At 31.2% G+C, this 230,686-nt stretch carries 172 protein-coding genes, 6 tRNA genes, 1 rRNA gene, 1 other RNA gene and 1 pseudogene (2 of these 181 only partly in view); 79 read left to right on the top strand and 102 right to left on the bottom strand.

All coding sequences use genetic code 4. The annotated features are described in order from the left end of the window. The 3 genes in view from uvrA to ACWXVV_RS01160 are tightly spaced (at most 50 nt apart) and all read left to right on the top strand, a layout consistent with a single transcriptional unit that may run on beyond the window. Positions 1-527: the end of an excinuclease ABC subunit UvrA gene (gene uvrA / locus ACWXVV_RS01170; RefSeq protein WP_455984549.1), read on the top strand. The gene continues 2,296 nt to the left of window position 1, outside the view; 527 of the gene's 2,823 nt are visible here — the last part of the coding sequence; its start codon lies beyond the left edge, outside the window; its stop codon occupies positions 525-527. Between the two features lie 50 nt (positions 528-577). Next, entirely contained in the window at positions 578-1,525 is a 948-nt protein-coding gene (gene lgt, locus ACWXVV_RS01165; RefSeq protein ID WP_438341421.1) for a prolipoprotein diacylglyceryl transferase, read from the top strand. After that, entirely contained in the window at positions 1,518-2,438 is a 921-nt protein-coding gene (locus ACWXVV_RS01160; RefSeq protein WP_455984550.1) for an NAD(P)/FAD-dependent oxidoreductase, read from the top strand. Before lgt ends, ACWXVV_RS01160 begins: the two co-directional genes overlap by 8 nt. Positions 2,439-2,504: 66 nt before the next feature. On the opposite strand, the gene ACWXVV_RS01155 is transcribed toward ACWXVV_RS01160, so the two are convergent. The 6 genes from ACWXVV_RS01155 to ftsY are packed head-to-tail and all read right to left on the bottom strand — an operon-like array spanning position 2,505 to position 10,385. Further along, entirely contained in the window at positions 2,505-6,806 is a 4,302-nt protein-coding gene (locus tag ACWXVV_RS01155) for a PolC-type DNA polymerase III (RefSeq protein ID WP_455984551.1), read from the bottom strand. A 10-nt stretch (positions 6,807-6,816) separates the two neighbouring features. Next, complete coding sequence (locus ACWXVV_RS01150; protein WP_455984552.1) at positions 6,817-7,740, bottom strand: phosphatidate cytidylyltransferase; 924 nt, start codon at positions 7,738-7,740, stop codon at positions 6,817-6,819. Between the two features lies 1 nt (position 7,741). Then, positions 7,742-8,293 carry a ribosome recycling factor gene (locus tag ACWXVV_RS01145; protein ID WP_438341425.1) on the bottom strand — a complete coding sequence of 184 codons (552 nt, stop codon included), beginning with the start codon at positions 8,291-8,293 and terminating at the stop codon, positions 7,742-7,744. 21 nt (positions 8,294-8,314) lie between these two features. Next, positions 8,315-9,031, bottom strand: coding sequence for a UMP kinase (gene pyrH / locus ACWXVV_RS01140; RefSeq protein WP_438341426.1), 717 nt, complete (start codon positions 9,029-9,031; stop codon positions 8,315-8,317). Positions 9,032-9,091: 60 nt separating this feature from the next. Then, positions 9,092-9,334, bottom strand: coding sequence for a sigma factor-like helix-turn-helix DNA-binding protein (locus ACWXVV_RS01135; protein WP_438341427.1), 243 nt, complete (start codon positions 9,332-9,334; stop codon positions 9,092-9,094). Beyond that, complete coding sequence (gene ftsY, locus ACWXVV_RS01130; RefSeq protein ID WP_438341428.1) at positions 9,327-10,385, bottom strand: signal recognition particle-docking protein FtsY; 1,059 nt, start codon at positions 10,383-10,385, stop codon at positions 9,327-9,329. Before ftsY ends, ACWXVV_RS01135 begins: the two co-directional genes overlap by 8 nt. 600 nt (positions 10,386-10,985) lie before the next feature. On the opposite strand from ftsY, the gene ACWXVV_RS01125 reads away from it, so the two are divergent. Next, on the top strand, positions 10,986-12,521 hold the full coding sequence (locus ACWXVV_RS01125; RefSeq protein ID WP_455984553.1) for an MATE family efflux transporter: 1,536 nt from the start codon (positions 10,986-10,988) through the stop codon (positions 12,519-12,521). Between the two features lie 77 nt (positions 12,522-12,598). Beyond that, complete coding sequence (locus ACWXVV_RS01120) at positions 12,599-12,907, top strand: hypothetical protein (protein WP_455967699.1); 309 nt, start codon at positions 12,599-12,601, stop codon at positions 12,905-12,907. Between the two features lie 40 nt (positions 12,908-12,947). On the opposite strand, the gene ACWXVV_RS01115 is transcribed toward ACWXVV_RS01120, so the two are convergent. Continuing rightward, entirely contained in the window at positions 12,948-13,766 is an 819-nt protein-coding gene (locus ACWXVV_RS01115) for a leucine-rich repeat protein (RefSeq protein ID WP_438341432.1), read from the bottom strand. Between the two features lie 58 nt (positions 13,767-13,824). Between ACWXVV_RS01115 and uvrB the strand changes: the two genes are divergently transcribed. Next, entirely contained in the window at positions 13,825-15,822 is a 1,998-nt protein-coding gene (gene uvrB / locus ACWXVV_RS01110) for an excinuclease ABC subunit UvrB (protein ID WP_438341433.1), read from the top strand. Between the two features lie 17 nt (positions 15,823-15,839). Here uvrB and ACWXVV_RS01105 read toward each other — a convergent pair whose 3' ends face one another. Together ACWXVV_RS01105 and ACWXVV_RS01100 are read right to left on the bottom strand one after the other, a co-directional pair. Then, a complete protein-coding gene (locus ACWXVV_RS01105; protein WP_438341434.1) occupies positions 15,840-16,607 on the bottom strand; it encodes a hypothetical protein in 768 nt (255 codons plus the stop codon). 2 nt (positions 16,608-16,609) lie between these two features. After that, entirely contained in the window at positions 16,610-17,620 is a 1,011-nt protein-coding gene (locus tag ACWXVV_RS01100) for a ZIP family metal transporter (RefSeq protein WP_438341435.1), read from the bottom strand. Positions 17,621-17,747: 127 nt separating this feature from the next. Here ACWXVV_RS01100 and ACWXVV_RS01095 point away from each other — a divergent pair, with 127 nt between their 5' ends. Continuing rightward, complete coding sequence (locus ACWXVV_RS01095; RefSeq protein WP_456012453.1) at positions 17,748-19,418, top strand: MAG3240 family lipoprotein; 1,671 nt, start codon at positions 17,748-17,750, stop codon at positions 19,416-19,418. An 8-nt stretch (positions 19,419-19,426) separates the two neighbouring features. After that, positions 19,427-20,449: a hypothetical protein gene (locus tag ACWXVV_RS01090; RefSeq protein ID WP_438341437.1), complete on the top strand. Its 1,023-nt coding sequence runs from the start codon at positions 19,427-19,429 to the stop codon at positions 20,447-20,449. 72 nt (positions 20,450-20,521) lie between these two features. Here ACWXVV_RS01090 and ACWXVV_RS01085 read toward each other — a convergent pair whose 3' ends face one another. The 8 genes from ACWXVV_RS01085 to rpmB form a co-directional block, all read right to left on the bottom strand. Then, on the bottom strand, positions 20,522-22,588 hold the full coding sequence (locus ACWXVV_RS01085; protein WP_455984555.1) for a DUF262 domain-containing protein: 2,067 nt from the start codon (positions 22,586-22,588) through the stop codon (positions 20,522-20,524). A gap of 56 nt (positions 22,589-22,644) precedes the next feature. Beyond that, entirely contained in the window at positions 22,645-24,921 is a 2,277-nt protein-coding gene (locus ACWXVV_RS01080) for a DUF262 domain-containing protein (protein ID WP_455984556.1), read from the bottom strand. Positions 24,922-25,072: 151 nt separating this feature from the next. Continuing rightward, complete coding sequence (locus tag ACWXVV_RS01075) at positions 25,073-25,897, bottom strand: ABC transporter ATP-binding protein (protein WP_455984557.1); 825 nt, start codon at positions 25,895-25,897, stop codon at positions 25,073-25,075. Next, a complete protein-coding gene (locus tag ACWXVV_RS01070; protein ID WP_456012452.1) occupies positions 25,897-34,116 on the bottom strand; it encodes an ABC transporter permease in 8,220 nt (2,739 codons plus the stop codon). Before ACWXVV_RS01070 ends, ACWXVV_RS01075 begins: the two co-directional genes overlap by 1 nt. A gap of 101 nt (positions 34,117-34,217) precedes the next feature. After that, complete coding sequence (rsmG, locus tag ACWXVV_RS01065; RefSeq protein WP_455967688.1) at positions 34,218-34,922, bottom strand: 16S rRNA (guanine(527)-N(7))-methyltransferase RsmG; 705 nt, start codon at positions 34,920-34,922, stop codon at positions 34,218-34,220. Then, a complete protein-coding gene (locus ACWXVV_RS01060) occupies positions 34,885-35,868 on the bottom strand; it encodes a ribose-phosphate pyrophosphokinase (protein ID WP_455967687.1) in 984 nt (327 codons plus the stop codon). The genes rsmG and ACWXVV_RS01060 overlap by 38 nt, the downstream gene beginning before the upstream one ends. A gap of 135 nt (positions 35,869-36,003) precedes the next feature. After that, positions 36,004-36,726, bottom strand: coding sequence for an ATP-binding cassette domain-containing protein (locus ACWXVV_RS01055; RefSeq protein WP_455967686.1), 723 nt, complete (start codon positions 36,724-36,726; stop codon positions 36,004-36,006). Between the two features lie 64 nt (positions 36,727-36,790). Next, positions 36,791-36,985: a 50S ribosomal protein L28 gene (gene rpmB / locus ACWXVV_RS01050; RefSeq protein ID WP_438341446.1), complete on the bottom strand. Its 195-nt coding sequence runs from the start codon at positions 36,983-36,985 to the stop codon at positions 36,791-36,793. A gap of 142 nt (positions 36,986-37,127) precedes the next feature. On the opposite strand from rpmB, the gene ACWXVV_RS01045 reads away from it, so the two are divergent. The 8 genes from ACWXVV_RS01045 (at position 37,128) to ACWXVV_RS01010 (ending at position 45,867) form a co-directional block, all read left to right on the top strand. Beyond that, positions 37,128-37,427, top strand: coding sequence for an Asp23/Gls24 family envelope stress response protein (locus tag ACWXVV_RS01045; protein WP_455984559.1), 300 nt, complete (start codon positions 37,128-37,130; stop codon positions 37,425-37,427). After that, on the top strand, positions 37,427-39,067 hold the full coding sequence (locus tag ACWXVV_RS01040) for a DAK2 domain-containing protein (RefSeq protein ID WP_455984560.1): 1,641 nt from the start codon (positions 37,427-37,429) through the stop codon (positions 39,065-39,067). The genes ACWXVV_RS01045 and ACWXVV_RS01040 overlap by 1 nt, the downstream gene beginning before the upstream one ends. Before the next feature lie 5 nt (positions 39,068-39,072). Next, on the top strand, positions 39,073-40,068 hold the full coding sequence (gene plsX / locus ACWXVV_RS01035) for a phosphate acyltransferase PlsX (RefSeq protein WP_438341449.1): 996 nt from the start codon (positions 39,073-39,075) through the stop codon (positions 40,066-40,068). Continuing rightward, positions 40,061-40,753, top strand: a complete 693-nt coding sequence (rnc, locus tag ACWXVV_RS01030; RefSeq protein WP_455967684.1) for a ribonuclease III — start codon at positions 40,061-40,063, stop codon at positions 40,751-40,753. The genes plsX and rnc overlap by 8 nt, the downstream gene beginning before the upstream one ends. A 1-nt stretch (position 40,754) precedes the next feature. Continuing rightward, positions 40,755-43,691 (top strand): AAA family ATPase, encoded by a 2,937-nt coding sequence (locus tag ACWXVV_RS01025; protein WP_455984561.1) that lies wholly within the window; start codon positions 40,755-40,757, stop codon positions 43,689-43,691. A gap of 2 nt (positions 43,692-43,693) precedes the next feature. After that, positions 43,694-45,610 (top strand): M13 family metallopeptidase, encoded by a 1,917-nt coding sequence (locus ACWXVV_RS01020; protein WP_455984562.1) that lies wholly within the window; start codon positions 43,694-43,696, stop codon positions 45,608-45,610. Positions 45,611-45,703: 93 nt separating this feature from the next. Next, positions 45,704-45,787, top strand: a tRNA-Tyr gene (locus tag ACWXVV_RS01015). 5 nt (positions 45,788-45,792) lie between these two features. Continuing rightward, a tRNA-Gln gene (locus ACWXVV_RS01010) sits at positions 45,793-45,867 on the top strand. A 97-nt stretch (positions 45,868-45,964) separates the two neighbouring features. Here ACWXVV_RS01010 and ACWXVV_RS01005 read toward each other — a convergent pair. The 5 genes from ACWXVV_RS01005 to ACWXVV_RS00985 all read right to left on the bottom strand — a co-directional run bounded on the left by ACWXVV_RS01005 (position 45,965) and on the right by ACWXVV_RS00985 (position 51,808). After that, positions 45,965-46,945 carry a S66 family peptidase gene (locus tag ACWXVV_RS01005; protein ID WP_455984563.1) on the bottom strand — a complete coding sequence of 327 codons (981 nt, stop codon included), beginning with the start codon at positions 46,943-46,945 and terminating at the stop codon, positions 45,965-45,967. Continuing rightward, positions 46,938-48,539 (bottom strand): ABC transporter permease subunit, encoded by a 1,602-nt coding sequence (locus tag ACWXVV_RS01000; protein ID WP_438341454.1) that lies wholly within the window; start codon positions 48,537-48,539, stop codon positions 46,938-46,940. The genes ACWXVV_RS01005 and ACWXVV_RS01000 overlap by 8 nt, the downstream gene beginning before the upstream one ends. 179 nt (positions 48,540-48,718) lie before the next feature. Continuing rightward, complete coding sequence (locus ACWXVV_RS00995; RefSeq protein WP_455967680.1) at positions 48,719-49,480, bottom strand: phosphonate ABC transporter ATP-binding protein; 762 nt, start codon at positions 49,478-49,480, stop codon at positions 48,719-48,721. After that, positions 49,473-50,729 carry an ABC transporter thiamine pyrophosphate-binding lipoprotein p37/Cypl gene (cypl, locus tag ACWXVV_RS00990; RefSeq protein ID WP_455984564.1) on the bottom strand — a complete coding sequence of 419 codons (1,257 nt, stop codon included), beginning with the start codon at positions 50,727-50,729 and terminating at the stop codon, positions 49,473-49,475. The genes ACWXVV_RS00995 and cypl (ACWXVV_RS00990) overlap by 8 nt, the downstream gene beginning before the upstream one ends. A gap of 278 nt (positions 50,730-51,007) precedes the next feature. After that, entirely contained in the window at positions 51,008-51,808 is an 801-nt protein-coding gene (locus ACWXVV_RS00985) for an alpha/beta fold hydrolase (protein ID WP_455984565.1), read from the bottom strand. A 45-nt stretch (positions 51,809-51,853) separates the two neighbouring features. Between ACWXVV_RS00985 and gpmI the strand changes: the two genes are divergently transcribed. Then, positions 51,854-53,389, top strand: a complete 1,536-nt coding sequence (gene gpmI / locus ACWXVV_RS00980; protein WP_438341458.1) for a 2,3-bisphosphoglycerate-independent phosphoglycerate mutase — start codon at positions 51,854-51,856, stop codon at positions 53,387-53,389. A gap of 313 nt (positions 53,390-53,702) precedes the next feature. Further along, a complete protein-coding gene (locus ACWXVV_RS00975; protein WP_455984566.1) occupies positions 53,703-54,092 on the top strand; it encodes a hypothetical protein in 390 nt (129 codons plus the stop codon). 167 nt (positions 54,093-54,259) lie between these two features. On the opposite strand, the gene ACWXVV_RS00970 is transcribed toward ACWXVV_RS00975, so the two are convergent. From ACWXVV_RS00970 to ACWXVV_RS00925, 10 genes are all read right to left on the bottom strand, one after another. Then, a complete protein-coding gene (locus tag ACWXVV_RS00970) occupies positions 54,260-54,916 on the bottom strand; it encodes a hypothetical protein (RefSeq protein WP_438341460.1) in 657 nt (218 codons plus the stop codon). Positions 54,917-54,925: 9 nt separating this feature from the next. Continuing rightward, an RNA gene (gene ffs, locus ACWXVV_RS00965) (signal recognition particle sRNA small type) lies at positions 54,926-55,022 on the bottom strand. A 131-nt stretch (positions 55,023-55,153) separates the two neighbouring features. Then, entirely contained in the window at positions 55,154-55,588 is a 435-nt protein-coding gene (locus tag ACWXVV_RS00960; RefSeq protein ID WP_438341461.1) for a 23S rRNA (pseudouridine(1915)-N(3))-methyltransferase RlmH, read from the bottom strand. Next, positions 55,578-57,410 (bottom strand): tRNA uridine-5-carboxymethylaminomethyl(34) synthesis enzyme MnmG, encoded by a 1,833-nt coding sequence (mnmG, locus tag ACWXVV_RS00955; RefSeq protein ID WP_438341462.1) that lies wholly within the window; start codon positions 57,408-57,410, stop codon positions 55,578-55,580. Before mnmG ends, ACWXVV_RS00960 begins: the two co-directional genes overlap by 11 nt. Continuing rightward, a complete protein-coding gene (gene rbfA / locus ACWXVV_RS00950) occupies positions 57,403-57,741 on the bottom strand; it encodes a 30S ribosome-binding factor RbfA (protein WP_438341463.1) in 339 nt (112 codons plus the stop codon). The genes mnmG and rbfA overlap by 8 nt, the downstream gene beginning before the upstream one ends. Then, a complete protein-coding gene (gene infB, locus ACWXVV_RS00945) occupies positions 57,734-59,542 on the bottom strand; it encodes a translation initiation factor IF-2 (RefSeq protein WP_455984567.1) in 1,809 nt (602 codons plus the stop codon). Before infB ends, rbfA begins: the two co-directional genes overlap by 8 nt. After that, a complete protein-coding gene (locus ACWXVV_RS00940; RefSeq protein WP_455967676.1) occupies positions 59,509-59,799 on the bottom strand; it encodes a YlxR family protein in 291 nt (96 codons plus the stop codon). Before ACWXVV_RS00940 ends, infB begins: the two co-directional genes overlap by 34 nt. A 2-nt stretch (positions 59,800-59,801) precedes the next feature. Continuing rightward, positions 59,802-61,373, bottom strand: coding sequence for a transcription termination factor NusA (nusA, locus tag ACWXVV_RS00935; RefSeq protein ID WP_456012451.1), 1,572 nt, complete (start codon positions 61,371-61,373; stop codon positions 59,802-59,804). 8 nt (positions 61,374-61,381) lie between these two features. Then, entirely contained in the window at positions 61,382-61,807 is a 426-nt protein-coding gene (locus ACWXVV_RS00930) for a hypothetical protein (protein WP_438341467.1), read from the bottom strand. A 90-nt stretch (positions 61,808-61,897) separates the two neighbouring features. Continuing rightward, a complete protein-coding gene (locus ACWXVV_RS00925) occupies positions 61,898-62,650 on the bottom strand; it encodes a PQ-loop domain-containing transporter (protein WP_438341468.1) in 753 nt (250 codons plus the stop codon). An 85-nt stretch (positions 62,651-62,735) separates the two neighbouring features. Between ACWXVV_RS00925 and ACWXVV_RS00920 the strand changes: the two genes are divergently transcribed. Continuing rightward, a complete protein-coding gene (locus tag ACWXVV_RS00920) occupies positions 62,736-63,197 on the top strand; it encodes an NUDIX domain-containing protein (RefSeq protein ID WP_438341469.1) in 462 nt (153 codons plus the stop codon). Here ACWXVV_RS00920 and ACWXVV_RS00915 read toward each other — a convergent pair. Beyond that, positions 63,194-64,558, bottom strand: a complete 1,365-nt coding sequence (locus ACWXVV_RS00915) for a Sapep family Mn(2+)-dependent dipeptidase (protein WP_438341470.1) — start codon at positions 64,556-64,558, stop codon at positions 63,194-63,196. The two genes, ACWXVV_RS00920 and ACWXVV_RS00915, sit on opposite strands and share 4 nt — an antisense overlap. A 61-nt stretch (positions 64,559-64,619) precedes the next feature. On the opposite strand from ACWXVV_RS00915, the gene ACWXVV_RS00910 reads away from it, so the two are divergent. Then, positions 64,620-65,390 carry a TatD family hydrolase gene (locus tag ACWXVV_RS00910; protein WP_438341471.1) on the top strand — a complete coding sequence of 257 codons (771 nt, stop codon included), beginning with the start codon at positions 64,620-64,622 and terminating at the stop codon, positions 65,388-65,390. Continuing rightward, positions 65,380-66,159 carry a 16S rRNA (adenine(1518)-N(6)/adenine(1519)-N(6))-dimethyltransferase RsmA gene (gene rsmA, locus ACWXVV_RS00905; protein ID WP_455984569.1) on the top strand — a complete coding sequence of 260 codons (780 nt, stop codon included), beginning with the start codon at positions 65,380-65,382 and terminating at the stop codon, positions 66,157-66,159. Before ACWXVV_RS00910 ends, rsmA begins: the two co-directional genes overlap by 11 nt. A gap of 30 nt (positions 66,160-66,189) precedes the next feature. Here rsmA and ACWXVV_RS00900 read toward each other — a convergent pair whose 3' ends face one another. From ACWXVV_RS00900 to trpS, 9 genes are all read right to left on the bottom strand, one after another. Then, positions 66,190-67,221 carry an endonuclease gene (locus ACWXVV_RS00900; protein ID WP_455984570.1) on the bottom strand — a complete coding sequence of 344 codons (1,032 nt, stop codon included), beginning with the start codon at positions 67,219-67,221 and terminating at the stop codon, positions 66,190-66,192. 131 nt (positions 67,222-67,352) lie between these two features. After that, positions 67,353-70,250 (bottom strand): endonuclease, encoded by a 2,898-nt coding sequence (locus ACWXVV_RS00895; protein ID WP_455967672.1) that lies wholly within the window; start codon positions 70,248-70,250, stop codon positions 67,353-67,355. A 165-nt stretch (positions 70,251-70,415) separates the two neighbouring features. Then, entirely contained in the window at positions 70,416-71,417 is a 1,002-nt protein-coding gene (locus ACWXVV_RS00890) for a nicotinate phosphoribosyltransferase (protein WP_438341475.1), read from the bottom strand. Positions 71,418-71,499: 82 nt separating this feature from the next. After that, positions 71,500-72,282 (bottom strand): hypothetical protein, encoded by a 783-nt coding sequence (locus tag ACWXVV_RS00885; protein ID WP_438341476.1) that lies wholly within the window; start codon positions 72,280-72,282, stop codon positions 71,500-71,502. 148 nt (positions 72,283-72,430) lie between these two features. After that, positions 72,431-76,426 carry a hypothetical protein gene (locus tag ACWXVV_RS00880; RefSeq protein WP_455984571.1) on the bottom strand — a complete coding sequence of 1,332 codons (3,996 nt, stop codon included), beginning with the start codon at positions 76,424-76,426 and terminating at the stop codon, positions 72,431-72,433. Positions 76,427-76,541: 115 nt separating this feature from the next. Further along, a 5S ribosomal RNA gene (gene rrf, locus ACWXVV_RS00875) occupies positions 76,542-76,646 on the bottom strand. Between the two features lie 41 nt (positions 76,647-76,687). Next, positions 76,688-77,176 carry a hypothetical protein gene (locus ACWXVV_RS00870; RefSeq protein WP_455967670.1) on the bottom strand — a complete coding sequence of 163 codons (489 nt, stop codon included), beginning with the start codon at positions 77,174-77,176 and terminating at the stop codon, positions 76,688-76,690. 1 nt (position 77,177) lies between these two features. After that, positions 77,178-78,929 (bottom strand): threonine--tRNA ligase, encoded by a 1,752-nt coding sequence (thrS, locus tag ACWXVV_RS00865; protein WP_455967669.1) that lies wholly within the window; start codon positions 78,927-78,929, stop codon positions 77,178-77,180. A 1-nt stretch (position 78,930) separates the two neighbouring features. Continuing rightward, a complete protein-coding gene (gene trpS / locus ACWXVV_RS00860; protein ID WP_438341480.1) occupies positions 78,931-79,920 on the bottom strand; it encodes a tryptophan--tRNA ligase in 990 nt (329 codons plus the stop codon). A gap of 167 nt (positions 79,921-80,087) precedes the next feature. On the opposite strand from trpS, the gene ACWXVV_RS00855 reads away from it, so the two are divergent. From ACWXVV_RS00855 to ACWXVV_RS00840, 4 genes are read left to right on the top strand one after another with little or no spacing between them, the layout of a single operon-like run. After that, entirely contained in the window at positions 80,088-80,456 is a 369-nt protein-coding gene (locus ACWXVV_RS00855; protein WP_438341481.1) for a hypothetical protein, read from the top strand. Then, complete coding sequence (locus tag ACWXVV_RS00850; protein WP_455984572.1) at positions 80,446-83,862, top strand: AAA domain-containing protein; 3,417 nt, start codon at positions 80,446-80,448, stop codon at positions 83,860-83,862. The genes ACWXVV_RS00855 and ACWXVV_RS00850 overlap by 11 nt, the downstream gene beginning before the upstream one ends. After that, entirely contained in the window at positions 83,855-84,652 is a 798-nt protein-coding gene (locus tag ACWXVV_RS00845) for a hypothetical protein (RefSeq protein ID WP_455984573.1), read from the top strand. Before ACWXVV_RS00850 ends, ACWXVV_RS00845 begins: the two co-directional genes overlap by 8 nt. After that, entirely contained in the window at positions 84,636-85,019 is a 384-nt protein-coding gene (locus tag ACWXVV_RS00840) for a hypothetical protein (protein ID WP_455984574.1), read from the top strand. The genes ACWXVV_RS00845 and ACWXVV_RS00840 overlap by 17 nt, the downstream gene beginning before the upstream one ends. Positions 85,020-85,091: 72 nt before the next feature. On the opposite strand, the gene ACWXVV_RS00835 is transcribed toward ACWXVV_RS00840, so the two are convergent. Together ACWXVV_RS00835 and ACWXVV_RS00830 are read right to left on the bottom strand one after the other, a co-directional pair. After that, on the bottom strand, positions 85,092-86,270 hold the full coding sequence (locus tag ACWXVV_RS00835; RefSeq protein WP_455984575.1) for a hypothetical protein: 1,179 nt from the start codon (positions 86,268-86,270) through the stop codon (positions 85,092-85,094). A gap of 2 nt (positions 86,271-86,272) precedes the next feature. Next, positions 86,273-87,841, bottom strand: a complete 1,569-nt coding sequence (locus tag ACWXVV_RS00830) for an N-6 DNA methylase (protein ID WP_455984576.1) — start codon at positions 87,839-87,841, stop codon at positions 86,273-86,275. 963 nt (positions 87,842-88,804) lie between these two features. Between ACWXVV_RS00830 and ACWXVV_RS00825 the strand changes: the two genes are divergently transcribed. Both ACWXVV_RS00825 and ACWXVV_RS00820 read left to right on the top strand, forming a co-directional pair. Then, the gene (locus ACWXVV_RS00825; RefSeq protein ID WP_456012450.1) at positions 88,805-89,083 is read left to right on the top strand and encodes a hypothetical protein; all 279 of its coding nucleotides are present in this window, start codon (positions 88,805-88,807) and stop codon (positions 89,081-89,083) included. A gap of 939 nt (positions 89,084-90,022) precedes the next feature. After that, on the top strand, positions 90,023-90,775 hold the full coding sequence (locus ACWXVV_RS00820) for a hypothetical protein (protein ID WP_455984578.1): 753 nt from the start codon (positions 90,023-90,025) through the stop codon (positions 90,773-90,775). Between the two features lie 34 nt (positions 90,776-90,809). Here ACWXVV_RS00820 and rlmD read toward each other — a convergent pair whose 3' ends face one another. Together rlmD and mnmE are read right to left on the bottom strand one after the other, a co-directional pair. Then, positions 90,810-92,123 (bottom strand): 23S rRNA (uracil(1939)-C(5))-methyltransferase RlmD, encoded by a 1,314-nt coding sequence (gene rlmD, locus ACWXVV_RS00815; protein ID WP_455984579.1) that lies wholly within the window; start codon positions 92,121-92,123, stop codon positions 90,810-90,812. After that, positions 92,123-93,454, bottom strand: coding sequence for a tRNA uridine-5-carboxymethylaminomethyl(34) synthesis GTPase MnmE (mnmE, locus tag ACWXVV_RS00810; protein ID WP_455984580.1), 1,332 nt, complete (start codon positions 93,452-93,454; stop codon positions 92,123-92,125). Before mnmE ends, rlmD begins: the two co-directional genes overlap by 1 nt. 245 nt (positions 93,455-93,699) lie before the next feature. On the opposite strand from mnmE, the gene ACWXVV_RS00805 reads away from it, so the two are divergent. Beyond that, entirely contained in the window at positions 93,700-95,913 is a 2,214-nt protein-coding gene (locus ACWXVV_RS00805) for a hypothetical protein (protein ID WP_456012449.1), read from the top strand. Further along, positions 95,913-96,812: a nucleotidyltransferase gene (locus ACWXVV_RS00800; RefSeq protein WP_438341493.1), complete on the top strand. Its 900-nt coding sequence runs from the start codon at positions 95,913-95,915 to the stop codon at positions 96,810-96,812. Before ACWXVV_RS00805 ends, ACWXVV_RS00800 begins: the two co-directional genes overlap by 1 nt. 69 nt (positions 96,813-96,881) lie before the next feature. On the opposite strand, the gene pip is transcribed toward ACWXVV_RS00800, so the two are convergent. The 13 genes from pip to ACWXVV_RS00735 all read right to left on the bottom strand — a co-directional run bounded on the left by pip (position 96,882) and on the right by ACWXVV_RS00735 (position 112,140). Continuing rightward, the gene (pip, locus tag ACWXVV_RS00795) at positions 96,882-97,817 is read right to left on the bottom strand and encodes a prolyl aminopeptidase (RefSeq protein ID WP_438341494.1); all 936 of its coding nucleotides are present in this window, start codon (positions 97,815-97,817) and stop codon (positions 96,882-96,884) included. Continuing rightward, on the bottom strand, positions 97,817-98,665 hold the full coding sequence (locus tag ACWXVV_RS00790; RefSeq protein ID WP_438341495.1) for a DegV family protein: 849 nt from the start codon (positions 98,663-98,665) through the stop codon (positions 97,817-97,819). The genes pip and ACWXVV_RS00790 overlap by 1 nt, the downstream gene beginning before the upstream one ends. Further along, the gene (locus ACWXVV_RS00785) at positions 98,658-100,181 is read right to left on the bottom strand and encodes a hypothetical protein (protein ID WP_455984583.1); all 1,524 of its coding nucleotides are present in this window, start codon (positions 100,179-100,181) and stop codon (positions 98,658-98,660) included. The genes ACWXVV_RS00790 and ACWXVV_RS00785 overlap by 8 nt, the downstream gene beginning before the upstream one ends. A gap of 2 nt (positions 100,182-100,183) precedes the next feature. Further along, positions 100,184-102,367 (bottom strand): ATP-dependent helicase, encoded by a 2,184-nt coding sequence (locus tag ACWXVV_RS00780; RefSeq protein WP_455978863.1) that lies wholly within the window; start codon positions 102,365-102,367, stop codon positions 100,184-100,186. 16 nt (positions 102,368-102,383) lie between these two features. Next, positions 102,384-103,058: an RDD family protein gene (locus ACWXVV_RS00775; protein ID WP_455967658.1), complete on the bottom strand. Its 675-nt coding sequence runs from the start codon at positions 103,056-103,058 to the stop codon at positions 102,384-102,386. Beyond that, complete coding sequence (locus ACWXVV_RS00770) at positions 103,058-104,053, bottom strand: glycosyltransferase family A protein (RefSeq protein WP_455984584.1); 996 nt, start codon at positions 104,051-104,053, stop codon at positions 103,058-103,060. Before ACWXVV_RS00770 ends, ACWXVV_RS00775 begins: the two co-directional genes overlap by 1 nt. Positions 104,054-104,058: 5 nt before the next feature. Next, positions 104,059-105,402 carry an asparagine--tRNA ligase gene (asnS, locus tag ACWXVV_RS00765; protein WP_438341500.1) on the bottom strand — a complete coding sequence of 448 codons (1,344 nt, stop codon included), beginning with the start codon at positions 105,400-105,402 and terminating at the stop codon, positions 104,059-104,061. A 114-nt stretch (positions 105,403-105,516) separates the two neighbouring features. Further along, complete coding sequence (locus tag ACWXVV_RS00760; protein WP_438341501.1) at positions 105,517-106,437, bottom strand: aromatic motif membrane protein; 921 nt, start codon at positions 106,435-106,437, stop codon at positions 105,517-105,519. Beyond that, positions 106,424-107,143 (bottom strand): ABC transporter ATP-binding protein, encoded by a 720-nt coding sequence (locus ACWXVV_RS00755; protein ID WP_455984585.1) that lies wholly within the window; start codon positions 107,141-107,143, stop codon positions 106,424-106,426. The genes ACWXVV_RS00760 and ACWXVV_RS00755 overlap by 14 nt, the downstream gene beginning before the upstream one ends. After that, positions 107,143-108,945 carry a hypothetical protein gene (locus ACWXVV_RS00750; protein WP_455984586.1) on the bottom strand — a complete coding sequence of 601 codons (1,803 nt, stop codon included), beginning with the start codon at positions 108,943-108,945 and terminating at the stop codon, positions 107,143-107,145. Before ACWXVV_RS00750 ends, ACWXVV_RS00755 begins: the two co-directional genes overlap by 1 nt. Beyond that, the gene (locus tag ACWXVV_RS00745) at positions 108,938-109,972 is read right to left on the bottom strand and encodes an aromatic motif membrane protein (protein WP_455984587.1); all 1,035 of its coding nucleotides are present in this window, start codon (positions 109,970-109,972) and stop codon (positions 108,938-108,940) included. The genes ACWXVV_RS00750 and ACWXVV_RS00745 overlap by 8 nt, the downstream gene beginning before the upstream one ends. After that, on the bottom strand, positions 109,965-110,831 hold the full coding sequence (locus ACWXVV_RS00740; RefSeq protein ID WP_455984588.1) for a hypothetical protein: 867 nt from the start codon (positions 110,829-110,831) through the stop codon (positions 109,965-109,967). The genes ACWXVV_RS00745 and ACWXVV_RS00740 overlap by 8 nt, the downstream gene beginning before the upstream one ends. Positions 110,832-111,012: 181 nt before the next feature. After that, a complete protein-coding gene (locus tag ACWXVV_RS00735) occupies positions 111,013-112,140 on the bottom strand; it encodes an MnuA family membrane nuclease (RefSeq protein WP_455984589.1) in 1,128 nt (375 codons plus the stop codon). Positions 112,141-112,336: 196 nt separating this feature from the next. On the opposite strand from ACWXVV_RS00735, the gene rplK reads away from it, so the two are divergent. Beyond that, entirely contained in the window at positions 112,337-112,774 is a 438-nt protein-coding gene (rplK, locus tag ACWXVV_RS00730) for a 50S ribosomal protein L11 (protein WP_455967651.1), read from the top strand. Next, positions 112,774-113,463, top strand: coding sequence for a 50S ribosomal protein L1 (rplA, locus tag ACWXVV_RS00725; RefSeq protein WP_438341508.1), 690 nt, complete (start codon positions 112,774-112,776; stop codon positions 113,461-113,463). Before rplK ends, rplA begins: the two co-directional genes overlap by 1 nt. A gap of 119 nt (positions 113,464-113,582) precedes the next feature. On the opposite strand, the gene rmuC is transcribed toward rplA, so the two are convergent. Together rmuC and serS are read right to left on the bottom strand one after the other, a co-directional pair. After that, on the bottom strand, positions 113,583-115,052 hold the full coding sequence (rmuC, locus tag ACWXVV_RS00720) for a DNA recombination protein RmuC (protein ID WP_455984590.1): 1,470 nt from the start codon (positions 115,050-115,052) through the stop codon (positions 113,583-113,585). After that, positions 115,052-116,317: a serine--tRNA ligase gene (gene serS / locus ACWXVV_RS00715; RefSeq protein ID WP_455984592.1), complete on the bottom strand. Its 1,266-nt coding sequence runs from the start codon at positions 116,315-116,317 to the stop codon at positions 115,052-115,054. Before serS ends, rmuC begins: the two co-directional genes overlap by 1 nt. Before the next feature lie 264 nt (positions 116,318-116,581). On the opposite strand from serS, the gene ACWXVV_RS00710 reads away from it, so the two are divergent. From ACWXVV_RS00710 to ACWXVV_RS00670, 9 genes are all read left to right on the top strand, one after another. After that, positions 116,582-116,839 carry a hypothetical protein gene (locus tag ACWXVV_RS00710; protein ID WP_438341511.1) on the top strand — a complete coding sequence of 86 codons (258 nt, stop codon included), beginning with the start codon at positions 116,582-116,584 and terminating at the stop codon, positions 116,837-116,839. A 32-nt stretch (positions 116,840-116,871) separates the two neighbouring features. Beyond that, the gene (locus ACWXVV_RS00705; protein WP_455984593.1) at positions 116,872-125,340 is read left to right on the top strand and encodes a hypothetical protein; all 8,469 of its coding nucleotides are present in this window, start codon (positions 116,872-116,874) and stop codon (positions 125,338-125,340) included. A gap of 20 nt (positions 125,341-125,360) precedes the next feature. Further along, positions 125,361-133,826 carry a hypothetical protein gene (locus ACWXVV_RS00700; protein WP_456012448.1) on the top strand — a complete coding sequence of 2,822 codons (8,466 nt, stop codon included), beginning with the start codon at positions 125,361-125,363 and terminating at the stop codon, positions 133,824-133,826. A gap of 85 nt (positions 133,827-133,911) precedes the next feature. Beyond that, positions 133,912-136,089: an ATP-dependent DNA helicase gene (locus ACWXVV_RS00695; RefSeq protein WP_455984595.1), complete on the top strand. Its 2,178-nt coding sequence runs from the start codon at positions 133,912-133,914 to the stop codon at positions 136,087-136,089. A gap of 9 nt (positions 136,090-136,098) precedes the next feature. Further along, entirely contained in the window at positions 136,099-136,653 is a 555-nt protein-coding gene (gene pth, locus ACWXVV_RS00690) for an aminoacyl-tRNA hydrolase (RefSeq protein ID WP_455967644.1), read from the top strand. Next, the gene (tilS, locus tag ACWXVV_RS00685; protein ID WP_438341516.1) at positions 136,646-137,521 is read left to right on the top strand and encodes a tRNA lysidine(34) synthetase TilS; all 876 of its coding nucleotides are present in this window, start codon (positions 136,646-136,648) and stop codon (positions 137,519-137,521) included. The genes pth and tilS overlap by 8 nt, the downstream gene beginning before the upstream one ends. 57 nt (positions 137,522-137,578) lie before the next feature. Further along, positions 137,579-139,861: an ATP-dependent zinc metalloprotease FtsH gene (ftsH, locus tag ACWXVV_RS00680; protein ID WP_438341517.1), complete on the top strand. Its 2,283-nt coding sequence runs from the start codon at positions 137,579-137,581 to the stop codon at positions 139,859-139,861. A gap of 47 nt (positions 139,862-139,908) precedes the next feature. Beyond that, entirely contained in the window at positions 139,909-141,288 is a 1,380-nt protein-coding gene (locus ACWXVV_RS00675; RefSeq protein WP_455984596.1) for a hypothetical protein, read from the top strand. After that, the gene (locus ACWXVV_RS00670; RefSeq protein ID WP_438341519.1) at positions 141,240-142,463 is read left to right on the top strand and encodes an MIP family Ig-specific serine endopeptidase; all 1,224 of its coding nucleotides are present in this window, start codon (positions 141,240-141,242) and stop codon (positions 142,461-142,463) included. The genes ACWXVV_RS00675 and ACWXVV_RS00670 overlap by 49 nt, the downstream gene beginning before the upstream one ends. A 152-nt stretch (positions 142,464-142,615) precedes the next feature. Here ACWXVV_RS00670 and yidC read toward each other — a convergent pair whose 3' ends face one another. From yidC to rpmH, 3 genes are read right to left on the bottom strand one after another with little or no spacing between them, the layout of a single operon-like run. Further along, positions 142,616-144,652, bottom strand: coding sequence for a membrane protein insertase YidC (yidC, locus tag ACWXVV_RS00665; RefSeq protein WP_438341520.1), 2,037 nt, complete (start codon positions 144,650-144,652; stop codon positions 142,616-142,618). Beyond that, positions 144,621-144,953, bottom strand: a complete 333-nt coding sequence (gene rnpA, locus ACWXVV_RS00660) for a ribonuclease P protein component (protein ID WP_438341521.1) — start codon at positions 144,951-144,953, stop codon at positions 144,621-144,623. The genes yidC and rnpA overlap by 32 nt, the downstream gene beginning before the upstream one ends. 6 nt (positions 144,954-144,959) lie before the next feature. Next, positions 144,960-145,109 (bottom strand): 50S ribosomal protein L34, encoded by a 150-nt coding sequence (gene rpmH, locus ACWXVV_RS00655; RefSeq protein ID WP_438341802.1) that lies wholly within the window; start codon positions 145,107-145,109, stop codon positions 144,960-144,962. 308 nt (positions 145,110-145,417) lie between these two features. Here rpmH and ACWXVV_RS00650 point away from each other — a divergent pair, with 308 nt between their 5' ends. Genes ACWXVV_RS00650 through ACWXVV_RS00640 form a run of 3 tightly spaced genes read left to right on the top strand, consistent with a single transcriptional unit; the run spans position 145,418 to position 148,164 of the window. Beyond that, positions 145,418-146,803 (top strand): DnaA ATPase domain-containing protein, encoded by a 1,386-nt coding sequence (locus ACWXVV_RS00650; protein ID WP_438341522.1) that lies wholly within the window; start codon positions 145,418-145,420, stop codon positions 146,801-146,803. Between the two features lie 9 nt (positions 146,804-146,812). After that, entirely contained in the window at positions 146,813-147,949 is a 1,137-nt protein-coding gene (gene dnaN / locus ACWXVV_RS00645) for a DNA polymerase III subunit beta (RefSeq protein ID WP_455967638.1), read from the top strand. Continuing rightward, a complete protein-coding gene (locus tag ACWXVV_RS00640) occupies positions 147,949-148,164 on the top strand; it encodes an RNA-binding S4 domain-containing protein (RefSeq protein WP_438341524.1) in 216 nt (71 codons plus the stop codon). Before dnaN ends, ACWXVV_RS00640 begins: the two co-directional genes overlap by 1 nt. Positions 148,165-148,236: 72 nt before the next feature. Here ACWXVV_RS00640 and tpx read toward each other — a convergent pair whose 3' ends face one another. Further along, entirely contained in the window at positions 148,237-148,719 is a 483-nt protein-coding gene (gene tpx / locus ACWXVV_RS00635; RefSeq protein ID WP_438341525.1) for a thiol peroxidase, read from the bottom strand. 231 nt (positions 148,720-148,950) lie between these two features. Here tpx and ACWXVV_RS00630 point away from each other — a divergent pair, with 231 nt between their 5' ends. The 7 genes from ACWXVV_RS00630 to ACWXVV_RS00600 all read left to right on the top strand — a co-directional run bounded on the left by ACWXVV_RS00630 (position 148,951) and on the right by ACWXVV_RS00600 (position 163,283). Continuing rightward, positions 148,951-154,602, top strand: a complete 5,652-nt coding sequence (locus ACWXVV_RS00630) for a PDxFFG protein (RefSeq protein WP_455984598.1) — start codon at positions 148,951-148,953, stop codon at positions 154,600-154,602. An 8-nt stretch (positions 154,603-154,610) separates the two neighbouring features. After that, positions 154,611-157,646, top strand: a complete 3,036-nt coding sequence (locus ACWXVV_RS00625; RefSeq protein ID WP_456012447.1) for an ABC transporter substrate-binding protein — start codon at positions 154,611-154,613, stop codon at positions 157,644-157,646. 2 nt (positions 157,647-157,648) lie between these two features. After that, positions 157,649-158,704, top strand: a complete 1,056-nt coding sequence (locus ACWXVV_RS00620) for an ABC transporter permease (protein WP_455967635.1) — start codon at positions 157,649-157,651, stop codon at positions 158,702-158,704. A 29-nt stretch (positions 158,705-158,733) separates the two neighbouring features. Further along, the gene (locus ACWXVV_RS00615) at positions 158,734-159,720 is read left to right on the top strand and encodes an ABC transporter permease subunit (protein WP_438341529.1); all 987 of its coding nucleotides are present in this window, start codon (positions 158,734-158,736) and stop codon (positions 159,718-159,720) included. A gap of 7 nt (positions 159,721-159,727) precedes the next feature. Then, the gene (locus ACWXVV_RS00610) at positions 159,728-160,936 is read left to right on the top strand and encodes an ABC transporter ATP-binding protein (RefSeq protein ID WP_455984600.1); all 1,209 of its coding nucleotides are present in this window, start codon (positions 159,728-159,730) and stop codon (positions 160,934-160,936) included. A 131-nt stretch (positions 160,937-161,067) separates the two neighbouring features. Then, positions 161,068-162,294 carry an ATP-binding cassette domain-containing protein gene (locus ACWXVV_RS00605; protein WP_438341803.1) on the top strand — a complete coding sequence of 409 codons (1,227 nt, stop codon included), beginning with the start codon at positions 161,068-161,070 and terminating at the stop codon, positions 162,292-162,294. After that, a complete protein-coding gene (locus ACWXVV_RS00600) occupies positions 162,294-163,283 on the top strand; it encodes a hypothetical protein (protein WP_438341531.1) in 990 nt (329 codons plus the stop codon). The genes ACWXVV_RS00605 and ACWXVV_RS00600 overlap by 1 nt, the downstream gene beginning before the upstream one ends. A 41-nt stretch (positions 163,284-163,324) precedes the next feature. Here ACWXVV_RS00600 and eno read toward each other — a convergent pair whose 3' ends face one another. After that, positions 163,325-164,692 (bottom strand): phosphopyruvate hydratase, encoded by a 1,368-nt coding sequence (gene eno, locus ACWXVV_RS00595; RefSeq protein WP_455984601.1) that lies wholly within the window; start codon positions 164,690-164,692, stop codon positions 163,325-163,327. A gap of 135 nt (positions 164,693-164,827) precedes the next feature. Between eno and ACWXVV_RS00590 the strand changes: the two genes are divergently transcribed. From ACWXVV_RS00590 to tig, 3 genes are read left to right on the top strand one after another with little or no spacing between them, the layout of a single operon-like run. Then, positions 164,828-165,286 (top strand): hypothetical protein, encoded by a 459-nt coding sequence (locus ACWXVV_RS00590; protein ID WP_438341533.1) that lies wholly within the window; start codon positions 164,828-164,830, stop codon positions 165,284-165,286. Next, positions 165,276-165,986, top strand: coding sequence for a hypothetical protein (locus tag ACWXVV_RS00585; protein WP_455984602.1), 711 nt, complete (start codon positions 165,276-165,278; stop codon positions 165,984-165,986). The genes ACWXVV_RS00590 and ACWXVV_RS00585 overlap by 11 nt, the downstream gene beginning before the upstream one ends. A gap of 58 nt (positions 165,987-166,044) precedes the next feature. Then, positions 166,045-167,442: a trigger factor gene (gene tig, locus ACWXVV_RS00580; protein ID WP_438341535.1), complete on the top strand. Its 1,398-nt coding sequence runs from the start codon at positions 166,045-166,047 to the stop codon at positions 167,440-167,442. Positions 167,443-168,161: 719 nt separating this feature from the next. Here the strand turns inward: tig and ACWXVV_RS00575 are convergent. Together ACWXVV_RS00575 and ACWXVV_RS00570 are read right to left on the bottom strand one after the other, a co-directional pair. After that, positions 168,162-169,349 (bottom strand): acetate/propionate family kinase, encoded by a 1,188-nt coding sequence (locus ACWXVV_RS00575; RefSeq protein WP_455984603.1) that lies wholly within the window; start codon positions 169,347-169,349, stop codon positions 168,162-168,164. Positions 169,350-169,371: 22 nt separating this feature from the next. Continuing rightward, positions 169,372-170,343 carry a phosphate acyltransferase gene (locus ACWXVV_RS00570; RefSeq protein ID WP_455984604.1) on the bottom strand — a complete coding sequence of 324 codons (972 nt, stop codon included), beginning with the start codon at positions 170,341-170,343 and terminating at the stop codon, positions 169,372-169,374. Between the two features lie 262 nt (positions 170,344-170,605). Here ACWXVV_RS00570 and pdhA point away from each other — a divergent pair, with 262 nt between their 5' ends. From pdhA to lpdA, 6 genes and pseudogenes are all read left to right on the top strand, one after another. Continuing rightward, positions 170,606-171,703, top strand: a complete 1,098-nt coding sequence (gene pdhA, locus ACWXVV_RS00565) for a pyruvate dehydrogenase (acetyl-transferring) E1 component subunit alpha (protein WP_438341538.1) — start codon at positions 170,606-170,608, stop codon at positions 171,701-171,703. Between the two features lie 43 nt (positions 171,704-171,746). Then, positions 171,747-172,745, top strand: a complete 999-nt coding sequence (locus tag ACWXVV_RS00560; RefSeq protein WP_438341539.1) for a transketolase C-terminal domain-containing protein — start codon at positions 171,747-171,749, stop codon at positions 172,743-172,745. 169 nt (positions 172,746-172,914) lie between these two features. Then, complete coding sequence (locus tag ACWXVV_RS00555) at positions 172,915-173,136, top strand: hypothetical protein (protein ID WP_455967626.1); 222 nt, start codon at positions 172,915-172,917, stop codon at positions 173,134-173,136. A gap of 3 nt (positions 173,137-173,139) precedes the next feature. Then, positions 173,140-173,868, top strand: coding sequence for a 2-oxo acid dehydrogenase subunit E2 (locus ACWXVV_RS00550; RefSeq protein WP_455967625.1), 729 nt, complete (start codon positions 173,140-173,142; stop codon positions 173,866-173,868). Positions 173,869-173,870: 2 nt separating this feature from the next. Next, positions 173,871-174,101: pseudogene (locus ACWXVV_RS00545) on the top strand (biotin/lipoyl-containing protein); the annotation flags it as partial. A 310-nt stretch (positions 174,102-174,411) separates the two neighbouring features. Beyond that, positions 174,412-175,839, top strand: coding sequence for a dihydrolipoyl dehydrogenase (gene lpdA, locus ACWXVV_RS00540; RefSeq protein WP_455984605.1), 1,428 nt, complete (start codon positions 174,412-174,414; stop codon positions 175,837-175,839). A 151-nt stretch (positions 175,840-175,990) separates the two neighbouring features. On the opposite strand, the gene ACWXVV_RS00535 is transcribed toward lpdA, so the two are convergent. The 3 genes from ACWXVV_RS00535 to ACWXVV_RS00525 are packed head-to-tail and all read right to left on the bottom strand — an operon-like array spanning position 175,991 to position 178,672. Further along, positions 175,991-177,055: a 5'-methylthioadenosine/S-adenosylhomocysteine nucleosidase family protein gene (locus ACWXVV_RS00535; RefSeq protein ID WP_455984606.1), complete on the bottom strand. Its 1,065-nt coding sequence runs from the start codon at positions 177,053-177,055 to the stop codon at positions 175,991-175,993. Continuing rightward, a complete protein-coding gene (locus tag ACWXVV_RS00530; protein ID WP_455984607.1) occupies positions 177,055-178,350 on the bottom strand; it encodes a hypothetical protein in 1,296 nt (431 codons plus the stop codon). The genes ACWXVV_RS00535 and ACWXVV_RS00530 overlap by 1 nt, the downstream gene beginning before the upstream one ends. Beyond that, a complete protein-coding gene (locus tag ACWXVV_RS00525) occupies positions 178,334-178,672 on the bottom strand; it encodes a S1 RNA-binding domain-containing protein (protein WP_455967621.1) in 339 nt (112 codons plus the stop codon). The genes ACWXVV_RS00530 and ACWXVV_RS00525 overlap by 17 nt, the downstream gene beginning before the upstream one ends. 156 nt (positions 178,673-178,828) lie before the next feature. Here ACWXVV_RS00525 and cypl (ACWXVV_RS00520) point away from each other — a divergent pair, with 156 nt between their 5' ends. From cypl (ACWXVV_RS00520) to ACWXVV_RS00495, 6 genes are all read left to right on the top strand, one after another. Further along, entirely contained in the window at positions 178,829-179,914 is a 1,086-nt protein-coding gene (gene cypl, locus ACWXVV_RS00520) for an ABC transporter thiamine pyrophosphate-binding lipoprotein p37/Cypl (protein WP_438341546.1), read from the top strand. Positions 179,915-180,015: 101 nt separating this feature from the next. Beyond that, a complete protein-coding gene (locus ACWXVV_RS00515; RefSeq protein ID WP_455984609.1) occupies positions 180,016-181,587 on the top strand; it encodes a hypothetical protein in 1,572 nt (523 codons plus the stop codon). Between the two features lie 23 nt (positions 181,588-181,610). Beyond that, positions 181,611-182,111 carry a hypothetical protein gene (locus ACWXVV_RS00510; RefSeq protein ID WP_438341548.1) on the top strand — a complete coding sequence of 167 codons (501 nt, stop codon included), beginning with the start codon at positions 181,611-181,613 and terminating at the stop codon, positions 182,109-182,111. Positions 182,112-182,169: 58 nt separating this feature from the next. Then, a complete protein-coding gene (locus ACWXVV_RS00505; RefSeq protein WP_438341549.1) occupies positions 182,170-182,640 on the top strand; it encodes a hypothetical protein in 471 nt (156 codons plus the stop codon). A gap of 112 nt (positions 182,641-182,752) precedes the next feature. Further along, on the top strand, positions 182,753-183,859 hold the full coding sequence (gene ychF / locus ACWXVV_RS00500) for a redox-regulated ATPase YchF (protein ID WP_438341550.1): 1,107 nt from the start codon (positions 182,753-182,755) through the stop codon (positions 183,857-183,859). A gap of 5 nt (positions 183,860-183,864) precedes the next feature. Continuing rightward, positions 183,865-183,938: transfer RNA gene (locus tag ACWXVV_RS00495), tRNA-Trp, on the top strand. A gap of 227 nt (positions 183,939-184,165) precedes the next feature. Here ACWXVV_RS00495 and ACWXVV_RS00490 read toward each other — a convergent pair. Both ACWXVV_RS00490 and leuS read right to left on the bottom strand, forming a co-directional pair. Beyond that, positions 184,166-185,524 carry a M17 family metallopeptidase gene (locus ACWXVV_RS00490; protein ID WP_456012446.1) on the bottom strand — a complete coding sequence of 453 codons (1,359 nt, stop codon included), beginning with the start codon at positions 185,522-185,524 and terminating at the stop codon, positions 184,166-184,168. Positions 185,525-185,544: 20 nt separating this feature from the next. Next, positions 185,545-187,956 (bottom strand): leucine--tRNA ligase, encoded by a 2,412-nt coding sequence (gene leuS, locus ACWXVV_RS00485; protein ID WP_455984611.1) that lies wholly within the window; start codon positions 187,954-187,956, stop codon positions 185,545-185,547. Positions 187,957-188,094: 138 nt separating this feature from the next. On the opposite strand from leuS, the gene ACWXVV_RS00480 reads away from it, so the two are divergent. Further along, positions 188,095-189,066, top strand: coding sequence for a DHHA1 domain-containing protein (locus ACWXVV_RS00480; RefSeq protein WP_438341553.1), 972 nt, complete (start codon positions 188,095-188,097; stop codon positions 189,064-189,066). Continuing rightward, complete coding sequence (locus ACWXVV_RS00475; RefSeq protein ID WP_455984612.1) at positions 189,056-190,072, top strand: DHH family phosphoesterase; 1,017 nt, start codon at positions 189,056-189,058, stop codon at positions 190,070-190,072. The genes ACWXVV_RS00480 and ACWXVV_RS00475 overlap by 11 nt, the downstream gene beginning before the upstream one ends. A 36-nt stretch (positions 190,073-190,108) precedes the next feature. On the opposite strand, the gene secA is transcribed toward ACWXVV_RS00475, so the two are convergent. From secA to def, 4 genes are all read right to left on the bottom strand, one after another. Continuing rightward, positions 190,109-192,745 carry a preprotein translocase subunit SecA gene (gene secA, locus ACWXVV_RS00470; RefSeq protein WP_455984613.1) on the bottom strand — a complete coding sequence of 879 codons (2,637 nt, stop codon included), beginning with the start codon at positions 192,743-192,745 and terminating at the stop codon, positions 190,109-190,111. A gap of 90 nt (positions 192,746-192,835) precedes the next feature. Beyond that, a complete protein-coding gene (locus ACWXVV_RS00465) occupies positions 192,836-193,495 on the bottom strand; it encodes a hypothetical protein (protein WP_455984614.1) in 660 nt (219 codons plus the stop codon). Beyond that, a complete protein-coding gene (locus ACWXVV_RS00460) occupies positions 193,464-193,907 on the bottom strand; it encodes a hypothetical protein (protein ID WP_455984615.1) in 444 nt (147 codons plus the stop codon). The genes ACWXVV_RS00465 and ACWXVV_RS00460 overlap by 32 nt, the downstream gene beginning before the upstream one ends. A gap of 1 nt (position 193,908) precedes the next feature. After that, positions 193,909-194,460: a peptide deformylase gene (gene def / locus ACWXVV_RS00455; protein ID WP_438341558.1), complete on the bottom strand. Its 552-nt coding sequence runs from the start codon at positions 194,458-194,460 to the stop codon at positions 193,909-193,911. A gap of 98 nt (positions 194,461-194,558) precedes the next feature. Between def and rsmD the strand changes: the two genes are divergently transcribed. The 10 genes from rsmD (at position 194,559) to tuf (ending at position 202,250) form a co-directional block, all read left to right on the top strand. Further along, complete coding sequence (rsmD, locus tag ACWXVV_RS00450; protein WP_438341559.1) at positions 194,559-195,095, top strand: 16S rRNA (guanine(966)-N(2))-methyltransferase RsmD; 537 nt, start codon at positions 194,559-194,561, stop codon at positions 195,093-195,095. A gap of 43 nt (positions 195,096-195,138) precedes the next feature. Next, a complete protein-coding gene (gene gmk / locus ACWXVV_RS00445; protein ID WP_438341560.1) occupies positions 195,139-195,732 on the top strand; it encodes a guanylate kinase in 594 nt (197 codons plus the stop codon). 3 nt (positions 195,733-195,735) lie between these two features. After that, positions 195,736-196,485, top strand: a complete 750-nt coding sequence (locus tag ACWXVV_RS00440; protein WP_455967611.1) for a PP2C family protein-serine/threonine phosphatase — start codon at positions 195,736-195,738, stop codon at positions 196,483-196,485. After that, positions 196,485-197,468, top strand: a complete 984-nt coding sequence (locus ACWXVV_RS00435; RefSeq protein ID WP_438341562.1) for a protein kinase domain-containing protein — start codon at positions 196,485-196,487, stop codon at positions 197,466-197,468. Before ACWXVV_RS00440 ends, ACWXVV_RS00435 begins: the two co-directional genes overlap by 1 nt. 3 nt (positions 197,469-197,471) lie before the next feature. Next, positions 197,472-198,320 carry a ribosome small subunit-dependent GTPase A gene (rsgA, locus tag ACWXVV_RS00430; protein ID WP_438341563.1) on the top strand — a complete coding sequence of 283 codons (849 nt, stop codon included), beginning with the start codon at positions 197,472-197,474 and terminating at the stop codon, positions 198,318-198,320. Further along, complete coding sequence (locus tag ACWXVV_RS00425) at positions 198,313-198,972, top strand: ribulose-phosphate 3-epimerase (protein WP_455967610.1); 660 nt, start codon at positions 198,313-198,315, stop codon at positions 198,970-198,972. The genes rsgA and ACWXVV_RS00425 overlap by 8 nt, the downstream gene beginning before the upstream one ends. Before the next feature lie 2 nt (positions 198,973-198,974). After that, positions 198,975-199,361, top strand: coding sequence for a tRNA (adenosine(37)-N6)-threonylcarbamoyltransferase complex ATPase subunit type 1 TsaE (tsaE, locus tag ACWXVV_RS00420; protein WP_438341565.1), 387 nt, complete (start codon positions 198,975-198,977; stop codon positions 199,359-199,361). Further along, a complete protein-coding gene (locus ACWXVV_RS00415) occupies positions 199,361-199,900 on the top strand; it encodes a hypothetical protein (protein WP_455984616.1) in 540 nt (179 codons plus the stop codon). Before tsaE ends, ACWXVV_RS00415 begins: the two co-directional genes overlap by 1 nt. After that, a complete protein-coding gene (gene tsaD / locus ACWXVV_RS00410; protein ID WP_455984617.1) occupies positions 199,900-200,853 on the top strand; it encodes a tRNA (adenosine(37)-N6)-threonylcarbamoyltransferase complex transferase subunit TsaD in 954 nt (317 codons plus the stop codon). Before ACWXVV_RS00415 ends, tsaD begins: the two co-directional genes overlap by 1 nt. A gap of 209 nt (positions 200,854-201,062) precedes the next feature. Further along, on the top strand, positions 201,063-202,250 hold the full coding sequence (tuf, locus tag ACWXVV_RS00405) for an elongation factor Tu (RefSeq protein WP_438341568.1): 1,188 nt from the start codon (positions 201,063-201,065) through the stop codon (positions 202,248-202,250). An 85-nt stretch (positions 202,251-202,335) separates the two neighbouring features. Here the strand turns inward: tuf and ACWXVV_RS00400 are convergent, their stop codons facing one another. From ACWXVV_RS00400 to proS, 16 genes are all read right to left on the bottom strand, one after another. Next, entirely contained in the window at positions 202,336-202,668 is a 333-nt protein-coding gene (locus tag ACWXVV_RS00400) for a hypothetical protein (RefSeq protein ID WP_455984618.1), read from the bottom strand. Beyond that, positions 202,668-203,477, bottom strand: coding sequence for a hypothetical protein (locus tag ACWXVV_RS00395; RefSeq protein WP_438341570.1), 810 nt, complete (start codon positions 203,475-203,477; stop codon positions 202,668-202,670). Before ACWXVV_RS00395 ends, ACWXVV_RS00400 begins: the two co-directional genes overlap by 1 nt. Positions 203,478-203,540: 63 nt before the next feature. Next, entirely contained in the window at positions 203,541-204,989 is a 1,449-nt protein-coding gene (locus tag ACWXVV_RS00390; protein WP_456012445.1) for a phosphotransferase, read from the bottom strand. Beyond that, complete coding sequence (locus ACWXVV_RS00385) at positions 204,967-205,725, bottom strand: phosphotransferase (RefSeq protein ID WP_455967608.1); 759 nt, start codon at positions 205,723-205,725, stop codon at positions 204,967-204,969. The genes ACWXVV_RS00390 and ACWXVV_RS00385 overlap by 23 nt, the downstream gene beginning before the upstream one ends. Before the next feature lie 3 nt (positions 205,726-205,728). Then, positions 205,729-207,672: a DNA topoisomerase (ATP-hydrolyzing) subunit B gene (gyrB, locus tag ACWXVV_RS00380; protein WP_455967607.1), complete on the bottom strand. Its 1,944-nt coding sequence runs from the start codon at positions 207,670-207,672 to the stop codon at positions 205,729-205,731. A 116-nt stretch (positions 207,673-207,788) separates the two neighbouring features. After that, entirely contained in the window at positions 207,789-208,436 is a 648-nt protein-coding gene (locus ACWXVV_RS00375; RefSeq protein WP_455967606.1) for a LemA family protein, read from the bottom strand. Positions 208,437-208,479: 43 nt separating this feature from the next. Beyond that, positions 208,480-210,348 (bottom strand): hypothetical protein, encoded by a 1,869-nt coding sequence (locus ACWXVV_RS00370; protein ID WP_456012444.1) that lies wholly within the window; start codon positions 210,346-210,348, stop codon positions 208,480-208,482. A 3-nt stretch (positions 210,349-210,351) separates the two neighbouring features. Beyond that, positions 210,352-211,641, bottom strand: a complete 1,290-nt coding sequence (locus tag ACWXVV_RS00365) for a hypothetical protein (RefSeq protein WP_438341577.1) — start codon at positions 211,639-211,641, stop codon at positions 210,352-210,354. Then, the gene (locus ACWXVV_RS00360) at positions 211,631-213,280 is read right to left on the bottom strand and encodes a ribonuclease J (RefSeq protein ID WP_438341578.1); all 1,650 of its coding nucleotides are present in this window, start codon (positions 213,278-213,280) and stop codon (positions 211,631-211,633) included. The genes ACWXVV_RS00365 and ACWXVV_RS00360 overlap by 11 nt, the downstream gene beginning before the upstream one ends. Positions 213,281-213,395: 115 nt before the next feature. Beyond that, positions 213,396-215,675, bottom strand: a complete 2,280-nt coding sequence (locus ACWXVV_RS00355; RefSeq protein WP_455984623.1) for a P68 family surface lipoprotein — start codon at positions 215,673-215,675, stop codon at positions 213,396-213,398. A gap of 83 nt (positions 215,676-215,758) precedes the next feature. Continuing rightward, positions 215,759-215,835 (bottom strand) — tRNA-Arg (locus ACWXVV_RS00350). A 4-nt stretch (positions 215,836-215,839) separates the two neighbouring features. Further along, positions 215,840-215,914, bottom strand: a tRNA-Cys gene (locus ACWXVV_RS00345). 1,149 nt (positions 215,915-217,063) lie between these two features. Then, entirely contained in the window at positions 217,064-217,846 is a 783-nt protein-coding gene (locus ACWXVV_RS00340) for a hypothetical protein (RefSeq protein WP_438341580.1), read from the bottom strand. 187 nt (positions 217,847-218,033) lie between these two features. Then, entirely contained in the window at positions 218,034-218,828 is a 795-nt protein-coding gene (locus ACWXVV_RS00335) for a Cof-type HAD-IIB family hydrolase (RefSeq protein WP_438341581.1), read from the bottom strand. Next, the gene (locus tag ACWXVV_RS00330; RefSeq protein WP_438341582.1) at positions 218,828-219,133 is read right to left on the bottom strand and encodes a thioredoxin domain-containing protein; all 306 of its coding nucleotides are present in this window, start codon (positions 219,131-219,133) and stop codon (positions 218,828-218,830) included. The genes ACWXVV_RS00335 and ACWXVV_RS00330 overlap by 1 nt, the downstream gene beginning before the upstream one ends. Positions 219,134-219,243: 110 nt before the next feature. Next, positions 219,244-220,683 carry a proline--tRNA ligase gene (gene proS / locus ACWXVV_RS00325; RefSeq protein ID WP_438341583.1) on the bottom strand — a complete coding sequence of 480 codons (1,440 nt, stop codon included), beginning with the start codon at positions 220,681-220,683 and terminating at the stop codon, positions 219,244-219,246. A gap of 179 nt (positions 220,684-220,862) precedes the next feature. On the opposite strand from proS, the gene ACWXVV_RS00320 reads away from it, so the two are divergent. Then, complete coding sequence (locus ACWXVV_RS00320) at positions 220,863-221,183, top strand: carboxymuconolactone decarboxylase family protein (protein WP_438341584.1); 321 nt, start codon at positions 220,863-220,865, stop codon at positions 221,181-221,183. Positions 221,184-221,409: 226 nt separating this feature from the next. On the opposite strand, the gene ACWXVV_RS00315 is transcribed toward ACWXVV_RS00320, so the two are convergent. Genes ACWXVV_RS00315 through ACWXVV_RS00300 form a run of 4 tightly spaced genes read right to left on the bottom strand, consistent with a single transcriptional unit; the run spans position 221,410 to position 227,084 of the window. After that, the gene (locus ACWXVV_RS00315) at positions 221,410-222,213 is read right to left on the bottom strand and encodes an alpha/beta fold hydrolase (RefSeq protein WP_455978810.1); all 804 of its coding nucleotides are present in this window, start codon (positions 222,211-222,213) and stop codon (positions 221,410-221,412) included. Positions 222,214-222,222: 9 nt separating this feature from the next. Next, positions 222,223-223,299, bottom strand: coding sequence for a hypothetical protein (locus tag ACWXVV_RS00310; RefSeq protein ID WP_455984624.1), 1,077 nt, complete (start codon positions 223,297-223,299; stop codon positions 222,223-222,225). Between the two features lies 1 nt (position 223,300). Beyond that, the gene (locus tag ACWXVV_RS00305) at positions 223,301-224,296 is read right to left on the bottom strand and encodes an ABC transporter permease subunit (protein WP_455984625.1); all 996 of its coding nucleotides are present in this window, start codon (positions 224,294-224,296) and stop codon (positions 223,301-223,303) included. After that, the gene (locus ACWXVV_RS00300) at positions 224,256-227,084 is read right to left on the bottom strand and encodes an OppA family ABC transporter substrate-binding lipoprotein (RefSeq protein WP_455984626.1); all 2,829 of its coding nucleotides are present in this window, start codon (positions 227,082-227,084) and stop codon (positions 224,256-224,258) included. Before ACWXVV_RS00300 ends, ACWXVV_RS00305 begins: the two co-directional genes overlap by 41 nt. Before the next feature lie 190 nt (positions 227,085-227,274). Here ACWXVV_RS00300 and ACWXVV_RS00295 point away from each other — a divergent pair, with 190 nt between their 5' ends. Further along, complete coding sequence (locus ACWXVV_RS00295) at positions 227,275-227,829, top strand: thymidine kinase (RefSeq protein ID WP_455978806.1); 555 nt, start codon at positions 227,275-227,277, stop codon at positions 227,827-227,829. Positions 227,830-228,033: 204 nt separating this feature from the next. Here the strand turns inward: ACWXVV_RS00295 and ACWXVV_RS00290 are convergent. The 5 genes from ACWXVV_RS00290 to ACWXVV_RS00270 form a co-directional block, all read right to left on the bottom strand. Then, positions 228,034-228,109 (bottom strand) — tRNA-His (locus ACWXVV_RS00290). Positions 228,110-228,149: 40 nt separating this feature from the next. Then, positions 228,150-228,863, bottom strand: a complete 714-nt coding sequence (rsmI, locus tag ACWXVV_RS00285) for a 16S rRNA (cytidine(1402)-2'-O)-methyltransferase (protein WP_455984627.1) — start codon at positions 228,861-228,863, stop codon at positions 228,150-228,152. Continuing rightward, a complete protein-coding gene (locus ACWXVV_RS00280; protein ID WP_455984628.1) occupies positions 228,853-229,746 on the bottom strand; it encodes a hypothetical protein in 894 nt (297 codons plus the stop codon). The genes rsmI and ACWXVV_RS00280 overlap by 11 nt, the downstream gene beginning before the upstream one ends. Continuing rightward, on the bottom strand, positions 229,746-230,402 hold the full coding sequence (gene tmk / locus ACWXVV_RS00275; RefSeq protein ID WP_455984629.1) for a dTMP kinase: 657 nt from the start codon (positions 230,400-230,402) through the stop codon (positions 229,746-229,748). Before tmk ends, ACWXVV_RS00280 begins: the two co-directional genes overlap by 1 nt. Before the next feature lie 10 nt (positions 230,403-230,412). Then, positions 230,413-230,686, bottom strand: partial view of a toprim domain-containing protein gene (locus tag ACWXVV_RS00270; RefSeq protein WP_455984630.1) — the end only. The gene runs 308 nt beyond the window's last position; 274 of the gene's 582 nt are visible here — the last part of the coding sequence; its start codon lies off the right edge, out of view; the stop codon is at positions 230,413-230,415.

Genomic DNA, 230,686 nt, shown 5'->3' with positions numbered 1-230,686 from the left:
GAAAACGTTACAATCTGGAAACTTTAGAAATCAAATATCATGGCAAAAACATTAATGATGTACTAAATATGAGAATAAAAGAAGCTTATGAATTTTTTGCTGCTAAAAAGAAAATTCAAGACAAACTAAAAACACTAATGGATGTTGGTTTAGATTACATTCAGCTAGGTCAAAGTGCAACAACATTGAGTGGTGGAGAAGCCCAAAGGGTCAAGCTAGCAACGTTTTTACAAAAGAAACCCACAGGTAAAACATTGTATGTACTTGATGAACCAACTACTGGTCTTCATACTCACGATGTTAAAAAATTACTTTCAGTAATTAACCGCATTGTTGATAGTGGCGACAGTGTTTTAGTAATAGAACATAATTTAGATGTAATTAAGTCTGCTGACCACATAATTGACTTAGGTCCAGGTGGCGGAAGATATGGTGGAAAAATAGTGGCTACTGGTACTCCAGAGCAAGTTAGCTTAGTAAACGGTTCGCTGACAGGTAAATACCTTGCTGAAATGTTGAAAAAATAACTCAATATTAAAGGTTATTTATTAAAATTTAAGATACATAAAGGAGGAATATGACAGCATATATCCCTGATGATCAAAGTACGGTCTTAAAATTAGGAGATCTTCGTCTTTATTCTTTTTTAATGATGCTAGGAATGTTTTGTGCTATTCTTACCGTCTATTGATTTTGAAAAAGAGAGAAATATAAATTTGACCTTTTCGTGTGAGTAGTAATAGTCACTTTACCTTCAGCTATCATTGGAGCGCGTTTATTCTTTATTTTCGAAAGAATTGCAGTCAAGGATTGAATAACACTTAAGCATTGGTACAAAATTTGAGAGGGTGGACTCTCAATTCAAGGGGGGGTTGTCACTGCTGCCATTGCTGACTTGATTTTTCTATCATTTTTCAGAAAACAAGTAGATTTACGCAAATGTCTTTCAATCATTTTGCCAACTGTCTTCATCGGTCAAGCAATTGGTAGATGAGGAAACTTCGCAAATCATGAAGTTTTTGGACAAATTGTAGGTGCTGACGATTGATCAATAGTTTGACTGCCAAACTTCATCAAATCACACATGTATATAACTGACGGTGGTGAAACAGCATACCGTGCTCCATTGTTCTTGTATGAATCGATGGCAAACTTGCTAGGATATATTATTTTAGTTTGAGTTCTAAATAAATGAAATTGATTGAGACCAGGAACTACTGGTGGACTATACTGAATTTGATACGGTGTGGTTCGTTTATCAATGGAAAATTTACGTGCTGAAAGTTATACATTCTATAATGTTCTTTCGGTAATTTACATAGTTGTAGGTGTACTTCTTGTACTTGTATTTGAATTCACAACTAACAAACGCTACACAATTTACAAAGTTAATCAGTATGGAACCAAATGAATTTACTTCATTGTTTGAGAAGATTCAGTTTCATTTACTATGCGCCGCCAAAAAGAAATTGAAAGAATCAATTTGCTAAAAAACAAAGAAAAATTGGAGGCGGTACATGAATAACAAGTATGATGTGGTTATTATTGGGGGAGGTCCTGCTGGACTAACTGCCGCAGTTTATACAACAAGAAGCAGTTTGAAAACTGTCTTTATTGAAAACAAAGTTCCTGGTGGAAAATTACCATTTCAGTCAAAGATTGAAAATTGACCCGGAGAATTATTAATTCAAGGAGCTCAGTTAGCGACAAAAATGTTTCAACAAGCACAAGAAAATGGTGCGGAATTTATTTATGGTGAAGTTGTTAAAATAGAAAACGATCCTAATGATAATTTTGCTAAAAAAGTGATTCTAAATGATGGACAAGTTATTGAAACAAAAACAATAATTATTGCGACCGGAATGCAAAACAGAATCCCAAAAGAAATCAAAGGTATTGATTATTTTGATGGTAAAGGTGTAAGTTACTGCGCTATTTGTGATGGGCCTAACTTTAAAAACCAACCTATTGGAATCATCGGTGGTGGAAACTCTGCCATTGAAGAAGGGGCATATGTTGCTTCTTTTGCATCTAAAGTTTATATTTTTGTAAGAGATGAAATTATTGCTGAGAAAAAACTAGTCGAAGAACTGGAAGCTAAAAATAACGTTGAAATTATTAAAAACTCTCAAATTCTTGAAATACTTCCTAATGAAAATGATAATGTAGGGAGTGTCGTGGTTAAAATTGGTGAAGAAATAAAAACAATTCAATTGGCAGCACTATTTCCATACATTGGATTCATTCCTTCGACAAGTTTTTTAAAGGATTTAAATATTTTAGCTCCTAATGGCTTCATTATAACCAATGAAAACATGGAAACAGCGGTTCCTAATATCTATGCAGCAGGAGATGTTAGAGTAAAAGACATACGTCAAATTACTACAGCTGTAAGCGATGGAACAATAGCTGCCAAGAATATTACTAACAAACTATAATTGACTGAAAAAGTACTCATTTTGGGTGCTTTTTTTTGTTACAAAAAAATTAGCACAAGGCTAATTTTAATCAAATAAACTAATATTATTGTTTTCGTCTAATTTGTCTAAAATATTTAAAGATTTTAGATTTTCTAAAATTCTAGAGTTGATTTGTGTTCTTTCTTGCAAATCTTCAACAGACAAGAATGGATTTTGATTACGAGCATTAATTATCGATTCTGCCACTGATTCTCCAAGTGAATCAACATTGATAAAAGGTGGAATCAAAGCTTTTTTGTCATAATCAATTACTCATTCTTTAGCAAGCGAACGTTCTAAGTCAACATTAAGAATCTTGTAACCACGAGCATATAATTCTTGACCAATTTCTAAACCATCCAAATAATTTTGCTCTTTAGTAGTTGATTGTTTATTTCTAATTAGTGTGTTAATTTCTTCAATTCTTTGATCAATTGCTTCTTTTGAATCTGATAGTACCTTAATGTCATTTGATTCTGTTCTAGTAGTGAAATATGTTGCGTAGTATTCAAGTGGATAATAAATCTTAAATCAAGCAATTCTTCAGGCCATAATAACGTAGGCAGTAGCATGGGCTTTGGGGAACATGTACTTAATTTTTTGCAGTGATTCAATATATCAATCAGGTACATTATGATCTCTTAGAAGATTTTCTTCTTCAGGAGTCAATCCTTTACCTTTACGAACTTTTTCCATAATATCAAAGCTTTTTTTAGGATCTACTTGATGCAAGATTAAGGTGTTCATAATATCATCACGACAACAAACTAATTGCGATAGATCAAAATTGTATTTTTTAATCAATTCTTCAGCATTACCAGTTCAAACATCTGTACCATGACTCAAACCAGAAAGAGAAATTAAATCGCTAAATTTTTTGGCTTTTGCACTTTTTAACATCCGGCGCACGAATTGAGTACCGAATTCTGGCAATCCTTTAGCTCCTGTTACCTCACCACCAATTTGATTTGGATCAATATTCAGTGACTCGGTTGTAGAAAATAACTTGATAACTTTTTCATCCGATTTAGGAATATTTTTAACATTTATTTTAGTTAATCTTTCTAGCATTCGAATAGCAGTCGGATCATCGTGTCCTAAAATATCAAGTTTCAGTAAGTTATCGTGAATAGAATGGAAATCAAAGTGAGTAGTTTTTCAATCACTGCTTTTATCATTAGCTGGATAGTTTATTGGAGTAAAGTCTTCAACGTCGTATTCTTTTGGAACAATGATAATTCCTCCAGGGTGCTGTCCTGTTGTACGTTTTACTCCCGTTGATTTTCCTGCTAAAAATTCAATGTAGGCGGTAGAAAATGAGCGTGATTGAGTATTGACTATTTCATCATATTTTTTAACAAAACCATATGCTGTTTTTGAAGCAATAGTTGAAATGGTACCAGCTCTAAAAGTGTGGCTTTCTCCAAATAATTCACGAACATAGTTGTGAATGTATGCTTGATAGTCTCCGGAGAAGTTTAGATCAATGTCAGGGACCTTGTCAGCATTAAAACCTAGAAATGTTTCAAAAGGAATTGAGTGTCCGTCTTTTGTCAAAGGAATAGCACAGTTCGGACACAATTTATCTTTCAGATCTCAACCACTTGATAATTCAGGACTAGGATCGAACATTTCAAAAAACTTACATTGTGAACACAAGTAGTGTGGATTTAAGGGGTTAACTTCTGAAATTCCAGATAAATTTGCAACGATAGATGAACCTACTGAACCACGGCTTCCAACTAAGTAGCCTTCATCATTAGATTTTTTTACCAACTTATGACTTATTCAATAAATAACACTGTATCCATTTTCAGTGATTGGTTTAAGCTCTCTATCAATTCTTTTTGCAATGGCTTCAGGTAGTATTTCACCGTATCTTTCGTGGGCTGTTTTGTATACAAGTTCAGTCAATTTATTGGTACTATCATCAAAAATAGGTTTAAATAAATCTTTCTTGATTACTTCAATTTTTTCAATCTGGTTTGCTATTAAATGAGTGTTATAAATAACTATTTCTTTGATTAGTTTATCGTCATTCAAGAAACTGAATTCAGCCAGCATTTCTTCTGTTGTCTTGTAATCTAGAACCGGGTATGCCTTAGTGTTTTGATCTTTAAATGAGTACAATCAGTGTTTTTTACCACCAACACCATCCGCAAAAATATACACATGGTGAAGAATTTTTTCAATTTCTTCAGTATAACGAGCATCTGAAACCGCAACACAAGGTATATTATGTTTCTTTGCTAATTCAATAACCATTTTATAAGCAGTTTTTATTGCTTCCAGACTGTTTATATCGCCTCGCGCTACACGATATTCCATTGTTGATAAGGGAGCGAATTCAATATAGTCATAATGAGTAATTTCTTTTTCTATATCTTCTGAACAACCAGTGAAAACTTTGTCTCAGAAATAAGAAAGATGAGTAGAAGTTCCTATCAATAAATCTTCACCTTTTTGTATATCTTCAAGAAATACTCTTAACCCATTGTGATAGTCTTCAGTACTTCCTTTAGATACAATTTGAAATAGTTTCTTCAATCCTTTTTGATTTTTTGCCAACAATCTTATTTCATAAGGAAATTTTTTTCGATAGAATTCAGGATCGATTTTTTGACGCAGCTGAGCTGATGTAGTAATTTCCAAATCCCGTGCTAGTTTACTTATCATTTTAATTCAAATTTCAGCCAATACTTTCGCATCTTGATCGGCTCTGTGGGCTGTTTCTTCATCATAAACAACATCGAATTTTTTTGCCACTACTCCTAATCTGAATTTGCTGTTTAGTGGAAATAAAATTCTGGCAACAAACATTGTGTCGATACCTTTAATATCTAGATATGGTAAATTTCAACGTTTAAACAGTTCTTTTGAGTGACTGATGTCAAAATTTGCATTGTGAGCTACTGCGATACCACTTGAAAGAATTTTGTGAATTCTGTGTGCTGCTTCTTCCTGACTAATTCCATATGTTTCTAACATTTCGTTAGTAATGTTAGTAAGTTCAGTAGTAAATTTAGATATTGGTTTCGAAGGTTTAACAAAAAACTGAATTTTGTCAATAGTCTCGCCGTTTTCAACTATCACTGCTCCAAACTCGATGATTTCATCAAATATCGGACTCAATCCGCTTGTTTCTAAGTCAAAAACAATGTATCTTTGAGTCGCTAAGTCAAAATCTTGGCTTGATAATACAGTTCCATTATCCTTGGTGATAGAAGATAAAGTTGCTCCATAAATAGGTTTTAATGAATCTAATTTTTTAGTAGCATTGAAAAAATCTGGAAAGGCCTGAACACCATCTATATCAGTTATTGCTAGTGCTTGGTGTCCGTATCTTTGAGCTGTTTTGATATAATCAGAGGCTGACACAACTCCGTCTTGCGTTGACATATTTGAACGCAATGCAAGCTCAATTCTTTTTTCTGGAGCATTGTCAGTTTTATTATTTCACAGTGGTTCGATTTCGACAACAGAATCGACACGAAGAATTTTTCTTTTTAAATACGGATCCATTTCTATTTTTCCTTTAATAGAAACGAAGGAATTTTCCTTTATCTCAATGTCTTTATTAATTATTTTGGCAGTAATAGCTTCAGAAAAATCACTAACCGTGAAGGTTTTTATTACAAAGTTATCACGAATTTTTCTTTCATCGATACCGAACACTTGACCTTTAATTTCAACGTTTTCAACATACTCAATATCAATATCCTTAATTGCTATTTGCTTGTATTCACGTGGTGAAGATTTTCGAGGAACAAAAGCAGTTTTCTTTTGCTCGTTCTCGACCATTTTTTTGCTTTCTTCAATTTGTGCCGATGCTTCAGAAATGAGTCTTTCAATTTCTTTATTTGTATCTTTTGTTTCTTCTTTTTTAAGAGATAATTTAAGACTTATATTTTTGAATCCCCAACCAACTAAAAAAGCATTAATTGTATCTTTGTAGGCGCTAAGAACATCAAGAGTTTTTTTGTAAGAACTGGTAATTGTTAAATATGTTCCATCTGATAATGAAACATTAGTTTTAGATATTTTAATTAATTCATTATAAAGGGGCTTGTTTTTCATCTCCGCTGCTAACAGAAGATAGTCAAAAATTAAGTGTGCGTCCATTGAATTAAAACGCACTGAAAGCTTAAGATCTAAATTAGGAAAGCATTTGTTTAATGACTCATAAAAATAACGGAATTTTGAAAGAGTTATGTGGTGGTCAAAAACAATTTGCATCTCAATCGCACCGGTTGCTTCACTATATTTAGCATACGGTACTGAAAATGAATTAAATTCATCATCGACTTTAATATTACATTTTAGACAAAGCTTTTTAAAAATCTCCATAATTACCTCTTTATAAATATGTGTAAATTAGCATTGAAGCAATGGTAAGAATTGACACACTATCAAATCTATCCATGATTCCACCGTGTCCTGGAATTAAATTACTGAAATCTTTAATTTTAAGACTTCTTTTGAAAGCGGAAAATAATAAATCCGCATAGATTGTAATAGGAGCAAGAAACAAAACTCCAAAAGCAACTTGCAAATCACTTGTGTAGATTGTTGTGATGCTATTTTTGACCACCATCCCTGGAAGACAAAATAACATATAGACTGCTAAACTACCCAGTAGAAACGCACACAACACACCCTCTCATGTTTTTTTGGGACTCAATCTAGGAGCAAATTTTCTTTTAATGATCTTTTGTCCAAAAGCCATACCACCCAGCATTGCACTAGTATCGACAGAAACTGCCACTAATTCTATTGCTAATAAAATATAAATATTTTTGACATTAACAATGAATAGAATCTTGCTAAAAATTGGCACAATAAGCAGTACTAGCAAGGCAATAAGCCACTGTGATCATATGATTTTTTTTATATTTAAAAGCATGGCTAATAAAAAGGGGATAAAAGCAAAAATCAGGTCTGTAAAATATAGCTTGTCACTAAACGAAATTGCCAAAAAGGCATAACGGTTCAATAAAATTTTGGAATCTATTGCTCAAAATGCCTGATTTTTTAGATTGGCAAAGATCTCATAAGGTAACAACATCATGAGTAAAATACCAGTCATAAGCAGTATTTTTGAGGCTAAATCGATATTAAAATGCTTAATAATTTCCCAGCTTGCTCAAAGTGCGAAGGTAATATAAAAACAAATGCCAATTATTCTTCCGACAAAATTGGCATAGTAAGTAATAAAAACAAAAGGTATTAGTATTAAAAATAAAATCGTGGCACTGAATGCTCTTTTTGTTAAATTTTTCATTTTATATAGTCATTAAATCTTTTTCTTTTTCTTCGCTCATTTTGTTAACAACTTCAACTTGCTTGTCAACATGTTTTTGCACTACATCAAGGTAATTTTTTTGCAAGTCTTCACTTAATTCTTTGTCAGCTTTGATTGCTTTGTTAACATCTTGACGGGCTTGACGAATTCCAACTCTTGCTTGCTCAGTTAGTTGGTTTAATTGTTTAACCATTTCTTTTCTTTTTTCGGTGGTCATTGCTGGGTATGAAAGACGAATTTGATTTCCTTCGTTTGAAACTGAAACTGGTAATTTGTAATCTTTGATTGCTTTTTCAATTTCTTTGATTGAACCCATATCGTATGGTTTTACTAATAGTTGCAATGCACTCGCAACTGAGATAGCTGCTATTTCATCTAGGTTCATAATAGAATCATAGTAATTAACTTTAACTTTGTTTACTAAATTAGGATTCGCTCTTCCTACGGCTACTTTTTGCATTTGAATTTCAAAATTATTGATTGCTTTTTGACATTCTTCTTCTAATTGCATTAAATAAAAATCTAATTCCATAGTTTGTCTCCTTATTAAAAATTATTTGTGCACTCTTGTTGAAACAATGTTGCCATCAATGGCTTTCAATAGTGAATCTTCCTCATTAATGTTAAAAATTAATAATTCAATATCGTTATCTTTAGCCATTGATACTGCAGTTTGATCCATTACTCTTAAGTCTCTTGCAAGAATTTCGTCATATGTAATTTCATCAAATCTTTGGGCATTTGGGTTTAATTTAGGATCGCTATCATAAACTCCTTCGACATTGTTTTTACCCATTAAAATAGCTTCGGCTCCGATTTCTGAAGCAAATAAAGTTGAAGCTGTATCGGTAGTAAAGAATGGTCTACCTGTTCCACCGGCAAAGATTACTACTTCACCATCTTGTAGATATTTTTTAGCTCTCTCATTAACATACACTTCACACACTTTTGGATCCATTGTCAATGAATTAAGAACACGACATTGTAGACCTTGATTTTCGAAACCTGACTGTAGTGCCAAAGCATTCATGGTTGTTGCCAACATTCCGATGTAGTCAGCTCTTACCCGATTAATTCCGTTTTTTTCAGCACTGGTTCCTCTTCAAAAGTTTCCTCCACCCACAACAATTGCCACTTCAACATTTTTAGCAACTATTTTTTTAAGTTGTGAGGCAAATTTCTTAACTAGTTCATAGTCAATAGCAAGAGATTTAGACTTGTTTGCTAATCCTTCTCCTGATAATTTAATTAAAACTCTTTTATAAGCCATAGCCACCTTCCTAAATTTATTAAATAAATTTTAACATTTTAACTGCCTAAAGTCAAAAAGCTATGGATTTTGTTCTAATTTTTTTGCAATTTCCAACAGTTTTTTCTTGCCTTTTTTCACTGCATCGAAAGCGCCAGAACGAGTCATTGCTAATTCCTCTGACATTTCACTAAATGAAAGATCTTCAATTAAGTGAAGATAGAGTGCTTGGCGTTGTGAAGTTGGCAAAAGTTGTTGATATTTTTCAAATAATTCAACTAAATATTCACGTTCTTCTAAGTCTTTATCATCAATTTTACTCATCACTTAACCCCATTGTCAGCGCGTAAATGAAATTATCTAAGTCAAATTCTTGTAAATCATCCACTTTTTCACCAAGTCCAATGAATTTTACATTGATACCCAGTTCATCTCTAATTGTTAAGACAATTCCACCTTTTGATGTTCCGTCCATTTTTGTTAAAACAATTCCAGTCAATGGAGTAACTTCACCGAATAATTTTGCTTGACTGATTCCATTTTGTCCTGTTGTTGCATCAATGGAAAGAAGTGTTTCTTGTGGAGCATTTTCGATTTTAGAGCTTATTACTCTTTTTATTTTCGCTAGTTCATTCATAAGATTTGCTTTGTTTTGCAATCTTCCGGCAGTGTCTATCAATAAAACATCATAGTGTCCTTCGAGAGCCTTATCACAAGCTCTAAACGCCACACTAGCTGGATCTGTTTCGTTTTCATTAGGTTTAACTATATCAACATTTACTCTTTGTGCTCATACTTCTAGTTGTTCTACAGCGGCTGCCCTAAATGTATCTCCTGCTGCAACTAAAACTTTATAACCTTCATTTTTCAACTTGTTAGCTATTTTGATGATGGAAGTTGTTTTTCCAGTTCCATTTACTCCAACCATTAAAATGACGTTCAAACGTCCTTTTTGAATATCTAAAGTTGTATCCACCACACTGTTTGCTGTGTAAATGGTAAATAATTTGTCAGCAATAATTTCTTTAATTAGCTTGATATCTTTAATATTTTCGTTTTTTACTTCTTTTTTGATTTCATGAACTATTATGTCAACCAGTTTCACACTGATGTCTGACATAATTAGAACTTCTTCTAACTCTTCAAAAAAGTCTTCATCAATTTCATTGTGTTGATTTTCAAGTGATTTAATCATTTCACTGAAAGATGTATTCGACCTACTTAATCCTGAGATGTATTTGTCAACTTTTTTCTTGTTTGACAGCTCTTTTTCTATTTCTTTTGCTTTTTTGTTTTTTATCTCTTCGTTAACTTTTTCTATTTCATCTTCTTTTGATTTAAAAATTCTGTCTTTTAATTTTTTGAAAAAACCCATATTTTACTCCATTAATCATAAGTAATTATATAAAAGCAAATGGCAAAGCCATTTACTTAAAAAATCAATTTTTCTCTTTTTGAAACAATATTGACAACAACTAAATCTAATAAAAATGCCAGTGTAAAACCTAAATTTATGTATCAATATCAATCGTTTCTAACATTCAAAAAGATTGTCAAAAAGCATGCGGCTAGGCATATTATTAGACCTGAAAATTTTTGTAAATATATCTGCTTTTTAAACGTAATTTCAATCTTCTTAACACTCGCGAAAAAGAACATTGAGTGGTATCAAGTATTTCCGTGCTTTAATAAAAAAAGTACACAAGATGAGTACAAAATTATGATTAATCCAAGATTTGGTCCTACACTCAAGAAATATTTTTTGACTCAATTAACACTATCAAGATGATGCGCTATAGGAATTAAAACAGGTAATAAAAAAAGATTTAAAATAATCAAAACTCCTACTAGCTGCAAACAAAATCTTCTTTTCTTATTCATAATTCTTAATTATATATTCTTTGGTCTAAAAGCAAACCACAAGCAAACAAAAAGGATTTTAAAAAATTAAGAAATGTTATAAAATTTTTAAATTATGCAAAATCAAGTACAAATCACAAAAAAACCGAACAAAATTAAGTCATGAATTCTTAAAAAGACTGAAACTAGTTCATTAAAAGAATTATTTTGACCTCGTGATTTCGGCATGATTATGAAATTAACAACCCCTATTTTTATTCAAGTGTTTATTACCGTGATTGCAACACTAGTTGCTTCTTTAAGTATTAATTGATACAAAGAAATTTATCACTCTGACACTAATGATACAACTGGGACATATTTTTACATTGCTGCCAAGATTATTCTCGTTTTTAACTTGATTAATTTTATTCCCTCTTTGGTTACAAGTGGTGTATTAATAATTTGTTCTAATGTTATTGGTCAAGAAAGAAGAGAAGAATTACCAAAGATAATTTGAACTGGAGTAGTAGTCAATTTAATTATTTCACTTATATTCTTTGTTCTAATGTACTTTTTAGCTGGTGTATTGTTAAAAGCAATGGGTGCAAGAGATACAAAAGCAATTTATGATGTTAATGGTAGTGTGTTACACAAGAGTGAGTTAGTTTTTGCTACTCAATACTTACGTAATATGCTTTATTGACTGTTTGTTTACTCAGCAGCACAAGTTTTCGCTGCCGCACTGCAATCAATTAAGAAAAATAATATAGCTGTTATTGGTGCAATTACTGGTAATTTTGTTGGTATAGCATTTTTATACATGGTTCTATATATTCCAAAAAGTGGTGACACAATCATGTGAGCATCCGCATATTACGTTCTTAGTGCCTTTATTCAATTGTGTATCAATTTTGCTTTTTGCTACTTTTTAATTTTGAAGAAATACCCTACTCCTATAAAACAACTATTTCAGTGAAAATACTGTTGAGACACGTTTAAATTAGGTACTCCTATTGCTTTGGAATATGGAGTGTGAACTATAAGTCAGTTCTTAGTTTCTAGTGCAATTAGTAATGGTGAACTAGGCGATAGATATGTAGCATTGTGAAGAGTTATTGTCGTTTTAAGCGGGTTCTTTTCTGCATTCAACACTGCTCTGGGTGCTGTTACTAATGTGTTAATAGGAGTTGAAATAGGTAGAAATGACTTAAAAAGAGCTTACAATCTTGGCTGACAATTATTTATGGTAGGTATCTATATAACCATTATTTCTGGAATAGTATTTTTAGCACTAACACATCCTTTCTTCATGCTTTACAAAGTCGATAAAGACGTTATCAAAACATTAGGATATGCTATTGTAGCACTAACACTTGCAAAAATCCTGGCTGACGTTGCTAATTTAACATTCTTAAGAGCATTATGAAGTGCTAGTGACATTTGAGTACCTATTCTTATTTCGATAGTAACTATGATGGCAGTACAAGTATCAATAGTTTATCTAATTATCAATGTCGGTTACAACAAAGGACAAGGGTCAATCAAAACAGCCAGTGAGTGCTTTATTTGAGTATTTGTTGGCCTAATTAGCGACCCATTATTAAGATCCTTTATCTATACTGTACGATGAACAAGAAAGACCTGACACAAGTATATTAAGCAATTCTAGTCTTACTTTGTTATAATATCTTTATAAATCTATGAAAAATGGTGCCCGTTACGGGCTTTTATTTTGGAGGTAAACAGATGTACGGAATTGTTTTTTACCTTGACAAAGAAAAACTAATTAAAGAATACAAAGGCGACTATCACCAAGGGTATGAAGAAATTCGTGCCTTGATGCGTAAATATGGTTTCCATTGATTATCAAACAGTTTTTACTTCAGTAAAACTCTTGATGTTTTAGCTAAAATTCATAAATTAGTTACACGTCTTCGTGATGTAGAATGATTCAAGAAATCATTGATCAGCTTCAATGTTTTCAAAATGGAAGATATGAGCGATTATACCGAGCTAATAAAGGATGATTTCACTCACAAAATTCCAATGGAATAAGAAAAACTTGGTTGTTTGAACCAAGTTTTTTTCATACTCATTATTTAATAGTGAAATTGTGATTGGTGTTTGTTTGCAATTCTGTTGTTAGTGCTTGTTTAAGTTCGGCATTGTTTACTGTTAAACTCACTGGTGATTGATATTCTTGACCGTGGTCATTATCAAATGCAGTGATATCCATTTCATTTACTGATTCAGGAAGTACAACTTCTTTTAGTTCTGGGTTATTTCCGAATGCATAACCTCTAATTTTTTGTACTCCATCAAGAGTTACGCTTTGTAAATTAGCACCAAAGAATGTACTATTTTCAATGATTTTTACTGAAGATGGAATTTTTACTGTGGTTAGTTTTGTGTTCTCGAAGGCCTCTGAACCAATTTGAGTTAAGCTCTCAGGAAGTTGGATATTTTCAATACTTGTTCCTTCAAACGCATTAGAACCGATTGATGATAGACTAGTTGCTTTTGAAAAATCGACATTTTTTAATGCACTGACATTATAGAAGGCTCTGTCACCAATTTTTTGTAATGAAGCTGGTAAGATAATATTTTCAATAACTGCTATTTTAACTTTAGAATTGTCAATAGTTCCATCTGCTTTTCTTTCTTCGCCATATGTTAGATTTGCTAAAGCAATGAAACTGAATCCTTGATTAGGAATTTCTTTAATGTCGGCTTGTGATAAATCTCAAGTTTTAGTTGAAGAATTATATTGATCTTGGTATTTTTGTCATTGTGTTACTGCAAAAGAGTCATTAACTACCTGCGCTGTTTGCCCACAACTTAAAGCTACAATTGGTAAAGATAAAACACTCAATGATAACACTGAAGTTAGTAATAATTTCTTTGTTAATTTCATAAAAACTATTATACCAAATACAAAACTTATATAATTTTTAATAAATTTGGAGGTTAGTATGGAAAAAGAAGATAAAAAATTTGAACTTGTTGCTGCCTATCAACCAACAGGTGACCAACCGCAAGCAATTGAGCGCTTAGTTGAAAATTTAAACAATGGAGTTCAAGACCAAGTATTGCTTGGGGTTACTGGATCGGGAAAAACTTTTACTATCGCTAACGTTATCGCTCGTGTTAATCGTCCGTGCTTAGTTTTGAGTCACAATAAGACATTAGCCAGTCAGTTATATAGTGAATTAAAAACATTTTTTCCAAACAACAGGGTGGAATATTTTATTTCATATTTTGATTACTACCGTCCTGAAGCGTACATACCAAGTAGAGATATTTTTATTGACAAAACTTCAAAAAATAACAAAGAAATTGAAGCAATGAGACACAGAACAGTTAATGCTTTAAGCTTAAGAAGAGACACAATTGTTGTTGGGTCTGTTGCATCAATTTATGGTGCTTTCAATCCTAGTGAGTATCGTGAGTCATTTTTGCCAATTGAAGTTGGAATGAATTTTGATCGCCGTTTCTTCATGGTTAAACTTGTTCAAATGGGTTATTCAAGAAACCAATTAACACTCAACAGGGGTAATTTTTCACTCAAAGGAGACACATTTGAAATCGCTCCTTCTTGAACTGATGAATTCAATTTAAGAATAGAATTTTTTGATGATGAAATTGAAAAAATTGTCACTGTTGATCCTGTTAGCAGAATGGTATTAAAAAACATTCATGCTACTACCATTTTTCCTGCCACAGCCTACACTACTAAACCTGAAACAGTACAGAAAATAGTCAGTGAAATTAATGAAGAATTACAGCAAAGACTAAAAGAATTTGAACAGCAAGGTAAACTTCTTGAGTATCAAAGACTGAAAGAAAGAATCAATAATGACATGGATAGTTTGAGTGAATTCGGTTATGTTAGTGGGATTGAAAATTACTCAAGATACATTGATGGACGTGAGCCGGGACAAAAACCATACACATTATTAGATTATTTACCAAGTGATGCAATTATTTTTATTGATGAAAGTCACATTATGCTTCCACAATTACACGGAATGTTTAATGGAGATCGTTCTAGAAAACAAACTCTTGTTGAATATGGTTTTCGTTTGCCATCGGCACTAGATAATAGACCTTTGAAATTTCACGAATTTGAAGAATATCCTTTCCAAAAAGTTTATATTTCTGCTACACCAGGTGATTATGAAGTTGATAAGACAGAAGGTGAAGTTATTACACAATTTATTCGCCCAACTGGATTGCTGGACCCTATCATCGAAATACGACCAACCGAAAATCAAATGGAAAATATTTTTGATGAACTTAAGAAACAAAAAGAAAATAATGATCGCACTCTAATTCTTACAACAACCAAGAGAAACGCTGAAGAATTGAATAAGTTTTTAGTTTCAAAGGGCGTAAAGGCTGCTTACATTCACTCAGAATTTAACACTTTTGAAAGAAATACAATTTTAAGGAAACTACGTAAAGGAATTTATGACGTTGTTATTGGAATTAATCTTTTACGTGAGGGAATTGACTTACCAGAAGTCAGTCTGATTTGTTTACTTGATGCAGATAAAAATGGTTTCATGCGTAATACAACAAGTTTGATTCAAATTGTTGGACGGGCAGCAAGAAATGATCATGGGAGAGTTATATTCTATGCTGACACAATGAGTAAAGCAATGGAAGAAACAATTCAAGACAACAAGGTAAAAAGAGAAATTCAGATCAAATATAATCAAAAACATAACATTGTTCCAAAAACTATTATTAAAGAAATTGTTGAACCAATCGAAAACGAAGAATTACTTGAAGAAGTTGAACAAATGGCACAAGAAGCGAAAAAATCAAAAGTTCCTGTTACTGAAAGAGAAAAACTTTTTGAAAAATTACGTCAGCAAATGCGTGAAGCTTCACAAGCACTTGATTTTGAAAGAGCTGCTAAATTAAGAGACATGATTTTAGAATTAGGTGGAGATTTAGAAAAATAGAAAGCTGTTGCAGCTTTCTATTTTTTGAACTCAATCTTTTTCGAATAAGAATATAAAACAACTGAACCTTCTTTTTGTTTAAGTTCTACTAACAATGTTGCTGTCTTGCTTTCATCATCAGTTTGAAGATTGTATGATGTTGAGTAAATATTTTTGTCATATGAATTTGTTTGTGGTTTAAAAGAAATAACACTTTGTTTCAATAGTGAACTAAAAACATTTTTAGTATCAATTGAGTCAATGAAATCTTGGTATTTTGAGTCTTCTTTGAGTGTAAAAAGCAGTGTTTTTGAGTCATTTTTGAATGACTGGATAGCTTGGCTTCTTTCTTCTTCACTCAAGCCTTTTTTAACAAAAGAACCTACCTGTGTTATGTCTTTTTGTCCTTCTACATACTCTCCGGCAGTGTGAATAATTTTGACTCTTAATTTAAATTGTTTTGTGCTGTTATTGAATACTGGATTTATTTCTATTGTGTGTCCTGATGAAAGTTTATTAACATTGAACAATGTTACATTGACTGATTTTGCAATTTCTTCATCTTTAAATACTTTTTTAATATCTTTGTTTACTTTTTTATATGTTTTTTCAAACAACGAACGAAATTCTTCAAAAGAAAGATTGTTGGTACTATTAACTTCAATTTTAAAACCTTTGAAAACTTCTTCTAATTGTGAAACATTTAAGTCATTTGTTTTGTTATCACAAGAAGTAACAATCATTGGTGTTGCAAGAAATGCTGTTAAAACTAACGAACCGAAAATAAATTTAAGACTTTTTCTCATACTTAGACCATTATGTATTTAAGATTTTTTGCTTGTTCGTAAATGATATCACCGCCTTGCAATGACACTGAACCATTGTGAGTGTGGAATGATAATAAAATGATTGAAAAAACAATACTTAAACTAAACGAAATAAATGTTAGGTACACAACTTTGGGTTTGTCATTGCGTGCGTGAATAAATTCAGGAATTAGTTCAAAGACTGAAGTAAAAACAATTACTGCTCCAGCTAGAGTTTGTAATGCTGGTAATAATCAACCAGATTTTAGAAATAAAGGACCACTATAAGCACCAATAAACATCACTGGAATGATTAATAACATTGTGTAGAAATTGTACAAAAGTGCTTTTCAACGAGTCTGTCCATATTGCAACTGTCTGTAATAAATAATTAGAGATTCAATTAAAATGTGAATATTAAAAGTAACTATCAATGATATGTTTGGGTTGGTATAGTCGTCACTAGTGAATTGAAAAACACTATATCCTAAAACTATACCGTCGATAATTCTGTGGCTCAATAGCATGAAAATTGCTACTCAAGCTGCTCTTGGGTTGTCTATATCAGTTAAAGAAATAAAGTGATCTGAGTGGTTGTGATCAGTGTGTGATTTATGAACTTCCTCTTTGCTTAATTTAACCATAGCAAATCTTCAGCCTATTACTAGACCCAAACCGACAAATGAACTTATTCCCATAATTAAAGCCATGTAAAGTTGTTCTTTTGCTGAACTGCCCCCGGTTAGACTTTTTCCTTGATCGCTCGAGTGAAATCAAGTTTCTAATCCTGTTGATGATTCTTTCATAAATCCTAGTGCCCCTATCATTAAAAACATTCCGGCGCTAAATGCATATAAATAAATCATCTTAGAGCTTTTTACATTTTTTTTGACTAGTCCAACTAAAAATGAAATAATCATTGGTCCTAATAGCAATATCAAAATGTAAAGAAGAAGGTTAACAAAAATTGTTAAACCATAATTATTGTTGAATGTTGACTGTGTAAAAAACATTTTTTATTTACCTTTCCTTATATTTTTTTTGTCAAATACAATCTGAAAATTTCCTAATTTTTTATAACCAATGTACTTTTTATTTTGTAAAATTTAAGATATTGTTTAATTATATAGGAAAAATAACATGACAAAATCCAAAAAATGATTTATTGCCGCTTTACTGACCGCCACTGTTCTAGCAAGTGTGTCAACTTTCGTAATTATTAAGGGTTTGAAGCAAGATTTTAGAGCTTCAGATTTTGACTCAAAAGTTGTGAGCCAAGAATTTTTGAAAAATTTCAATGACAAACAAGTCAAGATCTTTAACAACTATAAACCTTTCTTACATGACAACAAAACTGACAACTTGTTGCTTAATCGTTCTTACAATGTTCAGCAAACAAGAAAAAAGAGTATTAGTGATGCCGATGGTAATGAAATAAAAGTTGTTAACGAGGCATACATAACAAAACAAAAACAACCTTCAAGCTATATGGATATTAATAACTTTTTTACTCAATACAACAAAGAAGATGTAAAAAATGTTACTAATTACGAGTCATGACTAAAAATTATTTTGCCTATCAAATACAATACTTACTATAATAGTGAAAATCTTGAAGTTTTTGCTGATATCCAAACAATAATTTTGAAAATCATAAGTGATCTTAATTCAAATTCATATTTTAATAGCGTGCTGTCAAAACAATTTATGAGTGGCATCTTTTATAAGTTTTCTTGAATTAGATCGCAAGCTTGAATAAAACAAGAATTACAAAAACAGTTTTTCAAAACCGTTTTACTTGCTTACTTGAATTTTTTCTATCTTGACATTAAGGATATCGAAATTGACTGAAAAAACACTGAAGATCAATTAGTAAGCTTCAGTATTTCAAAGGTTTACGACACAAATGGTAAAAATATATTAAGAGACGAAAATACTAAAAAAGTATTTTACATTCCAACATTTAGAGACTACAAAACTGATGCAATATTTGGGGTAGGACAAGATTTAGATGATTCCATGGATAATTTATTTAATGAATATTTAGTCAATCCTTTGCTAACATTTAACAAAAACATTTTTGGTTTTTATGACATTAATTACATTCTAAAATCTATTGATAGTTTAGAATTTTTCAGTGCTCGTTCATTTAATTATTGATTAAACAATTGAGGTGATCATTTCATTAATATTCCCGTTCCTGAATACAAAAAAAATGAAGATAAATCTTATCGCTTTGTTTCTAGTGAATTGACAAGTTACTATAACACTGACCAAATTCTTAAAATTAAAATCGAAGTAACAAAATTAGATGGTTCAAAAGTTTATTATTGATGATTAAGCAGTGCATTTGACGATCATGGTCACAAAATGAAAGGTTTAATCAAAAATCTAAAAACTCTTCAAGAGTTAAAACAATACACCCCAGATCTTGAGCTTGTGGATAGCACAGACTTGTATGAATATGATTTGCAAAATATCGCTAAAGTTCCTGACTTTGAAGGAATAAGTGTTGTGGATTTTGCAAATAGCTCTTTATTTAAGGCTATCGCAATCTATAGCGTACAACAAGCGCACACAATGAAACAAAACATAAATGACTTAAGTTGAGATGACGAAACTAAAATTGTCGAAACTTGACTAAACATAATCTCTTTACAGTATGCAATAGGAACTCAAAAAGGTGACATTCATACTGGAGTAAATCATTTAAAAGTTAAGAGTTTTGAAGAAAACAATAGAGACTATAAACTAGTAGTTCAATTTGTTGATAAAAATGGAATCGTCCTTTTAGAAAAAGAAATTAATTAGGAGTTAAGATGAAAATAAAGAAATTTTTAACACTATTTTCTTTAGTTCCCCTTGCTGCATTTATACCTGTTTTAGCAATGAGTTGTGACAATGAAAATTCAAAGGAAGATAAAACAGAAATAGTAAATCAATTGACTGAAAATTATCGCTTGTTGAGTGAAGATTTAACAAAAATCAGTCAAATAAATACAAAATATCGCGCTCTTACGCAAAAGTTTGTAGACTCATTCGATTCGTTAAGTAGAAGTATTGATGATCTCCAATTGACTGTAAAAGTTTCCGATTCAGATTTAATTCAAAAAGCAGACAATGTTAAAAGAAAATATTTTCTAAGAGTTAATCTTTCTGATAATGGTACAAAACTTGCTGAAATTAAATCAAGTGAAATGTTTTCAAAAATGTACTACGTAAATCAAGAATCTCAAAGCACGCTAGTATTGACTGAAGATAAAATAAATAGCTTACTTATTAATCAAAGTTCGTTTAAGCAAAACAATGAATTATCACAAGCACTATTGAATCTAAGGCTTCTATTTACAGCACAACAAAACAAACAAGATACAAGCGGATACTCATCAAGCGAAGAATCTCTAAAACGAATAAATGAATACGTAAAAACTAATATATTTGATGCAAATAAACTTAATACTCTTGGAGATTTAGATAATTTTGTAAATAACTCATCAAATATAAACAAATTCCATACACACGCTTATGTAAACTTAAGTATTGAAAATATTTACTGAATAGCAAGATTTAAAAATGACATAGCAAAAGATAACGTTATTGCAAAAATGAAGTTAGATATTAATTCGCTGTTAGAAGAAGTAAAAAACAAACTGGGCGAACATAAAGAAGTACTAGTAAAAGTTCAAACAATTGAAGCTCAACTTCAGGACCTAGAATCTAAAATCAATGACATTAACAACATTTCACACGAAGACTTTCAAAAAGATATTCAAAATATCAAGAATGATTTTTTAAACTCAGACCACTGACAAAAAATTAATGAACTTTTGGCAAAAATATAAAATTACTCAGTCCAAGGACTGAGTTTTTTGTTTTTTATCGAGAAACTTATATTCAGTTGTTATACCAAGCCACTACTTGACTTTTATAATGCATTTGTCCAAGTCAACTCCACAAACATTTAAAAGATTTGAAAGTCTTATTAATTTATTGTTTGTGTCAGAATGTGTATTAATTCAAAACTTATCACTTATTTTATGTCACTTAGTTCCCGCTGCATAAGTTGCATTTGTTTGGTTTGCGAAATTCTTTACATCAACATCGGCTGCAAATGTTTCCAATTCATTTGGATACAAATTATATAGTTCCTTAGCTAAGAATTCAAACAATTTTGTTCAATTTTTAGTAAACTCATTACTTTTCAATACTCGATTATTTGATAAAGGAATTAGATACGAAATAGGTTTTTTTCTGCTACAATCAATAGGTTTTTTAAGTGTAAAAGTGATTTCTTTTTGTTGTTCTTCATTTTGCACTAATAAATTTGTAATTGTTATATATTCAAAAATGCCAATGAAATTGTCATAAAGTCATAAGCATCTCTTCTCAATCATGCTACTATTTCATTCCTTAGCGTTTATAACAGATTCATGTATGGTGTAAAACTTCGATAGGTTCTTATCTCTTAAAATAACTTGTTTTTCTTGAAAAGGCTTATTGCTCATTTGTTGATTGTAACCAGTCAAGGTAAGATTTCCAATTCTATCCATTATAAAATTGTGATTCTTCACGTCACTTTCTGATAACGATTTAATTCATGCTTTTGATAGTCTTTGGGGCATTATGTGTTCAATTCAAATTTTGTCTGAATCCTCAATTTTTTCCTTTTTGTTTCTATTTTCTAAAAAGAATAAAAATCCTCTAGCTCATTTTTTTAATGATTGATTATTATAAAAATCTTCCTCTCTAAAAATCACTTGTATTTTGTCATTTGATGGCATTGAAAGTGAAAAACTAATATCATTTGTTTCTTTTAATAATGTTTGGAAAAAGTTCAAATCTGAGTGTAAATTTTTAGTATTTTCAATCTTTTTAAATAAACTGGCAAAAGAAATTCTAATCTTTGAAGCGCTTGTTTTTATCAAGATATTTCTTGCTATTATTGATATGGTTCAATTTAAGATATCAATTACTTCATTTTCTGGTAATGCTTCAGGATGTAAGTTATGTTGTTTTAATATTTTTAGAATGAAAACATCTGCATAACTTCCTGGCAATGTTTTATACATCTCAATTTTTTGTCTAATTTCTTTTGAGTTTATTCTTTGTTGATCAATCAAATCTTGATATAAATCTTGAAATTCACTAATTTGTTGCAAAACAGAATCAATGCTTCTCGTTTTTTCATATGTTCTGGCATTTCATTTTTGAAACGCTTCATATACTTCATGTTCGGAATAAATTCTGTCGTCGACATAAGTTAAAAAGTTTTTTAATAATTTATCAATTCCAACTGGGCATTTAGCTCACTCTAATCAATATTTTCTGAATTTTTCATCGTCATAACTCTTATTCATGAAAAGATAATTTTTAATTAAATCAACGTTTGTTAAATTAACTCCACGGGTATTGATGGTTTCATAAATTCTGTGTACTTGGTCAATATCATCTACATTTCAAACAATGAAATAAACATTGAAAAAGTTATCTAAAAATTCTTCAAATTCTTTTTTGCTTGATATCGAGTTTTTCAAGAGAAAGAGAATACTCTCATAATTTTGAGCAAACTGATTATAGTTACCAGACTGAGTCTTTTTGTCACAGCTTGCGAGTTTAGGAGTTTCTAAATAGTTATCAAACTTTATTTCTTTATACCACTCAAGACCACTGATGTCGCAGTTATATGATTTGCTTATCTTTTTGAGTGCCAAAAAAATAAGAAATAAAGTAATGATTCTTTGCTGTCCGTCAATTATTATTTTTTGCGATACTCTATCATAAACGGACATGCTTTGCTCAATAGTGATACCAATGAAAAGATTTCTATTTGTTTTTATATCAATAACTAATTGTCGACAATTCTTTTTATTTCAACAATAGTCTCTTTGATAGCTAGGAATTACAAGTTCTAGCTTATTTTCTTTATCTAGCATATCTTTGACTGAGCGTTTGAATGTATTTAAATTCTTATTTTTACTCATATCTAAATTATAGCAATACTCAACGTTGTCAAATTTGTGCAAAATAAAAGTGAGCTTTACTCACCTTTATCTTTAGTTTCTACTTTTACATAAGAATTAACAAGATCTGCACCGCATGCTTTCAAGATGTCACTAATAACATGGAGTTGATCAATTTGCCTTAAGTCTTGATCGACAATGAAATCATCACTCAAACGATAATATCTATTATGTTTAAACTCATGTAAATTGCGAGTGTTCCTGTATCTCCGTGTTGTACTTTTTTCCGCTAATTTGTGTAAGGTTTCTGGGTAATTTTCATATATTTTTTTGACTATGTCTTTGTAAAAAGTACGAGTGCTAGAGTATTGTCTATCATCTCTTCAAATTTTAGAATCATTGAAGGCAATTTGAGAATATGTTATTTTTGTGAAAGAACCTTTTTTAGGCACATCATTAAATCTAATGTAAGTATCCGTTTTATCGATGTTATTGTTTTCATTCAAAACACTGCTATCAGCAGTAATTGAATTTAGGAAGATGTCTTTACTTTGTGTATTTACATCATCATTTGATAACAAGTTTTTATATTCTGGAATGTTTTCGTTCTGGGCTGAGAAACCAATGTTTTGATATGGAAACATTTCAATGAATTTAGTTGCCATTATTTGCGACCTTTCATTAATTTGATCTTTTGATCAAGTGTCACACTTAGTTACGTACTCATTTATTAACAAGAATTTAGTTTTTTCTCGATTTTTAAGTATAGCTTTTTTAGACTCAAAATCTAGATTACCTAATTCTGTATTATGTCCTGTCAATGTCAAATTTCCAATTTTGTGTAAATATGATGAATACACATCGTTTGAACCAAAAAGATCAATTCAATTGCTACCTTTTGCATTTTGTGGTGCTATATGCTCAATTGATAAATTGCTTGAAAGCTCTGCAATTTCTTTTGATTTAGCTTTTTCTCATAAATAAAGAAATGATTTTACCAATCTCTTTTTTATGTCTTTTGAGTAAAAATTATCATCTCTAAAACTTGTTCTTATTTCTTCATCACTAGCAAGTTGTACGTTTTCAAATGGGTGTAATTTCAAATAATCTTTAAAAGCATCATAAAATGTTGGGAAATTATTTTGCTTGTTGTGGTTCTCTACCTTTTGATATAGGCTTACAAAAGCTCAATTGATAACTGAAATACTAATGTTTTTAATTATTGCCCTTGCTATAAATGAATTAGTTCACTTAATAATATTTATTTCTGAAGACCGATTTTTATTTTCAACTTTTGAACCTAAAAGCTCGATAAGAAAACTATCAGCACTTGTTCCGGGTAATTTTAAATAAGTATCAAGTTCTTCTTTAATGAGCTTATCGTTACTTAAACTATTCGAGTAAAGATTCATCATTTTTTTGTGAAAACGATCTACTTCATTTCAAACTTTTTCTGCATTTGAAGGTTCATTTCCAACAACATCATTTGCTCAGTCTTTAAAATTTTTGTAAATTTCTGACTCATTAATTACGCTTTGTTTTTTGTACGAAACAAAAGTTCTTATAACTTTAGTCAAATCTATTTTTTGTTCTTCTCAACAAGGTCAGTAATCCAAGAATAAACTATCTGCTTTTTCAAGGTCTTTAATTAATGTCACAAGAAAATTTTTGACCAAATCAATTGATTTTAATTTCACTCCACTTGTGTTGATAGTTGAATAAATTTTGTGCACATCTTCTTCATCACCAACTGACCATGTAGCAAATTTTGCATTAAGTAAATTATCAACAAAAAGATCAAATTTCTCTTGAGTATCCAAAAAATCACTTAAGTATGTTTTTAAGCTAACGAAATTTTTGTAAAAAAGGTTTTCTTCTGTTTTTTTGATATTTTGTTTACTTTCTTGTTCATCAAATAATTCTTCTAGTTTCTCGAATAAAACTGAGTCCAACTTACTAACAAAATCTATTGAACGAATTTTTCTTGATTCAAGCATGCTTTTGTCAATTTTTATCCGGTTTTCGCTTTTTGGTTGCTTTGGTTCGTATCTCAAAAGAGCTTGCCACAATAATCATAATGTTGTTATTCTTTGCTGACCGTCGATTAAAACATAACTCAGTTCGAAAGTTTTTTCTTTAAATATTTTTTGAAATATTAAAATTCCTAAAAATAAATTTTTATTATTAAATATGTCTAGAATTAAGGATTCTCACTGCGTCTTAGTTCAACAATATCTTCTTTGATAACGTGGGATTATAAATCTTTCAAAGCCTTTTATTTCTTTAGGATAAAGAATTTGTCCAAGAGTCTGAAGTATAATTACTGTTTCATTTGCGTTATAACTATCGATCATACTGATATTATAGCAGGTTTAACATTTCATAAAAAGTACTCGTTTCGAGTGATTTTTTGGTATTTTTTACTCAAAAAAACACAATAAATCCCACTCGTTTTTATTGAAAAAATAAAGAAAAACTAAGGTATTAATATACCTTAGCTTCTGACTATTCTCCTGGGTTTTTAATGTCAATTTTTTTAATTAAACCGTTTTCTAAATAAATAACTTTGTGAGCCATTTTTGCTATATCCGGGTCGTGACTAACAATAATTATGGTTGAATTATATTTTTTATTGATGTTAGTTAAAATACCTTGGACAACCAAAGAAGTTTTTTCATCCAAAGCTCCTGTAGGTTCATCAGCTACTATTATTTCTGAGTTTTTTGATAAAGCTCTAAGAATTGATACCCGTTGTTGTTGTCCTCCCGACATTTGCGAAGGATATTTGTACATACAATTTTCTAGATCGAAATCTACAAATAATTGCTTAATATCCATTCTTTTGCTTTTATCAGTTTGTAAATGAGCTCCTGTTTCAACGTTATCGTATGAATTTAAATTTTGTAATAAGTTATAGTCTTGGAAAATGAACGAAATGTTTTTACGACGAAATAAAGTCTGTTTAGCATCAGAAAGATAAGGAAGAGTTACATTATTAACAATTATTTGTCCTTCTGTCGGTCTATCTAAAGCACTTATTAAATTAAGTAAGGTACTTTTCCCAGAACCTGATTTACCAAAAAGAACTGTAATTTCTCCCCTTTTAATTTCGAAACTTACACCTTTTAAGACTTCTGTAACGTTTGTTCCTGACACATATGATTTACGCACATTTCTTACTTCAACAATGTTATCATCAGTGTTTTTTTCGTCTTTAAACTTATCTTTTGAACGTGGCGTATTGTTAGCTTTGATAATTTTGCGTAATTCTTGTTTTGAGACTTGATTTTCGTTATCAGTTTTATTTTTCTTACTTTTGTGCCCAAACATTATTTTCCTTTCAATAGATAAATAGGTTTAATTTTGTTTAATCCAATTCAAGCAAAGATTGATGTGACTGCAAAAACAACCAGTGCAAGAATAATACTTAAGAGAATAGTTGAGTAGTAAAGTGTCAGTGGCAGTACCATTTGACTCGTGGCAATCAAGAAGGCCTGGAAACCAGCGATTAAGGCCAGTGTGACTGGAATCATTAATAGTGAAGCAATCAAGATAACAGGTATGTAATTGAAGAAGAAAAGATAAATTTTTTCTTTTGATGTATAACCTAAGATTGAAAATGTTGCAATGTTTCTTTCGTTTGCTGAAACCATTGAGTTAGTAATCATAATCAAGATAACTATTGACACAATGAAACTTATAACAACAAAGGCAACAGTGATACTTGTTATAGTTTTTGAAATCTCTTCGATAAATCCTGCCTCAATGTCTTTTGAGTTTACATTATTTGAAGCTGCATATAGAATGTCTTTTCCATAGATTGAATTTTCAGCAGCATAGAACTTGTTGATTGCGTCAATCATATTCTTACGGAAAGCAGGGTTAGCAATAGGTTTTGATTCTAAGGTTTCATCTCCCCAAGTATGGTAGTTGTTTTTTCCGTTATAGTTTATGTCTTTTACTTCTTTTTCATCAACATTCAAGAACTGAGCAAGCAATTGTTGTCAATCTTCATTTGCATTATTGATTGCATTGTATGACTCAATAGTTGCTTGGAACATAGGTTTTATTGTAGTTTGTCCGTCTGCATTTTGATATCCAACAAACAGCTTTTTGAAGAATGAAGTAACTGACTTATCACCAGCCGTATTGGCATTATAAGTCTGTATTGCTCCCCAATAACCACTTGAAGAATAAGTAGTTAATGAAGATGTTGTTTGATATGGCATAGGATCACTTGACAAAATACCATTGAATGCTTCATAATGATCCATATATCATTTTCTGTAATTTTGTTTAGTTTGTTCATCACTAGCACGAGCCTCAAGAGCATTTAATTCACTCATTCTAGCATTTTGGAAAGCAGTACTTAATTTGTCTAAACCAGTAATTTTGTCAACAATTTTTTTCGATGTAATGAATTCATTTTTGATGTAAGTGTTGTTAATTCCTACTACTTTGAAATGATATTTAGTTGCAACTGGAGAATGCACTATTTGACTGACAAAACGATTAATATTGTTTGTAACTTGCATTTCAATGACTGAACCTATACTCAAGTTGTATTTATTTGCAGATAAGTTGTTAATGATGATTGGTAGAGTATTTTTGCTGAATTCTTCATCACTTACGCTGAAATCAAAATCAGTATTAATTAGTGATAAAAGATTTTTACCTTTTTGATTTTCTAAAGTAACGAATTTAGAATCATCTTTGTATCCATATACATTGATATTTTGATTTCTAAATATTGTTTTAGCGTAAGAGTATTTTTCATTAGTATTATCGTTTCATAATACTCCGCCAAACGACATAAAGAAGTCGGTATATTTACCATTTCTACTTGCATTTAGTAAAAAGTCACGGTATAAAACTCTAACCTTGTCCGTTTTGATAATAATTGCCTTTTTGTAAGTTTCTATTTCTTTGTCATATTCAATGAAGACGAATTTACCAATTTCATTTGAGTTTGAAGATAAATCTTGGTTTGCTCTTTGATACAAGAATCAAGAAACTTTTGGCGCATTATTATTTTCTGTAGCAGTTGCGTAAATTCCGTTTTCACCATACATATCATATGTTTTGTAGAATTCGTCAACATCAGTGATTCTCTTCTTAGTGTTTGCATTTCAAATAAATTGAGTCAGCATCATATCACTTGAAGCTTTTTTAAAGATTTGTACAACTCTTGCTTTTTGAGTTTCTGGCAATGAAGCATAAACAATGTCTCAAGGTGATAATTCTACTGAAGTGTCTAAAGCAATGTCTAAACTTGATTTAGTTAGCACTGAAGGAGCAAAAGGTTTGTTTACAACGTCAGTGTTAAATGTGTATCCAGGTTTAAAGAAGTAAGGAGAGTTGTAATCATTTTGATTCTTTTCAGTCGAAGAAGCACTAGCGCTCAAATCATCTGGCATGTATAATAGGTCTTCCAAATCATTCTTGTTATATAGAGCATAAGGTCCACCTTCAGTTGTTGGTGTTTCTAAGTCCATTTTGTAGGTGTAACTACGGTTTTGATATGTTCTATTAATTGATTTAGGAAAGACGTTAAAGCTTGAAAGACTGAACATCGTTATCAAGGCAGTAATTGCAAATGAAATAAATAATGAGAATAATTTTCAGAAGTTATTTAGTGTTAACATTGCCACAAAACGTGATTTAAGCGGTAATTTTCTGAATGAAACCGCAATTCTTTGAGCGATTGGACCAATTTGTAAATCACTCAATCCAGACATCATTTCAATCGGTTTAATTCTCATTGATAAGTATGTAATTAAGAAGATTAGTGCTGATGTTGTGATGATAGGAATTGCTATTGTAACCAATAAAGTTCATCAGTTGAAACCAATGATTGTAGTTTGTAAGGTTCAGTATGAAGAGAATACTCTAAAGGCTGCAGGTTGAGCAAAGTGACCTACTATGTAACCTGATAATCCACCAATAAATGTACTCAATCAACAGAAGCTCGAAAAGGCAAAAGCAATCTCTCTTGAGCGGTATCCTTGACTTCTTAAAATACCAATAACTTTGTTTCTAACATTAATATAGCGTCTAATAATGAAATAAACACTGATTGCTACTAATATGATCAAAATCATAATAGAGAACGTTTGCACAGCGCCAATAGCAGTAATGATTGAATTAATCAATTTAATTCTTATACTACGTTCAGGGTTTAAAGGATCTAGCTCTTCTGCTAGGTATGATTTGTCAGAAATATTTATTGAAATAGAACGAATGAAATTATTGAATTCTGATTTTAGAGTAGCCGCTTTTTTCTTATCACCATTTGTATCAACTAGTAAATATTTTTTAATAGCAAATGTAGGATAGGCACTAACTACCCGGTCAAATCCATCTTCATTAACATAAACTAGAGCTTGCTTCTTAGTGTCGACTTGTAAGTTTTCTTCGTTAATTACTGGGTACAAGTAGTCAGCAGAAATATCATCACCAATAATTACGTATTCAAGCGAGTTAATTACAATCTTGTATTTTGGATCTAGTTGTGAGACAAACTGAGCCATTAAAAATGGATTAGATAAGTATTTACTTAGATCGCCTTTGTATACTTCCTTGTTATTTTTTGTTAAGAAAGCATTATTAACTTTTGCTAAATATGAAGCAGAATCTGAGTAAACAATTAAGTTATTAATAACAATATTTCCTGTGGCTGAGTAGAAAACATGACGGAAAATGTCATTAATATTAAGGCCAAAAATAACTGGATTATTGTTATTAAAACTACTAATTTTGGCGCTTATTCAGTTTAAGTATGAAACGTCAAGTTCAATGTTTTTATCTCCTTCAGATTCATTTGTTCCGGCATTTTTATCAAGCGGAGCAAAGTATAAAGGTTCAAGCATCTTAGCAAGCTGATCAAGACTCATTGTTTCAATTGTGTTTGGTAAATTATCCAAGATGTATTTTAGATTTCCGACATTAGTCTTTTCAGTAATAGCTGATCATAGTAAAATTTGTGGAAAACTTAGAGCAATGTAAGGGTTTAAAATTGCACTGTTTAGACCAAAAATGCTTACTGTTTTTGATAATTTTGTAGCAGCCAACATATCGCGATAAAGAATGTCTAATTCATAATCGCTAACAACTAAAGGTTCTAATGTAGAAGCATTTGATTTTATAAAACTATTTAGAAACTCTTTTTGACTTTGAACAAAGAATGTAGGGAAAATAGTTGCAGAATTAATCAAGCTAAATTGTTGAACTAGTTGATAAATGTTATCACTTAATACTTGTTTGATAATTTGATTATTAGTTTGCAAATTAACTGGTAATTGTGCAATAAATTTATCAATTATGTTTGCATTAATTACTTGTTGAGTTGTGGCAAGATTGTCACTTAATCCATAGCTGATTTTTAGTTTAGTTGCATTATTGTTTTCATCCGCTCCTAATATTGAACCAAATGAAGGAATAGGGTTAGCAACCGCACCATAGTTTAGAACTATATTTTTTACGTCCTGGCTTTGTGCAAATTCAAATAAGTTTAAAAGAATTTTTTGTACATCAGTTAATGAAATTTCAGATCTTGAATTTCTTAATTGGTAGGCCAAACTAATTCATGGTGAAAACAGTACTAATTCCTGATTGATTGTTCCGTTTGTGTCATTAGCCATAAATTGTTTTAAAAGCGGACTAATGTTGTTGTAAAGAAGCTTAAAGTAACCGTCATAGACTGGATCTTGTGGGTTTAATAAAGCTGAACGATAAGCTAAGTCTCCAAAAGATTTAACTTGTTTGGTTACGTCGTCTTTAAATGTTAAATTAACTTGATTGCTTGTTAAGCCGTAGTTTTGTAATTTTAGTTTTTTAACAAGATTAATATAGTTATCAAGTTTAACTACTACTTTAGCTAAATCATTAAAATCGGCACTTGAAACTTGTACGACTGAAGACAAGAAATTAGTTTCTTCGATTGTTAAGTCACTATTTCCTTGTGCGATTTTATTTCTTAATGCTGACATTTTGTCTAAATCGTAAGCACCTATAGAATTGTCAACATAACTAGTTTTTGAATCTTTTTTGGCAAAACCTAATAGACTAAATAGTCCTACATCAGTAATTGATATTTTATTTTTATCTTCGGCAGGAAGCTGTAAACCGATTAAGTCAATAGGTTTGTAGGTTGCGCTTGATAAGTTGAAAATTGTTGTTAGCGCTTCTTTAAATTGTTTGAATTTATTGACTGATTTAGTATTTGACTGTTCTGACACTTGACTAATTGAAGCAATGACAGAGGCTAAAAACTCGTTTTGTTTAATCGTTCTTGTGTAATTATTTTTGAAACTGATTGAACCAATTACCAATTCAATTTTGTGTAGGTTTTTTGCTAAGAAATAATTGAATGATTGAGTTAGGTTTTTCAGTGAAAATAAATCAATTAATTCGTTTAAACCTTCAGCAACATTGCTATAAGGTTCTTTTGAGCCGTCTTTGTAAGCATTAAATTTTTCAAACAGTGTTTTAATCGAGTTTCTGTTTGCGGTACTCAATTCTTTGTCTGCATCTACATAACTTTTGACAATTAGTTGATAAATACTATGCGGTTGTGACGGATTTAACAATGCGTTGAAATTTATCTGTGAAACCAAAGATTTCAGTGCTGTTTTTAGCTTTAATTCATCAAAACTTTGTAGCAAGAAGTTTAATTTTTCTTCATTTGAAAGGATTCAGTATTCAGAATTAGGGTTTGAATAAATTTTGTATGGATGTTGTTGATATCAATTGTGAACTAAGGTTGAAAACTTAATAAAGTCTAGTGAGCTAATCAATTGACTAACACTGCTTAACAGCGCTTCAAAATCTTTAATGTATCAAGTCAAGTCTCCAAGTCTAAAGTTCGGAATAATGTTGCCTAACAATCCGTTAGTTGCGCCGGTAAAACTACTGATTAAAGACTCAATTGAGTTCAATTGGTCACTCAAATATTGTCTTTTCTGTTCGTCCGTGGCTTGTTTTTGATACTCAGAACGAATGTAATTAATAATATTGTTAAAGATTGAATAAATGAAGGCATTTCCATTAGTATTTGCAACAGTCACACCATCAATATTCAGTGGCTGAGTTAAATTATATAGTCAGTCAAAAATAACAAGTTGCACAATTTGGTCATTAGTTTTCCCTGTGGCAAGAAGGTTGTGAAATTTATTTTTTTCTACAGCCAGTTGTCCTGAGTAAAGAATTCTATCTAATTGATTCTCAGTAATTATTTTTGATAACTGAGTAGATAAAACAGCATCTTTAATTTGTTTAATTAAAACTCCAATTGAGTTATTTTGAGTAATATCTTCAACAGCGTTTGAGTCAACTGACCCAACTAGTAACGGTAAAGATGTTGAGTTTTTATAAACACTGTCAATTTTTGCTCAACCATTGTCACCAATTTTTGCATTAATTGTTAAATTGTTCTTAATTAAAAAATCACTTAACTGTTCAATGGTTAATTCAGAAGACTGGTTTGAAAATAGTGCTTTTTGTCAAATCTCTTGACCATTTACATTTTTTAGTTCCAGAATAATGTATTTTGTTGCACCACTTTTTGAAGGTGCTTTTGTAATTCCGTATTGCACATTAATAGTGTTTGTTTTTTCCGAAGTCAGTGTCACTATCTTTGCTGCTCTTTGATAAGGAATTTTAGTTTCTGGATAGTAGTCAGTGTAATTTTCAAACAACACATTAACATCTAAATAAGCGGGATCTGGAGTATATCCACGATAAATGTATGTGATGATTGAAGATGCATAAATTGAAGGTAATTTGTAAATTCTATCTTTTTTAGATTCATCTTTTACCAATAAGTATTCATCTAAATTTTGAGGATTAATTGATGAGTTTAAAATTGAAGGATTTGATTGTTCATTAAACATTTTTCCAACATTTTGTTTAACTCCATCCACAACCATGTTACGATCACCGGTATTAATAAAGTGGAAAACTGTCTTTGTATTTTCTTCATCATTAATATTATCGACAGTGATAGTTTTTCTTAATCCAACATTTTCTAGGCCTGCCTTAGAAATAACCTCATCAATAATGCTGTTTTGAGCAATTTTGCTTGCTCCTGAACTTATGTTGTTTCTTTTTTGCTGCAAAATAGATGTGTCTGAAATATTCTTAAATCACTGATTTTTAGCAAGTGTGGTCCAGTTATCGTCATAGCCTTCTATTTCGCGGATTGTGTCTTTTGTTAAAGAAGTAGGTTGATTATTTTTCGTTGCAAGTTTGATAGTAGTATCTTCTGGCGAAATGTTTTCTAAAACTGAGTTTCAAGAACCAAAAGAATTGTTACCTATTGATCTTCTCGTACTAATATTTTTTACTCAATAGCTAAATTCTTTAATATCTTTAGGAAGCTGTTTGTTATTTTGATTGTAAATTTGGCTTATGTAAGTTAAATATGTTCCGGTTCAATTTGATTTTGATTCTTGCTCATTGTAGTCTCAATTTAGCTTGTAATTACGACGAATAAATTCAGTCTTCTTTTCAACTGTTTGAACTCAATCTGTTGGAATTGTATATTCATCATTACTTGAAAAAGTTTTCGTTGCATTTTTGTTGAATTCTAAAATTGTTAAATTATTGTCTAAAAAATAATTTGTTAAGCTGAAAGTATCATTTAACACAGCGTTAGGATTAATATCTCTTTTTGTTACATCATCTTTATTTTTAAAACTTAAATCTTTTGCACTATTACTAAAGTATCAACGACCATTATTTTCAACAAAACCTAATGATTTTAAAACATTGCTTCCACTAATAACTAGCACATTTTCAGTCAAGTCTCAAGTTTGATATTGTGATATATCGAAAGTAGCTTCTTGTGTAAAAGGATTAATAAATAAATCACCAGGGTTAACTAGATAGTCGTCTTTTTTAACATAGTCGTCACCGGAAGTGTTTATTACTTTGGCAATATCACTTAATTTAAAAGGTTTAATGAATTTGAATTGAGTATTTTTATCAATTGTTGTTTTGCTTTTTTGCAAGACATATTCGTTATCAACAACTTTGTATAAGTTAGCAACTTCGTTATCTAAAAATTTGATTTTGTTGTTTTCAAAATCAAAAACCACATTTCTGTTACCCCTTAAAGAATTTCAAAATCAGGTTTGAAAGCTTTCGGTATCAACATATGAACCTTTATCATTTGAGTTTTTAGTTAATTTTTCAAGTGGTAAGTAGTTCATATATTCAGTCGGGATGTTTAAATTACGTTCAACTGAATTGAAGCTTGTATTTTCTTCAGGAACATATATATCTGGTTGAGTGGTTGTATTACCATTATCATCAACTTGACTATATCCTTCATTAGGAGCAGTTCCTGAAGGGTTAACGTCTAAGTCAACAGTTAAATCTTGCTGTCTAGAAACTTGTGAGAAATTTTTAAGAGTAGTTGTATAACTTTTTTTAACGTCAAATAGAAGTGTAAAAATTCCACAAGTTATAAACATTAGAATTGTCAAACCTATGACTGTAATCTTGTTCTTAGAAAGTGATTTAAAAACCTCTTTTAACAAACGAATCATGTCTACCTCTTTTGGTGTTTATTATTAATAAATAATAATATTTTAGCAAAATTCAAAAAAATGCAAAAAAATAGAGTTTTTTGAAACTCTATCTAAAATTATTATTTTTCTTTGCTAATGACTGCTCAAGGACGAGGATAAGACTCAGGGGCTGAATTTTTTTTATACACTTTCACCAAGTTGTTTTCACGGGTGTTTTCAAAGTAAAAAGTGTTGATTTCAGTGTTTATTTTCAGTGTTTTTATTATTTTTTCTGAATCTTGTAGTTCTTGATTAATATTTTTACTTTTAATAAAAACTTGTTGTGAACCTATTTTTCCTAACTGACAGCTTATTTCTAAAAGTTTCTTTAATTCTGTAACTGCGCGTGCTGTTACTAAATCAAAATATTCCTTTTTGTCTTTTACGTCTTCGGCGCGTTTGGTTATTATTTCAATATTTAGATTTAATTTCTGTGATACTTCCTTTAAAAACAAACATCGTTTTTGCATCGGCTCGATTACGCTCAATTTTACTTTATCTTTATTTACTATTAAGTAAGGTACACTAGGAAAACCAGCTCCTGCACCAATATCTGCAAGAGTATAAACTTTATTTTCAGATAAGTCGAAAGCTTTTTCAAGCAGTAAAATTGATTCAATCAAGCCTTCTTTGACTAGTCTTTCATCGGTGAAACCAGTTAAATTCATAACTTGATTTTTTTCTTCAATCATTTCATAATATTGATAAAGTTTATCAATTTGATCGTTGCTTAAGTTGGGTAAATAATTAAGAAAAATCTTCGAAGTTTCCTGTTTTGAAAGCATTATAAATTCCTGTTATTGATTTTCTTTCAATGTTTGATTTTATAACATGAGCCAATAAGAAACCAAGCGAAAGAATTTTGATTTTTTTGAATTTTTTTAAGTGTTCTGTTGCTAGCGAATTAGTGATGATAACTTCGCTAATAACATCATCATTTTCAAACATTTCAAAACCTTTTGAAAATATTCCGTGAGTAGCAGCAACTATAACTTGTTTTGCGCCATTTTCTCTTAAAACATGGGCTGCTTTGATGATTGTTCCGCCTGTATCAATAATGTCATCGATGATAACAACATTCTTGTTATTAACATCTCCTAAAACTCCCATTACTTCACTCACATTTGGAGCAGTTCTTCTTTTGTCAACAATTGCAATTTGCACATCATGAGAAATAATTTCTGACAACTGACGTGCACGAACAGCACCACCATGATCAGGGCTAGTAACAGTAAATTTATGCTCGCGTTTTCTTAGTTCTTCAGCAAAAATTAATTGTCCTTTTAAATCATCTAGAGGAATATCAAAAAAACCTTGAATCGATGAGTTGTGCAAGTCAACAGTAATAAGTTTTGTGACTCCAGCAGTTTGTAATAAATCGGCCATTAACTTGGCACTGATTGGTTGTCTTCCGTCTACTTTTCTATCTTGACGTGCATAGCCATAGTAAGTCATAACAACATTAATAGTTTTTGCACTTGCTCTCTTTAGCGAGTCAATAAAAATCAAAATATCCATGTAGTTATCGTTAACTGGTGAACCAGTATTACAAATAACGTAAGTGTTTAAATTTCTTACTGTTATTTCACTAGAAATCATTCTTTCGCCATCGCTAAAGACAGTTTTTTTTGGCTTTTGAACCTCAATATTTAAAATTTGTCCAATTTCTTGAGCTAATTCTCAAGAATTATCCATCCCGAAAATAATTGAATCTTTATATATTTTTTCCATTCTTGAACCTTAAGTAATTAATATTTATTTTAACTATTTAAATTTTAATATATTGCTTTGCATTTTCAATCTCTTGAGAGACAAAAAGTAAGTAAAAAGATACAAAAAATGCAGTCAATGACTGCTTTTGAAATATTACTCGAAGATTTTTTGAATCTCTTGTTCAGATAATAATTGAACTTTTCCCTGGCTGAAAATTGTGCCATTTTTTATAGCGATATAATGTTTGAAATATTTTTTAACAAGACTGATATCGTGCATTATTGCCACTATAGTTATATTTTGTTCGCTATGTAATTTTTGCAATTTTTCAACAAAAAGATCACTCATTTTTATATCTAAATTATTTGTCGGTTCATCAATTAAAAAAAGATCTTTTTTCTTTAAAAATAGCTTTGCTAGTTGCAGTCTTTGCTTTTGTCCGCCACTCAATTTAGCAATGGGCTCATATTTTTTGTCTGCTAAATTCAATTCTTTTAAAATTGAATTTATTTTATCAAACCTTTTAGCAGTCAGAAAACTGAAAAAGTACTCACGAGCAATACTTTTTAGCACAGTATCATTTTCGATCAGAATATTTTCTTGTGAAAAATAAGCAATATTTTTTAGCATGTTTTTGCGTTGCTTTTTAGTCATTTTATAAATTGAAATATTTTCAAATTCTATATCTCCACTTACTGACTTTAATTCTTTGAAAATAGCATTTAAAAAAGTGCTTTTTCCTGCTCCTGAAGGTCCAATAATTGCTAAAAAATCACTTTTTTGAATTTCTGTATTTATGTTGTGGAGTTGTGCTGACTTTGAACTAGTATAAGATCCTGAAAAATTAATAAATTTAATCACGTTATTTAATTCCATATTTTCTAATTATACAAGCAATAAAAAATGCCGCCTAAGCGACACATCATTTCATGAATTTTAATTAAGCTGTAAGTCCATATTTTTTCAATGTTCTTGCAGTTTTTGCAGTAACACGATATGTTTTCTTTTGCCCATTTTCTAAGACAGTAACTTTTTGTAAGTTTAGATCAAATCTTCTTTTTGTAGCGTTTAGAGCGTGTGATCTTTTGTTACCGCTTAGAGCTTTTTTACCGGTTAATTGATCTTTTCCTGGCATTTAAAACTCCTTTACGTATAGATTATTCGAATAATATGTATTATTTTAACACAAAAAGGCACTTGTTTTTGTTTTTGAGTCTTTAGGAAGCTTGTTAGGTTATACCTAACAGAAAAAAGGAGGTGTGGTATAATTCTCAAATATGAAAACAATAGACATCAAAGAACAAATCACTGGAATTGTATCAAGAGTTGTAGGAGTTATAGGCTTTTCGTCGCTTAATTTTGATGAACCTGCAACTACATTAGAAAATGATTTTGACAAAGGAATTGAAATCAACATTAACGAAAATCAAGTAAGCATCAAAATTGCTTTGATAATTCTTTCAAGCGTTAGTGTAAAAGGACTAGCGGATGAAATTAGTCAAAGAATTATCTATCGATTAGAAAAACAAAAAATGAGCTTGCAAAATTTGAATATTTTTATTAGAGGTATTGAATAATGAAGACTATTAACGGAAAAGATTGAAAGTATGCAGTTATATCCGCGGCAAACAATTTAAGTAACAATAAAAACCAAGTAGACGCATTGAATGTTTTCCCTGTTCCTGATGGAGACACTGGAACCAACATGAATGCAACAATCCAAGAAGCGCGAAACGCCTTGATGCAAATAGATGATAGTCAGTGCCAAGAACTTAGTTACGTTGCTAACTTAGTTGCACAAAATATGCTTATGGGTGCTAGAGGAAACTCGGGAGTCATTCTTTCACAAATATTTAGAGGTTTTGCTAACGAATTTAAAAATAAAAAACAAGCCACAGCATCAGAAGTTGTTCAAGCATTTAAATCAGCAAAAGAAACAGCATACAAAGCTGTTTTAAAACCTGTTGAAGGAACAATTTTGACAGTTATTCGTGAAACTAGCGAACAACTTGCTAAAAATGTTTTGGCTTCGGCCGAAATTTCTAATGTCTTTAGCAAAGCTTATGAATACGCTCGTCAAAGTTGTGATAAAACCCCTAAACTATTACCAATTTTAAAAGAAGTTGGAGTTGTTGACTCAGGAGGAGAAGGTCTAGTTAAGATTTTTGAAGGTATTTCAGCATACTTATCTGGAAATCCTGTTGAAGAGAAAGAAAGCACTGACAGCATTAATAAATTTATCAATGACAATGAAGTTTTTGATGGTGAATTTGGTTACTGTACTGAATTTATTGTTGAATTACAAAAACCACATAGTTTCGATAAAAATTACTTGGTTAAAAAATTAGAAAAACATGGAAATTCAATTGTTGTCGTTCAAGATGACTCATATTTAAAAGTCCACGTTCATGCAATTAAACCTGGAAATATTTTAAATTCAGTGCAATCATTGGGTGAGTTTATTAAAATCAAGATTGAAAACATGACTCAACAAGCAAACAAGTCAAAAGAAAATGCTGAAAAAGCCAAAAAAACAACTGAAGATAATGAAAAAATCCAAGTTAAATGTGGATTAATTTCATGCAACTCTGGTGAAGGTATTACAAATTTAATCAAAGAATATGGAGCACACATTGTAATTGAAGGAGGACAAACTAACAACCCTTCAATCCAAGATATTCTTAAAGCAATAGAAAAAATTCATGCTAAAACTGTCTTCATTCTTCCAAATAATTTAAACATCATTCTTTCAGCACAACAAGCTTCGCAAATTAGTGGTAAGAAAAATATTGTTATTATTCCAACTAAAAACCAAATGGAAGGACTTGCTGCTGCCTTAAACTTTAATGAAGATTCTAGTGCTAAAGATAATGAAGAAAATATGAAAGATGCAGTTCGTTCAGTAAAAACCGCTGAAGTTACTTATGCTGTAAAAGACACTAAATTGAATGGTGTTAAGATTAAAAAAGGTTCATATCTTGCAATTTCAAAGGGCAAAGTAGTTTCAACTCATAAAACGCATAATCAAGCTGCTATTAGTCTTTTTGACTCAATGATTGATGATGATAGCGAAATTGTTAACATTTTCTACGGTCAGGAAGCAAGTGAAGCTGACGCACAAGAATTAAAAAATTACATTCAAACTAATTATGAAATCGAAGTTGAAATCAATGCTGGTGGACAGGCACTTTACCCTTACTACATTAGTGTTGAATAATAAATATGAAAAAAATAGTTTTTGATATTTTAAACAATGATAATGGAAGTTTAGAAGCTTTGAAAGCAGCAAATTCTTTTGCTAATGCGAATCCGCAATTTAAATTAGTTCTATTTGGTGATGAAACAATTTTGAAACAATTAAACAAACCTTTAGCAACAAACATTGAGTTTCATCACTCGCCAATCTTGTTAGAAAAAAGCGATAACCTTCGCGATGTTATTAAAAAGCCTTCATCAATGTTGGATGCCATTAATTACTTAAATAACAGTGATGCACAAGCATTGTTAAGCAGCGGGGATTCCGGTTCGTATTTGGCAATGGCTATGCTAAAAATCAAGAGGCTTCCTAATGTTTCTAGACCCGCTTTTATGCCAATGATACCAAAAGCAATTGACGGGCACTGATTGTTGCTTGATGTTGGTGCAAATTTAGACACAAAACCTGAATATTTGACTCAGTGAGCAAGTGTATCCTCTGAATTTAGTAAAGTACTTTTTAACAACAATAAAGTTCGTGTAGGAATATTGAACATTGGTTCTGAAGACTATAAAGGACCACAATGAGCTAAAGAAGCAAATCAACAAATTAAAACGCTCGAAAAATTAAATTATGAATATGTTGGTTTCGTGGAACCAAAAGATTTATTCAAGGATATTTGTGATGTTGTTATAGTTGATGGTTATGCAGGAAACATGGTTTTGAAAACTATGGAAACAAGTTTTTTAACATTTGGAAGATTGCTAAAAAAAGAAATTACAAAAAACTTTTTCACTAAAATTGGTGCTTTAATTTTGCGTAAACCGTTTTACAAAATCAAAGAAAAATTTGATTATCGGAACGTTGGTTCAGCCTTCATTGTTGGTCTTGATAAGATAGTTTTAAAGTCACACGGAGCGAGTGATGAAAAAGCTTTTTTAGGTGCTTTAAATCAAATTAAATTAGCCTTGGAAAATGACGTGGTAAATAAAATTAAACAAACCATGGAGCAAAATGAATAATTGAACTTTTGAAGAATTTAAAACTAAGGTATCAAATTTGTTGAGTAATTTTGATATTGATGCTAATAAAGTCAAAAATTGAGACAATTTCGTAATATCTTTTACTCATAGCACTTTTGCAAATGAAAATCAATTAAAGCAATCATATGAATACCACGAGTTTTTGGGCGATGCAGTATTACAACTAAAAGTTACTGAGTATATATTCAATCATTTTCAGAGTTTGACTGAAGGAAAAGCAACAACACTTAGAGCTGCCACAGTCAAAACTAATTTCATTGCCGAAATAAGTCACGAGTTAAAATTGTTTGATTTATTGCGTGTCTCAAAAGGAGCAACAGGATTAAAAGATTCTAAGAAAGCTAATGCTGACCTTTTTGAGTCTTTAATCGCTGCAATTTACTTAGAAATCGGATTTGATGGTGTAGAAAAAGTTTTACAAAAAACTATTTATCCTGCTCTTGATAAATTAGTTAAAAAAGAAAATAAAGATCCTAAGTCACTTTTTCAAGAATATATGCAATCTGCTGAGAAAACTATTCACTATGAAACTCTTGCCAATGAGAATGGTTTTATTTCGAAAGTTTTTTGCAATAAAACTGTCTATGGAACGGGTGAAGGTAAGAGTAAAAAAGAAGCTGAAGAAAATGCTGCTCTTCACGCTTTAGAAAGTTTAGGAGTTTAATATGAAATTAATCGAAGTACAAGCACATGGATTTAAATCTTTTGCTGATCGTGTAACTCTAAAATTTGACGGAGGAATTGTTGCTATTGTTGGGCCAAATGGTTCAGGAAAAAGTAATATTAATGATGCTATTCGTTGAGTTCTTGGAGAAACTAGCTCAAAAGCATTACGTGGTGACACAATGAGTGATGTTATTTTTGCTGGTTCTGAGAGTCAAGAACCAATGGAAAGAGCAGAAGTTATTTTAACTTTTGACAACAGTGATAGAGCAGTAAATATTCCACACGATGTCTTCACTATTAGCCGTGTTCTTAACCGTGGAAAAGGTTCAAACGAGTACTACATCAATGGCGAACTAGCAAGAATGAAAGATATTAAAGAGATTGCAATGCAATCTGGTATTTCTAAATCTTCGCTAGCTATTATTAGCCAAGGAACTATTAGCGATGTTGCTGAAGCTACTCCTGAAAGACGAAGAGAATTCTTTGAAGAAGCGGCTGGAACCAGCATGTATAAAACAAGAAAAAAAGAAGCACTAAGTAAGCTTCAAAAGACTGAGGAATCACTGAATGTTATTGCAGCTAAAGTTCAAGAATTAGATAAGCAACTTACTCCACTAAAAAGACAAGCTTCAAAAGCTGAAGAATACATTGAAAAAAGCAACCAATTGAAAGATGTAGAAATCAGTCTTTTAGTTCACGAAATTGACCAAGCACAAAACAAAAATTCAAAAATTCAAAATGAAAATGGAGCAGGTGAAGAAGTTCTTAAACAATTAAGTGACGAAATTAAAGCTTTAGAAAATGAAGCAACAGTTGTCTCAAAAGAAAGAACCAATGTTGATTCCGAAGTTGAAAAATTGCGTTCAGAAATTGAAGAAATTAGTGAACAAATTGTTAATCTAAAACTTCGTGATGCAGGCACAAAACAACAACAAGAATGAATTCTTCAAGGAAAAATTAATGTTTCGAAAGAAGAAGAAATTTCAACACTAAAAGCAAGAATTGAAGAACTTAATGCTAGAATTATCAGCTTTAAACAATTAGAAAAAGATTACAAAGAAAAGTCACAAACAGAATCTTCACAAGCACTTAAATTTAGTGAAAACATATATGAAGTAAAAAACAAAAGATCTGTTGTTTACAAGCAAAGAAGTGATGTGCAAGCAAGAATTAGCAACCTTAAAGATATGAAAGATAATGGTCTAAACTTTGCTCGTGCAACAAAATTAATCTTAGACCACTCACATTTATTTAAAGGTTTTAAAGGAACAGTTGCTCAGCTGTTAGAAGTTCCATCTCAATATGCAACAGCTGTCGAAGTGGTTTTAGCTAATGCACTTCAAAACATTGTTGTTACTGATGACAAAACAGCTGTTGAAGCAATTGAATTCTTGAAGAAAAACAAAGGTGGAAGAACATCATTTATCCCCCTTGCTTCAATTAGTGAAAGAAGTATTCGTGAAGACCATATAAGAGTTGCAAAAACACACCCTGGATTTGTGGGAGTTCTTGCGGATTTTATTAACACTAAACCTGAATTTGATAAATTAAAACGCTTTCTAATGGGACACATCATCCTTGCTAATAACATTGATGAAGCAACAAAAATTTCACAAGTTCTTGAAAAAAGATACATGATTGTTACTCTTGAAGGAGATATCATTCGTATTGGTGGGGTTATTACTGGAGGACAAGCACCACAAACTAACAACGTTTTCCAATTAGATGAAAATATCAAAAAACTTGAAGACTTACTACCAAATATTGAAGAAGAAATTACGCGTTTCGAGACTGAAGTACAAGAATTAGAATTACAGTACAACAAACATACTAGTGCTGCTCGCGAATTAATGATTGAAGCAGTTAAAATCAATGAAAACGTGTTAAAAGACACAAAAGAATTTGATGAATTAACAGTTCGTTATGAAGCACTAGCAAAAGAGAAAATACAACTGAATGAAAATATCAATTTCGTTGAGTCAATAGAAATTTTAGCTAGTCAAAAAAGCGCAAAAGAAGCACTTTTAGAAACTACAAAGCAGCACCAAAATGCTGTTAATGCACGTTTAAATCTAATTATTGATAAGAAAACAAAATTAGACAGCAAATATCGTTTTGAAAGCGAGCAATTTAACCGTGTTTCGATTGAAAAAACAAGAAACGAAGCAATTATTCAACAAGCTGCAAGACGTTTAAGTGAACAATATTCTTTAACATTTGAAGTTGCTAAAGAAGAATACTACAACCCAGAAATTGACTATTCAGTATCTAAGAAAATTGTTCTTCAACTACAACAAGAAATCAAAGAGCTAGGTAATGTTAACCTTCAAGCAATCGAGCAAGTAAAAGAAGTTCAAGAACGTTATGACATTCACAAGAAAACTGAAGATGAACTAACTGAAGCAGTAAACAAAATTAATCAAGCTATTGACGAAATGGACAAAATGATCATTGCTAAGATTAAGAACACCGTCAACTTGGTCAATAATGAGTTCAAGTATGTTTTTAACAAGATGTTTGGTGGGGGTATGGCTGAAATTCGTTTTACTGAACCCGATAACCTTCTAGATTCAGGCTTAGACATCATTGCTCAACCACCAGGAAAATCAATCAAAAATTTAAAACTATTTTCAGGGGGAGAAAAAGCGCTAATTGCAATTTCTCTATTATTCTCTATCCTTAAAGCTAAACCGCTGCCACTATGTATTTTGGATGAGGTTGAAGCTGCTCTTGATGAAGCTAACGTTATTCGTTTTGCTGAATTCTTGCACAAACTGAAAGCAGATACTCAATTTATAGTTATTACTCACCGTCAAGGAACAATGGAAAGAGTAGATAGACTGTATGGAGCAACAATGCAAAACCGTGGAATTACTACATTCTTGTCGGTGGCTTTAGAAAAAGCGAAAGAATTAGTTGATGAAGAAAGGAAATAATAATGTCAAAATACGATGCCAATAAACTTAAAATTGACTTCTATGAAGAAATAAACAAAGAGTGAATGGAAAAAACTCAAATCAAGCCTGATCGTACATCTGCCGGTTCATTTGTTGACATCTACGACAAAGTTGAAGAACAGCTAAAAGAGTTATTTTTTAACTGAAAAAATGACGAAAAATCAGTTCCAAATGACTCTAAAATTCAAAATTTTGTTAAGTTTTTTAAAATGTCTTTAGATTGAAACAAGCGTCAAGAACTAGGAATAAAACCAATCTTACCTTTACTTGCTGAAATTGAAAAATTGCACTCATTTAAAGATGTTTTTGAGAATTATCGTTTACTTGTTCTAAAAGGATTGTATGTTCCGGTTGAATTTGATGTAGAAGCAGATTTCAAAAATTCGAAAAAACAAGTTCTATTTGTTTTTCCAAACAGCTTGATTTTAGGTTCAACTAAACCTTACCAAGAAGAAGAAAGAAAAACTAAACTATTAGATGCATATGAAAAAATGGCTATTAAATTGCTTGCTTTTGTTGGCAAAAGCGAACAAGATGCAAAACAAATGGTACAAAAAGCCTTTGCTTTCGACAAAACTTTATTACCTTTATCAATAGAGCCTGAATACGCAGCTGTTTACACTAATTTTTACAATCCAACCACACTTGAAGAGCTTAAAACTAAATCTTCAAAAGTTAATTTAGCTCAGTTAATTGAACAAACAATTAACAAAAAACCTGAAATGGTTGTTGTTGGATATCCTAAGTTTGTAAATGAAATTGATACATTGTTATCTGATGATAATTTTGAAAATTACAAAGCAAGATTATACATCGCAACATTAGTAAGTTACTCAGCTTATCTTTCTGATGAATTAAGAATTATTGCTGGTGAATTCAGAAGAGCATTTACCGGTTCAAAAGAAGCTGAAAGTCAAGAAAGAATTGCATTACTAAGTTCTTTATCATTCTTCAAAATGCCAGTAGGAACTTACTATGGTTTGCATTTCTTTGGTCCTGAAGCCAAAGCTGACGTTGAGCACTTAACAAAAAGCATGATTGAAATTTACAAAAAACGTCTAGCAAAAAACACTTGATTGTCAAAAGATACAATCAATATGGCACTAAAAAAATTAGATACTATGGAAGTGTCAATTGGGTATCCTGATGAAATTGAATCTTACTATGATTTAATGAAAACTAAAACATATGAAGAGGGTTCAAACTTACTGGAAAACGTTTTAAATTTTGTTGAACTTAAAACAGCGTGAGTATTAAATAATGTAGATAAAGATTCAAACAACAAACTATGATCAATGTCTCCTAGTGAAGTTAATGCTTATTTCAGTCCGACTCAAAATAAAATTGTTTTTCCAGCCGCTATTTTACAAGCTCCTTTCTATTCACTAGAACAAACTAGTTCACAAAATTTTGGTGGAATTGGTGTTGTTATTGCTCACGAAATTAGCCATGCCTTTGATAATAATGGTGCAAATTTCGACGAAAATGGAAACATGGTAAATTGATGAACTGATGAAGATAGAAAAAACTTTGAACAAAAGGCACAGGGAATCATTGCTCAATTTGATGGTGTTGAAACTTTTGCAGGTAAATGTAATGGAAAACTAGTTGTCAGTGAAAACATTGCTGATAATGGTGGAGTTGCTTGTGCATATGAAGCAGCTAAATTAAAAAAAGATTTTAATGCTAAAGAGTTTATGATTAATTATGCAACTATTTGAAGAGCAAAATATTTACTGGAAACTGCTAAAAACTTGCTTCAAACCGATGTTCATGCTCCTACAAAATTAAGAGCAAATATACAACTTGCAAACATGGATGATTTTTACAAAGAATTCGATATTACTGAAGACGATCCAATGTATATGTCTCCAGAAAAAAGAGTCAACATTTGATAATTAGCGAGATAGCCTTTAGGGGCTATTTTTCTTTATGAACAAAAAATTTCACAAAAAATTAAAATTGTGTATAATTATTAAAGCAATAGAAATGGGAGGGTAGCGAAGCGGCCAAACGCGGGTGGCTGTAACCCACTTCCTTACGGTTCGGGGGTTCGAATCCCTCCCCTCCCACCATAAATTGCCCTTTAGCCAAGTGGAAAGGCAGCGGTTTTTGGTACCGCCATGCGTTAGTTCGAATCTAACAAGGGCAGCCATATCATTAACGTGATCAACACTCTCAAATGAGAGTGTTTTTTATTTCTTAATTTCTCAAAAGAAAAATAAAAAAATCACTCATAATGAGTGATAATTCTATCTTTCGACAATTAGAAAATCTTCTTTACTTGTATCAAGTTTAGCTTCTAAACCAACAGGTAAAATACTTAGTGGCATTGTGTGTCCAAAATCTAAATTGGCAATAACAGGAATGTTTTTCAACACATCAATGTTGTCGATAATTTCTTTGATTTCCTCAAGACTCAGTTTTGAACCGTTTTGCATTCTTCCGATCGTTAAAGCTTTAACGTTTTTAAATCATTTTGATTGTGTTAATGATACTAGCATTCTTTCAAATTCATCATAAGAATATGCCGAAACTGATTCAGTGAAGAAAATCATATCATCATTTAAGTCAGGTCAGTATTCCGTGTCTCTTATTAAGGCAATGGTTGATAAGTTACCACCAAATAATTTTCCCTGTGCTATTCCTGGATTAATAACAAATCTTTTCGTGTTTTGTTCAAAAACTCTGTTCTCTTGATCTAAAAATCACATATCGTCACTTCATTTGTCTGACTCTTTCATTTTGAATGGCTCGTCAGTTTCTAAAAACATTTCTTTAAATTGTTGTTTAATGAACTCTGAATTTTGAATCATTGCAAAACTACTAAAATGAGGACCGTAGAAGTTAATGTTTTGAGTTTTAGCATAAATTGACACAATTAAGGCAGTAATGTCACTGAATCCACACAAAGGTTTTGGATTATTTTTTATCAAACTTCAGTCCAAGTAAGGCAGTAATTGATTAGAATTGAACCCACCTATAACTGTTAAAATCAATTTAACATTTTTGTCTTGATAGGCTTCGTGAATGTCATTAACTCTACTTTCTATAGATGATGAAAAACGTCTTCCGTTTTCATAAACATTTTTACCAAAAGTTACTTTGAAGCCCATTTCTTCTAGTGCTTTTATAGCAAGGTCAGTGTTAGGTTTACCTATTAAATTAAGATTTCTTGAAGGGGCAATTACTCTGATTTCGTCGCCTTTATTTAAATTTCAGTACTTATTCATGTTTACCTCTCTTCAATTTTATTATTTTTACAAAAGAGTGGCTTTTTTTAGTGAACATAATTTTTAATTTTTGTCAGTAGCTTATGTCATAGCTAATAGTGTTAATTCTTCAAATTATAATTTCACTCAAAATATTGATTGCAAAAATGGCTGCCGTTGCTATTCACATAATTGCTGCCGCTTTAGATAAATGAGTTCCTCTTTCATTTAATAGATTAGAAATCTTGTAACCCATTATCATATTCTGACCAACTATTGCACTGTATGTAATAATATTTCTAAAGGCGTTTTCAAAGTAGAATAAGCTTAAACTAACTAAATCTTTTTTGACACTAGGCAAGACATATCTGAAATAAATTTTTGATTTTGACCAGCCTTGCATTTTTAAATTAGCAATAATCTCCTCATCGACATTGTCAATCATTTCCGCAAATTGTTTAGTGAATGAGCCCATCGAACATATTCCTAAAATGAAAATGATAAGTGTTGTTGCATCGTTGATAATAGGTTTAAAAATAAAGAAAATAATGATTTCTGGAATGAGTCTTAGTGATGCAATGAAAAACTTTGAGCAATAAACTGAGCCTGATTTCGAAAGTCTTGTTGTTGCAAAAGGTGCTAGTGCAAAAGAAAGAACGAGTGTTATTGTCAATGTCATCACTGCTAACATTAAGCTCTGTACTAACATCCCAAAATTACTTTCAAAAAAGTTTGGCTCTAAAACGTTTTCGAAAATATTTCAGTCAGGAGTAAAAATGTTTTTTAAAAAGTTAGAAAGTGTTGCTGAAGCAGTCATTTTCTGTAAGTTGATTGTAGCAAAAGATCATACAGCAATAGCTATACTGAAAATAAAAATCAGTGTTTTTATCAGTAATCTTCAGTCTCATTGCTTTGCTAATTGATTGTAATTGCGTGTTTTAATGTCTCTGGATTTAACTTCAAAAACATGTTTTTTAAGTACTAAATTAATTGCCTCTAATGCAATAACTACTAACAGCAGGATGCCTAATGGGATACCTAACTGACTCATGTTTTGCGTTAATTCGGTGCTGTGATAAATCAATTGACCAATCCCAGGAGCACCTAAAGCCGCAAGCAGTGATGCTCAACGCATGTTAGATTCAAAACTATATAAATAAAGAGACATGAACCTGTTAAATAATCTTGGCATAACTTCACTACAGTATGCTTTACTGTGGCTTTTTCCTTGTCGGCGAGCAATGTAATAAGGGGTTTTATCTAAGTTATCAATAGCTTCAATAAAATATTTGTGTAATCACAGCCAGCTAAATCATAAAAATATTAATATCAAGGCTAATTTGCTATAAAAAGAAAGATTGAAAAGAGTTATAAAAACAATTTCTGGAATACTTCTTAAAAATAAAACAAAGTAGCGAGCAAAGAATGAGACATATTTGTTGTTGTAATTTTTAGAACTTAACGAAGCAGAAATGATTGCTGCAACAAAACCTATGAATGTTCCGGCGAGTGCATATTGTAGGGTTGTTCCTAAATATTTAAAAGTTAACTTGACCAAATTTTGGTCAAAACCATTTAAGTCGGAAACATTTGAAAAGGTGAAAATTTTCTTCACATTTTCTCGGAATACAGAAAAACTATTGTAATTTAATGAGTAATTATTGAGTGAAAAAAGAAAGATAATAAATGCAAGAGCAATAAAAATGGCAATGTGGATTCAAAGCGGACGAATTTTTTTTGTGGTTTTGGCTTTTGGTGATTCTACATAGTAAAAAAATAATCGATAGACAAATTTTAAGTAGTTTTGTTTACTAGTTGTTTCATTTCGCTTAGACTGATGTTGGTTGTTGAGTCTCATAGAACTAGTTTTCCTTTTTGTAAAACAATAAGTTTAGTGAAATATTTTTTTACCATACTCAAATCATGAATATTCACCAGAATTGTAGTTTTATTTTTTTGATTGATTTCTTTTAGCATTGTTAAGACTTCATTAGATGTAGCATTATCCAAACTAGATGTTGGTTCATCAGCAAGAATTAATTTTGCATGTTGAATTAAAAGTTTTGCAATTTCAACTCTTTGTTGTTGCCCACCACTTAGATCACTAACACGATAGAATGCTTTATCAAGAATATCTAATTTATCTAAAGTTGAAAATATTTCAACCTTTTGCTTTCTTGATAATAAACTAAAAAAAGCCATGAAGGGATTTTTAAAATCCACAGCTGACTTTTTTACATTATTAAAAACGGTGTCTGTGTTTATCAAGTTTGCTTTCTGTGTCAAAAAACCAATACTTTTAATGAAGCTTTTTAGTTGTTTTTTAGAGAAAGAATTAAATGAGTTGCCGTTGATGAAAATGTCTCCTTCAGTAATTTGTACTGCTTTGACAAATGCTTTGAATAGAGTACTTTTACCAACACCAGAGTGACCGATTATTGCTATCATTTCGCCTTCATCGATACTGAAGTTTAAGTTTTGCAATATTGTTTGATTAGTATTTTGATACTTTAAGCTAACATTCTGGAACTCGATAAACTTGTTGTTTTTACTCATAACTTTTTACAGATGGCATGTCAGTGATTGTCTTAGTTGGATCGCTGGCTGCTAAATAAATATCAAATAATTTTTTATACAAGTCTGAATTCTTTGGATTCATGAAGTAGTTGTATCCTGTGAAGACTCCTAGTGTATTTTCTTCACCTTTGATTGAAGAAAGTGCTTTAGCAATTAGTTTTGCTTGTACTGGATTCAAGTTCTTTCTTCCTAAAATGATGTCATATGGAGCTGCCTCAGTCAATGTTAAAACACGAATTTTAGCATTAGCATCACTTGGTTTAAATTTAGAACCATCTGATTTTGTTCAGTTGAATGAACCTTCATCATCAAAAGCAATATTAAATCCATTTTTACCTAGTAAATCACTTGCATCACCTTGTTTAACTTTGTTGTTTTCTTTCAGTGTCAGAATTGTTTTGTTTACTTCTTCTGTAGTTTTACCAAAGTGTTTTGCAAGCAAGGCTACTTGGAATCTATATTTTCCAGCACTTTTTGTTTTTCCGACTACCAGACCATAACTCATAAATTTGTTAAAGTCTTTTGTGTCTCAAGCATCTTTAATTGCTTTTAATTGGGCATCATCTCCACTCATTAAGATTGCACCACGGTAGTAGAAAGTGAAGTCAGTTTTTGATTTGTCGTAGAAAATGTTGTAAACTGAACCATTTCACTTGTACTTAGGATTATTAGCATCTCAAGTGTAATATTCACCTAGATCACTATTAGCTAATTGAATTTGGTTTTCGTTTTCAGCTTGAATTCTTAGTGGGTCAGATTCAGAACCATCAGTATATCTTGCAGTATTATCACCAATTGTTCATGAGAATTTTCATGTTGCTGTTTGCCCCACCACAGGCAAGGTGTTTGTGTCAATATTGCTTTTATCTGATAGTGAATCTGCAAATTTAGCATAAGAAGCAACAAAAATGTCAGCATTTGCCTTGTTTGCTTTCAAGTCATCAATCCCCACTTCACCTTGAGAAACTTTGAATTTCACGTCTGGAAACTGTTTTGTTTCCTCATCAGCATTTTTTAACTTGTTAAATTCTTCTGTCAATTTTGAAACATAAGTTTTTTCTGCTTCTGTTCCTTGCCATCCGTCGTTGATTCAACTGACATTGATAGTAATGTCTTTGTCTCATTTGTCAATTTCAGTGTTGTCACACGCAGCTGAAACGGCACTAATTCCAGCTATTGAAGCAGCTAAAGGTAGTAGAGAAAAAATGGCCTTTTTGAATTTTGTCATTTTGCATTCCTTTAAAAATATTGATAAAAAAATTTACCTTTTCTCAAACAAGTTTTGCTAACAAGGAAATAAAAAACTCCCGTTGATAACAGGAGTGCAATACTTGTATAAAATTGAGAAACGAGCTACGCAGGTATTATCCTGATCAGCTATAGGTATAATCTCAGCCCTTTCGAGCACCCTTGTTTACTTAAATTATAATAAAAAGAAAATCTTTTTTGATTATATTGTTTGTAGCTAGAACAAAAGAAGGTAATTCTGTGTCTTTTTTCCAGTCTTTAGTGCTCTTTTGTCATTTTTACTATTTGCTCATAGATTTCTTGTCCTGAGTCTAAAAAGGCCGCGTGACCTGCACCTTTTAGAATTGTTAGTTCTTTATTTTGTTGGTAAGCAACTAAAGAAATTTCATATATGTTAGTAAAGTAATCTTTATCACCACTTACTATTTTGTAATTATCAACGCCAGCAAAAAGATTGAAATAGTTATTATATGTGTAGTCTAGATTTAAGATTTGGTTTTCTATCATTCATCCAAATTTTTTGTAGCGAGTTTGATCTTTATCAACCACACTAGTAGCATACATATTTGCACTTCTTTTCATTTGTTCCTGATATTTGTGACTCAGTAATAGATAGGATTCTATTGCATCTTCTGTTGTTTTAGGGATTAAAAATTTCAATCCGAACTCTTTTCTTGCTTTGGTTAGAACATAATGTGCTGGAGCAACTAATAATCCATATTTAGCATGTGTGTGTTTTAAACAATATAACGTACTCAAACAACCTAGCGAGTGTCCAACAATGTATAGTTCTTTGTCTGTTAAAACTTCTTTTATAAATGTCTTGGCTACTTCGAAATAGTGTTCTAAAGTCAAAGGCCGAGTGTTTCAACTACTTTTACCACATCCAGGCATATCTAAAGCAACAATATTGAAATCACGATTAGGAATTCTTTCAATTGAACGCATGATATTCAATGAATCGCCAAATCCGTGAATAAAAAGAACATAAGGTTTTGTGTCATCAATTTCAATGAAATAATTTATTTCTTCGTTACAAATATTGATTGTTTTATTCATAAAAATTCCTTTACTTACAATGTTTTAATTATTATAATTTTTTATATGGAAAACAATAAAAAAATCATTTTAACAATAATTGATGGACTAGGAATAAGAAAGGAAAAGCAAGGTAACGCTTTTGCTTTAGCTAAGCATCCTACTTTTGATAAATTACTAAGTGAGTATCCTAATTCGATCTTGCAAGCATCAGGAAAATTTGTTGGTTTGCCGGAAGGGCAAATTGGTAATAGTGAAGTAGGACATTTAAATATCGGTGCCGGGCGTATTGTCTACACAGGACTTTCTTTAATTAATAATCAAATAGAAACAGGAGAATTTAAAAATAATTCAGTCTTTTTGGATGTCATTGAATCAGTCAAAAAGACACAAAAAACACTGCATTTGATTGGTATGTTGAGTAATGGTGGAGTTCACTCACTTGACACACATTTGTTTGAATTAATGAAACTAGTACACCAAAAGGGTTTAAAAAACGTGTCTATTCATATTTTTGGAGATGGTCGTGACACAAAACCTCAGTCAATAAAAAATTCACTTGACACGCTAATAAAATTAAGTAATCAATTTGGTTATCCAATAAGTTCAATTAGTGGCCGTTTTTATGCAATGGATCGTGACAAAATGTTTGATCGCAACCAAAAGGCTTTTGATGCTTTAGTGGGTGAATGCAGTAATGCTTATGATGATGTAAATAGCTATATTCAGCAACAATATAGTAAAAATATTTATGATGAATTTTTTATTCCTGCACAAAACAGAAATGGAAAGTTCATACGTGATTCAGATTCAATAATTTTCTTTAACTTTAGACCAGATAGAGCAAGACAATTAACACATATGTTTATTGGTTCAGATCTTTACAATTACATTCCAAAGAATGCAGTAAAAATTGACAATTTTGTATCGATGATGAAATACGAAGGTTTGAATACTCAAATTGCATTTGAAGAAATGATAGTAAATTCTCCTTTAGGTGAAGTTTTAGCTAAGAACAAAATACAACAATTAAGACTAGCAGAAACTCAAAAATATGCACACGTTACTTTCTTTTTTGATGGTGGAAAAGACGTTGAATACCCACTAGAACAAAGAATTTTGGTTCCTTCATTAAAAGTGGAATCTTATGCTAATGCCCCACAAATGTCAGCTAAAGAAATCACAGATCGATTGTTGGAAAATGTAGAAAATACTGATTTTGTGGTTATGAATTATGCCAATCCTGATATGGTAGGACACACAGGGAACTTACAATCCACAATCAAAGCAATAGAAATTTTAGATACTCAATTTGCTAGAATTTTGGATTACGTTGAAAACAATAAAAATATCACTTGATTTATAACTGCAGATCACGGAAATGCTGAACTAACTGAAGACGAAAACAATAAACCAGCTACAAAGCACACTACTTTTCCTGTCATGTTTGTTACAAGTGACAAAAATATAAATCTTGGTAATGGATCACTATGCGATGTTGCTCCAACAATATTAAATTATTTAAATATAAAAGTTCCGATTGAGATGATTGGTAGAAATCTTATCAATTGCGAAAAGGAAGAAAAAAATAATGAATTATAATCTTATAACACTTTATGCTTTGGGTTGCATACTCATAATTCAAGGAATAAATTTTTATAAGCTACCAACCTGAAGAATGTTAGATTTATCAAAACGAAAAAGTTTTTGAGTTAGCAAACAAATAGCAAAAGCAAGCCTTATGAAGTTTTTATTGTTTACTTTTCTACTTTTGATCTTAGAAATTCCTTTGGTTTATTGAACTATTAAATTCTTTAATTCTGAAGAAAGCGAAATCTTAACAAATACTTTATTGATAATCTATATTTTGCTGTTTCCTTTATTCTGGTTTATTCTCTTGTTTATTTTTTTAAGAATGAACAGACTTATAAATAGAAATCACGTAATATCAAAAATAAATATCAATAATGTTAGAGATTTGAATGAAAAAATTTTAAACAAAGAAAATCCTAGTCTACCTTTTCTATTTAGAACAAATTGATCATGAGGAAAAAAACAAAAGACAATACAGCTAACAATGAATAATTTGCATTTTTCGATTCACTCACAACAAACAAAAGCCAAATTGTCAATTAGAACTTTCGACTTTTTTGTTTTAGTTTTCTATCAGCTAAATTATTATGAATGAAAAAGCGAGATAACAGCCCAGGAAAAACTAGAATTCCTTCTTTCTGTTTGTTATTCAAAATTAGAGGATGAGCAAAAAAACAAATTCTTAGAAATCTGTAATTTGTATTTCAAGTAAAATTCAGATCAAAAAGCATTTAGAAATCAATTGTGTCTAAATGCTTTTTTATTAACCAAATGGGGTTACGTAAATCTTTTTTATACAAGTTATTATTAAACTTACACTGCAAAAAAAAAAAAAAAAATCAGACACTTGCATAAGCGACGGTGTCTAATTTAATAAAATTATTTGACTGTTTTTTGAGCTATTTTTATAAAGTGCTGTGTGTAAAGTTTCAATCTCGCCTTATATGTTTGAACGTTAGGATTTGTTTGTCAAATTTCATTTGCTGAAACAATTTCTTTTTCAAAAACTTGGTCTAAAAATTTAGTAAAAATTTCTTTATTGTCTTCAGTTTGATTTTCTATTTCTTGACGATCTCTTTGCGCTAATTCGACATTTATACACATGTAATATGGTCTAATCTCAAATTGTTTCGATTGAACGTCTTGTTCATAAAACACTATGCATCCACTTGGTTCATTTTCAGCCAATGAGTTTAAAAATGATCTCATTAACTCTACAACTAATTGCGAACCTATGTAGTTGTTTTCTTCTTTTTTAAAGTCTCAGTCATTGTCGGGATAAATAGTTTTATCAAAAATTTCACTGCCACTTACAAAGAAAAATGAAGGATCAATGTAAAAATTGGTAAAGTTTTCTTTATCGTACTGACTAGCATTAGGCACAAATTCTTCAAGAGTTGTTCACTCAGGTTTTTTGTCAAATGCGTCTTTTCGATACAACTGAGTTCACACTGCGATCTCCGGGTTTTTATAAAGCAATACAAAATGATGTGGTTTATTAAATAATGGAATTAAGGCTTTGTTTATAAAAAACATATTGCTCCTTTTAAATAAAAAACCACAAGACACAACACTTCTCGATATGGCTGCTATGTTTCCATCCTGACCAGGTTACAAGGTTATCATTCTCATGGCTTCATAATTATACCACAACCAACATACAAGCTGTTTCACATGGACTTTTGTCACTATTTTTAATGTTATACTCTACCGGTAAAAAAGTACTCAAAATGAGTATTATTTGAGTCGGAAAATAAAAAAAGTATCACGCGATTATTTGTGATACTTAATGTTGTTTGTTATAGCAAAAGAACGATAAATTTGTTCAATTGCCATTACTCTAAAAAGTTGATGTGGAAAGGTCATAGGAGAAAAGTTTATTTTCTTGTCAAAATAGCTCTCATCCACTCCATTCGAGCCACCTATTATGTAGGTTATATTATCTTTCGATGTTACTATTTTTGCAAACTCCTCAGAACTATATTGTTTGCCTTGTAAACTAAAGTAATATATCTCACTATTCTTGGGAATTTTTGCCAAGATTGCTTCAGTCTCTTTTTTAATTTTCAATTCAATATTATCTTCTTTAACTTCTTTTATTTCAATCAAGTTAACAGTTGTAAAAAATTTTAACTTTTTTAAATAAGAGTCGTAAAGATTTTGAAAATCTCCAGTTAAAGAACCTACACAAATCAAATTAAGCTTCATTTTTCTTTCTCTTTTGGTCCATGTGGAACATTAACATTTGAATATCTGCTGGATTAATTCCACTTATTCTTGATGCTTGACCAATGGTTGTTGGTCTTACCCTTGATAATTTTTCTTTTGCTTCGTATGCCAAGTTTTCAACTTTAAAATAATCTATATCTTCAGGTATTTTTAATTCTTCTAGACGTTTCATTTTTGCTGCTTGAGTTTGTTGTTTTTCAATATATCCAAACAAACGCACATTGACAGTTAATTCGTTGATATAAGGGAAATTTCCAACAACATCATAAGGATCAACTTCTGGACGTGCCAATAGTTTTAAATAGCTAAGTCCATGTTCAACATTGTATTTTTTACCTAGTTCTGAAGTTGAACCTACAAACGTATTTTTAAGTTCTTGAATTTTATTCTCGATAAGCTGATATTTATTAACTATTTCTTTATATCTTTGTTCTGAAATCATTGAGTTTTCATAAGCGTATTTTGATAACCTTTGATCAACATTATCATTTCTTAGTAACAAGCGATACTCAGCACGAGAAGTTAACATACGGTAAGGTTCAGCTGTCCCCTTTGTGACCAAGTCATCAATAAGTACTCCAATGTATGAATCTGAACGATCCAGATATAAAGGTTCACGATTTTGAATGTAGTTAGCAGCATTTATTCCAGCTATTAGACCTTGCGCAGCTGCTTCTTCATAACCGCTAGTTCCATTAGGTTGGCCAGCACTAAAAAATCCTTGTATTAGTTTAGTCTCAAGATTTCTTTTTAGATCTAAAGGGTTAATTGCATCATATTCAATGGCATACCCATATTTTTGCACTCTAGCATCTTTTAGACCAGGTATTGTTCTAATCATTCTATCTTGTACATCAACTGGCATAGATGTTGAAAGTCCATTAATATACATAATGTCACCGCGATTAGTTTCGGGTTCGAAAAAGATGTGGTGTCCAATTTTTTCCGGAAAACGAACAATCTTATCTTCAAATGAAGGACAATATCTTGGTCCCGTTCCAACAATAAGTCCTGAATACATACTTGATTTGTCTAAATTTTCCAAAACGATTTTTTTTGTTTCCTCAGTAGTATGTGTCAGCCAACAAGATGTTTGCTTGTCTAACTTGATTCCACTTCTTGTTGAAAAACTTAATTCATTTTCTTCTAATTGTTCTTCTTCCACTTGACTAAAATCAATCGAATCTGTGTAAATACGACAAGGAGTTCCAGTTTTTAATCTTTGAATTCTGAAACCATATTTTGCTAAATTTTGACTCAAGTTAACATCAGTTCTTTGTCCGTCAGGACCTGATTGTTTAACATCATCTCCTTGCAAGATTCGACTATTCATGTAAACACCAGTAGTCATAACAGCAGCGTTTGCATAAAGAGCACCATGTTCTTGAGTTATTACACCTTTTAAAACACCATTGTCAACTACTAAGTCAGTTACTAAATCTTCAAACAAGGTTATATTAGGTTGATTTTGAATATCTTCTAAAATGATTTGGCAGTATTTATCTTTGTCAATTTGTGCCCGTAAGCTTCATACAGCAGGACCTTTTGATGTGTTAAGCATTTTGATTTGTATCATTGCCATATCAGCAAAATACCCTTGCATTCCTCCAAGGGCATCGATTTCTCTTGTTATTATTCCTTTTGCTGAACCACCAATTGAAGGATTACAAGGCATCATTGCCAATTTTGTTCTATCTAAAGAAATTAAAGCAACTTTTAGATTGCGTTTTGCCAACGCATAAGTTGCTTCAATTCCTGCATGACCGCCACCAATAACGATGGCATCAAACTTGTTATTCATTTTCTTTTTTGATTTCTGCCAAAATCTTTTCGATTCTTTGTGCTTTAGGTTCCACTGTATCTAAAGAAAAAATTAACTGTGGAACTTTGTAATATTTTCAACTTTGAGCTACGACACTTCTTATAAAAGGTGTCATTGCTTGCAATTTTTCATAGTATCTTTCTTTGTCTTTGAACAAAGTCACATACACTTTTGCATGTTGATCATCATTAGATAATACCACATCATTGATTGCAACATTTGTCACATCAAAGTCTTTAAGTTCTAGTAGAGCATTACTTACCAATTGAGTTAGCAATGACTCTTTTCTTTCGTGTTGTATTTTATTCATCTTCAACTAATACGTCCTCGTAAAATTTTAATGTATCATCTACTTTAATCATATCAAAATCTTTGATATGGGTACCGAATTCAAACCCATTATCAACGGTTTTTGCATCATTTTTTTCTTTTTTCAGTGAGTCAATTACACCTTTATAAACAACTTTATTATTTCTAATTACTTCGACTTTGGAATTTGCTTTTACTTGCCCTGATAACACTTTACATCCTGCTATGTTTCCAACTTTTGAGTAGTAGAAAATTTGTAAAATAATTGCTTCAGCAATTTGTTTTTCTTCATAGACAGGTTCTTTTAACCCTTTTAGTTTTGCTTCCAATTCATCAACAATCTTGTAAATAACATTATGTAATTTAACTTCTACACCTTTTTGATCTGCAAGAGATTTAACGCTTTCATTAATCGACACATTGAAACCATAAATAATTCCGTTACATGTTGAAGCAAGTGTTACGTCAGCTTTTGTTACATCCCCATTTGATGCTTGGATAATGTTTAAAGTTGCTTCATCATTTCCCAGTTTTGAAAGAGCGCTTTTAATTGCTTCAGCCACCCCTTGAACGTCAGTTTTAATAATTACGTTAACGATTTTTTTGTCACCATCAGCAACAACAACATTTTTTTCGCTTAATTCTTTTTGCTTATCTAAAAAAGCTTTTTCTTCAGCTAGTTTTTTAGCATATTTTTCGTCGCTCAGTCCAACAAATTTGTCCCCAGCTGAAGGGTTTTTGTTTAGTCCAGTAATAACACAAGGCATACCAGGGGTTGCTTTTTGAATTTCATTTCCTTCGCTGTCTGTCATTGAACGAATTTTTCCATATTGTGAACCAGCAACAATGAAATCACGAGTTAACAATGTACCATTTTCAACGATAACTGTTGCAACCACTCCCTTACCTTTATCTAAACGCGATTCAACTATTGTTCCAATTGCTTCACGGTCGAAATCAGCTTTTAATTCCAACATTTCGCTTAGAACAAAAATAGCATCAAACAATTCGTTAATTCCTTTACCCTGAAGAGCAGAACCATACACAAATTGAACATCTCCTCCTCATTCTTCAGAAACAACATCATTTTCAGAAAGTTGTGCTTTAACTTTTTCACCATCAGCATTTGACTTATCCATCTTGTTAACAAAAACAATCATTGGAACTCCAGCAGCTTTTGAGTGTGCTATCGCTTCTTTTGTCTGTGGTTTTACCCCGTCGTCTGCAGCAACAACTAAAACTACAATGTCTGTAACTTTAGCACCCCTTGAACGCATCTCAGTAAATGCTTCATGTCCTGGTGTGTCAAGGAAAGTGATTTTTGAATTGTTGTGTGTTACTTGGTATGCTCCAGTGTGTTGAGTAATTCCCCCAAATTCAGTTGAGATAACATTTGAGTTTCTAATTTTGTCAATCAGTGTGGTTTTCCCATGGTCAACGTGCCCCATTATTGTAACAACCGGTGGGCGTTGTGTAAGTTTAGCCCCTTCATGACTAATAACCAATGAGTCAACAACATTTTGGGCGTTAACATTTTCACTTTTGACAAAGTCATAGTCAAATTCTAAACATAGTTCAGCAATTTCTTCTTCAGTTAATGATGTGTTCAGCGTTTTAGCAATACCCTTTTTGAAAAAGTGCATAATAACATCATTTGGTTTGATTGATATTGACTGACTAAAGTCCGAAATAGTCATTGGTCCAGTAAAGTAAAAAACACCATCTTGCAACTTTATTTCAGCGTTTTTTAAATGACTTTTTACGTCTTCTAAATTTGATTTTCTTTTTGTTTTGCAAGCCATATTTTCACCTCTTCTTCTAGTTGTTTATAAATTTCTTGTTGAATGTTCATTCTAAAGGCGCGATTTAGGTATTTACGACTAAACATTGTATTAATAGTTTGTTCGTCGTTTAAACAATATCCTCCTCGACCTCCTAATTTATGTTCAGGATCAAAATGAAACGTATTATCTTTAAATTTGGCAAATCTTAACATTGAGTTTGCACTATATACTTTATTGTCAACGCAATTTTTGCGTAAAACTGTGTCTTTTTTCAATGTTAATCTCAGTCCTCGTCGTCTCAGTTAATGTTTTCAAGACCACTAGCTAAATCTTTGTCAACTTTAAAGTCTTTCATTTTGGTTTTGGTAATTTTTTCATAATCTTCAGAAGGTTGTTGTTTTTGTTTTGAGTAAACATCACTATCTTCTTTTTCATCTAGCACCATTGATTCTTCTTCATTTTGCATTTCATCTAGATAGTTTTTAATCATGTCGTCGCTAATGAAATCTGTGTTAGCATTCATTTCCATCAATGCTTTCTCAAAGTCATCATTTTGGTAGCTGTCCATTTCTGAGTGGAATTGAGCAATTTCAGACTCTCACATTTTGTCAATGTTGAAGTTTTCGAATTTTCTTTGTGATTTCTTTTGAACAGAAGCTTTAGTAGGAACACTAACTTTCAATCTGTGTCCTCTTTCAAGTTGTTCAACTTCTTCTTGTGTAATGTTCCCGTTTCACTCAAAATGAATTCCATTTTCAATAGCTATACTCTGTGAAATAACATTGATTTTTGACTTAGTTAATTCAACAGCCAAAATAACATTGTTTCCTTTTCTTCCGATTGCAAGGGTGTGTTGGCGATCTGGAACAATTACATCAAAAGCTTGCATTGTTTCAGTATCAAGTGATTCATTTCTAACAACATCAATAACTCTTGCTGGTGTCAAAGAATTAATGATGTATTTTTTAATGTCAGAACTTCAAGCAACGATTTCGACTTTTTCACCATTAAGTTTTGATTCAATACTTTGAACTCTATTTCCATCTGGTCCAATCATTGTTCCTACCGGATCAATGCTTGCATCTTGACCTACGGCCACACGCACTGAAATTTTCGATCTAATTCCGTATGTTCTAGCAATGTCCACGATTTCAACAATTCCTTGTGATAGTTCAGGAATTTCTTCACGTAGAATTTTTTCTAGGATTGCTCTTTCAGAACCAGAGATAATTACTTGTGCGTTCTTAGACTCTTCTAAAACATCAATAATTACAACATCCATAATAGTTCCTACTGGAACGTTGTGAATGTAATTTCCTGATTTAGGCATGAACGCTTCAGTCCCATCTTCCAAAACAAATAAGTAAGATTTGGATGTCTTGGTTTCCAATCTTGCTTTGATAATTTCACCAATTTTTGGGAAGTATTTACGATATACTGCTTGTTTTTCTCATTCACGAATGCTTTGTAAAAATAGTGAACGAATTTGAGTATAAGTTTTTCCTGAAAAACGATCAAAGTCAACTTCTTGACTCATAACATCATCAACTTGTGCATTCGGATTGATTAAACGAGCTTCAGACAGTGGAATTTCACAACTTGGTTCATAACCTTCTTCATCTTCACTCAAGTGACTTTTATCAACATTTGGAACAACGTATTTTGTGTGGTTGATTAACTTAAATTCTTTATTTTTTTGGTCGAAAATAAATTCAAGTTCTGCATCTGCATCAAAATTCTTTTCAAAAATCTTGGTAATACAGTCTTTTACCATTTCTTGAATTTCAGATTCAGGAATGTTTTTAATATTTGACAAATCCGATAATTTTGTATAAAAATTGTTTGACATAAGGTCTCCTATTTTTTAATATCTATAAACTTTTCAATGTTTGTAATGTTAGTTTTATCGATAAGAATTTTTTGCATTCTTCCTTTGTTATTTTTAATTGCTAATAATTGCATTTCTTTAATTTCAACTAATTTTACGACTATTTTATACTCATTAAGGTATGGCTTTGACAATGACAAAACTATTTTTTGGTCAACGTATTTTTCTAGGTCATCTTTTGTAATAGTTAAATTATTTCCGCTTGAAAAAATATCTAAAACAAAAGATTCTGAGTCAAAAGCATCAACAAAAGTATTGATTTGTGCACTTATTTCTTGAACCTGCTCAAAATCTGACACATTCAGCTCAATGTTTAGCACTTTTTGGCCCTCACGATTTTCTCAATATACTTTACTTACTACATTAACAAATTCTTGTTTTAATTTTTCTATCATTACCGCTCCTTAAAAGTGTAAAAAGGCCTGCCATTGCTGGCAGCCCTTTAAAAAATATTTTCAAAATTAGGCTTTATTATTATAACAAATTTAATTATGACTTTTTGCCAAAGGTTTCTTTCATCTGTCTATTAACATGAAAATCATTTGAATTCCATAAATTACTAGTGATGCTGATTGTCACACTGTAGCTATAACAATAGGTAAAATTGACTTGTTTTCAACTTGTAAAATGTGTATTTTTGAAGCTCAGAAAATGATTCAAAAAACGTTATTGAAAACAAAAAGCATGATCATATAAATACTTACACCACCAAAATCTCTATTTTTGAAGCTAAGAATAAGTTGTGGCATGAAAGCAAAGGTTGTAAACACTGGTACGATGGCACCTAGAATTGTTGAAACTGCTGTGTTTTTGATTGTAACATCAATTTTGTTAATTCTTTCATCGTTTAGAACACACAAGATAGTTATTGCAATTGAGGCTAAAACAAAAACTCCTAGAATTGTTGAAACATTAAACAACTTTGCTTTTGAATGTTTTTTCGACCCACTATGGTCGTATTGATAATAATATAAATAAAAAACTGTGAATGAATAAATAATGATTGAAATTAAGTTTGCTACAGCAGTCTGTAAAAGTGATCCTGGTAAAAATGTACCAAGAACTACTCAAGCAAATAAACCGAAATAAAAGATTCAAAATGAAACAAAACTAACATTTCCGGTTCTTTTCTCTTTTAAAAGTTTGATTAATTGGGGAACTCCTAATAAGACTGTAACAACTGCTGCAAATCAACCAAATACTTCACCGGCATTTATTAAGTGTTGATTTGTTGTCATACATAAAATTTTAACTTATTTTGGTTAAAAAACAACTTATTGAGTGTATATTTTAAAATAACAATATGAACTCAAAGGACAGAAAATGAAGATAGAAAAAAGTGCTGGTACATTGTGTGTTTTCTTGGCTAAAAAACCTAAGATTCTACTAGTCAAAAACAAAAATAAGGCCTGAGGATTTCCAAAAGGACATCTAGAAGGTAGTGAAAAAGCTTATCAAGCAGCAACAAGAGAAACTAAAGAAGAGGCAAATATTGATGCTAAATTAATAGAAAAATTTGCGATCAGCCAATACAACCTTCAACCAGATATTATGAAATTTGTGTACTGATTTGTAGCTACCAGCAACAGCAATAAAGCAAAAAGAAATCCAACTGAATCTTTGGCTGCTAAGTTTGTTTCTTTTAAAAAAGCCAAAAAAATGTTGACACACGAAACAGATAGAAAACATCTTCAAAATTTTGTTTCTTTGTTTGAAAATCAACGAATTGAATGAAATAAAAAAAGCGATATTGAATCGCTTCTTTGGGATTGAGAGACAAATTAGTCTTTTTGCAATCTAATCAAGGCATTAATGTAAATCTCTAAATCTTGTTTCATTTCGTCATATGTGAAGACTTCGTTTGGTGCATGCATTAGCTCCATTTTAGTAGTAGCACCAAAAGCAACACAATTTTCAAATGTTCTTGCATAAGTGCCGCCACCAATCGCTATTGGTTCTGCACCTTTATCATCTGTTAAGTCGCGATAAGTTTGAATTAGTGTTTGAATTAATCAAGAATCTTTAGGAATATATTTTGCATTTTTAGATCCGACCATTTTAAATTCACATTGATAATTATTTTTGTCTAAAAATTCAAGCAAGTCTTTTTGCACTTGATCAGCTTTGATAGTAGCGGGTACACGCATGTCAAAACCGATTGAAACATGGCCATTGGAAGTTCTTAAAAAAGCAGGATTTGATGTCAAAAGCCCGCTGTCATCTCGATAATTTTGAAAAATGTTCGACATTGAAAAATCACTATTTTGGAAGTTGTTGAACATGAATTTAAAAAAATCATTTTTTAGAGCTTGTGATTCGTTTTTAACTATTGCTTTAACGAATTTTAATATTGCATTGTCGCCCGCATAAGGAGTAGAACCATGTCCTGCCACACCCTTGACAATTAGCTCAGTATCACTTTTTAAAATAACATCCTTTTTGTCGAAATAATTAGCAATTTCTTTTGCTCTATTTGAATGTAGTTTTAAGGCGTCAGGAATTTGGTTGTAAACCTCACCTGCTTCAAGTACAAAATCATCATATTGGCTAAAAATTAAGTCATAATCAAAAATAAGCTTTTCAGCAAAAATAATAGGTCATTCACCATCTGGGGTATAACCTAGATCTGGTGCGCCAAAATCTTGTAAATAAAATTTCATGCTTTCCATTGTTGTTTCTTCACTCAGTCCAAAAATCACTCGTATTGAGTACTTTTTGTTCACCAAGTTATTGTCAAGTAAGTATTTTAGAGTATACAAAGTGATAATTGTTGGCCCTTTGTCATCTAAAGTTCCTCTTCCGAATATTTCATTTTCTTTTATTAGTGGCTTAAAGGCTTCACTTTCTCATTGACTATTGTCACCACTTGGAACAACATCAAGGTGACATAGGATGCCAATTAAAGTTTCACCATTACCAATTTGTGCATAACCATAACGATTTTTACTATCTTTGTGGGTTTGAAAACCAAAAGATTTTGATAAATTTAAAACATAATCTAAAACTTTATCAACTTCTTTACCAAAAGGGTATTGACTAGTTAAATCAGCCACTGAAATCGAAGGGATGGCGCACACGTTTGCAATGTGTTGCACCATTTCTTTGAATTCTTTTTCTGTTTGTTTGTAACGAATTATTTTGTTCACATCTAGACCTTTCTATCTATGTTGTTATAATTTTATTACAATTTGTAATAAAGGAGTTGACATGAAATACTTTGATGTCCATACACACCCATTTTTAGAATATTATGAGGATCCAGAGCAAGTAATTTCTTCGTGATTTAAAGAAAATATGAAATTAATGTTTTTTGTAGGAGTAGATGAACCTAGTTCAAAAGAAGTTGTGAAAATGATAGAAAAATTTGACAATCTTTGAGGCATAATCGGCATTCATCCAAACGAGTCACATGGTGCAATTGATGGTGAAATTATCGAAAAACTTTTAACTAAAAAAATTATTGCAATTGGTGAAATCGGTCTAGATTATCACTATGACAACACTCCATCAAAAGAAATACAATTAGAGTCTTTAAAAAGTCAGGTTGAAGTTGCGAGAAAACACAATTTGGTTGTTATGTTGCACATCCGCGATGCTATGGAAGATGCCATCCAATTTGTGTCCCAAGAGCAATATAAGGATTTAACTTTTGTGTTTCATTCGTACAGTGGAAATGCAGAAGAAACAGAAAAATTATTGAGACTAAACAATGTATATTTTTCAATTTCTGGAGTAGTAACTTTCAAAAATGCCAAGTCACTACAAGAAGCAGTAAAAATGATACCAATAGACAGAATTTTTACTGAAACTGACACACCTTATCTTGCACCAACTCCAATGCGCGGTAAAGATAACATTAGTCCTTACGTTATGTATACAACTAAATTTATAGCTGCTATGAAAAATGTGAGTGAAACCACCTTACTAAAACAAATTGAAGAAAATATAGAGAAAGTTTTTAAAGTACATGCAAGTTAAAGCAAAAAAATCATTAGGGCAAAATTTTTTAATTGATAACAACATAATCCAAAAAATAGTAAATGCTGTTGATCTTAAAGATAAACAAGTCATAGAAATTGGTCCAGGTCAAGGCGCAATTACTGAATTAATTGTAAAAAAGGCAGCAAGGTTGACTGCTTTTGAAATTGACAAGGACATGATAGAAATTCTACAAAACAAAATAAATGATGATAACTTTATTCTCAAACATGAAGATTTTTTAAAAGCTAATCTTGAACAAATAGGAAACAATAATATCTTGGTTGCTAACATCCCTTATTACATAACTTCTGATATTTTGTTTAAAGTTTTCGAGAATGTTGAAAAATTCGAAAAAGCAATTATTATGATGCAAAAAGACGTAGTATTAAGGATCACTGCAAATCCAGGTTCAAGTGAGTATTCAAAACTTAGTGTTTGCTGTCAATATTTATCAAAGGTAACAAAACTTTTTGATGTCTCACCCACTTGTTTTGTTCCTGCACCAAAAGTGTTTTCGAGTGTCGTGGAATTTGATTTCAATAAAATTGACTGAGAAAAGACTGAACCATTTTTCGATTTTGTTAAAAAATCGTTTGCTTTTAGAAGAAAAACACTTCTTAACAACTTAATGATTTATTATGATAAAAACAAAATAATTGCAGCGATAGAGAAAAATAATTACAAATTGACAGTTCGCCCACAAGAAATTAACGTGTCAGATTATGAATCTCTATATCTAGAGTTAACTAAAAAAGAGACTAGCTAAAACATAATAGCTGGCCTCTTTTTTTAGTTTTTAATTAAGTTCTTTAAGTATTCCTTGTACGTCAATTGATACTTTGTCTTTGTTTGCTTCAATAAACAAGTTTGCTAGTGAAGGGTAGTCGATAAATGGATTTCTAATTGCGTTCCCATTAACTTCGTATGTTGTATTATTTATGTCTACATCAAATTTATCAACTGGATCAGACTTAGATCATTTAACCATTAATTTCAAATAATCTTCAGTAAAGAATGGGTAAACATTGTCTTCTCTAAATACCTTAATTCCATTTTTTTCTTTGTCGACTGTTTTAGTTAATTTACTGTATGAAACCACTGTATATAGGTAAATTCTAGCAATGTCACCTTTAAAAGCATCAATGGGTTCGAAGACTGTGTTACCATTTTTATCTTTTCCTAATTTAGATCCATTTCTAAAAGTTTTGATAACTGTAACAACTTCACCATAAGGATAGTTTGCTCTGTCTTTATTTACTTCAATATCTGTAGGTCAAACCATGTTGAAATCATAGACTAGTGGGGCTTGTCTATTGAATCATGATTGTGGAATTGTGTGCTCACGATTAAATCCTAAACCTTCACTACCGCCAGTACTGTGATCTTTGAAATTTAGTGGGTATTCATAAGGGTCTGAACCTGTTGGGTTTTCTGAATAAATATCTAATAATGTATTATCTTTTTCATAATACTTGTCAACAAAAATCTTTGCAACCTTGTCTCAAGTAACAACTTGGCTTATAGTCTTGTTCGCAGGTAAATTTTTAGTCTTTTCTTCCTGTAAAGTGATTAATGCGTTTAGAAGGCTTTCACCACTTTTATCTTTTAGTGAGTCGTAATAGTCACTTGCAGCATATGTTGGTTTAAGACCTTGAGTTAAAAAAGAATCCATTTCTACTTTTGGAGTAGTTTCGGGATTTTTAACTGGAGTTTTATCAGTCTCTGGATTTTTATTAACACATGAAATTGTAACAGCGGTCACTAAAGCAGTTAGTGAAGTCAATGCTAATGAACTAATAAAAACTTTGAATTTATTTACTTTTTTCATATCATCCTTAAACAAAATTTAGTATGTACCTTTCAAAATAAGGGCACTATTTAATTATATAGAGCAGTATGTGAAAATCAACAAAAAAATGAGTAAAAACTACTCATTTTGTGTGCTTTTTCAGTCTTCTATTATTTGACGTCTATTGCTGTTCCTTTATTTTCAAATTTAATACCTTCTGCATTGGTGAAAATTTTTGCCAACTCAGGATAATCGATGAAAGGATTTCTAGTTGTGTTAGTAACATCATAAGTTCTTTGGTTTCTAATGACGTCAAACTTGTCAACAGGATCCATAGCAGCTCATCTAGTCATCATTTCTAGATAATCTTTTTGGAAGAAAGGGAACTGGTCAGTGAATACACTAGCACCGTGACCGTTTGTTTTGTTTAGTGAACTATATGAAACTACTGCATAGAAATAGATTCTTGCAATATCACCTTTAAAAGCATCAATAGGTTCAAAAACTGTTCTTCCTTTACTGTCTTTTCCAAATTTAGTTCCATTTTTTGATATATATTTAACGTCTTTTACTTCACCATAAATGAAATTGCTTCTCATAGCATTTAAGTATGTATCTGAAGGTCATACTTGTTGATAATCTGCTGCTAACTTATTTGACTCACCGAATCACGATTTAGGAATTGTGTGTTCTCTATTTCATCCACCAGCTTCGCCTTTAGACCCAACTCCACTACTTAATACATACTTGTATGCGTCTGCCCCTGTTGGATTTTCTGAATAAATGTCAATTATCGACTTGTCGTCATCAAACATTGTGTCGCTGAAAATTTTTGCTAAATTTGGTCTTGTAATGGCCTTTTTTCAAATAACATTAGGCATTTTATCTCTAATAATATCGCTTTGCAATTTTATTAAGTTGCTTACTAAATTTTGTCCTGCTAATCCATTTAATGATTTATAGTACTCATCTTTATTGTTATAGACTAAGGTACCACCTAGTAATGAAGGTTTATTTTCAACAGAAAGGCCGTTTTCGGTGTTTGTGTTTTCTTCAGTTGGTAATGTGTTATTTGTATCTTCTTCCTTAGATTCTTCTTTAGGATATGCATACTCAGGCAGATTTGTTAAATCAAATGTTGATTTTAACACTTTTTCACCAATTAAAGGTTTTTGTTTTCTTCCATTATATTGAGCTGCTTTGTATTCAAGAGTAGCAATATTACCTTCTAATGTATAGTCAATTGTTGCTTTTGGAGAATTCTTTTTACCAATAGAATCAATTGCGTTAGCAATTTGATATTTTGTATCTTTTGGTTTATTTACAAATTCAAGAACTCCATATTTTTCTTTTGAATTATTTCAGTCAGGTTGTTCATTTTGAGGAATAGCTAAAATTACTTGTGCTACGTAATCATAACGAAGTGTGTAGCCTTCTTTTAGTGCTTTAACAAAATATTCTTTTTTGTCTTTAATGATTCTTAAACCGTCTTCTTCTAGACTTTTTTGATAATCAAAGAAGTTTTCAATTGCCATTAATTGTTTTGGAGTTTCTTTTGTTTCTTCCTTATTTTCTTCTTCATTTACAACTGGTTTTTCAGGTTGTGGTTTTTCTTGTTCATTGCTTGTTTTGGTTTCTAAATTGAAAGTAGTTGTTCATTGTTCAGGACTAACTTGTGCAATTTGGTTTTTAGCATCATAAAGCACGACTTTGTAAGTTAATATCAATTTGTTATCTTTTATTTCATATTTAATGATGCTGTTTGGTTTTCCGTTGCTCTGTAATGGAGAATCGCTATTTACATACTGAATATTAGTAACACTTGGTTTTTTGTTCAGTGTTAAATATGTTTTATTTTCTTTTCTTCAATCAACTCATCCATTAGGAGCGAACACTATTCTTTGTTCTTTAAAATCGTAACGTAGGGCAGCATGTTCATTACTTTGAAGTCCTTGAATTAATTCTTGTTTTGTTTCTTCATTAACGAATTCGAAAACGTTATTTAAGTCTTCTTTTTGATATTCTTCAAATCCTGCATGAATTACTTCATTTTTATCATTGTCTGGTCGGGGAACTGGTTGAGGTTGTTTAGGTTCTTCGGGTTTTGTTTCCGGTTTTACAACATTGTCGCTTTCACTTAAAACGAAACTGTTCGAAATTTCAATGTTAGATAAAATTAATTTATCTTTGTGTTGCAAAGCGATAGTGAATTTGATTGTTAAGACATTTTCATTGATAACTGCACCAATGTTGTCAGTCATTTTTTCAGCAGTTGAATCAGTTCCAACTATTTTAACATCTTTAAAAAGATCTACATATAATGGATTTACAATCAAAACCTTATTGGTTTCTTCTTGTTCATCAGTCAATGTATCATTTTCATTGTCCTTGTAATAAATTGATTGTGTTTTTGAGTTGTAGTGTAATTTTTTTTCTTGATTTACTTTTTGAATCAATAGCTTTTCTTTATTTTCTTCTATTTGGAAAGCCTTAGTGTTTAGCAATATTTCCTCAAGTGATTTTAACGCTATATCAATATCATCTTCTGTTATGTAATCCAGTAGATTAATAGGAGTTGTGTAAATTTCCACTGAAACTGTATTGTTTAAATTGTTTTTTGCTCGATATTTAAAGGTTACAGTTTTTGTATCAACATCAAAGTCGTACAAGATTTTGTTACTGTCGTCCGTCGAGCTGATGATTGTGAAATTTGAATTTGAAGGTAGTAGCTCAGATTTTAGAGAAATAGATAATATTGATTGATTATTATCTACGAAGTCAATTGTGTGTGTTTGTGGATTATATATAGCTTGTTTGTTTCTACTTAAAGCTTCAGTGAATGATTTAATATCCTCTTTTTTTAATTTAAAAGCATTATTTAATTTGCTTCTTCATTCCTCAAAGGCCTGAGTATTATTGGTATCATTGTCGTTAGACTGTCCTAGCTTTGGAGTTGGGTTTGCAATTTCATTATTACATTGAGCCGCAACAAAAGGCATAGCTAATGTTGAAGTTCCCAACAATACACCTAAGATTTTAAAAAGCCTAGTTTTGCTCGTTTTTTTCATTTTCTCTTTCCTTTTTTTAATAAAAAAATAACGGCAAAAATGCCGTCATTAGTGGGTTTGGATTACTAAAAACACAATGGCACACTTGGCCACGAAGGTTCTGCAATTTACAAACTTTTGTGTGTTTTTTTCTTTCATTTCCATAAAAATTATAATCCAAAGGATTTACTTTCTCAAGCGAAAAGTTTTTAACTTTGGATTGGGATTATATCCCCTTCCTGCCTTTGCTATCAACTCTTCATTCAATTTTGTTGCATCCGCACTGAAATTTACTCATATTTTAAGTAGTGAAGCACCCACTCCGTACCCGTCCACTGGAGCGTTTTGAGACTCAAATTCAGCAATCTTTTGAACATTAAATCCACTTGAAACATATATTTTTACGTGCTGTCCATTGTTTTTGTCCAAGGCTTCACGAAGTCTTTTAATTTGATTAACAGTTACTCCATATTCTTGCTCGTTATCTTGAAACATTTTATCTTTCATATTTTTTGACGTGTCGACACGTACTGCAAATAATTTTTTACCAAATACTTTTAAGACCTTTAGACTATCAGTTATAACATCATTGTGAAAATCCACAAGAGCAACTAAATTATCATTTGGATAAAGTTCAGTATAGTACTGACAAGCTTTTACTAAATCACCCTTAGACATTTGAATTAAAGCATGTGGCATTGATCCAAACACTTTTGATTTTTTTGATACCGCGCTTGCTTTTGTTGCATGGTTATATATTCCACCTATTTCTATAGCTTTAGCATCTGAACGAATATTACGGTAGTGATCAGCTCTGTCGGCCATAGAAATTACTATTTTTTCTCCTGCTGCTTTTTTAACTCGATAAGCATTAGTTGCAATTGAGCTTTGTCTAGCTAAAATTCCATCGATAATTCCTTCATAAAGTCCGAATTCATGATAAGGTCCAATCAGTTCTAGGACAACTTCCTTACTTTGTAGATGGCTTCCTTCGGGCAAATATTTGATTGCATAATTATTAATATTTGTATGTTTTTTAAGCAAATTTAGAACTTCTGTCATTCCACACAGGATTACATCGTCTTCCCTTTGAAAAAATTGCAAAGTTACAATTTGGTTATTATAAAAAGTCTTTGAAATGTTTGCTGTCTTTGAAAAATAAATGGCTGTTTTGTCTTCGAGTTTCATTTTTTTATCTTCCTAAGTAATTTATGAAAAGACCCCCTTCAAATTTGGGATCTTTTATTTTTAATAATGAGTTTGATTTGTATTAAGCAGTTGTTGTAGATTCTGTAGTTGCTGGTGCTGTTTCTGAAGGTGTTGTAGTGGCTGCTTCTGATGAAGGCTGTGATTCAGTGGTTTGTGGTTTGTAAGCACTTAAATCGATTGTTACTGAATATTCAGTTTGACCAATTTCTGGAGCAGCGTTCGGAATGAATTTAGCACCTTTAAATTTTAGTGTTAACTTGCTGTCTGTAAATTCATATGTTATTTGAGATGAGATAGCTGTTTGGTTTCTTTTATTAGTGTAGGTTGGATCTGTAGGGTTAGCAAGTTGAACATTTTGATTTAGATTTACTGATGAGTCTTCGGGTAAAACTAATACAGCATTAGCGCTCGCTTCGGTTTTTCAAACAGGCGTATCACCATCTGATCAAATAATTGATCTTGAGTTTCTTTCATATCAAAGTTTTTTGTTTGCATTTAGTTTTTCATATAGTGTTTTTCCAGCAGCTTCGTCTTTAACTTTATATCCTTTTTCTGATACATATTTACCATATTCCTCTGCAGTTGTAATATTTTCTACTGTCGGAGTTTCAACCGGAGTAGCGGGAGTATTTGAACCTTCTACTGGAGTTGCTGGTGTGGTTGCATCAGTGGATGGTGTTGCTGGAGTAGGTGTTTCAGGAGTTGGATTGGCTGGTGTTTCAGATTTTTTAGGATCTTCAGTTGTGTTCTTGCATTGAGCTGCAATAGCAGGAACTGATAATAGCGATACTGATGCTATGGCAACAGTTGAAATCAAACTTCAAAATTTTTTAGTTTTTTTCATTTAGACTTTTTTTCTCCTTGTGTTTGAATGAAGAACAACAATTCTCCATAATTAAATTATATTATATTTGCCATTTTAGTCAAAAAAGTGTGTTATTATGAGTGCTTTTTCAGTAAAAAAAACGCCCTAAATTGGGCGTTAAATACAACTAAATGGTAAATGTTAGCGAGTAACTGTTTTGTGAAGCTTCTGGATTAGACTCAGAACTCAATGCTTTAAATGATACTGTTAATTGACTGTTTGCAGCATCATAAGTTGATGAAAGATAATAGTTAGGAACTTTCTTTTTCTTTCCATTTATAGGTCTGGAATCATTTGCTAAAACATATCCTGACTGGTTTTGTTTTTCTGGTTTTAGTGACAGTAGAACGTTAGCTTTTTCTGCCTTTTTAGCAGTAGGTTTATCGCCTTCTGTGAAATATAGTGTTTGGGCATCGGGATCGTAGTGGATACTTGTTCCTTTTTCTTTTGCTAGTAATTCTTTCGCTTGGTTAAGTTTTTCAGTATCACTTGTTAGGGTGAAATCTTCACTAGTTAATGATCTAGCTCAAGTTTCGTAAGCTTGTTCATTTAAAGGAGTTTCAGTTTCAGGTGCAGTTGAAGAACCTGAAGAAGAATCATTATCTTCTGTATTAGATGAATCTTGTCCTAAATTAAATGTAAATGTATAAACTTCATCAGAAACATTGTGAGGGCCTTGTTTTCCTTTGTATTCTAATGCTTTAAATTTAATAGTTAGTACGTTGTTGGCCACTTCAGTTTCAAGTTTTCTATTAGCTTCTGTTGTGCCTTGCTCTGAATCTGGAGAAGCAAGTTGGTAACTTGTATTTGTTGGTTTATTAACTAGCTCAAAGATGGTATTTCTTGTATCAAATTTTTTACCGGTTTTGTTAACGATTGTTCCTGAACGGTAGTAGTAATATAAGTCTAATTTATTGTCTTTGATTGCTTTTTTCAGTGCATCTAACTTACCATCTTTTAATTTAAGAGCATTAATTTTTAGACTGTTTTTAAAATCATCAAATGTGTTTATCTCGATATTTTGATTTTCATTTCCTTCATTTGAAGGTTGTGTGGTGTTTGTATCTGAAGCTGGAGTTTCAGAAGATGAGGTAAGGTTGATTTCGTATGTAGTTTTTAGTTCTGAAACTTTAGGTTCTCTATCACCTGGCAACATAAGCATTGTTGTGTAGTGAATTGTTAATTTAGCGGCTTGTTGATCGTATTCATAAGTTATAAACTTGTTTGGAGAATATGTTACTTCACCAGTTTCTTTATTTGTTTTCTTAGTGTACTGTTTTGCACCGCCATTAACAACTAGATATCTATCATTAGCTGGATCTAGTTTAGTTTTTAGTTCAAGAACTGTATTGTCTGTTGCAAGAGTTCCACTATTTGGATTGTCTTTTTTGCCTACAATGAAAATACTTTGAGTGTTTTCGTTGTAGAATAATTTGCCTTCTTTTTGAAGTTCAGAAATCAAAAAATCTTTTTTGTTTTCGATCACTTGGAATCCGTTTGTAGCTCCTACAGCTCAAGTGTCGAATTCATTTGTGTCAATAGGTAGTGAAATTTTAATTCTTAAAGGTTCTTGACTCTCATCTTTATATTCTGTTCCTTCATTTTGAATATATGCATGGAATAGAATGGTTAACTCTTTAGTTTCATCATTGTATTCAGTATTTAATCATTTGTTATCAGTATCTGAATCGTTTTTGATTAAAACATTTTCAGGAAGAGCTGTTAATAAGTTAACAACATTATTTTTATCTAAAGTTGTTTGTTTTGGAGTTTTAGATGAAGATCAAGCAATTGTATTACTTGCTGCATTTAAGAAGAAGTGATATTTACGTTTTATTGCACTAGTTAGCTTTTCTTGATTAGTAATCTCAGTCTTGAAATTATCCTTATTTGAATATCAAGAAACAAAATTTCTTCATGTTTCACTTGCTTTAAATTGTTGTTCTGGATTTGGTGCTGGTTGAGGATTATTTGCATCAGGGTTTTCAGTGTTTGAACCTTGATTATCAGTATCGTTGTGTGTTGGCGGTGTTGGATTTTCAGTGTTATTATCAGTATTCGGTTGTTCTTGTTGCTCTAAGTTAACTTGAATTGTAATTGGTTGTTCAAGCTCTGCTTTGTATAGTTTATTTTCGTGTGAAATGTATGGGTAGAAAGTAATTGATACAGTCTTATTAGATTTATCATAGCTGAATGTAAGACTATCTTTTGTTTCGTCATTTGGATTTCTTAGTACAGTGTTTTCTGGGAATGTAGTTTCAAAAACAAATGATTTATTCTTAGTTCTTGTTGCTTGTGAGGGTGACACACTTGTTGATCATGAAATACTATTTTTACCACTTGTGTCTTTAGAATCGTTAAAGAATAGATTTCCTTTTGTTAGTCTTGTTTCAAGCTTTTTGTCTTTATCTTGAACTTTCACTTTGAAGTTTTCTAGATTTTGATATCAAGTTTTGAAATCATTTCATTCTTGACTTTGTTTAAAGTCTTGTTGTGAAGGTGGTGTAACTGGCTCTTCATGAACTTGTGGCAAGACCACACTTGCTTCAATTGGTTGTTCAAGCTCTGCCTTGTATTTTTTATCTCCGTCTTTAATATAAGGGTAGAATTTTAGAACTAATTTTCTTGTCTCTTGATCATAGGTGTAATCCATCAAATCACTATTTTCGTCATTAGCATTTCTTAAGACTACATTGTCTAATAGTGGAGTTACAAAAGAGAAAGTTTTATTCTTTTCTCTAGTTTGTTCAGTTGGATTAAGTTTTGTAGATCAAGAAATTGTGTTGTTTGAATCATTGAACAACAAGTGTCTTTTTTGTTTCAATCTTGATTCTAATTTATTGTCAGGATCATTGATTTGAAGATTGAAGTTTTCAGTATTTGAATATCAGTTAACAAAGTTAGTTCATGCTTCACTTTGTTTAAAAATTTGCTCTTCAGTCAATGGGGTTTTTTTATGAACAAGCCCTGGTATTTGAATCGAAGTTTGGTATGTTTTTTGGCTGACTAAAGGTGTTTGCAAGGTTTTGTAAACATATGCTTCTTTATATTTAATAGTTATTGTTTCAGTTTCGGTATCAATTGAGTAATTCAATTTAACATTTGGTAAATTAAAACTACTTACCGGTGCTTCATCATTAACTAAGATTAATTTGTCACTAATAGCTGAGTCTAACGTAAACATCGGAGCATTTGAATTTGAAGCAAAATATTGATCGTTAGGAGATCAAAATACTGTTCGATTAGTTGTGTTGAAATATAGGCTTATACCTTCAGCAAAAACTTTATTTAAAATTGTTGGATTGTTTAGTGCTAGTTTCAATTTCTCATTTGCATCAGTCAGGATTTTTTCAAATTCTTGAGTGTATTTTTGTGTGTCTAGTGCTGCTTTTTTAAGATCTTTTTTGCTTACTTCACGAATTTGTGTTTTCTTTACTAAAACAGATTCAGCACTACGGTTTTCTTCACTTAAAAGTGGTGAAGTTGCTTTGATATCACTTGGCAACTGACTCACAAGATTTTGTGCTTCAATAACGTTAGAAACTGAAGTTTTTGAAAAATTATATTCTCCGTTACCATCTAAAACCGCAACTTTAAATAGAAATGTTATGTTGTTATCATCGGTAATTTTCGCTTTAATTTCATGATTGATTTGTTTAACACCATCAACGTCGATAATTGGTAAAAAGTGATTAGCTAAATCAATTTCATCAGTTAATAAACTAGTTTTTTCGCTGTTTATACTAAGAACAATATTATTGTCATTTAGCTCATTAACTAGCAATTCTTTATTAGCAAAATAAACTGCTTGCTTTTCTTTATTTCAGAAAAATCTTTTTCCTTCGCTGATTGCGTCTGTCAAATTCTTAGTTGAAGATGAGTTGTTTAAAACAAGACTGTTTTGTAGATCTTTGGCAAGTATTTGTGCTTTATTTATTGCTCCTGTATTAGTGCTTAAAGCTGGTAGGAATTTAATACTTACTGGCTGATTATTTATTCCTGTTTCGGGGTCAATTTTCTTAGTTTTATTTACTTCTAAAACTATAAAAGGCGTAGCAATAATTGCAGTACTTGCAACAAGTCCTGCCAAAGCTAAAAGCTTTGTCTTTTTGGTTTTTTTCATTTTGTCTTTCCTTAGTTCTTTCTTCTTAAATGTTTTATCAATTTAATTATAAATTAAATTAAAAAGCAGCCCATTAAAAAGGTTGCCTTAAGTTTAAGTAAAAAAAGATAATAAAAAAAAGCGACGCCCTATTTTCCCTTGGAGGTATCGTCGGCGCTGAAGGGCTTAACTGCTGAGTTCGGAATGGGTTCAGGTGGACACCTTCGCTTTGGTCGCTATGAATATATTGTAGCACAATAAAAAGTATTTTGATAAAAATTTTTAATCTAATAAAGAACGATTTTTTCTTCTTTGTTCTTCATCGTATTGTTTCTTTGCTTTAAGTTGTTTAGTTGCTAATTTTCTATTTAGTAAAACCACTGGTGGAATTGTTAAAAATAAGACAGCAACAACTAGTAAACGGACAAATCATAAGTCATTTAGCCCGCTTGTGACTGTAAATGAGAGCATAACTAATGAAAGGGGAACAAAAAAGTTATACGCTTCAAATCCGAATCAACGAAATACTTTAATAAATAAAAAGGCAAGAAACATCAATAATACTCAGGTTCCTAGAGTAATTAGTGTTAGATGTCATCAAGTAAAGTTTTTTGAATAAGCTTCGTAAACAGTAGGAACATCTTTACCTAAAACAAAATACATAATAATGGCAGGTATAACAATGAATACCATACCAAAAAGAGCAATTCTCGCATGGTAAGAAAGGCCTAAAATTTTGGCTACACGATAAGATTCAATTTTTTTAGACATTTTATTTTAATTCTCTTTTTAATTTGGTCAAGTGATTTAGCAATTCTTCTTGTGAGTAAGTTGTAGTTTCTTGTGAACCATAAGCACGCAGGCTGACAGTTTTTTGTTCTTTTTCGTTTTGTCCTAAAATAGCAACATATTTTGCTTTTGACATTTGTGCTTCACGAATTTTCTTTTGCATTCTTTCGTTTCTTGCATCTAGTTCAACATTAAAATCGTTCAATAATAATAATTCATAAACTTCACGAGCATAATCCATTTGGTCATCACTAATAGGGACAATAACCACTTGTTTTGGACTTAATCAGAAAGGTAAAACTCCTTTAGTTTGTTCTAAAAGAATAGCCACAAATCTTTCGTAAGTACCAATTAATCCTCTGTGAATTAAAACAGGAGTAACTAAATTTTGATTTTCGTCGACATATTGCATTTCAAAACGGTTTGGTAGTAAGAAGTCTAATTGAAGAGTCGACATAGTAATGATTCTTCCAAGAGCTGTTTTAATTTGAATATCAACTTTTGGTCCATAAAATGCAGCTTCTCCTTCAAATTCTTTATATTCAACATTCAACTCTTGCAAAACTTCACGTAAATCATCTTCAGCTTTGTTTCACATTTCGTCGTTATCAAAGAATTTTTTCTTGTTTTTAGGATCTCTTAAACTTAGTGAGATGTGATCAACTTCTATATTGAAATCTTTTAGTGCTTGTAAAATCATTTTGTATAAATGTTTAAACTCGTCTTTGATTTGATCAGGACGAACAAAAATGTGTCCTTCAGTTAAATCCATTCCTCTAACTCTCTCAAGACCAGTTAAAGCTCCACTTTTTTCATAACGATATAAACGTGATTGTTCACTATAACGCATAGGTAGGTCACGATATGAACGTCTTGTCATATTAAAAAGCATAATGTGGTGTGGGCAAGTCATTGGACGTCCAATTAATTGTTCATTATCCATCTTAATAGGTTTGAACATTGTGTCTTTATAGTGAGCTCAGTGTCCTGAAATTTCATACAATTTCTTTTCGCCAAAGTGCGGGGTTAAAACTTCTCTAAAACCATAAAGTTTGTCTAGTTTTAAAACATAATCACGAATTGCATTGTGGATTTTCATTCCATCTTCAAGTCAGATTGGAAAACCTTGACCGCATAGTGGATTTAGTGTGAAAATATTTAATTCTTTTCCTATTTTACGGTGGTCTCTTTCTTTTCTTTCTTTAAGAATTTCAAGGTATTGCATTAGTTCGTTTTTTGTAGGTCAACTTGTTCCATACACACGAGTCAGCATTTTGTTTTTTGAGTCCCCTCTTCAGTAAGCGCCTGCTAGTGAAAGAAGCTTAAAGTGTTTAATCTCCTTTGTTGAATGAACATGGCCTCCAGCACACAAGTCAACAAACAAGGTTTCATTTGTTTTGGTGTTTTTCAGTGCATAAAAAGTGATTTTACGTTTCTTTTTACTGAATTCATTAAACAATTCTTGCTTGTATGGTTGATTTGAAAGATCATATTCATCTTTACTTACTTCAACCATTTCATAGTCTTGTTTTGCTAATTCTTGCATTAACTTTTCAATCTTAGTTAAATCCTCTTCAACTAGTGGTTGTTCGAAATCGAAATCATAATAAAAACCATCTTCAATTGAAGGTCCGATTGCTAGTTTTGTGTTAGGGTATAGTTTCAAAATTGCAGCTGCTAATAAGTGGCTGGTGGTGTGATTTAATTTTGATTTGTAATCATTTTTGTCATTCATTTTAGAACCCCATTTTTGTCATTAATTCATTAAGTGTTTCTTGTGCTACAGGACGAGCTTTTTGTGCTCCTTCTTGCGTTACTTTTTCTACATCACGTAGTGCTTGTTGGAAATTATTTTGGATTTTTGTTAGTAAATTTTTAACTTCTAGAGCAACCGCTTCTTTGAATTCTTTATAGTTTTTGTCCTTAAAGAATTCTTCTGCTTCTTGTAGAGTTATTGATTTTAAACTTGCATAAATATTTAGTAGATTTGTCACTCCAGGTTTTTGTTCTGAAGCATAAACTTTGTTTTCTGAATCTGTCACTGCTTTGAGAACTTTTTTGTAGGCTTGTTCCGGATCTTCAAGTAAGTAAATTGTTCCTTTTGAGCTTTTTTCACTCTTCGACATTTTCTTAGTTGGATCTTGTAAATCCTTAACTCTTGACCCCACTTTAGGAACGAAGGCATCAGGAATCTTAAGATTAGTTTTGTATTTGTTATTAATTCTTTTAGCAAGTGTTCTTGTTAGTTCGATGTGTTGAGTTTGATCTTCACCAACAGGAACGGCATCAACATTATAAAGAAGAATGTCTCCAGCCATTAAAGTTGGATACATCAGCAATCCAGTTGGAATTGTTTCAGTCCCATTACTTAATTTGACTGCTTTTTGAGCTTTATCTTTAAATTGAGTCATTCTGTTTAACTCACCCAGTGACGTTTCAGTACATAGCAGTCACTGAATCATGGCATGCTCTAGAATATCACTTTGGTAAAAAATTACTGATTTATTTGGATCTAAACCACAAGCCAAGTATAAAGCAACAACTTCTTGACGGCTTTTTGCTAATTCTTTGGCGTTGCTATCACCCATTGTTAAGGCATGTAAATCAGCAACAAAATAATAAGTTTGATAATCGTTTTGCAAGTCTATAAAATTTTTTAAAGCTCCAATGTAATTACCTAAAGTAAGCTCTCCTGTCGGCTTTATTCCACTAATTATTTTTTTCATAAAAATCCTTTGTAAATAATATTTTATATTATATTACATTTGAAAGCATTCAAAAGCACACATAGATAGAGACCAAAACTTGATTTAAATTAAATATTAATATTTAAAATGAAGCCCAAGCGTTAAATTGTTATAATTTCTTATATTTAAGCACTTTGGGGTTAAGTATGAATAAAAATAAAATTAAATATTACACATTAATTATTTGCACGCTAGGTTTAATAAAACTCAAATGAAAGAAATATCGTCAACAAGAAGTTAAAGATCGCTTGTCAACTACTGAAAAAATAGATTTTTCAATTAATGATCTTATTTTGTTTTTGGGTGGTGAGAAGAATATTTTAAATGTCGAAACATCAAACAAAAAGATTAAGATTGGTTTTAAAGTTCGCCAAGATATAGATATTGAAAAAATAAAAAAATTAGATGGAATTTCAGGTGTTGTAGCAACATCATCCTCTATAAGTTTAGTTACCGGGAATAACGCTGCTTATATTAAAAAATTAATTATGGAAAGGGTTGAAAATGTCAAATAAACACAATTACGATTTTTTGCTTACAAACCTTTTAGACATCAACAATAACGACTCTTCACTTTATTGTCAGGTTGACAATGAAAGATTTTTTGATATCTTCAAAATGAATGGTGAAAAAACTTTCGAAAAGATTTGTTCAAGAGCTGATTTTGAAATTTTATTTAATGAGTTCGGGCACAAAGATTTAATTCGTAAAGTTCAAAATGCACAAACAATTGAAGAAATTACTGACTCGTTCAAAGAATTTAATATTCCCTTACCTGAAAATGCCAATTCATTGCTGAATGGTGATTTTGAATTTGCTAAAAAAGAGTTAGTTGTCAATTTAGAAAATCGTTATCAAAAATCAATTACTAAGTGAAAAAAAATCCTTAAAAAAGCACAAGACATCAATATTGAAACAAACATCTGACCTTTGCATGTTGGATTTTTCTTTGTTGGAGTAAGAACTGAGAAAAAAGACATTTTTGCACCCTTGTTCTTCAAAGAAGTAACAATTGAAATTAAAAACTCACAAGTTTATTTAAAGAGTGCTTCGGAAATTAAAATTAACTCAAAACTTGTTGCTTTCTTGCAACAATTTGGATATTCGTTAGACACAAGTTCGTACGATTTTACTAAGAAAACCATTTATGATGTTTACAACGATTTCAGAAATTCTTGAAATAAAGTTTTCAAAATTCCTGAAAAATTTAAAGATACTATTCCAAAAATTTCTGTTGATGAATTAGATCGTAACATTGTTTTCCATGAAGGATTGATTCTAGGATTTTTCAATGTGTCAAGTGGTTACTTATGAAACCAAATGAAGAAAATTATTGAAAACGATGAGCTTGACGAAATCTTGGCAACTAAATTTAACAAAAACGAATATCGTGAAAAAATCGATGATGTTATTTTTAATAAAAACTTCAAGTTTTACAAAATTCAGAAAACAAACTTTTCACAAGACTGTGCAACCGTTAGTGCTCTATACCAAGATACAATAATTTGAGGTCCTCCAGGTACAGGGAAAAGTCAAACCATCACAAACATCATTGCTAATATTCTAGCTCGTGACAGAAGCGCTTTAGTTGTCAGTCAAAAAAGAGCAGCCCTTGAAGTGTTGAGAACAAGACTTAAAGAATTGTCTATTTTTTGTATTTTCTTGCTAAATGACAAAAATATGAAACTTGATCAATTTTATGATCCTTTAAACGACTTTTTAAACAAAATTGAGAACTTTAACTCAAATGCAAGTGAGCCATACATTGAAATTCTTACTCAGGAAGAAAAAAGATATGTTGACTATGCAAAAGAAATTCGTTCAATTCCAGATTATGAAAAAGTAGTTAATGTATATTCAGGGATGGCTAATGCCGAGATTAACGAACAAACCTTAGAGGATCTTAAAAAATTAGACCCTTATCTAAATTACAGCTTCAAATCTGACACCACTGATTACAATGAAATTGTTAAAAAACTATATGAAGTAAACAATAATAAGAAGCAAAATAAACTGCTTTCACTGATTAATATGTATCCAAAAAACATTAAGGATGCTGCTATGGTTTTAGCTTCAAATCCTAACTTACTTAAAATTAATATTAATCGTGTAGTAAAAAACATTCAAAGTGTTGATATTGATGCGTTGAAAAAGATTGATTTCTTCTACAAAATTCAGTTGCGTAACAAAACTCTTGAAGTTAACACATCGAAAGTTTTAGCAAAAATGTTAATTGAAAAAATCGTTGCTAAAATGTCTAATTTTACAAAAGAAGAAGAAAAAGAATATCGTGATTTTGCTTTAAGTGTAAGAAGTGCTAACTTAAAACCTTACAAGTTTTTCCACAAGCACAAAAACATGATCAAAAAGTTATTCCCGGTTATTGTTGCAACTCCTGATACTGATTTGTCAATGTGAACCAAAAACGAAATCGACTATGCTATTTTGGATGAGTCTAGTCAAATTTTTCTTGAAAAAGGATTGCCAATTCTTTATCTTGCAAAACGTAAGGTGTTTGCAGGAGATGACAAACAAATGCAACCCACCAAATGATTTAGTGCTTCATACACAGTTGAAGATGATGAAGATTTAGGAAGTATTGAAAGCTTATTAGATTACGCTATTGCTAGAGGAGTTTTCAAAATTCTTTTAGACAAAAACTATCGTTCAAAAAGAGCTTCTTTGATGACCTTTAGTTCGAAAATTTTCTATGATTCAAAATTGGATGTTGTTGATGATTACAAAATTGATAATGATGAACAAACAATTGAAGTTATTCAAACTGATGGATTTTGAGACAACTCACTGAACCAAAAAGAAGCAAATATCGCTATTCAAAAAGTAAGGGAAAATCTAGATAAATACAAAAAAATTATTCTGCTTGTTTTCAACGTTAAGCAACAAGAGTACATCTTTAACAAAATTTTCTCTGATTTTCCAGAGCTAGAAAGAGCTTTACAAGATGAGCGTTTGAGTTTAAAAAACATTGAAAATATCCAGGGTGATGAAGCAGACTTAGTAATTATTAGTGTTGTTTATGATGCTAACACAAACCTTTCATCAACTTATGTTGCTCGTCCTGGCGGAAAAAACGCCTTGAACGTTGCAATATCAAGAGCTAAAGAAAAAATGATTGTTATTAAATCTATTTATGCTGATGACATTAAGTTAAATGAATACTCATCTAAAGACTTGATTACCTTGCGTGAATGATTGAGATTTTTAGACTTAAGTGAAGCAAAAAAGAAAAATTACATTGAAATGGATAAAAAAGAAGATTGAACTCAAACTTCGGTTATTGATGTTAATTTGGATTTATTAAATGAAGTATATAAAACACTGAATCCACTAGTTCGTGAGTGACCTACATTGCAACTATATTTAGATTATTCAATTGGAACAAAAAAAATAGATTTAGCTATTGTTGATAATGACACAAATAGAATAATTCAAGGTTTTGTTATCGACAATTACTCATACGGTGGGAATGAAAAGGCTTATTTGAAATTCTATGATCAACTAAAATTCTTAGAATCAAAAAATTATCCAATTGTTTTAATTCATGAGATTGAATGAAAAGTAAACAAAGACATTTTTATCACAAAAGCCAGAGAAGCAATCAATAACTACTTTAAAACTCTAAAAGAAAAAGAAAAGAAAATAGACACAACAAAGACTGAAAATAGTGATCTAATCGAACAACAAAATGCATATTTTGACACGGATAAGACTGAAGATATTTTAGTTGAAGATCAAAACGAGATTGAAATTCAAAACGAAGAGTTCGCTAAGATTCAGAGTCAAGAAACAGAAACACACAATATATTTAATGAACAAAGTGAAGAGTCTAATTCAAACAGTAGCGGACAGGAGTTTTCTTTAAATCCGTTTAATGATGAAGAAGGTGGGTTAAATGTTTAAAAGAAACAATGAGCCTGAATTAGGTTTTGAAAAGAAAGAAAGTTTTTTCAAAAGATATCGCAAATTTATTCTTTGAGGAACTTTGGGAATTTGCATTATTGCAGTTGGTACATCAGCAATAGTTTTAAGAGCAAACGGCAATGAATGGAGACTTTATTCATACAAAAATAAAATTTATGATGAAAAAGAAATCAAAACTTTTTATGTAGATATCACACCTAAAGAAAATGTAGGTCAGATTTCAGCAAAAGATTTTGTTGCACAATTCAGTAAAACAAAAAAATTCGACAATAAAACGTTAAATGAATATTTTGATGTAAAACTTGCCGACCCAAAAATGGACTATGACATATTTAATTTAAGAATTAATGATTCAACAAATTCAGTGATTTTCACGGTCGGGGCAAATAATAAATTTTTTGATATTGAGCTAAAAGGCTTTGAACAAAGTGAACCAACTTTTATTAGTGATGAAAAGGCAAATTCATTCAAATTTAGTGCTGTATTTGATTTAAAAAATGAAACCTTGCAAGATGTCATCGAGAGAATTAATGGAATTCAAAACATGGAAGAAAAAGCTAATGCTTTTGTTAGCTCATTTAAAACATCGTTCTCACGAAGTGTGTCTTTCTACATTAATGGCGACATAAAGATTGAAGCAAATAATAAAATTGTTGTACCTTTAGTTTTTTGAACCATCGAATATTCAAGAAACATTGGGGCTTATATTCAAATAAATTCAAATACCATCTCCAAAGAATTAAGTTGAACGAATGAGCAAAAAAGCTAAAAAATTTAATTGAAAATTCTTCTGAGTTTTATTTGCTGTAGGAGCATTGATAGTTGTTGTTCCAATAATAACCACTGTTTCAATTATTTCTATTTCTTCTAAAAATAAAAAAGAAAAACAAACTAAAATAGAAAAACTGATCTTGCAAGCTCAGGAGATCCAGGAAAAATATCTTACTAAACTTAACACAACAAACAATTTCCCTGTAGAGTTTTTGTCAAAATTACAATTAAGTATTGAAAGAGCTGAGAAAGGACTAAAAGACTCCAATTTGAGTGAGCAAGAATTCAAAAGCCTTGTTTCAGATTTGGAAAACTCAATTCGCAACGCTAGTGCTGTTTTAAACTTGCAAAATTTTAATAAATAGATTTACTTATCAAACAAAAAACACCCGTAAAATTGGGTGTTTTTATTATTATATTTCGAATTGAAATCTGAACTAAATCCGAAGTGCAATCTTTGATTTCATGTCTCGTTTTTTATCTTCTTCAATTTTATAAACTTCTTGAAGTGTTTCAAATTCAAGTGTATCTTTAAAGCGAATTTTGATTGAAATAGTTGGCTTTAATTGCATAACACTTGCAATATTGAATTCCACAAAATTTTGCTCATCAATTTTGTAATCGTTTGATTTTACATAAAACAGTGAGTTAATTTTTAAACCACTTTTTCTATTATCAGAACCCCTTTGAACTCTAGGTTCTAACATATCAAGGTGAATTCTTACTTTACTGTCATTTACAAAAGAAGCATTTTTCGATTCCAAAACTTTTTTAAGCTCCTTATCGGTTCAAACTTTATAGCTGTTTCTTCCTGCTGGTCTGATTTCTCCCTTGATTTCTGCTCACTTTACAAGATCTTTTCTTGGGATTAAAATTAAATTTTCTTTTGAGTCTTCACCAATTAAAATTTCCACGTTTTGATTATTCATTACATGCATTGTATCGACCGCCGCTTCCAAACTTTTGTGAGAGAAGTCATTTATGTTAGATCCAGCGGAATCAAAAAAATTTAAATTTTTGTGTTCCTCAAGCATCATTGCAAAATTTGGGTGTTTTTTAATTCACTGCTCAGTTGTTACTAGATTGCCTTGTTGATCGTATTCCGGAAGATCATATTCTCCGTATTTAGCATATGGTTCTTTAAATTCAATTGTATACACATCCAACTTGTCTTCAGAATTAATAAATAGTAAACCATCAACCGATCTTGGTCCACCCGCTTGGATAAAAGTAATATCACTATAATTTGTGTAAATGTGTCTTGGCAGCATATCCAACAAATTAAGAGTGTGTTTTATCTTCATTATAAAGGGCAAACTATCGTACAAATCAGCAGTGATATATTCCAAGTCAAAAACACTAGCCAAAGTTTGTGAGTAAGCACATTCAGATAAAATTCCCGACTGCAAGTTTCGTTTAAAAGAAATAGCCTTAATTAATTCGTGATACATCGAAGGGCAAATTTCTTTTAACCTTTTTAAGATTACATCGTTTAGTTTTCCACTTCTATGCAAATTTCAGATTTGTTGTCTTAATTTTCGTGACACAACCACTTTTTGTTTTTGTAAGGAATAAAATCTTGAAGCTACTAAATTTTGTGAAGAGATTTTATTCATTTTTAATCACCTTTAAAGTAATTATTATGTAATTTATTAAAAATAGATTCATCGATTTTAATATTTAATATTTCAAGAATTTTTTTATTTATCTTGTTTCTATATTCTTTTGGGAATTTTAAATTGTGTTGCAAAGTTCCTGAATTCATTTTTGTAATTGTGTACTGATCTTCTTTTGAAGTCATTTCTAAAAACATGTTTTTAAAAAAAATCTTGTCATCTTTCGACAGTAAAGTCAAAGGTAAAGGTAACTCGTATAGTAAACTTGTTGGAAAGGTTATTGCTCCATCGAAAATTCTTCATCATCAATAAGCAAAGCTGGAATTTAATACACAGTAAACAAAATAAAAATCAAATTCGTCGTTTATTAAAAGCTGAGTTTGCCCTTTTCTTGTTAGTACTGTTCTGCTGGCAGAAGTGAAGTAGCGACACGTTGTTGGTGTATAAAGAGTAAAATCAGTTTTGCCTTTTGTTAATGTGTCTTTAATAGTAGAGCTGGATTTTGATAATCAAACATCAAAAATATCTTCAAGTTCTTTGTCTATTTTTTTAAATCTAGGATTATTTTCATCTACTACTTGATATTTTTCTGACAGCAGTTGTTGTAATGTGTCCACATTTAGCAATTCTTCTCTTTCGCTGTTTTTAAATCTTATAAGTGGTGAAATTTGAAAACCTCTAGTGCTTGCATTTTTAGAATAAATTGTTATTGCAGCACGTACTGAATTTGTCATGTTTTGGTTAAAAATACCATGCTTTTTGCCTTTGAAAATATTGCCAGGAACATTATCAAAAGAAAATATTTTTCCATTTAAAGTTGCGCTCATTAAATGTCTCAAATTATAGAACTTGGATCCCGACACGAAGCTAAAAGGGGTAATAATAACTCCGGCAAGTGATTGCAGAAAAATTTTCTCCATGAACGTAGAATATAGCTCCTTAGTCGTGAGTAGCACTTTTGTTTCTTGTCATTTTTTTGAAACTGATGTAATTTTTGAATATGGCGGATTAGAAATAACTAAAGCATTTTGGGGTAGTTTTGTGTTTTTGTCTAAAAAATCTCCATGTATTATGTTTAAGTTTTCTACTAATTGAATGCCGTATTTTGCCCCCAATATTGCTTTGCATATTTTAAGCGCCAATTTATCGCTATCAAAAAGAAAAATCTGTCTGTTTTTTATTAACTCGCAGGCTTCTTCTTTTTTTAGAGAATCCAAGAAGGTGATAATGAGTCTTCCTGTTCCGCAACCAACATCACAGATATTCTTATCTTTCCAATTTAGTTCCTTAAAGAAATTAGCAAGCAAACTCGAGACATCTTTAGGTGTGTAATATTGTCCATTCATTTTTTTGTTTTTTTTGTTTTCTATGGATAATCCATATTCATAGAAGTCAGCCACAAACTCTATATCTACTAGTTCTGTCAGTTCTATATTCCCTTGTAGTAGCTCATCGCTAAAGGTGTCTCAAACTTTTTTTAATCCATGTTTTTTAATTGTCTCTGTGTATGTTTGAATGTTTGCAAAAAGTAGCTTTAGGTCACCACCTCCATTTATTTTCAACTTGTTCATTTGCCTCTCCATATCTAAAAGTATTTTTATTCAAACAATTAAACACATTATGTAAGTGATTTTTATAAAAATCGTTTTTTGTTAGCTTTCTCTATAAATTATAAGTTATTTAAGCTTTACAGGTAATAACACTTTCTTTAGACAGTTGGCGCAAGACTTTTGTTTCACATTTTAAAAAGTGTTAATACTCTCTTTGCTTTGCTTAAAATATTCATTTTTTTACACAAGCCAGAAGTTTGGCTGAATCTTTGTTTTTATTCTGAAAATATTTTGAAATAGTGCAAGCAAAAATCTCAAGATCAATATTTTTTTGCTACCTAACTACGCCACAAATTATTATTTCGATGCCAAGACAAGGAAGAACATCGACAAAAATGATGTTTTTATAAAAACACCTTACTCAAAAATCTCTTTTTTTATGCGACGAACAACAAGGTTTTTGTGCTTTTTGATTATATACTTTGCATTGTAACCTTACGCAACTTTTATATTGCATTTTATAGGTTCTTTTAGTGATAAAGTACGAAAACCATGAGTAGTATCATAAAAAAATAGTATTGTTATTCAGTAAAATTTCTCCATAAGCACTAAAAGGTGTTTTTTTTGTAGACACTTTTTTTACTCGTCTAACAATACTTTTTTTGCGAAATACATAATTTATTTTTTGTTTGTGTATATTTCCTAAATCTTTAGTACTAATAAAGTTTTGTTAATTCAAAAAATCAGTAGTTTGTTTAAATGTAATGCCTTAACAAACTCATAAGCTAGGAATTCCGTTAAGTGTATCTTCAACACTTAATGATTTTGTCGTTTTATATAAAAGATTAGCAACAAATTTTATATAGCAAAAAAATGAAAAATTTTGTGTTTTTCAGTTTGCAAAGATTTTGAAAAACTTCAAATTTCGCTTTTTAAAAAATGAATATAATATTGGTAAGAATTAACCAACAGAAAGAAGAATGTATGAAAAAATTTAAGCTTTTAAGCACAAAAAAATACCAACTACAAATTGATTTTCCAATGCTTAATTTAATATCTACAATAGTAGCAGTTGATGATATTGAAAGTTATGAAGAAAGCACTGCCAGAATCATGAGTAATGATGTGTTTGATGTAGAAAACTTAATAAATAAATCACAGTTTGAACTCAAATTACTAGGCTTACAAAAAGTTCACGATATCAATAAGAATTGATATGTTAGAACATTGAAGAATAATACTAAAATAGATAATCTTGGTTAAATAGAGTTTAAATAAATGAATGAAAATCAAATTATCGCTGCATCAGTTCTTTCGTTTTCAAATGTTGCTCTTTGCATTATAATGCCTTTGTTTATATTGTCATCAAACAAATATAACAAGAAAAATTGAGTGCTCGAGTCAAATTTCTACGTCATAAATGTATACGTAGTATGATCAATATTTTCGTTGTTTGTTTCATGTATTATTTTTTGCTTCTTTTGTGGGTTTGCTAGGTACTATAAATTAGGTAATTTAAACACATTTATTATTTTTTTGGTCATATGATTTTTTTGTTTTATGTTCTTTTTTCTTTATATGCTTATAGTTTCCAAAATAAAATATTTGAAGAAAAACGGGCAGATTTTTGATTTTTTTGATGAAGATAAAATTTTAAATTTAGACTTCAACGAACTTCTATCAAAATATGCTAGACCAAAGTATTTGGACATAATTAAAACAAAAGTAAGTAAATATGGTTCTTGATTTAATAAAAATATTTACTCGGCATCATTTTATTTTTTGCACGCACTTTCCATGGTAGATGTGTACATGATTTTATGTTATAGGCTATTTAAGCTTGTGAATAGTAAAAAAATTTGAAACAAGGATATCAACGGTCAACAAAAAGCAGAAATTTTGATTTCGTTTGTTTGCAGTCTTTTAGAAAAACAAGAAGCCAAAAATTTTATAAAGTGTTTAAATAATGGTTCGTGTTGATAAAAAAATAAAAAATTGGATGCAAAGAACCTGTCTTTTTATTCTGATTTTTTGTTAATAAATTAGTTTATTGAAGTTTGTTTGGCATTTTTTAAATAAAGATTAGTTATGCAATCTTTATCTGTGTTAATAGATATTTATTTAATATTCTTGATATTGCTTTTTACTCTACTTAATTTTTGAATGTATAGTTTATATAGAATCATGCAAAAAGGAAGATATATGAAAAACATAAATTATGATTTAACTTTAAGTTCAAAACGAAATCTTTTGCCAGAGATCTTTTGTATAGAACTTGCTGTTTTTGGCTGTATTTTGCTTTTTGTACCTTTATTGTTACTTATCAGTAAATTTTTTCGAAAAAACAAATGAATTTCGAAGAGTGAGTATATTTCCGCTATAAGTCTTGTAATTTTTAATACTGTTCTTTTGTTTGTCTCATCTATATTAATGATTGTTTTTCATGAGCAATTGAAAAAAACAATTTTCATAGGTAATGTAAGTTGCTTTAATTTTGCTTGTATTTTTTTACCTTTTTATATTGTTAGTCTTCTTCTTTGGATTCCTATTTTACTTCAAATTAGATATTTAATAAAAAACGGACAAATTTATAAGTGTTTCGATAAAAATGAAATTTTGAATATGGATTTCAAAAAATATTTATCCTTATTTGTTAAAGATGAATATTTGAAAAAGATAGAGCATAAATTTAGTAAGTGAGCACGTTATTACACAAATTGAGAAAAAATAAATCTAAATTTTGGTTTGTATAGACGGGTATATTCGTCAATTTCAATTTATACCTATAGAGTATTGAGTTTTGTTAACAAACCAAAAATATGAAAATTAGATCTTAACGGACAAGAAAAAGCAAAAATTTTAATTTCCTTTGCTTGCAATTTCTTGGACGAAGCATATATTGAACGTTTTTTTGCTTTCCTTGATAGTCAAGTAAGTAAATCAAGAAAAAAATAAACCAAGATAAAAAAGAATAAATCCTTTCCTTGGTTTATTGAGTTATTTTTTTAGATAGTGTGACAACGATTTCAATGTGGTGAGTTTGCGGAAACATATCGAAAGGTTGTACAAACTCAATATCATAATAATCTTTCAATTTAACCAAATCTCTCACTAATGTATGAATATTACAACTGATGTATCCAATTTTTGAGGGGTTTGTTTTTATTATATAGTCTATAACTTCCTGACTTAATCCAGCTCGTGGTGGATCAAGTGTGATTACGTTGAAATTTGATAATTTAAGATTATTGATTACTTTTGAAGCGTCGCCCAGAATAAATTCAATGTTGTTTAGTTTGTTTGTTTTCATAGCTTCGTTAGCATTAACGATCGCTTGTTTAATATTTTCGATACCATAAACTCTATTGACTTTTTTAGATATAAATGAAGTTATTGTTCCAACACCACAATACATGTCAATAACTTTGTCACCTTCTTGTAGATTGAGTTTATCAATCATTTTTTTATACATCAAAACAGCTTGTTGAGTATTTACTTGAAAGAATGAGTGTGGGTATATATTGAATTCGAAATTTTCTAACTTTTGTGTCAAAAAATCAGTTCCTATCAGTGTTTTTAGATCGGTTCCAACAAGATTGTCTTTGTTTTTTGTGTCTTCTATGCTGCTAACGATTGAAACAACATTTAGCCAGTCATTCGTAATTTTTTGTATGAAATCTTGTGGCAATTCTTTCTTTATTTTATTGACAAAGACGATTTGTAGAAAATTGTCTATATCTGAACTTCGTGCAACAATTCTACTAATATTTGTTAATTTATATTTTTTAATTAGCGGATTTAAATATTGCAAAAATTTATTTATTGGTTCACTTGCTAAATCAAATGATGTTTGTTTTATGAATTCATGGCTATTCTTTTTATAAAAACCTAACTCAAAATCTTTAACAAATACAACTATTTTGTTTCTATAGTTTCACTCTTTATCACTTGCCTGAATTTTATTGATATCAGTAAAATCTAACTGTCTTTTGAATAGATATTCAACTATTGATTGCTTGAAATTCAATTGATCTTGGTAGTCTAAAATTGCAAGCGGTGCTACACCACTTGTAACTAGATTTTTATTGTTAATTTCTATTCTTTTAGGATTAGTATTTATTAATCTGACTACTGAAGCAAAAGCAAAACGAGAATTAGCTTTAGTAATTTGAATGTCCGCCACTTCGTCTTCTAGCATCCCGAAAACAAAAATGGCATAATTTTCTGTCCGATACACACCTAAACCTTCATAACTGAACTCTGTTGTGTGTATATTTGTGAGTATTTCGTTTATTTTATACATTATTTACCTAAGCAAAAGTTTGAAAATATTGAGTCAAGCAAATCACTTTCTTTGCCTTTTCCAATAATGCTTGAAACTGCTTTTCATGCTTCAGTCAAATCAACAACAATAACTTCAGTACCAAAACCTTGTTCAAGAGCATCTAAAGCGTCGGAAAGATTATTTTTAGCGCTTTTAATCAACGAAAGTTGACGTGTATTATAGATTAGATCAGGGTTATTGAAATCAATGTTCGCAAATTGCTGCTTGATTAAATCCAAAAGCGACTCTATTTCGTTGTTTTTAGCCGAAATAAGAGCTTGATTAGGTTCGTGAGATATTTTATTAGTTGTTATTAAATCTGTTTTATTTAAGGCTTGTAAATAAATTTTCTCTTTGGCAAGTTGTTTAATTTGTTCGTCAATTTCATTTCATTTTTCTTTTTGGTCAACAACGTGAATAACAAGATCACTTTTTTCAATGGTTTGCTTTGTTTTTTGAATACCAATTTTTTCCACTATGTCTTCAGTGTCTCTAATACCCGCAGTGTCAATAAGATTAAACAAAACTCCGTCTAATTGAAATTGTGCCTCAATCGCATCCCGAGTAGTTCCTGCTATCTCAGTTACTATCGCTTTTTCTTCTTGTAATAAACAATTAAGCAGTGAAGATTTCCCGGCATTCGGTCTTCCTACAATAGCAACTCTTATCCCTTCATAAACCTTCTGTGCATCAGAGCTAACTTTTATTAATTCGTCTATACCTTTGATTAAAGATTTAATTTTTGGTAAAAGAGTTTCATTTGTTAAAACTTCAATATCTGTTATTTCTGGGTAGTCAATATTAACTTCACAATTTCCAATTAAATACTCGATTTCATTCAAAAAAGCAGTTATTTTGTTTGAAAGCCTATTATCAAACTTATTAACACTCATTTTAACTTGTTTTTCGCTTTTTGCATGAATCAAATCATTTATAGCCTCTGCTTTAATTAAGTCAATTTTGCCATTTAAATATGCTCTTCTGCTGAATTCACCAGGATCCGCAATTCTTGCACCATGTCTTAAAATTAATTCCAAAATCATGTTTGAAACCACAACTCCACCGTGAGCATTAATTTCCACAGTATCTTCACCTATATAGTTTTGTGTTCCAGGAAATCATGCTACTAAAACTTCATCTATTTTTTGATTGCCATCAAATATTGATCCAAAAGTTATTTCCTTATTTTTACCTTCTTTACCTCTAAAAATTTTTTTAATAATATTTATTGCTTCAGGACCGCAAATTCTAATAATAGAAACAGCTTGATTAATTTTTCCTGAACTAATTGCAGTTATTGTATCTCACATAATAAATAAATTTTAAATTATTTAATGTTTATTTTAAGTTTAGTTTTTTGATTTTTCTTTAATTTTGTTTGTTTTCTAGTTTTATTTATTTAATAATATTTATATACTCTGTTTTAAACCCACAAAACTCAAAAAGAGTCTTGTGTAAAGATATTTTTTATAAAAAAGTACTGTCAAAAAAATGTTTGTAACTAAGAGTTATTGACATTGAGTAAAAATATAGTTATTTTTTTATAATTTAGGACATGAATTGAATTAAAAGCTCTAAAGCACAATTAATAAATATTGAAAGTAGTAAATGGAAGAAATTCTTTTACCTTCGTTCAACAAAAATGGGTAGCATTTTAAGACTTTTGTTACTGCCTTTTGCATATTTGTCAGTGTTTTCTATTTTTTATGCCATTTTTGTCATTACAAAAGAAAATTATTTAATTAAAATCAATTATTCGTTTGTTCCAGAATGAATTAAAGTGTTGGAAACTTTATCTAAATTTCTTTTAGAATTGTTTCCTTTAACAATAACAATCAGTATTGCAATGTATTATTCCAAAAAGTTTGTCTTAGCAACATTTAGCTCAATAATAATATGAGTTGTATTTTGTTTTAGTCAAACGCTTTTTATACATAAAACATCAACAGACGGAATTTATCAAGTATTGTGATACAAAAACATAAATTCGTCTTATATTAATAATTTTTCAGGAATTAGTGAAATAAAAGGATTTTCTTTTAATTTTATTGACGCTATTTTGACAGGTTACTTAATTGGATTTTGTTTAAACAAAACCGAAAAGCACAAAACCTTTAAGTACATAAATTTCAATCGTGTTGTAATGTATTTTGCTCCAATGCTTGTTTTTGTTCTAATTTTTATTCACCTATTATTTATGGGTTTTTTTGCAACAAGTCTTTCATCGCTAAAGAATAATAGGTTTAGCACAAAAACATCAGCTTCTTTTGTTGTGGGATTATTAGAGCAAATTTTGATACCGTTCGGAATGAATAAATCACTTGTGAGCGATTTCACTACAGTTAATTTTGATCTCAATCAACAAGTATGAGTAATAATTAACAATCAGCCACAACAAGTTATTGATTCCTCTACTAAAAACATTGAAACATACAAAACATTACTTAATTCCAATTTAGATTTTGCAACAACAAAAGAACAATTGTTCAATATGTTGAATAGCAATTTAAATAAAAAAGAGTTAATAACAACTTTAGATAATTCATTTTTATTTAATATAAATCAGTTCAATCACAATTCATCTGCCTGATGAAAAAACCAGTCAAATTCAGTGTATTTTATTGATCCTAGCACTCAGCAAGCATTCAATTTAATGTTCGGTAAGTTCAATGTAGCCACTTTATTAAATTCATTATTCGTTATTCCATTTTTAGGAATCGTAATGATTTTATTAGCCGACAAAGATCAAATAATTTTCACAACTCAAGTTGTAATTGCTTCAGTTCTTGGTTCATTTTTCATAGGTACAGAATACACAATAACACTAATTGTTTTAATGTCAAGCCCACTAATGTACATTGCTATTTTCTATTTGATTTCACCAATAATGCAATTAATAATAGCTAGAATTGGCTTGAGTGCAGAAACAAGTAATTATGGCTTCTTTGAATATATCAATATAGCAGCTAGAACACAGAATCAAACAGGAATTGCATTTATATTTATCTTTGCGTTACTAATTGGTTTATTAATAGCAATAGGATTTTACTTCTTTGCTTTGAAAACAAAGCCTTTTACACCAGGAATGGGTAATTGTAAGTCAATGGATGTATCAATCATCTTCGAATCAAGAAATTCCAAACAAAAACAACCTATTAATCTTGAAGACTCAATACCGACTCAAGAATTTTGAATAAATAACACGTCTAACACTAAAAAAGACACACAAAAATACAATTTAGAAAAATCCAACTATAGCGAAACCCAAGTCATGACTGGAGTTTATGACATTGAAAATAAAGAAGTAATTGAGCTAAATTTTGACAACAAAGAAAGAAAAACAGAATTTTTCATTTCTTCTCCAGTTGCGGGTAAAGTTGCTCAATTGAATGCAAACACTTGAGAGTTTAGTTTATCTAAATTTGGCAACAAAATAAACAGCCCAATATCAGGAATGGTGGAATCGTTCAATAATGTAACAAACGAAATAACGATAAAAAATGATAATTTCACAATAAAAATGCAAATTTTGTTTAAAGGTGATTTGAATAAATACACAATTTTTAAACAAATTCCCAACTCTTTTGTTCATCAAGGAAACAAACTTCTTGAATTTAGCTTTGAAAAAAATATTTTTGCTCGCAAATCTTTAAGAATTTTGCTTTCGATTGAAAGTAAAAATAACCAAAAAATAATTAGTCACCATAGTAAAAAATTTAGTGATGTAAATCAAGACACTCTCCTATTCTCAGTGGAGGAATTTAGTTAATGGCAGTAGCAATAATTGCAGAATACAACCCCTTTCATAATGGCCACATTTATCAATTAAAAAAAGCTAAAGAACTATTTCCTAATGATGAAATAGTTATAATATTGAGTTCCAACTATACACAAAGAGGCGATTTTAATGTTATGGATTTTGAACAAAGAAAGACATACGCATTAAAATATGGTGCTAGTAAAGTTATTGCTCTAGACTTTGATTCTTCAACCCAAGCAGCACACATTTTTGCTCATGGAGCAGTAAAATTAATAGCTCAGAATAACATTGACAAATTGTTTTTTGGTAGCGAAACAGATAATATTGAATCATTTTATAAAGCTGCCAGAACTTTAAAAAACAACAAAGAACAATATAATACAAACGTTAAATTTTGACTCAAACAAGGTTATTCATTTGTAAGGGCATCTGCTGAAGCGTTAAAAGAAATAAATGGAGAAAACTTTGTGCTACCCAACGATATTTTAGGTTTAGAGTACGTTAAACAGATAGTAGAAAATAACTATAAAATCGAAGCATTTTGTATGAAAAGGACCATAGGTTTTCATTCTTTAGAAACGAAAGAAAATTTTGCCAGTGCTTCAAAAATAAGAGAGATGATTTTTGATAAAAACGAAGATTATAAAAAATACACTCCTGTTGTTTTTTATGAAGAACCAGACAGATTGAAAAATCATTTTAGCTCAATCAGACAAAAAATAATAGACACAGATCCAAAAATACTTGCTGAACATAAATTAGTAAGTGAAGGCATTGAAAATTTACTCAAAAAACACTCAAATATTACTGATTTCGATGCTTTTGTTGATGCTTGCACAAGTAGACGCTATACAAAAACTAGAATTCAAAGAATTCTTTTATATATTTTTTTAGATATCAAAAAATAGAAAGCACAGAGAAAACCCTTTGTGCTTTTTTTGTTTAAAAAAACAAAACAAAAACACTCAAAACGAGTGTTAATAAATTATCTTTTTCTTTAATTTGTCCATTATTTCCAAAAGTGCTTTAGCAATAGGTTTTTCCCTAGAAGAGTGTCCTGCTTGTTCAATTATTTGTAGGTCTACAAATTTCAATTGTTTTGCTAATTCATAAGCTCCAGAAAGACGACAATCAACATCATATCTTCCATGAACAATAGTTGTTGGTATCAGTCTAATTCGGTGCATATTTTTTAAAATTTGGTTTTCTTCTATAAAGCAATTGTTAGCAAAATAATGAGTTTCCATTAGTGAAAAATTTATTGTATCCTGAACTCTAGCGATGTCTCTTCTTTCTGGAACGAGAGTAACAAGACCATTTTCTCAATCTGCTCATTTTTTTGCAGCTACGAAAGATTTACGCATGTCAGGAAGTTTGATTTTTTCATAGTAGAAACTAATTAGAGTTTTTACATCGGTTGTTTCGGCAAAACGAGTAAAAATTTCATAATCACGAGGAAAGAAATTACTTGCTCCATTTGCACCATACAATCACTCTAAATCACTTTGACGACCTAAAAATATTCCCCTTAACACCATTTCTATTACTTTATCAGGATGAGTCTGAGCATATAAAAGACTCAAGGTTGTACCTCAAGAACCACCAAACAGAATTCATTTTTCAATTTGCAAATGCTGTCTAATTTGTTCCATGTCATTTATTAAATCTTGAGTTGTGTTGTTTTCTATTTTAGCTGCTGGTAAACTTTTACCACAACCACGCTGATCAAAAAGAATAACACGATAATATTTAGGATCAAAATATTTGCAATCATCACGACTAGTGCCGCCACCTGGACCACCGTGAACAAAAATTACTGGTATACCATTCTTTTTGCCAGAAACCTGATAGTTAACTGTATGTCCATCAATTTCTAGCTGGTATTCTTCAAATTCGTTGTGTTCATAAAACATTATAATTTTTTCGAAACTCCTATTGAAATTGAGTCTATTCCAGCGTGAATCATTGTTGAAGAAGAAGCTAAACGAGTGAAAACAGGCACAATTGAATACTTAGCTAATGTTTCATTAGCAAAATCTATTAATTGTCCGTCCCCGGTTTGCAATATTCAAAAATCATAAAATTGAATATTTTTTTCACCACCAATGAATTCAATTAGTTTTTCTACTACTTTTACAACAGCCGATTTGTGAGTTTTCTTTACTCCATCAACAGTAACTCCATCTTGATTTTTAAGTAAAGGAACCAGCTTTAGAGAAGTCATTAAAATCTTTTTAGCTCCCTTTAATCTTCCACCTTTAATAAATGGATCTAATGAAGCAGGAACAATGAAATTTAACGAGCTTTCGTTATATTCTTTTAAAAACTTAATAACTTCAGCATCTGATTTGCCATTTTCAAGCATGCTTTTTGCTCTTTGTGCCATTCATAAATATTGCTCGCCATTAAAATTATTGTCAAAAATAATAAATTTTGATTTGTTAATATCGGCAGCAATCGTTTGAAGATAACCACATTCACTTGATAAGTTACTATTAATAGGAAGAATTACAACTTTATCATACTTAGAGTCTAATTCTTTCATCAAATTTTCCATATATAAGAAAGGCGGAAGTGAAGTTTTGGCTTCTTTTTTTTCTCTTAATTTCAAAAGAACTTCAACCTTGTCAATCTCTATACCCTCTAAATAATTATTATTGTTAATATTTATTTGAAGTGGTAAAAATTCAAAACCATATTCTTTTAATTCGTCTTTTGTGTACCCCGAATACGAGTCTAATACTACTCCTATTTTAGTCATTAGTTATCCTTTCTGTTAGCAAAACGTCCTTGTTCACTTTTAGTATTTTTGCTAAAAATTTGTCTTTATTAAAATCCTCAATTACAACCTTAATGTTACGTTTCTTAGCATATTCCAAAAAGCTCATGAATTTTAGAAAAATGTTATTGTCATTAAACATGTTAGTCATTTTCTTAGAAATGAAAACATATTCAGTTGGATAGTTACTGATCATTGAGTAAAAAGTTGTGTTAATTTCAACAAAACCTCAATACGTTTCAATGTTACGTTGTTTAAATTCATTCATTCTTTTAATGACTTGTTCTGATAATTCTTCACTTTCTAAAAAGCAAATTAGTTTCTGTTTTGTAGGTTCTATTAAAGGAATTGTACTATCCCTTAAAAAAACATATTCACTATCTTTGAAGGAAACGAACTTAACTTTGTCAAAATTGTCCTCATCAAGTGGAAAAATATTATTGTAGTAATTTGTCTTTAATGATGATGTATTAAGAATTAAACTACTGTAGTTATCTAAACTTTGCAACTCAGAATCAATTTTCATTGCAACAATTTGATTTTGTGTGTCTATAACTAAATGTTGATCTTCTATTATTAGTTTCTTTTCAACAAGGGCTTGCGTTTTCTTGTAAGCTGAAGTAAATTCATAAATAACATTTTCGTCAAAATCTTGCACTTTTACTTGATAAAAATTGTCGTGCTTTGCTCCTAATAGAGTTAAGTAGTCCAATAGAATTTGACCACTCAATAGACTGCAGTCAAAGTGTGCATCAACAAAAATAACTGTTTGACACTTCTTTTGATTTACTAAATCTTGCATTTTAGCAACAAAATACTTGTGTACCTTTTTGCTAACTACTTGACTTTTAGGAACAACACTTAGTACAATTGCATTATATTGTCTATGAAAAACATAGTTTATGTTGTGAAATTTAGCCAGTCTTTTGTATATTGAGTTCAGTACATTCGCTCTTTGTGAGTACTGGTGCTCGCCTAGCAAAACAACAAAATTGAGCGATTTGTTCATTTCCATAAACTCAAATGGCTTACGTAAAAAGAAAATATTAGTTTTGTGGCTTTTAGAAACTTTTTTTCAAGCAATAACACCTACAGTTTTTGATTTTGTTGCTAACTTTTCAATCATTAAACGACATTGATATTTTTCTTTGTCTGTGACATTTTTAAGATTTAAAACAATATCAATATTTTTGTTGTTGTCTAAAAAGTTTGCAAGTGAATTCACACATAAGCGAGCACTCTCTGTAACAAAACTTTTACTAAAATCCTCAAATGATATTCAATATCCGCGGGTTAAGTTTTTATTATGAAAAATTCTAGTTTTATTTTTCTTATTAACTTCTGAAGCTAAAAGTTTTACCCTGTTTTCTTCAAAGTCAAATGTAAAAGAAACAGTGGCATTATTGTTGACAATAAACTTGTAATAACAAAAGTAAATGATAATTCCAAGTGCTGCCAAACAAATAATTAGTACCACAATTAAATAACCAAAATTCATGATTAATCTTCTTTTTTGCGGATAGATGGGTGAGTTTTGTTTAGTGTTTTAATTCCGTCACCTTGGAATTTAACATGTATTACATCACCTTGCACTTGAAGAACTTTTCCTTCTCCAAATTTAGAGTGAATGATTGAGTCACCTTCAATAAGATTATTTGTATCTTCGGTTTCACTTTTCGCAAACATTGAGGCAATATGAATACCTCTTTTTCCACCTTTTACACCCGCTTCACTAATAAAACGACTTTCTTGTCCATTTCTTGCTGCTGAAAAGCTTAAGAACAATTTCTTTTTAGCTCGTGTAAAAGCAACATAAGCCAGACGTCTTTCTTCTTCTAGTGCTTCAATCTGTTCTGAAGATAGTTTATTAAACAATAAACCTTTTTTCTTTGTGGAGTCATTGTTTTTAACATTAAGAGCACGCGCATTAGGAAAGACTCCTTCAGCTAAACCAGCAACAAAAACGTAGTCAAATTCTAATCCTTTAGCATTGTGTACTGTCATTAAAGCAACAGAACTTAAAGGATCTCCACCAGGCTTTTCATTACCTAAAATAACAACTTCTTGTAAGTAGTCGGTTAATTCTTTGTTTTTGTTTTGTTCTTCTCATGCGTCAATAGCATTAATTAAAGCATTGAAGTTTTCTTCTTTTGCTTCCAGTGTTTCAGGTTGTACCTTTAACGATTCAAAGTATTTTAATTCGTCGTACATTAATTTTCTAAGAATTAGTGTAGGTTTTTGTTTGTGTTTAAAAATTTGAGTTCTTGCTCATCTAACTTTATTAACAACATCAGCAAGACCTTTCATTGTTTTCATATTAATTTTCAGTGTTTCGTAAATTTCTTTAATATGTTCTTCAATAGCCGTAAACATTAAAACATCTTTTTGCAGTGAAAAATCATAAAGTTTACGTACTGTTTCCTTACCAACCGCTCTAGCAGGCTTGTTAATAACTCTTTGTAAAGATAAATCATCAGGAGCATAAATTAGTTGAAGGTAGGCTAGGGCATCTTTAACCTCTTCACGTTCATAGAATCTTTGTGTACCAACAACATAGTGATTAGTGTTGTCATTGATTAAAGAACCTTCAATTGCACGTGAGTAAGAATTTGCACGATAAATGATAGCAATATTCTTAAGTTGCACACGGTTTTTCTTTAGTTCATTGATTTTCATTGATATTCAACGCGCTTCATCTTCATCACTGAAACCACAATTGAATTCAATGTCTTCACCTTCTTCATTGTCGGTGTAAAGTTTTTTCTTAATTCTTAATGAGTTGTATGAAATTAAGTTATTAGCAGCATTAAGAATTTTTTTAGTTGAACGATAATTTTTTTCTAACAATATAGTTGTAACGTTTGGAAAATCCTTTTCGAAGTTAATAATGATATTAATATCAGCATTTCTTCAAGAATAAATAGTTTGGTCAGGATCTCCAACTATTGTAATGTCACCTTTTTTAGCTAAAACTTTTACAATACCATACTGAACGTGACTTGTATCCTGGAACTCATCAACTAAGACATAATCAAATTTAGATTCTCATTTGTGACGAGTAGCTTCATATTTAGGATTATGGAATAGATCATGTACATAGACTAGCAAATCATCAAAATCTAAAGCTTTACTTCTCTTTAGATATTCAACGTATTCTTTATAAATTGTTGGTCTTAAATCATTTTTATCTTCTGCATTTTCAAGACTATGTTTTGGTTTTCTTAGTGAGACTTTTTCTTTAGAAATATAAGAAAGCACAGAATCATAAGTGTAATCTTCATTAGTTATATCGAGTTTGTCATAGACTAATTTTAAAATTTGCCTTTGCTCAGGGTCATCAATTATCTTAAAATCATTCGGTATACCCATTACATGGATATCACTTCTTAAAATTTTGGCACATAAACTATGGAAAGTAGAAACGTGTGGATGTTCTTCACTCGAGCCGATAATCCGCACAACTCTATCCAGCATTTCATCTGCTGCCTTTTTAGTAAAAGTAACGGCCAAAATTTTTGACGGAACAATTTCTTTTTCTTTAATTAAGTAGGCTACTTTGGTAGTTAAAACTTTAGTTTTACCACTACCTGCCCCAGCAATTAATCTCAGTGGTCCTTGGGTGTGTTTTACTGCTTCTAGCTGCTTTTCATTAAGCATAGTCAAATCGAGATGTTCTGTACTCATTCAAAACCTCCTAGTCTTAAAATTGAATGTCTATGTCAGGTAAGGGTCTGCTTTTTGGCTTTACAGACTTTTGATCTCAACTACTAATTCTTTCAGTAGTGTATTTGTTTTTGTAAACTGTGTATGTTTGCGATAGTGAGTCATTTCATCCTATTTTGTTAGGTTTAGCAACCGAAAGGATGAACATAACTTCAATCAATAATGCTAATGATGTTAGTGATAAAGGAAAGGTGACGAAGGCTCTAGTTATTGGTGGTAGTTCAGTTAAATGTTTTCTTTGGAATGCTACTTGTTCAAAACTTTCTGGACTTATTAAAATCATTCAAGCCAACATTATGATTATTCAAAAAATTGCTCCGAATGATTGTCTTGACAGTAAAGCAAGAAAAAGATTTTGTTTTTTCTTTTTTGGAATGATTTTGACTCTGAAAATTCACATTATCACTGTTTGACCTTTAGTTAGGAATGGAATTAATATTCATCAGCTAAAAATAAAGATTATTATTAAACTTAGTCAAACGTAATACAAGTAATTTTGTCTAAAACTAACATTGTTTTTGTCTGGACTTATCATTGCGAAAGTTATTGCGAATAAGAAGATTAAGAAAACAAATAGATCTGAGAATGTTATGGTGAATCTAATTCAAAAACCAACTTTTTTATTGGTTGTTACTATTTCATTTTGTGCCATTAGTAAATTTTGTGAAAAATATCAGATCAGTATTTTTCGTCAACAAGTTTAGGATCGATTAAAGCAGATCATTTGTATCAAGCAAAGTAACGATTTTGTGTTAAGTCAGGATTTGAACCATAAATAGCAGCCAACTCTTTTGCTAGCACATCTTTAATGTTTTGTGTTTTCAATGTTTTTCCTAGAACGATGAACATTTTTCATTGTTTTATGAAACCAATGTATCCTGCTAGAAAAAGTTGATAGTGAATAATGTGTAGCAAGTTCAAAGCATCTTTTAAATCATCACTTGCTTCTTTTGTTTGGTTCAAAATTTGTTTTCATTCAAGATTGATTGATTTAACATTCAAGTTAGCAAGTTGGTAGTTTCAATCTCTAACTTCAATGCTTGATGTGTAAAAATATGTTGCTGCTTTTAAAAAAGCGTTAACTGTAATATCGATTGAGTATTGTTTGTTTGTAGATTTTAATGTTTTATTGTTTTCGTAGATACTTAATGCAAGTTTGTTAGAAAAAACTTTATTGAAGACAACAGGAGAAGTAACTATCAATGGTTCTCAATTCTCCTTTAAATTAATAGTTTTTTCTTCAAATGGTTTTGTGGGTGCATCATGGCGCACTAGACCTCGATAAACCGCTTTGAACTCAATGATGTCTGCTTGTTGTGATTTCTTAATTGCCTTTGTTACTCTTGTAACGAAGTCTTCATCCAATTCAGTGTTTGAAAACAAAATGTAAGAATAAGGTTTATCACTTTGTTTTAAAGCTTCATAAATGACTGAATTTAAAGGTTGATGCTTTGAGTTAATAACTAACTTTATTTTGTTTGCATCAAAGTTTTTTAGAGCTTCATTAATCGCTACCAAGTGTTCATCTGTTGGTTTATCAATAACTATTGAAACTGAAAAGTTCCGCGAATTTTGTTTATAAACTTGTTTCAAGATTTCATGAACTGAATTGTCTGGGTTGTAAATAGGAATAATTATTTCTAACATAAAACCTACATCTTCAAGTTTCCAGTTGTTCTTGGGTAAGGGATAACATCACGAATATTAGACATTCCAGTTACATACATTACTAATCTTTCGAAACCAATTCCAAAACCTGCAGATTGAGCATCACCGAATCTACGCAAATCTAAATATCATTGCAATGGTTCAATATTCATATTTAGTTCATTCATTCTATTTAACAATTTGTTGTAATTTGTTTCCCTTTGTGATCCACCAACTAATTCACCAATTCCTGGAACTAGCAAGTCAAAAGCAGCCACTGTTTCATTGTCTGGGTTTTGATACATGTAAAATGCTTTGATTTGTTTTGGGTAGTTTATAACTGCCACAGGCCCACCAATAATTTCTGAAGAAAGAAATTTTTCATGCTCTGAAGCTAAGTCAGTACCGAAAGCAAAGTTTTGCTCTTCAAATTTTTCTTTGTTTTGTTCAAGAATTTTTAAAGCTTCACGATATTCAAGTTTTGTTAATTTAGTATTAATGAATTTATCCAATGTGTCAAGAAGATCAGCTTTAACATTTTTAGTCAAGAATTCAAACTCAGCAGGATGTTTTGCAATTGTTTTTTTGATAACTGTTTTTAATAAATCGTCAGCAAGATCAATGATTTTATTTAAATCATAGAAAGCACATTCAGGTTCAATCATTCAGAATTCAGCGGCATGACGTGATGTGTGTGACATTTCAGCTCTAAATGTAGGAGCGAACGTATAAACATTCTTATACCCTAGGGCATAAGATTCAGCATGCAATTGTCCAGTTACTCCCAGTGTTGCTTTTTGCTTGAAAAACATGTCTTCATTCTCGTCGTCAACAACAAAAAGTTCCCCAGCACCTTCTCCATCATTCGAAGTGATAATGGGACTATTTACATAAACGAAGTCATGATTTCTAAAGTAATCGTGTACTTCTTGAGCTAGTGTTGAACGGATTAACATAACAGTTTTAAGTAGATTTGTTCTGTGTCTTAAGTGTGGAACTTCTCTTAAAAAATCTAATGTTGTTTCTTTCTTTTGAATTGGATAGTCTTCGTCAACGTTAGCAAGCAATTTAAAAGAATCAGCTTTAAGTTCGACAGGTTGTTTTGCTTGTGGTGTTAGAACTAATGTTCCACTTACCTCAATAGCAGCCCCACTTCTTGCTGATTCAACTTCATCTAGATTAACATTTTGTTCGTTTAGTACAACTTGTAAGTTTTGCACTGTGCTTCCATCATTAATTTCGATAAATCTTATTTTTTTATTTCCTCTATTTGTTGCCACCCATGCTTTAATTGCAAAGTGTTTACCATCATGTTGTTGGAGTGAATCATATAATTTTTTTATTGTCATCTTTTATCCTTTAACCATTAAATAAATATATTAATATTTATAATTTTACCAAAATATAGTTACAAAAGCCTCTTGTAGTGAGTGTGGAATGAAAAAAAACACGGAAAATCCGTGTTATTGTCCTACCGGTAAGTCGGTTACATTTTTATTTGGTCCGACACTATCATTTCATTTTGAAATATGATAATTCAATCAAAAACCATTTTGTTTTACAAATTGCTCTCATTGGCCAAATAATTTTGGAGCAACGTCGCCTAAAGTGTTGGTGTGGTATATAAACTGGTGATAGAAATGTTGAAACTGAGTATACAAGATTTGTTTATCTTCACTAAAACGATAAATAAAGAATGGAACTTCGACTGAAGGTTGTCCATTTTTTTCGGTCAGTCAAAGTCTTATAAAGAAGTTTTGATTAATTTTTGCTGCAAAAACTCCGCTGGCATCAGAATCAACATTTTCAATTGGAACAATACTTTCCACTTCAGGTCATTTTGAACGATAAGTCAGACTCACATATTTAGAAGGATTTTGTATGATGTCTTTTTGTGCGCTTGAATATTCCACTGAAGGCTTAAAGTTATATAACTTAGGAATTTGCTCAAATTGACTATCAACACCTGAGAATGCAAAATTGAAATGATTTAAATGTGTTAAGTATCAGTATCATTTGTCACTTAAAAGTTGAGAAATTTCAGTTTCCAAATTACTCATTTTCAAGTTATTTGCTTCAGTGTTTTCACTGAAAAGAGACTGATATTCAGTAATTTTTTTATTTAAATCACTAATTCATTCCTGACTAACTTTTTGACTTTCTTTAAAAGTGTTGATTTCAGCATCACCCTTATTAGCAAATACGAAATTTTTCAAGAAACTATCAATGTTAATGTTACTATTTTCATCAACTTTTTTGATTGGTGCAGGAATGGGATTTTCATCAACAAACTTGATTGAACAAGACACACTAGCAAACGAAATGGCAGTTAAAGACAATAAAGAAAGCGAAGAAAGTATAAAGAATTTTTTATTTCTTAGCATAATAGCTTTCCACTTGACTGAAATAGAATTTTTCCAAATCGTCTAAAGGATTAAAATCGCCTGAGTAAACAATATTTCCCTTGTCAATAATGGTTACATAATTAGTGAAACGATTAACTTCATGAAGTTCATGTGTAGAAATAAAGATTGAACGATTCTGGGCAACGAAACCATTAAGAATATTAAATAACTCACGACGAGATTCTGGATCCAAGTTAGCGGCAGGTTCATCCATTATCATCAATTGCGGTTGACTAATCAAACATTGAGCAAGCAGTGCTTTTCTTTTTTCACCACTCGAAAAATTGATTGGTTTTTTGTTTGCAAATGACTTAATGTTTAGTTTTTCAATAATTTCTTCAGCACGTTTTTTTGCTTCATTTTTACTCAAACCACTCAATAAACCAAAAGAATAAATGTATTTTGTTAAATTCAATTCCTTAGGGAAGTTTGGGTTTTCCGGCATGTAAGCAATTTTAGCTTTTGCTTCGGCTTGTGTATTTTTCAGTCCGCCAATAAGAATTTGTCCTTCATAGTTAGCATAAGCGCCAACAATTGATTTAATAGTTGTTGTTTTTCCAGAACCGTTTGAACCAATAAAAACGTGAAATTTACCAGGTAAAATATCAAAGTTCAATTCTTTAATAGCGTAATTTTGCTTGTCATAACTTTTTGAAAGTGATTTAACTTCAATAATTTTTTCCATTATCTAAAATCCTTTCTACGTTGCGCTCAAATAGTAATTAATGTTAAGAAAACAATTAATATCACTCACACAGGAATTACTGCGGACGCAGGAACTATATTTGCTTTTCTTTGAATTAAATATACATTATTTATGTGTGAAAAAAGATTCATATTTGAGTCTTTTGTTAGTTGGTAACGAGCAACTTTTTGATTGGTTTTATCACTATCATTTTCTGGTTGTAAGACAGTCAGGATAGGTATAAATGAGCTATATCCTCCAACAAAATAATTTCTTGTCTCGTATTCATTCATATAAACTTTGAATTTATATTGCTGTGGTTTTGTTTCGTTATCCTGAGTGTTGTAGTTTAAAACGACTGATTTGTATAAAGAACTTTGGTTGAAGTTATAAAACAGATTATAGTATGCTGCCACATATAGATAAATTTGTTTTTCATGATTTAAAACAGAAGAATCGAATCATTTTGCAATTTGGTTTAATTCTAAATATTTATTCATCAATTGATAAATTTTGTCATTAAATTCATCAACGGTTAATTGCTTATTGAAATCATTTTTGAAATCGTTTTTGAATTCGTTTTGATAAATAGAACTATGTAAGAGAGAAGAAATAATGTTTCATTTAAGCTTTCCAACAAAGTTTTCGATATTTGAAAATCCAAAACTATCTTGTGCTAATTTTTCATTAGTATCAGCTTTTTCTCAAGCGTAAATAATTTCATTAGTAGGTCATTTTTGTTGAGCGTAGTCAATGTCGTCATTGATTAGTGGTGCTGTAGGAACTAGTGACACAATGTTTTTTTGCTCTTGACTCATTTGTTGACTATTAATTAGTTGATAACTATATTTCAAATCATTGTTGTTTGAATAGTTAATGATGTTATCTAAAAATTTGGACTTATTGTTTTGTAATGTATTAATTAAATCCGTTCCATTTTGTGTCATCATCGTCGACATTTGGTAAGGAATATTTAATCAGGCAAGACTTTGAGCGATTGCAGCATTATCTTTCACTTGATTGAATAAAGTATTCAATTTTTGTTCTGGAGATGTTGAATAAGTTGACTCATTAGAAGGTTTTATACCTCCTTTAATGTCTCTTGGTTGTCTATCAACAATGTAAAAACTGTCATCGTTTTTGTTAGTTGCAAAAGAATATACATTTAAATCGGTGTAATTATTATTTAATTGCTTAGCCATTGATTTAATAGCAGGCTCAGCAAAGTAAGAACTGAATGTTCCTAGTAAAAATAACGGTACAAAAACAGTAGAAGCCAATGTTGAAGCCAGTCTTCTTGAAGAACGTGTACAAATCAGTGCTGTTATTAAACCAAAGAAGCAAAATCCGAAAAGACTTGTGACAAATGAACCACCCACTAAGTATTTATAGTAAGTAGTGTATTGACTTGCAACAGGACTTAATCCTATAACAAATGCAAGTAACACTAACAAGGCGTTTAATAAACTAAAGGCAAAGAAAATTAAAATTTTTACATTTACCATACTATGTCTACTTACTGGTTTCGAAGTGACAATTAATTCCATTCCGTCTGTTTCAATACTTTTAAAAATATTAATAGCTAAAAGATTAGAAAACACAACTGTGTTGACTAAAGATAAAACAATCGGTGCGATCATAAACATTTGCAATTGATACAAATTGTTGGCTGCAAGACACATAAAACTTAGTCCAAGAGTTAATGCAAAACCCAAAATCGGCATCAACAATGTCGATTTCTTATTTATCAAGTAGTAAAGTAAGAACTTTAAAAAGTTTGTTTTTAAATTGATATTAGTCATTTTTATCTCCTTGAACTATAAAATCTGCAAATATTCATGAAACATATGAACCAAATTTATCTTCTACTTTTGCTAACTCAAAATCTGGATTTCATCCTGAATCAGGAATGTCTAAGCTAATAAAATCATTTTTTGCTACCAAGTCTCTTGAAATATCAATAATGTATGGTAAAACTTCAGAAGCTGAGTAGTCTTTTACCTCTTTGTTGAATGTTCTTTGAAAACTTCTGAAAGCATTATCGGGAGCAAAAGTTACAGTTTTCAGTCTTGAAGATGTGTTATTTGTTCATTTTTGCTCTTTAACAATATTTAACTTTAAAAAAGTGTCATTGGGATATTTGAATAAAAATAGTTGCGTCGAAAACTGATAATTATCACCTTCTTTAGGAGTAGGTTGATCACTCCATAGTCCACTTTTAAGCGGAAACTTTTCACTAGCATAATCAATTATCTGGTTTGAATTCATTTGTCAAGTGATAGGAAGCGAATTGCGATAAGTTGCTCTGAAATTAGTGCTGTCTGATGTTTTAGCAAACTGATAACCAACAGCAGTAAAGCAATTTACACGATAAAGAAGATACAGTCAGTTTTGTCTTTTGAACTCATCTCATTCATCACTGTATTTTGTAAATATCAAAGGATTGTATCGATTAGGTCGTCAAAAATCAATTTTTCTAATTGAAACTATTGCTGCATTTGTTTGCAAACGAGCAAAAGAATAATTAGCATAAATTTTTTCCATTTCTTTATCAAGTTTCTTGATATTTTTTTCTAACAATTGTGAATCAATATATTCTTGCTTTTGCTTGTCTAATTCTTCCTGACTTTGTTCATCCCAAAAATCTTTTTTATAAACTTCATCTAAGACGCTTTGGACAGCATTTTGATTCAAAAAAGCTTTAACATCAAGGTTAAGATTATTTTTAATAACTGGATTCTCTTGTTCAGTTGTAACACAAGAAACAAGACTTAGCGGCGTTAAAATACTCAGTGAAACAGGTAAAAATAGTTTTCATTTTTTAAACATTGTTTAACCTCTTAATGTCATAAGGAACTATATCGATGTCTTTGATTGAATCGTTTTTTGTTAAATTTACAACAACATCAAAAGCATCATCCATTGAAATTTCTGCGTCTTTATCATCTTTTTTAAATTTATATATTCTTGGTTCCAACATAATTGCTCCAGTATTGCGATAGACATACATTGTTTGATACGTATTGTCACTGAATTTAAGCATGATTCAATAACTATTTTTATCTTTGTTGTATTGGTATTTCAAATCTACCAATTTGTTAGAAACACCAGTAATTTGAAAGGCTTCATTAGGATAAACCACAGCAAAATCTTGCGGATTGTTGTATGCAAAACTTGGAGCTTGATGTAAGTCACCAACAAAAGTGAAATCACTTCTTCATTTGAGTGCTAAATATCAGTTTTCTCGTAAAAGTTGATAGAAAAATTCTTGACTTGTTTTAATATCGGGAACTCTTACCAATGTGGAGCTAAGGTTTTGGTAAGAAATATCTTCTCCTTTTATATAGTAAAAAGTTTGTCCGTTAAAATAAAGCATCGCTTCACGCACATTTTTAATATAAAAGTTGTCCACTTCTAGTTCTTGCATTCTTGCAAGAAAAGAAGCTTTTTGCAAGTTGGCTTCATCTTGAGTTTTGTCATTTTCAATTGGATCATAAACTAATGAAAGAAGTTCATCCATCTTTGCATTTTTGAACTCTTCCTGATTGTTATTTTTTTCATTTTTCGTGTCATTATGAGTACTTTTTTCATTTTTAAGCTGATTACAACTCAAAGGAATTAAAGGTGTAATTGAAACAACCGAAACAAACGATGAAAAAGCCAAGATTTTTTTAATTTTCGCTGACATTTTTCTCCTTTGATATATGGCAATTATATATAAAAATCTCAATAATTACAAAAAAAATTAACTCAAAGGTAATAATTTTTTGTGCTTTTATAAAAAAAGAAAACAAAAATTATGTCTTTTTGTTTCCATTTCTTTTGCTTAAAATAAAACCAAGCTATGCTTGGCTATTGTTTTTAAGGGACTAGTTAAACTTGATATCTACTAAGATAGGAGCATGGTCACTAACATCACGGATTAATTCCAGATCAGTTGGATTTGGTTTATCTTTTTTATATCTTTTATAATTCTGAACACTTTCCTGTCTATTTCATAAACTATGCCCGCTTGCATCTTCTTTAAAAGCATTAATAATATCTATTTTGTATGGGTAGTTTTGTCCATAATAAACATTTTTTGTTCCAGTGTCAATAATCGCTCATTTGTCATAAGGATCAGAATAAGCTTTAACTTTGTTTGAAAGAGATGTTTTGTAATATTCAAGATTAGTTTCAAAATCAACATAACCTAGAGCATATTTTTTACTTTCAATTGCCGAATTGTTTTTTGCCTTAATGTTTGTGTCACCACCGAAAATAATGTCGCAGTTATATTGTGTCTTAAGTTCAACCAAAATTTGTGCTAAGGCCTTAGCTTCTTTTATTTCTTGGCTACCTTGTCCCGAATATTCACTTGATTTTGTCTCGCCGTTTTTCGTATTAACATCAGGAGCATCAAAATGACCAAAAATTGAAACAAACTTGTAATCTGATTTTGTTACAGATTCAAATTGCACATAGTAAAGTGGTCTTGCATAAATTTCTTTACCTTTAAATCCTGAATTAAGAACCTTAACTTTATCTTTACGATATAAAACAGCAATCTGTTCTCTAGAATTTTCGAATTCTTTGCGATATGAAGCTACATTGAGCGGACTGATAACATATTGTCAAGTTTCTTCTTGATTGTTTTGGTTAAGAAGTTTCACCAAGTTTTTAACACTTGTTTCCTGTCCTCAGTTAATCTCTTCCAATCCAATAACGTCAGCCTGCGAACTCAAAATAGTAGTTGCTATGTTAATCATTTTGTTTGAGTTATAGGCAGTGTTAGAACCACCGAAATTTAGAACATTTCAGCTCATAAGACGCAAGTCAGAAGTTTTTTCTAAGCTCACTGATGTATTTAAAACTACTTTTTCTTTTTGATTTGCAAAGTAGTATCCCACTCCCCCACCACCAGCTGCTAGCACGATTAAAGCTGTTAGTAGTGAAACTAAAGTTTTTGGTTTTTTTGATTTAGTATTTCTAGATTTAGAATTTTGTTTTTTAGCCATTATTTACTCCAAGTTTAGTAATAAAACAATTTTAATGAAAAAGCTTTATTTTTGAGTGTTTTTTTGATTAGAAAATATTGTCCTATTTTAAAGTATTTTTTGTGATAAAATATTAATGCAATTTTTAATTGCCTCTAGCAAGTGGGAGATTTCTATGTAAATCATTTGCACCACATATTTCGAAAGGAAACATACAATGGCTAAGGAATTAGTTAGAATTGCTAAATTGCAATTCAATGCTGGTCAAGCTAAACCGGGTCCTGCTTTAGCTGGATTAGGAATTGTTATGCCTGAATTTACAAAACAATTCAACGACGCTACAAGAGACCGTGGAAGTGAGCCAGTTCCAGTTAAAATTTGAGTTTACAAAGACAAATCATTTGACTTTAAAACATATACATCACCTGCATCATACAAATTAAAAGAAGCTGCAAAAATCAAATCTGGTTCTTCAAATTCAAGAACTACAAAAGTTGCAACTATTTCAGTTGACCAACTAAAGGCTATCGCAGAATACAAACTTCCTGACCTAAATACAGATTGCCTAAAATCAGCAATGAGAACAATTGTTGGTACTGCTAAAAACATGGGTATTGTTGTTGAAGGATACGATGAAAGTGAAGGATGCAACTAATGAAAAAAGTTTCTAAGAATCTAGCTAAAGCACGTGCATTAGTAGATAAAAATGCTGTTTATTCACTAGAAGAAGCTATTGAATTAGCTAAAAAATCTTCATATGCAAAATTTGATGCTTCAATCGATTTAGCAATCAAATTAAACATTGATACTCGTAAAGCAGATCAACAACTACGTGGAGCAGTTGTGTTACCACATGGAACAGGAAAAGTTGTAAGAGTTTTAGTTGCTACAGATGATGCAACAGCTCAACAACAAGCTAAAGAAGCGGGAGCAGATTTTGTTTATTCAGGAGCAGAATTAGCTGAAGTTTTAAATCAAGACAAATATGACTTTGACATCATTGTTGCCGACCCTAAAATGATGGTTGTTTTAGGAAAATACGGGAAAAAACTTGGACCTAAAGGTCTAATGCCTAACCCTAAAACAGGAACAGTTACTGTAACACCAGGAAAAGCTGTTGAAGAAATCAAAAAAGGGAAAGCAAACTACCGTGCTGAAAAAGGTGGAATTATCCACTCACTTATCGGTAAAAAATCAATGTCTACAGAACACCTTGTAGAAAACGCTCAAACTTTAATCCAAACAATCAAAAGATTAAAACCAGCTGCAGTTAAAGGGACATACATGCTAAACCTAACAGTTTCAGCAACAATGGGACCAGCAGTTAAAATTAAAATTGATTAATATAAGCTAGCGAGAATATCAGTCTGCGGACTGGTATTTTTTTATAATTTGTAACTAGCAACAACAAAAAACAAAAAAAACAAGACCTTCGCCTTGTTTAAAAATCAAAATTTAACAACTTATTCTTTGTCTGTGCCGACTTCATCAATTCCAGAGGGAGACACTAATACGTGTGAGCTGTTTGGTATCTCAACATCTGGTAAAAACTTTTCAAATTTACCAACATTTTCGATGTTTTTAAATACAGTAGAACTTTTACCCACTGCTTTTGTAAGTGTATCTACTGATCTTTGACCCCATTTTTTTGCGTCTTCGATGTCAGTTAGAAGTGCTGTAACACTCTTTTTCAAAGTTTTAGCTTGCTTTACGAGTTCTAACGAGTTGTATGAGTAAGCAGCAACTTCGTTAATTGTTTTAATTGTATTAATGATAGCAACTAAAGTTGTTGGTCCACAAACCACAATATTATTTTCTCTTGCTAAACTTACTAAAATGTTATTTGTGGTAAATCAAGCATATAAACCTTCAGAAGGCAAGAACATAATAGCGAAATCTATAGATGTTTCAATTTGATCAACATATCTTTTAATGTCTTTAATATTGTTTTTGATTGCACTTGTTAAATTTTTACTTGCAGTTTCAACCTTGCTTTTATTCCCTTCTTCCAAAGCACTTGTTAAATCTTTTCATTTTTGTAGCGGGAACTTAGCATCCAAAAACAAGTTTCTTGATTCACCGTTCACATCAAAAACTTTGATTGAAAAATCAGGCTTGTAAGTTTTTTCTTCATTTGTTTCTGAATCACTAACAACAAATTGTTTTTGTATTTCTACTAAAGAATCAGTTTTTCCAAATGACTCTTCAATTAAATCTTGAGCAAATTTTTCACCAAATGCCCCAAACGATTTTACATTGCTAAATATTTTTTCTACGTTTTTAACAGAATCTTGCACTGTTTCAAATTTGGTTAAGTTTTTAGAAAGCTCGCTCATTGTGTTTGTTACATTTGCAAAATGTTCCTTCAATTTAGCAGTCATTTCGTTTTCAAAACGTTTTTTGAAAGCATCTTCAATTTCAGTAAGTTTTGTGTCGATTTTTACGTCTAAACCTTCAAATTTAGTGTTCAATGCTTCACTGAAGTCCAATACAAACTTATTTGTGATATTTGTATTGTTGTTAACACCTTCTTTTAAAATCTTATCTAATGCATCATGATTTTCTTGTGCTTTTGTTTCTCACGACTCAACAGCGCTTGAAAACTTTTTGTCGTAATTATTAATAAAGTTTTCAATTTTTGGATTTAATTCTTCTTTGAAATTCTTTATTTCTTTTTCAATGTTTTCTACACTGTTTTTAAAGTCAGCCTTAAGAGTAACAAGATCGTTTTCAAGTAATTTGAAATCACTTCTAAATTCTTGTAACAATTTATTTGTTTCATCATTTAATTTATTCGTTTTTTCAATTATTTCCCTTGTTTCCTTATTTGAATCTTTTCATTTTTTTAATTTTATAAAAGCATATATTGCCGCCCCAATTGCCATCAGTAAAATAATGATGACAAAAGTTAAAATCAATAATTCTACAGCCATTATTTAATTACCTCTTTTTTCATGTATGGTACCAATACTTTAGGAACTGTTATGCTTCCATCTTCATTTTGATAGTTTTCTAATATTGCAGCAACTACTCTGTCGATTGCTAATCCACTTCCATTAATTGTGTTGGCATATTGAATTTTGCCTTCCAGGTCACGATATCTCATCATTGCTCTACGAGCTTGAAAATCAAAGAAAACAGATATTGATGATGTTTCGCGATATCTTTGTTCACTAGGAATTCAAAGTTCTAAGTCAATAGTTTTAGCGCTACTGAACCCAATGTCTCCTGTACATAAACTTAATTCACGATAAGGAATTTCTAAAAGCTCCAAAATTCTTTTTGCATCTTCAACTGTTTCAAAAAAGTCTTGCAATACATTTTCATTGTTCGAAAGTTTTACCAGTTCAACCTTGTGAAATTCATGTTGGCGAATTAAACCACGAGTATCTTTTCCGCCACTCCCCGCTTCAGAACGAAAACACTTAGTGTATGCTACAAATTTTTTGGTTTTGCTTAAATCTAAAATTTCACTATTGTAATAGTTTGTAACTGGAACTTCTGCTGTTGGAATAAGTCATAAATCCTCATTTTCCAATTTGTATAGGTCTTCTTTGAATTTAGGTAATTGTCCGGTTCCAAAAAGCATTTTTGAGTTAACCAAGTGTGCTGGCATAATTTCTTCATACCCATTAGCAATATGTGTGTCAAGCATGAACGATGCTAGTGCACGAACTAATTTTGCCCCATCTTTTTTGTATGTGACAAATCTTGATTCTGCCAGTTTGACTGCTCTTTCAAAATCAACAATATCTAAATCTTTAGCAATTTCATAGTGAGGTTTTACACCTTTAACCAAACCTCTTCCTAAGCTCGCATGTTCATTGATAACTACGTTGCCATTTTCGTCAGCCCCAACAGGAACACTTTCGTGTGGGATATTAGGAATTTGACTTGCTAAGTTTAGTACATCTTGGTTTAATTTTTCTAGTTCAACGTTGTGTTTTTCAATTTCTTCTTTAATTTCATTTACTTTTTGAATCAACTCAGAAGCATCTTGTTTATTTCTTTTTTTGATACCTATTTCTTCACTCAAATTATTGCGTTGAGACTGAAGATTTTCAACAACATGTGTTGCTGCATTTCTTTGTTTTGTCAAAGTTATCAAATTATCAACAACTTCAACATTGAAACCTCTCTTTTTCAGTCCCTCTTTTGCTATATTTTCATTATTTAATAATCATTTTAAATCTAACATTTTTTACCGCCTTAAATAATTATTTAAATTATACAACAGCACAAAAAAATGACAACTGCTAGTTTTTTGAATAATTTTTTGACATTTTCGCAAACAAAAAAAAACAATTTTTCAGTCTTTCTTTGAGTAAAAATGTTTTTTTTTTTTTTTATCTAAGCCCTCTAACAAACTTTATAAATTTGTAGTATACTTTTAAAAATATTTGTATTTTTCAAAATGTTTTAACAATAGATTTTCAAACATTTATTTTCCTAAGGAGTAAATATGAACTCAACAGATAACATGCAAGCTGTCGAACAAAAACCAGCTAAAGCAAAAAAAGAAAAAAAAGCGATGACAAAAGGACAAAAAATTTGACTAGCAATCGCTATCATACTAACACTACTTTTACTTTTGATTTTGTGTGTAGAGATAGCTTATCTAGCAGATTTTATTCGTTTCAATAACACAGATGCAAATGGTTTACTTTTAACTAAGGCACAAAGAGTTAATGGAATTTTTGGATTCTTCAAAAATAACTAGAAATCATAAATACTAAAACACAAAGGAGATTTATGGCTAAAAGAAATAACAAAAAATTAAATGCTTCAATTTTTCTTGGAACAACTCTAGCAGCGGCTGCAGGACTTGCAACTGCTTTAGCTCTTGTTCATGAGTCAGATTCAAAAAATGAAAACTTCGTAAAAGATAAAAATATTTATCAAGCATTACAACAACAAGTAGTTGACACAAAAAAACAATTAGCAGATAACAAAAATCTAGATGCAAATAATGTTGACAACATCAATGATCTTGTAAAAAGAGCTGAAGAATTAATTAAGCAAAAGAATTCTGATATAAACACAATGTATCAGTTGAAAAATGAATTAGTTGATAGAGTTGCAAAAGCACAATTTGAGTCAGTGGTAAAAGACACTAATGCCACAACAGACCAAGTTGATGCTGCTCTAAATAACCTAAGTAACTTAATCAAAGATAAAGAGCTAAAAGTACTTGTTAAACCACTTTATGAAAAAGTTAAGGCTGATAGTGACTCATTTGATTTCACTAAATTTTATTCAAACTTTGATGGAATGGTGAATAGTAGTAACAAGTCAACTTGAGATCTTGAAAAAGAATTTTATCACCTAATTGAAAACAACATTTATGACAATTCATTCTTAAAAAATTCAACTGACAAAGCAAATGTTTTTTCAGCTATCGACACAATTAGAACAAACTTAAATGCCAAAAACTTAACTAAAGATTATTTACAAACCTTAAATAGCATTTTTGCTAATGTTTTAAATACAGCAGCAACTAACATTGATGAATCAATGCAGTCTTTAAGCACAGCAAATCTAGAAGGTATCAACACAAAATTAAACTCTCTAATTGACGAAATTAATGCTTCACAACTACAAAAAGATTCAAAAGATAAATTTATCAAAGAAGTTTCCGATTTCAAAGAAGCAATCCTAAATTCTTACGCTTTAGTTCCAGCAAACAATTTAAGTGCTCAAAGCGATGTTAGTGATTTTATTAATACGGAATTTTCAAAAATTAGTGCCAACTTCTTAACAGATGAAGAACTAAAAAAATCAGCTCAAACCTTACAAAACAGCTATCAAGAAAACAAAGATAACTACGGAATTTTTAGCTCACAAGTTGAAAAATTAATTACTTCAGTTGACACAAGTTCTGTGAATGTGGAAACATATATCAAGATGCTAGACAATAGCTTCTTGATTTCAACTGCTAACCGTTACAGCCAAAAATTAAAACAATTACTTACAAATGCAAAAGACAATCACTCAATTAGTAGTGATGATTTTGATAAATACATTAACAATGAATTACTAACTCAAAATGTTGAAAATCTAGGTGAATTCGTTAAAAAATTATCAGATTTATACAATTCATTAGCCACATCAATTTCTTATAATGAACAATTAATTAATCAATTAGAAGTACTTGAAAAACAAGTAAAAGTTTCTTATCAAAATTTAAAATATACAAAATTGGATTCAGAAAATCAAACTAGAATTCAAAACCTTAAAGATAAGTTATCTAAATACCTTGCACAAAGCCACACAATTAGTGAAAATGAAAAGGCATTAGCTGAACTAACCGAAGAAGAAAGACAAATTAACAAAGAAGAACTTAAAGGTTGAGTCACAACCTTAAGTAAATTAAAAGATTCAATTGTTGATGAAACTGAAAAACAAAACGTTCAAAACTGACTTGATAAATGACAACTAAATGATGTCTTTTTAGTTGCTACCCTGTACGATGGTTCAACTCGGCAAGAATTACAACAAGATATTGCTTGAGCTCAGGACGTTTATATTTACCAAAGAGTAAAAATTAAAAAAGACGATGTTCAAAGTTATGCTGATGTAACAAAAGAAAAAGTTGTGGATGTTTTTGGTGAAAAATGAAGCAAAGGAAAAGAAATCTTACTTACTCAAATTAGCACTTTAAGAAACGATGCTGATCGTGTAGACTCAGATAAAACTTTAAGTGTTGAGCAAAAAGAGGAACAATTACAAAAAATCTACCAAGAAATTAAAGCTATCAATGATAATGCTGAGAATTTCCACAAACTTGACACTATTTACCCAGTAGCACAAAACACAATTTCAAATCTACCTGAAAGTTTAAAGATTGAACTAGGTGAAGAAATTAAAAACATTGAAAAATTGCTAAGCAGAGCAAAAGAAGATTTTGACAATCCACAAAATTCAGATCCTGTTGATACATACGAAAGATTGCAAAGAGCAATCGAAGATTTCAACGAAAAGAAAAAACAATTTGATGTTAATAGTATTTACAAACCTACTCTACAAGCAATTAAAGATGCTTTTGAGCCAACTCGTTACTCAAGTGAACCAACTGCAATCGAAAAAACTTTCTTAGATAAATTGGAAGCTTTAAAGACAGCTTATTTAGCAACTGAAGATACTGATGAACGTGAAAAAATTAAAAACCAAATGTTGACAATGCAAAAATCTGCCCCGCAAGCAGCAAATTTAGAACTTGCTTTGCAAGCTTTGCAATCAACATACAATAACTCAGCTTCTTCTGTAAATAAAAATGGCGAAAACTATCCAGAGTTAAAACAAGCGTACAACAAAGCACAAGAGCTGTTGCAAACATACAGTAATGGTGCTGATTTCAATAAAGACAATATTAATGAGGCTAGCGAATACAACCAAATTCAAGCTCAAATTGATGAAGCAAATAAAAACTTACAAATTCAAGTTGCTTTGGCAGAATTGAAAAATGAGGCAGCAAATCTTGCAAAAAGTTTGTATACTGGAGACAACAAAAACTTAGAACCTTATGCTTCAGTAAATAATTCAATTCAAGCTCTTTTAGATCAAAAAGATCAACTTTTAGCCAACCCTGATGCTACTGTGGAACAAATTCAAGAGATGACTGAAAAACTAGCAAGACAACAAAAGCTTGCTAATAAACTTAACGATGCTTTAAGTTGTTTAGACGCAATCGATAAAGAAACTAATCCAGTTGCTTGACAAAAATTTGCTGACACCATCAATGAACCACTTGTTAATGATGGTGACAATGCGTTACAAATTCAAGAAAAAATTAATAATCTAAATGAAGAGCTTTCAAAATCAAATAGTTACATAGAAGCTGAAAACGCCATTAACCAACTAAAAAGTGTTTACAATGATGCGGAGAAAAATAAGGCTATCTATTCAGCTCCTGCAAATGAACTTGAACAAAAAATTAACAAGTTGAGTGAAAGCTTAAACAATGAACCAATTACAATTTCTGAATTAAAGAACTTAAAAGTTGAAGCAGTTAAAGAATTAAGAAAACGCAATAGCGAAAAAGATCAAATCACTAGTGATTTTGCCAAAGCTAAAAGTGATATTGAAGCTAAATATAACGATTTAGTAAACGACGCCAAGGCAAAAGATATTGTCAATGGTTCAGAAGCAGTAGTACCTAAACTAAATGCTTTATATGAGCAATATCAACAACTAAAAGATGCTGATAGTACCACCCAACAACAACTAGATGATATTTATAATCAAATGAATTATCAATATCAAAACGATTTATTTGATTTCCAAAAACAATTAGCTCAACAAAAACTTGATGAACTAAGCCAAAGCCCTTACTCAGAAAGTCCTTTAGCACAAGAAACAAAACAAAAATTACAAGAATATTTAAATTCTATTGACAATCATGTGCAAAGTCTTCAAGTAGGAGATGAAAAAGAAATCGCTAACGAAACTGAAAGATTAAAAAACTTAGTTTCTTTAGTTGATACTCAAAAGAAAGTCTTCGATAGAATTAAGGACCTAAAAGATAATCCACCTACCGATGTAACTATCACTCCTGATTATTTAGAACAATTGATTCGTGACAACACTCCTTCAGCTGCTGACAATACAACAACTGAGCAACTAAAAACTGAAAAACAAAATCTTGAAAACGCTTTAATTGACTCATTGTCATTAGAAGAAGCTAAAAGACAAGAAGCACAAAAGATCAATACTGCTAAAAAAGATTTCGATAACTCAATTAACTTAAGTGAAACCGATCAAGATTACAAGGATGCTATTGATGCCTTATTTGATCAACTTTCACAAGAAAATACAGATGCTAATACAACTGCGGACGTAAAAGTTGTTGACACAAAATTAAATGATCTTGTTGGACGTTTAGAAAAAACTCGTTCACTAGCTAAAGTAGTTAAGAAAGCAAGTGATTTAATCACCAACACTGGAACTCAAAATCTAAGTCAAGCTGAACAAGAAGCGGTTCAAAAGCTACAACAAAAAATAGCAGAAGCTAAGACAAAATATGGTTCAGATAGTGCAACAGAAGCAGATGTTTTTGAACTTTCAGAACAAATTAATGAACTATTAGATAAATTACGTAGTTCAACCAACTTGCGTCAAAAATATGCTTCAGTTAAAGAAAAATTAGCGACAATTACTTACCCACAAGGAAGTAATAATTTTGGTACACCAGATGCCAAAAAACAAGAAGTTCAAAACTACATTGACCAATTGTTAAAACAGTCAGAAGCATCTGACACAACAAATGAAGAAGTAACAAGAATAACCCTTGAAATGAACAAATTGAGCAATTTATTTGATAAACAAATCGAAAAAATTGCAGTGCAATCAAGTATTAAAGACGAAATCTTGTATCAAACAAACAAATTTGATATTGATACAACCAACATGGCTGATGCCATTTTAAGAAGTGTTCCTAAATATGCGCTATCAGGACAAAAATTACAGGAATCAAATATTAATGACTTGGCAAGTGATTTAGATGATATGTTTGTTTCTTTAAATGAGATTTATCAAACAAGAAAAGAAGTTGCAAACGTTATCATCAACACACCAAACGAAAACTTGATTGATAAAACCAAAGCAGCATTGAAACAGGAATCATCAGAAGACGTCGAAGCAAAATATCAAGACTTGCAAACTGCTATGGTAAATTACTTCACCAGTCAATTAGAAAAAACAAAATCAATCAACTTTGTAAATCCTGCTGTTGTCCCACAACAAAACAACTTTGACAATGTTATTAATAAATTGTTAGATGTTAAAAAATCTTCTAACAATGCTTTTGGTGTGCTAAGTTTATACAAAGATATTGCTGACAGCATTGCTAAAGCACAAGAAGAAATAACAAGTGTAGAGTCGAATGATGATATTAAAAACAATCCAAAAGTTGTTGAACAATTGAAAGTACTAAAAGGAGATGCTAGTGTAAATCCCGCTGTAAAAGGTCTAATCGAAAAAGGTAAAGAAACATATGCTAAAGATTTTGTCGATCTAAACCTAAGAACAAGAAACACTGAAATTTTAAATGCTATTGCAAAATTAAAAATTATCGCAGCGTATGCAACTGCATTAAATCAGCTAAATACCAATAATTCATTATCAGAAGAAGAAAAGACACCAATTAGAGACATTCTAGAAAACATTTTTACATTGTTAGCTAACGATAGCACTTTAGAAAATGAAGAAGGTTACAACTCTCTAAGACAAAAATACATTGAGAGTTCAGGACCTTATTCATATACAACAGCAATCAATGCTACAACCCAACTAAAAAATATTATTGCTGATGCTCAAAATTGATACAACCAAAAAGATGTAAATGCACAAACTCCAGCAATTCAAGGTTTATTTACAGAATTAGGAACTGCTATTGAAAAAGCAAAAGCAAACACAACCAAAACAATTGCTACTGCTAAGAGTGAAAACACTCAAAATATGACAACTGATCAAGCGATTGCTTTATTAAATTCAAACAAAGAAGAAAGCATTAATAAAATAAGTGATCCATTTGATGGATTAATTGCTAAATTAAAGAAAACAAAAGAATCAGAAGCACGTAATTTATATGATGAATCAAAATCACTATTCAGCTTTATGACACTTCAAGGAATAGAAACACTTGATAGCATTTCTAATGATCCATTCAGTTCAATGAATAATGTTCAAATTCAAGACACTGACAAATTTAATGCTATTTCTGAAAACTTTAATGAAGCAACTACAAAATATCAACAAAATCTTTCATGACTGTATGAAAGTTCATGATCTAGAATCTATTGAGAACACAAATGACTAAAACAATTCATTGACAGTATTAATAATGCAGGAACAGCAAATACTGCTCAAGATTGACAAAACTTGCAAAAATCACAAGTTCTAGAATCAATGAATATGACTGAACAAGATTTAGAAAGTTTCAACACATATCTAAACAGCTTTAGCTTTGATTTAGAACAAAAACCGGATGAAACTCACACAGCAAAAGGAACAGACTTATTTGCCAATTACCGTTCAAATATTATTAACAACTATGTGCCTGTTCAAAAAGCACTAGAATCACAAATCAAAAACTTATGATCTAAGTTTGTTATAACCACCCCGCCTTTATTAGCTCAATATAATGACTTTGCTAATGAAATTAAGTCACACTTGTCAGATGATTCAAACTCAACATACTTTACTCAAGTTCTAAAAAATATCGATAGATATTCAGAAATCGAAAATCTTATTACTGCTTTTGCAAATTCAGACACAAGTTCGTCAGAAACTGCATGGGCTAACTATCAAAACTCTCCATTTGCATTTTCGAAATACAAATTTACTTTTGATAAAGCAACTGTCAAAGAAGATCAAAGTGATGCAAGCAATAAAGTAAATGAATCAATGAATGGTTGAATTACAACAGTGGCTAATATTTGAAAAAGACATGAAAAATTCAACGACATGGTTTATGGAACTTCTTCAAACGAAGATGTGTCATTGAAGAATATTTTTGCTACCTATGTAGATGCCCGGGTTGATTTGATTCCATTTTTAAAAAATATTGTAGGAAGAAAAATCGGTGGTAAGGTATTTGGACCACAGTGAGATTGGGCAAGTAACGACGCATTTTTAATAGCAACAAACAGCTACAAAAGCGTTGCTAAAAGTACTTATGATTTTAAAAATTTACTTATAACCAAATGAAACAAAGATAGCATGAGTCTTGCTGACTCTATTTATAGCATTTACAAAGCATATAAATCCACTCACACCTTGTGAAAATGACTAGAAGAACCAACAAATCTTGATCTTTTTTATTCACCAGTTAAATACCAATATAATTCGGAAGACTCATATTGAGGAGGAATTGCTTTAGCAGACTCAAATACTCTTGCGGAAACATTTATACAAAACCTAAACGATATTCCCACATCTCAAAATACATTTATAAAAGATGGCAAGGTGTATGAGTACAAGGAAATTAATAATCAAACTGCATTTATTAATTTGTTCCGCTGATTCCCTGTTGTAAAAACACCAGTGAATTTTTTAGATGAATTTGAGACATATAACGTAAATAACGTAAAAGTCTGAATTTACAAAGAACAAAGTGAAGAAAATTTTGCCAAAGTCATCTTGCAGTCTGATACATCCATAAAGAAAGTAAGTTTTAACATAAGAATTTCATACACACCTGCTGACTACGAGCAAAACAGCGTATTTAAAGACGTTCCCCCATTCTGAATAGATCTTAAAACACAATTATTAACGTTTAAAACACTCGATGTTTCAACATTAACTAAAGAAAACTTTTCGAGTCCTGATGCTATGGACAATGCATTGCTGTTCACAATGAATGAAGCAGGATGAAACAAATATACTGCAGTACCTAACTACTTAGCAGCTTACTTGAAATATTCTTACTATGATTTACTAAAGAGAAAAATTAAGTCATTCGCTTCATACTCAACATTGGGTTCTTCAGAAGGCAGAGATGATGTTAACAATAAGCAAAATGAAAACTTTGAAGTTAAGTTCAAATTCAAAGATGACTTTAGATTAAATATAGAAGGATATAAATACAAACAATATGTGCGTCCAAATGGAGATGCAATAATTTACTGAGCTCCAATGGAAACTAAATTTGAAGTTGAAGGAAGCATATATAAATACTCATATTACATCGATATTATGGTTCCAATGGTAGAAGAAAATCAAACTGTTTCAGAAACAGAAGTACCAAGAGTAGCAATTTACAACTTGCATACATTTGTTGGTGGAAGCATTGACACGTCATCAAATGAAAACTTCAGTTTCAAATTAGGATATTCGAAACAAAGTAGTGGTAAAGGTTTAGAAGGAAATGAATGAAGAGCATTTTGACCTAAGCAAAGTTCTACTCGTTCTCAAAAAACAATTACATTGAGTGATGGGACACAAAAAACAATCAACACTAATATTGAAGCAAATTCGTTAACACTAGCGCTAAATGAAGGAAAAGAGAATGGCTTAATTAAATACATTCCAGAAATTTATGCTCGTCGAGCTGCAGAAACAATCACTGGACGTGCCGACCGTCTACGTTCTATTTGAGATAGTAGCTGAGATAAAGGTACCTGATGAGACGGGGCTATTTATTTAAATGGTGATTACTATCCAGGGGATCCGAAATTTGTTGAGGTCGTAGAAACAATAAACATAAAAATGAAATTACACTAATTAGGAAATAAGGAGATATTATGACTAAATCAAGCAAAGTACTACTTGCATTAAGTTCTGTTTTGGGTATTGTTATAACTGCATCAACTGTAGGACTTGCTCTAACCAAACAAGACTTTGATAAAAATCAAAGCGATTTATATAAAACTTTTACTCGTTCAAAAGAGCAATTCCAAACTTACAAAGATTTTTGAAATTTTAGTCAGGAATCACAAAATGATTTAAATCAAAAATTAACAACAGCTGAAAGTAGTTGAGCAGATGAAACTAAAACACTTAAAGAAAAAATTCAAGCAATCAATGATTTCCAAAATACTTTCTTAAATAATGTAATTAATTGACTAAAAAACAATATTGACTACAGCCTAAGTTCAAGCAATCAAATAGAGCTACAAAGTTTTCTTTATTCACAAAGAAACCGTATCCAAGAACAAAGCGTTTATTCTTACTACTATGCTAACAATCCACAATTTAGTACTGATATTGACACATTTGTTTCGGGGTATAACAATATTTCAAAAGAAGATAAGCTAAAATTACTAGACAATTTTAGTGAAATGTTAACTGACGCAAACAGCCGTCAGTCACAACTTTTGGATAATGTTTTAGGAGCAAATGACACTAATTATCTAGTGCAATACAAACAAGAAATTGATTCATTACCAAGCAAAGTTCTTAAAAATCAAGCTAATGATTTAATTAATCAAATTGAATCTAAATTGCTAGAATCAAAATATAGTTACAATGAATTAACAATCTTAAAAAATAAAGTACAAGATGTTTTAAATCTTTACACAAGTAACAAAGACAAAATTGATAATTTCGTAGAGAACATCAATGAAAACATCAATGTTTTAAAGACTTTTGCTACTCAGAATACTGAAAATTCTGTAGTAAGTCAAAAATTAATTGACTTAGCAAATAATTATCTTGATAAATTAAATAACTGTGTAAGTGTGGATGACTTTGAAAAGTTATCTGCTGAAACTTCAAATGCAGCAACTCACGCCATTGATAGAACAAAAAGTATTGAAGAAATTAAAAATAACTGAAATTCTTACCTTTCATCGCAAGAAAGCAAAATTTCAGTCTTGAAACCTTACGCAGAAAACATCAAAAATTCTGATAGCTACAAAAACTTTATTGAAAACAACAATTACAATGAAGTTATAGAGTCAAAAGCAAATTACACAAATCAGTTTTCAAACTTAGTACTATTAGAACAAAAAATAGCTAACATTCACAAATCACTAAGTGATAGTTTTAACGAAGATTTGATTGATAGTGCAAAATACAACTTACTAAAACAAGAATTAACACAGTCGGTTAATGCAAATCTAACTGTTGAAAGTCTTGATAAAAAAATAAATAAAGTTGCCAGCGATGTGGCGGCTGTTGTTTCAGCACAGCTTTTTGCTAAAAATACCAAAGAAAGTATTGAAGACTTAAACAACAAAATTTCACAATATTCGAACGTTTCTTGATTTAATGATGACAAAGATGTTTTGAAAGCTAAACTAAAAGAAATTTATTTACAAATTGATTCAGTTTTCAATAACAAAAATTTAAGCTCTGAAGATGTTAAGACATTAAGTGCTTCTTTAGAAGAAAAATATCGTCAAACTTTAATTGAATCTCTAAACGGTATTGATGCAAAAATTGCACAATTCTTAGCATTGATTTACAACAAGCCAAATACTGATGAATTAGCAAAACAAATCGAAGATTTCATCGAAGAGGAATATACAAAATCAATTGCAGACGACACAACTGATACTGCTCAAATTTATAAAGATGCATTAATAAGAAGATTGAAAGAACTTGCTCAGGCTTCGGTTATCTACAAAACTATTGAACTAAAAGAAGCTTACGATGATGCGGATAAATATGCTCGTATCACATATAACCGTGCTAATGATTTAATTTGAAAACCATCTAATGCAGTTAAAAAACAATTAGATATGTTGGATAAGTATCTTGACGAATATAACAAATTAAATTATCAATCTTGATACCAAGAACCTTCTGACGATCTAACTAAAAAACTTGATGAGCTAAATAAATCAATTCAAAACTATCGTCAAAACATTGATTCTTTGAACGACATTGACGCTACAAATAAAGAAATTAATGATTTAATTGAAAACATTTCTAAAGACCCACTTAAAAAAGAACAATTAAAAGACCAAATAGCTAACATCAAAAAATTACAAGAACAATCTGAACAATTGTTTGCTGATGAAAATGCTAAAAAAGAAGATATTGAATCACTCAAAAAACAATTACAATCAGCTTTAAACTCACTAAAAGACTCAGGTCAAAGTGCTGACTTGACAAACGGTCTAGACTTGATTCAACAAGAGTTGGACAAATATTACAACACTGATGAATTAAAATCTCAACCAGGATACCAAACAATAGTTCAAAAAGCCGCTGACTTAAAGAAGCTAAGTGAACAAAAGCAATTGTCAGATGAAGATAAAGCAAGTCTATTACAAGAAATATACAAAGTAAAAGATGCTGTGTCTCTAACTTATTCAATTGAAGAAGAAATTAAGAAGCTGCAGACTGAAGAACAAAAAGTAACATCAGATGCCGATGCTAAAGATTTCGTTAATGGTGCAAAACAACTAAATAGCGCACAAATCGAAGAAGCTCGTTCATTGGTAAGCAAAATCAACTCTGATTTAGTTCCTGATCTTCGTGTTTTACAGAGTGAAATCGATGCGTTGAAAAATCGTGAGACCGAAACAAACAACGCTTTATTAAAAGATAAAATTACTAAATATAATCAAGGGATTGCTAATAAAACTACTGACTCCGATTCTGAAGTTGCAAAACAATATGAAAATGCTAAAAATAATATTACCAATACTTGATATGGAAGCTTAGTTAACTCAAATTCAACAACTTCTCTTGAAGATACTTTAGACAAAATAAAAGCAATAGACTCATTAAACAAAACCACAGCAGATGCTTTAGACTGAGTTACTTCAAACAAAAACAATAAATATGACAACATTTTTAGTGAGTTAGAAGATGTGGTTAGTGATAATCTTCTATTAGCAAATGACACAGTAGAAAGCTCGCAAGAAAAAGAAAAAAATATTAAAACTGCTTTCGAGGTAGCAAAGTCTAAATTAAGTCTAAGTGAGTCACTTGATAATTTAAATAGCATCTTTACTCAAGATGACAAAAAGAAAGTAATTTACGAAGACTTAGTAGCAGAGGTTGAATCGTTATCAGCTGAATATTCTAGTTATGTTGATTCTAACTTCCTGTCAAGCACTGAATTAGACAACAAGAAAAAAGAACTGGATGCCAAAATTGCTGAAATTCTAGCTGCTAAAAAACAAATAGATACAAACTGACAACAAGCTGTTGATGATATTGACACAAATGTTGTTAACAAAACAGATGCTGCAATTGAAGCCTTAAAACAAGTGAGCGGAAATGAAAATGATACTTTCCCACTTTATGATGCGGCAAAAGCTAAATATGAAGCTGCTAAAGAAGATCCAAGCACAGATTTAGAAACTTTAGCAAACTTAAAAACTGAAATGTTGAATGCTTTTGAAAGAGATAAGCTAAACAACCGCCTAACAAAACTAGAAGCTTTAGCGAATTCAGACAACTTCAATACAGATAATGTCGAAAATCCAGCCAAAAATGCTATCGACACAACAAAGGCAAAAATTCTTGCCTTTACAGAAGATCTTAAAAATAAATTAACAAACGCTGACTTGACTGAAGAACAAATAAATCAATATAAGCAACAGATTTCGGACAGCGAAAAGCTTTCTTCATTGCAATCAAATGTTGCTCAACAATTAAAAGAATGAGATGCTATTCAGGATGCAAGTGAAAAAGAAAGCAAACAACAATCATTGTCAAGTCTTGCTACTGCTTTAACCAAGTCTTATCCAACCAGAGACTTAGATTACAACGATAGTCCAGAAAAATATGAAGAGTTGAAAAAAGCATATGATTTTTCGAAAGAAGCCGATAAGTGAAAAACTGATAACTTCAATGCAATTCAAGATCAAACTAGTGGAATCAAAAAACAACTTAACGATGATTTAAGCTCAAATGCAACAGAAGTAGATCCTGACACAAAGCAAAAATTAGAAGAACAACTAGACAATTTGTTACAAAAAAACAATGACGCAAAATCTATTGATGAGCTAAAGAAATTACAAGATTTTATTGAAGAATTAAAAGACAATCAAGACAAAGTTATTGATTTATCAAAAGAAGTACAAAAAGCTAAAAATACACTAGAAAATGCTAAAGATACAACACAATTGAGTGCACTAAATCTAAAAAGAGAATTGGAAAGTCTTGTTGAAAAAGCACAAAATAATTATGTGCCACAAGATATGAACATTGACACGTTAAATTCCCTAAAACAACAAATTATTGAAACAAGAAATAATTTAGAATTAGCTTTAGAAATTGAAGATTTAATCAAACAAGCAAAATTAGTTCTTAATGGCCAACCAAACGAAGATAACGGAGTCAAATATTATGAATTCCAAGGTACACCAGGAACTACAAAACTTTCACAAGTTAACAAATGATTAGATAATATTCAAAACGACTCACTTGCAACAGACGGAACACAAAATTCGGTGCTTTTACCAGCAATAAAGGCAAGAGCTCAAAAAGCCTTGGAATTAATGCAACAGCTTAAGGTAGTTTCAGACCAAATTACTGATTGAAAAGCACCTGAAAACACATACAGTGGGTATGCAACTGATATTGAATTATTGCTTTCAAAATTGTGAACAAATTCACCTAAGGCTAGCGAACGGTACGAAGATGATAAAGACTCACAAAAAATTGTTACTCAAATCAATAATTTAAAAACAAGTCTACAAGCTATTCAAGACTTACACAGTGCAAGAATGGCAAATAATGAAAATATTGAGTCATTTAAAACATCTAAAGTAGAGCAAGATTCATTCAAGACTGATTTTGCGACACTTTATAAATACATCTCACGTTCTTTAAGTGCAATTAATAAGCAAAATATTGAATCAACAGAATTAAGTCAATTGAAGGCTGAAAGCGGTAACATTGCAGTCAATAAAAAACTACAAGAATTGGAAGATGCATTCGAAAGTTTATTAAAACTAGCAAAACAAGTTAAGGCCTCAAATACCATCTACGATAGTGTACAAGCTAACTATCCAGAGGTAATGAGTAGTAAAACAAAACTAAGCAATCTATTAGAAGATGTTATTGATTTATATGTTTCAACAGATGTTGCTTCTATCAATCAAAAAACAAAAGAGCTTGCAAGTGAAAGTGCTAAATTAAATCTTTTAAATAAATACCAAATCATTAGGGCGCAAGTTGATACTGATAGAGTGTTAAGTCAATCAGAAAAAGCATATTTAGAGTCTCTATTCACTGAATTTAGAAGCAAATTAGATTCAATAGATACAAATAATAGTAGTGCTGCTGATTATGACGATCTTTACAATACATACTTGAACAATGCAACAGAAACAGAAAAATCGATTCCTTTTGTGTTTGAAAACACAGTTGCTTTAAAACTGGCAATCAACAAAGCAAACGAGTATCTATCATATGAAAATATTGGTATCAAATCATATGAAGATAGTTCTGATACAAAAACAAAATATAGTGCATTGCGTACTGTTGTTCAAAATGCAAACCAAAACTTACAATCTGGAACAACACAACATAAAAAGGAATCAGTTGAAGCACTAAATACAGCAATAAGTGAGCTTATTGAACAAAGAAAATCTGATATTGATAAAGTTAAAGAAAAAATCACTTGATTAAAAAATAAAATTCAAGAACAAATTGACAATAGCGAGCAAACAAAATATGCTGATTTTTCACAGATTTTAGATTCTGATTTTGACGCTAAAACTTTAGATTTGTTAAATCAGGAAATACCAGCTGACTCAAACCCTATTGATGAAGTTAATAAGAGAATTCACACAGCACTCGAAACTTATTCAGTAGCTATTGTTAAAGCTTATGACTTTATAAAAAGTCGTTTAGATAATGCAATAAAAACTGCTGATGAAACTAAGAATGATTTCCTAGACACAACAATTAGAAGTTATGCTGGAAATGATATTTACACTCAAATGAATTCATTAGCTTCGCAAGCATCTCAACATTCAAACCAAACATTTAATATTGATAATTACTTAGCGTTAGGTTTATCAGAAAATCAGGATTTCAGTACTTGATTCAAACAAAGTAGAGACTATTGATGACAGTTAGGAGATTTTCCTACTCAATTAGCAAACAATGTGAATCAAAAACTGCACACACTTGTTAAGAGTGATTTAACTGGACTATTTGATAAACTTAAAGCATTTCTTATTGAGAAAGATAGTGAATTTGGTATGAAATATATTTTAGAAACAGGAACAAACGATATTTTCACCAAATTAGAAATGACCGATGCTAAAAATATTTTTGTTAGCGAATTCTTACCAAAATATTCTGAATTAAGTTCAACCTATTCTGCAACTCAAGACTTGTCGAAATTTGATTATGACAGCATCTTTGCACAAGAAGCCAGTTCAATGAATGAAACATTAAATTCATATTATTCATTTGTCGCAGCAATTAAGTCAAAAGCCAACACTATTTATAATAATGAGCATGTTTTTGATAACTTAATTAGAGAGGTTCTTGGCTCTGACTCTACATGACAAGACATAGCAAAAAATAAGTTAAATGCAAATCTGCAAGGATGAAAAGAAATATTAAATAATTACAATAGTGAAACTGTAAACGCAAATACTTTCAGTGACGTTGAAAGTAATTTAAATGTTGTTCCCGAAGATTCTAGTCCCACTTTTGCATTGAAGAAACTAATTGATAAAGTTTATGATTTTACTAAGCTTCCTTCAAAATTTATAACTGATTTATTCACTAATTTATATTTATATGGTGGTCGTTATGAAGCGCCTCAAAATGGTTACAATAATGTGGACTACAAACATGTTGTACCTAAAAGTACAACAACGCGGACCAAATTCGGTGCAATTTTGTCTAGTTTAGCCGGGGAAAACTCGAATGAGATAGATGTAACAAATGCAACTTCATTTACTGATTTGTTTGAAAAATTCTCATCTTTGAGTAGTCTTGGTGGTTTAACGTTTTTCGATTCAACAAACGTTAGATTAAAAATATTAAAATGAGAAGACGGTTCATGGTACAAAGTAGATCCTTCTCAAGATACAGAGACCATTAAAAAAGCAACATTAAGATTAAAATTCGAATACACTCCAAACAATTTAACTGAGTTCAAAAACATTGAAAGTCTTTCAATCATCACAGGAAGTGGTCCGTACGATGTTTACACAAACGGTGTCAAAACAGGTGAAATGAGTTTTGATGATGTCACAGTATCATTTAATTCAGTAGATTGAGCTCAAGTTTCAGATGGAAGTAGCGAGTTAATTTTCCAAGGTGAAAACACTGGTTATCAATCAAAAGTTGCTCTATTAGATGTTAATGATGCTGGTTGAGCAACCGGTTTAACCAAAGAACAATATGAAAACAAAATGTTCGAAGCTTTCAAAAATACATTGAAAGCAAATAATTCCGATTTAGATAAAAACCAAGTAGTTCAAAAAGAAAATAATAATGCTTTAGTGATGTTTAAACCAAGCAATACTGACATTGAAAACATGAAAATTGAATTCTTGAACTCACCTGTTCTAAATTACGAAAGAGCTGGCTTCTCAGTTATTTATCAAGATTTAGCTAACCAAATGATTGTGATAAATGCCGATGATACCAATAAGGAAATAGTTCTAGTGGAAGTTGTACCTGGTACATTAGTTTCTGGGCCAACTGCATCAGCTGCTGCCAATTCTAGTGAATATGGTGATCTAGTTGGTCAAGGAAAGGCATATGCGCCTACAAAAGCTGGTATTTCTGTGTACCAAAATCAATACACAATGCCTGCTGCTACTGTTTATTTATACAAATTCAAGTTTGAATACAATGAATCAGATAACAAGATGTATTTATACAATAGTTGAATGGAAACACAAAGTTATTACAAAGATCCATCGTTCCATGATTCAGTAAATCCAAGTTTATCTTCAAACTATACCCCTTACACTATTTCATATACTGGTGGAACACCAGGCACTCAAATTTGACAAGTTGCACCAGAAAAATGAATTATCAATATTGCTGCCAATGTTTTAAATAAGTATGCAAGCAATGTAGATACAGGAAGTGTTGTACCTAACAACAATTCAACAATTACAACAAGTGGATATGGTAAAGGTTATTTAAAAGATGATGACTTCATCTCATCAGATGCATTTGCTAAAATATACAAAGCGAGTGGAAGAGGAAAATTGATTTGATCATCAAGTGATAACCCAACTCAAACAACCACAACATCAGATCTAACACAAAAACCACTTATCTTTAACTCAGGAACAAAATTCTTTAAATTCAAGATTAGATAATCTAATTACCCAGTTTGAGTGCTGGGTAATTTTTCTTAAAACTTTAGTTTTAAGCCAGTATAAATGTGTAAAATTAATAAATATTATGAGTGAAACAGTAAAAGGAAGATTTGTCAGAGATATATTCGTTTCTAAAGATAATACCTTTAGAATTTCAAGTTTTGTAGTTGATGAACAAGTTAAAACAAGCCCCAGCTTTGTTTTAAACAGATTTCGTAGCATTTCTATCAATACTTCGAATGTCGATTTTGAGTTTAACTCCATTTATAAACTAGACTTGATGAACGCTAATAACGCGCGTTACAAAGACACTTATCTAGTTATGAAAATGGAAAAGTTAACAAATGCCGATTATCAAAACGTGATAAAGTTGTTATCTTCGAATGTTTATAAATCAATAGGAGCAACAAAGGCCAAGGAAATTGTGGACAGCTTGGGTATAGACGTGTTAGAAAAAATTAAGCAAAACTTGGTTTCAGAAAAAGATCTTAATATTTCAAGAGAAACTTTTGAGTTATTAAAAACAGATTTAACTTCTTCACAAGACAACATCAAGCTTAAACTTTTCTTATATGAATGTGGGCTTAGCGACAACTTTTACTCAAATTTAGTGAAACATTGCAAAAGCAACAGCTTTTTTGATTTATATGGTTCAAATCCTTGACAACTTTACTTTGACATGGCAGAAGCGAAGTTCAAGGACGTTGAAAAAATAGCATCAAAATTAGACAAAAATGATGCTTTCTGAAAAACTATGGCTTTAATCTATGATTTAATTCTTGATTTTTGTTTTAGTTCAGGAAATACAAGAGTTTTTGAGTCAAAAATATGAACTGAATTAGAAGCAAAGAATATTGTTTTAACCCCTGCAGATTTTAAAAAAGTAGTTGATACTCTAGAACAAAATAAACACATTTTAAAAATTAAACGCGGAAACTATAACATCTTAGAACCGCGGGAATTGTTCGAACAAGAAACTTACATTGTTAGAAGATTAAAATACATTGCTAATAATGCTAATGTAAAAAAAGTGAGTTACTCATCATCATATCTTGATAGCATTCAAACAAATGCAGTTCAAGAAGCACTTAATAACCCATTATCACTAATTACTGGAGCCCCAGGAACCGGAAAAACAGTTGTAACAACTGAAATAATTCGCAAGTTAATGACTTTATACCATGAAGATGACATAGCTGTTGTAACCCCAACCGGAAGGGCAACCATTAATCTTAATAAAAAAAACACTGTACGTGCTTCAACTATTCACTCACTTTTGAAATGAGATACAGACGCACAAAAATTCTATGTTAATGAAAATAATGCTTTAGACATCAAAGTTCTAATCATTGATGAGTTTTCAATGGTTTCAAATACAATTTTTTATCACTTACTAAAAGGAATAAAGAACAACAGTTTACAAAAAATTATTCTAGTAGGCGATTGCGATCAATTACCAGCAATAGGTCCTGGTAACTTGATTAGTGATTTTATTGAGAACAATATTTTTAAAACTATCTATCTAGAAAAAAATTATCGTCAGAAAGAAAACTTGGCCATCATTGATGATGCAAAGCAAATAAATCAGGGTCTTTTGCCGTTGTTTTCTCAACAACGTTCAAAATTTATACCAACACAACGTTTAAACTTAACAGACCAAATTATTGATGAAGTAAAAAGATTGATTTCTCAAGGTTTTAACAAGAAACAAATTGCTATCCTTTCACCGATTTATGATTTTCCAGTCGGAATAGATAACTTAAATGAAAAATTACAAAATTTCTGATCGCAGCATGAAAACAAAAAAGAGCACAATGTAAATGGAAGAAAAGTTTTTCTAAATGATAAAGTCATTAATTTAGAAAATGATGTGCAAAAAAATGTTTTCAATGGTGAAATTGGCTATGTCGATAGAATTAGTTATTCCAAAGCTAACGAAGAAGGTAATGTTTTATTTGTATACGTAGTTTTTGAAGATGGAAAAACAATAGCTTATACTCCTTCTGAGTTTAAAAACAAAACTATGCTGGCTTATTGCACTAGCGTGCATAAATATCAAGGTTCAGAATGTGATGTTGTACTGACAGTTTTATTTAGCGAAGCCAAAAGATTGCTATCCAAGAAACTGATTTATACTGCGATAACACGAGCAAAAGAACTTTCAATTATTTATGGTGAACAAAGTGCACTAGAATTTGGAATTCAAAATGACAACGACTCAAAAAGAGACACATCAATCAAATTGTTGTGACAAAAATTATAAGGAGGTAACATGAAACTTATTGTTGGTTTAGGCAACCCTGGCAAAGAATATGAACACACACGCCACAATGTTGGTTTTGATGTTATCGATATTCTAGCTTCAAGATTACAAGCTCCTGCTTTTCGTGAAAAATTTAAAGGAGAATATAGTAAAACTGATGATTACATTCTTGCTAAACCACTAACTTTTATGAACAGCAGTGGGGACTTTGTTAAAGCTTTAATGCAATTTTACAAAATTAACATAGATGACTTGATTGTTGTCTATGATGATATGGATCACGCAGTAGGAAAGGCAGTAATTAAAACTTCAGGTTCGGCTGGTGGACACAACGGTTTAGATGACATAATTCAAAAGTTAGGAACAAAAGAAATTAAGAGATTAAAGATTGGAATTGGAAGACCAATTGGTAATCTAAAAAATTATGTTCTTAATCGTTTTAGTCCTGAACAAGACAAAATAGTAAGACAAGTGATGGAAAAATCAGCACAAGTATTAGAAACATGCATTTTTAATGATATTCGCTTTGCAATAACGCAATTTAACACAGAGAATAATGACTAAAAACATTTTGCTTGCAGTCAGTGGTGGTCCTGATTCAATGTTACTTGCTTACAAGTATCGCAAAGAACCAAATGTTATTGTTGCTTGCGTCAACTACCACAAACGTGTTGATAGCGACATTGATGAACAGGTTGTGCGTGATTTTTGCAAAAAATACAATTTAAAACTTGAAGTTCTAAATGTTAATGAAAAAGAAGAAAAAGTTAGCAACTTCCAAGATCATGCTAGAAAAATTCGTTATGAGTTCTTTAAAACAATTTATGAGCGAGAAAATTGTTATCAGCTAGTAGTTGCCCACCACAAAGACGACTTTATTGAAACTTGTTTGCTGCAAAAACAACAAAAACGAAAAAAAATTTTTTTCGGAATCAAAAAACATACTTATATAAATGGGATGAATGTTTATCGTCCATTTATTTATAAACTTAGCAAAAAACAAATTTTAAAGAAATTAGCAAGCAAGAAAATTCCTTATGCTTTAGACTATACTAACGATTTAGATATTTATGAAAGAAACAAAATTCGCAATCAATTAAAGTCAAAATCTTATTTCTATAAGCAATTGATTTTTTGAAAATTTAGATTCATAAATTTACTAAAAAGTATTAGTAATTTAAAAGTAAAAAGACAATACAAATATTGAGAAAGCAATCTTTTCTCTTGTCGTCCTGAAGTTTTAAAAGCTATTAAAAATAAAAATGAAGTACTATATCTTTTTCTAACTATTCATTTTGGTTCAATTAATATCAGCAACAAAAAAATGAATTCAATTTGACAATTTATTGAAGCAAAAAATGGTGCAAAGCAATACAAATTGGCAAATGATATCTTTTTAGCGAAGAAAAACAACATCTTAGTAATCAAGTAAAAGACTTATTTTGAATAAAAACACATATAATTTTATTAATAATTTGAAAGGAGAGTAATGGATAACCAAAACAACAAACCGAAAAAAAATGGTTTCTTCCGCTCAAAAGCAACTAAATGAGCAATAGTTATTTTAGTTCTTGTTGCAATTATTATCGGAATCGTTGTTGTTAGTGTTTTAAGAAGAACAAATGCTACTGCAATTGATCTCAACACATTCCAACAAGCCTTAAAAGATGCGTCTGCAAGTACATCAGATAACATCTACTTTACTTCGATTAGCGATAATCCATTTACAAATCAAATAGCTTTTGAATATGTAAACAATGGATCAGCATTGAATGGTTATGTTTATGCTTCGTCAAATCAGATGAAGAGTTTATATGAACTATACCCAGTAAACAATGCAATCTGAACTGATGCTTTATCTTATGTAAAAGATGGAAAAACTGTTATAGGTTCATTTAAATCAGTTGAAGTACCAAGAGAAAACGGATTTGTTTCATGAATTCGTCTTCTATTACCAATCATCATTTATGTCTTATTCTTTGGTCTAATCATGTTCTTAATGATGAGACAAGGACAAAGTGGTGGCTTGGGGGCAAATGCTTCAAAAAGTCAAGCTATCAGAATTCATTCAAAAACTAAATTTAGTGATATTGCTGGAAATGAAGAAGCAAAAGAAGAAGTTATGGAACTTGTCGATTTCCTTAAAAATCCTAAGAAATATACTGCTGCGGGAGCAAGAATTCCTAAAGGTATTTTATTAGGAGGTCCTCCAGGAACAGGAAAAACTTTACTTGCAAAAGCAACTGCTGGAGAAGCTAATGTGCCTTTCTTCTTTATCTCTGCTTCAAGTTTCGTTGAACTATTTGTTGGAATGGGAGCAAGAAGAGTTAGAGAAATGTTCCGTGAAGCAAGAAAATATGCACCGGCTATCATTTTCATCGATGAGCTAGATGCAGTTGGTCGTACACGTGGAGCTGGTATTGGTGGAGGACATGATGAAAGAGAGCAAACTCTTAACCAATTGCTAGTTGAAATGGACGGTATTACAGAAAATAGTGGTGTGCTGATTATGGCAGCAACAAACCGTACTGACGTTTTAGATCCTGCACTATTGCGTCCTGGACGTTTCGACAGAACCATCACTGTAGGATTACCAGACGTTAAAGAGCGTGAAGCAATTCTAAAACTACATGCTCGCGGAAAAAGAGTGGATAAAAACGTAAGTTTTGCTAAAGTTGCAAAACGTACCCCAGGTTTTAGTGGAGCACAATTAGAAAACGTTATTAATGAGGCTTCGTTACTAAGTGTTAGAGAAAATTCTTCAGTTATTACTCTGGATCAAATTGATGAAGCAATCGATAGAGTAATGGCAGGACCTGCTAAAAAATCAAGAACAATTTCAAAAGATGAAAACATTGCAGTTGCCTATCACGAAGCCGGGCACGCTGTTGTTGGGCTAAAAATGAAAGGCGGAAACAAAGTTCAAAAAATTACCATCATTCCTCGTGGAAATGCTGGTGGTTACAACTTGATGATGCCTGAAGAAGAAAAATACAATATGTCTAAACACGACTTAATTGCTGTGATAACTTCATACATGGGTGGAAGAGCAGCAGAGAAGATAATTTACGGTGCCGACAATGTTTCAACAGGTGCTAGTGATGATATTTCTCGTGCAACTCAAATTGCTCGTCGTATGGTTACTGAGTGAGGTATGAGTGAATTAGGACCTATCAAATATGAAGAAGATAGTTCTAACCCATTCTTAGGGCGTGACTATGCTAAAAGTGCTTCATTTGGTTCTAAAGTGGCGCAAGAAATTGACTTAGCAATTAGACACATCATTACTGAAGCAGAAAGAAAAGCTGAAGAAATCATTTCTCAAAATCGCGAATTATTAGAATTAATTAAACAAGCTCTAATTATTAAAGAAACTATTGTTGCAGAAGAAATTGAATATATTGAAAAACATATGTCATTGCCTGAGGAAGTTCTAAAAGATAAAGAACATTATGATGTTAAAAATGATGATGAGCCTTCATTTGAAGAGTTAGTTTCATTAGCAACACAACCAAGCAAAGAAGAGGCAAAACCACAACAAGAAACTAAGGTTGAAGAAAAAGCTGAAGACTCAGCTCCTGCAGTAGTAGGACAACTAAAAGTTTCAAATGACGTTTTAGATTTTTCAATGTTTTCAAAGAAATCATCTGAATCTAAAAAAGAAGAAAAAGTCTTGGATGAAAACAATTTGACACCTCGTGAAAAAGCAATTCTTGAAAGAAGAAAAAAAGCTCAACAAGACAAAGAAAATAAAAAAGACTCTAATAATTAGTCCAAAGTCAGCTTTAAGCTGGCTTTTTTAATACAATTAATATACTAATGAAGAAAAAAATCTTTTTGTCAGTTTTAGCGTTATTAGCATCCGCAATTATTCCCACATCTATTGCCTGTGGTGTTTTAATAAATCAAAATAATAAAAAACAAAACAATATAAATATACTTGAAAAACAAATTCAAGACTTAAAAAATCAAACCATTTCACTTAGCAAAAAACTTGCAACTAACGAAACTGAAAAAAGTAATCTTTTGATCAAAATTAGCGATTTAAACAAGTTAGTGAATGAATATAAAAATAATCTCATAACAGCTCAAGAAAAACTTAAAGATAACGAGGATAAAAGCGGCCTAAAAATTCAAAGTTATCAAAGTACAATTGATGATTTAAAAGCCAAAATTTTGTTAAAAGATAAAGAAATTGAACAGCTTAAAGATGACTTGGATGATGTTAAAAAAACTTCTTCAACGAGTGAGTCTCACACTGATAACAAAGACATTCAATTGTTAAAGGCCCAGGTAGACAATCTTAATAAGATCCTAAAACACAAAGATGAACTAATTTCAGAATTAAAAAAACAAATTAGCGCCAAAAACATTGAAAATAACGCTCTTTCTTTACGTTTAAATACACAAATTATTGATTTGAATACTGAAATTAAAAATAAAGACCAATTAATTGAAATTCTTAAAAAACAATTAGAAGAAACAAAACATTCAAACGAAAACGATGAAAATGCACAGATTGCACAATTGAAATTTACCATTCAAACACTTATAGAACAAGTTAACACGAAGGATAAAGAGATATTAAAAGCAAAGCAAGAGTTAGAAGCATTAAAGACAAAAGATTCTAACTATTTAAAACAGATTAGTGATCTGCAGCAGAAACTCACACAGCTAAAGACTGAAAAAGACTCATTATCCACTCAATTGAATACTCAAATCACTCAGTATCAAAATCAAATAAACACTATTCAAGAACAAAATAAAAACTTGCAAAATCAGTTAAACTTGTTACAACAAACTAACAAGCAACAAGGTGAAAATATTAAGTCTTTACAACAAACTATTACTCAAAATCAGGATGCTATATCTTCTCTAGAAGAAAAACTTAAAGACTACAATCAAATTCAACAAAAGAATTTGGATCTGGAAGCAAAAATATTAGAACTAAACAAGCAAATAGAAAATTTCAAAAAACAAAATAACACTGATTCGGAAGCAAATTCTGAAGAACAAACTTTTGATGCAGTTGAATTTTTTAAACAACATCCAGAAGAAAAACAGTATCAAGAAACAAGCGAAAATAGGCCTGTAAATTGAACTAATGAACAATACGTGCGAAAGATTGTTGATCAAAGTTTTTCATTAATGTGAGATTTTCAAGACGGAACAAACACGCCGGAACAGTATGAGTTTTAGACTATAAAAAATTAACTGATTCTAAATACACATTTTACTTTGCCACCAATTATCATGTTGCCTTGGAACTTTATCAAGGAGACAAAGATTTTAAAGAGTATCAGCAATTAAAAAGAACCAATACAATAACAAATATTAGATTGCTAAGTCCTAAAAATTGAAAAGATAATTCTTCATCTAACACACCATCGTATTTACTAAATTTACCAAAGGATAATTGACCAAGAATTTTCTTCTTAGCTCAAAACTTTATGGATTCAACTGCTATGGATTACAATCAAAATCCCTATCATTATGCTGATTTCGCTGTTATTGAATGAACTGTTGATCTTAATGAATTGAGTGCTATAAAATATAAGACCACAAAACAAGATGCTCTTGAATTCAGGAGAAAATTGTTGAGAATTGTTAACAATTTTGACATAAATCCAGACGTAGATACTTTGATCAATGCAACTAAAACCGACAAGTTATTGAGCTTAGATTATTCCACTGTCAATGACATAAAAAAATCAGGTAATGTTACAAAAACCTTCGAATCTGCATTACCTACAAGCGAACAACAAGCAAAATCACAGTCAGCACTTGTGAAAAAATACTTACATGGTTATCAATATAATTCATCTACTGATAATGTGTATTGAGCTGGGTTTCCTTTAGTGAATGGTATTGAATGAAAATTTTTAGCTTCAGTACCTAATCAATATTTAGCAACAAATAATGTCAATAAAGAAGATGGGGTTACTAAGAGCATTTTTACAGTTCAATCCCTGTTTCACAATCAACCAATTGCAAGTCACGGTGCTAAGTTTAATGAAAGCGCTAAATCGCTGTACTATGGACTTTCGTATGGTATTTATCAAAAAGTAGGCCCAGTAGGTGGAGTCAGCGGTGGGATGGTATTGAATGCACAAATGATGCCTATTGGTTTAATTTACGGTAATCAAGGCTGATATGATTTGCAAAATGATGATGGTACAATGAGTAAGTATTCACTTAATATAGTGCAACCTTTTACACAACAAAAAGACATATATACTGAAAATGGAATTGCCTATGCTTTTAATTTAATAGATGGCACAGACAAACAAAAATATCCACACCAAACAAATTCTTATCGTGAACAGCTAATTGCTAAATATGGAAGCAATTACAAGACGAAACTTTTTAAATAGATTCACTTATGTACTTGACTTTAAATCAGTGAAGTAATATAATGTTAGTGTGTTTAAAATAACTTTTTTAAACATAAATATATTTGAAACATTTCTCTAATTTGATATGAATAAAAGCACGCGTCAGTTAAGAGCGTGCTTTTTATCATACTTTATAATCTTGGCAAGATTTTCGTTTTATAGAATGAGGTTCTTTCTAATTTATAAACTGCCAATGTTTGACATATTTGTCAAATACCAGTAAAGATTCAGTAAATTTGAAGTCCAGCCTGGAAGATAACTCCAAAACCAACGAATACTATTGTAATAATTGTTTGAGTACGGTTAGATTTCTTAAACGCTTCTCTTTCAACAGCATTAGTACGTAACTTATCTTTTTTTCGATTCAATATTCTTGGTAAAAGTTGAGCGAATAATTGAATTACAACTGAAATCAATATAACCGGTAAGTAACCGAATTCGCGATTGTATACTAAATTTCTTCAAGAAGTTGCAGTTAGATCTAAACCAAGGAACACTGTGCTTTTAATATCAGGAGACCCTTGAATAACCCTAAACATAACCAAAAGAATAGGTAACGTTATAAATGAGCTAATTAAAGCGGTAAACGGATTGGCTTTGTTCTTTTTATACATTTCGTTAATTTCCATCCGTTTTTTTTGTTCCATTTGTTTGTCACCTTTGTAAGGTGCATATTTTGCTTCGATTTTTGCTTTTTTAGCATTTAATTCTGTTTGTTTTGTTGAAGCAAGAATACTCTTGTATGACAATAGAATTGTGATTAGACGAGTAACAATAATAGTAATAATAATTGCAATAATGAATGATCAACCACCAATACTATCCATTGCCCGCATCATACCCACTAACATTTTGAAGATAGGTCAAACGAAGATTCCATAGAATGGTCCGTATGATCAATAATCTCCATATGTAGCAATAGGGCGTTGTGCTTCTCCAACTAGTCCACTTAGCAATTGGCTAGGATTTACATAGTTATTGTAATTATCTAGCAATGTGTAACCAACTAAATTAGCACCATTTTTATCAGTTTTGTTTGTTAATAATCTGTATCCTGTGTATGACCCATAAGTTCTGAAATTGTTAATTGAAATTTCTCTAAGTTTACTAATGGTTTTGTAATATGCTTCATCTACTTCAACATTTTGTTTGTTATTTTTGAAATTCAAGATAAATGCATTGATAACATCAAGCGCTGAAGCATTTTGCAATTGTTCTTCAGTCAATCCTGATTCTGAAGCTATTTTTTGTCAGTATGTTGTTGTTTTTTCTTTATCAACATACAAGCTTGCATCATTAAGATCTTGTTTGTCATAGTGTTTTTTGAATTGTTCACTACCTTCGTTAATAAATGCTTGGTACATGTCACGGTAGAACTTAATTAGTGCATTACCGTTGGCGTTACTGTATGCCGGTAGCACTGAGAAACTACTGATTGCCAGTTTGTATTTATCACTAACTTGATCATTTGTTGTTGCTTCTGAATTATTGTTAGTTGTAGCATCAGTTGAGTTATTTGTTTTTGGAAGACTTGTAATAGCAAAGTCAAAGAAATAAATGTCTTCTAGTTTTGTTACATAGTCGTAGCTTGTAATGGCGTTTGACACACTTCCATCTTTATTGGTTTGTCCATAAGACAGAACCATGTAGTTTGTGCCATTGTTATAAACTACACCCTTATTAGCATCTGAGTTGTTAATTAAAGCATTACTACTATCACGCAATTGGAAAGCAAGGTTACGTGTGTATTTTTCACCATATTTTCCACCGTTGTTATTGATTTGGTTTTTGATAGCTTCTAGTTCTTGCTTATCTTCTTTTCAAACATAAGGGTTACCATTTGTGAATCCGCCAGTGTTGACGTTTTCAAAAGTACCAGTATTGTCGTTGTAACGTAGAGGTGCTACGTTAGGCGAAACTTCTTCTTTCGCACCGTACATTTCAAAACCTGTTCCGATTTTAACTGGTGAACGAAGAACAAACGATTGCACACAGCCAGCAAGTCCTGTTCCGATTACGAAAATAATTAGTAAAATCTTGATTCATTTTCAAATCTTTTTCAGGATATTTTTCCGACCCTCAGGTGTATTTGCTCCTTGTTTTGATTTAGGGCTAAAGAAGTCGTAATGTTTAGATCTATTTTTGTACGACACTACGAATCCTTTCATATAGTTTTTTTATTTCCAATTCTTTTTTAGCGAAATCGATTGTAAAAAAATCTTTTCTTACAATGATGACACTGCGAGCACTGATATTAAAAAAATCGCTTTTACGAACAATTTGTCGTATTTGATTTTTATATTTGTTACGAGTGCAAGCATTTGCAAAAGCTTTGGGAATAGAGATTCCAACTTGAAATGTAGGTCATTTTTCATAATAAACGATTACATAGCGAGAAACAAACTGCTTCTTGCCATCAATTATTTTTTGGAACTCTCAATTTTTCTTAACAACGTGTTTTTTATTCATTGTTAACTATTTTTCATCTGAAACTGTTAATTTAGCTCTTCCTTTAGCTCTTCTTGCAGCTAAAACTTTTCTACCATTTTTAGTTTGCATACGAGCACGGAAACCGTGAACTTTAATGTGTTTACGTTTTTTAGGTTGATATGTTCTTTTCACAATTACTCCTTTTAACTAATATTTTGATTATCTTCAAGCTGATAAATTTGAAAATATGTAATATTATTTTACCAAAAACCTTATTCTTTTATACATTAAGTATAAAGGGGCAGCGAGCAAAGTATTGTTTGCAACCCTTAAACAAAAAATTTAAAAACGACAAGCAAATTTTGTCAATAAAACAAAAAAACACTCATTTTGTGTGCTTTTTGTGTAAATAAATTGTCAATAACTATGTAAATAATTTTACAAATTGACAATTTTTATTTCAAATTTACTTTATAAAGTAAATGTTATTTATAATTTTTTTTATGACTTCAAATCACAATGAATTTACTTCAAAAGAATTCGACTTAGAAAGCAAAAACACCCTAATTCAAGAAGATTTTCTTTCTTCTAATACTGACCAAATTCTTTATGACACATTTTTGAGTGAACTAAAGTTAGTTGCAGAGTATGATGATAGAGTTTTCTTGTTAACTAACAAGAATAATTTAAAACTGACTGAAGATGAAAATGTTAAAGCTTATGTGTTTCGGGTAATCAAAGATGTTTTTAATGAAAACAAGCACGTAATTTATATAACTGATATCAATGATTTGCCTAAAAATATTCAAAGCAGTGCTCGCCAAAAACCTAGTTCACGTGTAGCAAAGTCTTACAGAATTTCATCATCATTAACACTGGATAAATATGCGCAATTAGAATTTAACAAGTCAGCATTAATGGGAGCAAAAGTAATAATTAACGATGGAGAAGAGGCTACTTATACTCCAGTATTTTTCTATTCAGCATCAGGATTTGGAAAAACCCACTTGTTGCATGCTATCGCTAATGAGTTAGAAAAAAAGGGTAAAAGTTGTTTTTACATTACTCCTGAGCTTTTTACTCGTGACATAGTTTTAAATTTGCAAAATAAAAATCAACAAGCTATTGCTAAATTAATTGAAAGTTTAGGACAATATGATTGTTTAATGTTTGATGATGTGCAAGAATATGGAAGTAGAGACTCAACGCAGAGTGTACTTTTTAACATTTTCAACAACCATATTGCCAAAAAGAAACAAATTATTGTAACTGCTGACAAAGAACCACGTGAACTGGGTGGATTTGAAGATCGTTTTATTACTCGTTTTTCAGCAGGATTAGTTTTGCAAATTAACCGTTTTAATAATAATGATGTTGAAGAAATGTTTAGATTTCAATTCAAACAAGCTGATATCGATCCAAACATTTTCGATGAAGAGTGTTATAGCTTTTTTGTGCGGAATTTTTCTTCATCAGTACGGGCAATTTTAGGAGCAATCAATAAAATAGCGCTTTTCAAAAAGAATGATACTGATTTTAGACCAACATTAACTTATCTAAAACGCACAGTATTCCAAAACACTGAAGCTGACATAGATTCAATAACACCAGAAAAAATTATAGAAACTGTTGGTAAATATTACAATATCAACAAAAAGGATATTCTTGGCAAAACAAGACTTAAGCCAATTGTGCAAGCACGCCGGATTGCAATGTTTGTGATTCGTACTAACCTAGATAAAACATTCCAGGAAATTGGAGACATTTTTGCTCAAGCACACTCGAGTGTAATGGCAAGTGTTGAAAGCATTGAAGCAGAAGCTAAAACAAACAATGCTTTAAAAACAGCACTAAAAAAAATTGATGATAATATTCGCAAGTTGAAATAGGAGATCAAGATGTATATAAAAATTTCAAAAACTCAACTAGATAAAGCCTTAGAAAGAGCGGCTAAAATTTACGACGGAAACACATATCTAGCTTCGCTGAAAGGAATTTTGATTGAAGCGATCGACTCAAAAGTTACATTCATTGTCTCAAATGAACAATTGGCAATCAAACATACTATTCTTTCGACAGGTAAAGAAATTGAACATTATGACATGGAAACATGTCAGGTAATTGAAGCCGGAAAAATTTTGGTTCCTTTAATTTTATTTAGAAACATAGTAAAAAACTTAGATGGTATTATTGAACTTAAGAAAAGCGGACAAAATTTATTGGTAAAAACCGAAAACGACAAATTTGAAATCAGCCTAATGGATCCATTTGAATATCCAGAAATGGATTTCAGACAAATCGGAAACAATGTAAGCTTGAATATTGAAGATTTAAAATCAATTTACAAAAATGTCGCTTTTGCAACAGATTTTAACAATGTGACAAATCAAATAGTTTTGAATATGATTAACATTGAAGCAAAAAATGGAGCTTTAATAGCCACTGCAACTAATAGTTTTAGACTAGCAAAAATGTCAATTCCATTTGATAAAGATGTTGAATTTTCATTCTTGATATTACCTAAAAACTTAAGAGATATCTTGAATTTCGAAATTAAGGGCGAAGTTGATTTTAATGTTGACGAGTCAAAAATCAGTCTTACTTATGATGGAACAATCATTCAATCAAGCATTTCACGTCTTCAATATAAAGATACTTCAAAGGTTATTCCCAAAACTTTTGACAGCGTTTTAGTAATCGATAAGAAAAATTTAAGCAGTCTTTTGACGAAAGCAAAATTATTAAATAGTGAAAAAAACAACAAAATTAGGCTTACCATTGCTAATGGTGTATTAAGCGTTTCAAGTCAAACAAGTGAAGTTGGTAAAGCAGAAATTAAAACTACTGATTTCAAATATGGAGAAGAAAAACTTGATATTCTTGTAATTAATCGTTACTTGACTGATGCCATCAATGTTTTTGAAGGACAATTAAATATCTTATTCGCACAAAATAATCAGAGAATAGTTGTAACTAGTCAAGAAAATAAAAATATTGTACAATTACTTACACCACAGAAAGGACACAGTTCATAATGCTAATTGAAATAACAGGTAAAGAAATTAAAATTTCGCAACTATTAAAAAAAATGCGCATCATTGAAACAGGTGGAAGAGCAAGATATTTCATCGCTACACACGAAGTAACTGTCAATGGTGAAAAAGTAACAAGTCGTGGACAAAAAGTCTATGTTGGTGATATCGTTTGAATTGATGATGAAATTTATAAAATCGTTGAAAAACAAGAATAATTAAAACAAAAGCAGCCTTTTACGGGCTGCTTATTTGTTGAAAAAAGTTCTTATTTTGAGTACTTTTTCAGTCTAAAAGAATTTCATTACTTCTTCATAGTTAGGTTCTGAAGCAACTTCTTGACAATATTCAACATGAACAACTTTGTCATTTTCGTCAACTACAAACACTGCTCTTGTTAAAAGTCCTAATTCAGCAATTCTTGTTCCTGTTTTTTTACTAAAGTCACGATATTTAAAATCACTTACTGTTACAACTTTTTCATTATTTTTTGCTGCACATCAACGATTCAAAGCGAAAGGTAAATCCATTGAAATAACAACAACTGGATTAGGTTTCGATTTAAATTCATTCATGAATCTTGTTGTTTCCATTTCACAAACACCTGTGTCAATTGAAGGGATTGAAAAAATTAGACGCTTTTGTCCTTTTAGATCGGCTGAACTAAAGTCTGAAAGATCTAGATTTGTTGCAACAAATTCTGGAAAGCTGTCTCCAACTTTTAATTGTGAAGCTTCTAAAGTTACATTGTTTCCTTTAAATTTAACTTGCATTTTATCTCCTTAGTGAGTGGTTAATCACCTTAATTTTATCAATAGTTAACAAACTTTTATGCACAAAAATGCCCCCTTTGTAATGAACAGTTCAACTGTTAACAACACAAAAAACCTCTTTATATGTTATACTTTTTAAGTATATTTATTTTTTATATATTTCATATATACAAAATTTTCACTCAATAACACACCAGAATGTGTTGTGAGTGTCAACAGAAAGGGATTTTTATGGCATTAAAATTAAGTGTTAAAGTAGCAATCACTCTAGGAGCAATCGCAGCAGCATCCGGTGCTGTTATTGGTACTATGATTGCCTTTGCTAAAAACTCGGACGAAGTTAGAGGGAAAATTTCTCCAACTGAAAAAGATAAGTTTAGCAACGACTTTAGCAAGATGTATGCTAACAATGAATTAAGTCCTGAAATTGCAATTACTAACCCGCTAAAAGACAAAGATGTTGCTGGCTATGTGGAAGATGCTGATGGAAATGTATTTTTCTACTTCAATGAAGACAAAAACACAAAATTAACATTTGAACAATTCTACTCAGAATACTACAAACGTTATCAAGAATCATTTATTTTCAAAGTAACTTATGGATCATTTCACTTCTACGATGAATATGTTCTAGCAGTTAAACCGAAACAATTCTTAGAATTTACCAAATGATTTATCACTAATGTCGCTTGAGGACCAGATTTAATGACTTTAGATAGTTTTAGAATCGTGCCAGGAGTTGAACAAAACGGTAACTCAATCACTTTAGGATCACACTCAACTCTTCACAAGGAAGAAAGTGAAATTAAATTCTTCCCAGATGCATTCTTTGGTTCAATGCCTATGTTCTCATCAGCTGGGGGACAAGGAAATGCAAGTGACTCATTAACTTTCTCAGTATTCGAAGACAATAAAGACAAAGCAACAATTGATACATTCTTAAAGAATATTCCTTTAGCAACAGTACTGCAAAACACACAACTTCAAGGATTTAATGGCAAAGCAGTCAAACCTTTTAACGCTATCATCTATCCAAGTGCGCTTATTGGGCAGCAATTTTTAGTCTTAGACAAAGAGAACTTACAATATAGCGAAGACCCTTCTGTTTCAGTTGTTAATGAAGATCTAAAAACTATTATTCTTCCAAAAAATATTACTCAGGAAGAGTTTGCTAATCTACAAAACGGAACACTTTCACAATACAAAGACTGAAATACAAGTTTGAGTGATTATAAATTAATGACCCTGAAAGGTTTTGCTCCTGGAACAAAACAAACTTCAGCAGGTAGTCATGAAATATTATGAGTAAGATTTGAAGACAAAGATGGTAATGTAGTAGACACTGCTCTGGTAAAAGACAAAAAAACCTTAACACAAAATAGAAGTGAATTATCTCTATCATCAGCTTGGCAAGAAGATATCAAAGGGTTCCTTGACTTCTATGATGTGCAAAATTACGCAAATCAAAAAGTTTATTTAATTAGCAGTGAAGATGGAAGCCAAAAACAATTCTTTGGTTCAAAACTATCAGCATTAAACTCAAAAATAGCAAGAAGCCAAAATTTCAAACTTATTAGTGCAACAATAAAATCATTAGACGTTGTTAATGAAAACGATAAATGAAATCTAAAAATCACTTTTGAAGATGCACAAGCTGAAAAAGACCAACTTGCTAGCCAAGAAAATTCTTCTGTAGCATGAGTTGACAAAGTAAATGATATCTTGGGTAGTTTAATTAAAGGTGACAGCGATAAAAATTGAAGTGATATTCAATCAATTTTAAATTCTTCAAAAAATAATTCACAAGCTAGAAATACAACCCAAGATAGTGACACAAATCTTCTAAACAGTGTAAGCTCATTTTCAACAGATATTGCAAACAAAGGAAATGAAGCACAGCTTGACTTATTTACCTCACTAAAAGATTCATTGGGATATGTTGGATCAATTAACCCACTAATTACTGGAATGACTCCACTTGATGTTAGTGCCACTGATGAAAAAGGAAATTTACTACCAGAATTAGAAAGACGTAAATATCAAGTTTACATTGAAGCTTACCCAGGACTTTTAGATAAAATTGTTCGTAAATTCCCTGAAATTCTTTCTAAACAAACAGGACCTCACATTGCAAAACATCTAAATGACAAAGGTTACTATGAATATACTCTAGAAAATGGAGAATTCTATGGATTTAAAGATTCTGATCGGGTAGGATTACCATTACTAATGCAAGCAGTTTTAGATGATTTTGAAGGTATCTCAACTGACTTCTTAAAATACGTTGGAACCCACGAATATGGACACCACTTAACATTAGAAAGAACTCAAGCTATTGATGATTCAAACAATGCAGTTCTAGTTGGAGGAATTTCAACTCGTGGAGGAGCTACAGATAGCTCATTCTATTCAGCAAAAGCGCTGAGAAATTACTTAGAAGCTAGAACTAACTTAGATTTCGACCGTGTAGATGCTAATGGAATCCCAACTGAAAATGGGAATTTCGTAAGATACAAATTTATTAACAACAAGGGTGAATGAATTACCGAAACAAAAGACTTAATTTGAGGAAAAAGTTCAACAAGTGCTTCAACATCAGAAATTGTTGCAAATAAAGAACGCCGTTTCTTGCAAGACTGAGATGGAATCGTTGAGGCCGCTAAGCTAAGAGGAGTGGGGCTAAGAGATTTATTCTTTGCTAACTCATTTGATGAAAATTCTGGAACTCTAAACCCATTCATTAGCAGTGCTTTAAGTGGAATTAATAATGCTAAAGTATTTACAAAAACTGAAAAAAATAATGCGACTGCAGGAGCTGGTGAATTAGCAACTTACAAATTCGTTCCTGCTACCGCACAAGAAGTTTTAAGTAACTTTACCGATGGACAAAACACACCATTATCACAATTCTCAACAGTTGAACCAGATGGTGAAATCAACGTAAGAGTTTTTGAATGAGCAACCAACCAAGATGGTCAAACGGTTATTGCCAAAGTTAACTTAAAAACAAAAGACAATCAGCCAATTTTCAATGTAACATTAAACACTCCACTTTCAGCTTCGGATATTAATTATCTAAGAACTCAAGAACAATTAATTAACTCAAGTATTAACAACTTAGTAATCACTCAATTTAATGACAGTGGATGAAATAATGCCGGAACATTTTTAGGTGGAAGTGCTAACGTTTCAACAAGAAGTGTTGCTGAATCAGGAATCTCTACAGATGTTGAAGAATCACTAATTAAAAGAAATTCAAGTGCTGCTGATTTCACTTCTTCAAACAACAATCAATTGTTTATAAATGACCCACAACAACCAAACCGTGGTGAATATACTCGTTTCAATTTAGTAGGAAATCAGGCTAACTTAGGTTATGACTTGTGACTAACTTACAACACACTATTGCAAGAAGTGCAGTTAGGTAAGAAAGCATATACACAAATTGATAATTCTAACTTTGCGAAAGTATTAGGATTCACAAAATCGGGTAAAAAATATGATGAATTTGTATTTCCATATGCTAAAGATGCTGCTTTCTTAAAAAACATTTATTCATCTAATGACGGTTTCACACAGAGCATACAATCAGCACTTCAAAGATTTAGAGCTCCAGCTGCCTATGGGAAGTTAATGTCTGACTTTAGATTCGGATTTTTAGATTATTTAGGAGTTTTATCTAGTGGAAGCACTGATCCACAAGACTTAGCAAAAAACAAGTTTGCGCTAGTAAGAGCAACTCAAACTGAAGATAATAAATTAGTTCCTGAATTAGTTTCTACTCCTTCGTTCGGAGCACTTAGAGATGCTCTTTTTGATGAACAAGGAAGAGAAGTTATCGGTATTGCAATAAAAACTACTGGTTATGCAATGCAAGTAGAAAAATATAAACTTGTAAACTTCATCAATAGCAAAAACGCAAAATGATTAAAAGTAAAAGTAGGTGACTCATTACAACCTACACCAGTATTCATGTCAATGTATGACTTGATGAGTTTCGGTTCAATCGATTACTCAAAGGCAACTAAATCAATCAACGATTCTAAAGTAACATGAAACTGAGACATTGATTATGTAAAATCAAAATTTGACTTAGATAGCTTCAAAGAATACTTGTTAGAAAACGAAAAAGACAATGAAAAATTAAATCAAATAACTGAGTCAGAACAATCTCTAGCTAATGAAATGATGTATCGTTTCAGACATTCAGGGCTATTCCTAGGGGTTAAAAACTTTAGTGTCGTTGAAAGCTTAGACAAAAATGCTGCCTTTCTTTCAAAAGACTATGGAATTGATGTTTTAAGCCCAATATTTGCTAATTACTATGAAGATCCGCAACTTGTTGCTGAACAAAAAGCAAAGGACAAAAACAGCCTTGCTTATTCATATGATCAAATTATTGATGCAGTTAAGAAACAAATGGAATCGATTGCTAATTGAAGAGCAAATGATGATGAACAAAAAGAAACCCTTTTAAAAACTCTAGAGCACAACTTTGATGCTCATGACTTATCGATGTTTATGGGTAATATCTTATATTTCCAAAACTACGGAATTCGTTCATATTACGTAGATATCTACTATGGAATATTGTCAGATGGTGAACCTTCATCAGATGTTATTGACTATGCAGCAACAAGAACCGAATCACAAATTCAAGATAAATTCACTGACTATGTTTACAACTTACCAGAAACATTAACACGTGATTATGTGCAAACTACATACATTCCTTCAACTCAAAACTTTGGTAACTTACCTAAATATTTGAGCAATGTAAACGAAGCTACAACCGGACTTGACTACGTTGTTGATGGTACACAACTAAATTACATTAATTCAACACTAATCGATATTGATTCTATTGCTAATTCAGTTGCACTTGCGTCATCATATAAAGCGCGTGTTGATCGTCTAGAAAAAGATCAAGCTATCTATCAAAAATATAGCTATCTAAAAGAAAAACAAAGTGAATACAAAAAACTAAGTCAGCAATTAAATGACAATAGTGAAACTCTAAGTGCCAAAGAAAAAGCGGATATTCAAAAGAAACAACTTGCTCTTGCTGAAGAATTATTAAAAATCTCGAAAGAAAGACAAGACGAACTTGTTGCATTAACTGAAGAAATGAATAAAAATTCAATTCAAGCAAGTGATATTAATACGGACCAAGTGCGTAGGTCTTCATACTTTGGACAATTTATTACTAAGAGTAATGGATATTTCAAAGATCGTTGACAAAAAGAAACTATTGGTGCTGAGCTTTACGATGATAATCTAAATGCTATCCAAGACGATACTATTCGTATCAAGGATTGAAATGGAAACAAAATCACAAACCGTCCTGAAGCATTCTTTGTTTCACAAATGAAAAACTTTGGAGTTGGTGAAAGAACTGTTGCTGGAATTTTCAGAAATAAAAAACTTGATGCTATCTCAATGTATGGTTTTGTTAAAAAAGAACAAGCTGAAAAAATCAAATATCTAGAATTTACTGATGTTGATAGTGGTAAAAAGCTATACCTACCAGTAAATATTGCTAAAACTAATAACTTATTCTATTTAGAAAAACAAGGTGACATTACTTCAAAACAAACCCTTGAAGATAAATATGGATACACTTCATGACTAAGTGACTATGCTCTAATGGCTAAATATAGAAACACATTGTTAGAACCAAAACACAAATACTATGTAAACTTTGCTAACGAAAACAAAGAAACATTGCCAGGATTTAACATGACTGGATTTGACTTTATGTCAGAAAACGGAAAAGCTGTTGAGCAAGCACCAGTTAAATTAATTAATAACGCAGCCAACGCAAATGGCGACATTAACCAAGTAATTATTGATATTGACTATCAATTCAACATAACAGGATAGGAGGAACAGTGAAAAAAAATAACTTGTTAAAATTACTGTCCACTCTGCCACTCGCAAGTATTGCATTAGTACCAGCTATTGCGGTTTCTTGTGGTTCAAACGAAGAAATAAAGTTAAGTTATGACTTGGGTCTGACTGCTGAACCAATCAATAACCTAAACTATGTTCGTTATAAATCAATGGACAAAATTTTACCTTCACTAGTTGATGCATTCCTTAAAAATGGGCCAACAACTAACTTAAAATCAATCATTCAAACAAATAACTTCTATATGTCAATGGTTGATACTTCAAAACTAAAAGATTCATCAAATTTTGATGACTTTTTCAACATATCAAAAGACAAATTGAAAGAAAAAAATGGATATGGTGAAGTTGGTGGTTCATACTATGGAATTCATGATTTCCAAATTCTAGGAGGAACCGGACGTCCTTCTTTAGGAGCAGATCCTACTAGACTTGCATCACTTTATGCTTTCAGAAACCCTCGTAACCCAAATAATTACATGGCTGTAACAGGGTTTGTTAATGATCAAAAAAATAGATGAAGCAATGGAGATTTCGTTACTGCAGCCGATATTCGTGCTTACTTAGAATACATTTTGGATCTAAACACAGGTTCGCAAAAACTAAACAACATTGAAAAAATTGGTCTAAAAGGTGTTGATGAATTTATCGCAATTCAAAAAGAATACGCACTGAAATTCGGAAGAAACTATAAAAATCCTTTTGGTTACCGTAAATATATTGAAGCACCTTGATCAACTAACGATAAAAAAGAATACATTGAAGATGCCTCAGAAGAAGCTTGAAGCTCACAAGTTCCTGGTGACCAAGAATACGTTGAAAAAATCAAAAAAGCTGCAAAAAACATTGGTTTCTACACAGGGCAAATCTTTAGAGATTACACTAATGAAGAAGTTGCCAAATCATTGTCACTAACAGAAAACAAAGCATTTTCAATTAACAGTGACATTCAAGACTTTACAATTTTGAAAAATGGTAAGACCTACAAAGTAAAATTAATCAAAAACGAATTCTTGAATCCTTATCAATCATTTACTGTAGATTCAGCAAATGGTTCCATAACTGCTGATATTGCCACTCTTTCAAACGATGAAAATGCATTCACTATTGTTTTTGATGAAAACAAAACACCAAGTTTAGCTTTCCTTCTTTCACAAGTTTTAGACAAACTTTATCCAATCAATCGTAAATATGTCGAAATGGAAGCTGGAGGAATTGATAATTATGGTTCAGAACCTTCAAAATTCTTAACTTCAGGGCCTTTTATCATCAAAGATGGTGATGTTGTTTTAGGGCCTCAAGGATACTTAATCCTAACTAAAAATAAAGACTACTTTGATGCAGATAATGTAATTTCAAACAAAATTAAGATTTATTTCTCAACTGATAAAACAATTAACTCAACATTGTTTGAAGATGGTTATGTTTCACAAGCATACATTCCAGCAAACAAAATTAATAATTACTGATCTGATCCAGTTTATAAACAATATCTAAACAAAAACTCCGGATATGGAACAATTGCATTTGGATTTAATCTAGATAATGAAACAAATGCGCAAAGTTATATTCAAGATCAAGATTTAAGAAATGCAATTTACTATGCAGTAGATCGTGAAGCCATTCTTAAATCAGTTGGTTGAGACTTTAGTTTCCCAGTTATTACTTGAACTGCTTTTGGACAATATAAAGCAGCAGATGGTAAAAACATTGAGTTATATTTCAATGATCAAGACACATTGACAAGAAACAATGTGAAATTACCAATTCAAAACTATGATTTCTTTGTACACCAGTCAAAATCATACAATTTTGAAAAAACTGATCGTCGTGACCTAGCTTACAGTCAAGATATTGCTAAATATTACTTAAATAGATTCAAAGCAAAACACCCTGGCTTAAAATCAATATCACTACGTTACATAAATAATTCAACAGATGAACATAAAAAAGCCGGTCAATATCTAAAAGAAGCATTAAAAGTTATGTCAGATGGATTTATTGTGATTGAAAATAAATCGTTACCAGAAAACACATATGCTTCTTGAATTGAAGAAGGAAAATATGACATCATTTACCAAAACTATGACCGTATTGGTGGTAGTGGTGCGTCTGACTATGTAGTTGCTTTCTTTAAAACTGACGAAATTGACTCACTTTCACAGAAAAACATTGGATTTAAGAACAACCCAGTTGGTTCATTTACATACGCTGATTACTTATCGGACTATGTTTTACAAGCATTGCAAAATTCAGGGCAAAGTGATTTAACTAAAGAAAAAGCAGTACTGCCTTATATCAACAAAGTTTTAGAAGAAATAAATGATGTTGCTGCTGACGAGTTCCAAAATGCAGATAGTACTACTAAACAAAGTGATTTTGTGCAAAAATATGCACAAGTTATTGCTAAATCACTTGCTCTTACAGCAGAATCAAAAGATGAAAACCTATGAACTGACACAGTGGTAAAAAACACTTTAGAATACCACTGAACAACAAATGACAACATTAAAGCTTCAAGAATAAATCGTTTATTCAATCTTTATGTAAAACATACTTACACAATCAATCAAATTATTGATTTTACAAAACAAAAAGATCCTAACTATCCAGATGAAAAAAGTCTTGAAGAAAGACTAATGATTGATGAACACTTGGAAAATGCAACTGAGTCACAACCCGACTACTGAGCTAAATTTATTGATTTAGCTTACCAAAGAGAAGGTGAATCATTAGTGGATTACACTGCTAGACTAAATGCTTTCTTCTCAGGAAACTTTACAAAAGAAGAAAGAGAACAATACTGAGATAGTGAAGCAAACATTTTCCAATTTATTGCTTTATTAGAAAAAGTTGTGCGTGATGCCAGCCCAGTTGTGCCACTAATGGAAGTTGACACCAACTGAGAAATTACAAAAGTTGGTGGAACTTCAAGCCTATATACATTCAACTTGCAATACGCTTATGATGTAACTAAACCACCAAGACCAGGACTACCAAGACAGAGAGGAACATAATAATGGCAAAAGAAAAAGTTTTATTCGATAACAAAATCTACCAGCTCAATGATAATAAAGTGCATTTCGGTAGTCAGAGAAACAGAAAAATGACATTTATGCAAAAAATGTCTGCTATCGATTCTCCTGTTCTCCGTGCACTTTGAAAAGTTCTAAAAATCGCTCTTGAATTTATCATTATTGCGTTTATTGTTATTACCATTACTTTCTTTTTAATTAACTTAGTCCCAGGTTCTAACTCATTAACAAGTGGTCTAGATGAAGCATCAAGACAAGCAATTGAGAAAAAATACGGTTTAGATCAACCACTAGGATTAAGATACTTAAGTTATCTAAAAAATCTATTCCACGGAGACTTCGGTATCTCATTATCTCTTTTCCCAGGTCAAAACATTAACTCATTTATTTGATCTCGTTTCTATAAATCATTCTTAGTTGGAATTTTCTCAGTCTTACTAACTGTTGGAATCGGAATTCCACTAGGAATCTGAGTAGGAAAAAACCCAGGAAAAATTGTTGATAACGTTTCAACCTTCTTTGTTTCAATCTTCAGTTCAGTGCCTTCGATTGTTTTTGCGCTAGTGTTACTATTCATTGGTCGTCTAGTTAATCTTCCTTACATTTTTGAAGAACAAAACTTCGCAACTTACATTCTTCCTGGTTTAGCTTTATCGCTTGGAAGTATTATTGTTTACATTAAATATATAAGAACCGAATTAAACCGTGAGCTAAATTCAGTGCATGCTAAGTTTGCTTACTTAAAAGGTTTATCGAAAAACCGTTTTGTGTGAAAACATGCATTAAAACCTTCACTTTTCCCAATTGCTACTTTCTTCCCTGCTGTTATCTTTGGATCATTCATTGGAAGTATCTTCATTGAACAAATTTTCTTCATCGCTGGTTCAGGAGCAACCCTACTACAAGCAATTCAATCAAAAGACTATAACGTTATTCTTTTCTTAATTGCTATGTTTGCCCTATTAACTATTCTTTCATATGCTTTCCGTGACATGCTTTACGAAGCAATTGACCCACGGGTAAGAAGAAGAGGTAAATAATGAGCTGACTGAAAAATAAATTTAGTAATATGAAGAAAAGACAAGAATTGGGAAAAACAAACCGCGAAAATATCATGGATGCACCAAATCAGTTTATTCAACCAATTAACTACCAAAAATGAAAACTAATTGGAGAAGCATTTGATTATCAAGCTGATACTCACATGGGTTCTCAACCAAAAATCTTCCGTGAATTCGTCTATCGTTTTTCTAAAAACTTTGGAGGAGTAGTAGGATTCTTAATTCTTGCAATCTTAATTATTTTTGCCCTAATTATTCCATTCTTTACTCTTAACCCAAATACCCAAGACGTTAATAATCGTTTCTTAACATTCAGTAGTTCTGACAGTAATGGTGTTTACCACTTCCTTGGAACTGATGATCTAGGACGTGATATTTGAGCAAGATTATGACATGGTCTTCGTTATTCATTAGGACTTGCATTTATGGTTACTTTGATTGAAGTTGTGATTGGAGTAACATTTGGTATTATGATGGGACAATTCAACAAATTTGACGTTGTTTTAACCTTCATTATCAAAATTATTTCAGTTGTTCCAACCATCTTAATCTTGATTCTAATGACTGTTGTTGTTAGCCCAAGTTTCTGAGTAATTGTCTTCTCACTATCACTAACTGGATGAACCGGAATGGCAAACCAAATAAGAGCTCAAGTTAAAAGAGCAAAATACTTTGAATGAGTATCTGCTTCAAAAGTTTTAGGTACTCCTACTTGAAAAATATTGAAAAATTATGTTCCAGTTATCTTGCCAATTTTAATTACTCAATTAGTATTTACCATTCCTGGAGTTATTCTTTCCGAAACATCACTAGCCTTCATAGGTTTATCAATTGATGATGTTTCAACTCTTGGAAACTTAATTAGTCAAGGTCAAAAAGTGTTCCCTCAATACTTAAGATATGTTTTTGTTCCTTCTTCAATCTTGATTTTAATCACAACTAGCGTGCAATTAATTGGTGCTAGTGTGCAAGATGCTTTAAGAAGACAAAGATAGGATTGATATGAATGAAAAATATTGCCTAATCAAAAGAAGTCGTAAATTTATAAATAAGGTCAAAAACACTGACTGAAAATACTTTTTTACCCCGGGAAAACAAAAACACTTTGACTGAGACCATTTTTTCAAAGATGTTCAATTCGAAGAATTTAAAGACGGAACAAAATTAAAAATTGCAGCAGAAATTAAAGATGTTAATTTATCATTCAAAAACCCTGCTGTACCAGGACAAAAAAACAAAGTTTTACGTGGCCCAAGTTTAAAAATTTATGAAGGTAAAGTTCACGCCATCATTGGTGAATCTGGTTCTGGAAAGAGTGTTATCACTTCTTTACTATATGGGCTAACCGGAGAAAATGCAATTATTGATAGTGGTGAAGTTAAACTTTACAATAACAATGTTGAAAAATTCAGTCTAAAAGATTGAGAACGTAGTCATTATCGTGGAAGAGTTGTGTCAGCAGTCTTTCAAAACCCAATGTCAACACTAAATCCGACAATGAAAGTTGGAGAACAAATTATGGAAGGAATGTTATTGAACGGAGTGGTAAAAACCCGTAAAGAAGCTCGTGCAAGAGCAATCGAATTCCTTCAATTGACAAAAATTAATGACCCAGAAGCTGTTATGAAATTGTACCCACACGAAATGAGTGGGGGAATGATTCAACGGGTAGTTATCGCAGCAATTGTTGCCCTAGAACCAAAAATTCTAGTTATGGACGAACCAACAACTGCTCTTGACCCAACTGTTCAAGCTTTAGTTTTAGATGTCATTAAAGATTTACAACAAAAATTGAAATTATCAATCGTTTTCATTACTCACGACATCGGAGTAGTAGCGTCAATAGCCGATTACATTTCAATTATGTACGCGGGACAAATCATCGAAGAAGGTTTAACTAGAGAAATTCTAAAAAACCCGCAACATCCATACACATGAGGACTAATTATGAGTATGCCTGATGTTAATAAAGGTTCTAGATTAGCAACTATTCGTGGTTCAGTTCCTTCGAATCTAAATAACATTGTCGGTGATGCTTTTGCAGTTCGTAACGACTATGCTTTAGATATCGACTTTGTACAAGAACCAAATTTTTACTGAGTAAGTGAAACTCACAGAGTAAAATCAGCTCTACTTGATAAAAGGGCGCCAGAATATGTTCCACCACAATTGATTCAAGACTTATGAAAGGAGTTTAAAAATTCTAAATAGTTATGGATACAACAAATAACAATACAGAAAACAAACTTCTTACTGAAAATGATGTTTACATTGAAACAACCAAAAAATGAGGTTTTGTAAAAAAACAACAAATTAGAATCAAAACTCCCGGAACTAACGAAATGTTGGCTAACAAAGATAATCAAGAAGTGTTAGCAACTATCAGAAACGTAGATATTACCTATGGTTCTGGTTCAAAAGCTTTCAAAGCAGTAAAAGACTTGAATTTAAATATTTATAAGGGCGAAGTTCTAGGACTTGTAGGGGAGTCAGGTTCTGGAAAAAGTACCATTGGTAAAGCACTAGTGGGACTAATTCCTTATAGTTTTGGCCAAATTAAGATGTTAGGTAGAGAATTACCTAAAAAATTACAAAGAGGTTGAAAAGTAGGTAAAGCACTGAAAGAATATAAAGAAATTGAAAACTTCATGGTTAATAAAGTGCAAATGATTTTCCAAGACCCTGCTAACTCACTTAACCCACACATTAATGTTGAATCAGTTGTTTCAGAAGGGTTAAATAACACTAAGAATGCTCGTTTAATTTACTTAAATTCTTTAGATCAAGCAGCGATAATTGCAACATATGAAAAAATTAAAGATTTAGCTAAATTTGAAACAAGAAAACCAATTTTATATAAAGAAATTAAGCAAGATCCAAAAGATGCTTTTGAATGTCTTTATGTAAACTTTGCTTCAGAACTTCTAGAAAATAGAGAACAAGAAGCACATGATGTTCTAATGGAACACAAAAAAATTCGTGAAGAAAAAGAAAACATAACAGAACGTGAAGCAAAAAAAATCTTAGTTGTGGAGATTTTAAAAAGTGTCGGACTTGATGATTCGGTTTTACGTCGTTATCCACTAGAATTTTCAGGAGGGCAACAACAACGTATTGGTATCAGTCGTTCAGTAGTATTAAGACCTACTCTTCTTGTTGCTGACGAACCGATTTCAGCGCTTGACGTTTCTATTCAGGCTCAAGTTGTTAATATCTTCAACGATTTAAAAGAAAAATATGACTTAACTATTGTATTTATTGCCCACGACTTGCGGATGGTTGAATACATTAGTGACAGAATAGTTGTTATGAACAAAGGAGTGGTTCTAGAAGTTGGAACTACTGAACAAATAATGCACAATTCATTACACCCTTACACAAAATCACTTTTAGATGCAGTTCCTTCAATTGACTCAAAACAAGGAAGCTTAATTGGGTATGTATATGATTCAAAAATTCATGAATATTCAGAATCAAACCAACCAAAATGATTGAAAGTAAATGATGATCACTTTGTTCTAGCAACCGAACAAGAATTAGAAGAATGAAAGAAAGGAATATACAAATAGTGAGAAAAAACAAAAAAATATTTAATATATTCGCTGTTTCTACACTTTCTCTTACTGCTTTTATGCCTTTAGCAGCTATCTCTTGTGTAGAAACAAATAACAAAGACACTAAAAATCCAGTGCAACAAAAATCTTTATCAGAAAGAATTGCTGAAAACTTATCTCTAGTCACTTCTGATACTCAATCAGAACAAAAAACTAAAGACTGATTGCAAAATGGTGCTGCTCGTAACTTATTAGAACTTAAATACGATCAAGAGAAAAAACTATTCTACTATACAACTGAAATAACAGAGAACAATGTTAAGAAACTAATTAATCGAGAATTGGTTAAACTAGCAAGTGATTTTGAAGTTCCAGCAAACACCACACTAAAGGCAGCAGTTGCTATAGACCTTGCAAAAAATAAATTATTGTTTGAAGTTTCTGCTGAAGAAGGACAAAAAGGTACTTTTGAAATTAATGATGTTAAACCATCAGCAAGCACTGCATCAATACCAAATGCTGATTTAAGAGCTAAAGATGATACTTTAGAATACTTGACACTTGACAGTAGATCAAAAACAAACCCTACTTATTTTGTTCCACTACAAGCACCAACAATCAAAGAGGGAATTAATTTAGTTCCAAGTAATGAAAATCTAGAATTATTGAATAAATTTAAAGACCTAAGACAGCTTGTAATTGATACTTTCTTTGAACCACTTACAAATGTTATCGGTACAAACAAGAAGACTAGACAAAATACGTTCACTTCAAAATGAGGACTATTAGGAAAAACACAATCAGTAATTACCACAGCAGTAATTTCAAGAATAGATTACGCTATATATACTGCGAGAATGTCAGAAGATATATATAATAATCTTTTTGGTGATCCAAGCAAGGATTATAATGATTTTAGAAATACAATGGATCCAGAACAACAAATAAACTACACTTATTTAAAGCAAAAACTAGAGCAAATGAATAATTCTGGAAATCTATAATAAAAGTAAAAGACTCCGGCTTTCGGAGTCTTTTTTGCTACTTATTTATAAAGATTGAAAAATGATGCTAAACCTTTAAATTCACTATCTTTTGCTAATTCTTCTTCAATTGCTAGCAAACGATTGTATTTGGCAATTCTGTCAGTTCTAGATAGAGAACCAGTTTTAATTTGTCCTGTGTTGAAAGCAACTGCTAAGTCAGCTAATGTTGTGTCTTCTGTTTCTCCTGAACGGTGACTGACAACAGCAGTCATTGAAGCTTTGTTTGCCATTTGGATAGCTTCAATTGTTTCAGTCAATGTACCAATTTGATTCATTTTAATTAACACTGAGTTGATTGATTTGTTTTCAATTGCTTTTTTGATGAAACGTGGGTTAGTTACAACTAAGTCATCACCAACTATTTGCACTCTGTTTCCGTACAATTTAGTCATTTTTTCAAATCCCGCTCAGTCTTTTTCTGAGTGCGAATCTTCGATTGAAATAATCGGATATTTATCAATTAATTTCCCATAGTATTTAACTAATTCATCACTAGTAAATTCGTATTTTGTTTTGTTGTATTTTCTAAAACCGGGCATCTTGTTTATAACTGCATTATGGAATTTTTTAAACACGTATTTTTGAGTTTCTTCGTTGTAAAGTTCGCTTGCAGCTGCATCCATTGCTATCGCAACAGCATTATCACCTTCACGTCCGGGCTCAAATCCTGCTTCCTTAATAGCTTCAACTAAGAAATCTAAAACTTCTTCGTGAGTGTGTAAGTTAGGTGCGAATCCACCTTCATCTCCTACTTGTACTCCGTGTCCTGCTTTTTTCAGTAGTTTAGCTAGAGTATGAAATACAAAGTTAGCCATTTGTAATGCTTGACGGAATGATTTTGCCCCTACTGGCATAATCATAAATTCTTGAAAGTCAATAGTGTTTGAAGCATGCTCTCCGCCATTAATTACGTTTAACATTGGCAGTGGCAATAAATGAGCATTTACTCCTCCTAAGTAGCGATATAAAGGAATGTTTAGTTCTTGACTAGCGGCACGAGCTGCGGCAATTGAAACTGCCAATGTTGCATTTGCACCAAGCACTGACTTGTATTCAGTACCATCTAGTTCATTAAGCACACGGTCAATTTCTCTTTGGTTTAAAACTTCAAAACCAACAAGTTTAGGAGCGATTTTTTGATTAACATTATCAACTGCTAGCATTACTCCTTTTGCTCCGAATCAGTTTGAAGCATACTGTGAATTTTTATCACGAAGCTCTAAAGCTTCTCTTGAACCTGTTGAAGCACCTGAAGGAACTTTAGCACTTGCTGTAACTCCTTTTTCAGTTGTTAGAACAACTTCAACAGTTGGATTTCCTCGACTATCAAGGATTTCACGAGCGTGTATTTTTGTAATTTTCGACATATTACCTCTCTTTATTCTTAATTTTATACAAATTAGAATAAGAAAGCAAGGGATTTTTTTCCCAACTTTGTGTCAAAATAGTCAATCTGAGTGTATGTTGTAATAAAATTTATATAAATTATAGAAAGGACAAAAATGGTATTTAAACCCGAAGAAATTCAAGAAGTGATTGATCAAAATTCAACCAAAAAATCAACCATTTTATTGAGTCTATTAATTTTTAAAGGATTTGGCATCCCGAGTCTATATTTAGGAAAAAAAATTAATGCCCTTGTTTGATTTTTATTAGGGCTTCTAGCAACTGCTTTAATTATTACTGGAGCTGTAATTATAAACACTACTGATATTGCTAAGGATAGTAAAGGTAATATAACAAATTCAAAAGTATTTATTGGATGAATCTTGGCAATCGGATTCTCAATTTTATATTTTGCTATTAGTATCATTTCAGCTGGATGAGATTTAGTGTTAATTTTATTAGGTAGACTAAAAGATGTAAACGATAAGAAAATAGTTTTGGAAAAAGAGAAAAAAGAACTTGCTAATTTCTTGGAAATGGCTAAAAAAGCCCAAGAGGAAAATAATGAACAATAAAGAATTGGAACTTCAAAAAGTCAAAGCACGAGTACTTGCTAACTGAGAAAATGATCCAATTGCAAGTCTTTATGAATTAAGATTAACAGCCAAAGATGTTGATTTGTTTCAGTATCGCCCAGAATTAAGAGAGCTGGAACAAGCAATCTTACACAGACTTTTAGAGAAAAAAAGAGAACACATTGAAACTCAAATCACCACAGAACAATTGATTGATTTGTTGGCAGAAAACCCAATGGGATATGACTGAATGCTTTTTTACAATGCTCTAAAAATGAAGGATGACTTAAAACAAAAAGCTACTCATTTTAATAAATTGTTTAATAAGAAAGAAGACATTGACATTTTGATTTTTGCTTTATTAAGCGAAAAGAAAATTGACTATGACTACAAAATAGGCGAAACAGTCATAAATCCTGCAAAATGCGTGAGTTTGAAAGATAATGATGAAATTACGAACACACAAAAAATGATTGTTGACACGATGAATAATGATGTTGTAAGAGCTAAAACAGCAATATCAGTTTTCTATGTGTTCATAACTAGCAATTGAAAAGATTATGCGCTAGGCAAAGAAATTAATTGTTTAGACACTATTGTCAATGTAACTGACACATTGCTAGGAATTAAAGATGAAAAAAGTTTGAATGCTGAAGAAACTAAATTGTTCGAAGTGTTGAAGAAAACAAGCAATGTCTAGGACACTAACAAAGTGTTTTTAGTTTATAATTTTATAGAATATAACAAAGGAGTTTTTTATGTTAAAAAGAAAAATCGATAAGAAAAAATCTGAATTATCAGTATCAGTAGAAATCGAAGCTAAAGTTTGACAAGAAGCACAAGAAAAAGCCCGTAAAGAACTAAGAAAAAAAGTTGAAATTAAAGGTTTTAGAAAAGGTAAAGTTCCAGCCGCTGAGGCAGATAAATACATTACTGAAGGTCAAGTACAAGCTCAAGCAGTTCAAGAATTATTACCAAAAGCTGCTGAACAAGCTGCAACTAAAGTTAAAGAAGAAGATTTTATTTTAGATGCTCCAGAATGAAACATCTTAGAAGCAGACAAAGACAAACTAGTTTTAGAATTTGTTTATCCTTTACTACCTGAAGTTAAACTAGGAGAATACAAAGATCTAGGAATTAAATTACCTTCAATCAAAGTAAGCGAAAAAGATGTTGAAGAACAAATTCAAAAAATGCTAAAACGTCATGCAATGTTAGAAGTTGCTGAAGACTTAATCCAAGAAGATGACAGGGTAAACTTTAACTTTAAAGGATTTGTAGACGGTGAAGCATTTGATGGCGGAGAAGCTGAAAACTTTGATATTATCATTGGTTCAAAACAATTTATCCCAGGATTTGAAGATAACCTAAAGAAATTCAAAAAAGGTGATGAAGGAGAATTTGACATTGTTTTCCCTAAAGATTACCACATGGAATACTTGAGAGATAAAAAAGCTACTTTCAAAATTAAAGTTAACGAAGTTAAAAGACCACAGCTTTCAGAATTAAACGATGAATTTGTAAAAACATTGGCAATTAAAGATGTTAACACTGTTGAAGAGTTGAAATCTTACCTAAAAGACCTAACTAAACGTGAAAAAATCGAACAATCAAAAGAAAAATTTGCTTCAGAAATTATGAAGAAATTACTTGAAACTTCAGAATACCCACTTCCAGATCAAATTGTTCGTAAAGAAATGTCAGAATACTACAAACGTTTTGAACAATCTTTAAAACAACAAGGCGCATCAGTTGAACAATACTTAGAAGTTGTTAAAAGTACTAAAGAGAAACTAGCAGAAGAAATCAGAACTGAAGTTGTTCGTAATTTAAAAATTTCATTCACATACACTGCTATTGCTAAAGCTGAAGACATCAAAGTTGAAGATGCTGATTACGAAAATGAATACTCATTGTTAGCAAAACTATACAATATGGATGTAGAAGAAATTAAAAAATACATTACAAAAGAACAAATTCAACTACCTCTAATTAACAAAAAAATTATTGCTACTTTAGCTAAATACAACGACCCTAAAAATTACAAATCAGTTTTTGGTGACATTCTTTTACCAGAACCAAAAGAAGAAGTAAAAACTGGCGAAGACAAAAAAGCTCCTGCCAAAAAAGCAAGTGCTAAAAAATCAGAAAAATAATAAGTAAAACAGTTAAGCAAGATTGATTACAGTCTTGCTTTTTGTTTAAAATCAATAGGTATTTTAGTATTGAAGGATAAGAATTAAATATCCAAAATAATTAAAAAAGATTGAAAAAATATCATTTGATTCGCTAACTCAGTAAACAATCTTCGCTGATCAATAATAATTAACTTTATTTAAAAAGAAAGACCGAATAGTTTTAGACGAAAACTCAGTAAAAAAACAAGTAAAACTTAGTGTTTTGTCGAAAACTTAATTAAAGTTAGCAATAAAATCAACAAAAATCTCAGTTCTTTTAACAAAGAAATTGGCATCCCAGCATCCTCTGGGATTTTTTTATTTAAGTGAATATTTAGATATTTAAACGGATGAGTCAAAACTCACTAGCAGTTATTTTTTAAAAACCATTAATCTCTCAGGACGTTGTGATTTTATAGCGCATCAACTAAAAGACGCTGCCTTTAATAAGTTATGTCACAGTTAGTTTTCTATAAAAAGGTGTGTTGGCTTTTTTTATTTGTTTAAATATAGCTATTTTCCAAGATTTTATATACTCATCTTATAAAAAAACGTTTCACAAAAGAAAATAAAAAATTTTGAGATTTAAATAAATTAAAGCTATAAATTCAATTTGTTGTTCTATTTCGTTGCTGATGAGCACTTTAGGTTCAAAACTTATAAAAAAACAAAGCCAATAAAGGCTTTGTATGCATTAATTATTTAGCTAAACTTTTTACATATTTAGCAATAACAACTTCTTCATCTGTTCTAATTTTGTAAACTGGAATTTTTGAAGCAGGAGAAGAAATTAATTTGTAATCTGCATATTTTTCTTTGTTTGCTTTGTCCGATAGTCTAACACCGAATGATTTTAGACCTTTAACTACTAGATCACGAACAATATCATCGTTTTCACCAATACCAGCTGTAAAGACAATGGCATCAATAGGTTTACCAATTTTATTAATATATTGAGCAATGTAATCTACTACTTTACGGCAGAATAAATCAATTGCAAATTTGGCATCTTCATTTTTGTCATTTTCTCAAGCGGCATGTAGATCACGAACGTCGTTAGAAATACCACTTACACCTAGTAAACCAGATTTTTTAACCATCATGTTGAATACTTCTTCAACATCTTGTTTTTCTACCCGCACTAAGTAGTCAGTAATTCCTGGATCAATTGCACCACAACGTGTTCCCATCATCAACCCATCTAGAGAACTAAATCCTACTGAAATGTCTAATGATTTTGAGTCTTTGATAGCACAAACTGAACTTCCAGATCCTAAGTGTGCAACAACAATATTGTTTTTAGTTTTACCTAAAATAGTTTTCATTTTGTCATTAATGTAGTCATAACTTAAACCATGGTAACCAAATTTATAGATGTTGTATTTTTTAGCTCATTCTTGATTGATTGGGAATGTCGCATTAATTTTTGGAATTGTTACGTGGAAAGCTGTGTCTTGAGCAATAATTTTTTGTACATGTGGCAATTCTTTTTCAAAAGCCTCAACAGCCGCTAGTGTAGCAGGCGCATGTAACGGAATGAATTTAGCAGCTTCTTCAATTGATTTTTTAACATCTTCATTGTAGTGAACAGGAGTTAGATATTTGTGTCCTGATAAAGGAGTTCTGAAACCAATTCCGATTACTTCGTCTAAATTTTTGATAATTCCATATTTTACTCATAAACGAGTTAAATTTTTAACAGCTTCAACGTGGTTTGGTAAGTCGGCACGATCTTCAAATTTTTGATCGTTAAACTTGGTAATAATGTTTCCGTCTAAGTTAATTCTTTCACATAGACCGCTAGCAAGTTGTTCCAATTTGTTAGCTGAGTATAGTGCTCATTTTAAAGAAGAAGAACCTGCATTAACAACTAAAATTTTCTTCATATTTTTATTAATCCTTAAGTAATTATTTGTCTAAAAATTCGTATCCTTTTAGAACTGTAATTGAAGTAACGTCGATAACGTCTTGAACTGTTGCTCCACGGCTAAAGTCGTTGATTGCTCCGTTAACTCCTTGCATAATAGCTCCAACAGCTCCGTATTTTCCTAAACGTTGTGCAATTTTGCATCCAATGTTACAGCTTTCTAGGTTAGGGAATACGTAAATTCCTAATTCTTTTTGAGGTGCTGAAGGGAACTTGTGTGCTCTAACTTTTAAATCGTAAGCTGAGTCGAATTGCATTTCTCCATTAATCATGTTAATGTCTGTTTCTTGTGCTAAAGCAACAGCGGCACGAACTAGGTCAGGGTTTTCTCCTTTTCCAGATCCATTTGTTGAGTATGTTAAGAATCCGGTCAAGTCGTTCATTTTCATTGTGCGAGCGAAATCGGTTGCATTTTTAGCGATGTCAACTAATTGTTCAGCAGTTGGTTTTTCCACTGTTGAAGGATCAGTTAGAATGAATTTTTCATCATCTTTGTGCATTACCATAATTGATGAAATGGTTTTGATTCCTGGTTTTGCTCCGATGCATTTAAAAGCAGCTCTTAGAATGTCAGCTGTTGAGTAAATTAATCCCCCTACTGCTGAATCGACATCTTTGGTTCTAATCATCATAGCTCCAAAGTATGGTCTTTGATTTAGATTTTTACGGCATGTATCTAAATCTTCTTTTCCTTTACGGATAACAACAAGTTTTTGAGCATATTCCTCAATCTTGTCAGCCATTTGTGTCATAACGATATTTTCTAAACCATCATTTACGATTTGTAATTCGTTTTCTAATAACATAATAGGTTTAGCTAATTTATTTTCTTGTAGATATTTAGCAGCTTCACGGCTTCTTTCATCATCCCCATCGATGAATAAAACACTTAGAACTTTTTCAGCAGCTTTTTCTTTGATTAAACTGTTGATATATTCACTAAATTTTGACATTTTGTCTCCTTAAATCTTGTTTTGAATATAAAAAACTATAATAATCTAAATTTTACCCTTTTCAAAGTAAATATTTTAAAAACCTTATATTAATATGCTTTGATTGGCCATATCTTACTTTTTACTTTTTGCAAATCTTTAATACCTATTAAATTTAAGGAAAATAGAGGGCAAAGATTTTCGCTTCAAGCAAGTAAAAAAGAATTAAAAATTATTTATAATTTAAGTGCAATACTTGTAAGAAAAATGAAAGGAAAAATAAATGAGTTTCAAATATATTAAATCTGCTACATATGTTATGTCAGATAAAAACGAAATGGTTCGTTTATTAGACGTTGATGGAAACTTAATTGACAAATCATACAAACCATCAGCATCAAATGAAGAACTATTGAAAATGTATGAAACAATGGTTAGATCTCGTCAATGAGATATCTACGCTCTACAACTACAAAAAACAGGACGTATGGGAACATTTGCTCCTAACTTAGGAGAAGAAGCTACCCTATCAGCTCTTGGAGCAGTTATGCAAAAACAAGACTGATTCGTTCCTCACTACCGTGTACTTGCAGCACAACTATCACACGGTGTAAAAATGAAAGACGTGTTTAACTACTGAAGAGGATCAGAACAAGGTTCAAACTTTGCTAAAGATGTTAATGCTTTACCAATGCAAGTTGTTATCGGTTCACAAATTTCACAAGCAGCTGGAGTTGCTTATGCACTAAAACAAACCGGTAAAAAAGATGCTATTGCTGTTACAACAATCGGTAACGGGGGAACAAACGAAGGGGAATTCCATGAAGGACTAAACCTAGCTGCAGTTCGTCACCTACCAGTATTAGTAGCTGCAATTAACAACCAATGAGCTATTTCGGTTCCAGAACACAACAGCTACATCGTTCCAACACTTTCACAACGTGCATTTTCATATGGAATGCCAGGACTACGTGTAGATGGAAACGACTTACTAGCAGCTTACGAAGTTGCTAAAGAAGCTGCTGACTACATCCGTCAAGGAAATGGTCCAGTTTTAATTGAATTCGTTACATGACGTCAAGGACAACACACCACATCAGATAACCCACGTATCTACCGTACAGCAGAACAAGAAGCAGAAAAAGAAAAATGAGAACCAATGCACCGTATTGAAAAATACCTATTTGACAATGGAATTCTTACAGAAGAAATGAAACAAAATATGTGAGATGCAGCTCTAAAAGAAGCTAAAGAAGCATATGAAGAATCAACAAAAGACCTAGCAAAAGAAGGATACGACGACATTTTCAAATACACCTACGCAGAAATGCCTGCTGAACTAAAAGAACAACACGCAGAAGGACTAAAATTCAAAAAATAATTGCTAGTCAATTATTAAAAGAATATTTATTAGGAGAATTTTTATGGATAAAAAATTAATTTCAGTAAATAACATCGGTGCTCTAAACCAAGCCCTACACGTTGCTATGGAACGTGACCCATCAGTAGTTCTATACGGAGAAGATGCAGGGTTTGAAGGTGGAGTTTTCCGTGCTACAGAAGGTCTACAAAAAGCTTTTGGTTCAGATAGAGTTTGAGATGCTCCAATTTCAGAATCAGGACTTGCTGGTATGGGAATCGGAGCTGCTGTTGCAGGTCTAAAACCAGTTGTTGAATTCCAATTCTCAGGTTTCTCATTCTACGCTCTTGCTCAAATTTGTACAAATGCTGCTCGTTTAAGAAATAGAACACGTGGAAAATACCATGTTCCTGCTGTATTCAGAATGCCTTGTGGAGGAGGGGTTAAAGCTCTAGAACACCACTCAGAATCAATCGAAGCTATCTACGCTCACATTCCAGGTCTAACAGTTGTTATGCCATCAACACCTTACGACATGAAAGGGTTAATGTTAGCTGCTATTGAATCACCAGATCCAGTTATCTTCTTAGAACACAAACGTGACTACCGTGCTTTCAAACAAGAAATTCCTGAAGGATACTACACAGTTGAATTAGGAAAAGCTAACGTAGTTGTTGAAGGAGACGACTTAACATTAGTTACTTACGGACACATGGTTCACGAAACTACTGCTGCTCTAAAACAACTTCACGAAGAAGGATTTGACATTGCTGGAAGAGTTGAACTAATTGACTTACGTACACTAAAACCATTAGATACAGAAACAATTATTAAATCAGTTAAGAAAACAGGAAAAGTTCTTGTTGTTACTGAATCAGTTCAATCATTCTCAATCGCATCAGAAGTTATTACTCGTGTTAACCAACATGCATTTGACTACTTAACACACCAACCAGTTCGTTTAGCAGCTCCAGACGTAACCATTCCTCTACCTGCATTAGAACCAGAATTCATGGTTGACAAAAACAAGATTGCTCAAACAATTAAAGAAATGTTAAAATAGTCATCAAAATTAACTTGAAAACTCAATAATAAAAATCTTGCCAAAAACGCTATTTGTAGCGAAAAAAGGCAAGGTTTTTTCTTCTTTTTTGTAAATTAATATATAATTTAACGTATAAATAAATTAATAAATTTTATCGATCTGCTTGATCAAATGAAGGAGGCTTTAAATGGCTGATGAAAATAAAAAACCACAAGTCGAAGAACAAGATGCTCCTGCTGTTGTAGGACAACTACAAGTTTCAAACGACTTACTAGATTTTTCAATGTTCAGTAAAAAACCTAAAAAATGTGACGGAGAATGCTCTGCTCAATCGAAAGATGAAGCACAACTAACACCACGTGAAAGAGCAATTCTTGAAAGAAAACAAAAAGCAGAACAAGGAAAATAACTTATGGAAGAAATTGTTAAAGTAAAAGAATTAGTAGCTAAAGAAGAAAAACTAGCTCCTATTCGTAAAGCTATTGCGAAAAATCTAAAAAACGCTATGGATCATGTTGCATATTGTTCTTTAGTAACTAAAGTAGATGCAACTGAATTATGAAACTACCGTAAAGCGGTATTAAATGATGTTGTTGAAAAAACAGGAGTTAAATTAACATTCCTATCATTTATTGTAAAAGCTGTTGCTATTACATTATCAGAACAACCAATGTTTTCAGCAAAAGTTGATGAAGAAGCTGGAGTAGTAAAGTTCCCAGGAGAATTAAACATCGGTATTGCTGTTGATACACCATACGGACTTGTTGTTCCTGTAATCAGAAACGTAGAAAAACTAAGCATCGTTGAAATTCAACAAGAAATCGTTCGTTTAGCAGGATTAGCAAGAGACAAAAAATTAAAAATGTCAGATATGCAAGGAGCTTGCTTTACAATTACCAATATAGGTACCGTAGGAGCTCTTTACGGAACACCTATCATGAACTATCCAGAAATTGCTATTTTAGCAACTGGAGCAATCATTGATGATGTTGTTGTTAAAGACAAACAATTTGTAGCAGCAAAATCAATGTGACTAACAATCGCAGCTGATCACCGTTGAGTAGATGGTGGAGATATGGGAAGATTTAACTATAGAGTTAAAGAATTATTAGAACAACCAGAAAAATTAGGAGATTTATAATTATGTTTAAAATGCAATTTACAGACATCGGAGAAGGTCTACACGAAGGAACAGTAGCTGACGTTTTCGTTAAAGAAGGAGACGTAGTTAAAGAAGGTGACAACCTATTCTCAGTTGAAACAGATAAAATGACAGCTGAAATTCCTGCACCAGTTTCAGGAAAAGTTGCTAAAGTTTTAATCCAACCAGGACAAGAAATCACAGTTGGAGAAGAAATTTTCTACATCGAAGAAGCTTAATAATCTGCTTCGCCAAACTGCCACTTTGGCAGTTTTTTTGTTACTTCTTTTGTAAAAACGTCAAATTGTAAAGAAAATGAGTGATTTTTGGAAAAAATATTCTCAGCATTCATTATCTAAAAGCCTAGAGCAACAATTGTTGCTGCTATTTCTTTGCACTTTTTAATCAAAAGAATAGTTTTTTATCAAAGTAGGCAAAAATTTAAAAAAGTGTAAAATGGTACTTTTTGGCCTTTTAAAGACTATTTTTAACCTAAAGTTATATAATTTATAATTATTAAATTTAACGTCAAAAAGGAGAAAAATGAGTTCAAATTACAACGGACCAATTGATGCAGAATATGATTTAATCGTTATTGGAGCAGGTCCTGGTGGATACTTAGCAGCAGAAGAAGCTGGTAAACATGGTCTAAAAACTCTTATTGTTGAGAAAAAATACTGAGGAGGAGTTTGTTTAAACGTTGGATGTATTCCAACCAAAGCTCTTTTACACTCAACAGAAGAATACAACAAATTAGTTAAAAACCAATTAGCAGGTTTAGGAATTAATTTAGACCTAAGCTCAGTAGCAGTTGACTGAGACAAAATGCAAGCACAAAAAATGGCTACAGTTAACAAATTAACTGCTGGGGTTAAAATGTTAATGAAAGGAAGCAAAGTAGACGCTATCGAAGCTGAAGCTGAATTCGTAGGAAGCCACGAAATCAAAGTGTTAGACAAGGTATACCGTGGAAAATACATGATTTATGCAATGGGTTCACACAACCGTCGTCTAAACTTACCAGGCTTCGAAGAAGGATACAAATCAGGTAAAGTTGTTACTTCAACTGGACTAATCAATTTCAATAGAATTCCAAAAAGTTTAGTAATCATCGGTGGAGGAGTAATCGGAGTTGAATTTGCTCAAGTTTACTCAGCTGTTGGAACAAAAGTTACAATCATTCAAAACTTAGATAGAATTCTTTACAACTTAGACAAAGATGTTACTGATGAAGTTACAAAACGTCTAAAAAATGTTAATGGTGTTGAATTTATTTTCAATGCTAAAACTAAAGCTCTTGAAGGGGATTTTGTTGTTTACGAAATCGATGGTCAAGAATACAAAGTTGAAGCAGATGTTGTTTTAAGTGCTGTTGGACGTATTCCAAATTCAGCTCACTTATCAAACACAGGAGTTGAACTAGGACAAAGACAAGAAGTTCTAATCAACTCAAAATGTGAAACTAACGTTTCAAATGTTTACGCAATTGGGGACCTTGTAGGACAAAACATGTTAGCTCATGTTGCTTACAAACATGCAGTTATTGCAGTTTACGATATTCTACGTAAAGAAGGAAAATCTGACCTAAGCATTAACTACGATCCTCTAACAGTTCCAGGATGTATCTACACTGACCCTGAAGTAGCTTCGGTTGGTCTTACTGAAAATGCAGCAAAAGACAAAGGTGTTGAATATGTTGCTGCTAAATATAGCTTTGGATTTGTAGGAAAAGCTATTGCTGCACACCGTGACTATGGATTTGCAAAATTAATTGTTGAAAAATCAACAGGAAAAATTTTGGGAGCTGAATTAGTTGGAGCTAACTCAACTGACATGATTTCAGAAATTGCTATGGCAATGGATCATAAAATGACAGTTTACGACTTAGCAAACGTAATTCACCCACACCCAACATTCTCAGAAATTTTATGAGAAACAGCACGTCAAGCAGTTCACAAATTAGGAAAATAGTTAATAATAAAAGCAGCGCAGGCTGCTTTTTTGTTTTTTTGTTTTACTTAATTTTCTCAGTCATCATCATCATCGAAATCATCATAGTCTTCATCGTCATCATCTCAATGATTTTTAGAAAATCCAAATTTAGCATGTTTTGCTAATTCCATTATTTCATCTTGATTGCAATAAATGACATAAGCTCTCTATCTCTTTGTTTACTAAAGACCAAATCCATGTTATCTGTATTCATTAATTTTGCTTCCACATAAAGTGCTTCCAGGTACGAGCAATTGCTTTTAATAGAGCTCAATTGTTTATGTTTGGATGAAATAAGTTTTTGGTATGTTTGTTCGTAAATAGAAATTTCATACACTAGTGTATCCATCAATTTGCAAATCTTTTGACAAACCAATTCCCTATTTTTTTCATAATCTTTTGGGTTATTATCATCATAAATATTGTCAGAAACAACCTTAAAAATACCGGTTACACCTATTGAACCAAAAACTTTCATTATTCCGTGAATAAATCCAGTTGCCTCCATATCTACAAGTTGATATTTTTTGAATTCCGGATTACTTAAAATTGGATTATCTTTAGTAACAAAACTGTCGCCAGTTAGTATTCATGAAACATAATCTATTCCTAGGTAATCAGTCATTACACTATGTTCTTCATTACGTAAAATGTCATAACTAATAGGTTCTCCAGGAATTTGACCTAAAGTGTATTTAGATGAACCTGAATCATCTTTTATTGCTGTTGCATCAACATCTCAGTACCGAGCATTACTAATTGCGTGAGTACTCAAAACAGGTACATCTTTTCGAATAGAACATGCTGAACCAATATTGTAAACTACTGAGTATGTATTTGGATATAAACGTGCAATAGTTGAAGCAAGTGATGCGTTAACTTTTCCTACTCCTGAAAATAGAACATCAAATCTATGTCCCGATAGTTTGCTTTCATACTTGTAAATAGTATAATCATCATACATATCCATTTCAGTTTCTTGAATAAAGTTGAAATATTGATTGTATGGATCAAAATCATCATAATCAGCTATAACAAATAAAATATCAGCAGCAACCGATGCTTTGTCAAATGCAGCCTCTGGATCTTTTACGATTGTGTGTGTTTTGTTAAGTACTTTTTGTATTTTTGTATCATATTCATCAACAAACTTTTTGATTTTTTCTAATTTTTTAATTACTGTTGCGTTAGCCATTATCTTCCCTTTCATTCATCTAATAATTGTGTTTCATAGATACCTTGTGATTGATTGTGGAAAGGACTTAGTCCGTGTAGGTAACTGCTCATTAAACTAGCATTTTGTAAGAAAACTATAAGATGTCCAAACGATTCGAAACTTTGATCTTCTACTATAAGTTCAATGTTTCTTATTTTCCCAATTCTGTGATTCGTTTTAATAATTGATTGATAAGATTGTTTTTTAAGTGAATTAGTTGTTAACGAAGAAAGTGACTTGATGTCTTCACTTTCATCTTGACTGACTGGAATTCTGTAATCCATGTTAGTTTTGTCGATACTTAAAAATGTTTGAAATAGATTATTGAATCCTTCTTGTATAAATTGAATTCGGGTTGAAATGTCCTTCGAAAATATCGCAGTATCCAGATAAAGTGATCTTTTTTGTTTGCTATCGGCTTCACCAAAAAGATATTGTCAAAGTTTTGCCACCGATTTTAAATCTTCATCGTAAGCAACAAACAGCTCGTGATTAATGTTGTGTTTTTGTAATGCAAAACGAGCTATAGCATAACAGTATGCTGCATTTTGACTCAATTCACTGAAACTAAAGATTTCATGTGCTTTTTTAGCGCCCTTCAGTACTTTATCGATATCAATACCAGCCATTGTCATAACAAAAAGACCAACAGGAGTAAGAGCAGAGTAACTATCTGAGACGCTATCAAGAATAACAAAGGTTTTGTAATCATTTTTTCTTGCTAAATGATTTAATCTACCTGAGTTAGCATTTGTTGTAACGATTATGAATTTATTTGCATTTCTTGTTCCGATTTGTTGCTCTAAAATATCTTTAACAATTTTGAAATTAGCCAAAACTTCAATATCATTTCCGCTTTTTGAAATCAAATTAATGGCGAATTTTTTATTTCTCAAATACTCACTCAAAGATGCTGCTTCACGTCCGCTCAAAATGTGGTCGATGTAAATGATTTCAACATCACCTGCATTTCCTCAGTTTTGCTTACCGAAACAAAATTCGATAGCAGCTTTTGACTGTAAGGCAAGTGAATTAGGAGCAACAACTACTAAGGCTTGCACATCTTTTTTCAATGCTTTTGCGGTCTTGATAATATCTTTTGTGTCAATGATTTTAGTTCCATCTCTTTGTAAATCTAGAAAACCAAAAAATTCATTCCCTTCTGCAGTGCGAGTCTGAATTTTATAATCAATTTCTTTTACTAAATCTTTATAAGTAAAATAGATTGTGTCTTTAAGAGCATTTTTGATATTTATTTTAATCTTTTCCGTCATTTTTTAACTCCTTCTTGCAAAACTTCATTAATTTTTCAAACGAAGCATTTTTTTCATCAAATACAAAACTAAATGGATTTCTTAAATACCGTGGTCTAATTGACTTAAAACTAACACTATATGTCTCTTTTTTGTCATCATAATTCAAAACTTGAACATCGACCATATCGCCAATTTTGAAGATATCCTCTAAATCAGCAATAAAAAAATCACTTACTTCTTTAAGGTTCAAACGACACGTATTTTTTTGTCTTGTTTCAAGCAAAACAAATGTTCGATAAATTTTTTTTACTTTAGCACTGACGATTAATCCTGCTTGCATGTCGACTCCTTGTTGAGTTTTTTGTTTCATATTATTAAAATTATATAATTACATTAATTAAATATATTAATAAACGGAGTAAGAAAGATGCCAATAAAGCTAAAAAAAACAATACCACTTGTTTTTCTTTTGACTGGAAGCAGTCTTTTTTGTCCTATGCTTGTATCTTGTGCGCAAAACGATAATGAAATAATTATTAACGTGCCACAAGCCTGGTCAAAAAGTTTCAATTTAGAAAAAATAACTTTTTTCAAACAAATTGAACAAAAATACAATGAGTTGAAAAAATTAAATGATAAAACTAAAGACTTGCCAGACATAAAAATCAAAGTTAACATCATAAGTGACGATAGAACATTGTTCGATAGTGCTCTGGTACACAAAAACAATATAAGTATAACTACTTCTAATTTTTTACTGCAAAGAGCATCTTTAACTGACTATCAAGTTAATTTGGTCAAGCCTTTTTTGCAAACTTTAACTCTTGCTCCTAAGTACGACAGTGAAGGATTTTTTTGAGTAGACAATGCTAAAGCGTTACAACAATCAGTAATGCAAAGAAATGAACTGCTGACAAAGAAACCTTTCAATGAATGAAAAAACGATGAATATCAGTATAAAAATGGAATTTATCAGTCTTTTTACGATTTAAAAACAAAAATACCATATTATCGCGGGGATATTTTAATAGTAGGTTCACCAGAAACTAGGTCAATGATCAAGACTGCCTGAAATGAAAAGGATTGACAAACGTTTCGCTCCTTTAACATTGCGTTGGGTGAAAGTTCATCTTCCTCAAAATATAAATTTGTTGAACTTTTATTTCAAAAGCACTTCAATTTGAAAAAAAATCAATTTGACTCTTTTGCTATTCAAAAACAAAAAGCAAGTTCTAATTTTTTCACCTACCCAAAAGGAAGTGGAGCAAAAGATATGAAATCAATGCCTGAAGTACACATTTTTTTAGCAGAAGAAGGTGAATGAGCATATCACAATTCACAAAAAGAACCAACCCTTTACACACCAGCAAAAACTGATGAACAAGTTGAAATTTTAACAACAACAGATCCCATACTTTTTAATGTTGTAGTTGCTAATAAATACATGAGTGATGATGTGATTAGTTTATTACAAAATGCAATTTTGAGTTCAAAAGATGACTGAGGTTACTGAGTAGGAATTAACGGTTATGAAAAAACAAATGCTGACAAAATTACCGAGTTTTACAAGAAGGCTTTATAATGAATAATAACTTTTTTAAAAGTCGCTATTTTAAACAAAAAAGTCTAAAATGACTGATTTTTTTACTGCTAATTGTTCTTTTTGTTTTATGTCTTGTCTATATGAAATTTAGTTTTTCATTAGGTGGGTCTGAATATTTTTGAAAGGGAATTAAAAATATTTTTACTCCTTATTTTCAATCATCATATCTTCAAAATGAATCTTTAATTTGACTAAGTTTCAAATTTTTACTATTGACTATTCAAATTACATTGCTAGGAACTATTCTAGGGGCATCTCTTGCACTTTTAACAGCATTAGTAACAAACTACAAAACAAACAACAAGTACTGAAGTTTTGTTGTTAAGGTGTTTATGTTATTACTTAGAAGCATTCCAGAAATTATTTATATTTATCTATTTGTATTTAGTTTTCACAAGCAACTAGCAACAGCACTTTTGATTAGTTGATTTACTTGAATATGACTACATAAATTTATGAGTGAAGCAATTGAAAATTTAGATGTCAAAGCATACAACATTTGACTCAAAAAAGGTTTTTCAAAAACACACGTTATTGTTCGTTTTTTGTTGCCACAATTAGTCAACAAATTTGTCATTTATATTCTTTACTCTTTCGAATCAAATATGCGTTGAACTTCAGTGTTTAGTTTTTTAGGCTTGATTGGAATAGGTGAGTTATTGAATGAAGCATCATTGACAATGTATAAAATGCATGAGTTATTGATTCCTTTGCTATTTTTGGTTTCTTTTATTTTCGGTCTTGAGTGATTAAGTCACAGCGTCGTTAACAAAAATAATAAATCACTCAAATCACACAAAACACGCGTCAATAGTTTAAAAAAATTCAATCTTTATGAGTCTTTGAAGTGAATATTTTTGATTTTGATTTTGATTTTTGTTATTTGCTCATTTGTCACAATGCCAAGTTTTGGCATTAAAAAAAGCCATACAATTCTGAATGATTTATTCAATCCAAATTGAAAAATTTTGCAAACGAATGAGAATGTGCTTAAACTTATTTTTGACTTGTTAGTGCAGGTATTCGTAACAATTATTTTTTGTATTTTGTTCAGCTATGTAAACATTTTTCTAACCAACAATAAAACAAATAAGGCATATTTTGTTTGAATTAATCGCTTTATTTTTACTTTTATACGAATTATTCCGACTTTGACAATTTTCTATATTTTTTGATACGCATTTAGTAATGTTGTGTCAGGATTTGTGTTTGCTTTTGCTTTACACTCATCGACAGTTGTTTCTAAACAAATCAATGAAGCGATTAGTAAAATCGAAACTAATAGTATTGAAACATTGAAAAAACAAGGATGAAATAAGCTAAAAATATTTAATTCATTCATTTTAGCCAGTGTTAAAGTTTCAATATACACGTTTTTGTTTTTAGAAATCGAAAAGAACATTCGTAATTTTATTAACTATGGGACTTTTGGGGCTTCTGGTTTTGGATTAGCAATAAGTTATGGCGAAAAAAATAACTATCAGGATATAGCTCCATATGTATGAATAAGTTTACTACTGTTGTTAATGCTAAATTTGGTTTCGGAAACAGTTCGTTATTTTTATCTAAACCACTCAAAACCATTCTTTCTTTTTGGACTAAAAGGAACCCGAGTCTTTAAAGTAGCCAAATCTCAAATAATGACATGATAAAATTTTAAGTAGAGAGAGGTATTATGGAAAACAATCAATATTTGAATGAAAGTATTAAAAAAATTAAAGGTTTAGCAATCTCGAGCATTATTCTTCACTTTGCAATATGAATCACATTCATAGTTTTCATCATAAAAATTGTAATTAATGTTTCTAAAATTGCAACAACTAGTGAATCAAGCTCAGATAGCCTATCAGAAGTATCTAAAGCATTAAGTGATCTTATTACAAGCATTAGTGCACCAATAATAGTTTTATCAATTTTAGGAATCATTAATTTTGTCTTATCAATTATATTAACTGTTAAAGTAGACGAACTACAAAATAAACTTTCGCGTTCCGATTATTATTCACAAGAGCAAACAAATGCAGATCCTGCCTTAGCAAGACAAAACATGGAGAAAAAAATGGCTGCCGATGGATTATCGAACATAAAAATCCTATTAATTATCGGTTTCTTCATTCCATTAGTTAGTTTAATTGCTAAATTTATGACTATTTCAAAATTAAAAAACTTAGATTAATTCTTAGAATGTTATAAAATATTTAATGTTTAAATTATTATAAATTCTAAGGAGAAAAATGATTTACTCAATGGAAGATTTGAAAAATAAGTCAGCCAAAGCTTTTAAATTGATTATTACAACATTAGTAATCAGTGTCGCTTGATTTGTATTCTGAATTGTTGGTGTAGCATTAAGTAGCAATTTCAGCACTTACATAGCACTAAAAGTAGTGTCTTTAATTGTTGCAATTGTTAATCTTGTAATGACTATATTAACAATAATTGCAATTCACTCAATCAGAAAATGTGCTCAAGCAATTAATGAAGGTTCTCAACCAAACCACGATGTAAAGCAAATTGAATCACTTTCACTAGTTGCTTTCATATTTTTACTTGTAGGATTATTTATCGGTGTTCTTTCACTAGTAGGTGCAGTTATAGCGCTTATTGTTGTAATTAAAGGTAAAAAATTACAAGCAACAATGAATAATAACATTGAAGATCAAAACCACAACAATTCAGATAACGACATCAAATCAGACTTATAAGTTCTACATGCAGAAGAATACCTTCTGCATTTATTTTTACTTTTGAAATCTCTAGACTAACAAGTGTGTAAAAATTGTTTATAATACTATTTATTGCCAAAAAGGAGTTAATATGAGTTTAAAAGCAGGTATAGTAGGATTGCCAAATGTCGGAAAAAGTACATTATTTAATGCTTTAACTTTGAATGAGGCTGAGGCACAAAACTATGCATTTACCACAATTGAACCCAACACAGCAATAGTTAAATTGCATGATCCAAGATTGATCAAGTTAGCAGAATTAGCTAAAACAAAAACTATAATTCCAGCAACATTTACATTTGTTGATATAGCAGGATTGGTTAAAGGTGCTTCAAAAGGGGAAGGTTTAGGGAATAAGTTTTTAGCTAACATTCGTGAAGTTGATGCAATTGTTCATGTAGTGCGTTGTTTTGAAGACTCAAATATAATGCATGTTAATGGAAAAGTTGATCCATTAGACGACATAAACACAATTAATCTGGAACTAATCTTAGCCGACTTACAAACTGTTGAAAATGTGATTGCAAGAATCGGTAAAAGAGCTCAAAATTCTGGCGATAAAGATTTAAAATTAGAATATCAAACAGCACTTGACATTCGTAGCTTTTTAGAGCAAGAGAAAAATGTTCGTGAGTTAGATTTGAGTGATGAGCAAAAAACAATAATCAAATCTTGACAACTTTTAACTGCTAAACCAATTATTTATGTTGCCAACCTAAAACAAGATGAAATAAGTGATTTAACACAAGCCAAACACTATCAAACACTGAAAAATCATCTTGCTAAGACTCAAGACTTATTAATTCCTATTTGTGTTTCTCTTGAATATGAACTTTCAAAATTTGAAGACGAAGAAGAAAAACTTGCATTTTTAAATGAATACAATCTTTCAGAAAGTGGACTTAATAATTTAATTCGCACAAGCTTTTATATGCTAGATCAAAAAACATATTTTACTGCAGGCGAAATAGAAGCAAGAGCTTGAGTATTTAAAAATGGACAAAATGCTGCTCAGTGTGCTGGAATTATTCATACTGACTTTGAAAAGAAATTCATAAAAGCAGAAGTGATTTCATATGATGACTACGTTTCTCTAGGTGGAGAACAAGCGGCTAAAGAAGCTGGCAAAATGCGCTTAGAAGGAAAAAGTTACATAATGCAAGACGGTGATGTTTGTTATTTCAAAATAGCCAAATAATGTCAAGGGGCTTAGTTTAACGGCAGAACTAAGGACTCCAAACCCTTCGGTGCAGGTTCGAATCCTGTAGCCCCTGCCATGTGTTTATTCACCATAAAAATACAAAAAAACATAGCAACAAAAAAACGCAACTGATTTTTTTTAAATATGCTTTATTTTTTTATTCTCTCAATTTACTTACATTAAAGTCAAGTTTAAAACTTGGCTTTTTTTAATTTACCTCTTATTTTGAGTGCTTTTTCAGTCTTAAAGAGACAAAAAAACTCTGACTTTTTCAGTCAGAGCAATTTTTAGTTTATATTGATACTATAAGTTTTTTGCTAACTCAGCTAGAGTTTTGATTGCAACACCTTGTGGCATTTCTGAAAGTTCATTTGTACCAGCGATATCAAAGTGCATGAAGTCTGCTTTTTCAGCGAATTCTTTTAAGAACATAGCAGCAGAAATACTTCCACCATTTCCTGATAAGTCAGTATTTTTTAAGTCAGCAACTTTTGAAGATCTAATGTTTTTAGCAAAGTCTTCATGTAGAGGCATTCTTCACATTAGTTCATTGGCAGTTTTAGCAGATTTTTCAATTGCTTTTCAATCTTTATCATTTGAGGCTCAAACACCAGTGTAGGTAGTTCCTAGTCCAACTAAGATTGCACCTGTTAGAGTAGCAACAGTAGCAACTTTTGTAGCTTTTAGATTTCTGATTGCATATGTCATACCATCAGCAAGAACTAAACGCCCTTCAGCATCAGTGTTATTGATTTCAACTGTTTTACCATTCATTGATGTTCATACTGAGTCTGGTAATGATGCATCTCCATTGATGCGGTTATCAGTTAAAGGCATAACAGCCACAACATTAGCTTTTGGTTTGTAGTAAGAAATAAGCATCATAGCAGCAGCAACAGCAGCACTACCTGACATATCATATTTCATTCCTAGCATGTATCTAGATGGTTTTAGTGAGTATCCTCCTGAGTCAAAAGCTATACCTTTTCCAACTAATCCTAAAACTTGGTCACTGTCTGGATTTCCTTTGTATTCAACTACAACTAGACGAGGTTCATAAACACTTCCTCTGTTAACACTTAAAAATAGTCCCATTTTTTGTTCTTCAATTTGTTTTCTGTTTAAAACTTTAACGTGAAGGTTTTTGTATTTTGACAATTCTTCGTCATAAGCTTTTGCTAAATATTCTGATGTAGCATAGTTTGGAGCCATTTGTTGTAGGTTTCTTGCTCATCTAACTACGCTTGCGACTTTTGAACTTTCTTCAAATTCAGCACTTAAATCACGTTTTGATAATAAGTAGAAATCTAATTCATCTTTTTTATCATCTTTTTTAGTTTTTAGATTGTAAATAGGTTGATTGAATTCGTAAGCCTCAACCGCCAATTTAACAACTTCGCTTGCACTTAATTTTGCACTTGTGAATGTAGCAACATCTAATTGGTATGAACGTTTTAGATTTGCTGTAAACGCTTTAATAAACGACTCAAATTTTTCTGCACCAAATTCTTCTTTTTTTCCTAAATATACGTATGAAGTGTTTTTGTTGAATAAGTCAGTTACTACATTATCTTTTTTAAGAACAACTTCAGGTAATTTGCTTTCTTCAAATGCTGCTTTTAGAACTAAAGCATCATTTTTTTCATTAATTAACTTAATCATTTTTACTCCTTTAAAATTAATTATTTGCTAATTATGTTAAGTATAACACCCGGACGGTAAATAACTTTAACAATTTGTTTATTTTCTAAGTGTCTTTTTACACTTTCAACTTTTTGCGCTTCTTGCACAACTTTTTCTTCTGTTCAATCTTCTTCTATTGCAATTTCACCACGCACTTTTCCATTAACTTGGACTGCTATTATAGTTTGTGGTTTTATGATTTTAGCCTCATCCAATAAAGGTCAAGTTTGCTCTTTAATTTGTTTTTCATTTAGCATTTCTAAAATTTCTTCTGCTAAGTGGGGAGCAAAAGGTGAAAGTAAAATAGCAAAGTCTCTCAAGATTTTTAGATCATGAATACTTTCACATTTTGCTAAAAAGTTAATAAAGACCATCATTTTTGAAATAGCAATATTGAATTTTACTTTTTCAATATTTTCACTTACTTCACGAATCAAAATATTTATTTCTGATTCTAGTTCAACATTAACTTCTTTACTCAAAGGTTGATTAATCAAACGAGTCACTTGATTTAGAATTCTATCCAGTCATTTTCTAATTCCATTTATTGGATCAACACTTCAAGGTTTTGTGTCAGTCAAAGGCCCCATAAACATTTCGTATACACGTAATGTGTCAGCCCCTAATTCTTCAACTATATCGTCTGGGTTTATAACATTACCTAATGATTTAGACATCTTTTGTCCATCAGTTCCCAATATCATTCCTTGATTTACTAATTTCAAGAACGGTTCTTTGGTCGGAACTATACCAATATCAAATAAGAAACGATGTCAGAAGCGAGCATATAACAAGTGCCCGGCAGCATGTTCTTGTCCACCTACATATAGATCAACAGGCAATCATTTTTTAAATCTTCTTTTAGCTTCTTCACTGTCAATAGGTTCATAAGTTCCATCACTGTTTTTTAATATGTAAGCCAAGAAATATCAACTTGAACCTGCTCATTGTGGCATGGTGTTAGTATCGTGACGATATTTTTTGCCATCGATTTCAACATACAATCAGTCTTTTAAGTTTGCTAAAGGACTCTCTCCAGTTCCTGAAGGTTTAATATTTTTTGATTTTGGTAGCTCAACAATATCATCAACTAAAAGAATATTATCGTTTTCATCGAATAGGACTGGAAATGGCTCTCCTCAGTATCTTTGGCGTGAAAACACTCAGTCTCTTAAGCGATATTTTGTTTGGATTTTTCCTATTTTGTTATTAACTAGATACTCATTAATTTTTGTAGTTGCCTCACTATTATTAAGACCATCTAGGAATTGAGAATTAATATGAACGCCATCTTCAGTGTATGCTTTTTCACTTCATGAACCTTCAATGACTGGTTTAAATAATAAATTGTGTGCTTTAGCAAATTCTCAGTCTCTTTGGTCATGACAAGGAACAGCCATGACTACTCCTGTACCATAGCTATTTAATACATAATCTGATACAAAAATTGGAATCAATTCTTGTGTAATTGGGTGAATAGCATATGAACCACTGAATACTCCTTTTTTAGGACGTGAGTCATTTGATCTTTCGATTTGATTCATTGAAATCACTGCTTGTTGTAATTGCTCAACTGCTTGGCGGTTTTCTTCAGTCACTAATTTTGAAACTAAGTTGTGTTCTGGAGCAATTGACAAGTAACTAACTCCAAAAATTGTGTCAGGACGAGTGGTAAAAACAGTAAGGCTGAAATCTTTATTGTCAACCTTGAAATCAATTTCAGTACCAACACTCTTTCCGATTCAGTTTCTTTGTAATGTTTTGATTGAGTCATTTCAGTCTAATTCATCTAAACCTTCAAGCAATTTTTCAGCATATGCAGTAATTTTTAAAACTCATTGACGCATTGGTTTTTTAACAACAGGATAGTTTCCTCTTTCTGAAACCATTTGTCCGTTTTGTTCCAAAATTTCTTCATTTGCTAGTACAGTACCTAATTCTTCACATCAGTTTACATCAACCATTTCAATACTTGCTAAACCATGTTTGTAAAGTTGTTTGAAAATTCATTGAGTAGTGATGTAAAACTTAGGATCAGATGTATTAACTTCTTTTGAAAAGTCATAGCTAAAACCTAGCATTTTTAGTTGACGGCGAAAATTATTAATATTATGTAGAGTGAATTCAGCTGGATCATTACCAGTTTTAAGAGCATATTGTTCCGCTGGTAAACCAAAAGCGTCCCATCCAATAGGATGTAAAACATCGTAACCATTTAAACGTTTATAACGACTCACTATGTCAGTAGCAATGTAACCTTCTGGGTGTCCAACGTGCAAGCCTGCTCCTGAAGGATACGGGAACATGTCTAATATGTAGGCTTTTTTGTTGCTTTTTTCTTCAGTTTTAAATGCGTTAGTTTTTTCTCAAACTGCCTGTCATTTTTTCTCTACACTACGGTGATCGTACATAAAAATTCCTTTGCTAAATTTGTCTTAAATTTTTATTATTTTAGTGGCTTAAAATAAATATAATATTAATATTATAAACAATTGCAAAAAACATTTTGTAATCGTTAAAATGCAAATAAAAATCAAGGAGATAATTACATGGCTAAAAACAGTTACAAGATTGCTGTCCAAGCAATCGAAGAAGCTAAAAATATTTTTATTTTTCACCACATTCGTCCTGACGGAGATTGTTTAGGTTCACAGTTTGCTTTAAAAGAAATGATTAAGCTAAACTACCCTGACAAAAACGTTTATGCAATTGGTGATACTATTGGATCATTTCCATTCATGAAATTAGAACATGACAAAATTGAAAACATTCCTGCTAAAAACTTCAAAAATTCTTTAGCAATTGTTGTTGATGCTAACTCTTCAAATAGAATACAAGACGTTAATTTAATACTTGAAAAAAGATTTACTAAAACTTTACGTATTGACCACCATCCAGTTGATCCAGATATTGACTACGACTATACATGAGAAGATAATGAATACGTTGCAGCTGGAGAACAAGTGGGTTACATTGCAATGAAGGCGAAATGAAAACTAAATAAAAGAGCTGCAGAATTATGTTATCTAGCAATCAATACTGATAGTGGTCGTTTCCAATTTGAAAGTGTTGTGAAACGTACATTCGATGTTGTGAGTTATTTACATAACGCTGAAGGATTTAAAGTTTACGATGTTAACTTACCGCTTTCACGTCGTGAAGAACAAAAAGTACGTTTCATGGCTTATGTTTTATTAAATTACAAAAAAGATGGGCAAGTTCTTTACTTCCACGTTACTAAAAGAATTCAAAAGAAATTCAAACTTGACGAAAACCAAGCAAATGATGTTAATGTTCTAGCAAACATTGGAGATTGCAAAATTTGAGTATTTTTCATTGATTCAGACAATGGAGACACAAGAGTAAGAATTAGATCAAATGGTGTGTGAATTAATCAAGTAGCTAACAAATGAAGAGGTGGAGGACACGAATGTGCTGCCGGAGCTACAGTTAAAAACAAGTCAGAAATGAAAAAATTATTAGCTGACTTGCAAGAGGTTTTGAAAAACGATGCTAGATAATCGCCAAAAAATGAAAGTTTTCAAAGCAATCGAAAAGAAAATTAAGAAAGCTGAAAACGTTGTTATTTTTCACCACATTCGTCCTGACGGTGATTGCTTAGGGTCACAATTTGGATTTAAAGAATTGATTAAAACCAATTTTCCAAACAAAAATGTTTACACAATTGGAGACTCAAAAGGCTTATTCAGTTATTTAGATTTTGAATTTGATAATTTAGAGCTAAAGAAACTACCAAATTCACTAGCAATTATTGTTGATGCTAACTTTAAAGAAAGAATTGAGTGTCGTCAATTCTTAGATGAAAATGTTTTTGATGAAGTTATTAGAGTAGACCACCACCCAAATGATGATGACTTGAATGCTTCATTAGTTTGAGTTGAATCAGAAGCGCCTGCTGCTGCTCAACAAGTTGCTGAGATAGCAATAAAATTAGGTTGAAAAATTTCACCAGAAGCAGCAACATACCTATTTTTAGGAATCTATACCGATAGCGTTAGATTAACAACAAACACAACTAATTCGCGCACATTGGACATAGTTTCAAAACTGTGAGCAAGTGGTGCTAAAAAAGATTTAATTTTCGTTAATATGGCGAAAAAATCTTCACAAGATATGAAAGTGGACGCTTTTATTCAATCTAATATGCAAATAAAAGATCAAGTTGTAAGTTTCTATTTTGATTTAGAAACACAAAGAAACTTCAATATCTTAGATCCGTTAAGAGCTAATCGACCTTATACGTTAGCTAACATTGATGACAACAAGATTTGAGTTTTTTTCACTCAAGAAAAAGCAAAAGGTACTGACGGAAGCACTCAAGATCAGATTCGTTGTGAATTTCGCTCTAATGGAGCATGTGTCAGAAATGTCGCAGTCAAATGAGGTGGTGGTGGACACCATCGTGCCTCAGGAGCACAAATTAACGATGCTTCGTTAATCCCACTGATAATTGCGGATTGTGAAAAAGAAGCACTTAATTTGGAAGGAAACGACAACAAAAAATAGAGCCCTTTTCAAGCTCTATTTTTTTTGTAACTTTAATTATTTTTTAGTGTATTTGATACCAAGTTGATTTTCTAGTAAACCACGCATCGCTTCGACTTGCTCTTCAATTTCTTGTTCGCTCATTCCTTCTTTAATTAGTGAGTCTTTATGATAGTCAAGAATTTGTTCTATGATTCCAATTTTGTTTGCAATGTCTTTAGCATTGGCATCCATATTTTCATGGACTGCGTTTGGTTTGCTTGCTTCAGGATTATTCATTAAATTTACAACACTTTCTAAGGCAATACGCTCAGTTAATTCTTCGAAACGTTTTGATCCTTCTTGTGTATAAACTTGATATGGGTTTTTTTGCGAGTATTGAACTAAGTTGGATGCTTGACGTAATTTATCCATTGTATTTATATGATCTTGTCAAGCTGCATCAAAAACTTTAAGAATAGTTGTTCTTTCAGTTGAAACAAGGGCAAACACTCCATATTTTTCAATCACATTTTCACGCATCATTGCATACTCTTGAATTAAACGATCGCTAATGAATTCAACAAGTTCTGGTTTTTCAAATTTTGATAATTCTTCTTTTGAAAAACGATAGTCGCTGTTATTTTCTAATCAATTTTTGTTTAAATATTCAGTAAATTTTTCAAAATCAATAGCATTGTTTTTTAAAGCGAAAAAACGGTTATTTACTGCTTGTTTAACAGTCGAAATAATCATTTTGTTAATAATAATACTTAAATCGTCCCGTTCTAAAATTCAGTCCCTTTGTTGATAAATAAGATCTCTTTGTTGACGAATAACATCATCATAGTTTAGGACGCTTTTACGATTGTCGTAATTGAAACCTTCGATTTTCTTTTGTGCTCTTAAAAAGGCAATCTGAATAGCTTTACCATCAATTGGTCTATCTTCATAACTTGCAAACATTTCTTTTCATTTATCTTGTAAACTAAAACGTAAAATTAATTGATCGTCTAAGCTTAAAAAGAATTTTGAGTATCCGACATCTCCTTGACGTCCAGAACGTCCTTTAAGTTGGTTATCGATCCGACGAGATTCAGCCTTATCAGTACCTAAAACATATAATCCCCCAACAGCTTTTGCTTCGTCAGAAGGTTTGATGTCAGTTCCCCGACCGGCCATATTAGTAGCAATTGTTACTGCGCCTATCTGTCCTGCTTTAGCAATAATATCTGCTTCTTCAGCATTTTGTTTTGCGTTTAAGACAGTGTGAGGAATGTTTGCTTTAACCAAGTACTCATGTAATCTTTCCGAGTCTTCTACTTGTGCTGTTCCGATTAATATCGGTTGTTTACGAGCATACACTTTTTTAACTTCTTCAACAATAGCCATATATTTTGAGTGCATATCAACAAATATTAAGTCTTGATCATCATATCTTTGCAACGGTTTGTTAGTTGGAATAACGTTTACACGCATGTTGTAAATGTCAATAAATTCTTTTTCTTCGGTCTTGGCAGTACCAGTCATACCACTCAATTTTTTGAATAAACGGAAAAAGTTTTGGTAGGTAATTGTAGCAAGTGTTTTGTTTTCTGGTTCAATCTCTAGTTGTTCTTTTGCCTGTAATGCTTGTTGCAATCCTTCTGAGTAAGCACGCCCTTCCATAATACGTCCCGTAAATGAGTCAACCAACTCAATTTTGTTGTCGCGAACAATGTACTCAACATCATTTTTCATTATTTTGTGTGCTCTCAAGGCATTTTGAATTCTATGAACTAGTTCAGAATTTTCAATGTCATAAAGGTTAGCTAAACCGAAATATAAGTTAGCTTTATCAATACCTTGCTCAGTTAAATAAACAGATTTTGTTTCTTCATCAATGTAATAATCTTCTTCATCTAAATTACGAACAAACAAGTCGGCTGTGTTGTATAAGTAACTTTCACCTGTATCTCCACCAGAAATGATTAACGGTGTCTTAGCTTCATCGATCAAAATTGAGTCAACTTCGTCTAGAAGGATGTAGTTAAGTCCTCTTTGAACTTTTTCTTCTTTACGCATTACCATGTTGTCTCTTAGGTAGTCAAATCCCAGCTCTGAGTGAATTGAGTATGTAATGTCACAGTTGTAAGCTTCACGTTTTAGTTCCGGAGACATTTGTGCCTTGTTAATTCCAACACTCAAACCAAGTCAATTGAATACTTCACCCATTTCAGTAGCATCACGTTCTGCAAGATACTCGTTAACAGTTGAAACGATAACATTTTCTCCACTGAGTGCATTTAAATAAACAGGAGCAATCGAAGTAATGGTTTTACCTTCTCCTGTTTTCATTTCAGCTACTGATCCTAAGTCTAAAATAACTCCACCCAACATTTGTACGTCGAATGGTCGTTTTCCTAAAACCCTTTTTGTTGCTTCCCTACTTACTGCAAACGCTTCTGCTCTAATATCTTCTAATGTTTCACCTTTTGATAAACGATTTTTGAATTCAGCTGTTTTGTTCTTTAATTCATCGTCACTTAACTTTTGGATTTCACTTTCTCAATTATTAATTTGATTTAGAGTGAGGTAGGCAATTCGCATTTCAGCAGTTCTAAATTTAGGTTTGTATCATTTATTTTTTTCTTCAGGTCTGCGAGGAATAACATATTCAGTAGAATCAACCTGTTGATCTTTTGTTTTAGTAATTTTGTTCAAAATTTTACTCATAATTACAATTTTACCCTTTTAATGCCTATTTTTTACTTAAAGTAAAAAACCCTTTACGTAAAGAAAAATTCGCCAATGGCGAATTTGTAATTATTGTTGTTTAGTTTTGTTTGTAAAAATATTGGCAAAATTATTTAAAACATCTTCAAATCTCTGTTTTTCAAGTGGTGAAGATTCCAATACCTTTTGGTAGTCTGTATTAACAAAAGATGTACGTACTATTTCTTTTAGATTGCTTACTTCTTTGTCTGTTAAATTTAAATCCAATGACATGTTTTCAAATTCTTTTTTCGCTTTTTCAATGTTTTCTTGATTTGATAAGTAGTCTACTGCTTCTTTATCGAATTTTACTTTTTCAAGTTTTTCACCCAAATCACTTTCAGGATTATTGACAATGGTTTTGATTACTGGTAAAGCTAAATCTGAATTTAAAATCGTTCTAACAGTATTGATTGTTTCTGGAGTAATAGGAACTGTTTGTTTCGTTTCATTTCCAGATTCATTTGATGAATTTGCATCGGATTTAATGTCCTCTAAAGCATTAGCAATTTGTTCCAAATCTTTAGTTAATTCTTCTCTTTTTTCAGTATTTGTTGAATATTCAATAGCTTTTGTTATGACTGGTATTTCTGATGAAATTGACTCACCTTTTCCAAGTGTAATAGCTTTAATTGCTGGTTTTATAACAAGTCTATCTCATCAAGTTTCTTCGTAGTTTTTATTGGCTAAAGCAACCACTGAACCACCCAATATTCCAATAGGAGCAGTATATTGCCATTGTTAATAATCCACCCACAATTTTTGAAGCAATGTGTTTCTTTTCACAACCTTTGCTGTAACATCTTAAAATTCTTTTGCGTCTTACAAAATAGAACGCAATTGCAAAAACAATCAAAGAAAATAGTCAAATTACCAATAAAACTGCAAGTGCAACAATGGTAATGATGTAAGGTTTTGCAACTTCTGCGTAATCTTTGTATTTTTTAAATGCCTCGATTGTTGTAACAAGGTTAAATATTGGATCACTTACCAAAATAATTGAAAAAACAATAATAGCACTAATAACAAAAGTAATTAAAGATCACAATCAACGCTTGAAAAATCCAATTAAAAATCCGATAATGGCCAGTACAACAACAAGTCCAATTGATGCTCAAATCATATTATCCTAACAGCTCCATATTTTTGTCTTCTTTTCAAGGGTTATTTTTGTCAATGCGATCTAAGAATAATTTACCTTGCAAGTGATCTAATTCATGTTGCATAACAATTGCTTCATAACCAGAAACATCGTATGTTTTTTCTTTTTTTTCAAAATATGAGTATGCTTTTACTTTTATGCGACGGTATCTTGGAACATATCCTTCTTGATGTGGTCATGTTTCAGAAACACTTAGACACCCTTCTCCTTCAGCAAGCGATTGTTTTAATTCTGAGTGGGCAATCACGCGTGGATTAACTAGTGCATCACGAAAAATCATATTACCTTCTTCATCCTGAATCATAATGTAAAAAATATTTTTCAAAATTCCATATTGAACAGCGGCCACTCCAACACCTGCTCTAAATTTTGATCCTTCTTTTTGACTATCATCAATGTGATAAATCATTTTTTGAATCAATAGATCATCTTCTTGAGTCAGGGGAATTGGAACGTCTTTCGACTTTTCTCTTAGTACCTTATTAGGTAACTTTACTAACTTTACTTCAAACATATTTGAAATTATAACAAAAAAGGCCTTATCAAACTCTTTAACTATGTTAAAAAATACTCAAAATGACTGAAAAATGCAAGTGTATTATAATTATTTGTATGTTAAGAATAGTAGCTGGAAAATATCGAAATACACGTTTAGAACAACCAGATAAAAAAATCACTCGAGCAAGTAGTGAAAAACTTCGTGAAGCATTGTTTTCATCTTTAAGTTTTGAGCTTGAAGATAAAATCTTTTTGGATTTGTTTGCAGGCAGTGGCGCTTTTGGTTTTGAAGCAATCAGTCGAGGAGTCAAAAAAAGCATTTTGATTGAGAAAAATCGCGAAGCATATAAGGTTATTGCAAAAAACGCCGAAAAATTCAAAAAGATTGAATTTGAGTTAAAAAACACTGATGCTTTAATCTTTTTGCAAAAAACGGAACAAAAATTCGACTTTATTTTTATCGACCCGCCATATGCAAATCAAACTCTTTATACTGAATCTTTAAGATTGATAAGCGAAAGAGATTTATTGACTGAAAATGGAAAAATTATTCTTGAAACAGCTCGAAAAGACTTTTCAACACCCCTTTTCGAAACTACAAAAGTCAAGAAATATTCAATCAGCTGAGTTTATTTTTTAGAAAAGCGTTAGTTTTACTGCTTTTTAGAATATAATTCTAAAATTAAGGAGTTTTATGTCAAAAGAATTTAATAAAAAAATCATTATTTTTACAGGGCCTTCTGGAGTTGGAAAAGGAACAATAGAAAAGCAACTTTTCAGGGATGTAGCATTAAAATTAAAGCTTTCAGTTTCAGCAACAACTCGTAAACCACGTGTTGGCGAAGAAGAAGGGGTACACTACTATTTTGAAACCAAAGAAGAATTTGAACAACACATAAAAAATGGTGATCTATTGGAGTACTCACAACACTTCGATAATTACTATGGAACTTTATACAGTGATCTAGAAAGAATTTCTTCTTCAGGATATATCCCATTTTTAGAAATTGAAACTAATGGCGCATTACAAATAATTAACAAATATGCTAAGAAAAATAATCTTGACAAGATTGTTTCTATTTTCGTTATGCCACCTTCATTTCAAGAATTAAAAAGAAGAATTGAAGAACGTGGTTCAGAAACTCCTGAAACTCTTAAAAAACGGATGGAAAAAGCATACGACGAAGTTCGTTACATAAGTCAATTTAATTATGTTGTTACAAATGATACTGTTGATGGAACCTACCAAGAAGTCAAAAGAATTATTGAAAAGGAATTCAATCTTTAGTCTATGTTCGACTGATGTTTTAAGTCAGACATAGGTGTTCGCAGTAATAATGAAGACAACGGTTGTTTTTTACAAAACGACATTGTTGCAATGGGTGTAGTTTGTGATGGACTAGGTGGCCATGAAAATGGTGAAGTTGCTTCACAAGTTGCAGTGGATGAATTTAGCAAGTATTTTAATGAAACGGATTTTAATTTTCTTGATGAAAATAATCATGAGGAAGTTCGCACATGATTGAATAAAGGGATTTTAAAAGCTGAAGCAAAAATGAAAGAGCTTGTTAAATTGAAAAAAGCAAGCAGTGATATGGGGACCACTATCACTATGTTTTTGTGTTTTAAAAAGACCAAAACAGTTTACATATTAAACATTGGTGACTCACGCACATACTTATATAATGGATTTTTACATCAAGTAACCAAAGATCACAATGTTTTAAACACTATGATTGATGAGCAGAAAATACTTCCTGAGATTGCAATGCAAGATAGAAATTATGCAAAACTAGTTTCTGCTTTAGGACCAAACAAACCTTCTAAAAGTGAAGTGTTTTTACTTAAAAAAGAAAACCATCCTAAACTTTTACTTTTAACTACTGATGGAATTCATGATTTTGCAAGTAAACCTGCAATAGAGCAAATCTTGCAAAGTTCTAATTCTACTCTTTCGCAAAAATGCCAGCAATTAATCAATACGGCAATGAAAAATAAATCAAATGACAATATGACCTGTTTACTAGTGGAGATTAAATAATGAACGTAAATACTCAAAAAATGGAAGAAAAATATGAAATTGTTTCCGAGATCGGGACAGGGGGAATGGGTAGCGTTTTCCTGTGTCGCAGTAGAGAAACCTTAAAACAAGTAGCAGTCAAAGTCATAAAATCAGACCATTCGACGATCGAAAAACAACGTTTCATTTCGGAAATTGAAACAATGAAACAAATTAAATCAAATTATGTTGTTCGTTATTATGATGCAGAAATCGATGACAATGTTTCTTGAATAGTTATGGAATATGTTGAAGGAACAGTTTTAAAAGACTTAATTAAAAAAACTGGTGGTCTCGAAACAGGTCTAGCAATCACACTAGCAAAATACATTGCTTTGGGTTTAGCTGATATTCACAGCGCAGGTATAATTCATCGTGATCTTAAATCAAGTAATATTATTCAAACAAAAACAGGAAGCGCGAAAATTATTGACTTCGGTATTGCCTTAAATGAAGCGAGTCCAAGATTAACTCAAGTCAACAAAGTGGTTGGTACTCCAGAGTATATAGCACCAGAACTGATTGAAAAAACACAAGGTCCTTCAGTACAAAGCGATATTTACTCATTTGGAATTTTGTTGTATGAAATGTTAGAAGGGCACAACCCATATAGCAATGTTGAAGGAATGAAAAATCAATTGCTAAGTCATGTAAATCAAGAAATTCCCAAACTTACAAACTTAAATCGTACAATACCAATGCCAGTGCAAAACATTATCAACAAGTGTTGTGCTAAAAAACCTGAAGATCGCTACGAAAGTTGTTTCGAGTTATACAATGATCTTAACACCTGTTTAGATCCATATCGTGCTTTTGAAAGCGAAATCTCATTTTCTAAAAACAAGAAAAAGACTAGTTTTGAGTGATTCCACAATAAAAAGTTCACTGTCTCTTTAATTGTTGTAACAGCAGTTCTATTTGCTATTTTTGTGGCTATTTTGATTTATCTAGCAGTTAAAGGTTAAGAAATGGAATACGGAAAAATAATAAAATCAGTTGCTGGATTTTACGATGTGAAAACTAAAAGCGGTCAAATTTTTAGAACTAGAGGAAGTGGTAAACTACGTCTTTTAGATATTAAACCCACTGTTGGAGATTGAGTGGATTTCATTCCCGATGGTTTGATTCATAAAATCTATGAACGTAAAAACATTTTTATTCGTCCCAAGATTGCTAATGTTGATCAAGCGATTGTAGTCATGTCGCTAGTCGAACCTGAATACTCATCGCTCCTAATTGATAAATTTTTGATTATTATTGAAAACAAAAATGTTGAACCAGTTATAGTTCTGACAAAAAAAGATTTAACAAGCGACTCAAAAATTTCATACTACAAAAAACAAGGTTACAAAGTTTTTGAAATTGATTACACACAACCACAAACATTAGAAGGTCTGAGTGCTGTTTTTAAAAATAAAACTAGTTTCTTTGTAGGGCAGACTGGAGTAGGCAAAACTACTTTGATTAATTATTTAGCAAAAACGAATTTTGAGACTCAAGCAATTTCTAAAGCTTTGAACAGAGGAAAACATACAACTCGGGAAGTTAGTTTGATTGAATTCAATGGCGGAGAAATCATTGACACTCCTGGTTTTAGTTCGATTGATTTTGATTTGACAATTGATGAACTTCCAACTGCCTTTAAAGTTTTTCGCGAAAATGCAGTCAAATGCAAATTTAGTTCTTGTAGACATGATCAAGAAACTCTTGATGACTGTGAAATTAAAAAAATGGTTCAAAGTGGTGAAATTAAGCATGAAAGATATCAGAACTATTTGACTTTTTTAAGAAAAATGAAAGAGGACAACTATGCATAAGCACACAATATCACCTTCGATTTTAGATGTACCTAAAGATAAGCAAGTTGAGTATGTAAAGCAGTTAATTGACTGAGGAATTGAGTATGTTCACTATGACGTTATGGATAATAAATTTGTACCAAACATTGCTTTAAGTACTGAAATAATCAAAGAAATTTCACAAAAATGTCCTAAACACATTATGGATATTCACTTGATGGTTGAAGATGTTGAGTCATATATTGAACAATTTAATTCTTTTGCCGATGTTATAACATTCCATGTTGAAGCGGTCGATACTCAGCGCTTAAGAAAAATTTATCAAAAATATTTTGCTGACAAAAAAGTTGGTTTAGGACTGGCAGTTAAACCTAAAACTGACATATTTTCAATCGATCCTGAAATCCTAAAAAATGTAAAAAGAATTTTAATTATGAGTGTTGAACCTGGTTTTGGTGGGCAAAAATTAATGCCTGAAACTCTTGCTAAAGCTAAAGAATTTAGTAAGTACATCAAAGAAAACAACCTTGATATAGAAATTCAAATGGATGGTGGTATCAATGGTTCTACTATTGAAAATGTTTTTAGTTCAGGAGTTAAATTAGCAGTAGTCGGTTCATACTTAGTTAAAAACTTTTCAAAAGAAACAATTGATAAACTGATTGGATAAAAATGCAAAAAAAGGTTTTCATCTTTGAACATAATCAATCACTAGAGCCACTGGCTTCTTATTTACTGTCTTTAAATGTTGAAGCGATTTTGATGAATGGTGAGTTAGGTGCAGGGAAGACCACTCTAACCAAATGTATTGCAAAAATGCTGAATATTGAAAAAGAAATTGTGTCACCAACATTCAATACTATCCTTGTTTATGAAGGATTAGTACACATCGATGCTTATAAACTAACAGGTTCATTGTCTGGGTTTGAAGATTATTTTGAGGATAACTTGGTGGTTGTTGAGTGGTCTGATAATATTAGTCACAATTTTAGTCACTACGCAAAAGTCAATGCTTATCTTAAGGATAGTCAACACATTTTTGAAGTAGAGGAAGTGTAATGAATTTATTTTTAGATGGTTGTTTAGAAGATTTGGCAATTGGTTTATATAACTCGAAATTAAAACTTATAGACAAAATTATCATTGACAAACTTAATAAAAAAGTAGATGTTTTACCACATTTGGTCGAGAAAATTCTTACTCAAAATAGTGCAAAAGTTACTGATTTGAATGCTATTTATATCAATGTAGGACCAGGTTCTTTTACAGGTAGTAGAATCGCCCTTACTTTTGCTAGAACAATTTGCCAAATACACAAAAACACTCAACTATATGTTACTTCGACAATTCAACTACTGAAAAAACAACTGAAAAATGACATTTTATTCATCAAGGCTAATAAATATGCTTCGTACAAAATTGATACAAACAATGATGAAAAACACGAGTTAGTGAAAAATATTGTTGTTGATGAAATTGACTACAGTGAATTACTTATAAATTTTAAAGAGTATCAAAAATGTTTCGCATTAGTAGAAGACTTAGAAAGCGTTGATGTTAAGTATTTTCATGACCCACAAATTGGAGGACTAGAATAATGCTTGTATTAGGAATCGAAACTAGTCACGATGATACGTCGCTAGCAATTGTTAGCAGTCGAAAAGGTGTTTTAAAAACAGTAACAATAAGTCAAATTGAAGTACACAAAAAATATGGCGGAACTGTTCCTGAAATTGCTTCACGTTTGCATGTTAAAAACATTTATCTAGCATTAGAGGAAATTAAAAAAGATTTTGATTTAAATAAAATTGACTTGATTGCATACACAGCAAAACCAGGTTTGATTGGTGCACTTCAAATTGGTTTTTTAGCAGCAAAGGCAATCGCTATGACACTGCAAAAACCTATAGTTCCTATTGATCACATAGAAGGTCACTTTTTTTCAGCTTCAATAGGTCAAAAAATCAAATATCCAGCTTTAGGATTGGTAGTTTCTGGTGGACACACACAAATAATTCTTGTTCAAAATAGTTTTAAAATGAGTGTTATAGGCTCAACAATTGATGATGCAGTTGGAGAATGCTATGACAAGATCGGACGTAAACTAGGTTTAGAACATCCAGGAGGTCCAAAAATTGACAAAATTGCTTCAACTCATAAAAGTAATATTAAGCATCATTTTTCTATCCCACACACTGAAAATGAGTATGATTTTTCACTCAGTGGAATAAAAACTCAATTTATTAACTTCATTAATAATTATCGCAACCGAAATGAGCAAGTTCCAGTCGAGGATATAGCTGCCAAATTTCAAGAAACCATTGTTGAGTATTTAAAAGAAAAAATGACGAAAGCAATTGAAACTTTTCAACCAAAATCAATAGTTTTGTGTGGTGGTGTTAGTGCTAACAATGCGATTAGAAATATGTTCCTAACTATTCATCCAAATGCTTTGGTTCCACTTAAAGAATATGCCACTGATAATGGAGCAATGATTGCAAAAGCAGCAATTGAAATTTACAAAGATAGTTTTAAGAAGGCTAAAAAATAACTCTTAACAAATACTCATTTTGTTTCTCTACAAAGTAGAGAACAAACACCAATAAGAAAAAAAAGAGTTTTTTTTGCTAAAATTTAATAAGTATTTAACGCAATGGACAGGATATAGGTGAAAGACTATACTTAGGTTGGTTTAACGCGTTAAATTAAAATCGAAAAATAGTTTTATAAATTACAAACAAATTTCAGAAAGGAAATACAATGGCAAAATTAGATTTTGACCGTTCAAAAGCTCACGTTAACATTGGAACAATCGGACACGTTGACCACGGTAAAACAACATTAACAGCTGCTATTGCTACTGTTTTATCTAAAAAAGGTCTATCAGAAGCTCGTGATTATGCTTCTATCGATAATGCACCAGAAGAAAAAGAACGTGGAATTACAATTAACACAGCTCACATCGAATACAACACAGAAAAACGTCACTATGCACACGTTGACTGTCCAGGGCACGCTGACTATGTTAAAAACATGATTACTGGAGCTGCTCAAATGGATGGAGCTATCCTAGTAGTTGCTGCAACTGATGGAGCAATGCCTCAAACACGTGAACACATCCTACTTTCAAAACAAGTTGGAGTTCCAAAAATGGTTGTTTTCCTAAATAAAGTTGACATGCTAGAAGGTGAAGAAGAAATCATCGACCTAGTTGAAATGGATATTCGTGACCTATTATCATCATACGAATTCGACGGAGACAACACACCAGTTATTCGTGGATCAGCTCTTAAAGCTCTACAAGGAGATCCAAAATATGAAGCTGCTATCATGGAATTAATGGATGCAGTTGACACATGAATCGACGAACCTCCAAGAGAAACTGACAAACCATTCCTAATGGCAGTTGAAGACGTTTTCACAATTACAGGACGTGGAACTGTTGCAACAGGTAGAGTTGAACGTGGAAAACTACAACTGAACGAAGAAGTTGAAATCGTTGGACTAAAAGACACCAAAAAAACAGTTGTTACAGGAATTGAAATGTTCCGTAAAAACCTAAAAGAAGCTATGGCTGGAGACAACGCTGGACTATTACTACGTGGAATTGACCGTGATGATGTTCAACGTGGACAAGTTTTAGCAAAACCTAAAACAATTATCCCTCACACAGAATTCAAAGCTGCTATCTATGCACTTAAAAAAGAAGAAGGGGGACGTCACACACCATTCTTCGCTAACTATAAACCACAATTCTACTTCCGTACAACAGACGTTACAGGTGGAATTAAATTCACAGATGGACGTGAAATGGTTGTTCCAGGAGAAAACGTTGACTTAACAGTTACTCTAATCGCTCCTATCGCCGTTGAAAACGGAACAAAATTCTCAATCCGTGAAGGTGGAAGAACTGTTGGAGCTGGAACAGTTACAGAAGTTCTAAAATAATTATTTTCAAAGAAGCAACTTTCAAGTTGCTTTTTCTTTTTTGCTTTTTGGTGACAAAAACACAAAAAAAGCAGCTTTTAGCTGCCTATTTTTCATCGTTGTACATTTCAAATAATTCATAACCGTCAAGAGTTTTTCTTATTTTAAAATGTCTATTATTAGCTTTAAATGTACCGTTTAGTCCTTTTTCTCTTTGTGTTAAACTACTCATAATCATTAAATTATCATTAGTAGGCAGTTCATTTTTTTTGACAGGATACAGAACATCTATTTCTCAAGAAAATTCTGAATCTGTTTTATATTCATCACGAACTATTTTTCTCCCGGCAAAATCTTCTGCTTCTTGTTTGTTTCCATATACAGCATTTCATGCTTGTAAAGCCATCATTTTTTCTTGTTCAAAATCTGCGTTAGTCATTATTCTCCTTTTAAAATCAAAATCGGTTCAAAAAGTAGGTGTTGCATTTGATTGACTTCATCTAATATTATTTTTATTTTGAATGACATTTTTTCTACTTCTAGATCAGCTAGTTGTGGATTTTGGTGTTCATAATTTTTTAAAGCAACAAAAAGAGCTTTGATTGTTATAGCTGATGTTAGTTTAAATTTCGTAGTGCTGTCTTTGATATAACCATATGTAGCAGTAAAATCAAAGTGATCGATGTAGTCTAGCAATGTTTTAAATGTTAGTTTGCTATCCTTTTTCTCTTCATCGTTTGCATATCATTCCTTGAAAATGTTTGACACATTGAACTCCAATTCATCATTGCTTTTTACATTTTCATAGGTGAAACTTTCGTTTGAAAAATGTTTATCGTCTTTATATATTTCTTTTAAGTATTTTTCATAGTTTTCTTTAACTAGAGTACCAATTAATTGTTCGTTAATCTTAAATTTAAAGACGTTATTATTTTTAACTGAAAACTCTCTAATCATAGTTCCAGAAGCAAAAGCATTGACAAAATCATATTTTTGACTCTGAAGTTCTCATTTTTTTGATTCTGAGTTTTGAACTAGCTCTACTTTTGTTTCTTGCTCTTTATTTGCGCCGACATAACCTTCAAGAAGTGGTTTTTGTGTTTCATGTTTTTTAGCTTTGGTAACAATTGGAATAATAGCTATCAAGCCAATAAAACAAAGTGCAAGCCCTGAAAATATTAGTGCAGAACGCAGCTTATGTTTTTTTGCTTTTGGTTTCTGAATAATTTCTTGATTTTGATTTTCCATAATTAAAAATTATACTAAACAAGACACTAAAGCAATGAAAAAGATGGCTATGCCATCTTTTCACTAGTGTTTGTTTCAGTCGTAAATCAGATCTTTAATTCTTTTAATATTAATCCGCGAGTGAAGAAATTCATCATCAAGTTTTACTTTATTTGCTAAATAAGCAAGAAACTGAGCTATGACGCGGTATTTAATGAAATCTTGTGGACATTTACGTCCATAAGTCTTTCAAAAGATTGCTTCCTGGTGTTCATTCAATCCCATGTTTTCAAACAAATTAGCAATATCAACCAATGGATCTCCTTTAGCAGCTTGATCTCACTGAGTAATATAAACACTTTGATTTTTTGAAAAAAAGATATTATCAATTGAAAGTGAATTGTGACAGTTAGCATTAAGGTTTAACTGAGATACTCACTTACGCATATTATGAATAAAGATTGAGTCAAAATCTTCCTTTAATGCTTCGATACCAATTTGGTTTAGAGAATTTTTAATCTTTTTATCTAAAACTGAAGGCGGAAATTCAATTTTCGAAGTATGCAAAATCTTAATAGCACGAGCAATCGAACGAATTTTCCTGTCAGTCAAAAAACCTGTTGTGTTTGCTTCCATTCAACGTCAAATGATAATTTTGTCATCTTGATACACATAGACTGGCACAAAATAAAATTCATTTAGTAAATCAATGTTTAAACGATCTCCAAAGCCATCCTTGACTTTTTGTACTATGAAACGAGACTGGTAGTTATAGAACTTGTTTTGGTAAGGATATAATGCTCTTGCTATTTTTGGCAGCGGTGTTTCAAGGTGTGAATAAAATTGGCTAAAAGTTGCTTTTTCCCTTGTCTTAACTAAATAAATAAAATCTTCCAGTTGAGTTAAGGTAATATCGAATTCATCACATAACAATTGTTTTGAAATACCTAAATTAATATACATCATAGCAGCATCAGCAGCAGGGTAATTGTAAGAACAAGCACCAAAGTCAATCAATTTAATTTTTCCCAGGCTATTAACTATGACATTCGAACGCTTTATGTTGTTATGACACAATACCAAGTCATCATTGGCATATTTTTTTAGAAGCATATCATATTTTGTGTCATCAATTTTACAACTATATCAATTAAAAATTGGAGCCTTGAATTTTGTGTTGTGTAGTTTTTTTACTTCAACAATAAGATTGCGAATAATTGTTCGATTAATCTTGATTTTTGTCAAATCTTGGCCATTATATCATTTCTTGATTAGGTACCCATCTTTGTAAAATAAATAGTCATCAAAATTCTTAGCAATGACTTTTTCAGTCATTTTTGAGTCTTCGTCAAACTTTGGGATTCTGATTTGGACCATTTCACCACGATATTTAGCACGGTAAGTCTTGTTCTTAAAGCCTTCATAGTAAAAGTAAATATCACTTATTTTTTCACTAACAACCGAGCCAAAAACTCCTCTTAACTCTTCGATAACAAGTTTAGACTCAGTTTTATTGAGTTTGTCTTGTAGCATTTTTAATTTCTTCTAGTTGATTCATATATTCATCAACTCTTTTAATGTAAAGACTGTCATCAAAAGGTTTAACAGGATGTTTGTTTATCCATAGCACAACTAAAGCATTAACCAAAATTTTGTGAATGTGAACATAGTAAGGTTCAAAGTCATCGCCATAACCTTCATATAATCACTGAGTTTGTTCTTCGGTAAGATTTTGTGATTCAATAAAGTAAGCAAGGTCAAAGTGAACATCTCCCATTGTGGCGTATTCTCAATCAGTAATGAAGAGATTTTTGTTTTCATCCTCAATAAAATTGAATAGTCACAAGTCATTGTGGCAAGGAGCAGAGTTGTCGATATTTTTCAAGAAGAGATTAATTTTTTTGTAGTGTTTATCTAAAACGTCAATCTTGCGTCCTAGTTCACTAACCTTTTGGCGATATACTTTGAATCTTCTTGCTAAATTGTTAGCAGGAAAACGTAATTTTGAGTTGTGAATTGTAATCAGCATTTGACCGATTTTTATTAAGTTTTCTTTGTTTAATTCTGGTTGTTTACCTTTGATAAATTCTGTTACTAAAGTTTTTTCATCATCATATAAAACTTTAGGGCTGAAATCAAATTTGTTAAGGATTTGATAATCAATTTTGTGATTGAATTCATCATATTGTTTTTCTTTAATGAATGTGTTTTGTTTATCATCAAAATAAGTTTTATTGGTAAAACCTTGATTTTTTAATAGATGTTTCATGAATTAAAAATCGATATTTGAAGCATATTTAGCATTTTCTTGTACGAAATCACGACGTGGTTCAACTTCTTCACCCATTAGAGTGGTAAAGATTGTGTCAGCTGCAGCTACATCTTCGATTTGTACTTGTAACATGCGACGATTTTCAGGATTCATTGTGGTTTCTCACAATTGTTCTGGATCCATTTCTCCCAACCCTTTGTAACGTTGGATGTTAACTTTTGATTTGTCAATAGATGCTAAAATTTCTTCTTTTTGCTTGTCATTGTAAGCATATTGTACATTTTTACCATAACTTATTTTGTATAGTGGTGGCTGCGCCAAGTAAACAAAACCATATTCAATTAAAGGACGCATATAACGATAGAAAAAGGTTAGCAATAAGGTTGTAATGTGAGCTCCATCGACATCGGCGTCAGTCATAATAACGATTTTGTGGTATCTTAGTTTGTTAATATTGAATTCATCACGAATTCCAGTTCCAAGAGCGTGAATTAAAGTTCCAATTTCTTTATTTTCTAACACTGATTGAATATTGTTCTTTTCGGCATTGATAACTTTTCCCCGCAATGGTAGAATTGCTTGAATTGAACGGTCACGACCCATTTTGGCACTACCACCAGCAGAGTTCCCTTCGACAATGTAAAGTTCAGTTAATTCAGCATTTTTAGTTGAACAGTCAGCAAGCTTTCCTGGTAGGTTTCCAAACTCAAGTCCATCTTTTTTACGTGACGCTTCACTTGCTGCTTTAGCAGCTAAACGAGCTTGTTGAGTTTTGATACATTTTTCAACAATCAAACGAGCTATAGCAGGATTTTCTAACATGTAACGTTCTAGCGATTCACTTAAAACTTTGTTAGTTGCACTACGAGCATCTTTATTTTCTAGTTTCCCCTTAGTTTGACCTTCGAAAATAGGATCTGCGTGTTTTACTGAAATAATTGCCACTAATCCTTCACGAATATCATCTCTTGATAAACGGTTTTTTTCATCTTTGATTAGCTTATTTTCTTCACCTCAGTGATTAAAAATTCTTACTAAAGCATCACTAAAACCTTGCTCATGTGTTCCACCTTCATTTGTTGAAATGTTATTGGCATATGAAACAACATTATTTGAAAATCCTTCGTTATATTGCAAAGCAACTTCAACACTAACTTCTTTTGCGTCTTCACCCATTCTTGGATCTTTGAAACTTCCTTCAGCGTATACAATCTCTGGATTGATAACTTTTTTACCTTTCCCTAACTCACGCACGTAGTCAACTATTCCACCTTCGAAACAAAATTGTTTTTCAACACTTTTAATTTTGTCGTTGATATTTAGTTTTAATCCTTTGTTAAGGTATGCTGTTTGTTTTGCGTGGTCTGCAATGATTGAAAAGTCAAAGTCATTTTTTTCCATTATTGTGAAATCAGGTTTGAATTTAACTCTAGTTCCGCTAATTCCTTCAGGAGCTTCAGAAATAACAGCCAACTCATTTACTTTTTGCCCTCCATTAGCAAACTTTTGATAGTAAACTTTTTGATCTCTAGTAACTCATACTTCAAATTCCTGACTTAAGGCATTAACAACACTAGCTCCTACCCCGTGTAATCCCCCACTAACTTTATAGGCATCTGAGTTAAATTTACCACCAGCATGTAAAACCGTGAAAACTGTTTCGACTGTACTTAGTCCTGTTCCTGGGTGTTTGTCAACCGGTATTCCCCGACCATTGTCGATAACCTCAACTACATTATCAGGATATAAGTTAACTGTGATCTCATTACAAAAACCTGCCAAAGCTTCGTCGACTGAGTTATCAAGAATTTCTCAAATCATGTGGTGAAGACCTTTGAAACCGATGCTTCCAATGTACATTCCCGGTCTTTTACGAACTGGGTCTAGACCTTTTAAAACTTCAATGCTGCTTGAATCGTAATTATTATGATTTTTTTGCTCCATTGCTACCTCTTTTTTAATATATAAATATATTAAAATTTTACCTTATTTTAGGCATTTTGAAGCACCATGACTAGCAAAAAGCAAGAAAAAACCGCCCTTAGAGGCGATTTAAATTCTTATAATAAGCTTGAAGTATCTACATCTTTAATTTCTTCTTCAGTTGCTGTGAAGAATGCTAGGTTGTGTAGACCCATTTTTTCAGCTAAAACGATTCAAGGGAAAACATAAATTTCTTGGTTGAAACGTCTTACTCTCATATTGTAAACTCTACGTGCTGCATAGATTTCATCTTCTTGTAAAGCAACTTCAGTATTGAATTGCAAGTATAGACTTTCTGCCTTTAAATTTGGGTATTGCTCGAAAGTTAATGAAAGTCCACGAGTAACATTTTCTAGAATTGCTTGTTTTTCTTGTAAGTTGTTTGTTTTATCAACATCAGCGATCTTTGAACGTAATTCTGTAACTCTTTCTAGTAGTCCTGCTTCGTGATTTCTGTAGCTTTTTACTCCATCCATCATTTTAATCAATGTTGCTCTTCTTTTTGCTTGCGCAGCCTGAATTTGCGAACTAGCTTCTTGTGCTTCTACTTGCATAGTATTGAAAGAATTTTTCTTTTTGTATGCAAAAATCAAGAAGATGAATAAAGATATGATAATGAAAAAGATATACATAGCTTTTTGTGCACTAGTTGCTTTAGCTGGTTGAATGTGGTTGTCAACGTTTAATTTAACTTCCACTTGTTCATTTCTTGAATCAAATAACATTTTTTCTCCTTAGAATTTATGCTCTTTTAAATTATATCTTAATTTAAAGTTTCATTGCTGCAGCCATCTGATCGATAACACTTTTTTCCAATTTGTCTGGCTTGTCAATAAAGACAAATATTCCATGCTCATTGATTTCTAATTTGTATGTATCTTTATATTTATTGAATTGACGATTAAAATTATTGATTCATCTTGTTGTTGTAAATGCTTTTTCTTCATTTTTCACAAAATGATAGTTGAAATACATTCTATTATCATCAATTAGCTGTTGATCTATCCTAGTTGCATTATTTCTTGAAAAAGTTTTTTTAACAAGTCCGGAATTAATCATTTGTCCTTTTTCTAGACGTATTTTTGAGTTAAATAGAACGATTTTAGGCTCTTTAAACATGGTGTAGTCAGTGTAAGGAACTGGAACATTAACAGTACCGCAATCGTGGTCATAAACTCTAACATATTCAACTTTTTCAATTCCGTATCAGCTTGTTGCAATGATGTTAAAAATCGAAGTGTCAGAAGATTTATGTTGAGAATCAATTTCATAAATGATGGGTCTCAATCTTTCTTTACTATACATTTCTAAGTAAGTTTCTTTGTAAATTTTTGATTTAACTATTAAAGTATCATCTAATTTAGTATCTACTGGATTTGACACAATTTGATCATCTTTGTAATCCATTTGATAACGTTGACCTGGTTTAGTGTACTTTTCAGCCGCTAAATATTTATTTTGAAAAACAAAATTTATCGAAGCCAAAAGATTTGACATATTTGTGTAAAAGAATGGTCATAAAGCCTTCTTAACTCTATCAATATCTGATTCTTCAAATCTTATATTTTCAACTGCATTGTAGTTAAGTTCAGAATAAAATTTAGCATCATTTATGTTTCAGTTGTTGATTAAGAAAGCAGTTGGTTTTTTCTCAAAATCAGGAGTGAATAGATTTAATTTTTGACTATATATTTTTCAATCTATGTATCTTTGTTGTATTAACATTTGGAAAAAGTTTACAAATGCAACATCGTTGTTGTATTCAAGATTAAAATGTTGGTAAAAATCACGATTTTCCAGTAAAACTGTGCTCTTTTTCAGTGTTTTTCTTATTTTTCTTTCACTTTCAAGAGGTTGTGAAATGAAACTTAATTCTGGTAAGTAATTACTTGGGTATAAGAATAAAGAACGGCTTTTTAAAAAAGGTGAAGTGTGTTGATAATAGGCCACAATAGTTTTGCTATAAGTTTTGTCGCCATTTCTATAGCTAACAACAATCGAACCTGTATACTCGATTGGTTCATACGTTAAAACACGATAAAAAATGTCGTAAAAATATGTGTTCCGGATGTCATATTTTTGTACTGCGTGAATGAAAACCGGGTTAGTTGTGTCTGCGAAAACCGGTTTTAGATCGCTTCAGTCAGTTACTTCAACTTTATTGATTCCTATTTTACTAAAGGCATATGATCTTAAGTCTTCTGGACTGAAAGTGTTGAAAACTGAACACAAAATTGCTTCTTTTTCAATTCTTAAATTATCAGCTTCTTTGTATGCTTTTTGTTTTTCATTTTCAAACGATTCAATTGCTTCACAATTTTTACGGTATATTCCCATTGCTAGAAATATAAAACCTATCAGAATGAAACAACTCAAAATGATCATGATGTTTCCAAAACGTTTACCACCAATGTTTAGATGTTGATAAAGCTTCTCGATTGAAACTTTTTTGTCTAATATCTCTTTTCTTAGTGATGTAACCTTGTTGGCAGCTTCTGGATCAAATTGTTTTATTCTTTCATTGATAAAATCATCAAAAATGTCGCCCAATTTGCTTTCATTAGTTTCAAAAAAAGTCTTTGTCGGGTTTATGAAAATGTCGTTTATTGCTAAGCTATCATCAATTCTTCTTTCCATAAATTAATCCAATCCTAAATCGTCGTCATCAACCAAACTATATTTTTTAGTAGTTTTCTGGCTTGATGCTTTTTCTTCTTTCTCAAATGGTTGAATATTGTTGTCTTCAAATATATCTTCTAGATTTTTATTTGAAATTGAATCTTCAGAACTAATTTCAGTAATTTCAGATTCACTCAGATCATCTGTTTCTTGACTTGGTTGATAAAAAATGTTATTAAAATCGTTATCTCTTTGTGTATGTGATTCAATGTTTTCGTGTGTATTTTCAGTGAATTGTTGCTCGCTTGGCGAATCAAAATCAATGTTTATTTCTCTTGTATCAAACGGATCAACATCAAAATCAATATTGCTTTGTGTTTGTATACTTTTTTGATGAATTTCATTGTTTTGAATTATCAATTCATCAGTTTGGTGTTCATTGTTAATGTCTGATAGTTCTTCAATATTTTCGTTATAAGAAACGCGTTGATTTTGATTGTAAACAATTTTGTTATTGTCAACTTGAGGCTTGTCTTCTTGTAAATTCAAGAAAGCAAGATTGTCTTCATTTTTATCATCAAATGTTTTGATTTGTGCTTGTGTAGCTTTATTTTGAGTATATTTGGTTGTTGTAGTTTTAAGTGATTCGAGCTTTGCCTTTTCACGTTTTGATTTAGAAAAAGCAAAACGGTTTAAAACGGTAGGTGAAACAATTAATAAAACTAAGCTAGTTAGCAACAAAACGATTGATAAAACGAGTGCCAAGACTGTTGAACCCATGCTTGCAAAAGCTGCATAAAAGAATGTTGGAACAATTCCCATTGTGTACTGATTTGGTAAGGCAGTATTACCATTATAAGCTTTGCTAAATTGTGAAAATCATATATTGAATATTGGTTTGAAAGCATTTTGTGGTGCATCAATTTTTCCAGAGATTTCGCCCAAGCTTTGTTTCATAGTGTAAAGAGTGGTTGTCAAAAAAACAACACTGATTACCAAGAAAATAGATTTGTTAATTGAAATATGAAAAGCTCTTCATGAAAATTTACTTTCAAATTTAAAAAGTGATTTTAGTGCAAATAAGATAACAAATAAGTAAATGAATGTCGAAAAAGCTCCAAATAATGCCCCCATTGTGTAACTGTGAATTGTGGTTATAACTGGCACAGGCAGGAATGAAAAAACTAAGAAAAAGACACTTAAAACAATTGTTAAAATTAGTCACAATCGTTTTGATCCAAAGTGTTTTTTGGTTTTATTGGTGTTATTTTCTTTTGATAATTTTAAAAAATTAAATTTACTAGATTTCATATAAAGTCACCACCACTAATGGTTCTTTGTAAAGCACTTTAAACATTTTTTTTCTAATTGTACGACGTAATTTTTCTTGAATATCTTTTAAATTAATTTCTTCTGCTTCTTCAAATTCTTTATTAAACATTTTTTCAATCAATTGTGTAACTTCTTCTTTATTTTCTTTGGAAATAATTCCATAACTAGCAATATTTAATTGTCCAATTGGCTGTTTAGTTTTGTAGTCAATTAAGCTTGAAACTGCTATCACACCATCTCTTGCTAGTGTTTCTCTTTCTTTAATAACTTCGTGACTGATATCTCCGATTCCAAAACCATCAATTATTACATCACCATGATGTCTTAAAGTGTGTTTTTGTGAAAATAGTTTACCATCAACAAATTGAGCAACTTTACCATTATTCAAAATAATGCAATTGTTCTGATTCATAAAAGCATGTTTAACTACTTCACTGATTGCCAATGCAAAATAACGATATAGACCTTGAATTGGGATAAAGTATTCTGGACGGAAGAATTTCACAACATCAATAATGTCTTGTTTAGCTGGATTACATGAGTAATATTCGCTTGAGCTTAGTTCAATTAAGTCTGAACATGTACGAGCAATTTCATCCAGTGTAACTGCATAATTAACTTCTAAACCATTAACTGGTGGAGCAATCATAATAACTTTATCATTTCCTCTTAGTGTCAAGTAAACGTCATTTCCTGAAGCAATTCTTAAGAAACGATTGTGTAATCTTTCAATTGCTCCAGTGACTAAAATAACAGCATTGTGAACACTATTGGCATTGCGATAATCAATAACTTCCGGCATTTTCATGTTTGGATGCATTTTTTGCAACAAATCAATCAAAATTGAATAATTTCTACCGTATGTGATGACTGGCCGATTGTATTTGATAGCTAGAAGCAAGATTTCATTAGCGGTAATCATGTCTTCATCGTATAGTCCGACAATGATTCTTTGGTCTTCTTTTGCTTCCATAAATTTGTATTCAATTTGATTAGTTACTCAAAGTTTATTGATAGTATTACCTGGTTGATTTGATTTTCCTGAGTCCATAATTAATATTTTGATCGGATCAGAACCAATTTTTTGCTGAATATCTTGCAATTTAGTTTGCCCATAAGGGCCAAGGTTACCGATAACGAAATTAGTCATAAATAAAATGTTTTGATTATCGGTATTGAAATTTAAACCTAATGTTCCTGGCAATCCCCCTGCTAAAGGTAGTGGAGTTATTTTTATTTTGCCAATGTTAAAAGGTTTGTTAATTGCTATAACTTCGTAGTCATTATGTTCGATACTGTATTTTGAAATTCTGTCTAAAACAACAAACTTATTGAATGTAGATGTATAGATTTTGACGTTTTTGATTTTCATTAACATTCAAGGAATAGCACTAAAGCTTTCGTTGTGAACATCAGTAATGAAAATCCCTTCAATTTTATTGGCATGTTTTTCTAAATAATCAAAATCAGCAATTAAAGTATCAATTCCATTATGTGAATTGATTGGTACTTTAGTTCCGGCATTGATAACAAAAATTTTGGAATCAATTTCTAAAACATAACAATTTTTACCATTTTCGTCTTGTCCTCCAAGAGCAAAAAAGTTAATCTTTGACATATTAATCCTTTCATATTATTGTTTGAAACTTGCAGTAAATTAATATTATTAATTTTATAACACTTTTTATCTTGCCATAACTTAAAAATTACATTTTTAAAAGTAAAAAAGCGAGTTATGCTCGCTCTTCTACCATATCCATTGTTTGTTTTAGCGCCTTTACGAAGTCTTGATAACTAAATTGCACTTGATTATCACGTGAAGCATAAGTAGTATTAAACAATCCTTTTAGCGTTCCTCTGAATTTATCACTGTTTTTATCAGCTGGTTCTTCGAAAGGAACTTGACCATCACCTTGCTCGGTTTTTTGCACTTGCTTGATGAAAATATCCAAAAAGGCATTGGTATTTAAATTTGGACTTTGTTCGATGAAATTTTTCGACGGAAACAAGTACCCAGCGCGATAAGCAAAATATTCGACTGGGGTTAATTCAACACCTTCTTTTAAGTCACTTCAGCTTTGTTTAAAATCATCACTATATAGTCAATTGATAAATGCTAAAGTTGAAGCATTATTTTTTTGTCCAGCATCAATTGCAACAATTGAAGGACCCTGTAGAACATATGCCCCATTGTAGTTTGGGTCTTCATCATTGTTTTTTTGTGGTGGTGTAGTGATTAACGTATTCTTTAATGAAAGTTTGTTTCCTTGTGGCTTAAAATCTTTTAACAATCATCAAGAATCTACTTGCTTTGGAAGACTTTTTTCAAGCTCGCTTATTTTTTCAAGTTTGTCCTTGACTGCCAAATTAGAAGCATAAGCAGTATTGATATCATCAATTGTTTTGTATACTGAGTTGTATTGCTCTTCAGTCATTGGGTTTGATGTGTCAAACACATAAAACTTAACAAAATCGCTCAAATTATTAATGATAAATTCCTTGGCTTCTGTTGAGTTATATAACACTTTTGCATTGTTTGCGTTTTCCATAAATTTATTTATAGAAATAAGATTTTCAGTCAAAATTTGTGTCTTTGAAGCAGTAGTAGGTTTGTTGTTTGAGTCAAAGTTCAGTAAACTCACAACTTTTTGTTTTTTGTCAATGTCAGTCGGTAACATATATATTTTTGAACCAATTGTCATTTTTGTTGTTTCTTGATCTTTGATTAAATCCCCATTAGCTCAGTATGAAATATTTTGATTTTTGTAGAAGAAAGGATCTTGAGCAAAGCGTACATAATTATATGCTAATGTTGAACCAGATCCAAAAAGAACCTTGTGTGCTGTTTGAAGACGTGAAGAGTTAAAATCTCTTGATGAGTCTCTTTGAACATAAAATCTTTTTGTGTTAATTAAGTCAACAATTTGTTTAATTCTTGAGTAAAACTCTTTAGAATTGGTGTCATTTTGGCTTCCATTCAAGACTTTTCAATAATCAATTAAATAATTTTTCTTTGTTCCTGGCTGTAAATAGTAATTTTTAAAATCACCTTTTGCTGCGTTGAACATTTGTAAGTACAAGTAATTTACAACCGAGTCAACTCCAAGAACAAAAAACTCATTAGTGTTAGTTTCTAAAGAATTTGCTAAGAAGTTAGCAAAAGAAATTTGATTGTCATATGTGTAAATAATCGAATCATCCAGTGTAAAGTTTTGTACTTTACTGAAATCAAAATTAGCTTTGTCAAGTTTTCAAAGCTCTTGAATTAAATTTCTTTCGTTTTCACTGATAGAATCTGATTTTCAAAGGTTTATCGCTTTTTGTAAGGTTTCTGAATTTGTAGCTGAAATCAAGTTAGTTTTTAAATTGACTTTTTGTTCTTGAGTAAGATTCTTTAAATAAGAGTCATACTTTGTGTTTAGTGTTGTTAATATGTAACCTAATAAAGGTAAGTCAACTGTCATTACTTCACTACTTTTTCCAAAAGGAAGCAGTCCCACTTGAATATTTTTTGGTCCAATTAGGTTACTATTAGCTTTTAAAAATTCATCTTTAATATCTGAAGTGTCAACATTTTTTAAGTCTAAAAGCTTGTTGTAACTAGATAACAGAACAGCAGTTGAAGGATAAGCGAGAACTGCATTTGGGATAGTGTTGACATCTTTGGCATTAAGTTTTAATTTTAAATTCAAGTACAAGTCATTTAGTGACCCAGCAAAATATTGTAATTCCACCGGTTTCAAAAGACTTTGCTTTGGATTGCTTGATTCTTTAATCTCTTCGTTTGTTTTTTTTACGTATTCGTTATATTTGGTGACTAAATCAACTAGTGCACTATATCTTTTTAAATCACTTTGCGGTGTATAAGTTGTTGCTAAAACTACTCTATTTCTTTCAGGAATTTCAAAATCACTCTTAGTTTTGTTACATGAAGCAGATGTTAAGGCCACGACTGGTGTAGTAACTGCCGCAAGTGCAAATAATATCGTTTTCGTCTTTTTTAATTTAGGCATGTATTTAATTATACTTTGTTTTGAGTGTTAAAAGAGTAACAAAAAAAGAGCACAACGCTCTTTTAAGGGTCAATTTCTTGAAATGGCGCGCCCGGCAGGAGTCGAACCCGCAACCTTTTGGGCCGTAACCAAACACTCTGTCCAATTGAGCTACGGGCGCATTTTGGAGCCACCAACCGGATTCGAACCGGTAATCGAGGTGTTGCAGACCTTTGCCTTGGCCGTTTGGCTATGGTGGCAACACATAGCTTCTAATGCTATTAAGCAAATTAAATTATAATACTTTTTTTATTTTTGTGATAAAAATTAAACTCATATCAAACAATAACCTGTTGTACACAACTTTAAAAATAAGGTTAATTTAAAATTTAGATTTTGCATACTGTCACCTTATTTTGTATATTACTTAATTTTAATCTTTAGAAATTTGAGTTTGAAAGGTTACTAAATAATAAATAGGGTAAAAAAATGAACCTTTTGAAATACAAAATAATATTCTTTCTAAAAACGGCTTTGCACATAAAAAAAGAAAGAGTGCTAAATTTAGTAAATTAGTAATAATTCTTAAGAACTAAAAAATATTCAAAAACTTTTAGTTAGAATAGTTTTTTGTGTATAACTAAAAATTGCATCATTACTTTAAAAAAACTTTTACAAAACAGAATAAATTTTGAAAAATAGACAAATTATATCTGCAAATATGTGCTTTAATCTGCAAAATTAGACAAAAAATAAAATAAAGAGAAATTAAAAAACACAAATACTAAATTTTTGGATCTTGTCAAAAGAAATTTTAGAAAAAACAAATTAAATGCTATTTTTGCTAATGTAACTCATCTTCGTCAATAAAAGATGTTGCGCAAAATCAATTTTCTTGTTAATAGTATTACATCACAAAAATAAAAAAGTACTTAATTTGAACTTAAGCGTTTAAATGATGTTAACCTTGTTGCCAACTATATTAGAAATATTCATTTGATGGAGAATGAGTTATTCATTCATGGATATTCACTAACGGAATATACTAATACAATAAAAAATGGCGCAAAAGTATCGCAATGGAAAAAGCATGAACAGTCTCAGATAGCGAAGAAACTAAATACTTTTTCTCTATTTTAAAATTGGAATGTTTATATTCGCAACCAACCCATAAAACGACTTCTTGCTAATTGAAAAAATTTGGTTAAAGATTATATCCAGTGATACAACAATGAAAAATTCAATGTTGTCCTGAATGAAAAACACCCCATCATTGATGGAGTGAAAACTTCATTATTATTTGAAAGTACGACCTTTTTATCCTATACTCTAGATCTAACTGAAAACACACGGCCTTCCTGAGTAAAAGATAACTAATTATAAGTAATTTATCCTACTTTAAAATAAATTTATTTCACTTTATTAAATTTAATGATTAGTCGATGATATTGCATTCTGCTGTAATAACCTTCATTGTCTTTGTAATTTGGATTTTGTGACTTGGTAAAACCATTCAAGCATAATTCTACATCTATTTTCAAAATAGATTTCTTTTCGAGTTCCTCATTCAATCACTTGATGTCATTCATCACTTTTTTTAGAATGTCACTGTCTCAAAGAACAGAAAATTCAGTCATACCCTTTTCGTTTAAAAAATTTATGAACAACTTGCTGTCATCTTTATAAATAAAACGACATTTAAATTTCCCTTTAAGTAACGACAGTTTGTGATATTCTATTTTGTCAAAATTGTTTGGCGTTATTATTTGAATTCGTTTTCTTGTTTGTTGTTGTTCCGAAGGTTTCTGAACATCATTCAAAGCTTTATCATGATGACTACCTTCTCTTTTGGAATTTTTATTTATATAAGAAGAGAAAAACGACAAAAGTTCATTTTCTTTGTAATTTTTATCAGCATTAATTACGCTTTTATTTTGTTCTTTTAAAAAAGGGCAAGAAATATCGTGCTTACCACTTGTTTTAATTGGATAAGATCTAATTCATAAAGTTCCGTTTTCATTCGTTGCAAGAGTAAATCTCGCTATTTTACAATGACTACAAAATAAATTTGAACTGATTTCACTCTTAGAATATTTTTTTTCCTTAATCGATTCACATATTTCATCAATATTCAAACATTGGTCAATAGTTTTGAAAAAATATAATGTTCTATTGTTATTTTTATCATTCATATTTAAATTATATATTTGTATATTACTGTATTTTGACTTTTGATATGAACAACATCATTGAATACAAAGAAAAAAAGCGATTTTTGTGATATATGAATGAACTATCTTAACTTATTTCGTCTAATTTTATCAAGAAATACATTGTGTAAAAAAAAGAGCAAAAACACTTGTTTTGCTCGAAAAATTATTATTTTGCATTAATTAGTTTTTTTAATATTTTAGAAACTCCGGCTTTTTTATAGTGCGCACCGATTTCTGTTGCAAGGTTTTTTAGCTGTGGGCTTGAATTTTTCATCGCAATCAAAGCACCCAAATACTGTTTTGCACTGGCATCATTCATACTATCGCCTAAATGCACGGCTTTTTGTGGGTCAATATTTTTTAAAGCACAAACATAGCTGTCAGCAAAGCCTTTTGAGGCTTCAATATCATTTATTTCTAGCGCTTTATTGTTTGCAGTCATTGCGACATTAATGTTTGGAACATATTTAAGTAATTTCTTTTGCAAAAGTGCCAATTTTTTTGTTGAGAAGCTTAAAACTAAAATTTTAGTAACATCATCTTGTTTTGGCATTTTGTTGTAAGTGGCAACATATATTTTCTTTTTGAAAACAGGAATCATTTTGGCAAACAGGTTATTTGAATAAATCGTTGAACTTGAATTTACAATAAACGAGAATTTATCTTCAATCAAAATCTTAATAATTTGATTGAATTTTTCATCGTTGATAGTAATTTTTCTAATTATTGTTCCTGTTTTGTCGAAAATTATTGCTCCATTTTGAGCTATTCCGTAGTCTAAACCAAGAGTATTTGTTATTTGCAACAGGTTTTCGTTAAAAGCACGACCAGTAGAAATAAAGCAAGGTACAGACTTGTTAATTTCTTTGATAGTTTCTATATTTTCTTGTGAAATTGTTGATTTTTTATCAACCAATGTTCCGTCAAGATCTAAAAATATAGCTTTTGGTTGGAAATTCATTAGAATCCTGCAATTTTTTCTAGTTTGTCAACTGTGTTGTATCCTACTCCACCAAATTTTTGAATGTTATCTTCAAAAACAAAGTAAGCAGGAATTGAGTTGATTGATCATTGTCTTGCTAAGTCTCTATTTTCATCAACATCCACTGTTAGAACATTAACTTCTGGGTGTTTTTCAGCAAATTTTTGAACTTCTGGTTTTAACATAACACACATTCCACATCAGTCAGCTGAAAATAGAATGAATGTTTTCCCTTTTAAGTTTTTGATGTCTAAATCATTAGCATTTTCGATTTTTTTGATCATAATTTTACTCTCCTTTTTAGGGTTATAAATAATATGTTAAATTATATTACACAAAAGCAAAAAAGTTATTTTTCAGTAAAAAAACGAGTGCTTTTGCATTTTTTTGTCTTTTAATATGCTTTAGCAAAAATTACATTACGTTTTGTTTCGCTTCCAGTAACAGGACAAGTGCAATTTTTATTTGTTGGGATAGGATCTTCAAATGGGATACAACGTGCAGTGGCTCCTGTTTCTTCTTGAATTTTGGCTTCAGCTTCTTCACAACCACAAAATGGCATCATTACCCATTTGTTTTCGGCAATAAGTTTTTTAAATTCTTCGTAGTCTTCAGTGAATACAATATTTTCAATCATTCTATTGTAGGCTGAGTTGTAAAGGTTGTTATGAACATCTTCTAAAAGAGTCTTAACTGTTTTCTTAAGATTAGAATCAAATGCAACTTCAATCTTTTGTAATGTATCACGACGAACAAGAAGCATTTTTCTCTCTTTAGCTTCGTTTGAACCGATTTCAATTCTCAAAGGAGTACCATGGATCTCACTGTTTGCAGCCTTAAAACCAAGTCCTTTCTCGCTCGAGTCTACTTTTACTCTTCAGCTTTTAGCAAGAACTGAACGAACTTGTTCTGCCATTTTTTTAACCTCAGGATCTTTATGTCCGAAAATTTCTAGAATATCAATTTGAGTTGGTGCCACTTTCGGTGGGATGATAATTCCATGATCATCTCCATGCGCCATTATTAATGCGCCCAATAATCTAGTTGTTACTCCTCAGCTAGTTCCATAAGCATGTTCCCTTTTATTTTCTTTATTTTTAAAGGTTATATCAAATGCTTTAGTAAAGTTTTGAGCAAGATAATGGCTTGTTCCTGCTTGTAATGCTCTACCATCTTTCATCATTGCTTCAATTGTGTATGTAGAACATGCTCCACTAAATTTTTCACGCGGAGTTTTCTTTCCTTGAATAACCGGAATTGCAAGATAATTTTTTAAGAACTTAGCATAAACTTTTAGCATTGTACGAGTCAATTTTCTTGCTTCAATTGCATTATTGTGAACTGTGTGTCCTTCTTGTCATAAGAATTCAGTAGTTCTTAAGAAAGGGTTAGTTGTTTTTTCTCATCTCACAACATTAGCTCACTGGTTATAAACTAAAGGCAAGTCATTATAACTTTCAACTTCATTTTTGAAATACTCATTGAATAAGACTTCACTAGTGGGACGGATGTAATAGTTTTCGCTTAATTTTTTGTCTCCAACATGAGTTACTGTGGCCAATTCAGGACTAAAACCTTCGACATGTTCTTTTTCGCGATTGATTAAACTTTCTGGAATAAGTAAAGGAAAGTACACATTTTGTACTCCTAGTTTTTTAAATTCATTGTCTAGATTTCTTTGAATGTTTTCTCAAATTCCGTAAGAAAGCGGTTTGAAAATGATGCTACCTCTAACTTGAGTGTAACTTATTAGATCTCCGTTTTTAATAACATCTAAATATCATTTTGAAAAATCTTCTTTTAATGGGGTAATTTTGTCTATTTTTTTTGCCATATTTATTACTTTCTATTTAATATTATTTGTATGGTTCATTGAATTAAATTATATTAGAAATTGGTCAAAAATCAAGTCTAAATGTAGTTTTGAAATACTGGTTGAATATGATTGCTTTATTCAAAAAGTGTGTTTTTGCTTTAAAATTTAGGTATAAATGTAATTTTTTGGAGGAAGTTATGGACAAAAAGAAAAGTGGTTATGAAACTTTAGTCGAAAAAAGACCAGAATTTGTTAAAGCATTCAGTGAACTTACAAAAGTGCTTTATTCTGCCAATTACTTAGATGAAAAGACTAAAGAACTAGTTGCTGTTGGAGTAGCAGTTTCAAAAAGATGTAAACCATGCATGAAAGCACACATCAAAAAAGCCTATATAGCTGGTGCTAATTACGAAGAAATTTTGGATGCAGCATTGGTTCCTGTTGGTTTCGGTGGAGGTCCTGTTTATAGTTCGGTAGTGAACGACGTAATGGAACTTTTGGAAGAGTTAGAAAAATAATTTTGTATCGAGCAAACACTGCTCGATTTTTTTTTTTTTTTGTCTTGAAACACTACTAAATATACTAAAAAATAACTTGGAGATTAATTTACGTTACTTTTTTGAAAAAACTTAAAAAATAAAATAGACTCAATTTGTACAAAAAAACACAGCATTGCGCCGTGTTGTAAATAATAAGTACTGTTCAAATAAGCTTTTAAGCATTATGTTTTTTTGCCTTTGTTAATTAATTTGCGTAGAAATCTTTGAGAGTATCAATAAAATTGTCAAAGTCTTCCAATCATATTGAATGTCCTGCTTTTTGAAATTCGAAAACTTGAACATCTTTGTTAACACTGTGGTAATAATTTGCAATATTAGCAAAATCAATTATTCCATCATAAGCACCAATGAAAAGACCTACTGGCATTTTTGCGTTTTTAATTCCTTCGTCAATTCTATCCATATTTTCTAAACTTGGCAAGATTCTACCAAGGGCATAGATGTTTCTTAATTCTTCCTGGTGAGTTGCAAAATATTTATCCATTTGTTTTAATTTGTTTTCATCATTTAGCAATTTTGAAGGATCATAATAGCAAAGGTTAACTAGTTTCTTTCATTCTTCAGTATTCAATGGAAAGAAGCATTCGTCAAATTCTTTTACTCTTGTTAATCCAGAACGTGACATTGGCCCCACAAGAGCAATCTTTTTGATTTTTTTACTGTTTTTCAACACAGCTGACATTGAAATTCCTCCACCCATTGAGTGTCCGAATAGATAAAGATTGTCAACATTAATTTCTTTAATTCAAGCATCAAAAATATCACAAAAAGTTAGAAACTTCATGACTTCCGGTTTGTATTGACTTTTACCACTTGCTGGCATGTTTAAACCTCAAATGTTGTACTCATTTGCAAATGAATTAAACAAAGGTTCAAAGAAAGCAAATTCCGAACCAAAACCATGAACAAAAATTAAGTTTTTATCCTTCTTGTTATCAATGTGCAAATATTCAAGTTCTAAATCATTTCATTTAAAAGTTTTAATCATTTTTACTCCTTAATTGTTATCAACTACTCTTGCTATTTGAATGGCTAAAAATTGATTTGTTATCAAGAAAATAAATAAATATAAAGTTGGAAAGACAATTTGCCACATATTCTTAGCGCGATCAGTTCAATTTTCTTTGAATAGTGAAGCAATATTTCAATTGATTGTAAAACCTAGAAAACTTATTGTTGCTAGCAGGAAAATAATATATCCTAATCTTCTTGCGAATAAAATGAGTATTCTTCCAAAAATCGCTCACAAAATGTGAACATAAACAATTCTTAAAACTGATGCATTCATTGCTATCAAAGCTTTTACATATTCTTTATTTCATTCTTCTTCAGCATAAGAAGCAGCTCAGTAAGTTAGTCTTACTGATCCAGTTACAATGATTGCTACAATTACTCCAGTAATTGAATTTCATATTACAAGCGAAATCAAAATATACATAATGTCAGGAACAGCAACAATTGAACCAAGTGATTTTTTGATAAATGATCTTAATTGACTCTGTTTTCTTGCTAAAAATATTCCACAGCTAAAACCAAAAAACATTTCTACAACAAAACACAACATCGCACAGCCAAAAGAATAGAAAAACAATTTTAAACTATGAACTAAAACGTCATAACCATTTCTATCAGTCCCTAGTAATGCATAACGGTAGTCATGTTTAGCTTGGGAACTAAAGAATTGATCTAAATTAAAAACTAAATACTCCCTTTGCAAATTGTTAGTTATAAAGGTATGATAAATGTGATTATCTTCTTTACTTACTATTGAGTAAATAGTTTGATAAATATTGTCAGATTCTCTTTTTTCAATTGTGTAAAGTAAAGGATTATCTTTTGACACGGTGATATGTGCTGTTATGTTTTTATCTAAGTTTAAATTAGCAAATTCTTCATATGGAGAAGAGTTTAAAAAGATATTTATGAAACTAATGAATATCATCAAAAGTCAAATTATCAATAAAAAGACTGCTATTTTATTGCTAAAAAATCTTTTAAAGTAACTTTGCTTCTTACCAACAATATCGAGATTGTGCTTGCGTTGCGATGCAAAGCGAAAAAGTGATTTTTCCATTCTAATCCTTTGCAAATGGGTTAATTGATAATTTGATAGTTTCTGTGATTAATAGTGAGCTTAAATACGTAACTGATAAAAAGGCAACTAAATAGCAAAGTGCTTCATTGTGATAGGTGGCGATAACTGAATATAAATATTTTCAAGTTCCTGGCACAGCATAATAACTTTCTAAAAAGATACTTGCAATGAAAAGTGACAATATTTCAAAGGGAATCAGTGTCAATACTGGACTAATTGAGTTTTTAATTACAACTTTTCAGTATTTTTGTCAACCATTCATTCCTAATGTTGTGGCATGTAAATAGTAACTTGAATTAAGAACTTTAATTGTTTCACTTCTTGTCACTTGCACAATTGAAGACATTGAAATAAGACTAAGACTGAGTATTGGCAACAAATAGGTTGAAAACTTGTGTACGTTAAAATCAATAATCATTGATGTCTCTGAAAACAATAAATTGATGATTGGAATTAATATCAATAAAGAAATCGAAATGAAAATGATAACTCCAAAATTTATTAAATAGTCAGTAGCTTTGTTTCTTTTGTATGCTGCAAGCAAACCTAAGCAATAACCAATTATTAGGCTTATTAATAAACTTATTAAACCAATTGTGTAGCTGTAACGATTTTGTGTGATTCAGTAGTTACTTAGTTTCAAATTTTCTTGGTCGAAGACACCAATTGATTGATCTAGAACCTGAAAATTAAGAAAATTAAAAGTAAAGAGCCTTCCAATATATTGGAAGACTTTTTGTGCCAAAGGTTTATCCAGTTGATAGATTTCTAACAGTCTTTCATACCCTGTTTGATCCGGCGCCATTGACATTTTTTCAATGTCTAAAGGCACAGGGTGAAAGGCAGTAGTTAGGGTATAGATGATGATGTTAATAAGAAATAGAATGATTAAACTTAAGGCTATTTTAGTGACAAAATTTCAAAAATAATGTTGTCTATTTTTCCTTTGTAGTATTGATTTTCATATCTTGTACATAATCTATATCATTAAATGCGATTGGAGCAGATAAGTATTTTTGACTATATCTGTAATCTAAGTTATTTAAACTTGGAATTCATTTTTCTAAGTTAATTTCTACCCCTCTTCAGGTATTTAGTTCTCTCAGTAGTTGCACAACTTGTTCGTTAGTTACAGTTTTTAAATAATCACGAGCAAGTTTAGCAGCCTCAGTAATATTGTCGATTGAGAAAATTCCTTTCGAAGCATCATATTTATATGCAGGCCCACCTAGTCCTCTATATGAATATGCTTTTAGATCATCTATTCAAATTCCTCTTAAATATAAGTTTCTTTCTTCATATGAGTTCATTTTGTCTAGATCATTTCAAGTTAGAGGTTTAAATTGCGCTTCTAGATTTTTATCTGCAGCATTCGGTTTGTAAATTTCGTTCATTTTGAAGTTTCCGTTGTCGAATTGTTTCTTCATAAATTTAGCAAAATTGGTTAGTTCTGGGAAGTTTTGAGCAAGTGGTGATTTGTTTCCTTTATCAGCATCAGCAAATAATTGGAATAATGGGAACATACTTTGTCCAATTGCGTGAGTAATTTTATCTAGGTATGAAGCTTGAGAGTCATCTTCATAGTTAAGAACTAAATGTTGTGAAATAGTGTTAGCTCCTGTACCATTGTCAGCTCCAAAAATTTTCACAATATCTTCGTTAGTGTTTAATTTCTTGAAAACTGGATCTAAACGACTGTCTAAGTCTTTAATTACTTGAATCATGTCATTGTATGCTTTTTCTTCCGCTGTGTTAACAACTGAGCTGTTGTAGATGTATCAAGTAATTTTTTGGTCGCTTGATAATGAATTTTCTTTGTAGAAATCATCTAGTAATTTTTTCATTGCTGGTTTAATTGAGTCAAAATATATTGATTTTGTGTCATTTTTGTATGCGTTGTTAGCTGTTAATGTTAATTTATTTCCTTGTGCATCAATAGCGATTAAATCATTGATGATATCTTTCGCATCACGAGGTGTTTTGTATTGCGATGTCTCTTGGTCTGTTCCACCAAGTTTGGCATCAGGCGCTGCACCATTTAATCATAGATCCACATTTGCATCAGGGTTAAGTTTTGAAACAATTTGTTGTCAGTTGATTGCTTTGTTAATCATTGTTTTAAAACTTGCTGATAATGGGCTTAGAGCACCTTTAGTAATTGAACGAGTCACGTGATTTAAGTCTGTACCAACATATCCTTTTTGAATTTCATCAATAGAAGCACCATAAACAAGTTTTGCATAATTGTTGTTAAATGCAATACTTTCGTAGTTTACCTCTGCAACTTTTGTATCATCGTCATATGCGACTCTTGGAGCAGGAGTAAAGTTAAACACGCTCTTGATTGTAGTTTTAGTCTTTAGGAAATGTTTGAAAGGCACAACTGAGTAGTTTGAAGAGTTTTTATTCAATGCGTCTTTAGTACTTTGGTCTTGAACATCATACGTCATAAACGCATTTTGACCATTTTTAAAGTTACTGTAATTTCTTGAGTTGTCTGTACTTAAAGAATTGAAAACTATTTGTTTTACTGAATTTTTGCTCTTAGCTCAGTCTTGGTCTCAGTAATTTGGATTTTGTTTCAGAATGAATTTTGAAGTTGTTGAATCTTTTGATGGAATATATGCACCAGCATAAAGGTTATTTTCTCAATCTTTTACACCATAGAAATAAATACCTGATGCATGTACAATGTCGTAACCATATGTTTTAACTGTAACATCATATTTTTCTTTAGTTTTCGGATTTTCCATTGTTACTGTAGACATAGTGTTGTACTCTGGTTTTTGAGCCAATTCCTTAATGTATTGACTTGGGGCAGCTGCAAAAATGTTTGAGTTAATAAACATTAAGTTTCAGTAATTAAAAATATCTTTTTGTTGTTTGAAATCTTCGTCTATTTCTAAAACTAAACTATTGTCTTTAACAGCATTCACTGGAGCATATGTCGTTTTGTCGTATGCTCTAAATTTTTCGCTACTAATTCCATTTATTTCCATTAGTTGATTGTGAGTGAATAGTTGTTTTCCGAAACGTTCAATTGGGCTAACTCCTGTAACAGATTGAATATTTTTATCAACTGCTTTAGCTTGATCTGGAGTTCCATTATATCCAGCTTCTTGACGTTGGAAACGTCCTTGGAAGTATGAACGTAAGTATGAGTATCAGAAGTCTTCTGCTACCACTTTGTATTGTGTTTTGTTACCATCAGCATCTGTTCAGTAAACATCGTCACGAACTTGAATAGAAATTTTGTTTGCGACACGCATGTCTTGTATAAATTGTTCTGAGTTGATTGAACGTGAATCCGATGATTTTTGATATTCATATGGGTTGGTGTCTGATGTTGATAGTTCATAGTCGTCTTTGTCATAAACTTTTTGACTACCATCTTCTAAAGTAATAGTAATTGATTTTGCCAATTCAAATTTGTAGGCAACTTGTCCTGATTTTTTAAGTGCTTTAGTTGTTGTATCATATTCTGGTGAAGAAATAGTAATATTTCTAAATAATTGTCCTGAAACGGCTGTTTCTAAAACTGGATTATCTTGATAGTTGATGCTTAATTTTGCACTATAGTCTAAAAAGTATGCACCTTGTCTAAGGTTGTCTTTTAAATTAAAAACAACTTCTTTTGAAACTTCTTGTTGCTTGTCATCACAAGAAGCAGCAATAAAAGCAACTGATGAAATGGGCAAAGCCATAACTCCTAGCGCTAAAAAGTAACGCTTGGCTTTAAATTTTGATTTAAAAGATTTTTTCATTTTTTGTCCTTTTCTTTATAAAAATTGCCTAAAAATTATTTTTTATCCTAGAATATTACACAAAAAATTAAAAATTTAACAAAATAGTCCACTTTTTTAGCAAAAATGCAATATTTTTGGAAATTTAGTAATTGTTAAAACAAAAAAATAAAAGGGTTAAAATAGAAGCATATTAGTTGGGAGGAGTTGTATGCAATATTTTGATCAAGGTATTATTCAAGTTATTACTGGACCAATGTTTAGTGGTAAAAGTGAAGAATTATTAAAAAGAGTAAGAACGTTGGAATATGCCGGTTATAAGATGACAATAATTAAGCCAGCAATTGATACAAGATTTGGAAAGGATAACATTGTTTCAAGATCTGGTGTAAAACACGAGACACATTCACTACAAGATATAAAGGATATTTATCAATTAATAGAAGAAGATACAAATGCCATTATTATCGATGAAGCGCAATTCTTTGGTGATGAAATTGTTGAAATTGTTGACGATTTAGCAAACAAAGGATACTTGGTGATTGTTAGTGGTTTAGACCAAGATTATCGTCGTAAACCTTTTAAAAATATGGCGATGATAATGGCAATTGCTGAAAAAGTTACAAAATTATATGCCGTTTGTGTTGTATGTAAAAATCGTGCTTCTTGTTCTTATCGGACAGTAAATAGCAAAAAAACTATTCTAATTGATGATGAGTCTTCATACGAAGCACGTTGTCGTAATTGTCACATTCTAAAAAAATAGTAAAAGAAAAAAATGAGTTGTTGTTTATAATTCACTCCTTGTGGAGTGTTTTTATTTGCTTAAAAATTAAAAAATAAGTTTTTACTGATTTGCTTGCTTTGAAAATGACATTTTTAATAAAAAAGAGACAGAGTTCATATTACTCTGCCATAAATAGTTTGACGTTCCTTATTAAGAAATATTTTGAAAAAAGGTATAAAAAAATGGGGCGAAAGACGGGGATCGAACCCGCGAATGCTGGAGCCACAACCCAGTGCGTTAGCCACTTCGCCACTTTCGCCATTTATTAAGCTATAAAATTATAGCACAACGCAAGCAAATTAACTCACATTTTTTAAATGGGCGTATTTATTGACTTTTTCTTTTTTAACTTCAGGGATATTAAAGACTAAAACGAATTCTCCTTTTGTATTATCTTGAAGCTGTTCTAAAACTTGTTTAGGACTCCCTTGATAACTAGCTTCGAATTTCTTAGTCATTTCTTTTATTAAATATAGCTCGATATTGTCTCCAAAAACAACATCAAAATCATTCAGTGTGGCTATTAGTTTATGTGGTGATACATATGATATGTAAGTATTAGGAGATAATGTTTTGAAATAATTTATTCTTTGCTGACTTTTATCCTTTAAAAAACCAATAAAACTGAATGTCGAGCTGAAATTAGCTTTTATGAAAGCATGAATTAAAGCAGTAGGTCCTCCAATTACTTCTACATCTACGTCATTTTGTTTGCATAAGCGAACTATTTCGAATCCTGGATCGCTGACAGTCGGCATCCCAGCATCACTAATCAAAGCAACAGATTTGTTGTCTTGAATCATTTGCAAAACTTTTGGTGCAAAAGTTTTTTCATTGAAATTATGATAGGCTGAAGTAGGTGTATAAATTTCATAATGTTTCAGCAGTGGTTTTGATGTTCGAGTGTCTTCACACAATATTAGATCTACTTCTTTTAAAATTCTTACTGCCCGATAACTAATATCTTCTAGATTACCAATTGGAGTCCCTACTATATATAGTTTATTTTCCATACAAATCACTCATTTCAAGTATAAATTGTGCTTTTTGGGCATTGAAATTTACGTTGTTTTTTGACAATAGCAATTTATATTTTTTAGTCACTTCAATAGCCTGTTTTATATCTAGATTGCTTGATAAAACTTCACGATTTATCAATAAAACTTCACGATAAAAATTATTTTGTTGTAATAAAACTTCTGAATAGTAAGTGTGTAAAAATTGTAACAATATCCAACTGTTTTCTTTTGTCAAGTTTTGCACCAAAAGATTGATTAGTTGTGAATAGTTTTGTTCATTACATGCTTGCAATAACAGTTCTAGACTATCTTCAATCTCTTGAGTATAAAAAGACTCAATAAATTGAGCGCTATCGGTTAAGAAAGCGAAAAAATGTTTAAATTTTGAATTTTCAAACAAAGTATTATTCAAAATGTTTGTTTCGTTTTTTGAGTTAATATCTACTACAACCGAGCGTGAAAAAATTGTTTTCAAAACCTTGTTTTTGTTATTAGTAGTCATTATTACAAAAACGTTTGGCTCTAGGTTTTCCAAGAATTTTAAAAGTAAGTTTAGCGAACTGGCATTACCATTTTCAATATTTTTAATAAGAATGATTTTGCTTTCTAAACTATTCATTGATTGAGTAGTTTTATAAATAGCTTCATTGACTGCTTCTTTGGTAAGAGTTTTATCGCTTTCTAAAATCGAAAAATTCAAATGACTTTGCATTTGCGATATTGAATCAAATTTAATATCCTGAATATGATTTATAAAGTAAAGGACATAAGGTGATAAGTCGACTTTTTGATTTGTTGAAAATAAAATTGTTTGAATTTTTTTATTGTAGTGTGTTGCATTATCAATCAGTTGAAAAATATTTTCGCCACTTGCCATTATTTAACCAAGTGATTTTCTAAAATTTCAGTTACTGTTTTTAAAACTTCTTCGATTGGCAAAGAAGCATCAACAATCTTGAATTTGTCTGGTTCCTGACTGATAAGTTTATGGTATCCATCGTAAAGTTTTTGGTAATAGTCTAATTCATGATCTTCTAAGCGATCTAAATTCTGACGATTATTAGTAATTCTTGCTAGTGATTGTTCTGGTTTTAGGTCGAAATAAATCACTAAATCTGGCATGACTTGCTTATTGCTACCTAGCGATAAAGCAATTTTGTTTAATTGACGTACATCATCAATACCTAAATTACCCAACACTCCTTGATAAATTAGAGATGAGTGAAGGTAGCGATCACTAATTACAACTTTATTTTCTTGTAGCGCAGGTCAAATGCATTTTTCTAAATTTAGACGTCGACTTGTAACGAATAGAAGAGCGTCCACAGCAGGACTAAAATTATTTTTGTTATCGAGAATCATTTGACGAATTAGTTCAGCTTCACGAGAATTGCTGCTTCCTGGTTCTCTTGTGTAAACTACTTCAATGTTTGGATGTTTTGCTTTTAAGTACTCTTTGACATGCTTTAAAGCAGTAGTTTTTCCACCTCCATCCATACCCTCAAATGTGATAAATTTTGCTCTTTTATTCATAATGACTTCCTTACATCTTTACTTTGTACTCTAATGATTGTTTTAAGGTGATCGGATCAACAATGTCAATGGTTGCCCCAAAAGGAATTCCAGTACTTAATTGAAAAACTTCAATATTATTAGCACCCAAGATAGTTTTTAGTCTTTGCATGGTTATTTGACCGTTTAGATTAGTTGGCAAGGCTAAAATAACTTCTTGTATACCAGTGCAATATTGCAAAATTTCTTCAATAAGTTTTTGGTCAAAATTTTGTTTTTTAGTGCTTAGTAAATCACTTAAAACA

The organism is Mycoplasma sp. 3392 (genome assembly GCF_053851755.1).
The sequence above is the reverse complement of the archived record's forward strand: the minus strand, read 5'-3'. Positions and strand labels throughout refer to the sequence as shown.